We start from the raw sequence: 227,760 nt of genomic DNA on the forward strand, positions 1-227,760 counted from the left end.
AGGAGACGTGGACGTGGGCGATGGCGTCGTCGGGCAGCAGCAGGGAGACGTAGCCGACGCACGGCTTGCCCGCCCCGATGGGATCGACCCCCAGGGCGGAGACGGCCACGGGCCCGGTGCCCGCCGGCAGCACGGAGTCGAGGATCGAGAGGTCGTGGGGGAGCAGGTCCCAGAACACGTCGGTGTCGCGCTGGACCAGGCCCAGGTTGATGCGGACCGAGTCGACGTACTGGATGCGCCCGAGGTGGCCGGCGGCGATCTCGTCGCGGATCCGGTTGACCGCCGGGGTGTAGCAGAACGTGTGGTCGCACATGGCCACCAGCCCGGCCCGCTCGGCGGCCTCGGCGATGGTGCGGGCGTCGGCGGCGCTGAGCGCCAGCGGCTTCTCCACCAGGATGTGCTTGCCCGCCTCGATGGCGGCCAGGGCGAGGGGCAGGTGGGTGGCGGCTGGGGTGGCGATGGCCACCGCCTCGATGCGATCGTCGGCGAGCAGGTCCTCGAACCGGCTGGTGACCTCGATGGACGAGCGCTTGCCCACCACGGTGCGGGCCCGCTGCTCGTCCAGGTCGCACACGGCCCAGAGCCAGGTGCGGTCGCAGTTGAGGAAGTTCCGCACCAGGTTCGGGCCCCAGTAGCCCGCGCCGATGACGGCGACGCCGACCTCGCCGTCCTGGGGGGTGGGAGGCCCACTCGTCATCGACATGGCGGCCGATCCTATGGGAGCACCGAACCGGGTTCGGGGACCGTCCGGGCCTGCTGGAGCCTCGACTCAGACGGGCAGGGCCCGGCTGTCGGTGGCGGGGTCGCGGACCTCCGAGACGGGGTTGCCCTGGGTGATGTCGAGCATGCGCTGGAGCGCCACCTTGGCCCACTCGGTGGTGTCGGGGTCGACGGTGATCTGGTTGATGACCTTGCCGGCCACCAGGTTCTCGAGCACCCACGCCAGGTGGGGGCCGTCGATGCGGAACATGGTGGAGCACGGGCAGATCAGCGGGTCGAGCGACACGATGGTCTTGTCCGGCGTCTCGTCGCGCAGCCGGTTCACCAGGTGGATCTCGGTGGCGATGGCGAGGGTGGCGCCCACCGGGGCGGCCTCGACGGCCCGGATGATGAAGTCGGTGGAGCCCACCTGGTCGGCGAGCGAGCACACGTCGTGCGAGCACTCGGGGTGGGCGATCACGATGCCGTCGGGGTGCTCGGCGCGGAACGCCGCCACGTGGGCGGGGGAGAAGCGCTGGTGCACCGAGCAGTGGCCCTTCCACAGCAGGAAGGTGGCGTCGGTGACGTCGTCGGCGGACAGGCCGCCCAGCTCGAACCGGGGGTTCCAGACCCGCATGTCCTCGTGGCCGTAGCCCATGGCGAAGCCGGTGTTGCGGCCCAGGTGCTGGTCCGGGAAGAACAGCACCTTGTCGCCCTGGGTGAACGCCCACTCGAGGATCTCTCGGGCGTTGGTGGAGGTGCACACCGCACCGCCGTGGCGGCCGACGAACGCCTTGAGCGCCGCCGAGGAGTTCATGTAGGTGATCGGCACGAGGCGATCGGTGTCGATGACCTCCGACAGCGCCTCCCAGGCCTCGGTGACCTCGTCGATGTCGGCCATGTCGGCCATGGAGCAGCCGGCGTTCAGGTCGGGGAGGATCACCGACTGGTGGTCGCCGGTGAGCACGTCGGCCGACTCGGCCATGAAGTGCACGCCGCAGAACACGATGTGGTCGGCCTCCGGGTGCTCCTGGGCCAGCACCGACAGGCGGTAGGAGTCGCCGCGCGCGTCGGCCCACTTCATGACCTCGTCGCGCTGGTAGTGGTGCCCGAGGATGAACAGCTTGTCGCCGAGGGTGGCCTTGGCGGCGCCGATCATCTCGTCGAGCGCTTCGGGCGTGGCATCGCGGTAGCGCTCGGGGAGCGGGGTCTGGAGCCTGAGCATGTGGTGGTGACCTCCGAGGGGAGATCCCGCTGGATGACCGGTGGGGGCAGCCTGGTCGCCACGCCACGGGGATGTCGGTCACGGGATCGGACAAGGGGTGCCGGAGACCAGGCCGGCACCCCGGAGCATACGGGCACCGATCGCCACCCCGACGGATCGCGTCGGGCTTGAACTCCGGCCCCACCGTCCGATGGAGGGGGACCATGGAGACGGCCGTCGAGACCACCGCGCCCGCGGCGCGCGCCGAGCAGGTCCGGATCGCGGGCCTGGTGGCCGTCATCGTCGGCCTGGGCCTGGCTGCCTGGCCGGCCGGTGAGCTGTGGGTGGTCCTCGCCGGGCTCAGCCTGGCCGTCGGCGTCGGCGCGCCGCTCCTGGTGGTGGGCCACGAGCGGGTGGCGCGAGCCCTGCTGCCCGCCGCGGTGGTCCTGGTGGTCGCCATCGGGGCCTGGGCGCCGCACGCCCGAGCCACCGGCGGGGGCACCGCCCGTGACCGCAACCACGACGGTGGCGTCTACGTGACCCGCGAGGCCGCCCGCCTGGCGCTGCACGGCGAGGACCCGTACACGGCCCGCTACGCCGCCGTCCTGCCCGAGTCGTGGGCCCGCGTGCAGGGCGCCGACGGTCGACGGGTGGCCAACCCCGTGATCGACCACGAGCCCTACCTGCCGCTGTCGTTCCTGGTGCAGGCGCCGTTCGTGCTGGTCGCCGACGCGGTGGGCGCCACCTGGGACCCCCGGATCCTGGCCTGGGCGGCCCTCGCCGCCCTGGCCGTCGCCCTCGCCCGCCGGCCCGGCTCGGCGGCGGCCCGCCTCGGCGCCGTGCTGGTGGCGGGGAACGCCTTCACCTTCACCTACCTGGCGTGGGGCACCAACGACTCCCTCGCCGCGTGCGCCTTCCTGGCCTCGCTCCTGCTGGCCCGCCGTCGGCCGGGCTGGGCCGGGGCGGCGCTGGCGGTGGCCATCTCCTGCAAGTTCCTCTTCCTGGTGGCCGTGCCGCCCCTGCTCGTGGTGGTCCTCGCCCGCCAGGGCTGGGCCGGCGTGAAGCGCTGGTGGACCGCCCCGGCGCTGCTGGCGGCCACCTGCCTGCCGTTCCTGGCCTGGTCGCCGAGGGCGTTCGTCGACGACGTGCTGTGGTTCAACCTCGGCAAGACCAAGCCGCTGATGCCCACCTCGGGCCTGGGCCTGCCCGCCGTGGCGCCGGGTGCGTTCCACGGCCTGCTCCTCGGCCTGGCCACCTTGGCGGGCCTGGCGATCGCGTTCGGGTTGGTCCCGTGGCTCGCCCACCGCCTCCGCTCGCTGGCCTGGGTGGGCCCGCTGACCGCCCTCGGCCTGCTGGGGCTGCTGGTCCCGGCGCGCACGTTCCAGTGGAACTACCTGGTGCTCGTGGTGGCCGCCGCCGCCTCCGGCTGGTGGGCGCTCGACGGCGCCGACGACCTGGCGGCGGCCCCCGACGGGGCCCCTGGCGGGGTCCCGACCGCCCGCGCCGCGGTCCCAGCGGGGCGGTTGCCCGAACCGGTGGCCGATCCGGCAACCTAGGAGGCGTGGTCCAACGTCCTCCCGCCGGCTCCATCCCCGACACCCCCGGCTCGTACCAGTTCAAGGACGCCCACGGCCGGGTGATCTACGTCGGCAAGGCCAAGTCCCTGCGGTCCCGGCTGTCGACCTACTTCCAGACCAACCTGCCGGCGCGCACCGCGCAGATGGTGGCCACGGCCGAGACCGTCGAGTGGATCCAGGTCCGCAACGAGGTCGAGGCGCTCATGCTCGAGTACAGCCTCATCAAGCAGCACCGGCCGCGGTTCAACATCCGGCTGGTCGACGACAAGAGCTACCCGTACCTGGCGGTGACGGTGGGCGACGACTGGCCCCGGCCCATGGTCATGCGGGGCGCCCGGAAGAAGGGCGTGCGCTACTTCGGCCCGTACGGGAGCGCCTACGCCATCCGCGAGACGCTCGACCTGCTGCTGCGCACGTTCCCCTTGCGCACCTGCTCGGACAACAAGTTCAACAACCACCAGAAGCTGGGCCGGCCCTGCCTGCTCTTCCACATCGAGAAGTGCTCGGGCCCGTGCGTGGGCGAGGTCACCCGCGACCAGTACCAGACCTACATCGACGAGCTCCTCCAGTTCCTGGAGGGCGACACCGACGACGTCGTGAAGAAGCTCGGCTCCGGGATGCGCGAGGCCGCGGGGGAGCTCGAAGTTCGAGCGGGCCGCCCGCCTGCGGGACCGGCTCCAGTCGGTGAACAAGGCCATCGAGCGCCAGCAGATGGTGGCCGACCGCAACGAGGACCTCGACGTCTTCGGGGTGGCCGACGACGAGCTCGAGGCCGCCGTCCAGGTGTTCCACGTGCGGAAGGGCCGCGTGGTCGGCCGCAAGGGCTTCGTGCTCGACAAGGTCGAGGACCTCAGCGAGTTCGAGCTCACCGGTCGCATCCTCGAGGGGTTCTACGCCGAGCCGCCGCCCATCGGCATGCCCAAGCAGGTCCTGGTCCCGTGGGACCCCGAGGACCTCGAGCTCTACCAGGGCTGGCTCAGCGACCTCCGGGGCTCGGCGGTCACCATCCGGGTGCCCCAGCGGGGCGAGAAGCGCACCCTCCAGGAGACCGTCGCCAAGAACGCCAAGGAGGAGCTGGTCCGCCACCGGCTCAAGCGGGCCAGCGACCACAACAGCCGGGCCAAGGCCCTCAACGAGCTGCAGGAGTACCTCGGCCTGCCCGAGCCGCCGCTGCGCATCGAGTGCTACGACATGAGCCACATCCAGGGCTCCGACTACGTCGGGTCCATGGTGGTCATGGAGGACGGCCTGCCCAAGAAATCCGAGTACCGCCGCTTCAAGATCAAGAGCGGCCAGGGCAACGACGACTTCCGGGCCATGGAGGAGGTGCTCACCCGGCGCCTCACCGCCTACGTCGCCGACAAGGAGCTGCCCATCAGCGAGCGGGGCAAGTTCTCGTACCCGCCGCAGCTGCTGCTGGTGGACGGCGGCAAGGGCCAGCTCGGCGTGGCGGTGAAGGTGCTGCGCGACCTCGGCCTCGACGAGGAGATCCCGGTGGCCTCGCTGGCCAAGCGGTTCGAGGAGGTCTACGTGCCCGGCCTCTCGGACCCCATCACCATCCCGCGCCAGTCCGAGGGCCTCTACATGCTCCAGCGGCTGCGGGACGAGTCGCACCGCTTCGCCATCACCTTCCACCGCGAGCTGCGCGGCAAGCGCATGACCACCTCCGTCCTCGACGGCATCCCGGGCCTCGGCGAGACCCGCAAGAAGCGGCTGGTGAAGGAGCTGGGCGGCATCGGTGCGGTGAAGAAGGCCAGCTTCGAGCAGCTCCAGGCCCTGTCCTGGCTGCCCGAGGCCGTCGCCGTGGCCATCGACGAAAAGCTCCACAGGCCGCGCTGAGCGCCGACAGGTGGGGGATGGCACCCGCACCGCAGGCGACCGAGGACCAGCGCGCCGTCGCGCTCGTCGTCGTCGTGGGCCTCCTCCTGGCCTCGATGGTGGTGGCCGGCTGGTTCCACCGGGCCTTCCTGCTGCCCGACGCCGCCACCTGGGAGCGCGGCCGCACCATCAGCGCCGCCTACGACCCGCCCGACCAGCCCGTGGAGCTCTACTTCAACCAGGGCGACGGCCAGCTGTTCGCCCACCAGGCCATGGACCCCTTCGTCCGCCACCCCGAGGGCATCCGGGGCGGCGCGGCCGAGCAGGCCTACCGCCTGCAGCGGCCGCTCTACGGCTGGGTCGGCTGGATCGCCTCGGCCGGCCAGCCCGCCGCGGTGGCCTGGGCCCTCATCGCCGTCACGGTCCTCGCGGTGGGACTGTTGGCCGGGCTGGCCGCGACGCTCGCCGCCACCTGGGGGCGCAGCCCGTGGTGGGGCCTGGCGGTGCTCGCCGCCCCCGGCGTCTCGGTCGACCTCATCCGGTGCGGCCCGGAGGCCCTGGCCGCCGCCCTCGTGGCCGGCGGCCTGCTCGCCTGGCTGGGGCCCCGCCGGCGCACCTGGCCGGCGGTGGCGTGCTTCGCCCTGGCCTGCCTGGCCCGCGAGACGCTCGTGGTGGTGCCGGTCACCCTGGTGGCGGTGGACTGGTGGTCCAGCCGGCTGCCGGGACGTCCGTGGGCCGGTGCGGTGCGCCGGGCGTGGTCGCCGCTGTTCGCCAGCCTGGTGCCGTTCGTGGCGTGGGTCCTCGTCCTGCGCGTCGGCCTGGGCGCCTGGCCGAGGGGGTCGGTCGAGGGGCGCCTCTCGCCGATCCCGTTCTCGGGCCTGGTGGCCGCCCGAGGCCGCTTCGACGGCGAGGAGCTGCTGGCGCTGGCGCTGCTGTTCGGTCCGGCCCTCGTCGCGCTGGTCCGCGGGCGGGACCTCCGCCTCCGGGGCCTGGTGGCCGCGCACCTGGTGCTGGCGGCGGTGATGGGGGAGGCCGTGTGGGTGAGCTGGCTCGACTTCGGCCGCGTCCTGCTGCCGCTCTCGCTGGTGAGCCTGCTGGCGCTCCTGGCCCCGGCGCCCGCCCCGAGCGGGCCCGAGCCCGCTGCGGCGCCGGCGCCAGCGCGTCGGCTGGCCCCGGTCGGCGGCTGATCCAGGGAGGGGAGCCGGCCTCCGGTGGCGAATGAGGCGGTGCCGCCGGGATCGAGCCCGGCGCTCCTCCGCCTCCGAAGGGGTTCCTGCATGTCCAAGCGCCAGGTGGCCGATCGACTGGCCGCCGTGCCCCTCTTCGCCGGGCTGACCAAGAAGGAGCTGGCCCACCTGGCCAACGGCGCCGAGCTGGTCGACGTGCCGGCGGACGCGACGGTGGTGGCCCAGGGCGACTACGGCGAAGGGGTGTTCGTGCTCCTCGACGGGGCGGCCAAGGTCGTCCGCAACGGCCGGACCGTGGCCCGCCTGGAGCCGGGCAGCCACTTCGGCGAGCTGGCGCTGCTCGACCCGGGGCCGCGCACGGCCTCGGTGGTGACGACCGAGGCGAGCCGGCTGGGCATCCTCGGTGCCGCCGCGTTCCGGGTGTCGCTGCGCGAGTCGCCCCGCATGGCCGAGCGGCTCCTGGCCTCGCTGGCCCGGCGAGCGCGCGACGAGGGCTGGCGCGAGCACGCCTGAGGAGAACCGCCCGGCGGCTCCCCGGTGCCGTCGCGCCCGCCGCCTACCGTGACGGCCATGGCTGACGACATCGACCTCTGGGAGGCCCACTCGGGCTGGTGGCAGGAGGGCTTCACCGACGGCGCCGACCCGGAGTACGTCGAGCAGATCATGCCGTTGGCCGCCAACCTCCTCGAGGGGTTCGACCGGGTGCTCGACGTCGGCACCGGCGAGGGCCAGGTGGCCCGCCTGGCCACCGACCTGGGCTCCTCGCTCGTGGTCGGCATCGATCCCACCGCCAACCAGGTGGTCGAGGCGGCCAAGCGGGGCGGGGGACCGGCCTACGCCCGCTCCGGCGCCGACGCCCTCCCGTTCGCCGACGCCAGCTTCGACGCCGTGGTGGCCTGCCTGGTCTTCGAGCACATCGAGGCCGTCGACGACGCCATCGACGAGGTCGCCCGCGTGCTGCGGCCCGGCGGCCGCTTCGCCTTCTTCCTGAACCACCCGCTGCTGCAGACGCCGGGGAGCGGCTGGATCGACGACCAGACCCTCGACCCGCCCGAGCAGTACTGGCGCATCGGCCCGTACCTGGTGGAGGACAACTCCATCGAGGAGGTCGAGAAGGACGTCTTCATCCCGTTCATCCACCGGCCGATGAGCAGGTACGTGAACGCCATGGCCGACGCCGGCCTCACCCTGCGCCGCATGCTCGAGCCGGCGCCCCCGCCCGGGTTCCTGGCCCGGGCCGCGGAGTACCAGGCCGCCGCCACCATCCCCCGCCTCCTCGTGCTCGTGGCCGAGCGCGAGGTCGGCTGAGCGCCGAGCCCACGGTGAGCCCGCCCTACGACGAGTCCTCGGCGGGCAAGGACCGCTGGTCCGACGAGCCCGAGCCGGCCCTGCCCGACACGCCGATGTGGCTGTCGCACCACTGGCCCCACACCTACGACCGGTGCGCCGTGGTGGGCGGGCTCCACGTCTGCCGCCGCTGCCTCGTCCTGTACCCGCTGGCCCTGGTGTCGGGCATCGCCATCGGCATCGGCTCGTGGTGGCCCCACCGCATCGACGCCTGGGTCCTCTGGCTGTTCCCGCTCCCGGGCGTGATCGAGTTCGTGCTCGACAACCTGGGCCGCATCGCGTACTCGCCGGTGCGCCAGATGGTCCTCTCCGGTGCGGGAGCCATCGCCGCCGGCCTCGGCTACGTCCGCTACCTCGACCACACCACCGACCACCTCGTCTGGAGCGTGGTCGCCGCCTACACCGCCGCCTGCCTGGTCGGCGCCCTCTACGGGGGGGCTCCGGCCGAAGGAGCCCACGTGAAGCCCCTGAAGCGCCAGCTGGAACCGTTCCTCCCCGGGCCCGGCAACCCCAAGGTCACCGACGGCGAGCTGGCGGTGTTCATCGTCTGCGTGCTGGTGACCACCATCGGGCTGGCCGGCGACATCTCCCGCCACCTCCAGAACCCGGGGTCGCTCAACAACGACTTCATCTCCGGCTGGCACCTCGTCCTCTACGGCGGCGTGCTGTCGGTGGGCCTGTTCATCGGCTTCGGCGCCGTGCGCCGTGGGCCGGGCTACGTCGGCTCGGTCTCCACCGGCACCATCGGCTTCGGGCTGCTGTCCTTCGGCGGCGTGTGCGACGCCACGTGGCACCACGTCTTCGGGACCGAGGCCGCGGTCGAGGCGCTGGTGAGCCCGCCGCACCTGGTGGTGTTCACCGGCCTGGCCTTCCTGCTCACCGCCCCGGTGGTGGTCCTCTGGAAGCGCGAGGCCCGGCGCCTCGGCGTGGTGGCCTCGATCGCCGCCATGGTCTCGGTGGTGTCCACCGTGCTGGTCACCAGCCTGTTCACCGGCTACCTGTCGCCGCTGTCGGGCGGCCTGTCGCTGCAGGCCGGCTACATCGAGCCGCTGGTGGGGGAGTCGGTCCAGGACTACGACACGGTGCGGGGCCTCGGCATCGCGGTGTGGACCGCGGCGGTGCTGGCCACCGCGGTGGTCGTGCTGCTGGTGCGGTTCCGCCTCGTCCCGGGCGTCCTGCTGGCCGGGTTCGTGCTGCTCGGCCTGCCCCCGCTGTTCGTGAGCGGGTCCGGCGGCATCGGCGACACGTCGTCGATCGACGTGTTCAACCCGCTCACGGTCGGCTTCGTGGCCGCGGGCCTGGCCGCCGAGGTGTGCATGGCGCTGCTGGGCCGCCCCACGTTGGGGCGCATCGGCGCCTCCCTGACGGGCGCGGCCGTGGGCGCCGCCATGTGGGCGGCCACCTTCGCCACGCTCGGCCACGACGACCGGCTCCAGTGGGGCGAGGCCCTGTGGGGCGGGGCCATCACCATCTCCGCCCTGGTGGGCGCGGCCATCGCCGCCCTCATCGCCCTGCCGGTCAGCACCGGCTCGGCCATCACCAGCGGCACGCCCGGGCCCCACCCCGCCTGAGCCGAGCGGGCGCGGCGGTCCGAGCCGGGTCGGGGCCACCGGTACGCTCGGCCGCGTGACCGACTTCGCGGTGATCACCGGCCTCTCGGGCGCAGGGCGCTCCACCGCGGCCGACGTGCTCGAGGACCAGGACTGGTTCGTCATCGACAACATGCCGGTGGCGCTCATGCCGAAGGTGGGGGAGCTGGCCCTGCTGCCGGGCTCCGACATCAGCCGGGTGGCCTTCGTCGTGGGCTCCAACTCCGACACCGGCGAGCTCGAGGCCATGCTCGACGACCTGCGCTCCTCGGGGTCGCGGGTGCGGGTGCTGTTCCTCGACGCCCGCAGCGACGTGCTCATCCGGCGCTACGAGAGCAGCCGCCGCCGCCACCCGGCCAGTGCCGGCGCCCTCCTGGGTGCGGCCATCGAGCAGGAGCGGTTGGCGCTCGACCACATGCGGGCCCTGTCGGACGTGGTGGTCGACACCAGCGACCTCAACGTCCACCAGCTCCGCGAGCGGGTGGAGCAGCTCTTCGCCGACGACGACGCCACGCCCGGCATGCAGGTGACCGTGCTGTCCTTCGGCTTCAAGCACGGCCTGCCCGCCGATGTCGACATGGTCCTCGACTGCCGCTTCCTGCCAAACCCGCACTGGGTCGACGACCTGCGTCCGCAGACCGGCCAGGACGAGCCGGTGCGCGACTACGTCCTGGGCTCGGAGCTGGCGCACGGCTTCCTCGACCGCCTCGACGGCCTCCTCGACGTGCTGCTGCCCGCCTACCAGGCGGAGGGCAAGGCGTACCTCACCCTGGCGTTCGGCTGCACGGGCGGCCGGCACCGCTCCGTCGCCATCGCCGAGGAGGTGGCCCGCCGCATGGAGGGCCGCGGCCTCGCCCCCGGCGTGGCGCACCGCGACGTGGCCAAGGGCGGATGACCGGACCACGCGTGGTCGCCCTCGGGGGCGGCCACGGCCTCGCCGCGTCCCTGCGCGCCGCCCGCCGGTACGCCGGCGACATCACCGCGGTGGTGTCGGTGGCCGACGACGGCGGCTCGTCGGGCCGCCTGCGCGCCGCGCTGCCCGACCTGCCAGCGCCGGGCGACGTCCGTCGCTGCCTCAGCGCCCTGGCCGACGACGACTCGCCGCTGGGGCAGAGCCTGGAGCACCGCTTCGCCGAGGGCGACGAGCTCCTCGGCGGCCACGCGTTCGGCAACCTCCTGCTCGCCGCCCTGGCCCAGCAGGTGGGGTTCACCGCCGCCGTCGAGGAGGTCGGGCGCCTGGTGGGTGCAGCCGGCCGGGTGCTGCCCGCCACCACCGGCCCGGTGGCGCTCGAGGGCTGGCTGGCCGGCGCCCGCCCGGATGCCGCCCGGGTGGTGGGCCAGGTGGCCGTGCAGAACGCGTGCGGCGTGTCCCGCCTGGGCCTGGTGCCGGCCGACGCCGGCTCCCCCGACGCGGTGGCCGACGCCATCCTCGCCGCGGACCAGGTCCTGGTGGGGCCGGGCTCGCTCTTCACCAGCGTCCTGGCCGCGGCCATCGTGCCGGCCGTGCGCGAGGCGCTCGCCGCCACGTCGGCCACGCGGGTCTACGTCGCCAACCTCCGCCCCCAGGTCCCCGAGACCGAGGGCTTCACCCTCTCGGACCACGTGCGGGCCCTCGCCGAGCACCACGTGGCGGTCGACGTGGTGCTGTGCCGCACCGGGCTCGGCGGCGGGCGCGGGACGGCGGCCGCCGGGCACGGGACCGCGCTCGACGGGGTCCGGGTCGTGGAGGCCGAGGTGGCCGACGACCGGGGCCTGGTGCACCAGCCGGAGCGCCTGGCCACGGCGCTGGCGGCCCTCGTCTGACGCTCCTCGTTGTTTCGCCCCGGTTTCCTGCGTTCAAGTAGGTTCCGAAGCGAGCAGGGGACACCCGTCACCGGACGGCGGGGACTGCCCACGACCCACCACAGGAGCTCCACCACATGACCATCCGCGTCGGGATCAACGGCTTCGGCCGCATCGGCCGCAACTTCTTCCGTGCCGTGAAGGAGCAGGGCGCCGACATCGACTTCGTGGCCGCCAACGACCTCGGCTCGGTCGACACCATGGCGCACCTCCTGAAGAACGACTCGGTCATGGGCCGCTTCGACGGTGACGTCAAGGTCCACGAGGACGGCATCGAGGTCGACGGCGACGTCATCAAGATCCTGGCCGAGCGCGATCCCGGCAAGCTGCCCTGGGCCGACCTCGGCGTCGACGTCGTGATCGAGTCCACCGGCTTCTTCACAAGCCGTGAGAAGGCCGCCGCCCACGTCGAGGCCGGCGCCCCGCGCGTCATCATCTCGGCCCCGGCCACCGGCGCGGACGCCACCTTCGTGGTGGGCGTCAACGACGACACCTTCGATCCGGAGAACCACATCGTGGTGTCGAACGCCTCCTGCACCACCAACTGCTTCGTGCCCATGATCAAGGTCCTCGACGACGCCTTCGGCGTCGAGAAGGGCCTCATGAACACCATCCACGCCTACACCGGCGACCAGCAGCTGGTCGACGGCCCTCACTCGGACCTCCGCCGGGCGCGCGCCGCCGCGGTCAACATCGTGCCCACCTCCACCGGCGCCGCCCGGGCCACCGGCCTCGTCCTGCAGTCCATGCAGGGCAAGCTCGACGGCACCTCGCTGCGGGTGCCGATCCCGGTCGGCTCCATCACCGACTTCACCGGCCTGCTCAAGCAGGACGTCACGGTCGAAGAGGTCAACGCCGCCTTCGCCGCCGCCGCTGCCGACGGTCGCCTGAAGGGCATCCTCAAGTACTCCGAGGAGCCGCTGGTCTCGTCCGACATCGTCGGCACGCCGTACTCGGTCACCTTCGACTCCGGCCTCACCATGGCCATGGGCAACCTGGTCAAGATCCTCGGCTGGTACGACAACGAGTGGGGCTACTCCAACCGCCTCGTCGACCTCGCCAAGATCGTCGGCGCGGCGAACAAGTAGCCGGCTCGGTACCGACCACATGATCAACGGGGTTCCCCAACTCGAGGACCTCGGCGACCTCGCCGGCAAGCGGGTCCTGGTGCGTTGCGACTTCAACGTGCCCATCCGCGACGGCCAGATCACCGACGACCTCCGCATCACCGCCGCGCTGCCCACCCTGCGGTGGCTCCAGGAGCAGGGGGCCACGGTCACGGCCTGCTCGCACCTGGGTCGGCCCAAGGGCACCCCCGATCCGCAGTACTCGATGGACCCGGTGCGCGCTCGGCTCGCCGAGCTCGCACCGGGCGTCCAGCTGCTCGAGAACCTGCGCTTCGACGCGGGGGAGACGGGCAACGACGCCGCCTTCGTGGCCCAGCTGGTCGAGGGCCAGGACGCCTACGTCAACGACGCCTTCGGCGCCTCGCACCGGTCCCACGCCTCCATCGTGGGCCCGCCGCAGACCCTGCCGTCGGCGGCCGGGCGCCTGCTCGAGAAGGAGGTCGAGGTCCTCCTCGGCGCCCGCAACGAGCCCCGGCGGCCCTTCATCGCCATCCTCGGCGGCTCCAAGGTGTCCGACAAGCTCGGCGTGATCGAGGCGCTGCTCGAGGTGGCCGACGGGCTGGTCATCGGTGGCGGCATGTGCTTCACCTTCCTCAAGGCCCTCGGCCACCAGGTGGGCTCCTCGCTGCTCGAGGAGGACCAGGTCGACACCTGCAAGGCGCTGCTCGACAGCGGCGCCACCATCCACCTCCCGTCCGACATCACCGCGCTCGGCCCCGGCGGCAAGATCGGCGACCCGTCGGCCGGCGGCGAGGTGCGCCAGTTCGGCCGCAGCCTGCCCGACGGCTGGATGGGCCTCGACATCGGCCCCGGCACCGCGGCGGAGTTCTCCGACGTCATCGCCGAGGCCCGCCAGGTCCTCTGGAACGGGCCCATGGGCGTGTTCGAGGACCCCCGCTTCGAGGCCGGCACCCGCACCGTGGCCGAGGCCGTGGCCGACTGCCGCGGCTTCACCATCGTCGGCGGCGGCGACAGCGCGGCGGCGGCCGCCCAGTTCGGCCTGGCCGACCAGATCGACCACGTCTCCACCGGTGGCGGCGCGTCCCTCGAGCTGCTCGAGCAGGGCGACCTGCCCGGCCTGGCCGCCCTGCGGTCCGCGCCGAACGCCGGCTGACCGGGCGGGCCCGGCCCGCCGGACCGCCCCACCCGCCGCTCCTCCGCTCCTCCCGAACTCCAACGATCGGAAACACGATGGCCAAGGTCACCCGCACGCCGCTCATCTCGGGCAACTGGAAGATGCACCACAACCACTTCGAGGCGATCTCCACGATCCAGAAGCTGGCCTACCTGCTGCACAAGGAGGACACCGACGCGGTCGACGTCTCGGTGCACCCGCCCTTCACCGACCTGCGCTCGGTCCAGACCGTGCTCGAGGCCGACGACGTCCCGATCGCCCTGGGCGCCCAGCACTGCCACTGGGAGGAGAAGGGCGCCTTCACCGGCGAGGTGTCCCCGGCGTTCCTGGCCAAGCTGAACGTGAGCTACGTCATCGTGGGCCACTCCGAGCGGCGCGAGCTCTTCGGCGAGACCGACGAGATGGTCAACACCAAGGCCAAGGCCATCCTCAAGTGGGGCATGACCCCCATCGTGTGCTGCGGCGAGACGCTCGAAGAGCGCGAGGCCGGCAGCACCGAGGACAAGGTCGGCGGCCAGATCCGCGCCGGGCTGGCCGGGATCGCCGCCGAGCAGGTGGCCGGCCTGGTCCTGGCCTACGAGCCGATCTGGGCCATCGGCACCGGCCGCACCGCCAGCGCCGAGGATGCCCAGGCGGTGTGCGCCTACGTGCGCTCGGTGGTGGCCGAGGTCGCCGGGGCCGACGCCGCGGCGTCGGTGCGCATCCAGTACGGCGGCTCGGTCAAGGCGGCCAACGCCCCCGAGCTCATGGCCCAGCCCGACATCGACGGCGCCCTCGTCGGCGGTGCCGCCCTGGTGGCCGAGGACTTCGCCGGCATCGTGCAGTTCCGCTCCGCCTGACCGGCGCCACGCGGCCGCCGGCCGCCGCCACGAGCCATCCCGGAGGGGCCCGCGAGGGCCCCTCCGGCGCGCCCGGGGGCCGGTGACGGGTTTGGGGGAGGTGGGCGGCGGGGGACACCCCCGCGCCCAGGTCACGGCCCCGGCGGCCCCCGCGGGCGGGTCGATACCAGGTCGACGGGGTTGGACACAGAGCGTTTTCAACCTGGCCCATCGGCCACATGTCACGTCGGGAGGTGCACCTGTTCTGCGCGGTTTGCCCAGCACGCCGCGTCCGAGCTGCACGAATCGTCCAGCGACCGCCCCAACCGATGCACGTCTTGCGCGGCGGGATTTGACGCATGGCCACCAACCAGGGGCTACGGTTTCGCCCCGGCAGCGTCCGGGCATCCGGCAGCCGAACATCACGAGAACCGGACGGGTCCCCCGACCCGTCCGGCGTCTCCTCTCCCTCGCTCCCCTTCGGAGGCAATCCATGGCACAACGAACGTTCCGATCCGGTCTTCTGGCCGGAGCCCTCGCGCTGACGCTCATCGCCAGCGCGTGCGGTGATTCGAGCGAAGGCTCGGACGGCGCCACCAAGACGACGCAGAAGAGCACCGACAACGCCGCGCTCGACACCACGTCCTGCGGCAAGCTCGAGTACGACAAGGACGCACCCAAGGGCGGCACGTTCACGGACTACGCCTTCATGGCCGACTCCGGCACCAACACCAGCTTCGACCCCGGCGTGGTGCAGACCCTCAACGAGTCGCAGATCACCACCTCGCTCTTCGACGGCCTGACCGACTTCGACTTCAGCGACAAGTGCAACCCGGAGCTCAAGGGCGCCGTCGCCGAGTCCTGGGAGGGCAACGACGACGCCACCGAGTTCACCTTCAAGCTGAAGAAGGACCAGGTCTTCTCCGACGGCACCCCGGTGCTCGCCAGCTCCTTCAAGGACGCCTGGGAGCGGGCCGGCTCGGCCAAGCTCGCCTCGCCCTACGGCTACCTGATCGCCTACATCAAGGACGGCGACAAGCTGCAGGCCGGTGACCTCGACACCCTCGACTCCATCGTCGCCGATGACGACGCCGGGACCCTCAAGGTCACCCTGGCCTCGCCCAACGCCGACTTCCCGTCGATCGTGAGCCACCCGTTCTTCTCGCCGGCGAACAAGAAGGACCTGGCCAAGATCGGCCAGACCACCGGCTGGGGCACCAAGGGCCTCACCATCGGCAACGGTCCCTTCATGCTGGAGTCGGCCACCACGGCCGACGCCGACACCACGCTGGTGCCGAACCCCAAGTGGGCCGGCAACGTCTACGGCGACACCGAGGTCCACCTCGACAAGCTGGTGTTCAAGGCCTCGCTCGACGTCGAGACCGCCTACCAGACCTTCGAGGCTGGCGAAGGCGACGACGCCCCCGTGCCGTCCGGCAAGTACAAGGACGCCCTCGCGGCCTACAAGAACAACACCGTCGAGGACCCCAACGTGGGCTCGTACTACTTCGACTTCGGTGAGGACGACCCGCAGGTGGGTGGCCCGGAGAACGTGAAGCTCCGCCAGGCCATCTCCCTCGCCATCGACCGGGAAGAGATCAACACCAAGGTCTACGAGGGCACCCGCCAGATCTCGACCGGCATCGTGCCGCCCGGGATCCCCGGCTTCAAGGCCGACCTGTCGAAGTACACCAAGCTCGACGTGAAGGAAGCCAAGAAGCTCTACAAGGAGTGGCAGGACGCGGGCAACAAGCTCACCAAGCCGATCCGCATCGACTTCAACGAGGGCGGCTCCCACGGTGACGTGGCCCAGATCGTCCAGGCCAACCTGAAGGACAACCTGGGCATCGACGCCGACCTCGGCGGCGTGGCCGAGGACTACTTCAAGGTCGTCGCCGAGCCGGGTGGCTGCCAGCTGTGCCGGGCCGGTTGGTACGCCGACTACCCGACCTACGGCAACTTCATGGTCGACCTCTTCTCGAAGGCCTCGATCGGGGCGAACAACTTCGGTCGCTTCGAGAACGCCGACTTCGAGAAGGCCATCAAGGCCGCTCAGGCCGAGACCGACGACACGAAGCGTGGCGAGCTCTACAACGAGGCGGAGGACATCCTCCTCAACCAGCAGACCGCCACGGTCCCGCTCGTGTACTACACGGGCGGCCAGGTCTTCAACGACCGGGTGAAGAACTTCGACCAGCCGCCGCTGGGCATCATGCTCTGGGAGCGCGTGGCCGTCGACGGGTGATCCCGTAGCACCACCGGTGGAGCAGTGAGGTCGGGGGCCGGGCCGCAAGGCCCGGCCCCCGGCGCCCTCCACCGCCCGTCGTACCGTTCACCCCCCGTCCCCGTCGCTGCCAGACCTGACGCGAACCGAGTCAACCCATGGCCTCCTTCCTGATCCGCCGAACCCTGCAGCTCCTCCTGGTGCTCTGGGGCGGTGCGACGATCTTGTTCGTCCTGTTCTTCGTGATCTCCGGCAACCCCGCCGAGCGCATGGCCTCCGGTGGCGGATCCCGGAACCCCCCGGCGTCGGTCGTGAAGAACCTCGAGGTCCGGTTCGGCCTCGACAAGTCCAAGCCCGAGCAGTACAAGGACTACTTCTCCGGCGTGCTGACGGGGGACTTCAAGGAGTCCTTCCGCACCCGTGAGCCCGTGCTCGACATCGCCAAGGCCAAGGCCCCCACCAGCTTCCGGCTCGCCTTCTGGGCGGTGATCATCGAGGCGACGGTGGGCATCGGCGGCGGCATGCTGTCAGCCCGGAGGCGCAACTCCATCGGCGACTACGTCACCACCATCGGGGCGGTGGTGGCCTCGGCCATCCCGGTGTTCGTGCTCGCCTACCTGATCAAGCAGGTCACCGGCGTCTACGCGTTCCAGCACGACTGGCCGCAGTGGGCCCGGTTCCCCACCCGGGGGCTGGGCTCGGACCAGTGGTTCCTGGGCGTGATCCCCCGGGGCGACACGTGGAAGGCGCTGGTGCAGCCGGCGTTCGTGCTGGCCTCGGTCAGCACCGCCATCCTCGCCCGCATCACCCGCACGTCGATGCTCGAGACCATGCGCCTCGACCACGTGCGCACCGCTCGGGCCAAGGGCCTGAACGAGAAGAAGGTCATGCGCCGCCACGTGCTGCGCAACGCCATGATCCCGGTGATCACCGTGCTGGGCATCGACTTCGGCACCATGGTCGGCGCCGCGGTGCTGACCGAGACGGTGTTCAACCTCGGCGGCCTGGGCTCGCAGATCGTGGCGGCCGCCAAGGACCGCGACATCTACGTCGTGCTGGGCCTCACCCTCATCGTCACGTTCGTCTACGGCGTGGCCAGCCTGCTCGTCGACCTCTCCTACGCCTACTTCAATCCCCGCGTCCGACTGGGGGACGACTGAACATGGACCTCACCACACCTCCCGGGCACCCGGGCGAGCCCATCACCACCGGCGCCCAAGAGCTGGTCAACGTCGGCGGCCACGCCACCACCAGCGAGGGCGAGCAGGGCGTCGCCGAGCTGGCCGGCCTCGAAGGCGGCCTGGGCGGCGACGGCGCCGGCGGCGAGCCGGTCGACCTGGACGCCTCGCTCTACGACGTCGGCCCCAGCCGGTCCCTCGCGGCCGACGCCTGGCGCCGGTTCCGCCGCAACCGCCTCGCCATGTTCGGCCTCCTGCTGGTGGCGTTCCTGCTGCTGGTGGCCATCGTGGGCCCCTTCGTGGTGAAGGACCCGCTCAGCCAGCGGGGCCTCTCCCGGGAGCGCCCCACCAACCAGCACTGGTTCGGCACCGACCGCCTGGGCCGCGACGTGTTCGCCCGGGTGGTCTACGGCGTGCGCCTGTCGCTGTTCATCGGCTTCGTGGCCACCGCCGTCGAGACGCTCATCGGCATCGTGGTCGGCGCCATCGCCGGCTGGTTCCGGGGCTGGTCCGACACCATCCTCATGCGCTTCGTCGACATCCTCCTCGGCATCCCGTACTTCGTGCTGGCGCTGGTGATGGTGACCATCATCGGCAAGGGCCTGGCGGCGGTGATCATCACCCTCGCCATCACCGCCTGGCTGCAGACGGCCAGAACGGTGCGAGCCGGGTTCCTGCAGGTGCGCGAGCTGGAGTACGTCGAGGCCGCCAAGGCCATCGGCGTGCCCACCAAGCGGATCATCATCCGCCACGTGCTGCCCAACGTGTTCCAGCCGGTCATCGTGCTGGTGGCCGTCGGCATCGGCTCGGCCATCCTGGCCGAGGCGGCGCTGAGCTTCCTGGGCGTCGGCATCTCCGACCCCACCCCGTCGCTGGGGCTCATGGTCGCCCAGGCGCAGACCGAGGTGACCACGTCCTTCTACCTGCTCTTCTTCCCGGCCATGGGCATCGTGATCACGGTGCTGGGCTTCCTGCTGGTGGGTGACGGCCTCCGTGACGCCCTCGACGTGAAGGACATCTGATGGCCGACGCGCTGATCACCCCCTCGGCCTCCGACGGCACCGCGCCGCCGGCCGGTCGCCCCCTGCTCGAGGTGAGCGACCTCACCGTGAGCTTCCGCACCGACGACGGCGCCGTGCAGGCCGTCCGGGGCGTCGACTTCTCCATCGAGCCCGGCAAGGTGCTGGCCATCGTGGGCGAGTCCGGCTCCGGCAAGTCGGTGACGGCCATGAGCATCCTCAAGCTGCTGCCGCCGTCGGCCACCGTCGAGGGCACCATCACCTTCGACGGCGAGGACCTGCTGGCGGCCAAGGCCAGCCGCATGCGCCAGGTGCGCGGCGGCGAGATCGCCATGATCTTCCAGGACCCGCTCACCGCCCTGAACCCGGTGTACAAGGTGGGCCACCAGATCATCGAGATGATCCAGGTCCACCGCAAGATCTCCAAGGCCGACGCCCGCAAGCGGGCCATCGAGATGCTCGACCTGGTGGGCATCCCGCAGCCCGACAAGCGGGTCGACCAGTACACCCACGAGTTCTCCGGCGGCATGCGCCAGCGGGCCATGATCGCCATGGCCCTGTCGTGCGACCCGAAGCTGATCATCGCCGATGAGCCCACCACCGCCCTCGACGTGACCGTCCAGGCCCAGGTGCTGGAGGTCCTCGTCGACCTCGCCGAGCGGCTCAACACCGCCGTCGTGCTCATCACCCACGACCTCGGCGTGGTGGCCGGCATGGCCGACCGCATCACCGTCATGTACGCCGGCCGCATGGTCGAGGGCGGCACCGTCGACGACGTGTTCGACGCCACCGCCCACCCGTACACCGCCGGCCTGCTCAGCTCGCTGCCCCGCCTCGACGGCGACGTCGACGAGCCGCTGGTGCCCATCGGCGGCCAGCCGCCGTCGATGCTCAACCCGCCGTCGGGCTGCTCGTTCCACCCGCGGTGCAAGTGGGCCAGCGAGGCCGCCGGCTGCATGAGCGTGGTCCCGCCCACCGTCGAGCACCTGAGCGGCCACGTGGCCGCCTGCCACCGGGCCGACGAGCTCATCGCCGCCGGCCTGCTCACCCGCGGCGCCACCGGCAACCCGGGCGACGACACCAGCGGCCAAGCCGCAGCCCGGGCCCAAGCGGCCGGCACCGCCACGCCCGTGGCCGTCACCAGCCCTCGCGAGGCGTCGGCGGCCAGCGCCGTCCCGCTGCTGCAGGCCATCGACGTCGAGAAGCGCTTCCTCGGCCCCCGCATCGGCGTGCTCGGCCTCAGCCGCAGCACGGTCAAGGCCGTCAGCGGCGTCTCGTTCACCCTCGAGCGGGGCGAGACCCTGGGCGTGGTGGGGGAGTCGGGCTGTGGCAAGTCCACCCTCGGTCGGGTGCTCATGCGCCTGCTGCCGTCCACCGGCGGCCAGGTGCTGCTCGCCGGCGACGACGTCGCCGACCTCGAGAAGCAGGACAAGCGGAAGTTCCGCAGCCGGGTGCAGATGGTCTTCCAGGACCCGTACGCGTCGCTGAACCCCCGCATGACCATCGGGGAGGCCCTGGCCGAGCCGTTCCTCATCCACCAGGGCAAGAACCGGGCCGCCAGCCGGGCCGAGGTGTCGGAGCTGCTGCGGGTGGTGGGCCTCTCGCCCGAGCACGCCGGCCGCTACCCCCACGAGTTCTCCGGCGGCCAGCGCCAGCGGGTGGGCATCGCCCGGGCCCTGGCCGTGGAGCCCGAGCTGATCGTGCTCGACGAGCCCGTCTCCGCCCTCGACGTCTCCATCCAGGCCGGCGTGGTCAACCTCCTGCGCAAGCTGCAGGAGGAGCGAGGGATGGCGTACTTCTTCATCGCCCACGACCTCTCCGTGGTCCGCCACATCTCCGACCGCGTGGCGGTGATGTACCTGGGCAAGATCGTCGAGATCGGCACCCGGGAGCAGATCTACAAGGAGGCCCGCCACCCCTACACCCGGGCCCTCATGTCGGCGGTCCCGATCCCCGACCCGGCGCTCGAGCGGGTGCGCCAGCGCATCATCCTCGAGGGCGACGTCCCCAGCCCGATCAACCCGCCCAGTGGCTGCCACTTCCGCACCCGCTGCTGGAAGGCCACCGAGATCTGCGAGGTCGAGGAGCCCGAGCTCACCGGCGACGCGTCCCACAGCTTCGCCTGCCACCACCCGGTGGAGACCCCCGTCCAGATCGGCGCCGCCCTCCCCACCTGACCCGGTGCTGCAGCCTCCCGTGATGCCCGACGGGCGGGGGAGGATCTGTAGAGTGGTCAAGCCCTCGGAGACGGGGGCATCGCTTTCGAAAGGCGCTCCGTGCTCACCTACATCCTCGTCACGATCCACGTCATCGTCTCGGCCGGCATGCTCGGGCTCGTCCTGCTGCACAGCGGCAAGGGCGGCGGCCTCTCCGACATGTTCGGCGGCGGCATGGGCGCCGCGGCGCAGGGCTCCACCGTGGTGGAGAAGAACCTGGACCGCATCACCGTCGTGGCGGCCGTGATCTTCGTGTTCACGACCCTCGCCCTCGGCCTGCTCATGAGCACGCCCACCTGAGCGATCTCGTTTCGACCCCGGCGCATCCGTGCGCTAGGTTTGCAACCCGCATCGGTGATCCCGATGGCCACGTCGAAGTGGCGGAATTGGCAGACGCGCTAGCTTGAGGGGCTAGTGCCCTTAGGGGCGTGGGGGTTCAAGTCCCCCCCCTTCGACACCAAGGTGACCAGCACGAAAGTGCTGGTCACTGCTGGTTTTAGCCGACCGCTCAACCGCCCAGAATCGCCCGATGTCGGCGCTTTGTCAGCACGTGGCAGTCCGGCGCAGTTCGCGATCATCGGCGTCGGCTTCGTAGGGGCGGAGGCTGTCGAGTCTCAGTGACGTCAACCTCCAGAATGGCGAAGCCTTCCGCGTTGCCCAGGAGTCACGGCCGGTTCAACTACCTTCGCCCCATGGCGAGACTGACTGAGCCAGGCGAACCGGTCAGGGCACGCGAGCTCCGCCGCCGGGCCCCCCGAGCAGAGGTCAACCCACCGGGCTCGACCCGAGGACTCTCGCGACGGCCGAAAGCAAAGGCGCCGCAGTGAGCGGACCGGGCGAGCTCACTGAAGGGACGCAAACAGAAAAGCCGCCGACCTTAGCGGGGAAGCTCAAGGCCGCGAAGAGGGTCATCGGCGGGGAGAACCCGACGAGCGTGGCCGAAGGTCTCGGCGTGCCTAGGTCCGAGGTGGACCGGTGGGTAGCCAGCTACAACGCAGGTGGCACTGCGAGCGTCCGTCGTGACTTCCCGACCAGGTCGAGGAGGAGCTATCCAGCGCCCGATCCAGCCATTAGTCACATCTCCGAGGCCCTTGCCTACGCAGCGCCCATGGCCGGCAAGCGCACCTACGGAGGCTTTCTGTCGAACGCGCTGGCCGTGCTCCTTGCGAACGGTTTACGAGCCGAGGGCTTTCAGGGCGTGCTTCCCGACGATCGGGGAGGATTCGAGTCGCCGTCTCGGACATCCCGAGGACTCAAGAAGCTTGATGTCAATTACTCGACGCCGGAGATGGGACTCGGACTCGGCCTCTCGATCAAGACCATCGCCGGCCCCGACCCGGGAACGAAGCGTTTTACCAAGAACTACTCCCGCAACGACAACGAGTTGCGAGCCGAGGCGATGGACTACCACCGTCGGCAGCCGTTCGCCGTCCTGGTGGGATTTCTCTTCATGCCGATCAGCTGCTGTGACGACGGGGGGCGGGGACACGGTGAGGAGGCCGGAGTCTCAAGCTTCGCGGCTGCGGTCCGGTACTTCCGAAGTCGGACCCCTCGTCCAGAACCGGAAGACGAGCCGGATCTCTTCGAAGCCTTCTTCATTTGCATCTACGATCCCGAATCCACAGATGTACGACTCTGGCCGGTGCACGATCTTGCTCTTGCCCCGCCGAAGGTCGGACGGCCGGGGGACCGGAGCACCCTTTCGCTCGACGCAGCCCTAGGCCAATGCGCCGCCATCTTCGAGCACCGCAACAACCCGGCGTTCGAGTTCGCACCCGATCCGAGCTAGCCTTTCAGGCGGTCCAGCGCTGAGACACTCGTCAGCGCTGCTGAGGTGACCACATCGCCTCGGACGATCGGGTGAGCGTGGCCCGAGCCCCACCCCAGGAACCCAACGCGCCGTATGTCGGCGCCGGAACCTGGAGGCCTCGGATGCCTGTCTCACTCGCCGAACCCGACTACGCTCACGAACGTCTGTTCGATCCCCAAGTCTGGTCGAGGAAGCCTCTCGATGACGAGTTCCAAGTGTGTAGTTTGGCCGGTGTGACGATGCCCGACGCCTTCTCCGTCGCCGGGCTCTTCGCCGGAATCGGCGGGATCGAGTCCGGACTCGCCCGCCACGGCGGCAGGTCCGAGCTGCTCTGCGAGTACTGGCAACCGGCCCATCACGTGCTCGCGACCCAGTTCCCCGATGTTCACCTGGTCGAGGACGTGCGCGACCTCAGGTCGCTTCCCAAGGTGGACCTCGTTTCGGCAGGTTTCCCGTGCACGGACCTGTCCCAGGCCGGTCGGATGAACGGCATCAAGGGTGAGGCCTCCGGGCTGGTGGGGGAGGTGTTCCGGCTCCTGAAGCGGCCGAGGGCACCAATGCTGATGCTCGAGAACGTGCGCAACATGCTGGTGCTCGATGGAGGTACCGCCATGCGGTACCTCACCGACGAGCTCGAGGGTCTGGGCTACAAGTGGGCCTACCGCCTGGTCGACTCCCGATTTGCCGGGGTGCCACAGCGGCGGCAGCGGGTGATCTTCCTCGCCTCGCGAAAGATCGATCCTCGCGCCGTCCTGTTCGCGGACGATGCCGGCGAGCCCGCCGACGACCGCTACGCAGACCAGTGCCACGGCTTCTACTGGACCGAAGGCCTTCGCGGGGTGGGCTGGGCGAGAGATGCCGTGCCGACGCTCAAGGGCGGCTCCACCATCGGCATCCCGTCGCAGCCCGGCATCTGGAACCCGCAGGCTCCGCTCGGTCTGCGGATCGTGCTGCCGTCGGTCGAGGAGGCCGAGCAGATGCAGGGCTTCCCGAGAGGGTGGACCGCACCGGCCGACGACCTCGAGAAGAGCCGCGGGACCCGATGGAAGCTCACCGGCAACGCGGTGACCGTTGGTGTCTCCTCCTGGGTCGGCAGCCGGCTACGGAACCCGGGAGACCCCATCCTCGATGGCCGGATGGTCTCGGCCGGAGATCGGTGGCCGACGGCGGCGTACGGGTCGGGCGGAAAGGTATGGGCTGTCGACGTGACCATGTGGCCGACCCACGAGCCGTACCAGCACCTCCACGATGTCGTGGACCTCGAAGCCGCACAACCGCTCTCGCTGCGGGCCGCCTCGGGCTTCCTCTCCCGGGCGAATCGCGGCAACCTGCGCTTCGCCGATGGTTTTCTCGACGACATGTCCGAGCACATCGGATACATGAGCTCGGAGTTGTCCGTCGCCTGACCGCCCGACCTCCGGGCGCCCGGCAGCATCCTCCGAAGTCGTTCGCAAGCGGATGCAGAACCAGCGGCGAAGGGACACCGGCCCCGAGCTCGCGCTCAGGAGGGCCGTCTGGGCTCGTGGGCTCCGCTACCGAGTCGACACCGCACCGCTGAAGGGCCTACGCCGTCGGGCCGATCTCGTCTTCACCCGGGCCCAGGTGGCGGTGTACGTGGACGGCTGCTTCTGGCACCGATGCCCGATCCACGCCTCTGCACCCAAGGCGAATGGCCAATGGTGGTCGGACAAGCTGGATGCGAACGAGCGCCGGGATCGAGACACCGACGAGCGGCTGGATGAAGCCGGCTGGATCGTCGTGCGGATCTGGGAGCATGAGGACGCCGGCGAGGCGGCGGAAAAGGTCGAGGCTGCCGTTCGTTCGCGGCTCGGTCCCGCATGATCACCGGTGGGATGTCTGCGGCCCGTTAGCTTCGGTCCGTGGAAGGACCGGGGATCCTCGCTCAGACACTCACGGTTCCGGCGCTGACGCGCACGAAGGAGCCAGCACTGTGGCAGTACCACTCACGAGGCGCCCGTCACTCCCTGACGTCCTGCTGGGGCGTCCTCTTCGATTTACTCGTCCACTCCAGCCTTCTCCGGCAGCACGTCGAGCAGGGAAAGGTCGTGTTCGGTCTCGATCACAAGATGCAGGACTACGCAGCGAATCGCTCGAAGAACCTGGACCTGGTGATCGCTCGACCGAACGATGCCGGCTGGACCCTGACGCGCGACCCGCGCCGGTTCTCCGAGCTGCCGGCCGTCTTCGACATGGAGCTCACGCCGGCACAGCGAGCTGTGCTCGCCACAATTCCGGACCCACTCGAAGGTGATGTCGGAGCCGTCCACCTCGCCCTCGAGTCGAAGGCCTGCATGACGGCGTTCACCAAGTCGTATCCGCGGCTCTACGACGAGCTGAACTCTTCGCACGCCGTAATCCACGGGGCGTCGAACCGGGCGCTGGCCGTCGGCCTCGCCATCGTGAACGTCGCCGACGAGTTCGTCTCGCCGGTCGGCAAGCGGAACCGCCACAAGCAACCGGCCGACGCCCTCGGTGCGATTGCGAAGGTCGAGCAGCTGCCTCGGCGCTCGGGCGACGAGGGCGTGGGGTATGACGGGCTCGGCATCGTCCTCGTCGACCTCACGAACGACGGAAGCCAGGTGACCATCCCGACCGCGCCCGCCGTACCGGTGAACTATCAGTACGACCGCATGATCCTGCGCATCGCGAACGAGTACGACGTCCGCTTCCGTGGCGCCTGAGGTTGCGGTCGCGCGAACTGGTGGGTTGAGAGCGTTGGACTCGCCGCCGTCTCGACAGGGCTGTGGCGGGGTGACATTTTGCGCCGGGAGTTTACGCCGAAATGCTGATCGAGGCGATAGAAACCCTTGCATGGCAACGAACTCGGAACGTGACCCGTCAGTCGCTGAGGCGCAGGAGGCGGCAGTTCATGATGCCACAGCGCAACAGGACGCTGACGTCTTCAAGCGCCTGAGCGAGGTTGGTCGAACCCGAGTGGGGCGACCTGGTTACAACCCCGCCCGCGGCGATCGGAACGGCCGAGGTACACGGCGGCCATAGCCCGTACTGGCTGAATGACGCCGGCCCGCTGGACGTACAGCCGGGGGTGGCGGACGCTCAACTGTGGAAGTAGTGGCCTTCGTCCAGGTCGGCCAACAGGCCGGCCTCGGTGGGGTGCCAGTCCAACAGGGACTGGGTGGCGGCGCTGGAGGTGGGGTTGTCGAGGCCGGCGAAGGTGGCGAGGTAGCTGAAGCGGGACGGGGCTTCCTCGGCGGTGACGCTGACGGTGGGGATGCCGAGGTTGCGGCCGATGGTCTCGGCGATGGCGCGGAACGCCACGCCCTCGTCGCCGACGGCGTGGAGGCGGGTGCCGGCGGGAGCGCCCTCGAGGGCGAGGCGGTAGAGGCGGGCGGCGTCGAGGGTGTGGCCGGCGGGCCAGCGGTTGGCGCCGTCGCCGATGTAGGCCGCCTCACCGTGCTCGCGGGCGAAGCCGATGATCATCGGGATGAAGCCGTGGTGGTCGAGCGAGCTGTGCACCGTGGGCGGCAGGCGCACCACCGACGAGCGGACACCCCGGTCGGCCAGGGCGATGACGAAGTTCTCGGCGCCGGTGCGCGGCCCGGCCTCGAGCACGATGTCCTCGGTGCCCGTGCCCTCCACACCGCCGAAGGCCAGCATCAGGGTGCCCGAGGTGCCGACGAACGGCTTGTCGGTGCCGTCGAGGGCGCCGGCCATGGCGCCGATGGCGGCCAGGTCGGACTCGATCGCTGTCTGGTAGTCGCCCGCCGCCATGGCATCGTGCTTGAAGGCCAGGTGGATCACGCCGTCAGCGGCCGCGGCCGCAGCACCCAGGCCGTCGAGGTCGTCGAGGTCGCCCCGCAGCACCTCGGCGCCGGTGGCCGCCACGGTCGCCGCGGCGTCATCGGAGCGGGCCAGGCCCACCACGTGGTGGCCGTGGGCGAGGAGCTCGGGGATGAGGGCGGAGCCGACGTGGCCGGAAGCGCCGGTGATGAAGACCAGCATGGGGTGACCTCCTGGGTCGGTGTGCGGCCGCGCCGCGACCCCGATGGCCGAGCGATGGCAGCAACTGACATCACCGTACCAGCGATGGCAGCGACTGCCATCGCACCCGCCTAGGATCACCGCATGGGGCGATGGGCACCCGGCTCCCGAGGCCGGCTCGAACGAGCGGCCATGGAGCTCTACGCCGAGCACGGCTTCGAGGCCACCACCGTCGCCGCCATCGCCGATCGGGCCGGGCTCACCGAGCGCACGTTCTTCCGCCACTTCGCCGACAAGCGCGAGGTCCTGTTCCAGGGCTCGTCGCTGCTCCAGGAGCTGCTGGTCCGAGAGGTCCAGGACGCCGATGCCGCACTGGCCCCGGTCGAGGCGGTGGTGGCGGCGCTGCAGGCGGCCGCCGTCGGGTTCTTCGACGCCGACGCCGAGCGGCCCCGCTTCCGCCAGGCCATCATCGACGCCAGCCCCGAGCTGCAGGAGCGCGAGCTCATCAAGCTGGCCACCCTCGCCACCGCGGTCGCCGGTGCGCTGCGCGAGCGCGGCGTGGGCGAGCCGGCGGACCGCCTGGCCGCCGAAGCTGGCATCGCCGTCTTCCGCGTGGCGTTCGAGGCCTGGGTCCGCGAGCCGGGCGACCACACGCTGTCCTGGTGGATCCGCACCTCGGCCGACGAGCTGCGTGGGACGCTGGGGGGATGAGCGATGGGCCTCGGGGGCTGAAGGATCCGGCGGTGCTGCGGGCGCGGTTGGATCGGATCTCGGAGCCGCACGTGGCGCCGCTGAACGAGTGGGTGTTCCTGCTGCGGGCCCGGCTCGGCGGCGATGCCATCGTGCCGTGGTTCGACCCGGCCGACGGCGGGGTCGACGCCACCATCCTCTGGCTGCTCGGCGCGCCGGGCCCCAAGTCGACCAAGGAGCATGGCGGCTCCGGGATCGCCTCGTGCGACAACGACGATGCGACCGCGGCGAACACCTGGCAGGCACGGGTGGACGCCAAGGTCGACCGCCGGCGGGTGGTGCACGGGAGCATCACGCCGTACGTCTCCGGTTCGGCCAAGGCCCGGCCGCCGGAGCCCGGCGACGTCGGCGACCCCGGCCCGTTGCTGGCCGAGCTCCTCGCCCTGCTGCCGAACGTCCGCTGCGTGATCCTCGCCGGCGCTGCCGCCAAGGCGTCGTGGACCGCCCACCGGCCCGACGACTTCGCCGGCGCGGTCATCGACTGCCCGCACCCGTCGCCCACCAACTGGAACACCCGCCCGGCCACCCGCACCGCCGTGGTCGACGCCTGGCGCACCGCCGCCCGCCTCTCGGCCTACTGACCCGAGCGGACCGCCGCACCGGGAAGGGGTCAGGAGCCGCTGCCCCGCCCGCACCGCCGACCCCGAGCGACGCCGAGCGGGCCGCAGGTGGCCGACGCCCCTCGCACGGCGAACCACCCGGGTGGGCGACGGGCCCGGGCACCGGGCTGCCGAGGGTGACCCGACCGCCCCACTAGCTTCGGAAATGTCTGATTCGGGAGGGTCGCTGGTGATCGTGGTGAGGGCGGCGGGAGCCGCCGCGGAGCGGGTGGGCGACAAGACGCTCGTGGTCGACTCGGCCGGCATGGAGATCCTCACCCTGAACCCGGTGGGCTCGATCGTCTGGTGGGCGCTCGACGGCGAGCGCGACGTCGAGGCGCTCACCGACCACGTCCTGGGTCGCACCACGTCGACCGACCGCGAGGTGATCGCCGCCGACGTCGAGCGCTTCGTCGCCGAGCTCGTGGCCGCCGGTCTGGCGGTGCGCACCGATGCTGACGGTTGAGGGCGCCAGCAAGTCCTACGGCCCGCCGCCCCGGTGGCTCAAGCCGCTGGTGCGCACGGCGACCGACGAGACCGTGCGCGCCCTGCACCAGGTCGACCTGCGCGTCGGCGCCGGCGAGGTCGTCGGCCTGATCGGGCCCAACGGGGCCGGCAAGTCGACGCTCATCAAGCTCATCGCCGGGCTGCTCGACCCTGACGAGGGCACCATCAGCCTCCGAGGTACGACCACGGTGCGCCAGCGGCAGGCGGCGATGGGCCTCGTGCTGGCTGACGACCGCGGGCTGTACTGGCGGCTCAACGGGCGGCAGAACCTGGAGTTCTTCGGCCAGCTCCAGGGCCTCGACCGCGAGCAGGCGAACCTCGCCGCCGCAGCTGCCGCCGAGTCGGTGGGCCTGGCCCTCGACGGCAAGCGGGTGTTCGGGTACTCGTCGGGCATGAAGGCCCGCCTGAACCTGGCGCGGGCCCTGCTCCACCAACCGCCGCTGCTGGTGCTCGACGAGCCCACCCGCAGCCTCGACCCGGTGGTGAGCGAGGAGCTGGGCCTCCTCATCCGGGCCCAGGCCGACGCCGGCCGGGCCATCCTGCTCTCCAGCCACCGCCTCGACGAGGTGGCGGCGTGGTGCGACCGCGTGGTGGCCCTGGTCGACGGCACCGTGCGCTTCGACGGTCCCGTCGACACCCTGGCCGACGACCGCAGCCCCAGCCACCAGGTCCTGCGCCGCCTGCTCACCGAACCGACGGAGTCGGCCCCGTGACCGCCGACGTGGTGCGGCCCAGCCGCCTGCGCACCGTGGCCGCCATCGCCCGGCGGGACTGGCGGATGCAGCGCTCGTACCAGTTCCAGCTGGTCATGCGGCTGGCCCAGACCGGGTTCGTGGTGGCCAGCCTGTCGATCACCGCCAAGCTGGTCCGCAGCCCACCGGAGCTGGCCCAGTACGGCGGCGACTACTTCACCTTCGCCCTCATCGGCATCAGCATGCTGGCCTTCCTCACCGCCGGCCTGCGCACCTTCGGCGCTCGCCTCGGCGAGGAGCAGAGCCTCGGCACCCTCGAGGTGGTGCTGGCGTCGCCGGTCGACCTGGCGACGTTCCTGCTCGGCTCGCTCGTGGTCCCCTTCGCCATGGCCATGCTCAGCGTGGTCGGTTTCATGGTGGTGGGCGTGGCCTTCTTCGGCGCCCGCTTCCCGATCACCGGCGTGCTGCTGGCCATCCCCATCGCTGGGCTGACGCTGGCGGTGTTCTCGGCCATCGGCATCCTGTCGGCCTCGTTCATCGTGCTGACGAAGCGGGGCGACCCCATCGCCGTGCTGGCCGCCCAGCTGTCGACCTTCCTCGGCGGGGCGTTCTTCCCGATCTCGCTGCTGCCCCGGGGCATCCGCTGGTCGGCGCACCTGTTCCCCAGCTACTACAGCCTCCAGGGGCTGCGGGCAGTCCTGATCGGCGGGGGAGCGGGCGACGCGCTGGCCCCCACGCTGGTGCTGGCCGGGTTCACCGCGGTGCTGCTGCCGGGGTCGCTGTGGTGCTTCCGCTGGTCGATCCGCACCTGCATGCGCCTCGGCACCCTCGGCACCTACTGAGCCGGCGGCTGCGGCGAGGCGCGGCGGGGCCCCGCCCTCGGGGAGGAAGGCGGGGCCCGGCGGCAGGGGGGTTCGGCTCAGCCGGGCATCAGGGCGTCGGTCGACTTCTTGGTGCAGTCGGCCACGACCTGGGCGTCGTCGGCGCTCAGGTTCGCGGTGGCGAGGGCTTGGGCCTTCTTGGCCAGGTCCTGGCTGTCGGCGGTGAGGGCCTGCGCCTTGGCGGCGTCGCCCTGGGCGGCCTTGGCCTTCTTCACGAAGGAGTCGACGGCCTTGCAGTAGGCGGTGACGTCGGCGTTGCCGCTGCCCTCGCCGCCGTCGTTGGTGGAGACGGCTTCGGTCTTGTCCGAGGCCTTGTCGCTGCCGCTGCTGCTGCAGCCGGCGGCGCCGGTCACGAGCAGGCCGGCACACATGAGCAGTCCGAGTACACGTCGCATGGGGAGTCCTCCGCACTTGGTGGCGACCGGGTCTCGGTCGCCGGCGGCACCACGGTGGTGCCGTGAGGTGAAGGTAAGACGGTCCCGGCGACGTGCCCTGAGCAGCGGGTGCTCAACCTGGGCGGCCCGGATGCTCTCGTTGCTCAGACGGGTGACCGGGTGGGTGGAAGGCCTGGTCAGAGCAGGTGTGGGGCGGCTCGGTGGTCGGCCGTCAGGCCAGGGTGGCGAGGCGCTCGACCGCTTCGGCCAGCACCTCGGGGCGCTTGCAGAACGCGAACCGCACCAGGTGGCGGCCGTCGGCGGGATCGCCGTAGAAGACGCTGGTGGGCACGGCCACCACCCCGCAGCGCTCGGGCAGCGCGCGGCACAGCTCCAGGCCGTCGGTGGCGCCCAGCGGGCGGATGTCGGCGGTCACGAAGTAGGTCCCCTGGGGCACGAACACGTCGAACCCGGCGGCGTCCAGGCCGGCCACCAGCTGGTCCCGCCGGGCCCGCAGGCCGTCGCGCAGGTCGGCGAAGAAGTCGTCTTCCAAGCCGAGGCCGACGGCCACCGCAGGCTGGAACGGCGCGCCGTTGACGTAGGTGAGGAACTGCTTGGTGGTGCGCACGGCCGCCACCAGCTCGGCCGGACCGCACGCCCAGCCGACCTTCCAGCCGGTGAACGAGAACGTCTTGCCCGCCGAGGAGATGGTGAGGGTCCGCTCGGCCATGCCCGGGAAGCCGGCGATGGGTCGGTGCTCGCCGTCGTAGACGAGGTGCTCGTAGACCTCGTCGCTCACCACCAGCAGGTCCCGCTCGACGCACAGCGCGGCGATGGCGCCCAGCTCGTCGACGGTGAACACCCTGCCGGTCGGGTTGTGCGGCGTGTTGAGCAGGAGCAGGCGCGTGCGCGGCGTGATGGCCGCGGCGAGGGCGTCGAGGTCGGCGGCGAAGTCGGGCGGGCGCAGCACCACGGGGCGCACGGTGGCGCCGGCCATGGCCGCCGCCGCGCGGTAGCTGTCGTAGGTGGGGTCGAAGGCGACCACCTCGTCGCCGGGCTCGCACAGGGCCAGCAGCGCCGCGGCGATGGCCTCGGTGGCCCCGGCGGTCACCAGCACCTCGGTGTCGGGATCGACGGTCAGGCCCCAGAAGCGCTGCTGGTGCTCCGCGATGGCCCGCCGCAGCGGCTCGATCCCGGGCCCCGGCGGGTACTGGTTCTGCCCGTCGCGGATGGCGGCGACGGCGGCGTCGGCCACCGCGGTCGGCCCGTCGGTGTCGGGGAACCCCTGGCCCAGGTTGATGGCGCCGGTGCGGGCGGCCAGCGCCGACATCTCGGCGAAGATCGTGGTGCCCAGCCCGTGCAACCGCGAGGCCAGGTACCGGTTCTCGTCGCTCATCGGTCGTCGAGCGTAGGGGGCAAGCCGAACAGGGCCCGCGCCCGAGCGACCTCGTCGTGGCCGCGCGCCGAGGTGGCGCGGAGGCCGACGACGGCCTGCGGGGGCACCGAGCGCACCAGCAGCACCCCGTTCGGCGCCCGGAACACGGGGAGGCCGTTCTCGGCGAGGCGGCTGGGGGAGACCTCCAGCACCAGGTCGACCGAGGCCCGCTTGCCGACCTTGGCATCCACGGCTGGGGCGAGGTGGACGTGGGTCCGCGCCGCAGGGTCGAGGCCGGAGGCGGCGATGCTTTCGATGGCGGCGATCGAGGTGCCGTGCCACAGCGAGGTCGCGGGCTCGATGCGCTCCCAGGTCGCCTCGAAGCGCGTCGGCCGTGACCGGCATGGTGGCGGTCGAGTGGCCCTGGCAGGCGCGGACGTGGTCGCCGCCCTCGTCGAGCTGGAGACGGCCCTTGTCGCTGGTGGCCACCACCTCGAGCAGCTGCTCGCGGGTGAGGCCGCTGCACGCCAGGACGTCGGCCACGCTCGACCATCCGGCGGCGTCCATCGGCAGCCCGGCCTCGGTTGCGCCGTGCCGCAGCAACCAGGAGAGCTGGTGGCTGCGCTTGCGCACCGATCCGCTCATCGTGGGGCCCGCCCTGCTCTGCTGCGCATGCCCGGACCGTAGCGAGGGCGACCGGCCAGCAGGCGGACGGCGCGCCCTCTACGGTCCCCGGCGGGGAGCCGAGCCGAACAGGGGAGCACGGGTGTCCGCACCGCGACGCAGCGTCGACATGGTCATCGTGGGGGCCGGCTTCGCCGGGCTCTACCAGCTCCACCGGGCCCGGGGCCTCGGCCTCGACGTGCAGGTGGTGGAGGCCGGCTCCGACGTGGGCGGCACCTGGTACTGGAACCGGTACCCGGGCGCCCGCTGCGACGTGGAGAGCGTCGAGTACTCGTACTCGTTCGACGAGGACCTCCAACAGGAGTGGGAGTGGACCGAGCGCTACGCCGGCCAGCCCGAGATCCTCCGCTACCTCGGCCACGTCGCCGACCGGTTCGCCCTGCGCGACGGCATCCGCTTCGACACCCGGGTGCTGGCCGCCACGTTCGACGAGGACCGAGCTCGCTGGCTGGTCGACACCGATGCGGGCGACGGCTACGACTGCGCGTTCCTGGTCATGGCCACCGGCTGCCTGTCGTCGGCCATGACGCCGGCCATCGAGGGCGCCGAGTCCTTCACCGGCGCCACGTTCCACACCGGCCGGTGGCCCCACGAGGGCGTCGACCTCACCGGCAAGCGGGTGGGGGTGATCGGCACCGGCAGCTCGGGCATCCAGTCCATCCCGATCATCGCCGAGCAGGCGGCCGAGCTCACCGTGTTCCAGCGCACCGCGGCCTACACCGTGCCGGCCCGCAACGGCCCGATCGATCCGGCCGAGGTGGCCCAGGTCAAGGCGAGCTACGCCGAGCTCCGCGAGGCCAACCGCCAGATGCCGGTGGCGTTCGGCTCCCGCATCCCGCGCCGCGACGTCGGCGCCCTCCAGGTGGACGAGGACGACCGCCTGGCCGAGTACGAGGCCCGCTGGGAGCGGGGTGGCTTCACGTTCCTGGGCTCGTTCAACGACCTGCTGCTCGACCGCGACGCCAACGCCACCGCGGCGGCGTTCGTGCGGGACAAGATCCGGGCGACCGTGGCCGACCCCGAGGTGGCCGAGCGGCTGGTGCCCGAGCAGGTCATCGGCTGCAAGCGGCTCTGCATCGACAGCGGCTACTACGACACGTTCAACCGGCCCAACGTGTCGCTCGTCGACCTCACCGAGACGCCCATCGAGGCGATCACGCCCGCCGGGATCCGCACCACCGCCGGGGAGGTGGAGCTGGACGCCATCGTCTTCGCCACCGGCTTCGACGCCATGACCGGCTCGCTGCTGCGCATCGACATCACCGGCCGCGGCGGCCTGACCCTGCGGCGACGTGGGAGGCCGGGCCGCGGACGCTGCTGGGCCTCGGCATCGTGGGCTTCCCCAACCTGTTCACCGTGACCGGACCGGGCAGCCCGTCGGTGCTCACCAACATGGTCGTGAGCATCGAGCACCACGTCGACTGGATCACGGCCTGCGTCGAGCACCTGCGCGCCGCCGGGCTGCGCACCATCGAGGCCCAGCCCGCAGCGGTGGACGAGTGGGTCGAGTACGTGAACGTGGTGGCGTCGTTCACCCTGTTCCCGTCGTGCAACTCCTGGTACCTGGGCGCCAACGTGCCCGGCAAGACCCGGGTGTTCATGCCGCTGCCCGGGTTCCCCGAGTACCGCGCCCACGCCGACCAGGTCGCCGCCGACGGGTACCCGGGGTTCACCCTGGCCTGAGCGTCAGGCCGTTCACAAGCCCTTGTTCGACCAGGTGTTGGTGGGCTTGGCCGTGCGCTCCACGCCCACGGGTGTGGCGCTGTAGATGCGGATGTAGCCGTCGGCGCTCATCACCAGGCGCTCGACGCCGTCGGCGACCACCTTGCCGCCCCGCCACACCACCGTGCCCCCCCGGCGTGACGACCTCGAGGGTGCCGTTGGTGCGGACGTAGAGCTTCGAGCCCGGCACGTTCGTGCGGGTGGACCAGCGGGCCGTGCCGTTCGGGTTCGACACCACGAAGTTGCCGTCGCGCTGCATCGACGCCTTGTAGCCGCCCTCGGAGCTGGTGATCGACACGCCGGCCGAGAGCGACTGGCCCTCGACGAGCTGGTTGTAGGGCGGGTGGAGGGTGCCCTGCAGGCCCGACAGCTGCGGGTCGTGGCCGAACTCGGGCCAGCCCCTGCTGCCGAGCGAACCGGTCCGGGTGGTCCACGAGCGCACGATGCCGCCGGAGACGCCGTTGCCGTTGTTGCCCGAGTAGCCGGCGATCGTGACCCGCACGCCGCCCCCGGGCTCGGCGGTCACCACCGGCGAGTTCTGGATGGCACCGCCGATGTCGAGCGCCGAGAGCACGCCCATGGTCTCGCCGTTGAGGACGAGCAGCTTGTTGCCCGGGACGAAGATGTCCTGGGTGCCGTCGCCGTTCACGTCGGCGGTGACCGCCGAGATCGACGACGGGTAGCCGAGGTTGCCGCCGTAGCTGCGCAGCTTGGTGCCGCTGTCGACGAGCGTGCGGCCGGTGGCGGCGTCGAGCACGTAGACCCGCGGGTACGTGAAGGTGGCGCTCTCGATGACCGGCACGATCTGCACCACCTGCGGGGTGCCCGTGCCGAGCACGTCGGCGACGGTGGGCGACGCCACGGCCTGGCCGGCGAACGGGGCCGAGGCCCAGCGGCGCAGGCAGCCGGTGTCGTAGGCCACGATCTGGTTGCCGCCGACGCCGGTCTGCACCGGCCCGGTGGAGCCGAAGAAGATCAAGGCCCGACCGCCCACCTCGGTGATGGCGGGGGAGGAGTTGTTGTAGCCCGAGGCCCGGTAGGTGTCGCCGTTGACGGGCTGGCTGGCGGTGCAGAACTGCTTGCCGTCGAAGGTGAACAGGCGGAGGTGGCCGCCGTTCTTGCCGTTGGGGTCGTCGCCCCGGTTCTTGTCGTTGCTGAAGACGACCTGGGGCCCGGCGCTGCCGAGGAAGTTGGCCAGCGCGGGCGTGGCCATGGTCGACTCGGCGTTGCGGAACTTCCAGGTCTGGCGGCCCGTGGCCCCGTCGACGCCGTAGACCCAGTGGCCCGACGAGGCGCCGAACGCCTTCCATGCGCCGGCCACCTTCGCCAGCGACAGGCCGGCGAGCAGGAAGCCGCCGGAGGAGGGGTACGCCGTGGCCGGGTTGCTGTTCCAGACCAGCCCGCCCGAGGCGTTGTACTTCTTGAACTGGGGGTAGTTGTCCTTGCCGTCGGTGGCCACCGGGACGTACACGTTGGTGCCGTCGGAGGAGAGCGGGGCCTTCACCTCGAAGCCGGTGTTCACGTTCGACCAGCCCGGCACGGCGCCCCCCCGAGCCCAGGTAGAACGCCCGCAGGTTGCCCTTGAGGTCGCCGGCCACCACGAACGGGTTGCCGCCGTTGGCCACCACCACGGGCGAGGACTGGGCGATGTTGGCCTTGTCGACCACCGGGTGCTTCCAGTCGAGGGTGAAGGTCACCGTCGCCGCCGAGGTGGTGGCCGGCGGGGCGGCCTGGTCGGCCGAGCCGGAGGCCGAGCCACCCACGGCCAGGGAGCCGGCGATCAGGCCGGCCAGCGCCACGCCGGTGAGGGCACGGGTGGATCGCAACATGGTGGGTCCTCTCCCCGGGCCCGCAGCGCCACGGGCCCAACGTCGACAAGGTACTCGTCGGTCGCGGACCTGCCCACGCTGAGCGGTCAGATGCCTACGTTCGGCCGATCACCCGTCGGTGCCCCCTGTCCGCCGGCGGTGAGCGGCCGTAGCCTCGGAGCCATGTGCCGCAACATCACGACCCTCCGGGGGCTCGAGCCCCGCGCCACCGACACCGAGATCGAGGCGGCCGCCCGCCAGTACGTGCGCAAGATCAGCGGCGTGCAGTCGACCTCGGCGGCCACCGAGGAGGCCTTCGAGCGGGCGGTGCACCAGATCGCCCACATCACCGCCGACCTGCTGGCCGAGCTGCCGCCCCGCAAGACCCCGCCGCCCAGCCTGCCGCCGCTGCGCCGCAAGGCGGCCGCCGCCGTCGCCGCCATCGACGGCTGATCCCGGGGCGCCGGGACGGGTGCGGCCGAGCGCCGCCCCGCGTGGGAACCTTCCCCGGTGAGCGCTCCGCTGCGGTTCAAGTTCGTCACCTCGGGCGACGACGTCTGGCGCCTGCCGCCCACCCGCGCCGAGGTGGCGTTCCTGGGCCGGTCCAACGTCGGCAAGTCGTCCCTGCTCAACGCCCTGGCCAACCACAAGCGCCTGGCCCACACGTCCAAGACGCCCGGGCGCACCCAGCTGCTCAACCTGTTCGAGCTCGGCAACGGCACCACGGCGGTCGACCTGCCGGGCTACGGCTTCGCCGCCGTGCCGGGCAAGACCCGCAGCGGCTGGCAGCAGATGATCGAGGGCTATCTCCTCGAGCGGGAGCACCTCGAGATGGTGCTGGTGCTCGTCGACGGCGAGATCGGCCCCACCAAGCTCGACGTGCAGATGCTCGGCTGGCTCCAAGCCCACGGCCTGCCCCACACCGTCGTGGCCAGCAAGTACGACAAGGTGAAGCCGTCGAAGCGCGGCGTGCGCCAGCACGAGGTGTCCGACGGCTGCAACGTGGCGCCGGAGTCCATCGTCTGGGTCAGCGCCGCCAAGGGCACCGGGATCGAGAAGCTCCGCGGACTCATCGTCGGCTGGCTGGCCGAGGGCGCCGCCGCCAACGCCGAGCCCGCCCCGCCCACCAAGGCCGAGCTCAAGGCGGCCAAGGCCGCCGCCGCAGCGGCCCCGCCGGCCGACCCCGCCGACGACGAAGACGAGTGGAACTGACCCTCGTCCACTGAACTTGTCGCAGTTGGCCGACGCATCGGTCGACAAGTGCGACGGGTTCGGGATCGGGGCGACCACCCCGTCGGAACCGGTCGCAGTTGGACGACGCCGAGGTCGACAACTGCGACGGGTTCGGGGGTGGGGGTCGACCGGGGTGGTCAGGACTCGTAGCGCTCGCGGCGGAAGGTGACCTTCTTGCCCTTGAGGGTGGTGCGCTTCATGGCCTCGATGACCTGGTCGGCGCCGCCCTCGGGGACCTCGACGAGGGAGAACCGGTCGGCGATCTCGATGGAGCCGATGTCGCGGCCGCTGAGGTCGGTCTCGCCGGCGATGGCGCCCACCAGGTCACCGGGCCGGATGCCGGCGCTGCGACCGGCGGCCACGTAGAGCCGGGTCATGCCCTCGCTCGTGCCCCGGGCGGGGCGGCCGGCCTTGTCGCCCTTGGCGCCGGGCTTGTCCTTGTCCCACGGCTTGCCCTTGGCGCCCTTGCCCTTGCCGTCCTTGTCCCAGGCCTTGCCCTCGGGACGGGGCTGGATGTCGGGGATCTCCTCCTCGTCGGCGGCGGCACCGCTCGACTCGTGGGCCAGCTTCACCGCGGCGAGGGCGACCTCCATGACGTCGTACTCGTCGGCCAGGGTCTCGACCACGGTCCGGTACGGGTCGAGGCCGCCCTCGAGGATCATCTCCTCGAGCGTGGCCCGGGTGAGCTCCATGCGCCGGGTGCGCAGGTCGGCCACCGTCGGCACCTTCTCGATGGCGATCTTCTGCTTGGTGATGCGCTCGATGTTCTTGAGCATCCGGTGCTGGCGGGGCTCGGCCAGGGTGATGGCCACGCCCTCTCGCCCGGCCCGGCCCACCCGGCCGATGCGGTGCACGTAGGACTCCGGCGCCGAGGGCACGTCGAAGTTGACGACGTGGGTCAGCTGGTCGATGTCGAGGCCGCGGGCGGCGACGTCGGTGGCCACCAGCAGGTCGGCGGTGGCGGCACGCAGGCGGTTCATGACCCGGTCGCGCTGCTCCTGGTCCATGCCGCCGTGCAGGGCCTCGGCCCGGTAGCCCCGGCCGTTCATGGTCTCGGTGAGCTCGTCGACCTCCAGCCGGGTGCGGCAGAAGACGATGGCGGCGGTGGGCGACTCGACGTCGAGGATGCGGCCCAGCGCAGCGGCCTTGTGCGAGCGGGGCACGAGGTAGGCGGTCTGGCGGACCTTCGGGGCGTCGCCGGAGGCCACGGTGGGGCGGGCGATCTCGATGCGGACCGGGTCGGTGAGGTGCCGCTTGGCGATGGCGTTGATGCGTCCGGGCATGGTGGCCGAGAACAGCACGGTCTGCCGGGTGGGCGGGGTCTCGGTGAGGATGGCCTCGATGTCCTCGGCGAAGCCCATGTCGAGCATCTCGTCGGCCTCGTCGAGGACCACGACCTCGACCTCGTCGAGTGGCAGGGTGCCCCGGTTGATGTGGTCGATGGCCCGGCCGGGGGTGGCCACCACGACGTCGATGCCGCGGCGCAGGGCCTGCAGCTGGCGGCTGATGGGCTGGCCGCCGAAGATCGGCAGCACCCGGGCGCCGAGCGGGCGGCCGTAGCGGTGGATGGCCTCGGAGACCTGCATGGCCAGCTCGCGGGTGGGCACCAGGACCAGCGCCATGGGGGCGCCGCTGGCGCGGTCCTTCTCCATGCGCTCGAGGATGGGGAGGGCGAAGGCGGCGGTCTTGCCGGTGCCGGTGGCGGCCTGGCCGAGCAGGTCCCGGCCCTGGATGAAGGGCGGGATGGCCTCGGCCTGGATGGGCGTCGGCTCCTCGTAGCCCAGGGTGGCGAGGGCGTCGACCAGCTCGGATCGGAGGCCGAGGTCGACGAAGGCCGGGACGTCGGCGGGTTGGTCGGCACTCATGAGCTGGCTCCTTACGGTCCAGGCGGTGGTGCCCGGTCGAACAGTCTCCCGCGCCGGGTGGACGGCGGCCGAATCCCGGCCCCGGTCGGGTGACGCCGTACGCTCGTGCGGTGGTCGACGACGTGGAGCCCGGGGTCGAGGAGATCCGCGACGGCGACACCACGTGGCGCTTCGACCGGGCGTTCCTCACGTCGAACTGGACGTGCATCTGGGGGAAGGGGTGCCTCGGCATCCTCGCCGAGCCGGCGCCCGAGCTGAACCAGGGCTGCTGCTCGGTGGGCGCCGAGATCGACGGCGAGGACGAGTCGCGCCGGGTGGCCGGCCTGGCCGCCACGTTGGAGCCCGAGCACTTCCAGTTCCACGCCGAGGCCGAGGCCCTCGGGGTGTTCGACGAGGCGGGGACCAACACCCGGGTGGTCGACGGGGCCTGCGTGTTCCTCAACCGCCCGGGCTTCGCCGGGGGCGAGGGCTGCGCCCTGCACCTCGCTGCGGTGGCCGACGGCGAGTCGCCCATCGACTGGAAGCCCTCGGTCTGCTGGCAGCTCCCGGTGCGCGTCGACTGGGCACCGCCGGTCGACGGGGTGGAGGTGGCCCACGTCCGCGCCTGGAGCCGGGCCGACTGGGGCGACGACGGCGATCCCATGGCCTGGTGCTGCACCGAAGGGGATCGGGCCTACGTGGGCGATCGGCCGGTGGTGGAGTCCCTCGCCGACGAGCTGGAGGGCATCGTCGGCACCGCGGTCTACGTCGAGCTGCGCCGCCGCCTCACCGAGTGAGGCGGCGCCGACGGCTCAGCCCGCGCCGACGGCTCAGCCGGCGCCGGCCGGCAGCCAGTGCGGGCGCGGTGCCGGGATGCGGTCGAGGACCGACGTGACCTGGCCGAACCTCTCGTGGTGGCCCTGCCAGTCCCGGTAGGCCGTCGCCAGCTCGTCCTGGCTGCGGGCCACGAAGTTCCACCACATCACCACCCGGTCCTCCCACGGCTCGCCGCCGAGCACCAGCGCCCGGCCGCCGCCGTCGAGCGTGGTGGCGGCGCGGCCCGGCCCGAGGTAGGCGACCTGGCCGACCGCCAGCGGCCGGCCGTCGAGGGTGATCGGGCCGTCGAGCGGCAGGACGGCGTGCTCGAAGCCCTCGGCCAACGGCACCTCGGCCGCCCCGCGCAGGGCGACCTGGAAGCCGACGTGGGCGGTGTCGGCCCGAGCAGGGGAGCGGGCGCCGGCGAGGTCGCCCACCAGCACGGTGGCCGTGGCGCCGGCCAGCTCGACCTGGGGGAGCTCGGCGTGGTGCTCGAACGCCGGAGCGCCGCTGCGGGTGTCGGCCGGCTGGGCCACCCACAGCTGGACGCCGTGGCCCACGGGGGCCCGTCCGGCGTCCTGCTCGGCCGGATCGGGGTGCTCCTCGGCGTGGGTGACCCCGTTCCCGGCGGTCATCAGGTTCAGCTGCCCGGGCCGGATGAGCTGCTCGGACCCCACGCTGTCGCGGTGGAGCAGCTCGCCCTCGAGCAGCCAGGTCACCGTCTGCAGGCCGATGTGGGGGTGGGGGCCGATGCCCGGTGCGCCGCTGGCGGTCGGGCCGAAGTGGTCGGCGAAGCACCAGGCGCCCACGGTGCGGCGCTCGCGCTGGGGCAGGGCGCGGCGCACCTCGGTGGTGCCGACCTGGGCCACGCGGTCGTCGCGCACCTCGAAGGCCGGCTCGTCCTGGACGGGCGGCACCTCGATCGGGTCGCCGCCGCTGGTCACGGGTCCGCTCACGAGGTCCTCCTGGTCCGGCCGAGCGCCCAGTCTGGCCCCGGTGCGAGCCGCTGCGTCGCGATCGGGGCGCCGCGCGCCCGGCCGGTACCATCGCCCGGATGCCTCGGACCACCTCGCCCCGCCGTCGTCGTGGCCGCCTCGTGCCGCTCGCGCTGGCGCTGGTCGTGGCGGTGGCGGCGTGCTCCAAGCCGGAGCCGAGCCGAACCGAGCTGGTCGACGTCTTCCGCCGCACCGGCATGACCTCCGCCGAGGCCCGCTGCGTGTCCGACGCGATCCTCGACAACCTGTCCGACGACCAGCTCGACGCGATCATCGAGCGCGGTCCCAGCGGAGCGCCGGTCGACCCCGCCGGCTCCACCGACGGCGTGGCCACGAAGGTGCGCACCGCCCTGGCCGCCTGCAAGAGCTCCGAGATCACCGGCACCACGTCCACCACGACGACCACCCTGCCGATCACCGACCCGTCGACGCTCCCGCCGGCCACCGAGGAGCTCAACCCGGCGTCGTCCACCACGACGCCGAGCGGGGCGAGCACCACCACCGCGGTGACACCGACCTCGACGGCGACCTCCGGCAACACCGGGGTCGCCACGCCCTGAGGTCGACCGGCCACCGCTGGTCGCGGCCGGGCTCGACCCGGCGATCGGGTGGGCCGGAGCCGGTAGCGTCGCGGCAGCGCACAGGGGTCGGGTGGCCCGGTGCGGGAGGCAGGGCGCGCGTTGCAGGTCGGGTTGCTGGGCAGAGCGGTCGTCGTCGGTCCCGACGACCGGCCCGTCGCGCTCACGCGCACGCAGACCCAGGTGGCCCTCGCCCTCTTCGTGCTCGACCGCCACCGGCCGATCCCGCGGGAGGAGCTGGCCCACGTGCTGTGGGGCGACGACCTCTCGCCGCACTGGTCGGGCGCCGCCCGCGGGATCATCGCCAAGGTCCGCCAGGCCTTCGTCGACGCCGGCTTCGACCGCGACGCGGTGGCCACCCACGCCGGCCAGGTCCAGGTGCAGCTCCCGTCCGGGCTCGTGGTCGACGTGGAAACGGCCCGGGTGGCGGTCGACGGAGCCGACCGCGAGCTCCGGGCCGGACGGGCCGAGGCGGCCGTCGGCCTGGTCTCGCCCGCCCTCGTCGAGCTGGGCCGGGGCTTCCTGCCGGGCGTCGACCTGCCGTGGGCCGACGATCGCCGCCACGAGCTCGACGGCCTGGCCCGCCGGGGCCGGCGGACGCTCGTCGAGGGCCTCATGGCCGTCGGTCGGCCCAGCGAGGCCATCCACCCGGTGCGGCAGCTGCTCGAGGCCGATCCCTACGACGAGGCGAACCACCGCCTGCTGGTCGAGGCGCTGCTCGCCGCCGGCGACCGCCGCGGCGCCGAGGAGGCCTACGGCGCGTGCCTCCGGCTGCTCGAGGAGGAGCTGGGCGCCGGGCCGTCGCCCGAGACCGCCGCCCTGGCCGCCCGCCTCGCCTCCGGCACCACCGCTCCGGTCCGTGCGGCCGCGGTCCCCGCCGGTTCGAGCGCAGTGACGTGGTCGGCCGCCCGGCCCCGCACGCCGCTGGGCACGTTCGTGGGCCGGCGGGACGAGGCCGAGCTCTTGCGCCAGGAGGTCGTCCGCTCCGGAGCCGACGGCCTCCGGGTCGTGGTCGTCGAGGGTGAGGCGGGGGTGGGCAAGACCCGCCTGGCCCACGAGGTGGCCGACGCGGTCGAGGCCGCTGGGGTGCGGGTGTTGTGGGGGCGCTGCGGACCCGACACCGGCCTGGCCTACGAGCCCGTGGTGGAGGCGCTGGCGGCCGTGCTGGCCGACGAGGCGGCCGAGGGGACCGACGTCGCCACCGTCCACGCCGACCTGCTGCGCCTGCTGCCCGAGCTCGACGCCCGGCCCGGCGTGGCCGTCGCCGCCCCGGTCGACGCCGACCGCGGTCGCCTGTTCCGCGCCGCGGCCACGGCGCTGGCCGGGGCGACCCGAGCACCCGTGCTGTGGGTCATCGACGACCTGCAGTGGGCCTCGCCCGACACCCTCGCCCTGCTGGGCCACCTCGGCGCCGAGCTGGCCGAGGCACCGCTGACGCTGCTCGCCACGGCTCGCGAGCGCCCCGAGGCGGTGGCGGCCACCTTGGCCCACCTGGCCCGGCAGTCGCCGCTGCGGGTGCTGCCGCTCGGCGGCCTCGCCGTCGACGACGTCGATGCCTGGCTGGCCGCCACACCGGTGGTGGCCACGCAGGGCCTGGCCGCCGAGGTCCAGGAGCGCACCGGCGGCAACCCGCTCTACGTCGGCCACCTCCTTCGGGCGGCCGTCGACGCCGGCGGCAGCCTCGACCCGTCGGTGGTCCCCGAGGAGCTGCAGGCGTTCCTGGACCAGCGGATCGCCGCCCAGCCGGCCGACGCGGTGCTCGCCCTCTCGGCGGTGGCCGTGGCGGGCTCGGTGGTGGGCTTCGACGTGCTGCGGGCCGTGACCGGGCTCGACGACCGTGCCCTGCTGGCTGCGGTCGACCGCTTGGTGGCCACCCGGCTCCTGGCCGAGGACGCCACCGGCGACGGCCTCCGCACCACCCACGCCCTGGTCCGCGACGCCGTGCTGGCCGGGCTGGGCCCCTCCCGGCTGGCGTGGCTGCACCTCCGCGTGGCCGAGGCCCTGGAGGCCGAGCCCGAGCGCACGGGCGGAGCTGCCGACCTGGCCCGGCACTACGCCGCGGCCGGCCGGCCCGGCTCCGCTCGCGCCCGGCGCTGGGCGATCCGAGCCGGTGACGAGGCCCTGGCTCGCGCGGCGTGGGAGACCGCCGACGAGCACGCCGGCCGGGCCTTGGCCGGCGCCGACGACCCCGAGGACCGCATCGCCGGCCTCGTGGTGCGGGCCCGGGCGCAGCGGGGGCTCGGCCACCGCGACGCCACCGATGCTGCGCTCGAGGAGGCCATCTCGCTGGCTCGCGTCCACCGGCGCCCGCGCCGCTTCGCCGAGGCCGTCCTGGCCCTGGTGGGCGGCGCCGGCCGCGGCGTGCCCGAGACGGCGCGCTACCGCTGGACGTCGGTGATCGAGGAGGCCCTCGCCGGCCTGGCGGACGGGGACGGCGACGACGACCTGCGGGTGCCGCTCCTCGGCTCGCTCGCCCTCTCGCTCCTGCTGACCGACCGCGACGACGAGCGGGCGGCGGCGGCCGACGAGGCCCTCGCCCGAGCGCGCGCCGACGGCGACCCGTCGCTCGTGGCCCAGGCCCTGCTCGACCACCGCCGCGCCCGCATCGACCCCCGCCACGCGGAGGCTCGCCTGGCCGACCTGAGCGAGGTGCGCGCCCTGGCCGCGGCGGCCGGGCAGCCCGACCTGGCGATCGCCGCCGCGGTCTACGAGCACGAGGACCGGCTGCTGGTGGGCGACCGGCCCGGGGCCCGAGCCAGCCTGGCCGAGGCCGAGGCCCTCCTCGAGCGGCACCCCGAGCCCTACTGGCGCTGGTGCACGGCCACCTGGCGGGTGGTCGACCTGCTGCTCGACGGCCACCTCGACGCAGCCGAGGAGGCCGCCTTCGCCGCCATCGACCCCGAGGCCGACCACGACGAGGCCATCGCCTGCCTCGGCGTGAACCTGTGCGACCTGCGCCTGTTCCAGGGCCGGGCCGGCGAGGTGGTCGACCTCCTGCGCGCCGCGGTGGCGGCCAACTCCGACATCCCGTGCTACCGGGCGGTGCTGGCCCTGTGCCTGGTGGAGGCGGGCGACCGTGACGGCGCCGCCGTCGAGCTGGACTGGTTCGCCGCCGACGGGTTCCGCACCATCCCGGACGACACCAACCGCCTGCTCGCCTTCGCCGTGCTCGCCGACGTCGCCTGCCAGCTCGGCGCGACCGAGGCCGCGCTGCCGCTGCTCGAGGAGCTGGCGCCCCACGCCGGCCGCCAGGTCGTCCTCAACTGCTTCGGCGGCGGCGGTGCCGTGTGGGGACCGGTGGCCACGCAGCTGGCCGGCCTGGCCGAGCTCCTGGGCGACGGCGAAGCTGCCGCCACCTGGAGCGCCCAGGCCCGCTGCGAAGCCGAGGCCTTCGACGCCCCGCTCGTCCTCGCCCGCTCCTCCGTCTCCCGCTGACCCGGGGTGCCGGGTCAGGAACCGAGGTCGGGCCAGGCCTTGGTGGAGGTGCGGCGCTTGCGCTGGCCGCTGACGGCCCAGGCCCGGCGCCACACGCCGGATTGGGGCGACGACAGCGAGGGGGTCTCGCCGGCCGCGGCGCGGCGGCGGGCCGAGTACCAGTCGGTGGTGGCCTCGTCGGCGAGGGCGGCGACGGCCGCCTCGATCCGGCGGGACAGGGCCGTCGAGCGCTCGCCCTCGTGGGCCACGAGGGGCTTGCCGAACGTGACGACCGTGCGCGATCGCTTGGGCGTGCTCTTGCCCTTGGGCAGGATGCGGCCGGTGCCGGCCAGGTGCACCGGCACCACCGGGATGTCGCACTTGAGGGCGAGGTAGGCGGCGCCGCCTCGGAACGGGTGGCCCCAGCCGTCGGGGGAGCGGCCGCCCTCGGGGAAGATGACCATGCTCCATCCCTGGTCGATCAGCTCGCGGGCCTGGTCGGCCGACGTGCGCGTGACCTTCGAGCGCTCGATCGGGATGGCGTTGAGCACCAGCGCCGACGCGGTGGCCTTCAGTCGGGTGTCGAAGAAGTAGTCGGCGGCGGCGGCGGCGAACACCTGGTGGCGGTACGGCTCGGGCAGGGACGTGATGAGCAGTCCGGCGTCGATGTGGCTGTGGTGGTTGGCCGCGAAGATGACCGGCCCGTCGAGGTCGGCCAGGCGGTCGAGGCCCCGGCGCTCGGGCTGGGCGAGGCCGGCGATGATCGGCCGCACCAGGCCCTCGGTGACGAAGTAGCGGGCGTAGCGGGCCGGCAGCTTGCGCGCCCACCCGGAGTCGTAGTCGGCCCCGAGCTGGCGCTCGTCCGGCAGCGGCTCGACGCTCAGCGGCGTGGTGGGGGCGCGGTAGGGGAACGTGCTCTGCGACACGAGGTCGCGCACCGACGGCACCCGCCCGGCGGCGGCCTGCACCGCGCCCAGCGCCTTCTCGACGCCCTTCTTCTCAACCACGGTGCCGGCTCACTTCACGTCGGCCATGAGGATGGGCGGGTTCTTGAGGTGGGTGATGGTGGGCTGCGGGCCGACCACGTCCTCGGCCATCTCGAAGGCGTCGTTGAGGGTGGAGGCCGACTTGAAGCCGAGGCGGGCGACGGCGCGGTTGTCACCGCCGACGACGATGACCCGGCCGAGGTGCTTCAGGGCGTGGCTGCCCCAGTACCACATGTAGAACGGGTGGACGCCGTGGTAGGCGTAGCTCGTGCGGTAGAGGTGGCGGTACCACTCGTCCTCGGCGAACTGCTTCTCCCACTTGGCCTCGATCTCCTTCGGGTCCTTGGTGTCGGCCAGGACCTGCTCGAAGAAGTCGATGTAGCTGGGGTGGTGCACCGGGTGGAACTCCCACGGGGTGGGATGGGTCATGATCAGCACGCCACCCTCCCGCACCAGCGGCTTGCCGCGGTACATGTTGAAGAAGTAGCCGAGCCCGAGGCACATGACCAGGATCGGGTTCATGATCGAGTTCACGTTGTAGGGGCAGATGTAGGGCAGCCCCATGGTGAGGATGTCGGTCTGGCCCTCCACCGGCACGATGTGCTGGTCGAAGCAGTGCTCCAGGGTCTTCTCGTGGACGGGCTCGATGGCGCCGGCCTGCACGGAGGTGACGCCGTAGGGCGCCCGGTGGCCCTGGAAGATCTTGCGGCGGGTGGGCGAGCTCAGGCGCTTCAGGCCCTGCTGCATGCCGATGAACGAGACCCGGTCCTTGGTGGTCCACTCCCACTCGCGCTTGGCCAGCACGCTCATCGGGCCGTCCTGGCCGAAGGTGTCGTTGTTGATGGTGGTCTCGATCTGGAACACCTTCACGCCGGCATCGGCGATGACCTTGCCCATGCGCCAGTTGCTGTGGTGCAGCTCGGAGTTGTGGCGGTCCATGAACGACTTCGAGTGCTCCATCGTGTGCACGTTGTGGTGGTGCTTGATGGAGCGGTAGCTGGCCAGGCCCGTGGCGGTGCTCTTGTGGCCGCCGTCCATGGAGACGATGTTGATGTTGACGTAGACCAGCAGGTCGCTCTCAGCGGCTCGCTTGTTGATCTCGACCTCCTCGCCGTGCTTGGTGGTGCCCAGGAAGGCGAGGTTGTCGGGGTCCTCGGCGTCGTGGTTGTAGAGGGCGCCCTGGGGGGCGAAGGCGTCGTAGACGCGGTCGCCGACGGCGTGGCGCAGCTCGTCCTCGGTCATGCGGCGGTGCAGCGCCAGGGCGGCGATGAGGTGCACGTCGTCGACCCCGGCGGCGGCGGCCAGGTCGAGCACCTGCTCGATGACCCGTTGGCGGATGTCGGGCCGCTTCATCGGCGGGAGCGGCAGCGACACGTCGTCGAACGCGATCGTGAGCTTCATGCCCGGCGTGAGGAGGTCGGCGAGCGGAGCCATCTCCATGGGGTTGGCCAGGGCGTCGGCGATGGCGCCCTCGACGTCGTCGAGGGCGTCGAGCGGCTCGCCGGGGTAGATGACCCGGCTGCGACCGGCGGGCAGCTTCTCGAGCCGGAACCCTTCGCCGTGGTGGAAGAGGATCGGCGGCGTCGACTTGTCGACGTCGAGCACGAAACCGGGACGGGGCATCAGGTGTGCTCCTCGTTCGAAGCGGTGGGAGAGGGGGTAGGATCGGTGTCGGCGGCGGCGGCGGCCGGTCGGGCCTCGACGTCGGACGGCGTGGTGAAGGCGGTGCGCCACGAGGGGGCGGTGGCGCCGCCCTCGTCGGTCCAGAGGTCGATGGCCGAGACGATGCGGCCCTGCTTGACGGTTGCCCGCTGCGCGCACCAGGTCATCTGGTCGCCCATCGGCACCTCGACCCAGGCGAGGACGTCGTCGCCGTCGGCGCGCACGGCCTGGACCGTGATGTGCCAGCCCTCGGGGTAGGCCCGGTTCATGGCGATGAACGCGTCGCCGCCGACGAAGCGCTCGCGGGTGGCGGGCCACAGCACGACGACGTCGTCGGCGAGCGTCTCGCGGGCCCCGTCCCAGTCGCGGTCCTCCATGCGCTCCCAGAGGGCGCGGACCACGTCGACCGGGGCCTTGAGCTTCTTGCGCTTCTTCTTCTTCGCCTTGGCGACCGGGTGGTCGACGATGCGCCCGGTGTTCGGGTCGATGAAGCTCATCGGCCCGGCTTCCGCAGGTCGAACGCCACCTTGACCGCGCCGCGGGCGCCGGCGGTGGCGGCGTGCTCGATGGCGTCGGTGTAGCGAGAGAGCGGGTACGTGGCGCTGAGCAGCCGCTCGAGGCCGGCGTCGGCCACCAGGGCCAGGGCCCGGTCGAAGTCGGGGCGGGTGTAGGCGTAGCAACCGCGGATGGCGGTCTCGCGGTGCCAGAGGCTGGTCAGGTCGAGCGTGGTGTGGCCGGGCATGCCCACCACGAGCACCTCGCCGCCGGGGGCCACCACCTGGAGGGCCTGGGTGAGGCTGGCCTCGCTGCCGACGCAGTCGACCACCAGGTCCACGCCGTCGGTGAGCTGGCCGCCGTCGAGCACGAACGAGCCGGTGAGCGAGCGCAGCACCCGGCCCAGCTCTCGGGGCGCCACCACCTGGTCGGCGCCCAGGCTGGTGGCCAGCGCCTTCTGGTGCGGGTACTTGCCGGTGGCCACGAGCGTGCCGACCGTGGCCTCGGCCCGCAGCGCGGCGATGGTGAGCAGGCCGAGCGTGCCGGCGCCGATCACGGCCACCGTGGCCTTGGGCCCGGAGGCCGCCACCGTGCGGGCGGCGTGCACGGCGCAGGCCGTGGGCTCCACCATGACGGCCGCCTCGTCCGACAGCGCGTCGGGCACGGCGAGCAGCTGGCTCTCGTGGGCGACCATCGAGGTGGACCAGCCACCGCCGGTGTCCTCGCAGTAGCCGCTCTGCAGGCCGGGCTCGAGGTGGCCGAAGGCGATGCGCCCGCAGTGGTTGGTGCGGCCCGCCTCGCACGCCGGGCACACCGGGTCGATGCCGCGGGTGACGCAGGAGAGCACGGGGATCAGCACGGCTCGGGTGCCGTCCTCGAGCGAGCCGACGACCTCGTGGCCGGGGGTGAACGGGAACGAGACGATGGGCTCGAAGTAGCGGCTGGAGCGCCCGTCGATGGTGGCGAGGTCGGAGCCGCAGATCCCGGCGAGGCGGGGCTGGAGGCGCACCCAGCCCTCGGCGGGCAGCTCGGGCTCGTCGACGTCCTTGAGGCTGAGCGGGCCGACCGGCGCGCCCTTGCCGGCGCCGAGGCGGCCGGCGATGGAGGCGGCGACGTACTTGCCGGCCTTGCGCTCGAAGCGGAGGGCCTTCATCGCGGCGCCGCCTTGGTGACGGCGCGACGCGGCGCCAGCGGGATGGGCGACGGCTTGAAGCCGGGGGCCTTGGACCAGTGCTCCACCAGCCAGCCCCGCTTGCGGGCCAGCGAGGCGAGGCGGGTCTCGGGGTTCACCGCCACCGGGAAGCCGACCACCTCGAGCATGGGGAGGTCGTTGGAGGAGTCGGCGTAGGCGCAGGACTCGGCGAGGTCGATGTCGTGCTTGGCCGCGTAGTCGAAGAGCGCCGAGGCCCGGCTCTCGCCGGTGGGCGGCACCTCGAGCATCTGGCCGTTGTAGCGACCGTCGGGACCGACGTCGAGCTTGGCCGACACGATGTCGTCGAAGAGCGGCCGCAGGGGCTCGACCACGAAGTCGAGCGCACCGGTGATGAGCACCGTGCGGTGGCCCAGCGCCCGGTGCTCGCGAACCCGGCGGATGGCGGCGGGGAAGCTCTTGGTCAGGATGAGCTGCGACAGCATCTCCTGGGAGTCCTCCCGGATCTGCTCCACCGGTGCGCCTTCGTAGCGCCGGTAGAACGACCGCAGGAAGTCGCTGCGGTCGGCCCGGTCCATGCGCAGCAGGGTGGGTGCCTCGCCGATGAGCTTGGCGGCCAGGCGGACCTTGTCGTCCCGATCGAGGCGACGGCTGGCCAGCCAGGCGTAGCTGGTGACCACGTTCGACGCGATGAGCGTGTTCTCGAGGTCGAACGCCGCGAGCTGGCGGTCGGGGGAGAGGACCTGGCGGCGCAGGCGGGTGGAGCGGGGCTCGACCTTGCCCTTGCCCGGCTCGGAGCGCACCCGGGCGTGCTCGACCACCGACGGCAGGTGGATCTGGTGGACGTAGTGGTCCCAGTCGACGATCCGCGGGTCCATGCCGAACTCGGCCTGGTCCTCGGGGCTCAGCGCCTCGTGGGTGGCGAGCAGCCGGTCGACGCCGTAGATGGCCTCGCATGCGGTGTAGGCGCCGTAGAGCTCGACGTAGGTGAGGGCGCGCGACACGGTCTCGCGCTGCTCCTCCAGCTTCGAGGACCACGCCGCCTGCTTGCCGCGCAGGGGCAGGGCGCCGATGAGCTTCTCACCCCGGTCGAGCAGGTCCTTGGCCCGGTTGAGCTGGTTCTCCACCTTGTTGCGGGTGGTGTAGCCCCAGTCGGGCACGGCGATGGGCTGGCCCTCGGCGTCGTAGAGCGGGTGGTCGCCGAACCAGGTCTGCACCAGGTCGACGAGGCGCTCGTACTTCAGTGGGTTGGCCGAGCCCGAGGCCACCTGGGTGATGTCGGGCGAGCCGTCCTCGTTGGCCGGGCCGCGAGCGGCGACGCCGATGATGGCGCCCACCACGAGGTCGACCGGGATGACGTCGACGGTGCCCTCGGGGACGCCGGGGAACTCCGTGAGCAGGCCCTGGGCGTAGGAGATGATGACCGGCTCGGCCATGCGGAAGCCGCGGATCCAGCCCGGCACCGGCTCGGACCACGCCGACTCGATGATGGCCGGGCGCACAATCGACACCGGGACGTCGCCCCGGTTCTCGCCGAGGGCCTTCTCGCCGAGGGCCTTGGTGTAGGCGTAGGCGTCGGGCCAGCCCAGCGAGGCGGCGCGGGTGCGGCCGGCCTCCACCAGCTGGTCCTTCACCCAGGCCTTGCGGCGGTCCTCGCTCTTGGCGGCGAGAAGGGGGGTGCCGGCGCCGCCGAGCTCCTCGCGGGCCTCGACCATGAACGTGGCCAGCCGCTCGGGCTGGCGGCTGGCGGCCTCGGCGTCGGCTCGCACGCGGCGGGCGCTGTCGACCTCGCGGGACCAGTCGATGTCGATCCAGAACGGGCTCTGGTCCACCGGGATCTCGGGGGCGTCGCCCCGCCGGTTGCCGGCCACGTAGCAGGTGCTCACCGCCACCAGGTGGGGCGTGACGTCGAGGTCCTGGAGGGTGCGGGCGATGCGGGTGGGCCCGAGCAGGTTCACCTCGACGGCGAGGTCGATGGGGGAGTCGAAGCTCACGGTGGCGGCCGAGTGGATGACGATGTCGCAGCTGCCGAGCAGGTCGCGGCCCTCGTCGGTGAGGCCGAGCCCGTCGGTGCCGACGTCGCCCTCGATGACGTGCACGCGTCGGGCCACCAGCTCGTCGAACGCCGCCTTGCCGCCCAGCTCGCCGCGCAGGCGGTCGAAGCAGTTGTTCTTGAAGATCTCCCGCTGGGCCCGCTGAGCCACCGACCGCATCCGGCCGGCGCGGATGAGCAGCACCAGCTCGCAGTCGGGCACGGAACGGAGGAGGCGTTCCACCAGGGCGGTGCCGAGGAACCCGGTCGAGCCGGTGACGGCGATCCGCTTCCCGGCGAGGTCGTCGGCGATCACGTACGGTTGTCTACCAGATGGTAGAGAGCGGCGCCGGTGGTGCCGGCGCCACCACCCGAACGGGGTCCGGAGGAGACGTGGCCGCAGCGCTGAGCGACAAGCCGAGCACCCGGGCCCGCATCCTCGACGCCGCGCTCGGCGCCTTCGCCGACCGCGGCGTCGATGCCACCTCGCTCGACTCGCTGGCCGTCGAGATCGGCATCCGCAAGCAGACGATCCTCTACTGGTTCCCCTCGAAGGAGCAGCTCCTGCTCGGCGTGGTCGACCACGCGGTGGGCGAGCTCGGCTCCCGCCTCTCCGAAGCCGCGGTCGCCGCCCGCCCGGCCCGGGGTCGCCGCTCGGCGTCGGGCCCCACGCTGGAGGACCGGTTGGTCGCCGTGGTCGACGCCACCTTCCGCCTGGGCACCACCCACCCCGAGCTGCTGGCCGTCGTCCGCGAGGTCACCCGCGTCGGCCCGCCGGCCTCCACCCACCTCGCCGCCGCCGTCGAGCCCCTCGTCGACGCGGCCGCCGCCGCCCTCGACCCCGGCTCCGACCGCGAGCACCTCCGCCGCGTCCTCCTCGCCGCCGGCGCCCGCGTCGTCGGCATCGCCACCGAAGCCGAGGTCCGCGCCGACCTCGGCCTCGCCCCCGACCTCACCTGGCTCCGCGCCCGCCGCCGCGCCCTCATCGACTCCCTCACCACCCTCGTCGCCTGAGGCCCGAGCCTTGCTCGCTCGAGCCGCTCGAGCTCCGCTTGCTCGGGCAGTGTGCGCCTGAGCCGGGGCTGCGGGGGCGCGGTGGGGCGGACGGACCTTCGGGGTGTGGGCGTTGTCCGACTCGTCGCTGCGAGGAGGGGTGCCTTGGACCAGGACCGTCGTTCTGGTCTCGGTCGAGAAGGGCGCGACGGGGGCTGGGTCGGGCGGTTCGTCGTCTGTGTCCGCTTCTGCGGCGGGTCACGGCGAAGGCTCGTGCGCAAACCGGTGCTCATCGCGGTTTTGCGCACGAGCCTGGCGCCCGGCGCCCACTTGAATCGGCCGTTTCGGACAGCAGCCCCAAGGCATGTGCGCGTGACGCTTCTGAGCGCGGTCACGTGCACGCACCTTGCGCCGCCCCCGGCAGCGGCTGGTCGAAGCGGACCTTCCACCCCGCCGCAGCGAGGACCCGAGCCCGGCGACCAGCGCAGCGCCGGCTCCGCCGTCGTCGCGCCCTTCGAACCCGTGAGCAACGACCCGGTCCCGGTCCCATCGAGGACGTGAGCCACCACCCGCCCAGGCCCCCCGGCGGCGGAGGCTGGTGCCTGTGCACACAAGATGTGCACGAGTGCACACACCTGCGTCGCCCCCGGGCAGCGGCCGCCTGAAGTGGACCATCCACCCCGCCGCAGCGAGCGACCGGAGCACGGCGACCAGCGCAGCGCCGGCTCCGCCGTCGTCGCGCCCTTCGAACCCGTGAGCAACGACGCGGTCCCGGTCCTACCGGAGTCGTGAGCCACGCCCCGCTCAGGCAGGCCGGGAGCAGCCCGGAGCAGCCCAGCAGCGCAGCGGCCCCCAGGGCGAGGGGGTCAGCGCTGGCGGCGGTGGGGGGCGCGGTGGGCGTGGCGCTCGGCGGCGAGGCGGACGAGCTCGTCGATGAGCTGGGCGTAGGGGAGGCCGCTGGCCGCCCACAGCGAGGGGAACATCGAGTACGGGGTGAAGCCGGGCATGGTGTTGATCTCGTTGAAGAGCAGCCCGCGTCCGCCGGGGCCCTCTTCGTAGAAGAAGTCGACGCGGGCGAGGCCGTCGCAGCGCAGCGCGGTGAACGCCTGCAGCGCGAGCTCACGGGCCTGCTCGGCCACCGCGGGCGGGAGGTCGGCGGGCACGACCATCTCGGCGGCGCCCTCGAGGTACTTGTCCTCGTAGTCGTAGAACTCGTGCGTGGGCACGATCTCGCCCGGCACCGAGGCCCGGGGCACGGCGTTGCCGAGCACGCCCACCTCGATCTCGCGGGCGCTCACCGCCTCCTCGACCACGGCCCACTCGTCGAACGCGTGGGCGCCGGCCAGCGCGGCGAGGAGCCCGGCGGCATCGTCGGCGCGAGACACGCCCACCGAGGAGCCCATGTTCGCCGGCTTCACGAACACCGGCCACCCCAGCTCGACGCCGACCCGCTCGACGAACGCCTCGTCGACCGGCGCGTCGCGCACGGCCAGGTGCTTCACGATCGGCAGTCCCGCCGCGGCCGCCACCACCTTCGACATGACCTTGTCCATGTTCGCCGCCGAGCCCAGGACGCCGCTGCCGACGTAGGCCACGCCGGCCAGCTCGAGCAGGCCCTGCACGGCGCCGTCCTCGCCGCGGGCCGTGGAGGATGGGGAGGACGACGACCTGCTGGCCCGGCCGCACCGGGGCCACCGAGGCCTGGGGCTCGAGCGCGGTGCCGCTGGCGTCGAGGGCGTCGGGCAGGGCGTGGCGGCCCTCGGCGAGGGCGGCGATGGTGGCATCGGAGCGCAGCCAGCGGCCCTCCGGGGTGATGGCGATGGGCTCGATCTCGTACCGGGAACCGTCGATGGCGGCGATCACGTGGGCCGCCGACACCCGGGACACGTCGTGCTCGGCCGACTGGCCGCCGTAGAGGACGACGAGCCGGACGGGCTCCACGGGCTCGGAGGTCGGGGTCTCGGGCATGGCCGGGGATCCTACGAGGCGGCCGCGGCCGCTCGGGCCGGGTTCGGGCGCCGGGTACGGTCGGCGCCATGCGGTTCACGACGTCGGAGATCGCCGGGGCCACCGGAGGCGAGGTGTTCGGCCGGGAGGTCACCGTCGAGGGAGCCACCATCGACTCCCGGGCGGTCCAGCCCGGCCAGCTCTTCGTGCCGGTGGTGGCCGAGCGCGACGGCCACGACTTCATCGGCGCCGCGGTCGCCGCCGGCGCCGCGGCCTACCTCACCGGCGGGCCCATCGAGGCGGCCACCGCGGTCCGGGTGGCCGACACCACCGCGGCGCTCACCGCCCTGGGCCACCACGCCCGCACCAAGCTCACGGGACACGTGGTCGGCGTGACGGGCAGCGTGGGGAAGACGTCGCTCAAGGACCTGTTGGCCGCGGTGGGGGCGACGTCGTGGGCCACCTCGGCCAGCGTGGGCTCGTTCAACAACGAGCTCGGCGTGCCGCTGACCCTGGCCAACGCGCCGGATGGCACCGAGCTGGCGGTCATCGAGATGGGCGCCCGCGGCAAGGGCCACATCGCCGAGCTGTGCGCCATCGCCGAGCCGACGGTCGGCATCGTGACCGTGGTGGCCGGCGCCCACCTCGAGATGTTCGGCTCGATCGACGACGTCGCCGTCGCCAAGTCCGAGCTGGTCGCGTCGCTCGCCCCGTCGGGCACCGCCGTGCTCAACGCCGATGACCACCGGGTGCTGGCGATGGCCGGGGCCACCGAGGCCACCGTCGTCACCTTCGGCGTGCTGGGCGGCGAGGTGCGGGCCACCGAGGTCGAGCTCGACGGCGAGCTGCGCGCCCGGTTCACGCTCCGCAGCCCGTGGGGGACCGCTGCGGTGCACCTCGGCGTGGCCGGCGCCCACCAGGTCACCAACGCCCTCGGCGCGGCGGCGGCCGCCCTGGCCCTCGGTGCACCGGTCGAGGCGGTGGCCGCCGGCCTGGCCGACGCCCGCCTCTCCGCCATGCGGATGGACCTGGTCGACGGCGCCGACGGCGTGCGCATCCTCGACGACGCCTACAACGCCAACCCCACGTCCATGCGGGCCGGCCTCGCCGCCCTCGCCGCCATCGACGCACCCCGCCGCTTCGCGGTGGTGGGCACCATGGCCGAGCTGGGCGACGGCGCCGACGCCGCTCACGCCGAGATCGCCGCCGCGGCGGCCGAGGCCGGCATCGAGCTGGTGGCGGTCGCCGAGCCCCGCTACGGCACGACCCCCGACCGGTCGGCGGCCACCCCCGAGGAGGCGGTCGAGGTGCTCCGTGCCCTCGGGCTGGCCCGCGGCCACGCCGTGCTGGTCAAGGGCAGCCGCGCCACCCGCCTGGAGCGCGTCGTCGCCCTACTGCGCGCTGCTCCCGAGGGCTGACCAGCCCACCGGCGGCCCCGAGCGTGGGCTACTGGCCGCCGAGAGCCAGGCGGCGGCTGCGCGGCGGCTCGTCACCGAGGTCGGCGTAGGCCGCCAGGGCCACCGCCACCAGGGCGCCGAAGGCGAGCACCGGCCCGATGCCGAAGTGCTCCATCGCCACGCCACCGAGCAGGCCGCCGAAGGGCACGGTCCCGCCGAAGCCCATGATCCAGAGCGCCATGACCTTGCCCCGCACGCCGTCGTCGAGGTCCTGCTGCAGCACCGTCGAGAGTGACGTGATCACGGCGAAGTACACGCAGCCGAGGACGAGGATCACGACGTAGGCGGGCGGGGCGGCGCGCAGCACCCCGAAGACGGTGAGCATCGCCGCGAAGCCCAGCAGGCCGAGGCGGGTGAGCCGGGCCTTCGAGGCGCGGGCGAACACCGTGCCGATGGACAGGGCGCCGATGACGGCGCCGACGCCGAAGCACGCGTAGAGGATGCCGTAGCTGCTGCTCTTCGGGACGATGCCGAGGTGGTCGCCGGCGATCTTCGGCATCTGCGTGATGAACGGCAGCGACAGGAACGAGAAGGTGAAGATCACCACCAGGCACTGGCCCACGACCCGGTTGGCCTTGGCCACCTGCACCCCTTCGAGGAGGCGGTGCAGCCCTTGGCTGCCGGCCGCGGGCGGAGCGGGCAGCGTGACCCGGAGCAGGCTGGCGATCACGAAGGCGAAGCTCACGGCGTTGAGCAGGAACACCCACGACGGCCCGAACGTGGCGTAGAGCGTGGTGCCGATGGCCGGGCCGATCACCCGTGAGGCGTTCATCTGCACCGAGTTGAGCGAGATCGCCCCCGCGATGTCGCGCCGGGGCACGAGCACGGGCACCACGGCGCTGAAGATGGGCGCGTACAGGGCGTTGCCCACGCCGATGCAGAACACCACCGCCACCATCGCCACCCGGTTGGGCGAGTGGGGGAGCGTGACCGCAGCGAGGATCAGCGAGAACACGGCCTGCTGCACGCTGAGGACCATCAGCAGCTTCTTGCGGTCGAAGGCGTCGGCGAGCATGCCGCCCACCACCGAGAACAGCAGCAGGGGGCCGAGCTGCGCAGCGGTCATGATGCCGACGAAGACCGCCGACTTGGTGAGGCTGTAGGCGAGGGCCCCCAGCACCACGTTCTGCATCCAGGTGCCGATGTTGGAGGCGAAGGCCCCCAGGTACACCGTGCGGAACGTGGCGTGGCTGAAGGCCGAGCGGGCGGTGCCCGGGGCGAAGGTGCGGTCGCCGTCGACGAAGGCGTCGGTGTTGTCGTCGGCGAGGGAGTCCCGGACGTCCTGCTCGGCGCCCTGGGGGTCGGCCGGCGGGGTCTGGGTCACGGCCAAAGCGTACGACCGGTCGGCGCCGGCCGGAAAACGATCGTTATCGGCCCTGGTCAGGGCGTTGGCGGGGTCCCCCAGATCTTGACCCGCGGGTCAGTTCGTGCGTCAGTAGGGCCCGTCGCAGCAGGAGTCGCGCTGGCCGCACCTCGTGCAGCGGTAGTGGGCGTGCTCCTGGCGCATCGGCCCGCCGCAGTGGCCGCACTGGGTGCTGAGGTCGCAGAAGCCCGTGCCGGCCGGTGCGACGTCGGTGGCCGCCGCCGCCGGGGCCGGAGCGGGAGGGGTCGAGGAGGAGGTCGCCGTGGTCATGGCGCCCGACGCTAGGACCGGGCCCGACCCGGGTCGCGGACCGGTACCGTCCACCGGCGATGACCGAGCCCCACCCCGCGCCCCGCCTCGCCACCCAGCCCCGCACCTCGGACTGGATCGGCGCGGCGGTGGCGGCCGGCGGCGGTTCGGTGGTGGAGCCGGCCGACGCCACCGGCGTGGTGTGGACCGACCCCGCCGGTCCGGATGCGCTGGCCGACCTGCTGGCCGCCCACCCGGCCATCGACTGGGTGCAGCTGCCGTGGGCCGGCGTCGAGCCCTACCTCGACGTGATCCGGGCCAAGCCGGGCCGCACGTGGTCCTGCGCCAAGGGCGTCTACAGCGACCCGGTGGGTGAGCACGCGGTGGCGCTGCTGCTGGCCGGGTTCCGGGACCTGCACCGCTTCGCCCGCCAGGACACGTGGGTGCGGGGCAGCGGCCGGAACCTGTTCGGGGCGAAGGTGGTGCTGCTGGGCGGCGGGGGCATCGCCCAGGTGGTGATCGACCTGCTGGCCCCGTTCCGCACCGAGATCACCGTCGTCCGCAACACCCCGGCCCCCATGGCCGGCGTCGACCGGGTGCTCGGCCCCGATGCCCTGCACCGGGCGCTCGACGGGGCCGACGCCGTCGTCCTCGCCCTGCCCCTGGTGGCGGGCACCCGCCACGTGCTCGGCGCCGAGGAGCTGGCCCTGCTGGCGCCCGGCGCGTGGGTGGTCAACGTCGCCCGCGGCGAGCACATCGACACCGATGCCCTGGTGGCGGCCCTCGAGGGCGGCCACCTGGGCGGCGCTGCGCTCGACGTCACCGACCCCGAGCCGCTGCCCGACGGGCACCCCCTCTGGTCGGCGCCCAACGCCATCATCACGCCGCACACCGGCAACACCGCCGCGATGGCTCGACCCCTGCTCTCGGCCCGCATCACCGAGAACGTCCGGGCCTACGCCAGCGGCGGTGACCTGGTGGGGCTCATCGACGCCGACCTCGGCTATTGAGCGGCGGGCGACCGCCCCTACGCTGGCCACGGTCCCCCTGTAGCCCGGAGCCGGTCCCACGAGCACCCACTACCAACGACTCGGCGTCGCTCCGTCCTCGTCCACCGAGGAGATCCGTGCCGCCTACCGGGTGCTGGCCGGCCGCCTCCACCCCGACCGCATGGTCGACGGGTCCCCTGCGGAGCGGGCGCTCGCCGACCGCCGCATGCGCGAGGTGAACGAGGCCTGGCACGTGCTGCAGGACCCCGTCCGCCGGCGGGCCTACGACGACAGCCGCATCCAGGGCCGCCGGGCGAGCACCGCCGCCGGCCCGTCGAGCACGGCGGGGAAGCGCCCGACCACGGTGGTCCCGGTGGACGACGACGACCTGGTCGACGTGCTGCCCGAGATGACCGGCGTGCAGGCGGGGCTGTTCCGCCACCTGCCGTGGGTGGTGCTCGTGGTGCTGTTCGGCCTGATCTTCGTGGGCACGGCCTACGCCACCCACGGCGGTGACGACGCGCCCCAGCGCCGGCCCGTCGAGGCCGGCACGTGCATCGACGTGGCCACCGGGCCCACCACCACGATCGTGCCGTGCACCGGGCCCCACGAGCTCCAGATCGTGGCCCGGGTCGACAGCGCCACGGCCTGCCCGGCCGACACCGAGCGCCGTCGGCTCGGCACCGACGGCCTCTTCGACTGCGTCACCGCCGGCTCCTAGGACCAGGCCCCGTCGGTACGGTGGCGCCATGCGGTTCACCGGCATCGACCACGTCGTCTTCCGCGTCACCGACCCTGAGCGCACGGTGGCCTGGTGGCGCGACACCTTCGACCTCCAGCCCGAGCGGCTCGACGAGTGGCGGCGCCAGGAGGTGCTGTTCGTGTCGGTCCGGGTCACGCCCACCACGATCCTCGACCTCTTCACCGGCGACCGGCCCGAGGGCCAGGTCGACAACGTCGACCACGTGGCCTTCGTGCTGGAGGACGTCGACCTCGACGAGCTGGCGGCCAGCGGCCGCTTCGAGGTGGAGTCGGGCCCGCACGACCTGTGGGGCGCCCGGGGCCAGGGCCGCGGCGTCTACCTGCTGGACCCCGACGGCAACCGGATCGAGCTGCGCACCTACTGACCACGCCGGGGTCGGCGCGGTGGCCGACACCGGTCGGCCGGTCGACGTAGCGTCGGCAGATGGACTTCCGCCACGAGCACGTCGAGGACCTCGCTGACCGGGTGCTGCGCCGAGAGGTGTCGGCCCGGGAGCTGACGGAGGTGGCGCTGGCCCGCATCGAGGCCACCAACGGCGAGGTGGGCGCGTTCGTGGCCGTCGACGGCGACGCCGCTCGGGCCCAGGCCGCCGAGATCGACCAGCGCATCGTCGACGGCGACGACGTCGGCCCCCTCGCCGGCATCCCGATCGGCGTGAAGGACACCGAGGACGCCCGCGGCTTCCGCACCACGCAGGGCTCGCTGCTCTTCGCCGACGGGCCGGTGGCCACCGGCGACTCCGTCCTGGTCGACCGCCTGCGCCAGGCGGGTTGCGTGGTGGTGGGCAAGACCAACACCCCCGAGCTGGCCTGGAAGGCCGACACCGACAACCGGGTGTTCGGCCGCACCGCCAACCCCTGGTCGCTCGCACGCTCCGCCGGCGGCTCGTCGGGCGGGTCCGCGGCGGCGGTGGCGGCCGGCATGGTCCCGCTGGCCACCGGGTCCGACGGCGGCGGCTCGCTGCGCATCCCGTCGTCGCTGTGCGGCCTGTCGTCCATCAAGTGCTCGCTCGGTCGGGTGCCCGTGGGCGGGCCCAACCCGCCCGGCTGGGCCGACCTGTCGAGCAAGGGCCTCATGACCCGCACCATCCGCGACCAGGCGCTGGCGCTCGACTCGGTGATCGGCCCCGAGCCCACCGACCTGCGGGCCCTGCCCATGCCGGAGGACAGCTGGATCGACGCGGTGGGCGACGTGCACCTGCCCCGACGGGTGCTGTGGTCGCCCACGCTGGGCTACGCCACCGTCGACGCCGAGGTGCTCGACATCTGCGAGGGCGCGGTGCGGGCGCTGGAGGCGCGCGGCACCGAGGTGGTGCGCGTCGACGACGTGTTCGACGAGGATCCGGGCGTCCAGTGGCTGATGCTGTCGCTCACCGCCAACCTGCGGACGATCCAGGGCGCCGACCCCGATGGCGGCCGCTGGGACCAGCTCGACCCGGACCTCGCCGGCATGCTCACGTGGGCGCAGAGCACGGCCACCGCCACCACGGCGCTCGAGGCGATGGACCTGGCCCACCGGCTCAACGCCCGCCTCGTGGAGGTGCTGCACCAGGCGCCGCTGCTCCTCACGCCCACCGTCGCCGGCCAGACCCCCGTGGGGTCGGCGTCGGGCACGGTCGACGGCGTCGAGGACCTGAGCTGGGTGCGCTTCACCTATCCGTTCAACCTCACCCGGTCGCCGGCCGGCTCGGTGGTGGCCGGCTTCACCGCCGATGCCATGCCCGTCGGCCTCCAGGTGGTGGGCCCGCAGCACGGCGACCTCGCCGTGCTCCGCCTGCTCGCCGTGCTGGAGGAGACGCTGGCCATCGACACCGTGTGCCCCTACGAGCCGTCGGCCTCGGCCTCCACCAGCCGGTAGCCCACACCGGGCTCGGTCACCAGCGTCGGCGCCCCGGTCCCGGCCAGCTTCTTGCGCAGCTGCGACGCGTAGACCCGCAGGTACTGCGTCTCGGTGCCGTAGGCCTCGCCCCAGACCTGCTGCAGGATCATGCGGTGGGTCAGCACCCGGCCGGGGTGGCGGGCCAGCACGGCCAGGAACCCGAACTCCTTGGGCGTCAGGTCCAGGCGCACGTCGCCGGCGCGCACCTCGTGGTGGGGGAGGTCGACGGTCAGCTGGCCCACCACAAGCTCGGCCTCGTCCTCGGTGTCGGGCCCGTTGGCCCGGCGGTGGTGGCGGAGGGCGACCCGCAACCGGGCCAGCAGCTCGGGGGTGGAGAACGGCTTGGTGACGTAGTCGTCGGCGCCCTCGTCGAGCGCCTTGACCTTCACGTCGTCGGAGCCCTCGGCGGTGAGCACGAGGATCGGCACCTCGCTCCACAGGCGGATGCGGCGACAGACCTCGAGGCCGTCGAGGTCGGGCAGGCCGAGGTCGAGGATGATCGCGTCCGGCGCCGACGAGGCCGTGCGGTCGAGCGCCTCGTGCCCGGTGCGCACCGACGTCACTTGGTAGCCGCGGGCCTCGAGGGCGGCGGTGAGGGCCCGCACGATGGCGTGCTCGTCGTCGACCACCAGGACCTTGGTCTTCTCGTTCACGGTCGTTCCTCGTCGGGATCGGTGCGGGCGGTGGGGTCGCCGGGGCGGTGGTCGACGCCGTGGTCGACCCGGACCGGCACGGTGAAGGTGAAGCGGGCACCGCCGCCGGCGGGCCCGGTCACGCGGATGGTGCCGCCGTGGGCCTCCACCACCGCCTTGCAGATCGCCAGTCCGAGGCCGCTGGAGCGGCTGCCGTCGCTGCGGTGGAACGCCTCGAACACCCGGGTGCGCTCGGTGGGCAGCACTCCGACGCCGGAGTCCTCCACCGACACCTGGACGAAGGCCCCCTCGGGCCGGGCCGTGACCCGCACGGTCGACCGGGGCGGGCTGTGGCGTGCGGCGTTCTCCAGCAGGTTGGTCACCACCTGGTCGAGCTGGGTGTAGTCGGCATCGACGAGCGGCAGGTCGTCCGGCGCGTCGAGCTCCACCCGGCGGTCCTTGAGCGCTCGCCGCACGCGGGCGATCGAGGTCTCCAGCAGCTCGGGCAGGTCGACGGCCTGGCGGTCCGGCGCGAACGACCCGGCCTCCACCCGGCTCATGCTCAGCAGGTTGGCCACCAGGCGGTCGAGCCGCTCGGCCTCGTCCGACACCAGGCCCAGCAGCTCCTGGCGGGTGTCGTCGTCGTAGGGGATGTCGCTGCGGAGGTCCGACGACACGGCCCGGATGGTGGCGAGCGGCGTGCGCAGGTCGTGCGACACCGAGCGCAGCAGGGCCGACCGCTGCTGGTCGACCTCCTCCATCACCGCCAGCTTGTCCAGCTCGCCGGCCATGCGCTCCTGGTCGGCCTTCGACTCGGCCAGCGATTCCGCCAGCGTCCCCAGCTCCGCCGCCCGCGCCTCGGCGAGGCGCCGCCGTTCGGACTCGCGGGCGGTGACCTCGCCCATGGCCAGGGCGACGACCACGAACACGACGATCGCGGTGACGTCCTCGCCGTCGAGGATCTTCCACTGGCCGAACGGCGGCAGGAAGAAGAAGCCGAACGCCAGCGCCGAGGCCAGCGCCACCGCCCCGGCGGCGACCCGACCGCCGAGCACCGCAGCCACCACGCCCGGCACCACCAGCACCAGCGCCGGGGTGGCCGTCGACACCGAGTCCCGCAGCGGCAGCACGGCGAGGGTGGCGGTGACGGTCAGCGCCGCGCCCACGGCCGCGCCCAGCGGGCGGGAGGGGAGCCAGCTGACGGAGGCCATGGCCGCATCTTGCTCTGCCCACGCCGCCTTCATGTGCCAGGGCCGCCGTCCGGTGCGGCGCGGCCCCCCTTCGAACTTTGGGTCCCAGACCGGCGCGCGGGGGCGTGGGACCCGAAGTTCGCTCGGATGGGCCGGCTGCGGGTGGTGCGAGGCGCCGGGCGGTCGTCTTTGCGCGTTCCTTGCGCGTCCGGGCGTTTGGCTACGCCGTCTTGATGCGGGGGTCGCGGACACTCGAACCCATGACCGTGACCGACCCTGCTCCACCTCCGTCGCCCGCCGCGGCGCGCCGGGCGACCCCGCCCGAGCCGCTGCCGGTGGGCCCGGGCATCGACCTGCCGGAGACGTCCGGCTACCGCCTCAAGACCAAGGTGCTGGGCCCGGCGCTGCACACCGACCAGCTCGAGCACGAGCGCCTGGGCAAGCCCACGGCCCTCGCCGTGTTCGCCAGCGACGCCCTGTCGTCCACCGCCTACGCCACCGAGGAGATCCTCCGGGTGCTGGTGCCGGTGATCGGCTTCCTGGCCTTCACCTCGTTCGTGCTGCCGATCACCCTCGCCCTGGTGACGGTGCTGGTCATCCTGATCTTCAGCTACCGCCAGACCATCAAGGCGTACCCGTCGGCCGGCGGCGCCTACATCGTCACCAAGGACAACCTCGGCCTGCTGCCCGCCCAGGTGGCCGGCGTGGCCCTGCTCACCGACTACATCCTCACCGTCGCGGTGTCGACGTCGGCCGGCATGGCTGCCCTCTACTCGGCGATCCCGTCGGTGTACCCCTACCGGGTCCCCGCGGCGCTGGCCTGCATCGCCCTCATCGCGTGGGGCAACCTCCGCGGCGTCAAGGAGTCGGGCCGCATGTTCGCCGTGCCCACCTACGCCTTCGTGGTGTCGATGTTCGTGATGGTGGGCATCGGCCTCTTCCGGGAGGTCACCGGCACCCTGCACCACGCCCCGCTGCCCACCCAGCACTACGACGTGGGCGTCAAGGCCATGTACTTCTTCCTGCTGCTCAAGGCCTTCGCCGCCGGCGGCGCCGCCATGACCGGCGTGGAGGCCATCTCCAACGGCGTGCCGGCCTTCAAGAAGCCCGAGGCCAAGAACGCCACCAGCACCCTCATGGTCATGGGCGCCTGCCTCGGCTCGATGTTCATCGGCATCTCGTTCCTGGCCGCCAAGCTCCACACGGTCCCGAGCGAGAAGGTCACGGTGATCTCGCAGATCGCCCGGGCCACCTTCGGCGCCGGAGCGGCCGGCCACATCGCCTTCTACTTCGTGCAGGCGGCCACCATGCTGATCCTGGTGCTGGCGGCCAACACGTCCTTCGCCGACTTCCCCCGCCTCGCCAGCTTCCACGCCGATGACGCCTTCATGCCCAAGCAGCTCACCAAGCGGGGCCACCGGCTGGTGTTCTCCAACGGCATCGTGGCCCTGGCCATCGCCGCCAGCGTGCTGGTGGTGGTCTTCCAGGCCAACGTCAACCACCTGATCCCGCTCTACGCCATCGGCGTGTTCACCTCGTTCACGCTCAGCCAGACCGGCATGGCGGTGCGCCACATCAAGCTCCGCGAGCCCGGCTGGCGGGTGGGGCTGTTCATCAACGGCGGGGGAGCGCTCGCCACCGGCGTGGTCACCATCGTCATCGGGATCGTGAAGTTCCCCGAGGGCGCCTGGTTCATCATGCTGCTGGTGCCGATCATGGTCGCCCTCCTGGTGCGGCTGAACCGCCAGTACGAGTCGGAGTCGGTGGAGCTGGCCCACGAGGTGGAGGCGGCGCTGAGCGCTCCCGTGCTGCGCCGCCACGCCGCCCTGGTCCTGGTGAGCGACCTCGACCGCCCCACCGCCAAGGCCCTCCAGTACGCCCGTTCGCTGATGGCCGACGAGGTCCGCGCCGTGCACGCGGCATCGGACCCCGACAAGGCCCAGCTGCTGGCCGAGCGCTGGGACCAGCTCGGGATGATCCGGGTCCCGCTCGACGTCGTCGACTGCCCCGACCGTCGCGTCGAGCGCTCGGTGCTCGACGTGGTGGCCGACGAGCTGGCCGACGGCAACACCGAGGTCTCGGTCCTCATCCCCAGGCGGGAGTACACCCACTGGTGGCACCGCCTCCTGCACGACCGCACCGCCGACGGGCTGGCCCGCACCATCAGCCGCCTGCCCCACGCCAACGTCACCTTCGTGCCGTACCACTTCGGTTCGTGCGAGATCTCCGCGGAGGAGCGTGATGGCTACCACCAGGCCCACCACCACTGATGCGGGCGACCCCGGCGCCCCGGCCGACGTGGCCGACGGGGCGGAGCTCGACCTGGCCGGCTTCGAGCCGCAGCCGGCCGTGACCGGCGGCATCCTCGACCTGGACCGGTCGATCCCCATCGCGGATGTGGTCTGGCGCCACCGGGCCCAGGTCGGCGGCCGGGTCCGCTCGGTGCGGGTGCGGGCCTGGGGCGACGACGTCGCCACCCTCGAGCTGGTCCTCGCCGACCGCACCGGCGGGGTCACCGTCGCCTTCCTGGGCCGGCGGCGCCTCGGCGGCATCCGCCCCGGCGTCGACCTCACCGTCGAGGGCATGGTCGGCGCCCGCGACGGCAAGCTCCTCATCACCAACCCCGCCTACGACCTGCGCCCCCTGCCCTAGCGACCCGAGCGCACCCCGGCCCCCGGGGTGGCGGCCCTCCACCGCCGCCACCCCGGACCCCCGGCCCGATCGGCTTGGAGCGCCCGGGAGGCCCTCGGCTAAGGTCACCGACCCGTACCCGGGCGTATAGCTCAGTTGGCTAGAGCACTGCCTTCACACGGCAGGGGTCACAGGTTCGAGTCCTGTTACGCCCACCAGAGTCCGGTTCCAGAGGCCCCTCCGGGGGGCCTCTGCCGCGTCCGGACGCTCGACCTCGCCACGTCCTAGCCTCGGGCCGATGGGCGACCAGGGCGGGCGATGGTGAGCGCCGTCCCGCCCGCCCGGCACCTGTTGCGGGCCCGGGACCTGGCCGACGCCCGCTACGCCGAGCCGCTCACGGTGGCCGACCTGGCCCGGGTGGCGGGCCTGTCACCGGCGCACTTCAGCCGGGAGTTCCGCCGGGCGTTCGGCGAGGCCCCGCACCGCTACCTGCTGACCCGTCGCCTGGAGCGGGCCGCCGCGCTGCTGCGCACCACCGATCGGTCGGTCACCGAGATCTGCTTCGCCGTCGGCCTGACGAGCGTCGGCTCGTTCACCACCAGCTTCCGCCGGGTCCACGGCACCACGCCCACGGCGTACCGGGCGGCGTTCCCGCCGGCCCGCCGGCTCGTCCGCATCCCGGACTGCGTGGCCCGGGCCTACGGCCGCCCGCAGAACCGCACGTTTCGAGAAGACGAGGCGCCCGCCCGTCCGTAGCGTCGCCACCGACGCAGCCGGCGCACCCGATGCGGTCGGCGCAGCCACGAGGAGCCCCGCATGACCAAGATCGCCAACGCCCAGTTCTGGGTCCACGACCAGGACGAGTCGCTCGCATTCTACACCGAGAAGCTCGGCTGGGAGGTGCGCTCGGACGTGACCATGCCCGAGTGGTCGTTCCGCTGGCTGGTGGTGGGCCCGGTGGGCCAGGACGACGTGGGCCTGGTGCTGATGCCGGTGCCGCAGCCCCCGATGCTCGACGACGCCACCAGCGAGCAGCTGGCCGAGATCGTGGCCAAGGGCGCCGGCGGCACCCTGTTCCTGGAGACCGACGACTGCCAGGCCGCCTACGACGAGCTGTCGGCCCGCGGCGTGGTCTTCAACGACCCGCCCACGCCCCAGCCCTACGGCATCGACACGTCCTTCCGCGACCCGTCGGGCAACAACGTCCGCCTCACCCAGGTCCTCGAGCTCTCGTTCGATCGCCGGTAGGTGAGGACGGACGTCGCTCGCTTCAGGCGATGACCTTGGCGAGCGTCTCGCCGAGGAGGGCGACGCGGCCCTCGATGTGGCCGTTGGCCGGCGCGCTGACGGTGAAGCCGTCGACGCCGGTGGCGAGGTAGGTCGAGAACAGCTCGCCGATCTCGTCGGGGTCGCCGTGGGGGGAGCACGGCCCGCATGGCGGCGGCGTCCTCGGCCGACATCGTGGCGACGTCCATGCCCCGGCTCAGGAGCAAGGCGTCGAGCTCGGCCACCGCCTCGTCGTGGGTGGGGGCGATGCACGCCATCCCCTGGTACGAGACGGTGATCTCGGAGCGGTCGCGGCCCAGGCGCTCGCAGTGGCCGGCGAGGGCGTCGAGCTTGCGGCCGATCTCGTCGACGCCGCAGATGAGGTTGGACTCATCGGCGTACTGGGCCACGAGGCGCAGCGTCTTCTTCTCGCCGCCGCCGCCGATCATGATCGGGATGTGGCCGAGCGGGGCGGGGGAGTTGATGGCCTCACGCACCTGGTACCACTTGCCGTCGAGGGTGGGCAGCTCGCTCCGGAACATCCCGGTGATGATCTGGAGCGCCTCCTCGAGCTTCTCGAAGCGCTCGGTGAAGGTGAGGAACTCGAAGCCCAGCGAGTCGTGCTCCTGCTCGAACCAGCCGGCGCCGATGCCCAGCTGGGCCCGCCCGCCCGACACCACGTCGAGCGTGGTGAGGGTCTTGGCGAGCAGCGTGGGGTTCCGGTACGTGTTGCCGGTGACGAGCGCCGAGAGCCGCACGGTGGAGGTGTGCTGGGCCAGCGCCGAGAGCAGCGTGTAGCACTCGAGCATCTCCAGCTCGGGCGGGCCGAGCATGGGCAGTTGGTAGAAGTGGTCCATCACCATGACGGTGTCGAAGCCGCTCTCGTCGGCCTCGCGGGCCTGGCGGGCGATCACGCCGAAGAGGTCCGCCGGGGCGACGTCGGGATAGGTGAAGTTGGGGATCTGGTAGCCGAGCTTGGTCACGGACGGCACGCTACGGCCGCTCCCGACGTTCTGCTCAGCGGCTCGGGTGAACGCTCGGTGACGGCGCCGGAGCCGCCAGCGGTCCCCTTCCCTGTCACTGGGGGGTGGGAGGATGGGCCCATGGCCTTCGGACAGCAGAACGGGCGGCCGGCCACGGCCCGCCAGCTCAAGACCCTCGAAGCGCTGCTCGGCGACGCGGGGTACTCGAAGCTTCCGTGATGCCCGCGGGCCGCTCGGCTTCACCCAGCGCCAGGGCGGCGGCAAGTTCACCACCGACGAGGCCGATGCCTTCATCGAGCAGCTCGAGGCGGAGGCCGAAGCCGGCGGCCCGGTCGACGAGGTGCCCGATCCGCCGAAGGCGAAGCGGGCGGCGCCGGTGCCCAAGGGCGCAGTCCGCAAGGCGGCGGCGGTCGCCCCCGTCGAGGGCGGCACGGTGGCCGAGCGGCGCGAGGCCCGCCAGTCCACCCTGGTGCGGGACCTGCCCGCCAGGGTGCTCGCTCGGGAACTGGAGAAGCGGGGCTGGATCCTCATCCCGCCGGAGGAGCTCACCGCCGAGGACCCCACCGCGGCCCCGCCGGAGGCCTGAGGCCCCTGGCGCTCAGCCCACCGGGACGGCGGCGAGCACCGCGGCCAGCGCCGCCGGGTCGGTCACCGCCGGGATGTGGCCGCCGGGCAGGTGGACCACCGTGGGCGGGTGCGGCAGGCGGGTGATCATCTCGGCCTGCATGGCCGGGGCCACCGGTCGGTCCCGGTCGTTGACCACGTACGTCACCGGCACGTCGCCAGCCTCGGACCACCGCACCGGCTGGAAGTGGTGGTGCAGCCCGTCGGGCACGCAGCGCTCCGGATCGACCACGAAGGCCAGCTCGTCGTCGGAGAGCGGGTCGCCGCCGTAGCCGGTGCGGAACGCCTCGGGGTCGTCCGGCACGCCGGGCATGGTGATCGCCGTGCCCTCCGCCTCGGCCGCCTCCACCACGGCGCGCAGGCCCTCGGCGTGGGCCGGCTTGAGGCAGTCGAGCCCGTAGCCGCCCTCGGGCGGCACCAGCGCGGCGTTGAGCACCACGTGCACCACGCGGTCACCCAGCGCCGCCACCGCTGCGGGGATCAGCAGCCCCGCCGACGAGTGGGCCACCAGCACCACCGGCCCGTCGACCTCGGCCTCCACGTCGCTCACGACCGCGGCAGCCTCGTCGTCGACCGAGACGCGCTCGATGGGCCCGGGCCGGCTGCCCCGCCCCGGCAGGTCGACCGCGATGGCCGGGCGGTCGAGCAGCGGGAGCAGGCGATCCCAGAAGCGGGCCGAGGAGCCGCCTCCGTGGACGAGGACGTAGGTGGCCTGGGGCGCGGGTTCCGACACGGCGGGTGACGATACCGGCGCTCCGCCACCCGGGCGGCGGATAGCGTTGCGGTGTGGCGGACGGAACGACCGTGGGGGCGACGGGGACAGGGGAGGCGGAGCACGCCCTGGCGGCGCGCCTGGCCGAGCAGCGGGCCCGAGCCATCCTCGGCCTGCACGTCGAGCACGAGGCGCTGCCCGTCGACCCCAAGCTGCGCACGGCCCGCTCGCTCGCCCTCCAGGTCCTTGCCATCGAGGTCCTGGTGCTCGTCGTCAGCGGCGTCTACCTGTACTTCGCCTACCGGCCCGCCTCGAGCTACGACCCGTCGGTGCTCCCGCCGGCCGTGCGCCTGTCCCACGACGTGCAGCGCATCCACCGCCTCACCGCCGTGCTCGCGGTGGGGACCTCGGTGGTGGCCGGGATCCTGCTGGTGGCCGAGAAGGGGATCGTCGGCTGGCATCGGCTGGCCGAGGCGGTGTCGCTGCCGCTGCTCGCCGGCGCCGCGCTCATCACCGGGGTGCTGCTGCCGTGGGACCAGCTGGCGCTGTGGAGCGTCGAGGTCGGCACCGACATCAAGGGCTACGGCTTCCTCTTCGGCGACCGCGTCCGCTTCGTCCTGCTCGGCGGCAGCGAGATCTCGCTGGGCGCGCTGCGCAGCGGCTTCGCCGGCCACCTCATCCTCTCCGTCGGCTTGGGCGTCGGGATCTTCCTCGGCGCCCGCCGCCTCCGTCGCACCGGCCCCGACGGCACCCCCCGAGCCTGACCGGCGACCTGCCTCGTGGCCCGGCGGGTCAGGGCTTGGCGGCCGCCACGAGCAGCTTGGTGAAGGCGAGGGTGCCCTGGCTGACCCCGGAGCAGTCGTCCTGGGCGGTGGAGGTGGCACCGGCGCACTGCTGGTCGCGGTTGAGCGACCAGAACGCCAGGCGGCCGACGCCGTTGGCCCGGGCCCAGCTGATGACGGCGCGGGCGTTGGCGAGGGAGAACACCTCGCTGGCGGTGTCGTTCCGGCCGATCATCGGGGTGAGGCCGAGCTTGGCGTAGCTGGCCGACGGCGAGATCGCCTTCCACTGGGCGAGCGTGCCCATGGCCGACGAGATGGCCGTGGCCCCCATGTCCCGTGCGTCGCCGTAGTCCATGACCATGATGTTCACCAGGTCGATGCGGGTGCCGGTGGCCTTGGCCTTGCGCAGGAACGCCAGCCCGTTCGGCTCCAGGCCGCTCGGCGCGACCGGCAGGGTGGCCGACACCTGGAGCGACGGGGTGGTGGCCACGAGGGCCCGGATGGCGGTGAACCTGCGGCTGATCGACGCGGCGTCGTCGAGCGCGTCGCCCTCGACGTCGAAGTCGGCGCGGGTGGCGCCGAAGCGGGCCAGCACCGACCGGTAGGCCGCCGCGAGCTTCGTCGTGTCGGTGCAGGTGCGGGCGAGGTCGAGCCCGGCCTGGCCGCCGAAGGACACGATCACCTTGGCGCCGGCGGTGCGCGCCGCGTCGATCCGGGCATTGATCGCCGTGGACTCGCTCACCGGGACCTCGTCGTCCCACGTGGGCGTGCAGCCGTCACCGATGACGAAGCCCAGGCTCACGTCCCTCAGCCCGCCGCTCACCACCGCCGCCTTCAGGTTGGCGGGGTTTGACCCGGCGACGTCGACGTACGGCGCCGCCACCGGTCGGGCCGGCGGATCGCACGAGGTCAGCAGGCCACCGGCGAGCGCCGCCGCAGCCGCGATGCCGATGGCGAGCAGGCGGCGGTGCGCCCGGGTGGTGCGGAGCTGGCCCATGGATCCCCCTCGTGGCGCCACCCCCGTGCCGCTCGGCGACAGTCTCGCACCGTCGAGGCGACGACCGCCCGGGTCGAGGGGATCCGTGTGGGCAGCTTCAGCTGGCGAGCTTGTCGACCAGGGTGCCCTCGGCGCCGAAGAGGCGCTCGCGCCACTCGGCCAGCAGCTCGGTGGCGTCGTGGTCGTTGGGGTGGAAGCCGACCCGGTTGTAGTCGCGGATCCGGCTCCGCACGTCCTTGCTCAGCCACGGCGAGGTGCGCAGGCCCTTGAGGCTGCGGCGCAGGCGGCCCCGCTCCCGGGTGGCCGGGTCCTTGGCCAGGGAGATCATCGTCCAGATGATCGAGGTCGTCAGGAAGGCGAAGGTGACCACGTTCATCACCCGGGCCCGGTACTTGTCGTCGCCGCTGACGGTCTGGAACACGTCGAACGCCACGGTCTTGTGCTCGCTCTCCTCGATGGCGTGCCAGAGGAGCAGGTCGCGCACCTCGTCGCAGTCGCCGAAGAGGTCGCGGGCCTCCTGGGACTCGAGGAGGACCTCGGCGAGGGTGGCGGTGTAGTGCTCCAGGGCGGCGGTGACGGCGAGGCGGAACTTGGGCGGCGCCACCTTCTCGTCGAAGCGGAGGCGGTTGCCGATGAAGCGGTCGATGGCCTTGGCGGGGTAGCCCAGCTCGCCGAAGCGGTCGTTCATGGCCCGGTGCTCACGACCGTGGATGGCCTCCTGGCCGATGAAGGCGCCGACCTCCTTCTTCAGCACCGGGTCGGTGATCTGGTCCCGGAAGTTGCGCACGCTGCGCACGAAGTAGTCCTCGCCCTCCGGGAAGACGCACGAGAGGGTGGCCACGATGTGGCTCATCACCAGGTCGCCGCCCATGAAGTGGCGGGGGAGCTCGGTGCCCTCGTGGTCGAACGAGATGCGGCGGACCTTGATCGGATCGCGGGTGGGCGTCTCGGTGCTCATCGCTGGCTGCTCCCTGTTGGGGGTGGGCGGTTCCGACGGCGGGTTCCCCTGAGCCATCGCGAACCTTGACATCGATCAGTGTAACGATCGAGCGCCCATCGGTCTGCATGGCACCGGTCACACCGGACCCGGCCCTCGAAGGGGCCGGGTCAGGTGCGTGCCAGGCCCGGGTGCTGCAGCCACGGTTCCCAGCGTGGGTCCGTGGCGCCGACGCCGACCACCAGGTACGACCAGCCCGACGGCGCCTTGGGCCGGAACGGCAACGTCCACCCCAGCTCCGAGAGGAGCCGGTCGTCCTTGCGGTTGTTGCACGGCCGGCACGCCGCCACCACGTTGGTCCGCGTGCTCGCCGCCCCGGGAGCGGGGGACCACGTGGTCGATGGTGTCGCCGCGGCCGCCGCAGTACGCGCAGCGGCCGTGGTCTCGGGCCACCAGGTTGCGGCCGTTCAGCGGGAGGCTGGCCCGGTACGGCACCTTCACGAAGTACCGGAGCTTGATGACCGACGGCGCCGGCACCGTGACGCGGGCCGAGCGCAGGGCGGCGTCGCCCTCGGCGAGGACGTCGGCCTTGTGGGCCAGCACCAGGACGACGGCCCGGCGGACCGGGATGACGCAGAGGGGCTCGTAGCTGGCGTTCAGCAGCAGGGTCGTGGACATGGGGCGGGCCTCCTTCCGGGTGGCGCGACGGGTTCGGTGGAGCAGGGGCGGAGGGAGTCGAACCCCCGACATCCGGTTTTGGAGACCGGCGCTCTGGCCAGCTGAGCTACGCCCCTCGGTTGCCCCGGGGCCGCCGGAGCGGCCACCGGGCCGGCGCCAGCATGCTCGGACCGAACCGTGCGGCCGAAGGGATTTCCGCACCGGCCGAGCAGCTCCGGCGCGCGTGCGAACATGTGTTCGTGTCCGGAGACGCCACCATCCTCCACGCCGACCTGGACGCGTTCTACGCCTCGGTGGAGCAGCGCGACGACCCGCGCCTCCGGGGGCGGCCGGTGATCGTGGGCGGTGGCGTGGTGCTGGCGGCCAGCTACGAGGCCAAGGCCATGGGCGTGCGCACGGCCATGGGCGGACGCCAGGCGCGGCAGCTGTGCCCCCGGGCCGTGGTGGTGCCGCCCCGGATGTCGGCCTACAGCGAGGCCAGCAAGGCGGTCTTCGCCGTGTTCGCCGACACCACGCCGCTGGTGGAGGGCCTGTCCATCGACGAGGCGTTCCTCGACGTCGCCGGCCTGCGCCGCATCGCCGGCGCGCCGGTCGACATCGCCACCAAGCTGCGGGCCGACGTGCTGCGCGAGGTGGGGCTGGCCATCACCGTGGGCATCGCCCGCACCAAGTTCCTCGCCAAGGTGGCCAGCGCGGTGGCCAAGCCCGACGGCCTGCTGCTGGTGCCGCCCGACGGCGAGCTGGCGTTCCTCCACCCCTTGCCCATCGAGCGGATCTGGGGCGTCGGCCAGGTCACGGCGCGCAAGCTGCACGCTCGGGGCATCCACACCGTGGGGGAGCTGGCCCAGCTCGACGAGCAGGTCCTCACCGGTCTCCTGGGCGGCGGTCCCGGGCGCCACCTGCACGCCCTCGCCCAGGGTCGCGACCCACGCCACGTCCAGACCGGACGGCGCCGTCGGTCCATGGGCGCCCAGCGGGCGCTGGGCCGCCGGCCCACCTCCGCGGCCGAGCTCGACGCCTCGGTCCTGGCCCTGGTCGACCGCGTGACCCGGCGGCTGCGGGCGGCAGGACGGGTCGGGCGGACGGTCGTGCTGCGGCTGCGCTTCGACGACTTCAGCCGGGCCACGCGGAGCCACACCCTGTCCTGGCCGACCGCCCACACGCCCACCGTGCTCGCCGCGGCACGAGACCTGGTGCGGGCGGCGACGCCGCTCATCGAGGCCCAGGGCATCACCCTCGTCGGCATCACCGTCGCCAACCTCGACGACGACCGGGCCGTCCAGCTGCCGCTGCCGTTCGACGCGTCGAGCACCGCCGCGCTCGACGCGGCCCAGGACCTGGTGCGCCAGCGCTTCGGCTCGGCCTCGCTGACGCGGGCGGCGCTCGTGGGGCGCGATCCCGGCCTCACCGTGCCGATGCTGCCGGACTGACCCTCAGCGCGCCTCGGCCTCGGCCGCTCGCAGGGCCTCGGCGGCGGCTCCGGCCGCCGCCTGGGCGGCATCGGCCCGACGGCGCACGTCGGCAGCGGCTGCCTCGGCGTCGTCGGCCTGGCGGGCGAGCCGGTCCGCAGCGGTGGCGGTGTGCTCGGCCTCGGCTCGGAGGTCGGCGAGCCGGCGGCGCCGCTCGCGCTCGGCCGCCTGCCGGGCCTTGCGCTCCCCGGCCTGCTCTCGGCGCCGGTCGAGGGCCGAGCGGGGCACCTCGGCGGCGTCGACCTCCGGCTGCGCGGCCGACTCCACGGCTCGCTGGGTGGCGGGCACCGCGGGGGCCCCGTCGGCGACCTGCCCACCGTCCGGGCGCCCGGTCCGCCGGCGCCCGGCCGGTCGAGGGGTGCGGCGCTCCCGCCGGACCGGCTCGGTCCCGGGGTCCGGCACCAGGGCCAGCATCGGTGCCGCCCCGCCGAGGCCCAGGCCGAGGCCGGATCGGTCGTGGTCGGCGCTCACCACGCCCCGCCGCAGCTCGTCGGCAACGGCCTCGTCGACCGCCGCCGCGTGGACGATGGCCGAGATCCGGTCCCGGGCGGCGGGCCCGGCCGGCCCCAAGAGGTCGAGCGCGGCGCGGACCAGGCCCTCGGCGGCGGCCCGCTGGGCGGTGGTGGCGTCGCGCAGCCCGCTGGCATCGCCCGCCAGGGCGGCCTCGGTGGCGGCGCGCAGCGCGGTGCCGGCGTCGATGGCGTCGTCGACCAGCTCGGGCTGGGCGCGTGCCACCCGGTTGATGGCGCCGGCCGCAGCCGACGGGCGGCGTCGAGCGGCGACCGCCGTGGCCTCGGCCTTGCGGCCCTCGCCGCGCAGCCGCTTGGCCAGGGCGTTGCGGGCGGCGGTGAACTCGGCCGGGTCGAGCGCGTAGAGGTCGTCGGCCTCCTCGAGCCGTGTGCCGTCGTCACCGCTGCCGGCAGCCATGGGGTGGGTCTAGCCGGTGGCGTACCGTCCCGGGAGCCGTCACGACCGAGGAGCGCCCCATGGCCACCTGCGACCACCTGGACACCATCGCCGCCGTCGACCCGAGCGACGTGGCCGGCTGCCACGAGTGCCTGGCCACCGGCGGGCGCTGGGTCCACCTGCGGATGTGCCAGGAGTGCGGGCACGTCGGCTGCTGCGACAACTCGCCCGGCCGGCACGCCACCGCCCACTTCCACGCCGAGGGCCACCCGATCATCCGCTCCTACGAGCCGGGCGAGGAGTGGTTCTGGTGCTACGTCGACGACGTGGCCTTCGAGCTCGACGTGCCGCCCGGGCCGTCGCACCCCTGACCGGGTGGCGCCCGCTCCTCAGCGCAGCGCGGTGGTCTTCGGGGGGCCGAGCACCACGAGGGCACGGGTCGTCCAGTTGAGCCAGGAGCGGTAGCGGCCCCGCAGCCAGACCAGGGCGGTGGTGCCGTCGCCGGCGGCGAGCAGCGGGCGGAGGTTGTCCTCTGCGCTGTTGGCCGTGATCGCCCGCCACGTCCACGTCGCCCCGGCGTCGGTGCTGCGGGCCTCGTAGAGCTCCCAGTGGACCTTGCCGTCGGCGCGGGACACGAGCGGCTCGCCCGTCACCGGGCTCACGTCCGACGACGCGACCACGCGGTAGGGATCGGTCGGGTCGAGCGTGGCCAGCCCGGTGTAGTCGCGCTCCGAGGCGAAGAGCTCGCTGCCCGCTGCGCCCAGGCGCCGGTTCGTCCAGGTCGTGCCGTCCCACCGTGCCCACCAGTACTCGTGGGCGAAGGCGCCGGCCCGGGCGGGGGACGGGTCAGGCGTCCGCAGGGAGTACGCCACCACCGGGTCGCCGGCGGCGTCGACGCGCAGGTCCGAGCCCCAGAGGTCGGGCTGGTCGTAGGGCGCGGCGACGTCGGGCCGGGCGGGGCCGGTGGGCGCGGCGATCGGCGTGAGCTGGTCGGGCCGGTAGCCCTCGCCGGTGGCGAGCGGGCCGACCAGGGTGCCGTCGGTGCGGTACACCTGCAGGTCCCTGATGTACCCGCTGAAGAGGGCGTTGCGGACGGTGTCCTTGGGATGGCCGGTCGAGGCCACGAAGTCGATGCGGTCCTTCGCCGGGTTGGCCGCGAACTGCACGTAGGGACGGACCGGGCTGGTGCCGTCGGGGTCGAGCGGGCCGCCGGTCAGGAGCCAGCCGCCGGTCCAGGTGGCGCCGTCGTCGGCGGACCACAGCGCCCGGTCGCGGCCGTTGTAGCGGGTGAAGGCGAACAGCAGGCCCTGGGAGCGGACCAGGTTGACGTAGCTGGTGCGGGCCGGCGCGGGCAGGTCGGGGAGCACGACGTCGGGGGCCCGCTGCCAGGCGGTGGGGCTGCCGGGGGCGGTGCTGGCGAACCGGAGCGTGCCGTCGTTGTTGTGGCCGGTCCAACCGGCGGTCACCGACCCGTCGGGGTCGACCACCAGGCCCGGGCTGTTGTGGTCGTCGTTGCGGTACGGGTTGGTCGAGAGGTCGGTGCTGGTGATCGCCCCGGTGGCGAGGTCGAGTCCGAGCACCTGGCTGACGTCGGTGGCGCCGCCGGCGGCGCTGGGGTTCGGCACCGACCCCACCAGCAGGGTGTGGCCGGCGATCACGGCGCGCTGGCTCTGCCACCAGCACCAGCCGGCGTTGGCGGCCAGGACGCCGACCTCCCCGGGCTGCAGCCGACGGCCCGGCGTGGGGTGGACCTCGACCGGGGCCAGGGCCCCCTTGGGCGCCAGGGTGGTGGTCGTGGTGGGGGCGGTCGTCATCGTGGTGGTCGTCGTCGAGGGGGCCGGGGGCGTGGGCTCGCACGCCGCGAGGACCCCGACGGCCACGGTCGCCGCCACCAGGACCACGGCTCGGCGGGGGCGACGTGTCGGGTTCGGCGCCCAGAGCATGCGGCATGGTGGCATCCGCCTCGCGTGGATCCAAGCCGCCCCCGGTGCTCGGGTACCGTCGCTGCACCAACCGACGTCGAGGACCGAGCAACATGTGGATCAAGGTCGACCCGTCCCACGCCGGCGAGATGTCCTGGGTGAACCCGGACCTCGTCGAGCGCTGCGACGTCAACGCCAACCCCGAGCCGCCGTGGGCCCTGCTCACCCTGCGCAGCGGCGCGGTGTGCACCGTCAGCGACGTCGACGCCATGAAGCGGCTCCAGAAGCTGCTCGCCGCCGAGCTGCCCCGGGCCCCGTGACCGTGCCCACCGAGCTCCCGCCCCCGCCGCTCGGCTCCTTCGCCAGCGACAACGCCGCCGGCGTGTCGCCCGAGGTGCTCGCCGCGCTGGTCGCCGCCAACGAGGGCCCGGCCCTGGCCTACGGCGAGGACCCCTGGACCGCCGAGATGGTGGCCGCCTTCCGCGACCTGTTCGACGCGCCGGTCGAGGTGCTGGTCGGCTGGGGCGGCACCGGCGCCAACGTGTTCGGCCTGGCCAGCCTGCTCCAGCCGTGGCAGTCGGTCCTCTGCACCGACACCGCCCACATCGTGGTCGACGAGTGCGGCGCGCCCGCCCGGTTCACCGGCTCGGCCATCACGCCCGTGCCCCACGTCGACGGCAAGCTCGAGGTGGCCGCCGTGGCGCCGTTCCTGCACTGGCTGGGCACCGAGCACCACGTGCAGCCGCGCGTGCTGTCCATCAGCCAGGTCAGCGAGATGGGCACGGTGTACTCGGTCGACGAGATCGCCGCCCTGTGCGACTTCGCCCACGCCAACGGCCTGCTGGTGCACCTCGACGGCGCCCGGATCGCCAACGCGGTGGTGGCCACCGGCGCCGACGTGCGGACCATGCTGCGCGACGCCGGTGTCGACGTGCTCACCTTCGGCCTGACCAAGGACGGCGCCATGTACGGCGAGTCCGTCGTCTACCTGCGCCCCGAGCTGGCCGAGCACGCCCGCTTCGTGCGCAAGCAGGCCGGCCAGCTGCCGTCGAAGGCCCGCTTCGTCTCGGCCCAGGTGACCGCGCTGCTCGCCGACGAGTTGTGGCTGCGCAACGCCGAGCACGCCAACGCCATGGCCCGTCGCCTGGCCGAGCTGGTGGCCGACGTCCCCGGCGTGCGGGTGCCCCGGCCCCCGGAGGCCAACTCGCTCTTCGTGCAGCTCCCGCCGGAGAAGATCCGCCCGCTCCAGGACTGGTCGTTCTTCTGGGAGTGGGACCTCAGCCAGGACATGGTCCGCTGGATGACCAGCTTCGCCACCACCGACGACGACCTCGACCGCTTCGCCGCCGGCGTCCGCGCCGTCCTGGCCGGCTGAGCGGGCTGATCCGGCTGATCGGCTGATCAGCGGGCTTGCCCAGGGGGCGCTGAGGGTGCTCTGAGGTTGCGGGCCGAGCCTGGGGGCCGGCGTCGCCGACCGGCGCGCCGTCCCCGAGGAGGCCGCCGTGCACGCCGTCAACCCACCCGATCCCTGGGCCGATCCCCAGCCGAAGGCCCCGTCGACGGACCGCCGGGCCAAGCCGTGGCTGGCTGCGGTGGCCGGCGTGGTGGCGATCCTCGCCGGCGTGGGGGGCGGCCGAGCCCTGGCCCACACCGACGCCAGCTCCGGCGGCTTCGGCCCCGGGCGCGGCGGGCCCGGCGGCGGCCAGTTCCCGGGTGGCGGCCAGTTCCCCGGTGGCGGCCAGGCGCCCGGTGGGCAGGGGACCGGCCAGCCCGGCGCGCCCGGCCAGGCTCCCGCCGCCGGCACGCCCGCCACGGGCGTGACGGGGAGCTGACGTGGCGTCCCGCGCGCCCGACGCCCCCGGGGTGCTCGGCCGACTCCCGGTGAACGCAGCGGGCGCCCCCAGGCCGCTCCAAGCTTCGGCGCCGACGCTGGGCCCCATGACCACCACGCTGGACCGACCCCACCCGGCCTCGCCACCGACCCTGGTGTCCGAGCCGCCGATCGACGAGGCCCGGCGCGGCCCGGGTGATCCGGACGCCCCCACCCGGGGCCGCCTCCAGCGCTGGGCCCGCGGCCCCGCCGGGGACCCGACCTGGGCCCGTCCGGCGCTCTTCGCCCTGCTCGGCGCCACCGCCGTCCTCTACCTCTGGGGCCTGGGCGCCTCGGGCTGGGCGAACAGCTTCTACTCCGCCGCCGTGCAGGCGGGGACGCACAGCTGGAAGGCGTTCTTCTTCGGCTCGTCCGACTCGGCCAACTCGATCACCGTCGACAAGCCGCCGGTGGCGCTGTGGGCCATGGGCATCTCAGCCCGGATCTTCGGCGTCAACGCCTGGAGCATCCTCGTGCCCCAGGCCCTGGCCGGCGTGGCCTCCGTCGGCGTCCTGTACGCCGCGGTGAAGCGCTGGTTCGGCGCCAGCGCCGGGCTCATCGCCGGTGCCGTGCTGGCGACGACGCCCATCGCCACCCTGATGTTCCGCTTCAACAACCCCGACGCGTTCCTGGTCCTGCTGCTGGTCATCGGGGCCTACGCCATGACCCGGGCCCTGGAGGCCACCAGCACGCGTTGGCTGGTGTTCGCCTGGTCGATGGTGGGCCTCGGCTTCCTCACCAAGATGTTGCAGGCGCTGCTGGTGGCCCCGGCGTTCGCCCTCGTCTACCTGATCTGCGCCGACACGCCCTTCCGCCGCCGGTTCCTGCAGTCGGCCGCCGCCTTCGTGGCCCTCGTGGCCTCGGCGGGGTGGTACATCGCCATCGTCGAGCTCTGGCCGGCCTCGTCCCGGCCCTACATCGGCGGCTCCCAGGGCAACTCCATCATGGAGCTGGTCATGGGCTACAACGGCCTCGGTCGCCTCACCGGCGTCGAGGAGGGCAGCGCCAACAACGGCGGCAACTGGGGCGCCACCGGGTGGAACCGGCTCTTCAACTCGGAGTTCGGCAGCCAGGCCGCCTGGCTGATCCCGGCCTCGCTGATCCTGCTGGCCGCCGGCCTGTGGCTGCGCCGCCGGGCGCCCCGCACCGACCGGGCCCGCATGGGCCTGGTGCTCTGGGGCGGCTGGCTGCTGGTGACCGCTGCCGCCTTCAGCTTCGGCAAGGGGATCATCCACCCCTACTACACGGTCGCCCTCGCCCCGGCGGTGGGCGCCCTCGTGGGCATCGGCGTGGTGCCCTGGTGGCAGCGCCGCCACCAGCTCTCCGGCCGGCTCGTCCTGGCCGGCACCCTGGCCACCACCACCACGTTCGGCTACGAGCTCCTGCACCGCACCCCCGGCTGGGCGCCGGCCCTGCAGTGGGTCGTGCTCCTCGGCGGGCTGCTGACCGCCGCCCTGCTCGTCTTCGCCCCGACCCTGCGGGGCAAGGTCGGCGCCGGCATCGCCGCGGCCGCCCTCGTACTGGCCCTGGCCGGGCCCACCGCCTACAGCCTGCAGACCGCCTCGGTGGCCCACACCGGGTCCCTCCCCACGGCCGGTCCCGGCTCGAGCGGGATGCGTGGTCCCGGCGGCGCTGGTGGCCGCGGCTTCGGTGGTGGCACCCCTCCGGGCGGCCTCGGCACGGCCGGCACGACCGCCGCTACGGGGGCGACCGGGGCGACCGGGGCGACCGGCAACGCCGGGAGCCTGCTGAACGGGTCGACCTCGACCGACGACATCACGGCCCTGCTGCAGGCCGACGCCGGCAGCTACCGGTGGGCGGCGGCCGCCATCGGCTCCAACTCGGCCTCGGGCTACCAGCTCGCCGCCGACGAACCGGTGATGGCCATCGGCGGCTTCAACGGCTCGGACCCCAGCCCCACCCTGGCCCAGTTCCAGCAGTACGTCGCCGACGGGGACATCCACTGGTTCATCTCCGGCGGTGGCGGGATGGGCGGCGGTGGCGGGGCCGCCTCGACCACCAGCGAGATCAGCACCTGGGTGGCCGCCAACTACACCGCCACCACCGTCGACGGGGTCACCCTCTACGACCTGACGACCTGACGACCTGATCCCGAGGCTGCTGCTCCGGACGGTGGCGTTCACAGGGAACGCACAAGTTCCGGACAGCTCGGGTGGGGGACCGGACCGCACACTGCGGCGATGGTCGCCCCCACCCTGCCTCGCCCGAGCGATCCGCCCGCCCGGCCCTCCGGCCCCGGTCCCCGCCACGGGACCGGGGCCGGCCCGCGCTCGGCTGCGACCAGCGGCGGGCTCGGGCCGGTCACGGTCCCGGCGGCCGTCCGCCGGCTGGTGGGCCACGATCGCTTCGGGCAGCTGGCGGTCACCCTCGTGGCCCTCGTCCTCGACTGCTGGGCGCTGACCACCAACCGCCTCGGGAACCAGTACTACGCGGCGGCGGCCCGCAGCATGACCGGCAGCTGGCACCGGTTCTTCTTCGCCTCGCTCGACCCCGGCGGCTACATCAGCGTCGACAAGCCGCCCGTCGCGGTGTGGGCGTCGGCACTGTCGGCCCGGGCCCTCGGGTACGGCTCGCTCAGCCTGCTGCTGCCGAGCGCCCTGGCCGGCGCCGCCGCGGTGGCGCTGCTGTGGGCGACGGTGCGGCGCACCTCGGGCCGCCTCGCTGCCACCGTGGCCGGGCTGGTGCTGGCGCTGAGCCCCATCAACGTGGCGGTGAACCGCCTCAACCTGCCCGAGCCGTTCCTCATCCTCGTGCTGGTGGCTGCGGCGTGGGCGGTGGTGCGGTCCTTCGACTCGACCCACCCCGTCCGATGGGTGCTCCTGGCCGGGGCGTTCGTGGGCATCGGCTTCAACACCAAGATGCTGGCCGCCGACGTGGCGGTGCCGGCCCTGGCGCTGGCCATCGCCCTGGGGTCGCGAGGCTCGTGGTGGCCGCGGCTGCGGAACCTGGCGGCGTTCGGGTCGGCCGCGCTGGTGGCGTCGGTGCCGTGGATGGTGGCCCTCGCCCTGGTGCCGAAGGGGAGCCGGCCGTGGATGGGCGGCAGCACGAACGACACCGTCGGCGACCTGGTGTTCGGCTACAACGGCATCGCGTGTGGCCGGGCGGGGCCACGGTGCTCCCGTCCACCCCAGCCCGGGCACCGGCATCGGCGGCATCATCGCCGGGGTGCCCGGACCGCTGCGGTTCTTCGGACCGGCGCTGGCGGGCCAGGTCACCTGGTTGTTCCCCCTGGTGCTGGTGGGCGCCGCCGCGACCACCTGGGCGGCCCGCCGCTCCGCCCGCGCCCTCGCCCCCGTCGCGCTGTGGGCCGGGTGGCTGGCGCTGTACGGGGTGGTGTTCAGCACCGCCCAGGGGATCTTCCACGCCTACTACTCGTCGGTCATGGTCCCGGCCATCGCTGCCCTCGTCGGCATGGGCGTCGCTGCCGGGCGCACGCTGGCTGCCGCCACCCGGGCACGGGCCGCTCGGCCGACGGGCGTGCTGGTGGCGGTCGGCGTCGCCCTCACCGCCACCGCGGCCTGGCAGCTGGTGGTCACCGGCCGCACGCCCGGCTTCTACGACTGGACCCGTCCGATCCTGGTGGTGCTGGTCGGCGCCGGCGTGGTGGCTTGCGTGGGGGCCGCTGCGTTCGGCGCGGTCCGCCACCCGCGACTGGTGGTAGCGGGCTTGGTCGTCGGCCTCGCCGGGACCCTGGTGGCGCCCACCGCGTGGGCGGTGAGCGGCCTGGGCCACCGCTCCCACAACGCGACCCTCCCGCAGGCGGGGCCCCGGATCGGCACGTCGGGCCTCTCGTTCGGCTCGCAGGGCTCGGACGGCGCGGCGGACCTGGCGGCCTACCTCCGTGGCCGGAACCAGGGCGAGACCTGGGACCTGGCCACCGACAACGCCCAGCAGGCGTCGGGCTTGATCGCCTACGACCGCCTGTCGGTGATGGCCCTGGGCGGCTTCAACGGGCACGACCCCGCCACCGACGTCGCCAAGGTGGCCGACCTGGTGGCCGAGCGGCGCCTCCGCTTCTTCGCGGTGGCCCCCGACCCGATCGCCGCCCTCACCGCGTTCTTCCACCGGGCGGTGCACGTCCGGTTCGCGGCGAACGCGCCGGCTGGCTCGCATGCGACGTCGGCCACGGTCGCCGTGCCCGCCTCGCTGGCGCTGGTGGCCCGCCTCCACGGCAGCCGGCCCCTCGTCCCGTCGTCACCGGCGGCCCGGGTGCTCGACTCGGTGGCCGAGGTGTGCCGCCCCGTCCGCCTGCCCGCCTCGGTGGGACCGACCACCGCACGGATCGGCACCCTCTACGACTGCCGCGGCCGGGCGCCGGCGCTGCGGCGATCGGCCCGCCAGTGGGAGCGCGGCCGGAGCGGGCGATGAGCGTCGCCGATCGCCACCCGGGTGACGGGGCCGCCGCCCGGCCCGGTGGCAGGCTGGCCACGATGGCAGCGAACCGCACCGACGGCCCGGTGGCCCGGGTCCTCGTCGTCGACGACGACGAGTTCATCGCCGACCTCGTGCTCACCGGTCTCCGCTTCGTCGGCTACGAGGTCGCCATCGCCGCCACCGGTCGGGACGCGCTGGCCAAGGGGCGCGACGGCTGGGCCGACGTGATCCTCCTCGACGTCATGCTCCCGGACCTCGACGGCTTCGAGGTCTGCCGCCGCCTCCGGGCCGACGGCAACCAGACGCCGGTGATCTTCCTCACCGCCCGCGACGAGACCGACGACAAGGTCGGCGGGCTGCGCCTCGGTGGCGACGACTACGTGACCAAGCCGTTCAAGCTCGAAGAGGTCATCGCCCGCATCGAGACGGTGCTGCGTCGGGCGGGCAAGGGGCCGGCCGCCACGACCACACGCCTGGTGGTGGGCGACCTCGAGCTGGACGAGGACGCCCACGTCGTCCGGCGCGGCGGTCGCCGGCTCGACCTGTCGGCCACCCAGTTCAAGGTCCTGCAGTTCCTGATGGCCAACGCCGGTCGGGTGGTCTCCCGGACCCAGATCCTGGACCACGTCTGGCAGTACGACTTCGCCGGCGAGTCGACGGTGGTCGAGACCTACATCTCGTACCTGCGCCGCAAGGTCGACGACGTCGAGCCCCACCTCATCCACACGGTCCGCAGCGTGGGCTACGTGATGCGGGTGGAGGACGACAGGCGGTGACGGCGGTGGCCGGGACGTGAGCCTCCGCGGCCGGCTCACCCTGGTGCTGGTGGCCGTGCTGGCCGTCGGCCTCGCCGTCTCCGCGGCCACCACCTCCACGCTGCTGCGGGCCGAGCTCCGCCGCCGGGTCGACGTCCAGCTGCGCGAGGTGGAGCCATACGCGCGGCAGCTGCTGATCGAGCAGCGCCTGGCCGAGGTCGGCCGGGGCACCGAGCCGGCGTCGGGCGCCAAGACGCCGTCGGCCGAGAGCGAGACGGGGGAGGTGCTGGTGGCCCGCATCGACGCCAACGGGAGCGTCGTCGACCGCATCGTCCCGCCGCTCTCGGGCCGGTCCGACATCCTCGACGCCATCCCCGCCGACCTGGTGGCCGAGGCGCGCGCCGGCCAGGTCCGGCGCACCGACGTCACCATCGACGGCGCCCACTACCGGGTCCTGGTGCGCCGCTTCGACCGCTCGGGCGACGTGGCGGCGGTGGTGGCCCCGCTGCGCGACGTCGAGGACACCCTGGCCCACCTCCGCCGCCTCGAGGTGTTCGGCAGCATCGGCCTGCTGGTGCTCGGCGGCTTGGCGGCGTGGTGGCTCGTGGGCATCGGCCTCCGTCCGCTCCACGCCATGGCCGACACGGCCGACGCCATCGCCTCCGGGGCGGTCGATCGCCGGGTGGAGGAGGGGAGCGGGTCCCGCGGCGAGGTGCCCCGCCTCGCCGCCGCGCTCAACAACGCGTTCGAGGTCCGCCACCGCTCCGAGGACAAGCTGCGCCGCTTCGTGACCGGACGCGTCCCACGAGCTGCGCACGCCGCTGACCACCATCCGGGGCTACGCCGAGCTCTACCGATCCGGCGCGCTCGCCGATCCCGCCGCCGCCGACCGGGCCATCGGCCGCATCGAGAGCGAGGCCGACCGCATGGGCGTGCTGGTCGACGACCTGCTCCTGCTGGCCCGCCTCGACCACGGCCGTCCGCCCGAGCGGCAGCCGGTCGACCTGGTCGACCTGGCCGTCGACGCGGTCTCCGACGCCCACGCCGCCGGGCCGCCCTGGCCGGTGACGCTCTCGGCCGCCGATCCGGTCGTGGTGCAGGGCGACGAGCTGCGCCTGCGCCAGCTGCTCGCCAACCTGCTGGCCAACGGCCGCCAGCACACCCCGCCGGGCACGCCGATCGCCGTGTCGGTGTCGGGCGTCGGCGGCGAGGCGGTGGTCTCGGTGGTCGACGACGGCCCCGGCCTGCCGCCCGGCCCGACCACGCAGGTCTTCGACCGGTTCTGGCGGGCCGACCCGTCTCGCTCGCACCCCGACGGTCGCGCCGGCGGCAACGGGCTGGGCCTCTCGATCGTGCGAGCCATCGCCGAGGCGCACGGGGGCTCGGTGGAGGCGGCCGACGAGCCGGGTCACGGGGCTCGCTTCACCGTGCGCCTGCCGTTCGTCGCTCCGACGCAACCATCGGGCCCGCTCGACCCGCTGGACACGCCGGGCAAGGCGGTGGCCGGGACGGCCGACGCGGCCCGGAGCTGATCGCTACGGCAGGGCCCACTCCGGCACGGTGCCGGTGGCGGGGTCGAGGTGGTCGAGCCAGTGCTCGAGGCCGACCGGGTCGGTCAGGTCGCGGGGGTGGTGGCCGGGCAGCGCCGAGACGAACATGACCGGCAGGGCCGTGAGCACGAAGCCGAGGCTCCAGGCCACGAGGCGGACGTGGGCGACGGGGGAGAAGAGGCGGCGCTCGGCGGCGAGGATGGTCCAGGCACCGGCGAGCGAGGCGGCGGCCAGCAGCAGCGCCGCCACGGTCATGGCCCAGGCGTAGCGGAGCCGCCCGCCGCCGGCGGCCTGGTACACGTCGAAGGCCACCTCCTTGTGCTCGACCTCTTCGGCCAGGTGCCACAGGAACAACGTGGCGGCCGTGGGCTCGGCGTCTCGCAGGAGGATCTGGTGCTGGTCCACCCAGCGGGCCGCCACGAAGGCGATGGTCTCGAACCCGGCGGCGTAGGCCAGCCCGAACCGGGTGCTGCGGCGGCGGAGCTTGCCGAACACCCAGCCCAGCGCCCGCTCCACCCGTCGGAGCCCGGGGTAGTGGGCCACCAGCTGCTCGTTGAAGCGCCGGTGCTGGCCGTGGTGCTGCGCTTCCTGCAACGCGTAGGCGTGGGCCTCGGCAGCCAGGTCGGGATCGGTGGCCTGCAGGTCGTCGACCGCGGCCCGCACCGAGGACACCACGTACGGCTCGGCGAACGGCATGATCAGCGAGACGCTGTTGGCCGCCACCGCGAACTCGGGGACCTGCGGGGTCCACATCGGGTTCAGGTCCTCGGGCCACGTGAAGCGGACCCGGCGGGTGGGGATCCGGTCGGTCACCCCGCTCCATCGGCCCGAGCGCGCCGAAGTTGCGGCCCAGCTCCGGGTTTTCGAGCGCGGCGCACCGGCCGCCGACGACCGGCCAGACTCACCGGCGTGAGCGACCCCTCCCGCCCCGACCAGCCCGACCTGTCGGCCAAGGCGGCCCGCGCCGCCACCGCCGCGGCCAACCGCCTCGCTGCCGAGCTCCCGTTCCTCGGCGACGACGGCGACCACCAACGTGCCGTCCGTGGTCGGTTGGCCGAGCCCGAAGGGCCGGTGGCCAGCGGCTCCGGCTGGCACGTCTGGGACCTGGGCCAGTACCACTTCCTCGACCAGGAGCCGCCGCCCGAGGTCCACCCCAGCCTGTGGCGCCAAGCCCGGCTCAACAACGAGGCCGGCCTGTTCGAGGTCGCGCCCGGGTTCCACCAGGTGCGGGGTCTCGACCTCGCCAACCTGACCGTGGTGGAGGGCACCGAGGGCCGCATCGTCATCGACCCGCTCACCTCGGCGCAGACCGCCCGCGCCGCCCTCGACCTCGTGGACCGCCACCTCGGCCCGCGTCCGGTCACCGCGGTGATCTACACCCACAGCCACGTCGACCACTTCGCCGGCGTGCGGGGCGTGGTCGACGAAGCCGACGTGGTGGCAGGCCGCGTGCGGGTCATCGCCCCGTCGGGCTTCCTCGAAGCGGCGGTCAGCGAGAACGTGGTGGCCGGCAACGCCATGACCCGCCGGGCCAGCTACATGTACGGCGCCCTGCTGCCCCGCGGGCCGCGCGGCCACGTCGACGCCGGGCTGGGCAAGGGGGTGCCGCTCCTGGCCGAGCAGGGGCTCATCGCCCCCACCGAGGAGGTGGCCGAGACCGGGACCGAGCTGGTGGTGGACGGGGTGCGCATCACGTTCCAGGTCACGCCCGACACCGAGGCGCCCTCGGAGATGAACTTCCACTTCCCGGATCACCGGGTGCTGTGCATGGCCGAGAACTGCACCTGCACGCTGCACAACCTGTACACGCCCCGCGGCGCCCCGGTGCGAGACGCCCTGGCGTGGAGCAAGTACCTGCAGGAGGCCATCGAGCTCTACGGCGACACGAGCGACGTGCTGTTCGCCAGCCACCACTGGCCCACGTGGGGGCGCCAGGAGCTGGTGGCCCACCTCGGCCGCCAGCGTGACACCTACCGCTTCCTGCACGACCAGACCCTCCGCCTGGCCAACCACGGCCTGGTGGCGGCCGAGATCGCCGAGGAGCTGCGCCTGCCCCCGGCGCTGGAGGGCGAGCCTTCGAGCCGGGGCTACTACGGCACCGTCAGCCACAACGCCAAGGCCGTGTACCAGCGCTACCTGGGGTGGTTCGACGGCAACCCCGCCCACCTCCAGCCCCACCCGCCGGTGGCCGCCGCCGAGCGCTACGTCGACGCCGTCGGCGGTGCCGACGCCCTGCTGGCCAAGGCTCGGGTGAGCTTCGACGCCGGCGACTTCCGCTGGGTGGCCGAGCTGGTGAACCACCTCGTGTTCGCCGACCCCGAGAACCTCGAAGCTCGCGCCCTCCAGGCCGACGCCCTGGAGCAGCTGGGCTACCAGGCCGAGTCGGCGCCGTGGCGCGACTTCTACCTGACCGGCGCCCAGGAGCTCCGCCACGGGCACCCCACCAGCCGGCCCGGCTCCGGTCCCGGCGCGGACACCGTGGCCGCCATGACGACCGAGCTGCTCTTCGACTACCTGGGGATCCGCATCGACGGCCTCCGCGCTGCCGAGCGCTCGTGGCACCTGGACGTGGTGGTCACCGACCGCAGCGAGCGCTGGCGGCTGGGCGTGGAGCGCGGCGCCCTGCACGCCGTGGCGGTCCCGGCCGAGCAGGTGGCCGACGACGTGGGCCTCGAGGTGGCCGGCCCCCACGCCGCGGTGGCGGCCCTGGTGTTCGGCTCGCGACCACTGGCCGACCTCGAAGGCGACGGCGACCTGGTGGTCACCGGCGACCGCGACGCCCTGCTCGCGCTGCTCGCGGTGCTCGACCGCTTCTCGCTGATGTTCCCCATCGTCACCCCCTGACCCCAGCCCGGTAGCGGGCGGCCACCACGGTGCCGTCCGGCCGGCGCAGGCGCAGCACGCGCCGCCGCCGGACCAGCCCGAATCCGGCGTGCAGGAGCTTGTGGTGGCGTCGGCACACGAGGACCAGGTTCGCCTGGTCGGTGGGCCCACCCCGGTCCCAGGGCACGAGGTGGTGGATCTGGCAGCGCCAGTGGGGCGCGTCGCAGCCCTCGACGTTGCAGCGCCCACCCGTGCGGGCGATGAGGGCGCGGTAGTGCGACACCGATCCGAGCCGCTGCCGTCGCCCGAGGTCCAACGGAGCATCGGGCGCCCGGGCCAGCGCTCGCACCAGCGTGGCGGCGCTGTGGGCCCGGCGCGTGCGGCTCAGGGCCACGACCTCGCCATCGGGCCCGACCACCGCCCGGCACACGTCGGCGCCTCGGGCGAGCAGCGCCGCCATGGCCACCAGGCCGATCGGCCCCACCCCGGCCACCTCGCACACCGGCAGCCCGCCGTTCGAACGAGCGGCGTCGCCGGGCTCGGCCGCTGCACCAGCAGGCGGCGTCGCGCTGGGCGCCGAGAGTCGGCCCGAGCGTTCGAAGACGCTCTCCTCGTGCCGGTCATCGACTACCGCTTGCCGGTCCTGCGACGCAGGACGAGGAGCGAGGGCAGACCCGTGTGCTGCGGGCGAACCCGCAGGAGTAGCGGCACCGGGCCGGCCGGCGTCGTCTGCGTCGCCCACCTCGGTCGGCTGGTCCGACGCAGCGCGGTTCCGATGAGGGGACGGGACCAGCGGCTCGGGTGGACCGTCCTCCGCAGGCGGTGGCACGTCCTCGTCGGTCCGTCCGGTGTCCCCGTCCACATCCGCTCGACCGTCGGACGGCGGCGATGGCTCGCCAGCCCCGGCGCCGTCGGTGCCGCCGGAACCACCCGGACCACTCGGACCGCCGGGATCGTCGCCCGGACCGCTGTCGGGCTCGTCGCCGAGCAGGGCCCGGAGCTGGGCCAGGGCCTCGGCATCGAGCAGGCCGATGAGCAGCGGACGGGGGCCGCCGTGCTGGGTGCCGGACTGGCTGCCCCGACCGATGATGTCGACGATGGCCTTGCCGTACAGCTCCGACAGGGACCGCTCGTCGTCCGGCGCCAGCTCGCCCGAGCGGCGCCAGTGCTCGAGCTCGGCGACGAGGGCGCCCATCACGATGGCGAAGCTCTCGGGGCTGAGCTCACCGTTGACCAGGCCCCGCCCGCCGAGCGTCTCGAACAGGTTGAGGCGGTCGGCCACCGACTCGGGGATCGGCGGCTCGCCATCGGGCTCGTTGCGGCCGAGCTCCTCCAGCGCTCGCAGCCGCCAGGCCGCCAGGTAGGCCCGCAGCCCGTCGACCGTGAGCCCCCGAGCGATCTCGACGAGCTGCGCCTCCTGGGAGTCGAACTCCTCCTCCACCTCGTCGGTGCGGGCGCGGGTGAGGTGGAACACCTTGCCCTGGCACAGCCGCCCCGCCTCGGCCGCCCGGCAGACGTGGCGCATGGAGGCGGCCAGGCCGGCGGTGCGGATGGTGGCCCGGGTGCTGGCGATGGCCGCGCCGGTGTTGGACGTCAGCCACGTGGCCGCCGAGCCGGCACCGTCTCGGGCCCACTCGAGCGACGAGTGGAAGGCCCGGGCCACGCCGAGGCCCAGGCCGTCGAGCCGGGCGTCGAGCCGGGCCTTGTCCACCATCCAGGCACCCATGCCGGCGCCGTCGGCCGGATCGACGGCGACGGTGGCGAGGTGGCGCACGAGCGCGCACAGCTCCTCGACGTCATCAACCTCCCGCACCTCCCGCATCTCCACCTCCTTCGGTCCATCGAACAGGTGTTCGATCATACCCCGAAGCCGCCGGGAGGGAAACACGTGGTCTGAAACGTCCCAAAAGACCGTTCAGATCCCGCAACCACCGAGCGCAGGTTTGCGCCGAACCGTCCCCACGGCTCGGCGCGACAGGCGGCACCGTCGCCCACTTCGCTCCTAGCGTGGGGCGTCACGCGAGCAGAGGAGCGCCGACCATGGGCATCCACATCGACCTGACCTTCGACTGCCGAGACGCCACGCTGCTGGCCGAGTTCTGGAAGCTGGCGCTGGGCTACGAGGACGAGCCGCCCCCGGCGCCGTACGCCACCCGCCAGGAGTGGCTCGAGGCCTACGACGTGCCCGAGGACGAGTGGGGCGACGGCGCCTGGCTCCACGACCCCGACGGCGTCGGCCCTCGCCTGAGCTTCCTCGGCGTCCCCGAGGCCAAGACCGTGAAGAACCGGCTCCACATCGACGTGCGGGTGGCCGGAGAGGGCACGCCCGAGGAGCGGTGGGCCCGCATGGAGGCCAAGGCACAGGAGCTGCTGGCCGCCGGCGCCACCGAGCTGGCCCGCTTCGACGGCCACCACATCGTCCTCGCCGACCCCGAGGGCAACGAGCTCTGCATCGGCTGATGCCCCGGCTGCTGCCGGTGGCACCGGGCGCGATCCGACGCGAGGTCAGGTGTGGGAGTCGAAGAAGTCCCAGAGGAGGTCGTTGGCGTCGACGGCGTCGCTGACCGGGCCGAGGAGCGTCTCGTAGGCGGCCATGCCGACGCTGCCGGGCCAGGTGTGCTCGCCGCCGTCGATGGTGAACAGCTCGACGTCGGCGCCATCGGCGCAGCCCGACCACACCGAGCGGGTCACGCGGTCGTTCACCGTGGCATCCTTCGGCTTCGCGCCGCAGCCGTCGTGGTCGGCCCAGGAGGTCGACGAGGCGACCGCGCCGGGGCGCTCGACCATGAACACGAGCCCGGCGGTGGTCTCGGGCGTGAGGCCGAGGTTGGCGGGGCCGGTGCCCACCCCGCCGTCGTAGGGGATGAAGCGGTCGCCTGTGCCGTGGAACGAGATGACCGGCACGGCCTTGGAGGGGTCGCAGCCCTGCGGGCTGTAGAGGCCCGAGACGGTGGCCAGCACGGCGATGCGGTCGGCGTGGCCGCAGGTGTAGATCGAAGCGAAGACGGCGCCGACGGCGAAGCCGGTGGCCAGCACCTTGGCCTCGTCGATGCAGGCGTGGGCCTGGACGTCATCGAGCACGGCCGTGGTGAAGGCCTGGTCGTCGGTCCAGCCGTCGGTTCCGACGTAGTTCCACGTGAGCAGGGCGCCGGATCCGTTGACGGGCTCAGGGGTGACGACCACCGCCCCCACGTCGTCGGCCAGGACCTTGCCGTCGGCGTCGGGCTTGGTCAGCCCGCTGAAGGACTCCTCGAGGCTGGCCGGCGAGTACGCCGGGAAGTCGATCACCAGCGGGGCCGGTTCGTCGGCCTTCAGCCCCTTCGGCACGTAGCGCACGTAGGTCCGCTCCCGTCCGCCGCTCTGCACCTTCACCACGGATCGCCCTGCCTTCGGCGCGGCGGCCTCGCAGCCCGCCGACGGCTGGGCGTCACGCACCTCGCCGGGCCGGGCCGACGTGGTGGTCGACCGGTCGGACGCGCCGTCGGACTCCGAGGAGCTGCACGAGCCGAGCAGCGCGACGACGGCGACGCCGGCGACGATCGAGGTGAGCCGGCGCCACGTCATGGGGCGACCGTACCGGCCGTGATCGGCCACCGCTGGGGATGCTCGGCGGTGTCCGAGCGCCGGCCGGCAGCGGCGTCGCGGTCAGGGGAGCGGCGGCGCAGCGGCGTCCCGCAGGATCGTCCACAGGGACCGGGCCAGCGCCGGAGCCGATGCCCGGTCGCGGTGCGAGCGGGCGTCGGCCAGCACCCGCGGCCCGCTCGCCGCCAGTCCGTGGCCCGGCAGCACGTTCTCGACGTCGAGGGCCCGGAGCCGGGCCTCGGTGGCATCGGCGACCTGGAGGTCGACGTGCACGGGGTTGAACCACGCCCGCCCGCCTGCGGTCAGCACCGCGTCGCCGGCGAGCAGCGTGCGGGTGGGGGCGTGGTACAGGCAGGAGGCGTCATCGCTGTGGCCGGGCGTGGTGAGCACCCGCCAGTCGGGCAGGCCTGGAAGGTGGTCGCCATCGGACAGCCAGGAGTCCGGCGCCCACGGGAGCCGCACCTGCTCGGCGTCGTACCCCACGGCCTTGGCCGAGGTGCGCAGGTCCCGCACGGTGCCGGGATCGCGCGGCTGGCTGGCGAGGACCGGGAGGATGCGGGCGACCTGGCACCCGGGTGGAGACCGGATCGAGCGGCTGCCGTCGGCCAGGTGGGCCAGGGGCCCCGGGAGGTGGATCGGGGTGGCGGCGAGGTGGCGGAGCCCGGGGAGCCCGCCCACGTGGTCGGGGTGCCCGTGGGTGGCGACGGCGCCGCCGAGGTCCGAGAGGTTGGAACCGTGGAGGCGGAGCACCTCGGCCACCAGGGCGATCTGCGTGGGCAGGCCGAGGTCGACCACGAACGGGCGACCGTCACCGCCGTCGTGGACCACGTAGCAGTTGAAGATCCACCGGGACACCACCGTGATGCCCAGCGCGGGCAGGTGGCGGATGACGGGGCGGGGCATGCGGTTCGCCACGGCGGTGCTCCCAGCTCGATGACCTGCGGCCATGGCAGGACCCACGCCGGGCCGTCACATGACGTCGGCGATGATCTGGCTCAGCTCCACCGGGTACTTGCCCACGAAGTACGTGAACGTCGGCTCGATCTGGGTGAAGAGGTTGGTGTCCGGTGCGAGGGTCGCGGCGAAGCCGTTCAGGTAGAGCAGGTTCTTGAAGAAGAGCACGAGCTCCTTCGGCAGCGAGAAGCCGTTGGTGGCCAGCACGCGGATGATCGAGCCCAGGGCCTGGCCCAGCTTGTCGACGGTCATGTCGCCCTCGCGGGACAGGATCGTGGGGTCGATGGCGTTGAGCTGCGCCTCGAGTTGGGTGGCCAGGGCCTGGAGGTCGGCGCCGTCGGGGATGGCGCCGAAGGCCTGCAACCCCTGCAGCTGGAGGATGGTGTCGTTGCGGCCGAACCCGAACAGGAACTTCACCGTGGCGGCCCGCTGCTCGGCGTCGATGCGTCCGGCGATGCCGAAGTCGATCAGCGAGAAGTCGCCTCGCTCGTTGATGAGCACGTTCCCGGCGTGCAGGTCGCCGTGGAAGATGCCGTAGGCGATCATGTGCTCGAGCGTGCCGGTGATGGCCAGGTTGAGCAGCCGCTCGCCGTCGACGGCGTCGGGGTAGGCCTCCAGCGCCACGTTGTAAGGGACGCCGGTCACCCGGGTCATCACGAAGACGTCCTCGGCGGTGAGGTGGGGGATGGGTCGCGGGAAGATCGTGAAGTCGTGCCCGGCGGCCTCCGAGGCGAGGGCCAGCTCCACCTGGTTGAGCGCCTCGAAGCGGAAGTCGATCTCCTCGAGGACCATCTCGGCGAAGAGCTCCACGAAGCCGGAGAGGTTGGCCACCCGGGCCGACTTGGAGGCCTTCTCGGCGGCGGCCGCGGCCAGCGCCATCGAGCGCAGGTCGCGCTCGAACTGCTCGCGCAGCCCGGGGCGGCGGATCTTCACCACCACCTCGGTGCCGTCGTGGAGCGTGGCCGCGTGGACCTGGCCGATGGACGCCGCCCCCAGGGGCTCGGTGTCGAACTCGGCGAACACCGCTTCCAGCGGGACCTCGAAGCGCTCCTCGAAGCGCTGCTCGGCCAGGCCCGGGGCGAGCGGCGTGGCGGTGTCGCGGCACCAGCCGAAGGCGTCGACCCACTCGTCGGGCAGCAGCCCCTGGGCGGTGGCCACGAACTGGCCGAGCTTGATGTAGGTCGAGCCGCCGGCCTTCACCAGCTCCTGCACGTGCTTCATGGCGGTCCCGGCCTCGAGCGGGCCCTCCTTCACGCGGCGCTTGGCGTCCTCGCGCAGGCCGGGGGCGACCCCCTTGGCCAGGTCGACGCCGGTGCGCCCCACGGCGCGCAGGGTCTGGGGCCGCAGCGACGGCCGAGCCAGCTCGGCGGCCTCCTCCGCGGCGCGGGCCCGGGCGTAGGGGCCCCACGCCAGCCACAAGCGGGCGTGGTCGCGCAGGCCGGGGTTGGTGGCGAAGGACTCGGATCGCTCGAGGACCTCGAGCATGTCGGGGAGGGGTGGGACCGGCACGGCACGTCCGTTTCGCAGGGTCGAGACGAGGGCGGACCTCGTCATGGATCGATGGCATCGTGGCACGTCGGGCCCGACCACGGGAGGTTCGCCGCCCGACCCGTCGATCCTCCGAGCGACCGGGTGTCCACCGCCGCGGCTCCTCGTGGGTGTGGACTCGGGCCATGCTGCTCGCCACCACCATCGGCCACGACCTGTTCACCGTCGGCATCCCGCTGGCCGACAAGGTCGTGCGCACGATCGCGGTCTACCTCGGCCTCGTCGTGCTGCTGCGCCTCGCCGGCAAGCGCGACCTCGCCCAGCTGAACTCCTTCGACCTGGTCGTCCTCCTCCTGCTGTCGAACGTCGTGCAGAACGCGGTGATCGGTCCCGACAACTCGCTGCTGGGCGGCCTCCTCGGTGCCGTGGTGCTGATCGCGCTCAACGCCGCGCTCGTGCGGGCGTCGGTGCGCTGGGGCTGGTTCAACCGGGCCGTGGAGGGCTCGGCCACCGCGCTCGTCCACGACGGGGCCTACGTCGACGCCGGGCTGCGGGAGGTCGGGCTCAGCCGCAGCGAGGTCGACACCGCGCTGCGCCGCCAGGGCGCCAGCTCGGTCGGCGAGGTCGCCGAGGCGACCATCCTGCCGGGTGGGACCATCTCGGTGCGCCTCCACCAGGCCGACGAGAACGCCACCAAGGGCGACGTGCAGGCCCTGGCGGCCAAGGTCGACGCGCTGCTGGCCCGCCTGGGCGCCGCCGAGGGCGAGGGCGGTCCGGCGCCTGCCTAGCGGCGCCGCCCTGGCGGCTGTCCGGCAGCGATCGGGCGAGCGTGGCAACCTCGGCTCCCGGTGCGCACCGCCGCCACCGGAAGGGAAGGTCCACCATGGCCCGAGAGAACCTGAGCGCGTTCGAGGCCGTGAACCGGTACTTCGGCGAGGCCGCCGAGATCCTGGACCTCGACGACGACATGCGGGCCATCCTCACCACCACGTACCGGGAGATCTCGGTGCAGGTGCCGGTTCGGCTCGACGACGGCGGTCTCGTCGTGGCCCAGGGCTACCGGGTGCAGCACAACGGGGCCCGGGGCCCCTACAAGGGCGGCATCCGCTACCACCCGAGCGCCAACCTGGACGAGGTCCGTGGCCTGGCTTCGCTGATGACGTGGAAGACCGCGCTGGTCGACATCCCCTTCGGCGGCGCCAAGGGCGGCATCGCCATCGACCCGTCGACGCTGAGCCAGCACGAGCTCGAGCGCATGACGCGGCGCTTCATGAACGGCATCGCCCACGTGGTCGGCATCTACCGCGACATCCCGGCGCCGGACATGAACACCAACGCCCAGACCATGGCGTGGATGATGGACGCCTTCAGCGCCCGCGAGGGCTACAGCCCGGCCATCGTCACGGGCAAGCCGCTGGCCGTCGGTGGGGCGCCGGGTCGGGAGTCGGCCACCGGACGCGGCGTGATCGACGTGCTGGAGGCCCATGCCGCCCGTTCGGGCTTCTCGCTCGACGGCCTGCGCGTGGCCATCCAGGGCTTCGGCAACGTCGGGTCGTGGGCCGCGGTCGAGGCGGCGCGGCGGGGCTGTCACGTGGTGGCGGTGTCGGACCAGTGGGGCGGCGTCCGCCGTGAGTCCGGCCTCGACGTGCAGCGGGTGGTCGACGCCGTGCGCGGCGGCGGCAAGGTGTCCGAGGTCGAGGGCGCCCACGACGACATCACCAACGAGGAGCTGCTGGCAGGGGAGTGCGACGTGCTCATCCCCGCCGCCCTCGACGAGCAGCTCCACAGCGAGAACGCCGACGCCGTCCAGGCCCGCGTGGTGGTGGAGGCGGCGAACTACCCGACCACCCCGGGCGGCGACAAGGTCCTGGGCGACAACGGGATCGTGGTGGTGCCCGACGTCCTGGCCAACGCCGGCGGCGTGATCGGCTCCTACTTCGAGTGGGCGCAGAACATCCAGCAGTTCCAGTGGAAGGAGGCCCGCTTCAACGAGGAGCTCGCCGACAAGCTCCACGTGGCCTACGCCGCCACCGCGTCCTACGCCGAGGCCCACGGCTGCACCCTCCGCCAGGCCGCCTTCGCCATCGGCATCGACCGCGTGGCCACCGCCAGCCGCCTCCGCGGCTACGTCTGAAGCGACCCGGCGCCCGGCGCCCGCCTCCAGCGACGCGCCACCCGCCACCCGGCACCCGGTGGCTAGCTGTAGTGACCCGGTAGGTCGTTGACGCGGCTGATGGGTGGGCCGCCGACGGCGGTGTGGTGCCGGTGATGGTTGTAGAGGTGGAGCCAGTCGTCCAGGGCTGCGGTTCTGGTGGCGTTGTCCGGCCAGGGCTGCACGTAGGCCCACTCGTCTAGGAAGGTGCGGTTGAACCGCTCGACCTTGCCGTTGATCTGAGGCGAGTAGGGCGGGATCGACCAGTGCCGAGCACCGGCCTCGCCGATCGCGTCTTGGAAGCGGGCGCAGAGGTACGCCTTGGCGTTGTCGGTCATGACCCCGGTGACATCGATGCCGTGGTCCGCGTAGAAGGCTCTCGCCCTGCGCCAGAACGCGACGCAGGTGTCGGCCTTCTCGTCAGGGTGGATCTCGCTGTAGGCGAGCCGGGACTGGTCATCGACCGCTGAGTGGATGAAGTCCCATCCTGGGCCACGCTTGCGGTTCGGGCGGCTCTCTCGGCCGTGGACCCGCCAACCGCCGCCGTCGGGAACCCGGCCAAGCTTCTTCACGTCGACATGCACCAGCTCGCCCGGCACGCTCCGTTCATAGCGACGGATCACCCGACCTGTCGGCCGGTCCATCCACGCGAGGCGGTTCAGACCGAGCCGACACAGCACCCGGTGGACCGTCGACGCCGGGACCCCGAGCCGGGCGGCGATGCGCACCGGACCGAGCTTCAGTGTCCGCCGGAGGTCCTCGATTGCGGACTCGAGCTCGACGGGGCTGCGATGCGGACACGACCGGGGCCGGCTCGAACGGTCGATGAGGCCGGCTTCGCCGTCGTCTTGCCACCGCCGCCACCACTTGTACGCGGTCGGGCGGGAGATCCCCATCTCCGCAGCCACATGGGCGACTGGTCGGCCAGATTCGATCCGCATCACCAACGTGAGCCGGCCAACGGGCGTGAGCCGAGCGTTACCGTGCACTTCGAGCCTCCTGGTTCGAGCGTGGGTCCTAGACAGCTCCACACTCGCCCAGGGGGCTCACTTCATGCTCGGACCGGTGTCAACAAGGTCCGTGGTCACTACAGCTAGCGGCGGGCGTCGGCGGCGGCGAGGAGGAGGGCGTCGAGGCCGGCGGCCAGCTCGGCGTGAGTGGGCCAGCCGAAGCCGAGGCGGAACGAGCGGTCGCTGACCTCGAACCAGTGGCCGGGGCCGACGTAGGTGCCGTGGGTGGCGAGCAGCTCGTGGTGGAAGCGCTGCTCGTCGACCTCGACCTCCTCGCGGAAGCGCACCAGGCCGACCACGCCGCCGCTGGGCCGGATCCACTCGAAGGTGTCCTGGCCGGCCAGCCAGGCGTCGACCAGGTCCAGGCGCTCGCGGACGTCGGCGACGATGGGCGGCAGGATGCGCTTGCGCTCGCTCAGGACCCGGCCGGCGATGTGCTCGTCGATGGTGGAGCCGCAGATGACCACCTGCTCCTTGGCGGCGAGGAGCGTCTCGTGCATCTCGGGGTCGGTGGTGACGGCCCAGCCGATGCGGATGCCGGGCAGGCCGTAGGCCTTGCTCATGGAGCTGACGCTCACGACGTTGGGCGAGAGGGTGGCGGCCAACGGGATGCGCTCGCCGGTGTGGGTGAGGTCCCGGTAGGTCTCGTCGACGAGGAGGACCGCCTCGGCCCGCTCGGCCAGGCCCACGAGGCGCTTGAGGTCGTCGTGGCCGAGCATGGTGCCGGTGGGGTTGTGGGGGCAGGTGACGCTGATGAGCCGGGTGGTGCCGGGCCGGATCTTGTCGGCCACCTCGTCCAGGTCCAGCTTCCACGCCTGGTCGTATGCGAGGTCGACCACGTCGAGGTCGGCGCCGATCGTGCGGGGCGTCTCGAGGTTGGTGGCGTAGTTGGTGCGCACCACGATGGCGTGGTCGCCCCGGTCGAGCAGCGACGTGGCCACGCAGAACAGGGCGGCGGCCGCACCTGGGGTGACGATCACGTGGTCGGGCTCGATGCCGGCGTGGCCGGTGGCCACGGCCTGGCGCAGGACCGGGTCGCCGAGGTGGTCGCCGTAGCAGAGCACCAGCTCGTCGAGGTCGAGGTCGAGACCCAGGTCCGACAGCTTCCGGTCGGCGACGGAGCTCTCCGACAGGTTGTTGGTGATCGTGTCGTAGCCGAGCTCCTCGGGGGACTCGACCTCTATCGGCATCCGGCGGTAGCGCATCCGGCGAGCCTGGCACACGCCCGCTGCGGGCCGGACCGCCTCGACCGCCCGTGCCGAGGACGGAGGTGGGAGGGATCAGGTGCCAAGCTCGGGAGGTGCGGGAGGTGCGGGACCAGCGAACGGGCCGGATCATCGGCTTCGAGCAGGACGAACCCGACGACGGACCGAGCCGGACGGCGGCTGGGCCGTCGATCGCCCACGATCCCGCGGGGCAGGCGAGCGCCGATGTCCACCCTCCCGATCGCGTCGGGCCCGTCGTCCGCGCCCGAGCCTGGGCGGTCGCCAGCGTCTTCGTGGCCATCGCCATCGCCTGCCTCACCTCGGTCCTCACTCGCGGCCCGCACGCTGGGGCCGGACCCGGGGCCGGGTGGCTGCTCCTCGCTGCCGCGGCGTCGACGTACCGAGCGGGGGAGGTCGGTCTGCGGGCATGGGCCCTCGGGTCGGGGCGGGGCCGATACGTCTTCCTCGACGACCGGCGGGACGTTCGGCGGTTCTCGGGGCGCTGGTACTTCCTACCGATCCGCTACACGCCGACGGGGCACTGGTACCACCTGACCGACGCGGAGACGGGCTCGACGATCGGGTGGGTGGAGGTGTCGGGGTTTGCGGCAGGACGCCTCGCGCAGGTGCCCGTCTGTGCGATCTTCGCGGGAGGGCACGATGACGACCGCTGGATCACGTTCACCGGCCCGTTCCGACCGGTCCGGTCCGTGGGTCGGGTTCGCCAGGTCCTGCCGCCGTCCCGCCCCGGCCTCCTCGAACGGTTCGAGCGATCACGAGAGCTGGACGACCGCCACTGGCCGTCCCGTTCCTAGGCTGGGGCTCCGGCAGGATCGGTCTCCGGCGTCGGCCGGGTCAAGTTCGAGGTTCGGATGCCGGCGTCTCGGCGCCGAACTCGCGGATCGCCTCGGCGTCGGGCCAGCCGATGCACGGGTGGGGGGCGCCGCGGCGGCGCTCGACCCCGCAGGTGGGGCAGGTGCGCCAACGGCTGCGGAGCGAGCGGCGGGTGCGGGCGCTCATCGGCGGCGGTGCCGGGTCGGCACCGGCACGAGGGCCGGCCGTCGCTCGGTGCGAACCTGGGCGCTGCGCCCGATCGCCGCCACCAGGCCCGTGACCGCCAGCATGGCGGCGAGGGCGATGGGCCCGGAGGTGCTGGCGGCGAAGAGGTCCATGGCGGGGCTACGTGCCCGGTACGCGCCGCCGCAAGACCCTCCGAGCGGGTGAGCGCCCTGGTCTCACGCTCGGTGGCCGCTGCTCAGAAGCGGTTGGCGTAGGCCGGGGAGTGGAGGAGGGTGCGGGCGATGGCCGTGGGGTCGGCCGGGCCGGCGGCGTTCGTCGCGGCGGCGGTCGGCAAGGCAGCGCCGGCGGTTCGGCCGGCGGTGGTGACCTCGGTGGTGGTGGGGACGCGGCGGAGCATGCCGGTGTAGAGGAGGGTGGCGTCGACGGTGGGCTGGAGGAGCTTCTGGTGCTCGGGTGACTCGGAGAAGCCGACCATGATGGCGCTGCGGCTGGCGCCGCGATCGAGCTTGCCGAGCCAGTAGGCACGGCCGGCGGTGTCGGGCTTGCGGCCGAGGACGTTGCGGTAGACGAGGTCGACGAAGGCGGCGTTGGTGAGCGTGCCGTACCTGGCCTTGAACTCGGGGGCGCCGGCGAAGCCGGCGGCGACGGCGCCCGTGGTGGCGCCGGCCTTGCGCTTGTTCGCCCAGTAGGCGAGGCCGTTGGTGTCGGGCAGCCGGTCGAAGTAGGCGTCGTAGAGCCGGATCACCGAGGCCCGCACCCCGCCCCACTCGGCCCGGTTCCGCATCGACGCCACCCACGCGCTCGGGGTGGTGCGACCGCTGCGCAGCATCGCCGTCACGAAGGTCCGCTCGGTGGTGGTCGGGGCCCGACCGGTGAAGTCCACGTACTGCTGGACCACGAACGCGGGCACCCCGTCGAACGGCGTGACGTCGGGCTCGCTGACGGTGAACGGCGCCGAGGCCGTCATCGGCCCGGTCCCGAATTCGTTCCAGTAGCTCACGAGGGCCCGGTACTCGATGCCGGGGTCGAGGCCGTCGACCACGGCCACGCCATCGGCCGCCGACGGCGCCTCGAACCACCCGCGCTGGTTCGCGTCGCCGTCGTCCGGGTCGAAGTTCGGGTTGCTGGTGTCGTACACGAGGACGTACGCGCCCAGGAGCGGCCCGTCGCCGAGGTCGGTCGGCGGCGTCCAGCTGACCGTGGCGGCACCGGCGAGCGGCTCGACCGTCACGTCGGTGGCCGCCAGCGGGGCGTTGCCCGACACGTCGAAGCCGTCGTCGCCCACCTGGGGGAGCACGCCGTCGGCGGTGGTCACGTCGAAGAGGTGGTAGCCGGTCGGCAGCGGAGGGGTGGTGAGGTGGAGCAGCCCGTTGGCGTCGCGGGTGAACGGCACGGCGATGCCGCCCAGGCTCAGCCCCGTCACCTCGTCCAGCTGGTCTCCCTGCAGCGTCACCTCGGTGCCGCCGCGCCGCGGACCGTGCTGCGGGCGCACGGCGGTGATCGTCGGCTCCGAGGTCCACGACACCTGGCCTCGGATCGTGACCGGCCCCTCGCCGGCGCGGAGGGTGCAGACCCGGGTGAAGCGCGCCGCGATGCGGGTGATCCGCGAGCCGACCCGGGCGACCTCGTCGATCGAGTACCAGCTGCCGGGCTCCGCATCGCAGGCGGCGCCGCCGACCGTGACGTCGATGCCCCCTCGGACCGGGTCGCCCAGCCCTGGGCCCTCCAGGCCCCCGTAGAACCCGGGGACGAGGGCGGTGGCGCGGGTGCTCGCCAGGAGCCACACGGAGATCCGACGGCCGTCGGCCGCATCGCCGGAGAAGCGGGCGCGGACCCGACCTGGCCCGTCGCTGCCGCTGCCGCTGACCCGACGCTGGGTCGAGTCCTCCACCACGATCGGGGTGCCACCGGCCTCGACGCCCTCGGCGTAGATGTGGTTGCCGGTGTCCGGGACCGCGCCGACGGGAGGCGACCAGAGGTCCGCCGGCGGCGTGGTCGGGTTCGGCGCGGGCGGCACGGCGGCCGTGCGATCGAGCACCAGGGCGCCCCGCTCGCCCTTCGCCAGGTCGGCTGCGCAGCTGTGCTCGAAGCGCAGGGCGAGGTGCGTCAGCTCCGGCCCGTCGTAGTCGGCGCGGTCCACGGCGACCCGGCTGGTGCTGGAGCTGCACCCCCGCCCCTCGCCGCTGAAGTCGAAGCCGTTCGGCTGCGCAGGGGTGTGGCCCCTCGGGAGCTCGTAGGTCCCGGGGGTGATGCGCGGCGCGTCCGGGAGGTGGAGGGAGACCGTCCAGACCTGCCGGCCCTGGATGACGACGTACGCCCAGTCGTCCTGGTAGCGCACCACGAAGTCGGTGTCCTGGTCGGTGTAGGTCAGCGACCGATCGCCGACGATGGACCCGCCGTAGGTGGACTCGACGTAGAACGAGCTGGGCGTGGCGGGCACGGCTCCGGTCGGCGGGGTCCAGACGGGGGCCGGGTCGGCCGCAGCCGGTCCCGCCAACACCAGCGTGGCGGCGGCCAGCGCGGCCACCGTCACGATCCGTCGCACCGTCGACCGACGTCGTGCAGCCATGGTCCCGCCCCCTTCGTGCCGCCCGCCCGGGGGCACCATCGAGCCGAAAGGTACCCCCGACCCGGTCCCCGTCGAACTCCCCCGGACGGGTGAACAGCCAGCGAGCTCCCGAGCAGTCGCCGGGTGGCGCGGCCTGCAGGTCAGCGGGCGGCGATGGCCTCGGCGACGGCGAGGATGCGGCGGGCGTTGTCGACGTGGAGGTTCTCGATCATGCGGCCGTTGTGGGTGACGACGCCCTTGCCCTCGGCGATGGCGGCCTCGAACGTGGCGATCAGGGCGGCGGCGTCCTCGACGGCCTCGGGGGTCGGTGCCCAGACGGCGTTGGCGGGGTCGATCTGGCTGGGGTGGATCAGCGTCTTGCCGTCGAAGCCCAGCTGGCGGCCCTGGAGGCACTCGGCCTCGAAGCCTTCCGGGTCCTTGATGTCGTTGTAGACGCCGTCGAGGATGACCTTGCCGGTGGCCCGGGCAGCCAGCAGGCACAGGCCGAGGCCGGTCAGCAGCGGCTGGCGGCCGGGCACGTGCTCGGCGTGGAGCTCCTTGGCGAGGTCGTTGGTGCCCATGACCAGGACGGTGAGCCGCTCGGACGCGGCAGCGATGGCCTCGGCGTGGAGCATGGCCACCGGGGTCTCGACCATGGCCCAGATCTTGGTGTGGTCGGGTGCGCCGCCGGCCTCGAGACCGCGCTCGATGGCGTGGACGTCCTCGACGGAGTCGACCTTTGGCACCACCACCGCGGCCGGGCCGGCCTTGGCGGCCGCCGCGATGTCCTCGGCGTGCCACTGGGTGGTGAGCCCGTTGACCCGGATGGCCACCTCCTTGCTCCCGTACTCGCCCGACGAGGCAGCGGCGCAGACGCGCTTGCGGGCCTCGGCCTTGGCATCGGGGGCGACGGCGTCCTCGAGGTCGAGGATCAGCGCGTCGGCGGCCAGGCCCTTGGCCTTCTCGAGGGCGCGCTCGTTGGCGCCGGGCATGTAGAGGACGGAACGGCGGGGGAGGATCTGGTCGGTCATGGCTCGTCTCGGGTTCGTGCGGTCGTCGTGGACAGGAGCGGGTCGGCGGGGCGGCAGGCGCGTCAGGCGTCGGCGAAGCCGTAGGTGGCGGCGAGCTCCGGGTCCCGGGCCGAGAGCTGCTTGGCCAGGTCGACCATGACGTGGCACTGCTTGACCGAGGCGTCGTCCTCCATCTTCCCGTCGATCATGACGGCGCCGGTGCCGTCGCCCATCTCCTCGATGACGTGGAGGGCGTGGGCGACGTCGGCCGGCTCGGGCGAGAACACCCGCTTGGCGATGTCGATCTGGACCGGGTGGAGGCTCCAGGCGCCCACGCAGCCGAGGAGGAAGGCGTTGCGGAACTGGTCTTCGCACGCAACGACGTCCTTGATGTCGCCGAACGGGCCGTAGAAGGCGAAGATGCCGTTGGCCTGGCAGGCATCGACCATGCGGGCGATGGTGTAGTGCCAGAGGTCCTGCTGGTAGGTGGTGCGCTGGCCCTCGATGTCGCCGTCGATCGGGTCCTGGCGCACCAGGTAGCCCGGGTGGCCGCCGCCCACGCGGGTGGTCTTCATGCGGCGGTCGGCGGCGAGGTCGGCGGGGCCGAGCGACAGGCCCTGCATGCGGGGGCTGGCCGAGCAGATCTCCTCGACGTTGGCCACGCCACGGGCGGTCTCGAGCAGGGCGTGCACGAGGATGGGCTTCTTGATGCCGGCCCGGGCCTCGAGCTGGGCGAGGAGGCGGTCGACGTAGTGGATGTCCTCGGCGCCCTCGACCTTCGGGACCATGATCACGTCGATCTTGTCGCCGATCTCGGTCACCAGCGTGGTGAGGTCGTCGAGCACCCAGGGGGAGTCGAGGCTGTTCACCCGGGTCCAGAGCTGGGTGTCGCCGAAGTCGGTGCTCTGGGCGATCTTCACCAGCCCGAGCCGAGCGGCTTCCTTGTTCTCCGCCTTGATGGCGTCCTCGAGGTTGCCGAGGATGATGTCGACCTTCTTCGCCAGGTCCGGGACCTTGGCCGCCATCTTCTCGTTGCTCGGGTCGAAGAAGTGGATCATCCGCGACGGGCGGAAGGGGATCTCCCGGATCGGCTCCGGCGCACCGGCGGCGAGGGGGCGGAAGAAGTCCTTCGGGTTGCGCATCGGGTCTCCAGTGACGAGCGGCAGGTCTGTCGGGGGAGCCTACGAAACCCGAGGTGGCGGCCCCCAATGGGCGGTGGCCGGACCACGGGTGGCCCGTGGCAGGATCTGCGGGTGGAGGATCCAGGGCGCGGGCCCCTGACCTGGCCGTTCGCCGGGCGAGACGCCGACCTGGCGCGTGCTGGAGGCGGAGCGGGCAGGCGGCGCCGGGTTCCTCTTGGTACTGCCGGCCGGAGCGGGCCGGACGCGGTTCCTGGCCGAGGTGGGCGCTCGCCTGGCGAGTCGCGGCCGAGCCGTCGTGCGGGTGTCAGGGGCGGCCGGGGCCGCCGGGCTCCCGTACGCCGCGGTGGCGCCCCTGCTGGCTGGTCCGGTCGGCGACGGGCCCGACGCTGCCCGCTCGGTGGTGGCCGCCCTGCGGCCCTCGTCGGCGACCGCGTTCCTGGTCGACGACGCCGAGCTGCTCGACGCTGGATCGGCGTCGGCCATCGCCCATCTGGTGGGCCACCCCGAGGCCTTCGTCCTGGTCGCCTCGCTCGCCGGCGGCCCCCTGCCCGTCGCCCTCGCCGCCCGGTGGCGAGACGGCGACCTGGTCCGCCTCGACCTGCCGGCGCTCGATGCCGCCACGAGGGGGAGCTCGTGGAGGCCCGGCTCGAGGGGCCGGTCGACGGAGGCTCGCGGCAGTCCCTCGTGACCCGGGCGGGCGGCGACCTGGCGTTGTTGCGGGCGCTCGTCGAGGCGGCGCTGGTCTCGGGCGACCTCCGGTCGGCCGGCGGCGTCTGGCGGCTGGTGGGCGACGTGCCGCTCGGGCCGGCCTTCGTGGAGCTCGTCGGCCACCGCCTCCGGGGGATCGGGCCCGAGGCCCGGGCCGCGCTTCGAGCTGCTCGCGATCGCCGGGCCCCTGCGGGTGGAGCCGGCGGCGGCGCTCGTCGGACCGGAGGTCGTCGAGCAGCTGGAGACTGACGGGCTCGTCGTGGCGGCCACCGACGCCCGACGCCGGACCCGGGTGCGCGTGGCGGTGCCGGTGGTGGGCGAGGTGCTGGCCCACGAGGTCCCGCTGCTGCGGCGGCGACGCCTGCAGGTCGAGGTGGCGGGGGCGATCGACGCGCTCGTCGGCAGCGGCCAGGGCGGCCGGCGAGACCTGCTCCAGGCGGTGCGGCTCCGGCTCGATGCCGGGGGCGCCCTCGCGCCCGGCGAAGCACTCGTCGCCGCCCAGGAGGCGTGGCGCACCTTCGATGCCGCCCTGACCGAGCGCCTGGCACGGATCGCGGTGGCCGAGGGGGCCGGCATCGAGGCCGAGATCCTGGTGGCGCGAGGCGTGGCCCAGCAGGGCCGGGCCGCCGAGGCCGATGCCGCGCTCGCGGCGCTGGTCGCGGGTGCTCGCGGCGATGCCGAGCGGGTGGCCGCCGTGGCGGCGCGTGCCGAGCTCCTCGTCTTCTTCTCCGACGCAGCCCGGACGGCGATCGCCGCCATCGAGGCCGTCGAGGCCCAGGTGGCCGATCCCGCCCTCCTCGTGGACCTGGTGGCCAAGCGCGGCCTCCTCCTGCACTCGCTCGGCGAGTCGGTCGCCGCGCTCAGCCTCCTCGAGCCGCTCCTGGACGACCTGCGCGACGACACGCTGCGCCTGGCCTGCTTCGCCGTCGCCACCGGGGCGACCGCCACCGGCCAGGGTTCGGTGGCGCTGGCCGCCTGCGACCGGGCCGAGCGGGCCGGGCGGGCCACCGGCTCCGACCCCATGCTGGTGGAGCTGTCGCGCTGCGCGGCGCTGGGCATGCTCGGGCGGCTGGACGAGGCGATGGCCCTCACCCGCCGCCGCTACGACGAGGCGGTGGCCGACGGTGCCCGGCACCGCCAGGCCTGGTTCGCCTGGGCTCGAGGCGGCCTGCTGATCAGCAAGGGCCACGCCGGCGCCGCGGCCCGCTGGTGCACCGAGGCCCGGGCCCTCCTGGCGGAGGTCGGCCACCGGCCCGCCGAGCGGCTGGCGGCCAACGACCTGGCCCGGGCCCTGGCCGTCGCCGGCCGCCCGGACGAAGCCGAGGCCGTGCTGGCCTCGGTCGACGAGGTCGAGTCGTCCGGCGGGCTCTTCGGCGACGATGGCGTCCGGCTGGTGGCCCAGGGCTGGATCCGCGCCGCCCGTGGCGACCACGACGGGGCGAGAGCCCTGCTCCGGCGGGCGGCCGAGGTGCACGGCGCCGTCGGCCACCACTACCCGGCGCTGCACGCCCTGGCCGACGTCGCTCGCGTGGGCGGGGTCGTCGGGGTGCAGGACGAGGTGCGGCGCCTCGCGGCGCTGGTGGAGGGCGACCTCGCCCACGCCCAGGTGCTGCTGGTCGACGCCCTGGCGGCCGAGGACCCCGGGGCGCTGCTCGTGGCGGCCGATGCGCTCGAGCGGGTGGGCTTCGACCTCGGTGCCGCCGAGGCCGCCATGGTCGCCGCCGACCACCTGGAGCACCGGGGCGACCGCCGGGCTGCGGCGGCTGCGGCTCACCGCGCCGCGGCGCTGCTGGGCCGCTGCGGCTCGCCGGCCACGCCGGCCACGCGGGTGCGCGACGAGCCGCCGGTGCTGTCGGGGCGCGAGCAGCAGGTGGCGGCGCTGGCCGGGGCGGGTCGCTCGAACCGGGACATCGCCGAGGAGCTCGTCCTGTCGGTGCGCACCGTCGAGACCCACCTCCAGCGGGCGTACCAGAAGCTGGGCATCACCAGCCGGGACCAGCTGGGCCCGGCGCTCGCCGGGGCCGGTCGCTAGCTCGGACCATCCCGAGCGCGGCGCTGGCGAGGGGGACCCCGGCCCCGGGCTCCGTGATGGAGGTCCGGGGCACCGGGGCCGGGGTGGACCGGCGCGCAGGGTGGCGCCGGCAACCGAGCTCCCGAGCGGTCCCGCCGGGGACGCGGGTCCCCGAACCGCCCGGGTGCTCAGGCCGGGGGGAGAGCACCGACACCTGACCACGGGAGGGCCGCTCGGCGCATCGTGGCGCGCTACGTCACCTGCGGGCCGGGACTACGTAGGGGCTCAGGAGGGGACCGGCGGGTAGCCGGCCAGGTGGTGCAGGACCGTCTCGTAGTGGGCGCCCACGTCGATCCGGGTGATGTCGTCCAACCGGATGCTCCGGGTGTCGTCGGCCCACTCGGCGGCGCTCGAGACGTCGAGGAAGGTGACGCTCTTGGCCCCGATCCGGACCGGCCGGCCGATGGCGCACACGGTGGGGTCGGCCGCCTCGGTGTACAGCGTGACCAGGGGGGAACTGCGTGGCGGCGCTGTGCAACAGGTCCTCGATCGAACCGGTGTCGAGGTCGACCGCCTCGGGCTCCTCCCCGGCCCAGCCGAGCGCCCGGGTGATGAACGCGTCGTCGCCCTGGGTCTCCACCTCGCGGACCGTGTCGAGGCGGATGGCCGACCAGCCGTTCAGCCCGACGTCGTAGACGAGGTGCAGCAGGGCCCACTGGCCGTCGACGCCGACCACGAAGCCCTCGAGGTGGTCGGCCTTCCAGAGGTTGCGCCGGGCCAGCACGGGGTGGCCGCTCTCGAGCGCCTCGCGGAGCGCACGTCGGTTGGCCTTGCGTCCCATCAGGACATCCTTGTCGGCGGGAACGGGCGCTGCTGGAGCGGGCTCCCGAACTTGACCGAGCGGTCAAGTCGCCGGGTAGCGTGGCATCCACGTGCCGGCCAGGGGTTGGTCGGCCTACCGGAGGTGGCCCCGTGTACCAGTGGACCGACGAGCAGGAGATGGTGCGAGGCGCCGTCCGGCAGTTCATCGACAAGGAGATCCGGCCCCGCATCGAGGAGTTCGAGCACGGCGACACCCCGCCCTACGACGTGCTCCGCAAGATGTTCAAGGAGTTCGGCATGGACGCCGCGGCGCGCGAGCGCTTCGCCAAGCAGATCGCGTTCGAGACGCTGGTGTCCGAGGCCGCCGAGAAGGGCGAGGCCGCGCCGGAGAAGCCCAAGCGCGACGGCGACGGCGGCGCGTCGTCGCTGACCCTCATCCCGATCATCGAGCTGTGCAAGGTGTGCCCGGGCATGGTCACCGCCATGGGCGTGAGCATGGGCCTCACCTCGGCCGCCATCAGCTCGAAGGGCACCATCCGCCAGAAGGAGCGCTGGGTCCCGGACCTGCTCACCATGGACAAGGTGGGCGCCTGGGCCATCACCGAGCCCGGCTCCGGCTCCGGCGCGTTCGGCTCCATGAAGGCCACGGCCCGCAAGGACGGCGACGAGTACGTCCTCAGCGGCTCGAAGACCTTCATCACCAACGGCCCCTACGCCGACACCATCGTCTACATCTGCAAGCTCGACGAGGGGAACGACCCCAAGGACCGCAAGATCCTATCGTTCGTGCTCGACAAGGGCACCCCCGGCCTGGAGCAGTCCAAGCCGCTGCGCAAGATGGGCATGCACTCCTCGCCCACCGGCGAGCTGTTCCTCGACGACGTGCGCGTGGGCATCGACCGCCTCGTCGGCGAGAGCGAGGACGTCGCCAAGGGCGGCCGCGAGGGCGCCAAGGCCACCTTCATGCAGGAGCGCTCCGGCGTGGCCGCCATGAGCCTCGGCATCATCGAGGAGTGCCTGAGCCTCTCGGTCCAGTACGCCAAGGACCGGGTGCAGTTCGGCGAGCCCATCGGCAACTTCCAGCTCATCCAGGACAAGCTGGCCCGCATGGAGGTGGCCCGCCTCAACGTCGAGAACCTGGTGTTCCGCACCATCGAGATGTCGGCCGCCGGCCACTCCATGACCCTCGCCGAGGCGTCGGCCATGAAGCTCTACTCCGCCCGTGCCGCCACCGAGGTCGCCCTCGAAGCGGTCCAGGTCTTCGGCGGCAACGGCTACATGAGCGAGTTCCGCGTCGAGCAGCTCGCCCGCGACGCCAAGGTCCTCCAGATCTACGCCGGCACCGACGAGATCCAGATCACCCACATCGCTCGGGACCTCCTCAGGCGGTAGTCGCCTGGCGGCTCCTGCCGCCTTCGCAGGTCCCGAGCGATCTCTGTGCCACCCGGGTCGTCGCGCCTGGCGGGATCGCCGCGCACCGTTGGCCCTCGCCTGGCGGCTCGGGGAGCTGTCCTTCCCGCTCTCGGGCTTGCTTCGCGGCGCCCGGGCCCGCTCGGGGCCCGCTCGCCTTCGGCGAAGGGGTTGTGCCCGGGCCTCCTCCGTCGGCTCCAGACGTCTCGTTGCCGCCTTCGGCGGTCGCCGGCACCGACGAGATCCAGATCACCCACATCGCTCGGGACCTCCTCAGGCGGTAGTCGCCTGGCGGCTCCTGCCGCCTTCGCAGGTCCCGAGCGATCTCTGTGCCACCCGGGTCGTCGCGCCTGGCGGGATCGCCGCGCACCGTTGGCCCTCGCCTGGCGGCTCGGGGAGCTGTCCTTCCCGCTCTCGGGCTTGCTTCGCGGCGCCCGGGCCCGCTCGGGGCCCGCTCGCCTTCGGCGAAGGGGTTGTGCCCGGGCCTCCTCCGTCGGCTCCAGACGTCTCGTTGCCGCCTTCGGCGAAGGGGCTGTCGGTGGCGGTCCGGCTAGGGGAGGAGGCGGTAGCCGACGCGCCAGACGGTCTCGATCTTGTCCTTGCCGATCTTGCTCCGCAGCGACTTCACGTGGGAGTCGACGACGTTCGACATGCCGTCGAAGTGGAGGTCCCAGACCTTGTCGAGGATCTCGGCGCGCTCGAGCACCTCGCCGGGGCGGCGCATGAACAGCTCGAGGAGGGCGTGCTCCTTCGGCCGCAGCGCGATCGGTTCGCCACCGCGCGCCACGGCCCTGGTGGCGGGGTCGAGGGTCAGGTCGCCGACGGTGAGCACCGTCGGGCGCTCCTGGGGGGGCTCGTCGGGTGAGGGCCTCGATCCGGGCCGACAGCTCGGCGGCGGCGAACGGCTTCGTGAGGTAGTCGTCGGCGCCGGCTCGCAGGCCGGTCACGCGCTGGTCGACCGCGCTGTTGCCGGTGAGCATCAGTATCGGCGCCCAGCGGCCGCGGGTGCGGAGCTCCTGGCAGACCGAGATGCCGTCGCGGGTGGGCAGGCCCCAGTCGAGGACGATGACGTCGAAGTCGAACTCGGTGGCCATCCACAGGCCCTCGTCGCCGGAGCCGGCGACCTCCACCACGTGGCCCTCGCGGCCCAGGAGCGTGCGCACCATGGAGGCGATGTCCGGATCGTCCTCGACGAGCAGCGCCCTCACGTGGCCGGCCCGTCGACGTCCGGCGTGGACATCGCCACCAGGGCGGCGTCGCAGAGGTCCTGGGCGGTGTACGGCTTGCGGAGCACGTGGTGGCCGGAGCGTTCCACGGATCGACGGACCTCGGCGTCGAACTGGCCGGTGGTGAGGAGGATCCCGAGCGTCGGGTGGTTGGCGCGCAGGAGCGACGCGAGCTCGAGGCCGGTGCGGCCCGGCATCACGACGTCGGTGAACAAGAGGTGGAAGCGGGCGGGCGGCCGGACCGCGAGCAGGGCCTCCTCGGCGGTGCGGGCCTGGGTCACCCGGTAGCCGGCCCGTTCGAGGATCTTCGACGCCATGTGCAGCAACGGCACGTCGTCCTCCACCACGAGGACGTGGCGGGGCTCGTTGCTCGAGTTCGAGGTCGTCGGGTCGTTCGTCATGGTGCGGCGGCCGGAAGGCCCCGATCCATCGGCCTCGCAGCGCCAGACCTGAGGACCTGCCGCCGGGCGGGACCGGACGGAGGCGGTCCCGGGTCGGGCGCGGACCCCGTCCGGGGGGTTGTGGCGGATCGCACGACCATCGGGGTGGGTGTTCGCGGCCCGGACGTCGAAGATGGGGAGGTGCCCCCCCGCTCCCTGGAGCTCGCTCCACCGTCGTTCGCGCGCCTTCGATGCAGTCGCCGCCCCGGCGGCCATCGTCGACCCGTCGGGCGAGGTGCTCGCCGTGAACGACGCCTGGCAGCTCGTGGTGGACCTGATGGCCGGTGCGCCCCCGCCGGCCGACGGGGCCACCGTGGTCGGCGTCGGCGAGGACCTCGTGGGCGCCCTCTCCGGCGGCGGGGCGGCGATCGCTCCCCAGTTGCGACGGGTGCTGGCCGGCGATCGCGCCCTGTTCGAGGCCGACTGCTGCCTCGTCGGGCCGTTGGCCGACCAGTGGGTGCAGGTGCGGGCCTCGGCGGCGCCATCGGAGTCGGGTGGCGGGGCCGTCGTGATCCTGGCCGACATCCACGCGCGCAAGCAGCTGGAAGCGCAGCTCGCCGACATGGCGGGGATCGACCGGCGGACGGGGCTGCCGGATCGGGGATCAGCGATCGCCCTGCTCGCCCGCCAGTCCAGCGTCGGCCTCGCCACGCTGGTCGTCGTCGACCTCGCGGCGATCCCTGGGGCGGTGGCCGGCATCGGCGCGCCGGCGGTCGACCAGCTCGTCGCCCAGGTGGTGGCTCGGCTCCACCGCACGGTGCGGACCTCCGACGTGGTCTGCCGGCTCAGCGCCGAGCAGCTCGTGGTGGTGGCGCCCTCGCTCGATCCCCACGAGGTCGCCGGCCTGTGCGAGCGGCTCCGGCGGCGATGCTCGGCGCCGTACCAGGTGGGCGCCCAGCAGGTGACGCTGGTCGTCGGGGTGGCGTGGCGCACCGTCACGGCTCCCGACGACGTGCGGGTGGCGCTGGAGGAGGCCCAGGCCGAGGCGCGGCCCGCCGGTGCGCCGGCCGAGCTCTCGATGGTCGGGCCGTCCGGGTGGAGCAGGGCCCGCTCGATGGTCGACGAGGCCGCGGCCCTCACCGTCGACGAGGTCGTGCGGGCGCGCACCGCGATGCTCGATGCGGTCGGCGAGGCCGTGCTCGCGCTCGACCCGCACGGCTTCGTGACCCACCTCAACGGGGCGGCGGAGCGCCTCTACGGCTGGACGAACGCCGAGGCGCAGGGCCACCACATCACCGAGGTCGGACCGGCCGACCTGACGGCGGCACAGGTCGCGGACATCGTCGAAGCCGTCGTCGCCGGCGGGTCGTGGGCCGGTGACCTCACGATCACCACCCGCACGGGCGGACCGTTCGCCGCCCAGGTCACCGCGGCGCCGCTGTACGTCGGCGGTGAGGTGGCGGCGGTGATCACGTCCACCGTCGACGTCTCGGCCCGGCTGCGATCCCAGCCGCCTGGCCCGGCGGACGACGATGCGTGGGTGGACCCCGTCACCGGGCTGGCGTCGAACCGTGCCTTCAGCGCGACCTTGGCGTCGGACCTCGCCGAGGTGGCGGACCGGGAGGGCGGCGGGACCCTGACCCTCGTCCTCCTCGAGGTCGACGACCTGCCTCGGATCCAGCGGGCCGGCGGCGGGCTCGTGGTGGAGCAGCTGGTCCGGGCGGCCGCGCGGTCCCTCCGCGGCGCGGTGCACGACGGCGACCGCGTCGGACGGCTGTCGGCCGGCGGCCTGGCGGTGACCTGCTCGCACCTGCGCGGCACCGGCAGCGGCCTGCGGTTCGCCGACGACCTCCGTGCCGCCATCCGCGGCCCCTTCGAGGCCGATGGGGGCGAGTGGGTGCTGCGCTCGTCGGCCGGCATCTCGCTCGGCGGCCACCCGAGCCCCGGGCCGGAGGAGGTCCTGCGCCGCGCCGACACCGCGCTCCAGCACGCCAAGCGCCAGCAGGGGACGTCTCGCGCCTACGACCAGGCGATGGATGTCGACCAGCGGCGCCGGGACGACCTCGACCACCTCGTCCGTCGAGCCGTCGCCGGCGGGCCCATCCCGCTCGCGTACCAGGCGATCACCCGGCTCGACGACGGCACCGTGGTCGGTGCCGAGGCGTTGCTGCGGCTCACCGATGCGAACGGGGTGCCGGTGGCTCCGCTGGAGGCCTTCGACGCCGCGGAGCGCTGTGGCCTCGCCCCCGAGCTGGGCCGCCAGGTGCTCGCCGTCGCGTGCGACGAGGCGGCTCGCTGGCAGCGCTTCCTGCCCGAGCGCACGCTCTCGATCGCCGTGAACCTCTCCGCCGAGCAGTTCCGTGACCGCAACACCGCGTACCTGGTCGCCCAGGCCCTGGCCGCCGCCGACCTGGCGCCGTCGCGACTCACGCTCGAGATCGCCGAGTCGGTCCTGGTGGAGGATCCGGCCTGGTCGGCGCGCCAGCTGGCGGTGCTGAAGATGCAGGGGGTGCAGCTCGCCGCGGACGACTACGGCACCGGCCACACGTCGCTCCTCCACCTGAAGCGCTTCCCGTTGGACCTGATCAAGGTCGACCTGTCGCTGGTTGCCGGGCTCCCGGACAGCCCGGAGGACTCGGCGATCGTGTTCGCCACGATCCGCGTGGCCGAAGCCCTGGACCTCCAGGTGGTGGCCGAGGGCGTCGAGAACGAGCGCCAGCGCGAGGAGCTGCACCGCCTGGGGTGCGAGTTCGGCCAGGGCTACCTGTGGAGCACCGCCGTGGCCGGCGACGAGTTCCTCAAGCTCGTGCTGCGTCCCCGGACGGTGTTCGGCCGTGGGGCGGTGGAGGCCGCGCGCCAGCTCGACGAGGCGTCCCCCGGTCGCCGACCGGCATCGACGGGCGAGGTCGAGGAGCTCGATGCCGTGCTCCGCTCGCTGGCCCACGAGATCCGCACCCCGCTCACCGTGGCCATGGGCTACGCGTCCCTGCTCGAAGCGGGCGACGACGAGGAGCAGGCGATGATCGCCACCAGCATCCGCAAGGCGACGGAGCGCATCAACCACCTCCTCGGCAACCTCGAGGACGTGCGCCTCATCGACCACGGTCGGCTGGAGCTCGATGCCGAGGTGCTCGACCTCGCCGATCTGGTCGAGGCGACCGTCGTCGACCTCCGGTCGATCGTCCGCGTCCCGCTCGAGGTGCAGCGCGCCGACCTCCCGGCGCTGGTCGACGCCGACCCGACGAGGATCGCGCAGGTCGTCGCCAACCTGGTCTCGAACGCGGCGAAGTTCGTCCGCCCCGGCTCACCGGTCGTCATCCGCGTCGACGTGGTCGGGGAGTGGGCGGAGGTGTCGGTCTCCGACGACGGGCCCGGGGTCGACGAAGCGGACCTGGGCCTGATCTACCGCAAGTACGGGCGGGCCGATGCCGCCCACCCGGGGTCCGGGCTCGGGCTCTACCTGGCTCGCGGCACCGCCCGGGCGCACGGCGGCGACATCATGTACCGGCGCGGCCGTCCCGGATCGACCTTCACCCTCACCCTGCCTCGCTCCGCCGACGGCGCCTGACCACGCTGCCAGCGACCAGGCCCGGCGACCAGCGCTAGGTGAAGGGGAGGGGTGGGGTGTGGTCGACGGTGACCCAGCGGCCCTTGCCGGCGCGCTTGGCGCGGTAGAGGGCGCGGTCGGCGGCGGTGAGGAGGTGGGCGAGGTCGCCCGCCTGGGGGTCGTCGGCGGCCACCAGCGCCACGCCGACGCTGCAGCCGATGTGGTGGGCGTGGCCGTCGACCTCGATCGGGACGTCCATGGTGGCCACCAGCCGTTCGGCCACGCGCTCGGCGGTGCTGGGCTCGTCGAGGTCTGCGCACCACACGGCGAACTCGTCGCCGCCGAGGCGCACCAGCAGGTCGGTGGCCCGCACGGCGCCCTCCATCCGGCGCGCCGCCTCGGTGAGGATGCGATCGCCGACCTGGTGGCCGTGGTGGTCGTTCACCGCCTTGAAGTCGTCGAGGTCGACGAAGAGCACGGCGGCCAGCGCCGAGCGGTCCTCGTCGACCCGGCTCTCGAGCTGGGTGCGGTTGGCCAGCCCGGTGAGCGAGTCGGTGGTGGCCGCGGCCACCAGGTCGCGCTGGGCGGTCGACCACTCGATGGCCAGGCGCATGATCTGCAGGGTGTTCTCGACCTGGCGGCGGTGGGTCGCCAGCATCGGGCCCGGGCGGGATCGCCAAGAGACGACGACGGCCGACGGGTGGGGCTGGCCGGGCGTGGTGACCGGCACGGCCCACACGGCACGGAGGTCGCCCGCGGCGGCAGCGGCGGCCACCGATGGCGGCAGGCGATCGAGGTCGACCTCCACCTCGGTGGCGGCGCTGTGGACGGCTCGTCCCCACGGGGTGTCGGCGTCGTCGGCGCGCGTCGGCGGCAGCTCCACGGCCAGCTCGGCCGGCAGCGACGCCGAGCGGGCTCGGTTCCGGTAGCCGCCGTCGGGCTCTCGGACCAGGATCGTGGTGCGGGTGCCGGGCATGGTGTCGTCGTGCCAGACGGCCACCTGGGCCAGCAGGTCGTCGAGGTCGGCGCCGGCCAGGAGCAGGTTGAGGAAGCCCAGCAGCCGGCCGGTCGCCTCGTGCGGGCTGCCCCACACCAGGAACAGGCCCGTGCCGTCGGGCTCGCGGAGGTCGATGCCCCCGAACTCGAGGCTGATCCAGCCGTCGCGGGCGTGCCGGAGGCGGAGGGCCACCCGGATGCGGTCCTCGGCGCCGCGGGCCGCCTCGGCCATGGTCTCGATGACGATCTCGTGGTCGTCCTCGTGGAGGATCTCCAGCGCGTTGCGCCCCAGCAGGTCCGCCGACGCCGTGCCGAGCAGGAAGGCGCTCGACTCGCTCATCCACCGGATGGTCCCGTCGTCGGCGAGGGCGGCGAAGAGCACGGTGCCGTCGTCGAGCAGGCGCCGGGCGACGGCCTCGTCGAAGAACGGGTGGTCGGCGCCCGTCGGCGGCTCGGGAACGGTCATTGCGGACGCAACATACCCCGACGCCTGGGCCGCCGGACCAGGGCCACCGTCAGCAGGCGCAGCCGACCTCCGACACCGGGCCCTCGCCCGCACGGGAGCCCTCGACCGGGAAGCCCTCGGCCTGCCACGCCGAGAGGCCGCCGATGAGCTCCTTGACCCGGAACCCGAGGGCGGCCAGGTTGGCCGCGGTGCGGGTGGAGGCGTTGCAGGCGGGGCCCCAGCAGTACGTGACGTAGAGGGCAGCCGGGTCCAGGTCGGCCGTGGTGGCGGCGTCGATGGTGGCGTGCGGGAGGTTCACGGCGCCGGGGAGGTGGGCCTCGGCGTAGCCGCCGGGCCGGCGGCCGTCGACGACCACCAGCCCGCCCACGCCGGCGGCGAGGTCGGCGTGCAGGTCGGCAGGGTCGGTCTCGAAGGCCAGCTTGGCCCGGAAGTGGGCGAGGGCGGCCTGGGGGTCGGCGGCGGGCACCGCCTCGACCGCCCCGGCGGGCCGGGCGACGGGGGTGGGGGAGGCGGTGGGCGTCTGGTCCATGCGCCGAACGCTACGACGGCGCGCCCACCTCGGTGCAGCGAGTACTCGGCAGGCGAGGGGCCTCAGACGCCCAGGGAGCGCCCGATGATCTCCTTCATGATCTCGGTGGTGCCGCCGTAGATGGTGGTGATCCGGGCGTCGGTGTAGGCCCGGGCGATGGGGTACTCGAGCATGTAGCCGTAGCCGCCGTGGAGCTGGACGCAGGTGTCGACGGTGCGCTTCTGCAGCTCCGTGCACCACCACTTCGCCTCGGCGGCCTCCTCGGCGGTGAGCTCGCCGACGTTGAGCGCCTCGATGCAGCGGTCGACGAACACCTGGGCGATGTCGATCTCGGTGCGCAGCTCGGCCAGCCTGAACCGGCTGTTCTGGAAGGCGCCGACCGGCTGGCCGAACGCCGTCCGGTCCTTCACGTACTCGAGCGTCCAGCCGAGCGCAGCCTCGGCGGCGGCCACCGCGCTGGCGGCGATCGACAGCCGCTCCTGGGGCAGGTTGTGCACCAGGTGCACGAAGCCCTGGCCCTCGGTGCCGAGCAGGTTGGCCACCGGCACCTGGACGTCGGTGAAGAACAGCTCGGCGGTGTCCTGGCTGTGCAGCCCGACCTTCTCCAGGTTGCGACCGCGCTCGAAGCCCTCCATGCCGCGCTCGAGGATGACCAGGCTCATGCCCTTGTGGCGTTGCGTCGGGTCGGTCTTGACCGCGGTGATCACCAGGTCGGCGTTGATGCCGTTGGTGATGAACGTCTTCGAGCCGTTGACCACGTAGGCGTCGCCGTCCCGGATGGCCGTGGTGCCCATGGAGGCGAGGTCCGAGCCGATGCCGGGCTCGGTCATGGCGACGGCGGTGATCAGGTCCCCGGAGACGATGCCCGGGAGCCACCGCTCCTTCTGCTCGTCGGTGCAGAGCGAGAGGAAGTACGGCAGGCAGATGTCGTTGTGCAGCGTGATGCCCAGGCCGGCGCCGCCGGTGCCGGCGCGCTGCAGCTCCTCGCCGATGATGAGGTTGTAGGTGAAGTCCTCCACGCCGCCGCCTCCGTAGGCCTCCGGCACGTCGGTGCCGAGGAAGCCGGAGGCGCCGGCGGCCGAGAAGAGCTCGCGGGGCACGATCCCGTCGGTCTCCCACTGGAGGTGGTGGGGCACGATCTCCTTGTCGACGAACTGCCGGAAGGCGGCCCGGAACATCTCGTGCTCGTCGGTGAAGATGGTGCGGCGCATGGGCCCATCCTGCCAGCCGGGCCCGGTGGCCCGGCCAGCCGGCGCCGGGCCGCTCACGCCAGCGGGATCAGCCGCCCATCAGCTTGTCCAGCAGCGCATCGGCCTTGGCGCCGGTCAGCACCTTGCTGGCCTCGGGGGCATCGGGCACCTCGACGTCGTCGCCGACGTCGGTCAGCTCGACGGTGTAGTCGCCGCCGAGTGGCACGCCGCTGGGGGCGTCCACCTCGAGCTGGAAGGTGCGGATGATGCCGTCGTCGCCCACCCAGACGTCGATGTTCAGGTCGACCGGCTTCTCCGAGGTCAGCGAGAGGGCGCTCTTGAACGCCTCGGCATCGGCCCCGGCGCCCTCGACGGCTTCGTCGTAGGTCAGCGTGGTGGAGTACTGCTGGGTCTCCACGCCGTCGATCTCCTTGGTGCCCTCGGCCTTGGTGCCGTCCGCGCCGCGGAGGGCGACGATCACGCCGATGAGGTCGACGGGTGCGAAGTTGTCGGAGCTGGTGAGCAGGTCGGCGTCGCCCTCCACCCAGGACTTGCCGTCGGGGATGGTGACGCCCACGTCGCCCTCGGCGTTGATCCAGAGCTTCTCGCCGTCGGCCAGCAGCTTGAGCTGGCCCTGCTGGCCCTTCCCGCCGTCGATGGTGATCTCGGCGTCGGCCACCAGGCCCTCGTAGTCGATCGACCCGTCCGTGGTCAGCTGGAACTTCTGGGCGCCGACGGTGAGGTTGGCCTCGGACTGCACGGAGAACCGGGGGTTGTCGAGCGTGGCGTTCACGGCGTCGGCCACGGCCTGGTCGGGGTCGTCGTCGGGGGCGATCGTGGTCGAGGTGTCGCCTTCGGTCGTGGTGGTCTTCCCGTCGTCCGCCGTGGTCGTCGTCTTGCCGCCATCGCCACCGGCGTCGGACCCGCCGCCGCTGGTGGAGCAGGCGGTCACGGACAGCAGGGCGGCCAGGGCCACGACGGCAACGGGTCGGCGCATGGGGATCGGGAGCTCCTCGGGGTGGAGGCGCCGCACCGGCGCCGGGTCCGCCCGTCCCTACCCGACCCTGAACCCGACAAACCCCCCGAACCGCCCAGTCCGCGAGCGCAGCTGCTGCTAGCGGGTGCCCCAGGAGTAGGTCTGCTTGACCAGATCGAGGTAGGTGAAGGCCTCGGCGCTGCGGACGCCGGGGGTGGCGCGGATGACGTCGTTGAGCAGGACCATCAGGTGGTCGGCGTCCTCGCAGACCACCTCGAGGAGCAGGTCGAAGCCGCCGGAGGCGATGACCACGTAGTCGATCTCCGGGAGGTCGCCGAGGTTGGCGGCCAGCGCCCGCAGGTCGCCGTCGGCCCGCACGCCGATCATGGCCTGGACGGTGAAGCCCAGCGAGAGCGGGTCGGTGACGGCCACCACCTGCATGACGCCGGAGTCGATCAGGCGCTGCACCCGCTGGCGCACCGCCGCCTGCGAGAGCCCGACCTCGGGGCCGAGCTTGGCGTAGGACATGCGGCCGTCGACCTGGAGCGCCCGCACGATGGCCTTGTCGATCTCGTCGAGCACGGGCGGGGCGGGGCGGGCGGCCGAGCGGCCGTTGCGGCCCACGGGGGCGGTGGAGCGGGTGGGGCCTCCCACGTCAGCCCGCTCCCAGCAGCTCGGCCAGGGGCCGGTGCTCCTTGCCGAGCGCTTCGGCCACGGTGGCGTTGGCGATGGCACCGCCGACGGTGTTCACGCCGAGGGCCAGCGCGTCGTCGCGGCCCACCGCGGCGGCCACGCCGAGCGAGGCCAGCTCCGAGAGGTAGGGGAGCGTCACGTTGGTCAGGGCGTAGGTCGAGGTGTGGGGCACGGCCCCGGGCATGTTGCCCACGGCGTAGTGGATGACGCCGTGCTGCTCGAACACCGGGTCGTGGTGGGAGGTCTCGTGGGAGGTGGCGATGCACCCACCCTGGTCGATGGCGATGTCGACCACGACGGCGCCGGGCTTCATGGCCTTCACCAGGTCCTCGTCGACCACGATCGGGGCCTTGCCGCCGGCCACGAGCACCGCGCCGATCACCAGGTCGGCCTGGGTGACCACCCGCTCCACCTGGCCGCGGTTCGAGGCGAGGGTGGTGACCCGGCCCATCTGGATCTGGTCGACGTAGCGGAGCCGGTCGATGCTCTTGTCGAGCAGGTCGACCTCGGCCTCCAGGCCGGCGGCCATCCAGGCGGCGTTCCAGCCGACGTTGCCGGCCCCGAGCACGACCACGCTCGCGGGCCGGACGCCGGGGGCGCCGCCGAGCAGCACGCCCCGGCCGCCGTTGTGGCGCTCCAGGAAGTGGGCGCCCACCTGCACCGACATGCGCCCGGCGACCTCGCTCATGGGCGCCAGCAGCGGCAGGGCGCCGCCCTCGGTCTGCACGGTCTCGTAGGCGATGCCGGTGGTGCCGGCGGCCAGGAGGGCGTCGGCCACGCCCGGGTAGGCGGCGAGGTGCAGGTAGGTGAACAGCACGAGGTCCGGTCGCAGGAACGCGAGCTCGGACTCCTGGGGCTCCTTGACCTTGCAGATCAGCCCGGCCCGCTCCCAGACCTCCTCGGCGGTGGCCACCACCTCGGCGCCCACCGCGGCGAACTCGGCGTCGGGGATGCTGGCGCCGAGGCCGGCGCCGGCCTGCACCAGGACCGACACGCCGTGGCCGTGGAGCTCGCGCACCCCGTCGGGCGTGATGGCCACGCGACCCTCGTCGGGCTTGATCTCGGTGGGCACGCCCACCAGCAGCGGTTCCGGGGTTCGGGGGGGAGCTCATCGGGGTGACCGTCCTTCGCGTCGTTGCGGTGGTGGTGCGAGCGGGTGGCAGGTGTGGTGGCGGCGGGCCGTGGGGCTCAGTGGCCCATGGCCTCCATGGCGTCGAGCAGGGCCAGGCGGATGATGCGGCCGATCTCCTCGAACTCCTCGGGCCCGGCGGTGAGCGGCGGCGACAGCTGGATGACGGGCTCGCCGCGGTCGTCGGCCCGGCAGAGCAGGCCCTCGGCGATGAGCTTCGGGGTGAGGATGCCGCGCAGGAGGCGGTCGGACTCCTCGGCGGCGAACGTCTCCTTGGTGGTGGTGTCCTTCACCAGCTCGATCCCGTAGAAGTAGCCCATCCCCCGCACGTCGCCGACGATGGGCAGGTCGAGCAGCTCCTCGAGCGTCTTGCGGAACAGCGCCTCGTGGCCGGTGACGTGGCCGAGCAGGCCCTCCTGCTCGATGAGGTCGAGGTTGGCGAGCGCCACCGCGCAGCTCACCGGGTGGCCGCCGAAGGTGATGCCGTGCAGGAACGCCTCGTCGGCATCGAGGAAGGCGTCGGCGATGCGGTCCGACACCATCACCCCGCCGAGCGGCGAGTAGCCCGAGGTCAGGCCCTTGGCCATGGTGATCATGTCGGGCTGGTAGCCGAGCCGATCGGCGCCGAACCACGAGCCGAGGCGACCGAAGGCGCAGATGACCTCGTCGCTCACCAGCAGCACGCCGTGGCGATCGCAGATCTCGCGCACCTTGGCGAAGTAGCCCTCGGGCGGGGTGAAGCAGCCGCCGGAGTTCTGCACCGGCTCCAGGAACACCGCCGCCACCGTCTCGGGCCCGGCGGCCACGATGGCGGCCTCGATGGCCTCGGCCGGCGCCAGCAGCGCCTCGGGCGAGGTGTCCTCGTAGCGGTAGGAGTTGGTGTTCGGAACCTTGATCCCGGCATCGGAGAGCATCGGGGCGAAGACCTCCTTGATGCCCTCCAGCCCGGTGATGGTGAGGGCCCCGAGCGTGGTGCCGTGATAGGCGAGCTCGCGGGAGATGACCTTGTAGCGGCCGGTGTCGCCCCGCATCACGTGGTACTGCCGAGCCAGCTTCCAGGCCGTCTCCACGGCCTCCCCGCCGCCGGTGGTGAGGAAGACCCGGTTGAGGTCACCCGGGGCCAGCGCCGCCAGGCGGGTGGCCAGCCGCACCGCGGTGGGGTGGGCGTAGGTCCAGACCGGGAAGTAGGCGAGCTGCTCGGCCTGGGCGGCAGCGGCCTGGGCCAGCTCGCGGCGGCCGTGGCCGGCCTGCACGGTGAAGAGCCCGGCCAGGCCATCGAGGTAGCGCTTCCCGGTGTGGTCCCACACGTAGCAGCCGTCGCCCCGCTCGATCACCAGCGTGCCGCCGGCGTCCTCGGGCGTGAGCTTGGAGAAGTGGCCCCAGAGGTGGGCGCTGGCCAGCGCCGAGAGGTCTTCGGTGGGGGTGGAGGTGGTGGTCACGGTACGGCTCCGAACGAGAGGGGTGGCCCGCAGGCCGACGCAAGCTTCCCTTGTCCAAGGACCCCTTGGCAAGCGATCCGCTCGTTTGCTCACTGGCAGACGAGCGAAACCACCGCGTCGGTCGCCCCGGGAGGCTCCGGGGTCAGGTGGTGGCGGCCTTCTTGATCGTGCGCCAGGCGCCGATGGCCATGAGCCCCAGCGTGAACAGCAGGATCATGGTGGCCAGCACCTGGACCTGGGGCGGGATCTCCACCTTGTTGGCGTTGAAGATCTGCATCGGGAACGTGGTGGTGGCGTCACCGGCCACGAAGCTGGTGATGATGTAGTCGTCGATCGACAGGGCGAACGACAGCAGGGCGGCTGCGGCGATGCCCGGCAGGATCAGCGGGAACGTCACCGTCCAGAAGGTGCGCAGCGGCGAGGACCCGAGGTCCATGGCGGCGTCCTCGAGGCCCCAATCGAAGCCCCGCATGCGGGCCTGCACGGTGAGGGCCACGAAGCTCACGCAGAACAGCACGTGGGCGATCACGATGGTGGTGAACCCGAAGCCCACGTTGCGGGCGAAGAAGAGGGTGAACAGCGACGAGCCCATCACGATCTCGGGCGTGGTCAGCGGCAGGATCACGATGACGTTGACCAGGCCCTTGCCCTTGAACTCGTACTTCGACTGGGCGAGGGCCATGAGCCCACCGATGACCGTGGCGATCAGCACCGACACCGCCGCCACCTGGAGGCTGGTGATGAGGGCGTCCTTGTACTCCGGCTTGTCGAACGGGTGGGCCCAGTTGTCGAGGGTGAACTGCTTCCACGCCGTGTTGAACTTGCCGGTGGGCTTGTTGAACGAGAAGGCGATGATCACCAGGATCGGGGCGAAGAGCCACAGGTAGACCACCCAGGCCCACAGCCCCAGGATGCGGCTGCTGAGCTTGCGACGCTCGCCGATGGGGGCGGGTCGGTCGTCGGGCAGCGTGTCGGTGATCGCCGGGGTGGGCGAGGGGGAGGGCGGCGTGGCGGTGGCGGTCATGCGGCCAGCTCCTCGGTGCCGAGCACCTTGGCGTACAGGAGGACCCCGGCGGTGATGATCGCCATGAAGATGAACGACAGGGCGGCCGCCGCCGGGTAGTTGCTCTCCGACAGGAAGAGCTTGTCGATCTGCGAGCCGATCATCGACGTGTTGGCGTTGCCCAGCAGGTTGGCGTTGATGTAGTCGCCGGCGGCGGGGATGAACGTCAGCAGCGTGCCGGCGAAGACGCCGGGCAGCGACAGCGGCAGGATGATCTTGCGGAACGCGTTGGCCGGCACGTCGTAGAGGTCACGGGCGGCGTCGAGCAGGTTGATGTCGATCTTCTCGAGGCTCACGTAGATCGGCAGGATCATGAAGGCCACGAAGTTGTAGGTGAGCCCGCCGATCACCGCCTGCGGGGTGCCGAGGAACGCCCCGTTCGAGGTGAGGTGGAGGAAGTCCGTCACCCCGGTCAGGTGGAGCTCCCTGATGAACCAGATGGTGGGGCCCTGGCGGCCGAGGATGGTCTTCCAGGCGAGGGTGCGGATCAGGAACGAGGTGAAGAACGGCACCATCACCAGGCCCAGCAGCACGCTGCGCCACTTGCCGGCCCGGAACGCCAGGAAGTAGGCGAGCGGGTAGCCGATGGCGATGCAGAGCACCGTGGCGATGGCGGCGTAGCCGAAGGACCGGTAGAGCTGGGTGTCGAAGCGGCTCACCGCGTCGGAGAAGTTCGACCACCGCCAGTCGAACGTGTAGTTCGGCAGCCAGGGGTCGGGCTTGGTGGACAGCGCGATCTTCAGCAGCGTGCCCATGGGCACGAGGAAGAAGAGGATCAGCCAGAGCAGGCCCGGGCTGAGCAGCGCGTAGGTGCCCTTCCGGCCCTTGCGCAGCGAGGTGTTGCTGGTGCCAGCCATGTCGTCCCCTCAGCCCGTGATGTCGTTGAAGCGGCTCTGGATGTCGATCTCGTCCTGCTGCTCCAGGTCGCCGAAGACCTGCAGCCGCTTCTGCACCGCGTCGTCGATGAAGACCAACGGGTTCTCGGCCACCTCGGCGCTGTCGCCGCCGGCCTTCTCGAGCACCTCGCGCACGCCCTTCACGGGCGACACGTAGCCCACCCACTCGGTGATCTGGGCGGCGTGCTCGGGGTCGTAGACGTAGTTCATCCAGGTCTCCGCGTCGCGCTTCTGGTCGGCGCCCTTCGGGATCACCATGGCGTCGAACCACTGGGTGCCGCCCTCTTCGGGGACGATGAACTCGATGCCGAGGTCCGGGTCGAGCGAGTAGACGTCGCCGCTCCACGCCACGCACACCGCGTAGTCCTGGCTCTCGAGGCCCTGGAGGTACTCGTTGCCGGTGAAGTGCACGATCTGGCCGTCCTGCTTGGCCTTCTCGATCTTGTCCATGGCGTCGTTGATGTCGTCGGGGTTCGCCTCGGCGACGCTCTTGCCCATGCCGAACATCGTCAGGCCCACCGAGTCGCGCATCTCGGTGAGCATCGAGACCTGGCCCTTGAACTTGGGGTCGAACAGGTCGTTGGCGCTGGTGAGCTTCCGCCCGGTGAGCTTGGGGTTGTAGGCGATGCCGGCGATGCCCGCCTGCCACGGCATGAAGTAGTGGGCGCCGGGGTCCCACGCCAGGTTGGTGTAGGCGTCCTCGAGGTTCTTGTGGTTGGGGACGTTGGCCAGGTCGATCTCGTCCAGCCAGCCCAGCTTCTTGAGGCGGGCGGCCATCCAGTAGGTGGGCGCGGTGAGATCGGCGTTGATCTTCTTGCCGCGCCCGAGCAGCGGGGAGAACGACTTGTTGAAGTAGGCGTCGTTGTCGTTGAAGTCGGTGAGGTACCGGACCTTGATCCCCGTCTCCTTCTCGAAGTTGGAGAGCGTGGTGCCCTTGCCGGTGTTGGAGCCGGAGTCGTCCTCGTCGATGTAGGCGGCCCAGTTGCTGAAGGTGAAGTCGCCGCTGCCCGGGGTGGAGCAGGCGGCGAGGAGGTTCGGGGCCAGCAGGGCGGCGCCGAGGCCGAGGCCGCTGCGCTGCAGGAACCTGCGGCGGGTGAGCGCACGGGTGATGTCGACGGCGGCAGCCAGCTCGGGGTCGCGCGGTCGGCCGGGGCGGGGGTGGAACGGTCGGGGGGCCATGGCGCTCAGGCCTCGTCGGTGGCGGCGTCGCCCTTGGGGGCGGCCGGGGTGCCGGGCAGCAGGACGCAGGCGTCGTCGGACCAGCTGGCCTGCACCTGGTCACCGGGGATGGGCAGGCCGTCGCGGCGGGCGGGCACGTGGGCCACCACCAGCGAGCCGTCGGCCAACCGGGCCTCGTAGCGCACCACCGGGCCCTGGAACACGAGCTCGGTGACGGTGGCGTCGACGGTCCAGCGGTCGGGGTGGGCGGAGTCGGCATCGATGTAGACCCGCTCGGGGCGGACCATGAAGGTGCCGGTCTCGCCGATGGCCAGGCCCGAGCGGTCGTTCTCGACGTCGAGCTGGCGCCCGGCCACCTCGACCGTGGTGGTGGTGCCGGCCCGGCCCACCACCTTGGCGGTCCAGAGGTTGGCCTGGCCGATGAAGCCGGCCACGAAGACCGAGGCCGGGTGGTCGTAGATCTCCCGAGGGGTGCCGATCTGCTCGACGTGGCCAACGTTCATGACCGCAATGCGGTCGCTCATCGTGAGCGCCTCCTCCTGGTCGTGGGTGACGAAGATGAAGGTGATGCCCACCTCGCGCTGGATGCGCTTGAGCTCGAGCTGCATGCCCTGGCGCAGCTTGAGGTCGAGGGCGCCGAGGGGCTCGTCGAGCAGCAGGGCCTTGGGGTAGTTCACCAGCGCCCGGGCCAGCGCCACCCGCTGCTGCTGGCCGCCGGAGAGCTGGCCGGGGCGGCGCTTGGCGAAGTCGGTGAGCCGCACCACGCCGAGCAGCTCGTCGACCCGCTTGGCCACCTCGTCCTTGGGCAGCTTCTTGGCCCGGGGCCCGTAGGCGACGTTGTCCCACACGCTCATGTGCGGGAAGAGGGCGTACTGCTGGAAGACGGTGTTGACGTCGCGCTTGTTCGGCGGGACCCGCGACACGTCCTGGCCCTCGAGGCGGATGGCCCCGGAGGTGGGCGTCTCGAAGCCGGCGATCATCCGGAGGGTGGTGGTCTTGCCGCAGCCCGACGGGCCGAGCATCGAGAAGAACTCGCCCTGGGCGATGGAGAAGTGGGCCTCCTTCACCGCGGTGAAGTCGGCGAACTCCTTGGACACGTGGTCGATCTCGATCACCGGGCGGGCGTCCGCCCCGGTGGTCGGGGCGGTCACGGCGGCTTCGGTGGTCGACATGGGCGTCCTCGGTGCGGCGGGGGAACGGCGCGTGCTGCTATGACGTCGGTCACGTCATCGGGCCTGTCGTCACGTTCGCACGGAAGTCCCGGCGGGGCAAGAGAATCCATCGTTTCCATCGTGTTTCGCGAGTGGATCCCTTGCCAGGGCAGGGCTCGGCGCCCAGGATGTGCCGGATCGCACGCTCGCCCGAGGGCGCGCACCACCCCTCGACGGAGGTTCCCCCATGGCCGACGGCCGGCAGTTCATCGGCGGCGAGTGGCTCGACGCCCTCGGCGGCGGCACCGACGAGGTCCTGGCCCCGGCCACCGGCGCCCACCTCGCCACCGTGGCCTCGGGCGATGCCGCCGACGTCGACGCCGCGGTGGCGGCCGCCACCGAGGCCTTCGGCGCCTGGGGACGGACCACGCCGCGCGAGCGCGGCGAGAAGCTGCTGGCGCTGGCGGATGCGGTGGAGCGCGACCTGCCGGAGCTCAAGCGGCTGGAGATGGCCAACGTCGGCAAGCCGGCGTCGATCGTCGACTTCGAGTTCGACCTCACGGTCGACAACCTCCGCTTCTTCGCCGGCGCTGCCCGCTGCCTCGACGGGGCGGCGGCGGGCGAGTACCTCCCGGACCACACCTCGATGCTGCGGCGCGAGGCGCTCGGCGTGGTGGCCGGCATCGCGCCGTGGAACTACCCGCTCAACATGGCCACGTGGAAGTTCGGCCCGGCGCTCGCCGCGGGCAACACGTTCATCCTCAAGCCCAGCGAGCTCACGCCGCTCACCGCCATCCGCCTGGCCGAGCTGGCCGCCGACATCTTCCCGCCCGGCGTGTTCAACGTGGTGCTGGGCCAGGGCGCCACCGTCGGCGACGCCATCGTGAAGCACCCCGGCATCGCCATGGTCTCGCTCACCGGCGACGTCGGCACCGGCAAGCTCATCGCCCGCAACGCCGCCGACACCCTCAAGCGGGTGCACCTCGAGCTCGGCGGCAAGGCCCCGGTCGTCGTCTTCGACGACGCCGACCTCGACGCCGTGGTGGCCACCCTCGCCGAGGCCGGCTACTACAACTCCGGCCAGGACTGCACCGCGCCGTGCCGGGTGCTGGCCGGCCCCGAGCGCTACGACGACCTGGTGGCCGCGCTGGCCGACGCCGCCGGTTCGCTCGCCACCGGCGACCCGTTCGATCCCGCCACCGCGGTGGGCCCGGTGATCTCGGCCAAGCAGCGCGACCGGGTGGTGGGCATGGTCGAGCGGGCGGTCGACGACGGCGCCGAGGTGGTCACCGGCGGATCGGCGCTCGACGGCGACGGGTTCTTCTACCGGCCCACCGTGCTGGCCGGCGCCGACCAGCGCAGCGAGATCGTGCAGCGCGAGGTGTTCGGCCCGGTGATCTCCGTGCAGCGCTTCACCGACGAGGCCGAGGCGGTGCGGTGGGCCAACGACGTCGACTACGGCCTCGCGTCATCGGTGTGGACGAGCGACGTCGGCCGGGCCATGCGCATGGCGCGCGACCTCCGCTTCGGCACGGTCTGGGTCAACGACCACATCCCGATCTGCTCGGAGATGCCTCACGGCGGCTTCAAGAGCAGCGGCTACGGCAAGGACATGTCCATCCACGCCATCGAGCACTACACCGAGCTCAAGCACGTCATGATCAAGCTCTGAGCGCGACGAGGGCCGCCGGGCCGGCTCCGGGTGGAGCCGCTCGGCGGCCCTCGGTCGGCCGGTGGGTGGGGCAGGTCAGCCCTGGCCGCACTCCTTGAGGCCGTACTTCTTCAGGTCTTCGCTGGCCGCCTTGATGTCCTTGTCGGCGGCCAGCTCCTCGGTCTTGCTGGGGTCGGCCTTGACCTTCTCGAAGGCGGCTTCGGAGGCCGACAGGTCCTTGTCGAGCCGGTCCTCGTCGCCCTTGGGGAAGCCGAGGTCGCGGACCTTCGAGATCTGCTCGAGGCTGGCGGTGGCGGCCTTCACGTAGAAGGCCTCGAGGGCCTTCTGGTCGGTGCCGTCGACGCCGTCGGAGAGCTTGTCGATCTCGGCGTCGCCCTTCTTGCAGATGGCGTCGGCCTGCTTGGTGAAGTCGGCCTTGGAGATGGCCTTCGAGTCGCTGCTGCCGCACGCGGTGGCGCTCAGGGTGAGCGCGGCCGCGAGGGCGAGCGCGAGCAATCGGTGGTTGCGCATGGTGGGTTCCCGTCCTGTGTGGTTCGTCGCCTGGCGGGGGCCAGGGCGGCGACGACCGTAGCCCGACCGCGGCCCCGATCCCTGCACCCCGCTGCCCCGACCTTCTCGAGCCGCCCCCCACTCGAACTTGTGGGCCGAGGCTGCCGGTTTCGGCGGTCTGGGCCCACAAGTTGCGAAGGGGGGTGGGGGTTGGTGGTGGGGTGGGGGTTGGGGGTGGGTCAGGCGCGGTCCTGGTAGCGGTACCACTGGCCGACGAGGGGGAGGTAGGCGCGGCGGAAGCGGTGGAGGGGGATGGGGCGGTGGCGCAGCTCGGCGAAGGCGGGCGGCGGGGTCTCGCCCAGCACGGTCTGGCCGAGGCGGTGGCCCAGCCAGGTGTTGAGGGCCACGCCGGAGCCGTTGCAGCCGGTGGCGTACCAGGCGCCGCGGATCCGGCCGACGTGGGGGAGCCGGTCGAGGGTGATGGCCACGTTGCCGCCCCAGCGGTGCGTGATGGCGACGTCTCGGAGTTGGGGGTGGACCTGGCGCAGCGAGGCGGCGAGGTGGTCGCCGGCGTCGGCCACCGAGGCGCGGGCCAGGCTGCGGCGGCCGCCGAAGAGCAGCCGGCCGTCGGGTGAGAGGCGCCAGTAGAAGAGCAGGTTGCGGGTGTTGACGAACATGCGGCCCTTTGGGCTCACCTCGGCAGCGAGGGCGGGGTCGAGCGGCTCGGTGGCCACGATGAAGCTGCCGATGGGCAGGACCCGGCGGGCCAGCTCGGGCAGCAGGCCGTCGGCGTAGGCGTTGGTGGTGACGACGACGTGGTCGGCCTCCACCACGCCGTCGGGCGTGTGCACCCAGTGGCCCCGCCCCACGTCCTCCAGCGCGGTGGCCGGGCACCGATCCCGCACGGTCGCCCCGGCATCGAGGGCGAGGCGGGCCAGGCCGGCGTGGAGCTTGGCCGGGTGCAGGCCGCCGGTGCGGTCGTAGACCACGGCACCGTGGAACGCGTCGGACCCGATCTCGTCGCCGAGGTCGGCCCGCTCGACGAAGCGGACCGGCTCGCCGAAGGCCTGGTGCTCCTCGGCCACCTCGCGCAGGTGGGGGACCACGCGGGCGGCGTGGGCCAGGTAGAGCTGGCCGCTGCGGACGTAGTCGCAGCCGATGGCCTCGTCGGCGATGAGCGCCTCGAGGTGGTCGAAGGCCTCGTTCACCTCCTGGTGCAGGCGCAGGCCGAGCTCGCCGTAGGTGCGCTGCAGCGTGGCCGGCCCCGCCTTCAGCTCCGGGATGGCCATGCCGCCGTTGCGGCTGTGCGCCCCGGTGCCCAGCTCGTCCTTCTCCAGCACCAGCACGTCCCGCCCGGCGCGAGCCAGGGTGCGGGCCGCAGCCAGCCCGGCGAAGCCGGCCCCCACCACCACGGTGTCGACCCGCCCCGGGAGCGCCCCCCCCGCTCGCCCACGGTCGGCACGGCCACCTGCTCCTGCCACAGCACGGCATCACGCGGAGGAGCGGTCACCCCCCCGAGCCTCGCACGCACGACCACCCGACCCCACCCACAGCCCACCCCGGCGAACTTTGGGTCTGAGGCCCGTGCGCGCGCCGGTGTGGGACCCAAAGTTTCGGGGAAGCGGGCCAGCCACTGGTGAACTTTGGGTCTGAGGCCCGTGCGCGCGTCGGTGCGAGACCCGAAGTTCGGGACGTAGGGCCGGGGGCGTGGGGTCGGACCTGGAGCTCGGGGGAAGTGGGCGGTGGCCGGCGCGGTCAGGTGGCGAAGAGGGTGATGGTGATGCCGACGGCGCCGGGGCCGACGAACTTGACGTAGTAGGTGCCGGGGACGACCACGGCCTTGCCGGGGTCGTCGTCGCAGGCGAGGCGGGGACCGCTGACCACCGTGCCGGTGCTGTCGAAGAAGGCGTAGCCGGGCTGGCCGGGCTCGTACTCCTCGTTCGGGCACCCGAGGTCGGTCGACTGGGCGCCCAGGGTGCTGCGCTCGTCGACGGTGAACGAGAACGTGGCGGTGGCGGTGCCGTCGAGGTCGGCGCCGGGGGTGAGCGTGTCCGACACGTCGGCGGCGCCGGCGCGGTCCTTCGCCGACAGCGTGATGCCGTCACCCCGGCGAGGGTCGTCGCCCGAGCCCGAGCCGGCGACCACCTCGGCCAGCCGGTCGACCAGCTTGGCGATGGTGGCCCGCAGCGACGCGTCGCCGGCCACCCGCTGGCCGAAAGCCCGGGCGGGGGCGACCCATGCGTCGACGCCGGTGAGGCCGACGTCGTAGGCGCAGGCGTCGCGGGCGAAGCCCTCGACGACCCCGGCGCACGCCTCGGTGCCGGCGGCGCGATCGGGCTCCTGCTGCTCGGTGGGGAACGAGTCGTCGACGTAGTCGGCGGTGTGCAGGCCGTCCTGGTACGTGAACAGGCTCTCGGCGTCGGTCAGCTGCCAGGAGCGGACGAGGTCGTCGGCCTCGCCCTCGGCGACCACCTCGCCGTCCCGGGTGGTCCGGTCGTTCGCGGCATCCCCGTCGTCGGAGCCGAGCACACCGCGTCGGTCGCCGGTGGCCTCGCGCCACTGGAGGTCGAAGCTGAGCCACCCGTCGTGGACGGTGACCCGGGCCTGCGACAGGTCGGGCCACACCACGATCACCGTGTCGGCCGGTCCCTCGGCGCCGGCTCGCCAGACCCCGACGGCCCCGCCGTCGTCGAAGCCGAACTGCTGGGCCTCGCCGGCGGGGGCGGCCTTGCCGTCCACCAGCACCGTGCCGTCGACCTCGACCTGCACCCGCTGGTCGCCCACGCCGAACGCCAGGGCGGAGATGGCGGCGGCCGAAGGCGACTGCTTCCACGGCTGGGTCCGGGCCTGGACCTGCTGGCCGGGCACGCCGCTCGACAGCAGGAACTCGCCGAGCACCTGGGAGGTGACGTCGACGCCGTCCTCGGTCAGGTAGTGCGGCTCGCCGATGCCGCCGCTCGGTGCCTTGCCGGGCGGTCCGGGCGGCTCGGTGTAGGTCGGCGGCGGGATCTCGGTCGAGCCTCCGTCGCCGTCGTAGGAGGTCCTCGTGCCGTCGGGGCCCTCGTAGTAGTCGCCGTCCGGGCCCACGTGGGCGCTGCCGCCATCGGGGTACGACTCGGTGTAGTTCCCCCGGTCGTCGTAGCTGCCGCTGGACACGTCGCCCTTCGGGCCGACGTGGATCAGGCCGTCGGGCGTGTCCACGTCGAGCGACCCGTCGGGGTTCCACTGGGTCATCGAGTCGTCGTCGAGGTCGTACTCGCGGCGCGCCCCCCCGGGTACGAGTCGCTCGAGCCCTTGCCGCCGCTGCTCTTCGGCGGCGACCGGTCGATCGTGTGCCAGCCCGGCGCGGTGGTGCCGTTCAGCTTCACCGGTCCCTTGGCCGGGGCCGCCGCGGTGGACCGGATGCTCCGGAGCCCTCGGCGGAGGTTGGTGGTTGCCACCTGCTCGACCTCCTCGGTGTCCAGGTGCAGCGGCGGCTGCGCCTCGCCGTCGGGCTGGGCGCCGAGGCGCTCGGTGCGGACGCCGGAGTCGTCGCCGGGCGGCACGGTGGTGGTCGAGGCCCGGTCGGGCGTCATGGTCGTCCTCGTGCTGCCCGTCGCCTTGGCGCCGTCGGAGCCGTCGCTGCTGCACGCCGCCAGCACGAGCGAAAGGGCGAGCACGGCGGCCACCACGCGCGACCGGTCGAGGTGCGATCCGTTGCCCATGTGCGCTTCCCGTCGTCCCGCCGGTCCCGCTCGGCCCGGTCGCCCCGCACGATACGCGCGGCCCGGCCGCCGTGTCGCTGCCACCATGGAGCCGTGACCGCCCACGACGACCTGCTGGCCCGCCACCGCGAGGTGCTGCCGTCGTGGCTGGCCCTCAACCACGAGCACCCCATCGCCCTGGTCGACGGCGAGGGCCGCCACGTGACCGACGCCGAGGGCAGGCGCTACCTCGACTTCTTCGGCGGGATCCTCACCACCATGGTCGGCCACGCCGTGCCCGAGGTGGTCGACGCCATCCGCACCCAGGCCGGGCGGATGGTGCACACCAGCACGCTCTACCTGGTGGAGCCCATGATCGCCCTGGCCGAGCAGATCGCCCGCCTCTCCACCATCCCCGACGCCAAGGTGTTCTTCACCACGTCGGGCACCGAGGCCAACGAGGCGGCCCTGCTGGTGGCCTCGACCGTGCGGCGCTCGAACCAGGTGCTGGCGCTGCGCAACAGCTACCACGGCCGCTCGTTCGCCACCATGGGCATGACCGGCAACCGGGGCTGGTCGCCCTCGAGCCTCAGCCCGTTCGTGGTCCACTACGTGCAGAACGGCTACCGGTTCCGCAGCCCGTTCGGCCACCTCGACGACGCCGGGTTCACCGCCGCGGTGGTGGCCGACCTGCGCGACGTCCTGCTCACGTGCACGTCGGGCGACGTCGCGGCCATGGTCATCGAGCCCATCCAGGGGGTCGGCGGCTTCACGGTGCCGCCCGACGGCATGTGGGGCGCGGTCCAGGAGGTGCTGCGCGAGCACGGGATCCTCTACGTGTCCGACGAGGTGCAGACCGGCTGGGGCCGCACGGGCGACCACTTCTGGGGCTTCCAGGCCCACGGCGTGCAGCCCGACCTCCTGACCTTCGCCAAGGGCATCGGCAACGGCCTGCCCATCGCCGGCGTGGTCGGCCGGGGCGAGCTGATGGACTCGGTCACGGCCAACTCGATCTCCACCTTCGGCGGTGGGCCGTTGGTGGCGGCCGGTGCCCTGGCCACGCTGCAGTACGTGCTCGACCACGACCTCCAGGCCAACGCCGCCCAGCAGGGCGCTCGCATCCGGGCCGTGCTCGACCCCCAGGCCGACCGGTTCGCCGGCGTCGGCGAGGTCCGGGGCCGAGGCCTGATGATCGGCGTGGAGCTGGTCGACCCGGTCGACGGGATCACGCCCGACCCGGCGGCGGCCGCTGCAGTCATGGAGGCGTGCCTGCACGCCGGGCTGCTGGTGGGCAAGGGCGGCCTGTTCGGCAACTGCTTGCGGGTGGCCCCGCCGCTGTCGGTGACCGCCGAGGAGGCCGACGAGGGCGCAACGATCCTCGCCGCTGCCATCGAGTCCGTGCTCGGCGCGTGACCAGGCGCGTGGTCGTCGTCGTCGGCGGCGAGGTCGACGGGTACGGCCCGGCCGCCGCGGCGGGCGTGCCCGAGGGAGCGATCGTGGTGGCCGCCGACTCGGGCCTGGACGCCGCCCTCGCCCTCGGCCTCCGCGTCGACCACCTGGTCGGTGACCTCGACTCGGTCTCGGCCACAGCGCTGGCCGCCGCCGAGGCCGCCGGCACCCACGTCTTCCGCCACCCGGCCGACAAGGACGCCACCGACAGCGAGCTGGCCGTCGCCTTCGCCCTCGGCCTGCTCCCGTTCGAGGGCGGCGAGCTGCTGGTGCTGGGCGGGGGCGGGGGCCGGCTCGACCACCTCCTCGCCGACGCCCTGGCGCTGGCCGCCCCGGTGCTGGCCCACGTCGAGGTCACCGCCCGCTTCGGGCCGGCGACGGTGACCGTCGTCCGGCCCGCCCGCCCCCGATCGGTGCGGGGCCGGGTGGGGGAGCAGGTCTCGCTCCTTCCGCTGCACGGCCGGGCGCGGGGCGTCACCACCACCGGCCTGCGGTGGCTGTTGGCCGACGCCGACCTGGTGCCCGGCACCACCCGGGCCGTCAGCAACGAGCTGGTGGCCACCGAGGCCACGGTCGAGATCACCGAGGGGGTGGTGCTGGTGGTCCAGCCCGGCACCGCCGCCGCTCCCGTCACGCCCCGCACCACCCCCTACGACCCCACCCCCGTCGACCCCACTGCCTGAACCGGAGCGCCGATGTGCCGGGCCCGTCGGCGGGGCTGCGACACTGGCGGGGATGGACGTCGTCGCCACGCTGGTGGCCCCTTGCTCGCCGGACGAGCTCTTCGCCTGGGTCTCGGACCTCGAGCGGTACCCCGAGTGGCTCGAGATCGTCACCAAGGTGGTGCCGTCCGACGAGGGGGCGTGGGCGGTCGACCTGCGGGGTCGGCTCGGCCCGCTGGCCCGGTCCAAGCGGCTGCGGATGGTGCGCGGCGACGCCACCGGCCCGTACGCGGCGCGCTTCGAGCGGGCAGAGCTCGATGGGCGCGACCACAGCCCCTGGGTCCTCACCGCCCAGGTGGCGCCCGACGCCGAGGGCTCGCACCTCCGCATGGGCCTGCACTACGGCGGCGGCCTGTTCGGCCCCGTGCTCGAGCGGGTGCTGCGCGACGAGATCGAGCGCTCGCGCCTGCGCCTGCTGGGCCTGGTGACCGCCTCGGCCGAGCCCGCCTAGGTGGCGGTCGACGAGGTGCTCGGCGCCACCGTCGGGACCGAGGGCACCACCTTCGTGGTCTCCTCCGGCGTGGCCGAGCGCATCGAGCTGTGCCTGTTCGGGACCGACGGGGCCGAGGCCGACCGGGTCGACCTCACCGGCGACCGGGACGGCCTGTGGCGCGCCACGGTCGCCGGCGTCGGCCACGGGCAGCGCTACGGCTTCCGGGTGCACGGGCCCGGCGACCCGGCGGCCGGCCACGCGTGCGACCCGGCCAAGCTGCTGGTCGACCCCGCCGCCCGGCGGGTGGCGGGCGAGCTGCAGTGGAGCCGTGAGCTCGTGGCGCCGGGCGTCGACTCGTCGCCGCTCGTGCCCCGCTCGGTGGTGGTGGCGCCCCTGGCGCCCGTGCCGGCGAGCGAGCGGCCGGGCACGCCCTGGGGCCGGACCGTCGTCTACGAGGCCCACGTCGGCCAGCTCACCGCCCGCCACCCGCTGGTGCCGGCGGTCGCCCGAGGTCGCTACCCGGGCCTCGCCGCGCCGGCGGTGGTCGACCACCTCCAGCGCCTCGGCGTCACCGCGGTGGAGCTGCTCCCGGTCCAGCAGTTCGTGAGCGAGTCGTTCCTCGCCACGGCCGGGCGGCAGAACGTGTGGGGCTACAACCCGCTCGCGTGGGGCGCGCCCCACGCCGGCTACGCCACGGCCGGCGGTGACCCCGTCACCGAGCTGCGGCGAGCCGTGGCGGCCCTGCACGAGGCCGGCATCGAGGTGTGGCTCGACGTCGTCTACAACCACACCTGCGAGGGCGGGCTCGGCGAGGGCCCGATCCTGTCGCTGCGAGGCTTCGACAACGCGGCGACCTATCGCCTCATCGCCGGCCCCGGCGGCCTCGTCGACGACGACGTGACCGGTTGCGGCAACAGCGTCGACACCCGCTCCCCGTCGGTGCGACGCCTGATCCGCGAGACGTTGGTGCGCTGGGTGCAGGACTTCGGCATCGACGGCTTCCGCTTCGACCTGGCCGCCACGCTGATCCGCGGCGACGACGGCCCCACGGCGGCCTCGGCCTTCCTGGCCGACCTGGCCGCCGAGCCCGCGCTGCAGGACGTGAAGCTGGTGGCCGAGCCCTGGGACACCGGGATGGGCGGCTACGCCCTCGGCCGCTTCCCGGCGCCGTGGCGCGAGTGGAACGACCGCTTCCGCGACGACGTGCGGGACCTCTGGCGGGGCCAGGCCGGGTGGAGCCAGGGCGCCGCCGCCCTCACGGGCACCGCGGCCACCTTCCGCACCCCGGGCCGCGACGCCACGGCCGCGATCAACCCGGTCACCACCCACGACGGGTTCACCCTGGCCGACCTCGTGACCTACGACGAGGCCCGCGAGAGCGGCCACCACCAGCGCTCGTGGAACGGCGGCCTCGAGGGGCCGACGGCCGACCCGGGGGTGCGGGCCGGGCGCCGCCGGCGCCAGCGCGCCCTGCTCGCCACGCTCCTCTGCGCCCAGGGCGTGCCGCTCCTGCTGGCCGGCGACGAGCTGGGCCGGAGCCAGGCCGGCCAGGCCAACGGCTACACCCTCGAGGCCGACGAGTGGGGCGTGCCGTGGCCGGAAGCCGACTGGGACCTGGTGGCCTGGACCTCGGCGGCGGTCGCCCTGCGCCACGCCCACCCGGCGCTGCGCCGCGTCGGCTGGGTCGACCCCGCCGACACCGTCGTGCGCTGGCTCACCGAGGCCGGCACGCCGATGGGCGACGCCGACTGGACGGACCCGGGCCGCCGCTCGCTCCAGGTGGAGGTGAGCGGCGTCGACCTCGGCGGCACCGACCTCGTCCTGCTGTTCACCACGGGCGGCGGCGACGCCGCCTTCACGCTGCCCGACGGCACCTGGCAGGTCCAGCTCGACGCCGCCTGGCGGCGCCCGCCCGACGCCGGTCGCCGCCCCGTCGTCACCGGCACGGCCACCGTCCAGGGCCCCGGCTTCGCCGCCCTCGAGCGCATCCGTCCCGTCCACGCCACCTGACCGATCCCGCCCCGGGCCCGGCTCGATCCTGCGGGCGGACCGGGCCGGATCGCGTCGCTGGAGCGACCAGTCGCCAACCCCGTTCGAGGGGGTGGGGCTCAGGGGAGGAGGGCGAGGATCCGGGGGTCGGTGGTGAGCTGGGCGGCGGAGCGGCCGTCCTCGGTGGTGACGTAGGGGTCGGCGCCCCGGCCGAGCAGGAGGGCCACCATCTCGGCGTCGTTGTGGGCGGCGGCGGAGTGCAGGGCGGTGATGCCGTGCTCCTGGGTGGCGTCGACGTCGGCGCCGCGGTCGAGCAGCAGGTGCACGATCACGGTGTTGCCGGCGGCCGCGGCGCTGTTGAGCGGGTGGAGCTCGGTGCCGTTGGCGGCCACCGCCTGCGGGTCGGCGCCGCGGGCGAGCAGGACCTCGGCGGCCTTGGTGTGGCCGAACCACGCCGCCAGGTGGAGCGGGGTGAACCCGTCCGGGGCGTGCTGGTTGACGAGGTCGGGGTCGTCGTCGATGAGGTCCCGCAGGACGTCGACGTCGCCGAGCGCTGCGGCGTCGAAGACGTCCGGGGCCACGCCGCACCGCTCGAGCGGCACCGCCAGCTCCGGGTGCCCGGCGTAGGCGGCGGCCCGCAGCGTGGTGAGCCCGTCCCGGGTGGATCCGGCCAGCGTCGGCGCCGCTTCCAGGATCCGGTCGAGCTCGTTCTCGTCCCCCGCGGAGATCGCGGTGAACAGCTGGTCTGCGTCGGTCACGCGGGTTCCCCCTCGGGTGAGGGGGGTCACGTTAGGTCACCCGGTCGGCGGGCGCGATCCCCGCTCGCGTTCAGCGGGGCCGGGCCCAGGCGCGCCAACGGCCGTCGTCGTTGGCGACGCGGACGTCGAGCCCGAAGGTCTCGCTCAGCGTGGGCTCGGTGAGCGTCTCGGCGATGGGCCCGGCGGCCACGACGGCGCCGGCGCGCAGCAGGAGGACGTGGGTGAAGCCCACGGGGATCTCCTCGACGTGGTGGGTGACGAGGATCGTGGGCGCGGTGCGGGGGTCGGCCACCAGGTCCCCGACGCGGGCCACCAGGTCCTCCCGGGCGCCGAGGTCGAGCCCGGCCGACGGCTCGTCGAGCAGCAGCAGGTCCGGCTCGGCCGCCACGGTGCGGGCCAGCTGGACGCGCTGGCGCTCGCCCGAGGACAGGGTGCCGAAGGTGCGGCCGGCGAGGTGGGCGGCACCGACGCGCTCGAGCGCCTCGGCGGCGCGGTCGCGGTCCTCGTCGGTGTAGGTGTGCCACCAGGGCTCGAGGGCGCCGTGGCGGCTGGTCATCACGACGTCGCTCACGTCCAGGTCCGGCCGGAGCTGGTCGGCCATGGCCGCCGAGGAGAGACCGATCCGGGTGCGGAGCGGCCGCACGTCGGCGCGGCCGAGCTGCTCGCCCAGCACCCGGACCGTGCCCACCGTGGGGTGCAGCCACAGCGACGCGATGCGGACCATGGTGGTCTTGCCGGAGCCGTTCGGGCCGAGCACCACCCAGCGGTCGGTGGGCGCCACCCGCCAGTCGACCCCCTGGAGCAGCCACCGGCCGTCGCGCCGGATCCCGACGCCGGCCAGGTCCAGCACCGGCTCGGCGGCGGGGCCCTGCGTGGGGGCGGCGGGGGAGGGGGATGCAGCGGGCTCGGGCACGGCGGCGACGGTACCGGGAGCCGGCGCGAGGCCCCCACCCGGTTGCGCCCGAGGGTTTGCCGAACGCGAGGGCCGGGCTTCTAGGGTGACGCCGTGCAGATCGGCATCCTCGGAGGAACCGGCCCCGCCGGCAGCGCGCTGGCGGCGCGCCTCGCATCAGTCGGCCACGAAGCCATCATCGGCTCACGGTCCAAGTACCGCGCGATGGAGGTGGTCGACAAGCTCCAGGCGGAGTGGAAGGGCCGGAAGCTCAACATCGTCGCCGGCGACAACGCCATGGCCGCCGCCGCCGAGGTCGTGGTGATCGCCACGCCCTGGGACGGCGCCTACGGCACGGCCACCTCGGTGGCCGACCTGCTCGAGGGCAAGGTCGTCATCTGCATGGCCAACGCCCTCACCCGCACGGGCAAGGAGTTCCAGCCGCTGGTCCCGCCCCGTGGGTCGGTGGCCGCCACCGTGCAGGCGGCGGTGCCGAAGTGCCACGTGGCTGCGGGCTTCCACCACGTGCCGGCGAAGGAGCTCGGCGACCTCGACCACCCGATCGAGTCCGACGTGCTGATCTGCAGCGACTTCCCGCACGCCACCGAGGTCACCGCGGGCATCGTGGCGTCGGTCGGCAACCTGCGGCCGCTCGACGCCGGCGGCCTGTCCCAGGCCACCCCGATCGAGTCCTTCACCGCCGTGCTGCTGCAGCTCAACGTCCACTACAAGACGCGGGTCGCGGTGAAGTTCACCGGCATCCCGGAGCTGGCCCCGAACTCCGCCGAGCCGGCCAGGAAGGCCAAGCCGGCCGCCCCGGCCAAGGCCGACGAGCCGGCCGAAGAGGGCGCGTGAGCACCGGGGCGCTGCAGCCCGAGGGGCCGATGCGCCTCTACGACACCGCCCGCCAGGCCGTCGTGCCCTTCGAGCCGGGCGAGGTGGTCACCATGTACACGTGCGGCATCACGCCGTACGACGCCACCCACTTCGGCCACGCCGCCACGTACCTCACCTACGACGTGCTCCAGCGCCGCCTGCGCGACCGCGGCCACGACACCAAGTGCGTCCGCAACATCACCGACGTCGACGACAGCCTCCTGGGCAAGGCCCGCGAGCTCGGGGTCCACTACCTCGACCTCGCCGCCGGCGAGATCGCCCGCTTCGACGACGACATGGACGCCCTCGGCATGATCCCGAGCTGGAGCGAGCCCCGCGCCACCTCGGCCATCGCCGACATCCGGGGCTTCATCGGCATGGTCCTCGACCGCGGCCACGCCTACACCGCCGGGGGCGCCGTCTACTTCGACGTGGGCTCGTGGCCGGCGTTCGGCGAGGTCAGCCACTACGACCGGGCCACCATGCTCGAGTACGCCGCCGAGCGGGGCGGCAACCCCGACGACCCGAACAAGCGGGACCCGCTGGACTTCATCCTCTGGCAGCCCAGCCAGCCCGACGAGCCGTTCTGGGAGTCCCTGTGGGGGCCCGGCCGCCCCGGCTGGCACATCGAGTGCTCGGCGCTGGCGCTGCGCGAGCTCGGCACCACCATCGACCTCCACGGCGGGGGCGGCGACCTGATCTTCCCGCACCACGAGTGCGAGTCGGCCCAGTCCGAGGCTGCCACCGGCGAGCCCTTCGTGCGCCACTGGATGCACCAGGCCATGGTCCGCATGGACGGCGAGAAGATGTCGAAGTCGCTCGGCAACCTGGTCTTCGTCAGCGAGCTCCGCAAGGAGTGGGACACCCGGGCCATCCGCCTGGCCGCCGTGGTCCACCACTACCGCACGCCGTGGGAGTGGGACGACACGATCATGCCGGCCGCCGCCGCCCGCCTCGATGCCTGGAACGCCGCCGGCCAGGGCACGGGCGGCCTGCTCGATGCCCGCGCCGCCCTCGACGACGACCTGGACACCCCCACGGCCGTCGCGGCCATCGACGCGGCCGCCGCCGCAGGCCAGGGCGTCAGCGCCGCGGCCGCCCTGCTCGGGGTCCACCTCGACGCCTGATCCCACGCTCCGTGAGATCCCGGCGATCCGGCTCGAACGGCCCGCGACACCCCCCCGACGTGAGGCATGATGCCAGCCATGGCGAGTGAGGACGTCGGCAAGCTCTACCCGGTCGCCAAGGCCGTGCTGACCCCGCTCTTCCGCGCCTCCTGGCGCTTCGACCTGCAGGGCCTCGAGAACATCCCGAAGACCGGCGGGGCCATCCTCTGCCCCAACCACACCTCGGTGCTCGACTCGTTCTTCGTGCCCGCCCTGCTGCCCCGGCGGGTCACCTACGTCGGCAAGGCCGAGTACATGGACTCGTGGAAGACGAAGCACATCTTCCCCGCCCTCGGCATGATCCCCATCGACCGCGAGGGCGGCGACGCCGCCGAGCGGGCCCTCAGCGCCGCCACCCGCGTCCTCGAGAAGGGCGAGCTGTTCGGCATCTACCCCGAGGGCACCCGCAGCCGGGACGGCCGCCTCTACCGCGGCCACACCGGCCCGGCCCGCCTGGCGCTGCGGGCCAACGTGCCGATCATCCCGATCGGCATCACCGGCGCCCGCGACGTCATGCCGCCGGACGCCAAGTTCCCCAAGCTCCGCCTCCCGGTGACCATCCGCTTCGGCGCGCCGATCTCGGTGGAGCGCTACGCCGGCCGTCCCGGCGACCACCTGGTGCTGCGCCAGATCATCGACGAGGTCATGTTCGAGATCCGCGAGCTCTCGGGCCAGGAGTACGTGAACGAGTACGCCAACAAGAAGCGCCACCCGGCGCCGGCCGCCACGCCGCCCGAGGGCGCTCCCAACGAGGGCGCGGACGCCACGGCGAACGGCCACGGCCCGGCCACCGGGGTGAACGGCAGCAGCCCGAAGCCGGCCCCATCGGAGCCCTCGGTGCCCGGCAGCGAGTTCGTCGACGCCACCGATCGGCCCTCCTCGGCCGACATCCTCAAGCGCCCGGTCCGCCGCGGCTCCTGACGCCTTTCTGGTTCCGGGCCCCGCAGGGGCACCGCCTACGCTCGGCGCCATGGCCGACATCACCATCACGCTGCCCGACGGTTCCGAGCGATCGGTCCCTGCGGGCACCACCGTGGGCGGCCTGGCGGCGAGCATCGGCCGCGGCCTGGCCAAGGCGGCGGTCATCGGCGCGGTCAACGGCACCGAGCGGGACCTGGGCTGGGAGCTGGCCGAGGGCGACGTCGTCGAGATCATCACGGCCACCTCCGACCGTGGCCTGTTCACCATCCGCCACTCCACGACCCACGTGATGGCCCAGGCCGTGCTGGAGCTGTTCCCCGGCGCCACGTTCGCCATCGGCCCGCCGGTCGAGCACGGCTTCTACTACGACTTCGAGCTGCCGCCGGGCCCCGACGGCAAGCCCGCCACGTTCGTGCCCGAGGACCTCGAGCGCATCGAGGCCCGCATGCGCGAGATCCTCGCCCAGGCCCAGCCGTTCGTGCGCGACGAGCTCAGCAACGAGCGCGCCCGTGAGGTCTTCGCCGGCCACCGCTACAAGCTCGAGATCATCGACGGCGAGGCCGACGACCCCACCTCGGCGACGGCCTCGGGCCTGGTCCGCACCTACGAGAACCCGCCGGCCGAGGCCTGGGCCCAGCCCGCCTTCGCCGGCTACCCCGGCTTCATCGACCTGTGCCGTGGCCCCCACGTCCCCGACACCAAGAGCTTCCTCGGCCACTTCAAGCTGATGCGGGTGGCCGGGGCCTACTGGCGCGGCGACGAGAAGAAGCCGATGCTCCAGCGCATCTACGGCACGGCCTGGGCCAGCAAGAAGGAGCTCGACGAGCACCTCCACAACCTGGAGGAGGCCGCCAAGCGGGACCACCGCAAGCTGGCCAACGACCTCGACCTGCTCAGCTTCCCCGATGAGCTCGGCGGCGGGCTGGCCGTCTGGCACCCCAAGGGCGGCATCGTCCGCAAGCTCATGGAGGACTACTCCCGGGAGCGCCACGCCAAGGGCGGCTACGAGTTCGTCTACACGCCCAACATCGCCAACGGGAAGCTGTTCGAGGCCTCGGGCCACCTCGGCTTCTACCGGGACGGCATGTACCCGCCCATGGAGATGGACAACGGCGAGTACTACCCCAAGCCCATGAACTGCCCGGGCCACAACCTGATCTTCGACGCCCGCCAGCGCTCCTACCGGGAGCTGCCCCTGCGCCTGTTCGAGCTGGGCACCGTCTACCGCTACGAGAAGTCCGGCACGCTCCACGGCCTCATGCGCATCCGGGGCTTCACCCAGGACGACAGCCACATCTACTGCACGCCCGAGCAGGCCCACGACGAGATCCGGAGCCTCCTGGGCTTCGTGCTGTCGGTGCTGCGCGCCTTCGGGTTCGACGACTTCGAGGCCATGCTCTCCACGCGCCCGGCCAAGGCCGAGACGGTGGGCACCGACGAGGGCTGGGCCGAGGCCACCGAGAACCTCCGGGCCGCGCTGGAGGCCGAGGGGCTGGCCTACGAGGTCGACGAGGGCGGCGGCGCGTTCTACGGCCCCAAGATCGACGTCAAGGTCCGCGACGCCATCGGCCGCCACTGGCAGCTGTCGACCATCCAGTACGACTTCAACATGGCCACCCGCATGGGCCTGGAGTACGTCGGCGCCGACGGCAGCCGGCACACGCCGATCATGTTGCACCGGGCGCTGTTCGGCTCGGTGGAGCGGTTCTTCGGCGTGCTCCTCGAGCACTACGCCGGCGCCTTCCCCACGTGGCTGGCCCCGGTGCAGGTGCGCGTGCTGCCGGTGCGCGACGACCACGAGCCCTACGCCCGCGAGGTGGCCGACGAGCTCACCGCGCTCGGCCTGCGGGCCGACGTCGTCGAGGCCGACGAGAAGCTGGGCAACCGCATCCGCAAGGCCAAGACCGAGAAGCTGCCCTACGTGCTGGTGGTGGGCGACGACGACGTCGCCAGCCGCACCGTCGGCGTGAACCCGCGGGGGAGAGGTCGAGCGGGGCGTCTCGATCGACGAGTTCGCCCAGCGGGTGGTCGACGAGGTCGACGACCAGTCGCACGTCCGATGACGGATCCGGGCGCCGGGCCCGCCAGCGCCGCCGAGGCCGGCGGCGGGCCCGGTCCCGGGCTGGCCCGCCTCTGGGCCGGCTGGCGGACGGCCTACATCGAGCGCCTGGGCGACGACCCCGCCGAGGTCCGCCCCGACGGCGACGGCCGCTCCCTCTTCGAGCGCATCTTCGCCAGCGACCTCCCGGACGACGAGACCCACGTCCTCTGGCGCGGCGAGACCTGCTTCGCCGTCCTCAACGCCTACCCCTACGGCTCGGGCCACCTGCTGGTGCTGCCCCAGCGCGCCGTGGCCGACCTGGGCGGGCTCACCGAGGCCGAGGCCACCGAGCTGTGGGCCGGGGTGCGGGCCGGGGTGGCCGCCATCGAGGCCGCCTACCGCCCCGACGGCGTCAACGTCGGGATCAACCTCGGCGCCGGCGCCGGCGCCGGGGTCCCGGACCACCTCCACGTGCACTGCCTGCCGCGGTGGTCCGGCGACACCAACTTCATGACCGCGGTGGCCGAGGCCCGGGTGCTGCCCGAACCGCTCGAGGTGAGCAGCCGGAAGCTGCGGGCCGCGTGGCCCGCCCCCGCCTGAGCGCCGGAGCGATTGGGGAGGGCTCGTGCCCGCCGCTACCGTCCAGGGCGTGAGCGACGACGACCAGCCGACCACCGGCGCCCCGGCCCCCGAGGCCGAGCCGGACCCCGCCGCCGAGGTGGTCGAGCCGGCGCTGGCCGACACCGAGGTGCGCGACGCGCTGCCCGACGACCTCGACATCTCCGAGTTCGTCGGCCCCTACGTCTTCCCCAACAACAACCGCCGCCGGGTGCCGGGCTACCTGTACCTGTTCATCGGCGTCGCCTGCCTCCTGGCGTGGGTCCTGCTCGGCCGCGACGGCGACGCCGTGCTGGTCAACGGCGGCTTCCTCGCCGCCGGCATCGGCCTGGTCCTCATCGGCGGCTTCCACCTCGTCGCCGGCTGGAACCTCGACGTCGACGAGCGTGACGCCCTCGTTGCGGCCACCGAGCGCGTGGGCTTCCCCGTGGGGCACGCCTCGGCCCAGCTCGGCTGGCGGGGCCTGCGCAGCCGGCCCACCTGGCGCATCCTCCTCTACTCCGCCGAGAACCCGCCCACCCGCCGCGGCCTGGTCCTCGTCGACGGCGTCGACGGGGAGATCGTCTCTTGGTTCACCGAGGACAACCCCGAGGACTGGAGCGACCTCGACGGCGAGCTGGCCCGCGCCGGTGCCACCGGTGGAACCTCCGAGGCCGCCGCGGGCGTCGAACCGGGCGCTGACGGGTAGAGACCCGACGCCGCCGGGCGCAGAGGTGCTAACTTCTGCAAGCAGTCAGGCTCCTGAGGAGACACCATGTTCGATGGCCAGTTCCGGGCCACCTCCGATCGCACGCTGAAGCCCGTCGGGCAGCAGCTCACGCGCACCGGCATCACCGCGAACCAGCTCACCGTCGTCGGCATCACCGTGGCGTGTGCGGCGGCGATCGCCATCGGCAACGGCGCCCTGCGCCTCGGCCTGCTCCTGCTGGTGCTGGCCGCCCTGCCGGACGTGCTCGACGGTGCGGTGGCCAAGGCCTCCGGCACCGCCTCGCCCCGCGGTGCCTTCTTCGACTCCGTGGCCGACCGGTTCACCGACGCCGTGCTCTTCCTGGGCGTGGCGTGGCACCTGTCCACCACGCACCCCGGGCGCATCGCCCTGCTGCCCATGGCGGTGATGGGCGCCTCGATCATCATCTCCTACGAGCGGGCCAAGGCCGAGTCGCTCGGCTACGACGCCAAGGGCGGGCTCATGGAGCGCGCCGAGCGCCTCGTCGCCCTGGGCCTGGGCCTGCTGTTCAACTTCCTGCTCATCCCGATCCTGTGGGTCATGCTCGCCCTCACCCTGCTGACCGCCGGCCAGCGCTTCGTGAAGGTCTGGAAGCAGGCCTCGTCTGAGGTCCCGGTCGCTGCCCGCCGCGTGCCGGTGTCGGCTCGGGCTCGCACCCGGGCACAGGATCGTCGGGTGGCCCGCTCCACCACGCGGCAGGTCCGGCGACGGTCCCAGCTGCGCCCGCCGCGCTGAACCTGCCCGGGTTGCCCCATCCTGCCTACGCCGCCTACCGGGCCGGCAGCGCCGTGGCGCGCCTGCTGCCCGGCCAGGCGGTGCAGCCGGTGGCCTCGGTGGGCGGCTTCGTGGCCGCCAAGCTCATGGCCGGCCGCCGCGACATGGTCGAGCGCCACCAGCTCCGGGTCCGCCCGGACCTGAGCCCCGCCGAGCTCGAGGCGGCGGTCACGCACGTCTTCGAGTCCTACGCCCACTACTGGGTGGAGTCGTTCCGGCTCCCGGGCACGTCACCCGAAGCGCTCGACGCCGGCTTCACCGGCCGGGGCTTCGAGCACGTGCGCGCCGGCATCGACGCCGGCACCGGCGTGGTGATGGCCATGCCCCACCTGGGAGCGTGGGAGTGGGCCGGCTTCTGGACCACCGCCGTGCAGCAGGTGAAGGTGAGCACCGTCGTCGAGGCGGTGGAGCCGCCCGAGCTGGCCCGGTGGTTCACCGACCTGCGCAGCGCCTACGGCTTCGAGGTCATCCCGCTCGATCGTGCCGCCGGCGCCCGCGCCACCGCCGCGCTGGGCGACAACCGCATCCTCACCCTGCTGTGCGACCGCGACGTGTCCGGCGACGGCATCGAGGTCGAGTTCTTCGGCGAGCGCACCACCCTGCCGGCCGGGCCGGCCACCATCGCCCTGCGCAACGGCGCCCCCCCTCATCGCCGCCACCTGCTACTTCGACGGGGACCACCACCAGGGCGTGGCCAACCCGCCCATCGACACCAGCCGGCAGGGCAAGTTCCGGGCCGACGTGGCCCGCGTGACCCAGCTGCTGGCCTACGAGCTCGAGGGCCTCATCCGCCTGGCACCGGAGCAGTGGCACCTGCTGCAGCCGAACTGGCCGAGCGACCGCGTGGCCGCCGGCCTCGAGGCGGCGCCGGGCGAGGCGGCCGACGAGCCGACGGCCGCCGCCGACGGGGGACCGTCGTGAGGATCGGGATCGTCTGCCCGTACAGCATCAGCGTGCCGGGCGGCGTGCAGGAGCAGGTGCTGGGCCTGGCTCGCGCCCTGCGGGCCAAGGGCCACCCCACCCGGGTCCTCGCCCCGTCCGACGGTCCGCCGCCCGACGGCTGGGTCACCCCGCTCGGCAACTCGATCCCCACCGCGGCCAACGGCTCCGTGGCGCCCATCGCCCCGGACCCCTCGGCCCAGCTGCGGCTGATCCGTGCGGTGCGCGACGAGGGCTTCGACGTGCTGCACCTGCACGAGCCGCTCGCCCCGGGCGCCACCATGACCGCCTGCCTGCTCAAGCCGACCCCGCTGGTGGGCACGTTCCACGCCGCCGGCACCAGCGCGTCGTATCGGTACGCGTCGCCCATCCTCAAGTGGATGGCGTCGCGCCTCGACGTGCGCACGGTGGTGTCGGCCGAGGCCGAGGCGCTGGCCCGGGACCACCTCGGCGGCGACTACGTCCACCTGTTCAACGGCATCGAGATCGATCGGTTCGCCAAGGCCGACCCGTGGCCCACCGAGGCGCCGACGATCTTCTTCCTCGGACGCCACGAGCCCCGCAAGGGCCTCGACGTGCTCCTCGCGGCCCTGCCGGCGCTGCCCGCCGACACCCAGGTGTGGATCGGGTCCGACGGCCCGGACACCGAGCGGCTCAAGGTCCAGCACGCCGGCGACCCGCGGATCCACTGGCTGGGGCGGCTGTCGGACGAGGAGAAGCGCCGCCGCCTGCGGGCGGCCGACGTGTTCTGCGCCCCGTCGCTGCGGGGCGAGTCCTTCGGCGTGGTGCTGCTGGAGGCCATGGCCTCTGGGGCGGCCATCGTCGCCGCCGACCTCAGCGGCTACCGGCTGGTGGCCCGGCCCGATCGCGACGGCCTCCTGGTGCCGCCGGGCGACGTCGGCGCGCTGGCCGTGGCCCTGAACCGGGTCCTGGCCGACCGGGACCTGCGCGAGCGGCTGGTGGCCTCGGGCACCGAGCGGGCCACCGAGTTCTCGATGGACACCCTCGCCGACCGGTACCTGGAGCTCTACGCCCAGGTGACCACGGCCAAGCCCCAGGCCCGGGGCTGGCGCCGCCTCCGCCCGCGCGGCTGAGCGCCGTCACCGTGGGAGCGGCCACCCGCCCCCTAAGGTGGGCAGGTGATCGTGCTCATCATCTTGATCGTCGTGGTCGTCGTGCTGGCGCTCGTGACCATGGTCCTCTACAACGGCCTCGTCGGCCTGCGGAACAAGGTCGAGGCCGCCTGGGCCCAGATCGACGTCCAGCTCACCCGGCGCTCGGAGCTCATCCCGAACCTGGTCGAGACGGTCAAGGGCTACGCCGCCCACGAGAAGGAGACGCTGGACGCGGTCATCCGCGCCCGCAACGCCGCCCAGGCCGCCACCACCCCCGGTGAGGCCGCTGCTGCCGACAACGTCCTGACCGGTGCGCTCAAGTCGGTGTTCGCCCTCTCGGAGGCGTACCCGGACCTGAAGGCCAACACGAACTTCCTGAGCCTCCAGGAGACCCTGACGGGCACCGAGGACAAGATCGCCTACGCGCGGCAGTTCTACAACGACACCGTGAACCGCTACAACACCAAGATCCAGTCGGTCCCGTCGTCGATCCTGGCCGGTGCGTTCCACTTCACCGAGCGCGAGTACTTCGAGGCCGACGGCTCCGCCCGCGGCCCGGTCAACGTCCAGTTCTGATCTGAACCCCGGTCGCCCGCCGCTCGCGGTGACCCCACCGGTCGGGAGGCCGGTTCCCCCTTGTACGACCAGGTTGCCCAGAACAAGCGCCGTTCGCTCGCCCTCACCGCCGTCTTCGTGGTCCTCGTCGCCGTGGTGGTCGCGGCCGTGCTGTACCTCTTCGACCTCGGCATCGTGGGCCTCGTCATCGCCCTGGTGGTGGCGGTCGGCTCGGCCTTCGGCTCCTACTGGAAGTCCGATGCCCTCGCCCTGCGGGTGAGCCGGGCCGTCGAGGCCGACCCCGTCACCTACGCCCGGCTGCACAACCTGGTCGAGGGGCTCTGCATCGCCAGCGGCCTGCCGAAGCCCCGGATCTACGTCATCGACGACGTCGCCCCGAACGCCTTCGCCACCGGTCGCAACCCCAAGCACGCCGCCATCGCCGTCACCACGGGGCTGCTCGACAAGATGAACCGCGTGGAGCTCGAGGCGGTCCTCGCCCACGAGCTCAGCCACGTGAAGAACGACGACATCCTGGTCTCCACCATCGCCGTGACCATGGTGGGCTTCGTGACGCTGGCGGCCGACTTCTGCATCCGCATGATGTGGTGGAACGGCGGCCGGCGCGGGCGCAACGACCGCACCGGTGGCGCCGCCCCGTGGCTCGGGTTCATCGGCCTCGGCATCCTCGTGCTCTCGCCCCTGTTGTCGCGGCTCATGCAGCTCGCCGTCAGCCGTCGCCGCGAGGCGCTGGCCGACGTGTCGGCGGTCGAGATGACCCGCTACCCGCCGGGGCTGATCTCGGCGCTGGAGAAGCTGCGCGACGACACCACCGTCGTCCACGCCAGCTCGCGGGCCACCGCCCACCTCTGGATCGAGGCGCCGGTGGCCCGAGTGGAGGAGGAGGGCAAGCTCTCCAAGTGGAACCGCTTGTTCGACACCCACCCGCCCATCGAGGAGCGCATCGCCGCCCTGCGCGAGCTCTGAGCGCGCCCTGAGCGAGCGACGGGCCCGCCCGTCGCCATCCACCCCGCTGCCACCCCCACGGAGCAGGCTCTGACCATGGACGAACCCGAGACCCCGGCCGCCGCCTCCCGGCTCACGCCCCAGGTGAAGCGGGGCCTCCTGGCCGGCGGCGTGGTCGTCGCGGTGATCGCCCTGGTGGCCGGCGTGGCCCTCAGCGGCGGCGATGACAAGGACGACGAGAAGGCGGTCCCCCGCTCCACCACCACGACCACCGCCAAGCCGGCGGCGGTCACCACCACCACCCAGCCGGCATCGGGGCCGGTCGCCCCGCTCACCGGCCTGCGCCTCACCGACCTCGCCACCGCCACCCGCCCGGCCCTGGCCGTGAAGATCGACAACCTCGACGCCCGCAGCGAGACCGCCGTGCCGCAGCGGGGCCTGCCCAAGGCCGACATCGTCATCGAGGAGATCGTCGAGGGGAACATCACCCGGCTCGTGGCCATCTTCCAGTCCCAGAGCCCCGGCCAGGTCGGTCCGGTGCGCTCGGCGCGCACCACCGACATCCACCTGCTCCCGCAGCTCGGCCGGGTGCTGCTCGCCTGGTCCGGGGGCAACGGCGGCGTCACCGCTGCGGTCAAGGCCTCGCCGGCGATCATCGACGTCGGCGCCAACGCCGCGGGCGGCTCCTACGCCCGTGACCGGAGCCGCAAGGCGCCCCACAACCTCTACGTCCAGGCCAACGACCTGTGGAACCGGGCTCCCGCCGACACCCCGGCCCCTGGTCCGCTCTTCTCCTACCGGCCCGATGGCGGCGCCATGCCGGCGAGCGCCAAGCCCGCCCAGGGCGTCGACCTCACGTGGGGCGGTGGCGGCGCGTCGTCGCCGGTGGGCTGGCGGTGGGACCCCAAGCTGAAGCTCTTCCTCCGGAGCCAGAACGGCCGCCCGCACCTGGACCAGGACGGCACCCGCCTGTCGGCCCAGAACGTGGTGGTCCTGGTCACGCCCTACGGCCAGAGCCCGGCCGACACCCGCTCGCCCGAGGCGCTCACCGTCGGCGGGGGAGAGGCGTTCGTGTTCACGAACGGTGCCGTGGTCCACGGGCGATGGGACCGTCCGGCCGAGGACAAGCCGGCCGCCCTCATCGACGACGCCGGCGCACCCATCCAGCTCACCCCGGGCCAGACCTGGATCGAGCTGCCCCGCGCCGGCGGCGCCACCACGGTCTCCTGACGTCGGCTCGGGGTTCCGCCCGCCACGGGCGGGGTACCCCGTACCCCGTGCAGAACACGACCGACCAGCGGCTGGCGGGGCGCCGCCGGATCCGAGCGCTGCTCGTCGTCCTGGCCCTGGGCATCGGTGCGACCGCCTGCAGCAACTCCGACGGGAGCAGCGACGCAGACCGAGCGACGACGACCACGACGGCCCCGACGACCACGACCGAAGCCCGCCCCACGACGACCGAGGTGGCGGTCCTGCCCTCGGCGGCCGAGACCTGCGGCGGCATCGACGGGACGACGGCGTGGCTCGACGTCGACGGCGTCGGTCGCATCCAGACCGCCACCATCGGGTCGGGCGACGTGGTGGCCATCTTCCTGCACCAGTCGGACCGGCAGGGGATGTGCGGGTTCGCCCCCTTCGCCGAGCGCCTCGCCGGCGAGGGCGTGCGCTCGATCCTGGTGAACCAGTGCGAGTACGGCGCCAGCCGGTGCGCAGGCGGCGCAGCGGCCGGACCGGCGGGCTGGCCCACCGTGGCGGCCGCGGCGGTGGCCCAGGCTCGCACCGATGGTGCGACGCGCGTCGTCCTCGTCGGGGCCTCCGCCGGAGGCACCCTGGCCGTGGCGACGGCAGGCGTCGAGCCAGCGCCCGCCATCGACGCGATCGTCGATCTGTCCGGCCCCATCGCCTACGGCCAGCTCGATTCGGAGCCGGCCGCCGCACAGGTCCGCCAGGCCGTTCTGGTGATCACCGCCCCCGACGACCCGGACGGGCCGACCGAGGCCGAGGCGAAGGCCCTCCTCGCCGCCATGCCGTCCACCGACAAGCGGCTCGAGCTGGCCACCGAGCAGCCCGGCACCCACGGCTGGGCCCTGTTGGGCGACGAGGGGGCGTGGACCCCGAGGGCCGACGAGGTCTCGGCCTTCGTGCGCGGCGGCTGACCCAGCGCACCGAGTCCCGGCGTCGGTCCCGGCTCGGGCAACGGGCTTCTGGTCCCGGGTGCCCGCTCCCTAGACTCCGACCATGGCCGACACGTCCTCCTCCGCCGCCCGACCCACCTCGGAGACCGGTACCCAGCTCGTGAAGCGGGGCCTCGCCGAGATGCTCAAGGGCGGCGTCATCATGGACGTGGTCGACCCCGAGCAGGCCAAGATCGCCGAGGACGCCGGCGCCGTGGCGGTCATGGCGCTCGAGCGGGTGCCCTCCGACATCCGCCGCGACGGCGGCGTGGCCCGCATGTCCGATCCCGAGATGATCGAGGGCATCAAGGCCGTCACCACCATCCCGGTGATGGCCAAGGCCCGCATCGGCCACTTCGTCGAGGCCCAGATCCTCGAGGCGCTCGGCGTCGACTACGTCGACGAGTCCGAGGTCCTCACCCCGGCCGACGAGGCCCACCACATCGACAAGTGGGCCTTCACCGTGCCGTTCGTCTGCGGCGCCACCAACCTGGGCGAGGCGCTGCGCCGCATCAGCGAGGGCGCCTGCATGATCCGCTCCAAGGGCGAGGCCGGCACCGGCAACGTGGTCGAGGCCGTGCGCCACCTGCGCTCCATCATCGGCGACATCCGCAAGATCACCCAGGCCGACAACGCCGAGCTCTTCGACTGGGCCAAGCGCCTCCAGGCCCCGCTGCCGCTGGTGCAGGAGATCCACGAGACCGGCAAGCTCCCGGTGCCCATGTTCTGCGCCGGCGGGCTGGCCACGCCGGCCGATGCCGCCCTCGCCATGCAGCTCGGCGCCGAGAGCGTGTTCGTCGGCTCGGGCATCTTCAAGTCCGACAACCCGTCGGTGCGGGCCAAGGCCATCGTCGAGGCCACCACGCACTTCAACGACCCCGCCATCCTCGCCAAGGTGAGCCGCGGCCTCGGTGGCGCCATGCCGGGCCTCGAGATCGGCGGCCTCGAGACCACCTTCGCCGACCGGGGCTGGTAGCCCCGGTGCCCGGTTCGCCTGCTGCCGCCTCCGACGGGCCCCGCTCGTCGGAGCCCCCAGGATCGGGTGGCGCCGGTGAAGGTCGGCCTGCTCGCGCTCCAAGGCGCTGTCGCCCCGCACGCTGAGGCGCTGCGGTCCCTCGGCGCCGCGCCCGTCGAGGTCCGCACCCCGGCCCAGCTGGCCGACGTCGAGGCGCTCGTCATCCCCGGTGGCGAGTCCACCACCATGTCCAAGCTGCTCGACACCTCGGGCCTGGCCGAGCCGCTCACCGAGCGCCTGGCGGCGGGGATGCCAACCTTCGGCACCTGTGCGGGGATGATCGTCCTCGCCCGCACCGTGCTCGACGGCCGCGCCGACCAGCGGTCCTACGACGCCATCGACGTGACCGTGCGCCGCAACGCGTTCGGCCGCCAGGTCGACTCCTTCGAGGCCGACCTCGACATCGACGGGCTCGACGGCGGCTTCCACGCCGTGTTCATCCGGGCCCCGTTCGTGGAGGAGGTCGGCGCCGGCGTGGAGGTCCTGGCCAGCGTCGACGGCCACCCCGTGCTGTGCCGCCAGGGCCCGGTGCTGGTGTCGGCCTTCCACCCCGAGCTCACCGGCGACCGCCGGCTGCACGAGCTGTTCCTGAACCTCGTGGGCTGACCAGCCTACGATCGCAAACTCGACCGAGGAGGTCCCCATGTCCGGGCATTCCAAGTGGGCAACGATCAAGCACAAGAAGGGCGCCACCGACGCCAAGCGGGCCAAGGTGTTCGCCAAGCTGATCCGCCAGGTCGAGGTGGCCGCCCGCGAGGGCGGTCCCGATCCGGAGATGAACCCGTCCCTGCGGACGATGTACCAGAAGGCCCGGGACTCCTCGGTGCCGCTGGACACCATCGAGAAGGCCATCAAGCGGGCCACCGGCGGGCTCGACGGCGTCAACTACGAGCAGATCACCTACGAGGGCTACGCCCCCGGTGGCGTGGCGCTGCTCATCGAGGTGCTCACCGACAACCGGAACCGCAGCGGCTCCGACGTGCGCTCGGTCTTCACCAAGCGGGGCGGCTCCATGGCCGAGCCCGGCGCCGTGGCGTGGCAGTTCGACCGCAAGGGGAGCTTGCTGGTCGACGGCGGAGCCGACGAGGACGAGCTGATGATGGCGGCCATCGAGGCCGGCGCCGAGGACATCGTGCGCGCCGGCGAGGCGTGGCAGGTCTCCACCGCGCCCACCGACCTCCACTCGGTGCGCACCCAGCTCGAGGAGGGTGGCTTCAAGGTCCTCGAGGGCGACCTCACCATGGTCGCCCAGAACCTGGTGCCCATCGAGGACGCCGGCTCGGCCAAGAAGGTGCTCGACCTGCTCGACGCCCTCGAGGACATCGACGACGTGCAGGACGTCTACGGCAACTTCGACCTCTCCGACGAGGTCGTGGCGCAGCTCGACTGAGCGGGAGCGACGACGCCCGCCGGCCCGGCAGTCAGCCGGCCGGTGGGGTGTCGCGGTTGACCCAGCCCAGGTCGGGGTCGTACCGCGGGCCGGCGACCTGGGCCGCGGCCTGGTCGAGCTGCTCGAGGTCCGCCGGGGTGAGCTGCACCGAGGCGCCGCCGGCGTTGTCCTCGAGGTAGGTCACGCGCTTGGTGCCGGGGATCGGGATGAGGTCGTCGCCCTGGGCGAGGATCCAGGCGATGGCGACCTGGCCGGGCGTGGCGCCATAGCCGTCGGCCACGTTGCGGACCAGTTCGACGAGGGCCTGGTTGGCGGCCATGGCCTCCGCGGCGAAGCGGGGGTTGTTGCGGCGCCAGTCGCCCTCGGGCAGGTCGTCCGGGGTGGTGAACGAACCGGTGAGGAAGCCCCGGCCGAGCGGGCTGTAGGGCACGATGCCCATGCCGTGGCGCCGGCAGGCATCCATGATCGGGCCCTCGATGTCCCGGCTCCACAGCGAGTACTCGGTCTGGAGGGCGGCGATGGGGTGGGTGGCGGCGGCGCGGTCGATGGTGTCGACCGAGGCTTCGGACAGGCCGATGTGGCCGATCTTGCCCTCGGCCACCAGCTCGCCCAGGGCGCCGACGGTCTCCTCGATCGGGGTCGTGCCCGACGGACGGTGCAGGTAGTACAGGTCGATGTGGTCCACGCCCAACCGCTTGAGCGAGCCCTCGACCGAGGAGCGGGCGTAGGCGGGGGTCCCGTCGACGCCGAGGCCGGTCGGGCTCTCGCGGTCGGCCACCAGGCCGAACTTGGTGGCCAGCACGACCTCGTCGCGGCGGCCGGCGATGGCCGCGCCCACGGCCTCCTCGCTGGTGAACGGGCCGTAGACGTCGGCGGTGTCGAGCAGGGTGACGCCGAGGTCGAGCGCCCGGTTGATGACCTCGTGGGCGCCGGTGCCGTCGTAGCCGCCGTAGATGCCACTGAAGCTCATGCAGCCGAGGCCGACCGCACCGGCGGTGATGCCGGAGCGGCCGAGGGCGCGGGTGGGGAGGGCCATGGGAGAGCTCGCTTTCGAGAGGACGGGGGTCGGCGACGACGGTACCCAGCGCAGCCCGGTGCGGGGACGACGGGAAGCGCTCGATCCGGTTTCTCCAGGACGAGGTGGCGGCGTATGGTCCGACGATGGCCGTGACCGCAGGGGACCCCGCACCGACGTTCCGGCTCTGGGGCGTGCACGACGGCGCCCGGCGCGAGTACACGCTGGAGGAGTTCGCCGGCCGGCCCGTCGTCCTGATCACGTACCCGGGCGACAACACCCCGGTCTGCACGCGGCAGCTGAACGCCTACACCGGCGACATCGATCGCTTCCTCGACCTCGACGCCCAGCTGCTGGCCGTCAGCCCCGAGGACCTCGACAGCCACCAGGGCTTCAGCGACCACCAGGGCGGCTTCGCGTTCCCGCTGCTGGCCGACGTCGACAAGTCCCTCGCCCGGGACTACGGCGTGCTCGGGCCCGTCGGCTTCTACCGGCGCTGCGTGTTCGTCATCGACGGGCAGGGCCGCCTGGCCCACGTGCACCGCGGCTTCGCCGGGGCCACCTTCCGCAAGACCCCGGAGCTGCTCCACGCCGTCGAGCAGGCCCGCGCCCGCGCCTGACCGTGGACGACCACCAGCTCGAGCCGTACCGGGACGTGGCCCCGGAGCTCTTCGACGCCTACGTGGCGGCCTGGGGCCCGGTCGCCACCGCCGGATCGGTCCGCCACGAGGCGAGCGGCCGGCGCATCAACGTGCTGGTGTTCGTCGAGCCCGACGGCTCGCTGGTCCGCTTCGTGACCCACGGCCTGGGCCGGGCCCCGGCCGCCGACGGCGAGGCGCTGCAGCTGGAGCTGCTGCTGGCGGCCCGGCCCGACCTCGGCGGGGTCGAGCCCGAGAAGGCCGTCGAGCTCGTGTTCGACGTCGGTGCGCACCTGCTCACCCTGGGCCTGCGGCCGACGCCGCCGATGCTCATGCCCCCCCACCGAGCTCAGCCCCTGGCTGCCCTCGGCCCTGCTGTTCGACGAGCCGCTGCGCGAGCCGGAGTCGGTCGCGGCGCTGGAGGCCGACGGCGTCCACGTCCACCTCCTCGCCCTGGTGCCGCTCCACCCCGAGGAGCACGACCTGCTGGAGGGTGCCGAGTCGCTCGAGCAGGCCGTCGACGACCTGGCCCGGTCCCTCGGCGACCTCACCTGGGCCGACCTGGGCCGCCCGCCGTCGCCCCAGACCTGGCTCCGCCGCCCCGACTGACCTCGCGGATTCCTGTCGCCAGGGGTCGGCATGCGACCCGGAGCGACGGGAACCGGCTGTGGTCGCGGTTTCCTGTCGCCAGGGGTCGGCATGCGACCCGGAGCGACGGGAATCAGCTGTGGTCGCGGTTTCCTGTCGCCAGGGGTCGCCTGGCGACCCGGAGCGACGGGAATCAGGCAGCCAGCGCGGCGAGGCGGGCCTCGAGGAGGCGACGGACGGGGGCCGTGAGCGGGAGGGCGAGGGCGGCGCGCAGGGCGTGGGCGGCCTCGGTGGGGCGGTCGAGGCGGGTGAGCAGCTCGGCGCGGGCGCCGTGCCAGAGCGGGTAGCGACCCAGGCCGTCGAGCTCGTCGACCAGGGCGAGGGCCGGCTCGGCGCCGTCGCGCTCGGCCACGGCCGCGGCCCGGTTCAGGCGGACGACCGCGGTGTCGGTCGCGGTGAGCAGCACGTCGTACCAGCTGACGATGGCGGCCCAGTCGGTGTCGGCGTAGGTGGGGGCGAGGTCGTGGGCGGCGGCGATGGCGGCCTGGACGACGTAGGGGTCGGGCCGGTCGGGAGACCGGCGCAGCCCTTCGCCGACGAGGACCACCCCCTCGGCGATGGCGGTCCGGTCCCAGCGCCCGCGGTCCTGGTCGGCGATGAGCACGAGGCCGCCGCCGGGGTCGAGGCGGGCGTCTCGCCGGGCGTGCTGCAGCAGCATCAGGGCGAGCAACCCCTGGAGGCCGGCCTCGCCGGGCAGCAGGTCGACCAGCAGCCGGGCCAGCCGGATGCCCTCCTCGGCGAGCGCTGGGCGCAGGTGGTCCTCGCCGGCCGTGGCGGCGTAGCCCTCGTTGAACACGAGGTAGGCCACGGTGGCCACCGCTGCCAGGCGATCGGGCAGCTCGTGGTCGGGCGGGACGCGGTAGGGGATCTTGGCCACGGCGATCTTCTGGCGGGCTCGGGTGAGGCGCTTGGCCATGGTGGCCTCGCTCACCAGCAGCGAGCGGGCGACCTCGTCGGTGCCGAGCCCGCAGAGCGTGCGCAGCGCGAGCGCCACCTGGGTGTCGGGCGCCAGGGTCGGGTGGCAGCAGGTGAAGACCAGCCGGAGCAGGTCGTCGTGGACCGCCGAGCCGGTGGGGTCGGGCGGGTCCCGGTCGAGCAGGCCCACGGCCTCGGCCTCCTTGTCGCTGCGGCGGGCTTCGCGCCGGGCGCGGTCGATGGCGCGGTGCCGCGCCGCGGTGAGCAGCCAGGCCCGGGGGTTGGGCGGGACGCCGTCTCGCGCCCAGGCGTCGAGGGCCTGGACCAGTGCGTCCTGGACGGCGTCCTCGGCCCGACCGAGGTCGCCGATCGTGCGGGTGAGGGTGGCGAGGACGGCGCGCCCCTCGTCGCGCACGAGGCGGACGAGGGACGCAGCCGGATCCTCGGGGGCGGCCAGCGTCAGCCGCCGAACTCGATGACCGGGCGGACCTCGACGGCGCCGTCCCAGGCGCCGGGGATGCGGGCCGCCCACGCCACCGCCTCGTCGAGGTCGGCGCACTCGAGCAGGTAGAAGCCCGTCAGGACCTCCTTGGTCTCGGCGTAGGGGCCGTCGGTGGTGACGACGTCGCCGCCCTTGCCGCCCTGGACGCGCACCGTGGTGGCCGTGGCGGTGGGGTAGAGCGCGGCGCCGCCGCGCAGGATGGCGGCGGCGGCCCCGCTGAACTCCTGGTACTCGCCGGTGGTGGCTGCCTCGTCGGGCGAGGTCCAGTCGGCGTCTCGGGAGTAGATGGTGGCGCAGTACTGGGGCATGGCGGGTCCCTTTCGGTGGCGGTGGCTCGACGACGTTCGCCGAGTCCACCATGGAGACGAACGGCGGGGACGGAAAAGGACAGCCGGCCGCGGAGCTCTGCGATCGTCCGGGTGGACGATCCGGCCTAGCGTGCGAGCGCTGGCGGACCGGGTGGGAGGGGGTCGGCGTGATCGAGCACCGCGGTGGAGGCTTCCAGGACGGCGCGGGACGGGAGCCGTCCGAGCCGTGGCGGGGGCCGGATCGCCACGGGTTCGCGGTGGCGGCGGTCGTGCTGGGCGCCACCGCCACGCTGGCGGCGATCGGCGTGGTGGCCCTGGCCTACGGCTGGTTCGGTCGCGACGTGGAAGACCCCGGCGAGGGCTACGAGCTCTACGGCGCCTTCCTCGTGCTGGTGGCAGCGCTGTTCTCGGCGGTGGTGGGGGCCATCGGCTTCGGCCTCGCCCTGGCGGCGCTGTTCGGTGCGGACCACCGCCGCCGGACGCGCCGGCTCGGATCGGTCGGCCTCGGCCTCTCGCTGGTGCCGTTCGTCGCGGTCGGCGTCGGCCTGGCCGCGCTCGTGGTGGCAGGGACGTCGTCGGGGGGATGAGCCCCGCTCGTGGGCCGGGAGCGCTCAGACGCCGTCGGCGACGCCGAGGAGGCGGGAGCGGCTGACGGCGCGCATGCCCCGGGAGAGGCCGAAGATCGCAACGATCCAGGCCACGACGCCGAGCCAGAGGCCGGCCGAACCGGCGCCGAAGAGGGCGCCGGTGCTCTGGCTGTAGGCGATGCCGATCATCGGCAGCGTCACCAGGCCGGCAGCCTGCTGGGCCGCGGCGGTGCTCTTCACCCGGGCCGAGAGGCGCAGGACGATCGAGAGGGTGAGGGCGAGGAAGGGCGGGACCACCCAAAGCATCAGCACCCACCACTGCGAGGTGGGGAAGAACCAGCCGCCGACCTCGGGGCCGACGAAGAGGTTCACGATCAGCGAGTAGACGCCGAAGCCGAGCAGCGTGGTGGCGTAGCCGGGCAGCAGGCTGGCGATCAGCTTCCCGAGGTAGATCTCGCGCTCGTGGGCGGGGGAGTGGGCGAGGAACTCGCCGGTGCCCCGCTCGCGCTCGCCGACGATGGTCGACGCGCCGATGGCGGTGGAGATGGTGAGGGGGACGACGATGGCCACCGGCGCCAGGAGGAACACCGCCAGGGCGTAGGCGGTGCGGCCCTGGTCGCTGGTGCCCTTGATCTGGTGCTGGGCCGTGGCCGGCAGGACCTTGAGCGTCTGCGACATCTGGGACACCACCTGCACGTCACCGATCTTGGTGATGGTGAGCAGGAGGATCGTCGGGATGATCAGGAAGAAGATGGCGCCGAGGAACACCATCGGCATCCAGAAGCCCTTGTCCTCCAGCAGCTGGCGGATGTCGGAGCGGGCGACGATCCAGATGCGCTTGCGGCTCAGGTTGCGCCACCCCGTCCGGGGTGGGGCGGCGCTGGCCGGCGTGGGCTCGGCGACGGCGGTCATCGGTGGTCTCCTTCGGCGCCGGGCCACCCGGTGAGGGCGGCCACCTGGCGGTGGCGGTCGGTCAGGGGGCCGTCGTCCTCGGCTGCCGGCGTGAGCTGCCGGCCGCCGTCGTCGGCGATGGGCTTCTTGGTGCGGACCGCGAAGTACAGGTCCTCGAGGGTGGGCTCGAGCGGTTCGGCGCGCGTGAGGCGCACGCCGTTGGCCACCAGGGCGGTGATGAGGTCGGGGATGCGGTGGTCGCCGTCGAGGTGCAGCCGGAGGCGGGTCGGGTCGCTGTCGGGCTCGAGGTTGCGGACGCCAGGGATGTTGCGGGCCACCTGCAGGGCCTCGGGGTTCTCGGCGCCCACGAGGACCACGGTGCCGGGCCAGAAGCGGCGGGTGAGCTCGGTCGGCGTGCCGGCCACCAGGTCCTTGCCGTCCTCCATGACCACGACCTTGTCGGCGAGGCCCTCGGCCTCCAGCAGGAGGTGGGTGCACATGACGACCGTGCGACCGTCGGCGGTCATCTCGCGGATCATCTCGAGTACGGCGTGGCTCGACTCGGGGTCGAGGCCCGAGGTCGGCTCGTCGAAGAGGAGCAGGTCCGGCTCGTGGAGGATCGAGCGGGCCAGCGCCAGGCGGGTCTTCATGCCGGTGGAGAAGCCGCCCACCCGCTGGTCGAGGGCGTGCTCGATGCCGAAGCGGGCCGCCGCGGCGCGGATGCGCCCGTCGATGCCGTCGCCCCGGCCGAGGCCGTAGAGCTCGGCGGCGTAGGCCAGGTTGGCGAAGCCGTCGAGGCGGTCGTAGAGAGCGGGCTTGGCCGAGACGACGCCGCAGCGGCGCCGGACCTCCTCGCCGTGGGCCGAGGGGTCGAGGCCGAAGGTCCGCACCACGCCGGCGTGGGCGTCGAGGGCACCGGTGATCATGCGGATGGCCGTCGTCTTGCCGGCGCCGTTGGGGCCGAGCAGGACGGTGATCTTGTTCGACGGCACCACGAGGTCGAGCCCGGCGAGCGCGTCGACCTGCCCGAAGCGGCGGCGGACCCCCTCCAGGGCGACGACCGGCGGCGCGCCGTTCTCCGGCGGTGGGGGCAAGGTGGCGCTCATCGCCCACCCCATCGGCCGGTCGCTGCTCGAAGTTGACCCGTGGGCCCCACGAGACGGTCCGCCGGGCCGGCCGCCGATCCGGCTACGGTCGTACAGGTGTTCGTGCTGGGGATCGATCCGGGCCTGTCCCGCTGCGGCTACGGGGCGGTGCGCGCCACCGCCAAGGGGCCGCGCGCCCAGGCCATCGGGGTCATCCGCACCTCGCCGGCCGACGAGCTGCCCAGCCGCCTGGCCGAGCTGCAGCTGGAGCTGCGGGCGCTCATCGCCGAGCTGCAGCCCGACGTCGTGGCCGTCGAGCGCATCTTCTTCCAGAACAACGTGCGCACCGCCATGTCGGTCGGCCAGGCCAGCGGCCTCGCCATGGCCGAAGCGGTGGCGGCGGGGTGCGAGGTCAGCCAGTACTCGCCGAACGAGGTCAAGCTCGCGGTGGCCGGCGACGGCGCCGCCGACAAGGTGCAGGTGCAGATGATGGTCCAACGCCTCCTGGGGCTCGCCGCCCCGCCCAAGCCGGCCGATGCCGCCGACGCCGCCGCCCTGGCGCTCTGCCACCTGGCCCACGCGCCCGGCCGGGCCCGCCTGGCCGCGGCCAGCGCCCGCACCGCCGCCCGGGTGGCCCGGTGATCGGCTCGCTGCGCGGCACGCTGCTGGACCGCGCCCTCACCGGCGAGATCCTGGTGGAGGTCGCGGGCGTGGGCTACCGGGTCCAGGCCGGCCCCGCCACCTCCGCCCGCCTCGGGGACCTCCAGGCGGAGGTGTTCGTCTGGATCCACCACCACGTCCGCGAGGACGCCGACACCCTCTACGGCTTCGCGTCCAAGGGCGAGCGGGACGCGTTCGAGGCGCTGCTCGGCGCCCACGGCGTCGGTCCGGCCCTGGCGCTCGCCATCCTCTCGGTCCACCCGCCGGCCAACCTGGCCCGGGTCCTGGCCGACGACGACGTCGCCGCGCTGTGCCTCGTGCCCGGCGTCGGCAAGAAGACCGCCGCCCGGCTGCTCATCGAGCTCAAGACCCGCCTCGACGTGCCCCTGGGCGACGGCGTGCCCGCCACTGACGGGCTCGACGGCCCCGGGGGCGCACCGCACTCGGTCCGGGCCGACGTGCGCGACGCGCTGGTCGGCCTCGGCTACACGCCCGAGGAGATCGCCGAGGCCACCCGTGAGCTGCCCGACGCCGATGCCGGGGCGGCGCTGAAGGAAGCCCTGCGCCGCCTGGCGAGCACCCGGTGAGGGGCGCGGCGGCCACCGTCTCGTCGGCAAGGATGGCCTGACCGTGCGAGACGAGCTGCTCACCCCCGAACCGCTGGAGCCGGGCGAGGTCTCCGACGAGGTCAGCCTGCGGCCCAAGACCCTCGCAGACTTCGTCGGCCAGGCCGAGCTCAAGGAGCACCTGTCGATCATCCTGGAGGCCGCCCGCCTGCGCGGCCAGGCGGCCGACCACCTGCTCTTCGCGGGGCCGCCGGGGCTGGGCAAGACCACGCTGGCCACCATCGTCGCCGGCGAGATGGAGGCGGGCATCCACGTCACCTCCGGCCCGGCGCTCGAGCGCGGCGGGGACCTGGCCTCGATCCTGTCCCAGCTCGCCGAGGGCGACGTGCTGTTCATCGACGAGATCCACCGGCTGTCCCGTGCCGTCGAGGAGGTGCTGTACCCGGCCATCGAGGACTTCCAGCTCGACATCGTGCTGGGCAAGGGGCCGGCCGCCCGCTCCATCCGCATGGACGTGCCTCGCTTCACCCTGGTGGGGGCCACCACCCGCACCGGGCTCATCACCGGCCCGCTGCGCGACCGCTTCGGCCTGGTGGCCCGGCTCGACTACTACGAGCCGTCGGACCTCGAGTCCATCGTCACCCGGGCGGCCGGGATCCTCGACGTGCGGGTCGACGAGGACGGCGCATCGGAGATCGCCCGCCGCGCCCGGGGCACGCCCCGGATCGCCAACCGGCTGCTGCGTCGGGTCCGCGACTTCGCCGAGGTGCGCGGCACCGGCCTGGTCGACGCCGTCGCCGCCCGGGAGGGCCTGCGGGTCTTCGGGGTCGACGAACGGGGCCTCGACAAGGTGGACCGCGCCCTGCTGGTGGCGCTGTGCGAGCGCTTCGGCGGTGGCCCCGTGGGGCTGTCGACCCTGGCCATCAGCGTCTCGGAGCCCACCGAGACCGTCGAGGACGTCTACGAGCCGTTCCTCATCCGCGAGGGCTTGCTCATGCGCACCCCCCGGGGTCGGGTGGCCACGCCCGCGGCGTGGGCCCACATCGGCAAGCCGGCGCCCGCGGCGGCGCCGGACAGCGCCCCGCCCCCCGGCCTCTTCGGCTGAGGGGCGAGGCGGCGGCCTGCTCAGCTGACCTCGCGCAGCTTGCCGGTCTCCACCTCGTAGACGAAGCCGCGCACGGCGTCGGTCTTGGGGATGAACGGGTCGGCCTTGATGCGGGCGATGCTCTGGCGCACGTCGTCGTCGGCGTCGGGGAACGCCTCCAGGGCGTAGGACGGGCTCAGGCCGGTGTCGGCCAGGATCTGGTCCTTCACCTCGTCGTCGTGGAAGGTGAGCATCCCGCAGTCGGTGTGGTGGATGAGGACGATCTCCTCGGTGCCCAGCAGCCGCTGCGAGATCACCAGGCTGCGCAGGGCGTCCTGCGAAGCCACGCCGCCGGCGTTGCGGATGACGTGGGCATCGCCTTCTTGCAGACCCAGGGCCTTGGCCGGGTCGAGGCGGGCGTCCATGCAGGCCAGCACGGCCACCTTCTTGCCGGGGGGCAGCGGGAGGTCGCCCTTGTCGAAGGACGCCACATAGGCGTCGTTGTTGCTGAGCAGGTCGTCGGTGGCGGTCATCGGGTCCCTCCGAGGGGGTGGGGGCGTGGATGGGCGAAAGTCGACCATCCTGGTCAACTATATGGGCAATGCGCGTCGACGGGGTTGCGGGACCGCCCCCAACCTGGGGGGAGGCGCACGTCCCGACCGGGCCAGGGGTAGGGGCCGCCTAACCTGCGGCCGTCCCTGTGGGTGGCAACCGAACGGAGCACCGCCGTGCAGATCGACTTCAACTCCTCGCCCGGGCCGAGCCTCGGCATCGAGGTCGAGCTCGAGCTGGTCGACGCCGAGACCGGGGCCCTCGCGTCGGCCGCCACCGACCTGCTGGCCGAGCTGGGCGAGGGCCACCCGCAAGGTGAGCACCCCAAGGCCAAGCACGAGCTCTTCGAGTGCACCGTCGAGATCATCACCGGCATCTGCGGCACCGTCGCCGATGCCCGAGCCGACCTCGAGGCCACCCTGGCCGAGGTCCGTGGTGCCGCCGAGGCACGGGGCCTGGCGCTGCTGTGCTCGGGCACCCACCCGTTCTCGGCCTGGTCCGACCAGCAGGTCAGCCCCAACCCGCGCTACGCCCGGCTGGTGGAGGAGATGCAGTGGATGGCCCGGCGCCTGCAGATCTTCGGGGTCCACGTGCACGTGGGCATCCGGTCGCCCGAGAAGGCCATCTCCATCGCCAACGCCCTCGCCGGCTACATCCCGCACTTCCTCGCCCTCTCGGCGTCGAGCCCGTACTGGGAGGGCCGCGACACCGGCCTGGCGTCGAGCCGGTCGAAGGTGTTCGAGGGCCTCCCCACCGCCGGGCTGCCGGCCCCCATCGAGAACTGGGCCGACTTCGAGCAGTACATGGAGACGCTGGTGAGCTCGGCGGCCATCTCCACCGTGCGGGAGGTGTGGTGGGACATCCGACCGCACCCGGAGTTCGGCACCGTCGAGCTGCGCATGTGCGACGGGATCCCCACCATGTCGGAGATCTGCGCGGTGGCGGCGCTGGCCCAGAGCCTGGTGGCCCACCTCGACGGCCTCGACGACCGGGGCTTCACCCTGCCCCGGCACAAGGAGTGGATCCTGCGCCAGAACAAGTGGCGGGCCGGGCGCCACGGCCTCGACACCGACCTCATCGTCGACCAGCAGGGCCGGCTGGAGCCGGCGCGCGACGCCATCACCGCCCTGGTCGAGGAGGTCACGCCAGCGGCTGGGCGGCTGGGCTGCACCGACGAGCTGGCCCACGTGGGCCGCATGCTCGAGGTGGGCCCCTCCTACGAGCGGCAGCGCAAGGTGGCCGGGCCCGACGCGGCGGGGCCCGACGCCCTCAAGCCGGTGGTCGACGCCCTCGTGCGCGAGCTGGCCACCGACACCATGGGCGCATGAGCGCCGGCGCCCCCCCACGAGGCCCTGGCCGCCGCCGTCGGCGCGCTGGAGCCCGAGCTGATCGCCATCCGGCGGGACCTGCACGCCCACCCGGAGCTGTCCTGGCAGGAGCACCGCACCACCGCCGTGCTGCGCGACCGGCTGCTCGCCGCCGGCCTGCCCGCCGTGGTGGCGCCCATGGGCACCGGCGTGGTGTGCGACGTCGGCCGCGGTGGCCCGATCGTGGCGATCCGGGGCGACATCGACGCCCTGCGCCTGCCCGACACCAAAGACGTGCCGTACCGCTCCACCGTCGAGGGCGCGTGCCATGCGTGCGGCCACGACCTGCACGCCAGCGCCACCCTGGGCGCGGCCCTGGCCCTGGCCGCCACGCTCGAGGCCTCGGGCACGCCCGGCACCGTGCGGGTGCTGCTGCAGCCGGCCGAGGAGGCCGTGCCCGGCGGGGCCTCGGCCCTGGTGGCGGCGGGCGTGCTCGACGGCGTGCAGGCCGTGTTCGGGCTCCACGCCGACCCGTCGCTGGAGGTCGGCCGCATCGGGGCCAGCGCCGGGCCGATCACCTCGGCGGCCGACCAGCTCGAGGTCCGCCTGAAGGGCCCGGGCGGGCACACCGGCCGGCCGCACCAGACCGCCGACCTCGTGCACATCGCGGCCCGCGTGGTCGTCGACCTGCCCATGTCGCTCGGCCGCCTCTCGGACCCGCGGGACGGGCTGAACCTCACGTTCGGGTCGATCCACGCCGGCAACGCCCCCAACGTGGTGCCCACCGAGGCCCGGATCCTCGGCTCGCTGCGCGCCTCGGGCCGCGGCGCCTGGGAGGCAGCGCCCCGGCACCTGCCCGCGCTGCTGGCGGCCATCGTCGAGCCGCTCGGCGCGACGTGGGAGCTCGACCACCAGCGGGGCGCACCGCCCATCGTCAACGACCCGTGGGCGGTCGGCCTGGTGGCCCGGGCGGGGTCGGCCATCGTCGGCGCCGACCACCTCGGTCCCACCCAGCAGAGCGCTGGAGGCGAGGACTTCTCCTGGTACGGCGACCTGGCCCCGCTCGGCTACGTCCGCCTCGGCGTCCACCGCCCCGGCACCGACCGGGTCGACATCCACGCCAGCAGCTTCGACCTCGACGAGCGGGCCATCGCCCTCGGCGCCCGCCTCCTGGCCGGCGCCGCCTTCGAGGCCCTCCTCGACCTCACCGCCTGACCGCCCCCACCCCTCGACCCCTCGAACTTGTCGCACTTGGCCGACGCATCGGTCGACAAGTGCGACGAGTTCGTGTGGTTGGTCCTCCCACCCTCGAACTCGTCGCAGTTGGCCGACGCATGGGTCGACAACTGCGACAGGTTCGTGTGGTTGGTGGTCAGCGGCCGGCGGCGGTCTGGGCCTTCTGCCACATCTGGAGGTAGGCCTCGGCGCCGTGGGACAGGTCCTCGACGATCTGGGGGCCGGCGAGGTGGCGGAGGTCCTCGATGTAGTCGGGGAACAGGCCGTAGTTGGCCACGCCGTCGACGTTGACGTCCCAGCGGCGGGTGCCGGACACCGACTGCGACATGGTGGTGCCGCCGTCGAAGGTCTTGTACGGGTACGTGACCGGGTTGGCGGCGGCGCCCGGGCGGGGGCCGGCCTGGGCGCCGAGGCCGTTGGTGTCGGAGCCGTAGCCGACGCCGAAGTAGGACCCAGCCGGCCGCAGGGACCGGGCCAGCTTCCACGCCGTCACGTAGTCGGGGGCGGTGCGGGCATACGGCGCCACCACGCCGCCGAGCGCCTGGAGCCGCTTCTGCGAGGTGGCGTCGCCCCAGCTGTGGCTGCTGATCAGGCCGGGGTAGTGCAGGCGCTCGAGCACCCCGAGGGCCTCGTTGCGGGCCTTCACGCTGAAGTGGTCGGTCTCCACGATCATCCCGCGCTCGGCCATGCCCTCGATGGTGTGGATGCCGAGGTCGGTCAGGCCCCGGGGGTTGCAGAGGGGGCCGGGCGGATAGGCGGGCAGGTCGCCGTCGAGCAGCGGGGCCACGCCGAGGCCGAGCACGGCGTAGACGGTGGCCTGGTTGCCCGACAGGTTGGTGGGGGAGTTGTCCGCCTCGGCGCCCGCGGCGCAGGGCACCGGTTGCCACCACTCGCCGGTGGCCCACTTGTTGCCGACGTTCACGAGCAGGCCGGTGGCGTCGTCGTCGTACGCGGTGCCGCCGAGGGCGTTGTCGAACTTGTGCACGGGGAAGAGCGACCGCACGCCCATGGCGTAGACCTCGTCGAGGTTGCGATCGATCTGGGCCGCGGTGCACCTCGGCGTGTCGCCGGTGCGGCCGCAGTCGAGCACCTCGGAGACCTCGATGCCCAGGACGACGGCCAGCTTGCCGTCGTTGATCACCCGGCGGGCCTCGGCCGGCGACTTGACGATCCGGAAGAAGCCCTTGCCCGGCCCGCCGAACTGGGCGTCGATGTAGTCCTGCAGGTCGCGGAGGTCCTGGGCCTGCAAGCGGGCGGAGTCCATCTCGTTGCAGCTGGTGCCGGCCTTCAGGGGATAGATCTCGCACAGGGCCCGGTTCTCGACCAGGTCGGTGACCATGACGCGCAGCCCGCCGCGCCACGCCCGCTCGATCCAGCGCCAGTAGGTGCCCTCGTGGGTGAGCGAGTCGGCCCGGGGCCAGCCCTTGAAGCTGGGCCAGCCGTCGGTGTCGTGGGTGCCGACGGGGACACCGGTGGCGAAGAGGTTCTCGGCCGCCGCCGCCACGCCGTTGGGCTGGTGGTCGAGGCAGTCCTCCAGGGCGACGGTGACGCCGTAGGGGCTCCAGGGTCGCCCGCAGTGGAACTTGCCGCCGAGGAAGCGGAAGGCCGACACGTGGGTGTGGGCGTCGAGGAAGCCACGCACCGGTGCCGTGGGGCTGGCGCCCTTGAACGGCGTGCCGGTGGCGCCGGGGGAGATGTCGGGCCACGCGGTGCAGCCGGTGGCCGGTGCCAGGCTCCAGCGGAACTGGCCGGCGGTGCCCTGCACCAGGCGGCCGCCGCTGGCGGTCACGGCGAGGCCCCGACCGCCCTCGAGTGCGGTGAAGGCGAGCTTGCCGTCGCGGGTGGTGAGCTTCCAGTCGGCCGTGGGGCCCGGCGTGGCGGTCGTCGTGACGGCACCGAGCGCGCCGACCTGGGGCATCTGGCCACCCGTGCCGAAGAGCAGGTAGCGGCCGAGCGCGGTGGCCTGGAGGCGGAAGGGGGTGGCGGTCTTGGCGTCGGTCCGGGTGGCGACGTAGCCGAGGGCGTCGCGGGCCACGTAGCGCCCGGTGGTGTCGTCGCGCAGGGCGTAGCAGCCGTTGGCGAAGGCGTAGACGTCGATCGGCCTGGCCGGGGCGGTCGTCGGCTCGCAGGCGGCGAGCCCGGTCACGGCGAGGGCCAGGACCAGCAGCGAGGCGGCGGCCCAGCGCGTCGTCGCGCCGATGCGCCCGTTCGTCGGTCCCACGTGTCGATCTCCTCCGTCGTCGGTGCCCGTGCGCCCGCCCGGGCCTCGCGCCGGGCCCGGTGCCGGCGTCCCGGACGGGTTCGCCCCGGCACCGGACGATCCCTGCCGGGCCCGGTGTGACCTGCGGCGGGTGGGGGCGGGGGCGAGCGGTTCGTAGGATCCTCGGGCCATGGACGCCGCCGAGCTCGACTACGACCTGCCGGCGTCGGCCATCGCCCAGCACCCGGTGGAGCCCCGCGACGCCGCCCGCCTCCTGGTGGACCAGGGCCCGGGCCGGGCGCCGGAGCACCGCACCGTCGCCGCCCTGGCCGACCTGCTCGACCCGGCCGACGTGCTGGTCGTCAACGACACCCGCGTGATCCCGGCCCGGCTCCACCTCCGGAAGGCCACGGGTGGGGCGGTCGAGGTGCTGCTCCTGGAGCGGCGGCCCGAGGGCTGGTGGGAGGCGCTGGTGAAGCCCAGCCGTCGGGTGGCGCCCGGCTCGGTGCTGGTGCCGGCTGCGGACGGGCCGTCGGGCGACGTGCGCGTGGAGGTGGGGGAGGTGCTGGGGGCCGACGGCCGGCGCCGGGTCACCGTCCACGGTGGCACCGACGACGACCTCGCCGTCCTGGCCCAGGTCGGCGAGGTGCCGCTCCCGCCGTACATCCACGAGCCGCTCGCCGACCCCGAGCGCTACCAGACCGTCTTCGCCCGCCACCCCGGTTCGGTGGCCGCTCCCACCGCCGGGCTGCACCTCACCGACGCCGTCCTCGACCGGTGCCGGGCCCGCGGGATCACCGTCGTGGCGGTGGAGCTGGTGGTGGGGCTGGGCACCTTCCGCCCGATCACCGCCGACCGGGTGGAGGACCACCCCATGCACGCCGAGCGCTACCGCATCCCGGCTGCCACCCGGCAGGTGCTGCAGGCGGACCGCGCCGGAGGGCGGGTGGTGGCGGTGGGCACCACGGTGGTCCGAGCCCTGGAGAGCTGGGCCGAGACCGGCGCGGACGAGGGCGACACCCGCCTCTTCATCCACGGCGATCGCCCCTTCGCGGTGGTCGACCGCCTGCTCACCAACTTCCACGTCCCGCGGTCGTCGCTGCTCGCCCTCGTGCAGGCCCTGGTGGGCCCACGCTGGCGCGACCTCTACGCCGAGGCCCTCGCAGAGGGCTACCGCTTCCTCTCCTTCGGCGATGCCATGCTGCTGCGCCCCGACCCGGCAGGACCCCCGGCATGAAGCTCACCATCGACGTCGCCGCCACCGACGGCGCAGCCCGCACCGGCACGATCGCAACGCCGCGAGGTGTGCTGCCCACGCCGCTGTTCATGCCGGTGGGCACCAAGGCCGCGGTGAAGACCCTCACCCCGCCGGACCTGGAGGCCCTGGGCGTCCCGCTCATCCTCGGCAACACCTACCACCTCATGCTCAAGCCGGGCGCCGACCTCGTGGCCGACCTGGGCGGCCTCCACCGGTTCATGAGCTGGGACGGCCACGTGCTCACCGACTCCGGTGGCTTCCAGATCTTCTCGCTCAAGCCCAAGGTGACCGACGAGGGCGCCACGTTCCGGTCGACGTACGACGGCTCGACGCACCACCTCAGCCCGGAGGAGGCCGCCGTCATCCAGAGCAAGCTCGGCGGCGACATCCAGATGGTGCTCGACGTGTGCCCGCCGCTCCCGTCGACGGACCGGGTGGTGCGCGCCGCGGTGGAGCGGACCGGGCGCTGGGCCGAGCGGGGGCGCCGCTCGTTCCTGGAGCAGGGCGGCTGGCGGGCGGACCGGGGGCTGGACCAGGCCCAGTTCGGCATCGTCCAGGGCGGCATCGACCACGCCCTGCGGGCCGAGAGCGCCCAGCGCACGGTGGCCATCGACTTCGACGGCTACGCCATCGGCGGGCTGTCGGTGGGGGAGACCCGGGCCGAGATGGTGCCGGCGCTCGCCGCCGCGCTGGCCCACCTGCCCGAGGACCAGCCCCGCTACCTGATGGGGGTGGGCGACCCGGCCAGCATCGTCGAGGCGGTGGGCCTGGGGGTCGACCTGTTCGACTGCGTGCTGCCCTCGCGCCACGCCCGCCACGGCACGGTCCTGACCGGCGAGGGCCGGCTCATGATCAAGAACCTGGCCTACGAGCGCGACGAGGGACCGCTCGACGCGACGTGCCCGTGCTCGGTCTGCGCCCGCTACACCCGGGCCTACCTGCGCCACCTGCACCGCCTCGGCGAGCCCACCGGCGCCCACCTCCTGACGGTCCACAACGTGGCGTGGCTGTCGAACCTGGTGGTGGGCCTCCGCGCCGCCATCGCCGAGGGTCGCTACGACGCAGCTCGCCGCGCCGTGCTCGACGTCTGGGGCTGACGCGCGACCCCGATCATCCGTTGCGGTGATCCCAGGGCGCCGACGGCCAAGGTCTAAGGTTCCCGAGGCCTTTTCCCGCGCTCCTCAGGACCCTCGTTGCCCCAGCTGATCCTCACCCTCCTGCTGATCGGGATCGGGTGGTTCTTCCTCATCCGGCCCATGCAGGCCCGGGCGAAGGCCCAGCAGGCCACCATCGCGGTGCTCCAGCCCGGCGATCGGGTGATCACCGCCGGCGGCATCCACGGGGTGCTGACCGAGGTCCACGAGGAGACGGTCCAGATCGAGGTGGCACCTGGGCTCGAGCTCACGCTCGCCCGGCCCGCCATCGCCCGTCGCCTCGACCCCGAGGACGACACCCAGCTGAACAGCAGTGACCTCGACGCCAACGACGGCGTCGAGGACGGCATCCCCGGCCGGACCGGGGACCATGCGGAGGACAACGTGACCCACGAGACCGACGGACCGAGCACCGGAGGCCCGGCGTGACCCGCCGCAGCCTGCTCGTCCCCCTGCTCTTCATGGTCGTCGCCGCGGTGGTCGCGGTGGGGGCCTCGGTCGGCTCGGGCACCAAGCCCACGCTCGGCCTGGACCTGCAGGGCGGCTTCTCCGTCGTCCTCCAGGCCAAGAAGGTCAACGGCGTGCTCCCTTCGGAGGAGAGCGTCGAGAAGGCCAAGGACATCATCCGCCAGCGCGTCGACGGCCTCGGCGTGGCCGAGCCCGACATCACCCGGCAGGGCCGCACGGTCATCGTGCAGCTCCCCGGCGTGAAGAACCGGGCCAAGGCGGAGTCGGTCGTCGGCTGCACCGCCCGCCTCGAAGTTCCGCCCCGTGCTCGCGGTGGCCGCCAACCCCGATGCGGTCACCTCCACGACCAGCAAGAAGGGCACCACGACCACCACCGAGAAGGGCGCCGCGAGCACCACCTCCACCACGGAGGCCGACGCCGGCAGCACCACCTCCACCACGGTCGACGGCTCCGGCGAGGGCGGCTTCGGCGCCGTCGGCGTCGGGACGGGCGAAGGCGCCCTGCCGGTGCAGTTCGCCCCCACCACCACGACCACCACGGCGCCCACCACCACGTCGACGGCCCCGCCGGCCACCACGACCACGGCACCCGGGGCCAGCACCACCACCGCCCCCGGCGCCACCACCACCACGGCGGCCGGCGACACCAGCACCACCACCCCGGCCGCGGCCGGCAGCACCAGCTCCTGCAGCGACACCGCAGCCGGCGGCACCACCGGCAAGGGCACCACCACCACGACCACGGCTCCCACCGCCGACGGCTCGGTGACCGTGCCGTCCGACGACGGCCAGCTGATCTACACCCTCGGCCCGCTCGGCTTCTCCGGCGACGCCCTCAGCAAGGCCACCGCCACCCTGCAGAACGAGTGGTCGGTGAGCGTCTCGGTCAAGACCTCGAAGCAGGCCCAGGCCAACGCCGCCTTCAACGAGTGCTACAGCGGCGGCACCACCTGCCCGGCCCAGACCCAGGACGGCCGGGGCTCCATCGCCATCGTCCTCGACGGCAAGGTCCTCTCGGCCCCCGCCGTGAACGGCCCGGACCTGGCGTCGGACACGTTCACCATCACCGGTGACTTCACCGAGGGCGAGGCGAAGGACCTGGCCCTGGTGCTGCGCTACGGCTCGCTCCCGGTCGAGTTCGACCAGGCGGCCCTCCAGCAGGTCTCGGCCACCCTCGGCGCCGACTCCCTGCGGGCCGGGCTCATCGCCGGGCTCATCGGCGTGGCCGCCCTGGCCCTCTACATGATCCTCTACTACCGCGGCTTCGGCATGGTGGTGGTGGTCAGCCTGTTCGTGTGGTCCGGCCTCATGTACGGCCTGGTCTGCCTGCTCTCGGAGCAACAGGGGCTGGCGCTGACCCTCGCCGGCATCACCGGCATCATCGTGTCGGTGGGCACCACGGTGGACACCTACGTCGTGGTCTTCGAACGGGTGAAGGACGAGTTGCGGGAGGGGAGATCGGTCCGATCGGCCACCGAGCGCGGCTACCAGAGCGGCATCAAGACGGTGTTCACCGCCAACGGCGCGGCGTTCATCGGCGCCTTCCTGCTCTGGTACCTCACGGTCGGCCCCGTCCGGGGCTTCGCCTACTTCCTGGGGATCTCCGTGATCCTCGACCTCGCCGTCGCGGTGCTCTTCACCCGACCGCTGATCCTGCTGCTCGGCCGCTCGCCCAAGTTCGCTCGGGCCCGCTTCTTCGGCATCGGCACCTCCACCGACCAGGTGAACCTCTCGAAGGAGGCGTCGGCATGACCGGTCCGCTCACCGAGCAGAAGCCCCACGGCGTGCTCAAGCGCCTCTACCACGGCGAGACCCGGGCCGACATCGTCGGCCGCTGGAAGATGTGGTTCGCCCTCTCGGGCGTGCTGCTGCTGATCGGCCTCGCCGGCATCGCCACCGGCGGGATCAAGCTCGGCATCGACTTCACCGGCGGCACCGTCTGGCAGGTCGAGGCGGGCAAGGCCGAGGTGGCCGACGTCCAGAAGGCCATGGCCGACCTCGGCTACGACGACGTGCAGGTCCAGGAGCTCACCCAGGCCGGCGCCAAGGGCGGCGACGCCCGCTTCCTGCGGGTGGAAGCCGAAGCCACCTCGAGCCCCACCAAGGCCACCACCTCGGCGCTCGACAAGGCCGGCAAGGGCCTCCGCGGCCTCGACGTGCCCGACGCCGCCCAGGGCCGCATCGACGCCGTCCACGACAACCTCGATGCCATCGACGGCCCGTTCCAGACCTCGGTCCCGGCCCCGCTGAAGGCCATCCAGTCCGAGATCGACAAGCTCCCGGCCCGCCTGAAGGCCATCAAGGGCGACGCCGCCAAGGCCACCAGCGCCCGCAAGGCGGCGGCCCGCATGCAGGCCGACGTCGACCAGCTCGACACCCTCGAGCAGGCCGAGCGGTCCCGGGTGGGCCAGGACGTCACCAGCGAGCTGGCCAAGCTCACCGGCACCCCGGCCTCGCAGGTCACCGTCGACACCGTGGGCCCGTCGTGGGGCAAGCAGATCTCGAACAAGGCCCAGACGGCCCTCATCGTCTTCCTCATCGCCATCACCATCTTCATCACCATCCGCTTCGAGCTGAAGATGGCCATCGCCACGGTGGTGGCCCTCTTCCACGACCTCCTGATCGTGATCGGCCTCTACGCCGTGTTCCGGTTCCCGATCACGCCGGCCACGGTCGTGGCCCTGCTCACCATGCTGGGCTTCTCCATCTACGACGGCATCGTGGTGTTCGACCGCGTCAACGAGAACACCAAGCTGCTCAACGCCAAGAGCAAGATGACCTACACCGAGATGGCGAACCTCTCGCTGAACCAGGTGCTGATGCGCTCGCTGAACACCTCGATCACCTCGCTGCTGCCGATCCTGTCGGTGCTCGTGGTCGGTGCGTTCGTCCTCGGCGTCGGGACGTTGGAGGAGTTCGGCCTGGCCCTGTTCCTCGGCCTGCTGTCGGGCGCCTACTCCTCGATCTTCATCGCCACCCCGCTGCTCGCCATGCTCAAGGAGCGCGAGCCGCAGTACCGGGACCTCCGGGCCCAGATCGCCGAGCGGGGCCACGGCACCGTGGTCTCCAAGGAGCAGGCCCGCGAGGAGGACGATCCCGATCCGGTGAAGACCGCCATCCTCGCCGGCCCGGCGTCGCGGCCCACCGGCCCGCCGCCCCGGCCCCGCAAACAGGGGCGCAAGCGGTGAGCGGCACCATCGACCTCGACGCCTACATCCGCGACATCCCCGACTTCCCGAAGCCGGGGGTGGTGTTCAAGGACATCACGCCGCTGCTGGGCGACCCCATCGCCTTCCGGGCCACCATCGACGGCCTCACCACGCCGTTCGCCGACGAGGGGATCGACAAGGTGCTCGGCACCGAGGCGCGGGGCTTCATCCTCGCGGCGCCGGTGGCGTACCACTTCGGCGCCGGGTTCGTGCCGGTCCGCAAGGCCGGCAAGCTGCCCTGGGAGATCGAGCGCCAGGAGTACAAGCTCGAGTACGGCACCGACCTGCTGGAGATCCACCGCGACGCCGTGCACCCCGGCGAGCGGGTCCTGGTGGTCGACGACGTGCTGGCCACCGGCGGCACCGCAGCGGCCACGGCCCGACTGGTCGAGAAGCTCGGCGCCACCGTGGTGGGCTTCGCCTTCCTGATCGAGCTGGCCTTCCTCGACGGGCGATCCGGCCTGCCCGAGGGCATCCCGATCACCAGCCTGCTCACCTACTCCTGAGCGGCCGCCGGGCGGGTTGCCGACGCCCGTAGAGTGCTGAGCATGTCGACCGTGTCGCGCGTGCTCCCCTGGCGGCGGTCGAGCGCGCCCGCCTCGGTGGAGACGGCGCCGCTGCTGGCGTCGTTCCGCGACCACCACCCCAAGACCTCCACGGCCATGATCTCGCAGGCCTACGAGCTGGCTGCGGCCGCCCACGTGGGGCAGACCCGGCGCAGCGGTGAGCCGTACATCCACCACCCGCTGTCGGTGGCCCAGATCGTGGCCGACCTGGGGCTCGACGACGTCACCATCACCGCGGCCCTGCTGCACGACTCGGTGGAGGACACCGGCGTCACGCTGGAAGAGCTGGCGGCCACGTTCGGCGACGAGGTCGCCCAGATCGTCGACGGCGTCACCAAGCTCGACCGCGTGCAGTTCGACTCGAAGGCCGCCCAGCAGGCCGCCTCCATGCGCAAGATGCTGGTGGCCATGGCCAAGGACCTCCGGGTCCTGATGATCAAGCTGGCCGACCGGCTGCACAACATGCGGACCCTCGGCGCCATGGCGCCGGAGAAGCAGACCCGGATCGCGCGAGACCCTCGACGTCTACGCCCCGCTGGCCCACCGGCTCGGCATGCAGGACCTCAAGCAGCAGCTCGAGGACCTGAGCTTCGCCACCCTGCACCCCAAGCAGTACGCCGAGATCGACCACATGGTCGCCAACCGCGCCCCCGAGCGCGAGCTCTACCTCGAGCAGGTGCTGGAGCAGGTCCGCCAGCGCCTGGCCGAGCTCGGCGTCGACGCGGACGTGAGCGGCCGGCCGAAGCACCTCTGGAGCATCTACGAGAAGATGGTGGTCAAGGGCCGCCAGTTCGACGACATCTTCGACCTGGTGGGCATCCGGGTCCTGGTGGACTCCGTGCGGGACTGCTACGCCGCCCTCGGCTCCATCCACGCCACGTGGCGACCGGTGCAGGGTCGGTTCAAGGACTACGTGGCCATGCCCAAGTTCAACCTGTACCAGTCGCTGCACACCACCGTCGTCGGGCCGCAGGGTAAGCCGCTGGAGGTGCAGCTGCGCACCACCGAGATGCACCAGCGGGCCGAGTTCGGCGTGGCCGCCCACTTCGCCTACAAGATCGGCTCGCCCACCGACGAGCTGGCCTGGCTGAACCGGATCGTCGACTGGCAGCAGGAGACCTCGGACCCGGCCCAGTTCATGGAGACGCTCAAGGTCGACCTGGAGCAGGACGAGGTCTACGTCTTCACGCCCAAGGGCAAGGTCGTCACCATGGCGAAGGGCGCCACGCCCATCGACTTCGCCTACGCGGTCCACACCGAGGTCGGCCACTCCTGCGTGGGCGCCCGGGTCAACGGCCGACTCGTCTCGCTGAACCACCAGATGACCTCCGGCGACACCTGTGAGATCTTCACCTCCAAGGTCGAGGGCACCGGGCCCAGCCGGGACTGGCTGCAGATCGTCCAGACGCCCCGCGCCGCCAACAAGATCCGGCAGTGGTTCTCGCGCGAGCGCCGCGAGGACGCCCGTGAGACCGGGCGGGAGGACCTGCAGAAGCAGCTGCGCCGGGAGGGCCTGCCCACCCAGAAGCTGCCGGCCTCGCTGCTCACCGAGGTGGCCACCGGCCTGAACTACGTCGACGTCGACGCCCTGTACACCGCCGTCGGCGAGCACCACGTGTCGCCCGAGTCGGTGGTGGCCCGCATCTCGAAGCTCCTGCGCTCGGGCGACCCCGCACGCGAGGAGCAGCTGCCCACCACGGTCAGCGGCACCCGCAACATGAAGGCCACCAAGCCGGGCGCCGGGGTGCACGTCGAAGGCCTCGACGACGTCATGGTCCGCCTGTCGCGCTGCTGCACGCCCGTGCCGGGCGACGAGATCATCGGCTTCGTCACGCGCGGCCGCGGCGTGTCGGTGCACCGGGCCGACTGCGCCAACGGCCACTCCCTGCAGACCGGCCAGCGCGACCGCCTGATCGAGGTCGAGTGGGACGAGGACTTCGCCGGCGGGTCCTTCGTGGCCTCCATCGAGGTGCGAGCGCTCGACCGGCCGCGGCTGCTCCGTGACGTGTCCAGCGCCCTGGCCGACCACCACGTGAACATCCTCGCCTGCAACATGAAGACCGGCGGCGATCGCATGGCCGCCATGCGCTTCGACTTCGAGCTCGGCGACCCGTCGCACCTGAGCGTGGTGCTCGGCTCCATCCGTGGCATCGACGGCGTCTACGAGTCCTACCGCGTCCTGCCCGGCGCCGCCGCCTCCGGCGAGGGCTAGGTCCTGGCCGGGACGGGCCCCGGAGGTCTACGATCACCGCCGCACCGCGCCGCAGCACGGCGCACGTGGGGGATCGTTCAGACGAAGGGGGCGTGCCGTGCAGGCAACGCGCAGGATCACGGGGTTCGCGGTCGCACTGGTGGCGGCCTTGAGCATGCTCACGGCCGCACCGGCCGGGGCCATCACCACCAGCCAGAAGCAAGCCATCCTCTACCAGGAGCTGGGCTCGGCGAGCGTGTTCAACACGATGTACGCCAACCGCACCAAGGCGCCCAACAACGAGTTCGACTGGTCCACCGACCTGTGCTCGTGGTCGCCGGACAACCCGTTCGGCTTCAACTTCTCGAGCGCGTGCCGCCGCCACGACTTCAACTACCGGAACTTCAAGGCGACCGGGATCTTCACGGCCAACAAGCCCAAGATCGACACCGCCTTCTACAACGACATGAAGGCCATCTGCGCCCCGTACGGCGTGGTGAAGCGCACGGCGTGCAACGGGCTGGCGTCGACCTACTACAACGCCGTGAAGAAGCTCGGCTCCTAGCCCGTCGGGCGGCCCCGGTATGGTCGCCCGGGTGCCGGCCGACCTCGACGATCTGATCGCCCCCGACGCCCCCGGCTGGTTCCGCCGGGCGCTGCAGACGCCGTTCTTCGACCAGCGGGTCGAGGTCAACGGGGCGCAGGTCCACTACCTGGCGTGGGGCGAGCCCGGCCGGCGCGGCCTCGTGTTCGTGCACGGCGGGGCCGCCCACGCCCACTGGTGGACCCACGTGGCGGCCTGGTACGCCCGCCAGTACCGGGTGGTGGCCATCGACCTGTCGGGCCACGGCGACAGCGACCACCGCGCGTCGTACTCGCTCGAGCAGTGGGCCGACGAGGTGGTGGCCGTGGCCGGCGACGCCGAGATCGACGGCACCCCGGTGGTGATCGGCCACTCCATGGGCGGCATGGTCTCCATCGCCACCGCCGCCATCCACCCCGACGACGTGGCGGGCGTGATCGTGCTCGACTCGCCGGTCATCGAGGTCGACCAGGAGGTCGGCGCCGCCCAGGCGGGCCAGGCCTTCGGCGTGCCCCGGGTGTACCCCACCCGGGACGAGGCCCTGGCCCGGTTCCGCACGGTGCCGCCCCAGAAGCACTACCTCGACTACGTGATGCACCACGTCGCCCGGCGATCGGTCCACGAGGTCGAGGGCGGGTGGAGCTGGAAGTTCGACCACAACCTGTTCAACGCCTTCACCGGCCACATCCGCAACGTGGCGGTGCCCTACCTGCCGCTGGTGCGCTGCCGCTTCGCCCTGCTGCGCGCCGAGCACGGCCTGGTGACGCCCGACATCGGCGAGTCGATGTACCAGGCCCTCGGCCGCACCGCCCCCGTGGTCGAGCTGCCGATGGCCGGCCACCACGGGATGCTCGACGAGCCCCTCGTCCTCACCACCGCCATCCGCACCCTCCTCGCCGACTGGGACCACTCCACCCCGCAGAGGCGGTGGCGCGCTTCGGGCTCACTCGCTCGCTGCGCTCGCTCCGTTCCCCCGAGCTTCCTGGTTGACGGGCTGACGCCCGGCGCTTCTCGCAACGACGGCGGCGGAGCCGCCGTCGTTGGTCGTGGGGGGGGCTCCGCAAGCTCCGCCCCCACACCCCCCGGGCTCGCTTCGCTCGGAACCCCCAACCACCAACCCCGACCCCGCCCTCGCGGTGGTCGTTTGGTGCGGGGGTGTCACGTGGGCGCGACATGGCGGAAACATGGGGTTGGTGTGCTGGGCCGCATGGCAGACACCCCTGACCCGTCTGGCGCCGTGGCGGCGCGGCTCGCGAACGTGGAGGCGGTGCGGCGGGAGCTGGCGCACCTGACCATCACCGACGACGCGGAGCTGGTGCGGCGGCGCTCCACCGACCGGTCGGCGATGCTCGGCCCGCTGATGGCCAGCGAGGTCGGCGGGTCGCTGGCCGACGCGGTGGCCATCCCGGCCGACGAGGCCCAGGTCATCGAGCTGGTCGCCGCCTGCGCCCGCCACCGCGTGCCGATCGTCCCCCGCGGCGCCGGCACCAGCAACTTCGGCCAGTCGATTCCGCTGGAGGGCGGGATCGTGCTCGACCTGAGCCTCCTCCGAGGCATCATCTCGGTCGACCAGGAGCACGTCCGCGCCCTGGCCGGGACCCTGCTGCCGGACATCGACGAGGCCGCCGCCCCGTTCGGCCGCGAGCTGCGCATCCACCCGTCGAGCAAGCGGATGTCGACCGCGGCGGGCTTCGTGATCGGCGGCCACGGCGGGGTGGGCTCCATCCGCCACGGCGGGCTGGCCGACCTCGGCAACGTGCAGGGCCTGCGGGTGGTGACCATCGAGGAGCAGCCCCGCGTCCTGGAGCTGCGGGGCGAGCAGACCGGGCTGGTCCAGTTCAGCTTCGGCATGACCGGGGTGGTGACCGAGGTCGAGTTCCCGCTGGCGCCGTCGCACGCCTGGCGGGACGTCATGGTGTCGTTCGAGACGCTGGCCGACGCCATGCGCTTCGGCGGCGACGTGACGTTGGCCGACGGGCTCGACGTGAAGAACTGCATGCCCATGGACCCCGGCATGGCCACCTACCTCACGCCGCTCCAGGAGTTCCTGCCGCTCGGCCGGGCGGCGGCGTTCGTGATGGTCGCACCGCACTCGGTCGAGGGGCTCACCGACCTCGCCGCCCGGCGAGGCGGCTTCGTCACGCTGGACGTGCCGATGGGGGAGACCCCTCGCGGCTTCCCCGGCTACGAGTACACCTGGGGCCACGCGATGTGGTGGCTGCGCAAGGGCCAGCCGAACCTGGCCGAGGTGCTCTTCCTGCTCCCGCCCGGCGACCCGGCCGGGACGCTCGACGAGCTGCTGCGGCGCGTGGGCGGCGAGACCTGGGTGTCGTCGACCTGCCAGCGCTTCGCCGGCCGCCCGTCGCCGCAGGTGGCCCTGGGCATCGACGGCTCGATCCCCGGACGGATCGTCGCGGTCAGCGAGGCGGCCGAGGCGCTCGACTGCCTGGTGGTGAACATCCACCAGGCGAAGCTGGGCGCGTCGTCGATCCGGGACTTCGGGCCGGAGCAGCGGGCCTTCAAGGCCGCCGTCGACCCGCTCGGCATCTGCAACCCCGGCCACCTGGCCGACGAGGAGCTGGTGCCGGGGGAGGCCGTCACCGAGTCGGCCAAGCTGGTGGCCAGCGGCTGGTCGTCCCGGTGGGCCGACGACGCCGCGGCAGGGCAGCGGCGGTGACGAGTCGCCTGCTCGCGGGCGGCGTCGACGCCGACGGCGACCGCGTCGACGTGCGCGTCGAGGACGTCACCGGCACCACCACCGCCGTCGGGCCCACGCTCGACCGGGTGCCGGGCGAGGAGGTGGTCGACTGCACGGGCCTGGTGGTGCTGCCGGCCGCCGCCGAGCCCCACGTCCACCTGGACAAGGTGGCCACCATCCGGGAGGCGCCGAACCCCTCGGGCGAGCTCATGGGGGCGGTCCGGGCGTGGTTGGACCACGCCCCGTCGCTCGACGCGGCCGACGTGCGCGGTCGAGCCCTGGCGGCGGTCGACGACTACGTGCGCAACGGCGCGACCGCCGTGCGGACCAACGTGAACCTCCACGCCACCATCGACCTGCAGGTGCTCGAAGCGATCCTCGACGTGCGCACCGCGGTCGCCGACCGGTGCGAGCTGCAGGTCGTCGGGCTGTTCATGCCCCCGCTCAGCGGCGACGGCGAGGTGGCCGAGGCCAACCGGGCGCTGATCGACGTCGCCTGCGAGCTGGGGATCGACGCCATCGGCTCGGCGCCCGTGACCGACGCCGACCCCGAGGCGACGATCGAGCTCCTGGCCGCCGCTGCGGTCCGGTGGGATCGGGCCATCGACCTCCACATCGACGAGACCCTCGACCCCACGTCGCGCACCCTCCTGGCCTTCGCCGCCGCCGTCGAGCGCCACGGCCTCGGGGGTCGGGCGACCGCCGGGCACTGCGTGAGCCTCGGCATGCAGGCGCTCGACGAGCAGGAGTCGACCGCTGCCCGCCTCGCCGAGGCGGGCATCGCTGCGGTGGCCCTGCCCACCACCAACCTCTGGCTCCAGGGCCGGGCCCAGCCGACCGGCACGCCGCGCGGCGTCACCGCAGTGCGGCGGCTGCTCGACGCCGGCGTGGTGGTGGCCACCGGATCCGACAACATCGAGGACCCGTTCTGCCCCTTGGGCCGCGCCGACCCGTTCGACGCCGCTCGGCTCCTGTCGCTCACCGCCCACCTCAGCCCGGCGGAGGCGTGGGCGGCGGCCAGCACGTCCTCGCGAGCCTCGCTCGGCCTGGCGGCCAGCGGCCTGGCGGTGGGTGGGGCCGCCGACCTGGTGGCCGTCGCAGGCCGCGACCTCGGCGAGGCGCTGGCTCGCGGATCGGCCCGGCGGACCGTGCTGAAGGGCGGCCGGGTGGTGGCTCGGACGACGGTCACGACCACGGCGGGCGCCTGACCTGGGCGTTTCCCCGATCGCGATAGTGACAATCTATGATGAAGCGGCTCGATTGGTCAGGGAAACTATCGGTGGTCGGGTAGGGTGGAGCTCGTTCCCCGATTCACAAAGCGAGAGGTCCTGCACCCGTGTCCCTGATCAACACCGAGATCAAGCCGTTCAACGCCACCGCCTTCAAGGGCGGCGAGTTCATCGACGTGAGCGACGAGTCCGTGAAGGGCGCCTGGTCGATCTTCTTCTTCTACCCGGCCGACTTCACCTTCGTCTGCCCCACCGAGCTGGGCGACCTGGCCGACCTGTACCCCGAGTTCCAGAAGCTCGGCGTCGAGGTCTACGGCGTGTCGACCGACAGCCACTTCACCCACAAGGCGTGGCACGACAACTCCGAGACCATCAACAAGATCACCTACGCCCTCATCGGCGACCCCACCGGCACCATCACCCGGAACTTCGACGTCTACATCGAGTCCGACGGCATGGCCGACCGGGGCACCTTCGTGGTCGACCCGCAGGGCACCATCCAGATCGTCGAGGTGAACGCCGGCAACATCGGCCGCAACGCCGCCGAGCTGCTCCGCAAGGTCAAGGCCGCCCAGTACGTGGCCGCCCACCCGAACGAGGTCTGCCCGGCCAAGTGGGAAGAGGGCGATTCCACCCTCGCCCCCTCGCTCGACCTCGTCGGCAAGATCTGACCCGCGGCCGGGGTGCCGTGCGACCACCCGGTCGCACGGCACCCCGGCCCACCGCCTCCCCCCTCCCACGAAGCCACCTGCTCAAGACCTGGAGCCTCCGCATGCTCGACGCCAACCTCACCGCCGCCCTCAAGACCCACCTCGAGAAGGTGTCACTGCCCATCGAGCTCATCGCCTCGCTCGACGAGAGCGCGAAGTCGAGCGAGCTGGCCGAGCTGCTGGACGAGATCGCCGCCCTGTCCGCCCACATCACCGTGAGCCGAGACGACGACGAGCACCACCACCGCCGCCCCTCGTTCCTCATCCGCCGCGTGGGCACCGACGTCGAGGTCCGCTTCGACGGCCTGCCGCTCGGCCACGAGTTCACCTCGCTGGTGCTCGCGCTCCTGCAGGTGGGCGGCCACCCGCCCAAGGCGTCCGCCGAGGCGGTCGCGCAGATCGAGGCCATCGAGACCGAGCACACCTTCGAGACCTTCTTCTCCCTGACCTGCCAGAACTGCCCGGACGTGGTCCAGGCCCTCAACGCCATCAGCGTCCTCAACCCCAAGGTGAAGGTGGTGGCCATCGACGGCGCCCTCTTCCAGGACGAGGTCGAGGAGCGCAAGGTCATGGCCGTGCCGTCGGTCTTCCTCGACGGCGAGCTGTTCGACACCGGTCGCATGGGCATCGAGCAGATCCTGGCCAAGCTCGACCCCGACGCCGCCGAGCACGCCTCGGCCGCGCTCGCCGAGAAGGACCCCTACGACGTGCTCGTGGTGGGTGGCGGCCCCGCCGGCGCCGCCGCAGCCGTGTACGCCGCCCGCAAGGGCATCCGCACCGGCGTGGTGGCCGAGCGCTTCGGCGGCCAGGTGCTCGACACCATGGGGATCGAGAACTTCATCTCGGTGCCCTACACCGAGGGCCCCAAGCTGGCCACCGCGCTCGAGCAGCACGTGGCGGAGAACGACGTCGACGTGATGAACCTCCAGGCGGCCGTGAAGCTGGTGCCCGCCGATGCCGACGGGCTCGTCTCGGTGCAGCTGGCCAGCGGCGCCGCCCTGCGGTCGAAGACCGTCGTCCTGTCCACCGGCGCCCGCTGGCGCCACATGGGCGTCCCCGGCGAGGAGGAGTACCGCAACAAGGGCGTGGCCTACTGCCCGCACTGCGACGGCCCCCTCTACAAGGGCAAGCGGGTCGCGGTCATCGGCGGCGGCAACTCCGGCGTCGAGGCCGCCATCGACCTCGCCGGCATCGTCGCCCACGTCACCCTCATCGAGTTCGACGACGTGCTGCGGGCCGACGACGTGCTCCAGCGCAAGCTCCGCAGCCTCCCGAACGTGACGGTCCACGTGAGCGCCCTCACCACCGAGGTCCTCGGCGACGGCGAGAAGGTCGTGGGACTCACCTACCAGGACCGCACCACCGGCGACCTCCACCAGGTCGACCTCGAGGGCATCTTCGTCCAGATCGGCCTGCTGCCGAACACCGAGTGGCTCGAGGGCGCCCTCGACCTCTCGCAGCGGGGCGAGGTCCACATCGACGACCGGGGCCAGACCTCCATGCCCGGCGTGTTCGCCGCCGGCGACTGCACCACGGTGCCCTTCAAGCAGATCGTCATCGCCATGGGCCAGGGCGCCACCGCCGGGCTCAGCGCCTTCGACCACCTCATCCGCACCTCGGCTCCGGCCGAGGCGGCCACCGCCTCCGTCTGATCGTGGCGTGAACCTCCGCGACCTCGCGTACCTCGTGGCGGTGGCCGACCACCGCCACTTCGGCCGGGCGGCCGGCGCGTGCTTCGTGAGCCAGCCGACCCTGTCGGTGCAGATCAAGAAGCTCGAGAAGGAGCTGGGCGTCGCGCTCGTCGAGCGCGGCTCGCCCATCCTGCTCACGCCGGCGGGGGAGGAGGTCGTGGCCCGGGCCCGCTCGGTGCTGCTCGAGGTCGACGGCATCCGCGACGCCGCCCGCCAGGCCACCGACCCCGAGTCGGGCTCGCTGCGGGTGGGGGTGTTCCCCACCCTCGGCCCGTACCTGCTGCCCCACGTGGTGCCGAAGGTGCGGGAGCGGTTCCCGGAGCTCGAGCTGCTGCTGGTGGAGGAGAAGACCGAGCGGCTGCTCCGGCTGCTGCGCGACGGCAAGCTCGACGCTGCGGTGCTGGCCCTGCCGGTGCCGGACGATCGGCTCCACGTCGAGCCGCTCTTCGAGGAGGCCTTCGTGCTCGCCGCGCCGGCCACCCACGCCCTGGCCGAGATCGAAGGCCCGGCACCGCTGTCGGTCCTCGACGGCGAGGCGGTCCTGCTCCTCGAGGACGGGCACTGCCTCCGCGACCAAGCCCTGTCGGTGTGCCGCCTGGCGTCGGCGCACGAGCGCAGCGGCTTCCGCGCCACCAGCCTCGAGACGCTGCGCCAGATGGTGGCGGCCGGCGTGGGGGTGACGCTGCTGCCCGAGCTGGCCGTCCAGCCGCCCGTCCCGCCGTCGGCGGCCATCGCCCTGCTGCGCTTCGCCGACCCGGAGCCCACCCGGCAGATCGCCATGCTGTGGCGCGAGAACGACCCTCGGAGCGCCTTCCTGCCCGGCCTGGCCGAGCTCTTCGTGGTGGCGCCGGGCGACCCGTCGGCCCCGGTGGCGCCCGCCGCCTGAGCCCGCCGGATCCCTTTTCGGGCACCCGGGCCGCCGCCGGTAGGTTGGCTGGCCCATGGCACGAGCGAAGTTCCAGGCCCCCAAGGGCACCCACGACGTCCTGCCGCCCACCTCGGCGCGGTGGGAGCGCCTGCTCGCCACCTACGCCACGGTCGTGGAGCGCGCCGGCTTCGGCCTGCTCCAGTCACCCATGTTCGAGGACCTCGGCGTGTTCCAGCGCGAGACCGAGGGCGCCGACGCGGTCCGCAAGGAGATGTACGACTTCGTCGACAAGGGCGGCCAGCACGTCGCCCTGCGGCCCGAGGGCACCGCGTCGGTGGTGCGGGCCTTCGTCCAGCACAACCCGCTCACCCCGTGGAAGGTCTGGTACGCCACGCCGGCGTTCCGCTACGAGCGGGCCCAGGCGGGTCGGTACCGCCAGCACCACCAGGTGGGCCTCGAGGTGCTGGGCTCGGCCGACCCCGACGTCGACGTCGAGGTCATCTCGGTGGGCTGGGAGCTGCTGCAGGCCCTCGGGCTGCAGCAGGTCGAGCTGCTGCTCAACACCATGGGCACCTCGGCCGACCGCCTCGCCTACGTCGAGGTCCTGCGGGCCTGGCTGGTCGAGCGCCGCGACGAGCTGGCCGAGGACGATCGCGACAAGGTCGACACCCACCCCATGCGGGTCCTCGACTCCAAGCGCCGCGCCACCCAGCAGGTCACCGCCCACGCGCCGGCCATCGCCGACCACCTCTCGCCCGAGAGCGAGGCCCACTTCGCCCGGGTGCAGGAGGGGCTCACCGCTCGTGGCATCCCCTTCACGCTGGCGCCCCGGCTGGTGCGTGGCTTCGACTACTACACCCACACCACCTTCGAGCTGGTGCCCACCCTCGTCGACAACGCCCAGGCCACCATCCTCGGCGGCGGTCGCTACGACGGCCTGGTCGAGGAGCTGGGCGGGCCGCCCACGCCCGGCATCGGCTTCGGGTCCGGCATCGAGCGCCTCCTCATCGCCTGTGACGCCGAGGGCGTGTTCCCGGCGCCCGAGGCCCGCATCGACGTCTTCGTCATCGACGTCACCGGCGGCGCCGAGGCCCGCGACCTCACCGCCGAGCTGCGCGCCGCCGGCATCCGCTGCGACCGCGCCTTCGACCAGAAGGGCATGCGCGCCCAGATGAAGGGCGCCGACCGCTCCGGCGCCCCGTTCGCCGTCATCGTCGGCGACCAGGAGCTGGCCGACGGCGTCGCCACCGTGCGCCCCCTCCGCCACGACTTCGACGGCGACCAGCCGTCGGCCCAGCAGACCGTTCCCCGGGCCGACCTCGTCGCCCACCTCCGAGACGCACTCAGCAAGGACGCCACCGAATGACCATCGCCGTAGGCCTGCGCACCCACCACAGCGGGGAGCTGACCGAAGCCGACGTCGATGGTGAGGTCACCCTCTGCGGCTGGGTGGCCAAGCGCCGCGACCACGGCGGCGTGGCGTTCATCGACCTGCGCGACGCCAGCGGCGTGGTCCAGGTGGTCATCCACGACGAGGCCGTGGCCGGCCCGCTGCGCTCGGAGTTCTGCCTGCGCATCGTCGGCACCGTGACGCGCCGGCCGGAGGGCAACGACAACCCGAACCTGCCCACCGGCACCATCGAGGTGGAGGCCACCACCGTCGAGGTGCTGAGCGAGTCGGCCGTGCTGCCGTTCCCGATCGAGGAGCACGAGACCACGCCGGTCTCCGACGAGGTGCGCTACAAGTACCGCTACCTGGACCTGCGCCGAGCCGGCTCGGCCGCAGCCATCCGCCTGCGCAGCCAGGTCAACCAGGCGGCGCGGGGCGTGCTGCTCGACGACGGCTTCGTGGAGGTCGAGACCCCGACGCTCACCCGCAGCACCCCCGAGGGGGCCCGGGACTTCGTGGTCCCGGCCCGCCTGCAGCCCGGCTCCTGGTACGCCTTGCCCCAGAGCCCGCAGCTGTTCAAGCAGCTGCTGATGGTCTCGGGCCTCGAGCGGTACTTCCAGATCGCCCGCTGCTACCGGGACGAGGACTTCCGCGCCGACCGCCAGCCCGAGTTCACCCAGCTCGACATCGAGATGAGCTTCGTGGTCGAGGACGACGTCATCGCCCTCGGGGAGCGCATCGTGGCCGCCCTGTGGGCCCTCGTCGGGGTCGAGGTCGCGCTGCCCATCCCGCGCATGACCTACGCCGAGGCCATGCGCCGCTACGGCTCCGACAAGCCCGACCTGCGCTTCGGCGTCGAGCTGGTCGACTGCACCGAGTACTTCGCCGGCACCGAGTTCGGCGTCTTCCAGGCAGCCCACGTCGGGGCCGTCGTCATGCCCGGCGGCGCCTCGCAGACCCGCAAGGTGCTCGACGGCTGGCAGGACTGGGCCAAGGCCCGCGGCGCCCGCGGCCTGGCCTACGTGCTCGTCAGCGACGACGGCGAGCTCAAGGGCCCGGTGGCCAAGAACATCTCCGACGACGAGCGGTCCGGCCTCGCCGCCCACGTCGGCGCCGCGCCCGGCGACGCCATCTTCTTCGGGGCCGGCACCGAGCGCAGCGCCAAAGCCCTGCTCGGCGCCGCCCGCCTCGAGATCGGCAAGCGGTGCGACCTCATCGACGAGGCCGCCTGGGCGTTCACCTGGATCGTCGACGCCCCGCTGTTCGAGCCCACCGGCGAGACCGACGACGTCGCCGTCGGCTCCGGCGCCTGGACCGCGGTGCACCACGCCTTCACCTCGCCCAAGCCCGAGAGCCTCGACACCTTCGACACCGACCCCGGCTCGGCGCTGGCCTACGCCTACGACATCGTGTGCAACGGGAACGAGATCGGCGGCGGCAGCATCCGCATCCATCGTCGCGACATCCAGTCGCGGGTGTTCGAGGTCATGGGCCTCGGGCCCGAGGAGGCCGAGGAGAAGTTCGGCTTCCTGCTCGAGGCGTTCAAGTACGGCGCCCCGCCCCACGGCGGCATCGCCTTCGGCTGGGACCGCATCTGCGCCCTGCTCACCGGGGCGTCGTCGATCCGCGAGGTCATCGCCTTCCCCAAGACCGGCGGCGGCTTCGACCCCCTCACCAGCGCACCGGCTCCCATCACCGCCGCCCAGCGCCGTGAAGCCGGCGTCGACGCCAAGCCCGCGCGCCCCACCGCCCCCGCCGACGCCCCTGCCGCTGCGCCCGAGACCTGACGGTCCGTCAGCAATCGGGGTGGGGGTGGCCTACGGTCCGGGCCACGTCGACGACAGGGGACCGACATGACCGACACCACCGCCGCAGACCGCACCGCCGAGGCCAAGGCCACCTACTTCCGCTACGTGGAGGGTCGCGAGGCCGTCGCCCGGGGGGAGCGCTCGTGGTCGAGCCTCGGCGAGGAGTTCTTCACCGAGGACGCCGTGTTCATCGACCCGGCGTGGGGCCGGGTGGAAGGTCGCGACGCCATCGTCGCCTTCATGGACGAGAGCATGCTGGGCCTCGAGGACTGGTCGTTCCCGGAGACGTGGACCATGGCCGAGGGCGACCGGGTGGTCACCATGTGGTGGAACCGGCTCCCGGGGGAGCGCGCCGACGGCACGCCGTACCAGGCCGTGGGCATCTCGGTCATGCACTACGCCGGCGACGGGCGCTTCTCCTACGAGAGCGACCTGCTCAACATGGCCGAGGTGGGCGAGCTCATCGGCGACAGCGGCTGGCGCCCGAACGGCCCCATGAACCTGCCGCCGGCCCGCCCGAACCGGGACGTGACCCCACCCCGGGGCTGGCTGCACGACTGAGCGTCAGGAGTAGGTGAAGCCGAGGGCCAGGCCCTCGTTCACCGGCGGGTGGTGGCGCGGTCCGGCGAAGCGGCGCAGCCCGGCGTCCAGGGCGGCGGCCACCTCCGGGAGGTCGCCGAACGGGATGCGGATGATGGCCTGGCTGGAGCCGACGTCGTCGGCCCACGGCGCGGGCGGCAGCTGGCCGCCCGGCGGCTTGGTGAAGCGGCGGAACGGCTTGAGGTTCGGGTGGCGGTCCAGGAACGAGCGGTCGGCCGGCACCAGGTCGAGGCGGACGAACGTGCTCACGGCCAGGTGCCGGGCCGGGTTGCCGCCGGGCGGGGCGTCGTCGGTGACGCCCCCCAGCGCCAGCGGGCTCCGCAACGGGGAGGCCTTGCGGGCATAGGACACCCGCGCCTGGGTCAGCTCGGACCACTCGACCTCGAAGGCCCGGCGGTCCACGGCGACCTGCCGGATGCCCCGCCCGTCGAAGACCAGCGAGCGGGGTGCGAAGACCCGGGCCCGCAGCCGGACGAGTTGGGCGGCGCCGGCGAGCAGCAGCAGGCCGAGGACCGCCAGGCCGACGTTGGCGGCGACCGCCGGGGCGGTGACGGCCCCGACGAGCACCAGCACCGCCAGGGCGGCCACCACCGTGGTGCCCACGTGGTAGGTGATCCGCTGGCGTCGGCCGAAGGTGACGTCGACCTGGATCGGCGCCGTGGGATCGGAGTCGCCGGAAGGAGGGCTCGGGGGAGCGGGGAGGTCGGTGGCCATCGCCGCCGGTCTACCCCGACCCGGGCCCTGGGTAGCCTCGCCCGATGACCTCGCACCGGGCCGCTCGTGGCTGACGACCTGTTCGGGGCCGCCGCCGAGGACCGCCTGGCCCGGCGGGCACCGCTGGCGGACCGGCTGCGACCCCGCCGCCTGGACGACATCGTCGGCCAGGACCACCTGATCGGGCCCGGCCAGCCGCTCCGCGTGCTCATCGAGGCCGACAAGCTCTCGTCGGTGATCCTGTGGGGCCCGCCCGGGACCGGCAAGACCACCCTCGCCCGGGTGATCGCCGGCCACACCGCCAAGTCCTTCGAGACGCTCTCGGCGGTCACCGCCGGCGTGAAGGACGTGCGAGAGGTGGTGGCCCGGGCCGAGCACCGCCTGGGGGAGCGGGGCCAGGGGACGATCCTGTTCCTGGACGAGGTCCACCGCTTCAACAAGTCCCAGCAGGACGCGCTGCTGCCCTCGGTCGAGAGCGGGCTGCTCACCCTCATCGGCGCCACCACCGAGAACCCGTACTTCGAGGTCAACCCGCCGCTGCTCAGCCGGAGCACCCTGTTCCGCCTGCACGCCCTCGACGACGCAGCGGCGCGCTCGCTCATCGCCAAGGCGCTCGAGGCCGAGGGCGTCGGGGCCGACGAGGACGCGGTGGCCCACCTGGCGGCCCGGGCCAACGGCGACGGCCGCCACACCCTCACCAGCCTCGAGGTGGCGGTCGCGCTGGCCGCCCAGCGGGCCGAGGCCGACACCGCCGGCGCGCCCGCCGTGGTCAGCCTGGCCGATGCCGAGGCGGCGCTGGGCACCAAGGCCATGCGCTACGGCCGCGACGACCACTACGACGTGATCTCGGCGTTCATCAAGAGCATCCGGGGGTCCGACCCCGATGCCGGCCTCTACTGGCTGGCCACCATGCTCGAGGCGGGCGAGGACGCCCGCTTCATCGTGCGCCGCCTGATCATCCTGGCCAGCGAGGACATCGGCGAGGCCGACCCCACGTCGCTGCTGGTGGCGGTGGCGGCCGCTCAGGCCGTCGAGCACGTGGGCCTGCCCGAGGCCCAGCTCAACCTGTCCCAGGCCGTCATCCACCTGGCCACCGCCCCGAAGTCGAACCGGGCCACCACCGCCATCGGCCGGGCGGTGGCCGACGTGCGCGAGCGCCCGTCCTCGGGCGTGCCGGCCCATCTGCGCGACGGGCACTACCAGGGTGCCGCGAAGCTCGGGCACGGCACGGGCTACGAGTACCCTCATGACGACCCCCGCGGCTGGGTGGAGCAGGAGTACCGACCTCCGGAGGTCGCCCGCCGCCGGTACTACGAGCCCTCGCCCCACGGCCACGAACGGGAGATCACCGAGCGCATGGCCAGCCGCCGCCCACCCTCGAAGCCCCAGGACGGTCCCCGATGAGCGCGGCGGTGCTCGCCGAGCTCTCGGCCGGCGACCTCGCCGTCGTCGTCGTCACCGGGTGCTCCATCGTGGCCGTCGTGGCCGTGCTCTTCGCCCTCCAGCGGGTGCTGAGCACCCTGCGCCGGGTGCGGGCCACCCTCGACGGCATCAACGAGGTCGCCCTGCCGCTCATCGACGACCTGGCCGCGAGCGTGGCCGACGCCAACGAGGAGCTGGCCAAGGTGCAGCGCCTGGTGGGCAGCGCCGAGTCGATCTCCGCCACCGTCGACGCCACGTCGAAGCTGGCCTACCGGGCCCTGTCGGCACCGGTCATCAAGACGGTGGCCATGACCTCGGGCGCATCCCGCGCCGCCAAGCGACTGCGGAAGGAGTAGCCGTGTTCAAGCGGATCATCTGGATGGGCACGGGCATGGCGGTGGGCGCCGGAGGCGCGTTCTGGGCCAAGCGCAAGGTCGAGACCACCGTCGAGCGGTACCTCCCCGAGCAGGTGGCCGACCGTGCCGCGGCCACCGCTCGCGGCCTCGGCGTCACCGTCAAGGCGGCGGCGGTCGAGGGCCGGGAGGCCATGCGCCAGCGCGAGCAGGAGCTGCGCAGCCAGGTGGAGGCCCGCACCTTCGTCGGCGGCCGCGACGCGGCCCCCGCGCCGACCCCGCCTGCTGCCGGCCACGGTCGCCGAGCGGCTCGCGTGGCGACGCCCCGGCCGGCCACGCCCGGCTCGCGCCGCAAGCCCCGCCGCTGACCGCCGACGCCGTGCCCGGTCCGCCGCCCCGGCGGCGGGTGCCCACGTGGGAGGCCGCGCTCATGGCCCTCGCCTCGCTGGTGCTCGGCGCGGTGGCCGCCACCCTGCTGGTGGTCGGCCACCACCCCTGGGACGGCGACGTGATCGAGGTGTTCACGCCCTACCACGGCCTGCACCGGGGCGACGTCCTGGCGGTGCTGCCGGCGGTCGCGTCCCTGGTCCTGGCTGCCTGGTGCTGGCGCCGCCGGGGCTGACCGGGGGCCGGTACCGGCTCTCGGCCCCGGACCGGGCGCCGATAGGGTGGTCCGACCGCGCACGCAGGCGCGCCGCCCGCCCGGGGCCGCGCCCGACCACCGAGGAGGCGACGTGAAGGCACAGGAGCTCCGGCAGGCCTGGACCGAGTTCTGGGTCGCCCGCCAGCACACCGACGTGCCCTCGGCCGGCCTGATCCCGCACCACCCCTCGGCCCCGATGTTCACCAACTCGGGGATGATGCCGTTCGTCCCGTACTTCATCGGCGAGGAGAAGGTGCCGTGGGTCCCGCCCCGCGCCTCGTCCATCCAGCGCTGCGTGCGCGCCGGCGGCAAGCACAACGACCTCGACGAGATCGGCTGGTCCCCGCGCCACCTCAGCTTCTTCGAGATGCTGGGCAACTTCAGCTTCGGCGACTACTTCAAGCCGGATGCCATCCGCTGGGCCTGGGAGTTCTCCACCGAGGTGCTCGGCCTCGACGGCGACCGCATCTGGGTGACCTGCCACGTCGACGACGACGAGGCGGTCGAGCTCTGGGTCGACGAGGTCGGCTTCCCCATCGAGCGCATCCAGCGGCTCGACAAGGACAACTTCTGGGAGATGGGCGACACCGGCCCCTGCGGCCCGTCCTCGGAGCTGTTCTGGGACTTCGGCGCCGAGGTCGGCCCGGACGGCGGCCCCGCCAACCCGGCGGCCGAGCACCGCTACGTCGAGTTCTGGAACCTGGTCTTCCAGCAGTCCTTCCGCCTGCCGGACGGCTCGCTGCGGCCGCTCGAGAGCAAGAACATCGACACCGGCGGCGGCCTGGAGCGGATCCTCGGCGTCGTCGACGGCTCGCCCTCGGTCTTCACCACCGACGAGCTCGCCCAGCTGGTGGGGGAGGCGGAGTCGCTCACCGGGGTGCGCCTCGGGCGTGACGCCCAGTCCGACCGCACCCTGAAGCTCCTGGCCGACCACGCCCGCACCATGACCTTCCTCGTCAACGACGGCGTGATCCCGTCGAACGAGGACCGGGGCTACGTCCTGCGCCGCATCATCCGCCGGGCGGTCAGCTTCGCCTACCTGCTCGGCGTCGAGACGGCGGTGGCGCCGGCGCTGGCCCAGCGCACCATCGACCTCATGGCCGACGCCTACCCCGAGCTGCGCAGCAACGCGGAGACCGTGCTCGGCGTGCTCGGCCGCGAGGAGGACCAGTTCCGGCGCACCCTGCGCGGTGGCCTGAACATCCTCGACGGCGCCCTGGCCGACGTCGACGAGGGCGGCGAGCTGCCCGGCTCGGTCGCCTTCCTGCTCCACGACACCCACGGGTTCCCGCTCGAGGTGACCACCGAGATCACCGAGCAGCGGGGCTACGGGGTCGACCAGGCCGGGTTCGACGTCGACATGGCCGAGCAGCGCCGCCGGGCTCGCGAGGGCGGGAAGAAGGGCGCGGTCGCCGTGGGCGACGAGGCCGACGCCTTCGCCGCCGTCCTGGCCGCCCACGGCACCAGCGAGTTCGTGGGCCGCGAGGTCTTCGAGCTCGAGGCCACCGTCGTCGGCGTCGTGCCGGCGGCCGACGGCACCACCAGCGTGTTCCTGGATCGCACCCCCTTCTACGCCGAGTCCGGCGGGCAGGTGGGCGACACGGGCTACCTCACCGGGCCGGGCTTCGTGGGCGAGGTCACCGACACCACCTACGCCCTGCCGGGCCTGCACCGCCACGTGGTGCGGGTGACCGAGGGCGACGCGCCGTCGGTGGGCAGCACCGTCGACGCCGCCATCGACGTCGCCCGCCGCGACGCCATCCGGCGCAACCACACCGCCACCCACCTGCTCCACTGGGCGCTGCGCGAGGTGCTCGGCACCCACGTCAAGCAGCAGGGCTCCTACGTTGCCCCCGATCGCCTCCGCTTCGACTTCAGCCACTTCGAGGCCATCACCCCGGAGCAGGTCCGGGCCATCGAGGACCTCGTCAACCACGACGTGCTGGCCAACGAGCCGGTCCGCCACTTCGAGACCACCAAGGCCGCCGCGGTCGACCTGGGGGCCATCGCCTTCTTCGGCGAGAAGTACGGCGACGTCGTGCGGGTGCTGGAGGCGGGGCCGCACTCCACCGAGCTCTGCGGCGGCACCCACGTGCGCCGCACGGGCGACATCGGGCCCACCAAGGTGGTCTCCGAGGGGTCGATCGGCTCCAACCTGCGCCGGATCGAGGCCATCACCGGCTTCGGGCCCATCGAGCGCATCCGCACCGAGGAGGCCGAGCTGGCCGCCGCCGCAGCGGCCGTGGGCGTGCCCCGGCCCGAGCTGCTCGACGGCATCGACAAGCGCCTCGCCGAGCTGCGCGACCTGCGGGACGAGGTGAAGTCGCTGAAGGCCAAGCTGGCCACGGGCGGCGCGCCGGACCTGGCCGGCCAGGCGGTCGACGGCATCGTCGTGGCCCGGGTCGACGGCCTGTCCCGTGACGACCTCCGCAGCCTCGGCGTGGCCGTGCGCGACCAGCCCGACGTGCGGGCCGTCGTGCTCATCGGCGCACCCGAGGCCGGTGGCGTGGCGCTCGTGGCCGCCTCGTCCAAGGAGAGCGGCATCGACGCCGGGGGGCTCATCGCGGATGCCGCCCGAGCCGTCGGCGGCGGTGGCGGCAAGAACCCCGAGCTGGCGGTGGCCGGCGGCAAGGACGCCACGCGCATCGACGAGGCCCTCGACCTGGCCCGCACCGCGGCCGGGATCGCCTGAGCGTTGCGCGTGCTCGCCCTCGACCTCGGCGCGCGGCGGATCGGCGTCGCCGTCTCCGACAGCGACGGCCGCGTCGCCACCCCGATCGTGGTGGTCGAGCGGCACAAGGACCGGCCGCGGCTGCACCGGGAGCTGGCCGAGCTGGTGGCCGAGTGGGACGCCGAGCTGGTGGTCGTCGGGCTCCCGATCGACCTGGCGGGCGAGCTGGGACCGGCCGCCCAGGGCGTGCTCGCCGAGCGTGACGAGCTCGCCGCGGTGCTCGGGGTCCCGGTCGAGGTGCACGACGAGCGGATGACCACCCGGATCGCCGATCGTGCGCTCCGCGAGCGGGGCGACCTCGACGGCCGTGCCCGCCGCAAGGTGGTCGACATGATGGCGGCGGCCGTGATCCTGCAGGATTGGTTGGACCGAGGCGCTGCCGGCGAGGCGCCTCTCGAGGAGGAACCCACCCCGTGAACCCGTTCGCTCGAAGCTCCACCCCCGTCGAGCCCCCGGCCGTGGTCGCCCGATGAGCGACCAGCAGGGCGGCCCGCCGTTCGACGACGACATCTGGAGCACCGCCGACGAGCCCGTCGAGGAGGCCGCGCCCCCGCCGCCCGACCCGAGCCGGAGGCGCGCCCGCGGCGCGGCCCGGCCCGGCCGCCCCGCCGGGGTGCGCCGCGGTCGTCCGGTGGGGCGCGCGGCGATCGCCCCGGCGAGCCCGGCGCGGTGCCCACCGGTCCCAGCACGGGCCCGGTCCCGGTGGCCACGGCCATCGCCGGCCCGGTGGTCGACGACGACGACTACGTCGACCTGCCTCCCGAGGGCTCCATCCCCCGGTGGCTGGGCGTGGTGATCGTGCTGCTCCTGGTGGTCGGCGTGGTGGTGGGCGGCGGCGCCTGGTGGTACGGCCGCCAGGTCGACCCGCCCGGCGGGCCCGGGGCCAAGGTGTCCGTGGAGGTGCCCGAGGGCTCCTCCACCAGCGGGATCGCCTCGATCCTCGAGTCGAAGGGGGTCATCACCAACTCGATGATCTTCACCTTCTACGCGGGTCGCCACGACGCCGGTCCCTTCGAGGCGGGGGTCTACGACCTGCGCGAGAACTCCAGCTTCGACTCGGTGATCGCCTCGCTCGACAAGGGCCCGAGCTCGCGCCCGCGCTCCTCGTCGGGCGAGATCGCCAAGGTCACCATCCCCGAGGGCTACACGGTCGCCCAGATCCTCGAGCGCATCCACAGCAAGGTCCCGCGCCTCACCGTCGAGGACCTCCAGAAGGCGCTCGACGACCGCAAGGTGCCCTCCACGCTGCTGCCCGACGGCCAGACGTCCTACGAGGGCCTGCTGTTCCCAGCCACCTATGAGGTCGGCGGGAGCGACACCGCCGTCGAGGTGCTGACCAAGATGGCGAAGGAGATGGAGTCCCGGGCGGGCGCCCTCGGCATCGACGCCGCGCGCCCACATCAAGCGCCAGTGGGGCCTCGACCTGACCGCCTACGACATGATCAAGGTGGCGTCGATGATCCAGTACGAGGCCGCCATCCCGGCCGACGGCCCGAAGATCGGTGCCGTCACCTACAACCGCCTCAAAGCCAACATGCCGCTGCAGTACGACTCCACCTCGATCTACGAGGCGGGCCTCGACGGCCGGGGCCCGGACCAGGTCGACTACACCGCCGACACGCCCTACAACACCCGCGTGAACCCCGGCCTCCCGCCGACGCCGATCGCCGCACCGGGGGAGTACGCCCTCGAGGGGGCCATGGAGCCCGTCGACGAGCCGTGGCTCTACTTCGTGTTGACCGACACCAAGGAGGTGACCTTCACCGTGAGCTACCAGGAGTTCCTCGATGCCAAGGCCCTCTGCAAGTCCCGGGGCCTCGGCTGTGGCTGACGGCGGTCCGGTCTCGGTGCCGCTCACCGGCGCCACCCGGATCGCCGCGGTGATCGGCTCGCCGATCCACCACTCCCGGTCGCCCCTGCTGGCGAACGCCGCCTTCCGCGCCGCCGGGCTCGACTGGGCCTTGGCCGCCTTCGAGGTGGCCCCCGGCCGGGCGGGCGACGCCGTCGCAGCCGTCCGCGCCCTCGGGTTGGGGGGCCTCATGGTCACCATGCCCCACAAGGCCGACATCATCGCCTTCCTCGACCGGACCACCCCGGCGGCGGCCGCCCTCGGTGCGGTGAACTCGGTGGCCTGGGAGGGCACCGAGCTGGTGGGCGACAACACCGACGGCCCCGGTCTGGTCGCCTCGCTGCGCACCGACGAGGGCATCGACCCCACCGGTCGGCGCTGCCTGGTGCTCGGCGCCGGCGGAGCGGCCCGCTCGGTGGCGTGGGCCCTGGGTGACGCCGGTGCCGCCGAGGTGGTCGTGGTGAACCGCACCAAGGCGCGGGCCGCGGTGGCTGCTGCGCTCGCCGGTCCCTCCGCCCGGGTCGGTACCGAGGCCGACGTCGCCCGGGCCGAGATCGTCGTCAACGCGACGTCGGTGGGCATGGGCGCCGAAGTGGGCGCCGCCGGGCCGCTGCCGGTGCCGGGCGGAGCCCTCCACGACGGGCAGGTCGTGGTGGACCTCGTCTACCAACCGCTCGAGACCCCGTTGCTGCGGGCGGCGGCGGCGGCGGGCGCTCGCCCGGTCGACGGCCTCGGCATGCTCGTGCACCAGGCCGCGCTGTCCATCGAGCGCTGGACCGGGGTGGCCCCGGACGTCGCCGCCATGCAGGCCGCGGCGCGGCGCTGACGCAACGCCACCGAGCCGCACCGACGGGGGTCGTCCGGGGCCGGGGTGGCGAGATGTGGGCTTTGCCTTGATGGTCGGCCTCGGCGTGCCGATGGAGGACCACTTCGGACATCGACACCTCTCGAGGAGGTTCCCGTGGCCCTTCAGGGCGATCTCAGTTCCTTTGCGCTCCCGGACGTGCTCCGGCTCCTGGCCGGCACGGCCAAGACCGGCCGCCTGGTGGTGGACGGCGACCACGGCAGCGGCGAGGTGTGGCTCCGCGAGGGCAGCCTCGTCGGCGGCACCGTCAGCACCTCCCCGCACGCCGCCGACGCGGCGGACCTGGTCTTCGAGCTCCTGCGCTTCGACGGCGGGTCCTTCGCGTTCGACGACGGCGAGCAGCTCGTCGACGGCACCGAGCCGGCCGGCGTCGAAGCCGCCATCGCCGGTGCCGAGCAGCTCGTGGCCGACTGGGCCGAGGTCGAGCCCTTCGTGCCGTCGATGTGGTCGACGGTGACCCTGGCCCCCGAGATCGGCGCCGACGTCACCGTCAGCCCCAAGCAGTGGAAGCTGCTCGCCTCCCTGGGCACCGGCGCCACCGTCGGCCAGCTCGGCGACGCGATGGAGCTCACCGACCTGGCCGCCTCCCGCCGGGTCAAGGCCCTCGTCGAGCTGGGCCTGGTCGAGGTCGGCGAGGCCCAGGAGGCCCCTGCGGCCGACCCGGCCCCGGTCGAGGCCGCGAGCCCGGAGCCCGCCGGTGCCCCCGCGGAGGACGAAGGCCACCAGGCCCCGTCGGTCCACGACGCCTACGCACGGGACCTGGCGCTGCTCAGCGCCGAGGACGGCCCGGTCGTCCTGGAGTCCAGCGACGACGCCCTGCTGCCCGAGCCCCTCCCGGGCGAGGGCACCTCGTTCGTGGGCGACCTGGGGAGCCTGGGCACCGTCGACGGCCGCACCTTCGAGGCCATCGAGGCCGAGGCGGCAGCGGCCGCCCCGGCCCTCGGCGAGGCCGAGGTCCACGACGCCGGCTCCTGGTCGTCCTACGGGTCCTTCGGCGAGCCCGAGGCCGTCCCCGCCCCCGAGGCCGCCGGCTCCTGGGCCGACGCCGGTGCGGGCTGGTCCGAGCCCGCCCCGACGTGGGGCGAGCCCGCCGAGCAGGCCGAGGCACCCTTCGCCGCCGCCGACGCCGCCCCCGCCGAGGCCGACGCCTCCGGCGCCGAGGCGGCCGACGGCGACGACCGCGGCTCGCTGCTGAAGTTCCTCTCGTCCGTCAAGCCCTGACCCCGGGGGATCGGGCCGAGAGGCCCGATCCGCCGAGGTCGGGCCAGTAGGGTGCCCGCCGATGCCCACCCCACTGCTGCTGGTGCTGCTCGCCCTCTTCGGGCTGGTCATCGGCTCGTTCCTGAACGTGGTGATCGTCCGGGTCCCCTCCGACGAGTCGATCCTGCGGCCGCCGTCGAAGTGCCCGCAGTGCGAGGCGGCGATCGCCCCCCCGGGACAACATCCCGGTCCTGTCGTGGCTGCTGCTGCGGGGCCGGTGCCGGTCGTGCGGTGAACCGATCCCCGCCGGCTACCCGCTGGTGGAGCTGGGCAACGCCGTGCTCTGGGTCCTCGCCGGCCTGCGCTTCGGCGCCGACCCGGTGATCATCCCCTACCTCGTCTTCTTCTCGGTCCTGCTCGTGCTCTCGGTGATCGACCTCGAGCTCTACATCCTCCCGAACAAGATCACGTACCCGGCGATCGTGGTCTCGGCGCTGGCCGTGCCGGTGGCCGCCCTGGCGGTCGACAACCACGGTGGCGCCATGTGGGGCGCCCTCATCGGCGGCGTCGGCTACGCCGGGTTCCTCCTCGTCGTGCTGCTCGCCTACGAGCTGATCGTCCACAAGGACGGCATGGGCATGGGCGACATCAAGCTCGCCGTCATCCTGGGGATCTGGGTGGGCTTCCTGCAGCCGTTCCTGGTGCTCTTCGCCCTGATCGCCGCCAGCGTCATCGGCTTGGTGGTGGGGGCGGCGATCCTGGCCGTGCGGCGCTCGAGCCAGCCGTACCCCTTCGGTCCCTGGCTGGCGCTGGGCGCCGTCGTGGTGATCCTGTTCAGCCGCCAGATCCTCGACGTCTACGGCTTCTGAGGGCGGTCCCGACGGGGCCCGGACCACGTCGAAGGGGTTCGTCCGACCGTCGGGCCGACCGGTAGGTTTGCGCCGTGCTCCGCTACCTCACCGCCGGCGAATCCCACGGCCCGGCCCTCATCGTGATCGTCGAGGGCCTGCCCGCCGGGTTGGAGGTGTCGGCCGCCGACGTGTCCGCGGAGCTGGCCCGTCGGCGCCTCGGCTACGGCCGCGGCCCCCGGATGCGCTTCGAGCAGGACGTCGTGACCTTGGTGGGCGGCGTGCGCCACGGCCGCACCCTCGGCTCGCCGGTGGCCATCGAGATCGCCAACTCCGAGTGGACCCGCAACCCGGAGAAGTGGGGCACCGAGATGTCGCCGGAGGCGGCCGACGGCCCCACCAAGGCCCCGCTCAGCCAGATCCGGCCCGGCCACGCCGACCTGGCCGGCATGCAGAAGTACGGCTTCACCGACGCTCGTGACGTGCTGGAGCGGGCGTCGGCCCGCGAGACCGCGGCGCGCGTCGCCGCCGGCACGCTGGCCAAGAAGCTGCTGGCCACCCTCGGCGTGCAGATCGTCTCCCACGTCGTGCAGCTGGGCCCGGCCAAGGCCAGCGGCGGCGTGCGCCCGGGGCCGGACGACCTCGATCGGGTCGACGAGAACGAGGTCCGCTGCCTCGACCCCGAGGCGGCGCTCGCCATGGTCGAGCAGATCAAGGAGGCGGCCAAGGAGGGCGACTCGCTCGGCGGCGTGGTCGAGGCCATCGCCTACGGCGTTCCGGTCGGCCTCGGCAGCCACGTGCACTGGGACCGGAAGCTGGACGCGGCCCTGGCCCACGCCGTCATGAGCATCCAGGCCGTCAAGGGCGTCGAGGTGGGCGACGGGTTCGACGTGGCCGGCCGCCGCGGCAGCCTGGCCCACGACCCCGTCACCTGGTCCGCCGAGGGCGGCTACGAGCGCGGCTCGGCGCTGGCCGGCGGCGTCGAGGGCGGCATCTCCACCGGCGAGCCGGTGGTGGTCCGAGCGGCCATGAAGCCGCTGGCCACGCTCAACCGCCCCACGCTGGCCACCGTCGACACCGCCACCAAGGAGCCCGGCGTGTCGTTCAAGGAGCGCACCGACGTCACGGCCGTGCCGGCGTGCGGCGTGGTGACCGAGCACATGGTCGCCCTGGTCCTGGCCGACGAGGCCACCCGGAAGTTCGGCGGGGACTCCGTCGAGGAGCTCACCCGCAACCACCGGTCGTTCCTCGCCGCCCTCGCCGAGGGCCCCGTCGGTGCCTGAGCCCGCCGCCGGCACCCCGGCGCCCGGCCACGTCGTGCTCGTCGGGCTGATGGGGTCGGGCAAGACCACCGTCGGCAAGAAGGTGGCCAAGCTGGTCGGCCAGCGCTTCGTCGACGCCGACGTCGAGCTCGAGGCCCGCACCGGCCGCTCCGTCGCCGAGTGGTTCGCCGACGGCGAGGCGGCGTTCCGCACCGCCGAGGCCGACCTCCTGGCGGACCTGCTCGCCGGCGCCGAGCCGCTGGTCGTGGGGGCCGGCGGGGGCGTGGTGGTCCTCCCGGCCAACCGGGAGGCCCTTGCCGCACCCGGCTCCACGGTGGTCTACCTGCACGGCGAGCCGGCGTTCCTCGCCTCGCGCGCCCAGGCCAAGCCCCACCGCCCGCTGCTGGCCGACGCCGACCCGATCGAGGTCTTCGAGCGCCTCCACGCCGAGCGCGACCCCTGGTACCGCGAGGTGGCCGACGCCGTGGTGGAGGTGCGCCCGGCCCACGAGGCGGGGGAGAAGCCCAAGTGGCGGCTGGCCGAGCAGGTCGTCGAGGCGCTGCTGGCGCTGGGCGTGATCGACCCGTCCCAGGTCACCGACGTCGAGGCGGTCCGGTCGTGATCGAGCTCAGCGTCCCCCTCGGCGATCGCACGTACCCCGTCCTGGTCGGCGCCGGCGCCCGGCACCGCCTGCTCGAGGTGCTGCCCGTCGGCGTCGAGCGCGTGGCGGTGGTGACCCAGGCGTCGATCCCCGTCGACGTCGACCCCGGCGTCGAGCACCAGGTCTTCACCATGGCCGAGGGCGAGCACGGCAAGGACCTCGGCACCGTCGAGGACCTGTGCCGGGACTGGGCCCAGTGGGGCCTCACCCGCGGCGACTGCGTGGTGGCGGTGGGCGGCGGCGTGGTCACCGACACCGCCGGCTTCGCCGCCGCCGTCTACCACCGCGGCGTCCCCGTGGTGCACGTGTCCACCACCCTGCTCGGCCAGGTCGACGCCGCCATCGGCGGAAAGACCGGCGTCAACCTGCCCGAGGGCAAGAACCTGGTGGGCGCCTTCTGGCAGCCGGCCGCCGTGATCTGCGACACCGACGTGCTGGCCACCCTGCCGCCGCGGGAGTACCGCAACGGCCAGGGCGAGATGGCCAAGTACGCCTTCCTGGGCGTCGACCGGCTGACCGACCTGCCGCTCGACGAGGCCGTCGCCGCCTGCGTCGCCTGCAAGGCCGAGGTGGTGGCCTCCGACGAGCGCGAGGGCGGCCGGCGGGCCATCCTCAACTACGGCCACACCCTGGGCCACGCCCTGGAGACCGCCGGCTCCTACGACCTGCGCCACGGCGAGGGCGTGGCCATCGGGCTGGTCTACGCCGCCGAGCTGGCCCGGCGCCTCGGCCGCATCGGCGCGGGCGCGTGGCCGAGCACCGCAAGGTCGTCGGCGGCTACGACCTGCCCATGCACCTGCCGCCGGGCTCCGACCCGGACCAGCTGATCGCCCTCTTCGCCCGCGACAAGAAGGCCATCGGCGGCACCACCTTCGTGCTCGACGGCCCTCGCGGGGTCGAGCCGGTGAAGGTCACCGATCGCGCCCTGTTGCTCGACGCCCTCGAGGCCCTCCGATGAGCTCGGCCCCGATCGTGCTGCTGCTCTCGGGGCCGAACCTGAACCTGCTCGGCGAGCGCGAGCCGGACGTGTACGGCACCGCCACCCTGGCCGACCACGTGGCCACGGCCGAGGCGGCGGCGACGGGGCACGGGCTGGTGGTCGAGCACCTCCAGAGCAACCACGAGGGCGTGCTGATCGACGCCATCCACGCGGCTCGGGGCCGCTGCGCAGCCATCGTCGTCAACCCGGGGGCGTTCACCCACTACGCCTGGGCCATCCACGACGCCTTGGCCGCCTTCGACGGTCCGGTGGTCGAGCTGCACCTGTCGGACCCGAAGCAGCGCGAGCCCTGGCGCCACCTGTCGGTGGTCGAGCCCGTGGCGGCCCGCACCATCGCCGGCCACGGCGGCGACGGCTACCGGCTCGCCCTCGAGGCCGTCGCCGAGCTCCTCGCACCCTGAGCTCCGCGCCGGACGGCCGTAGGCTGGGCCCCACCCCGACCCGGAGAGCACCGTGCCCGACGCCCCCACCACCCCGGACCTGACCGCCCTCGCCGCCATGGACGTGGTCGGCCGGGCCACCCGGCTGCAGGCCGCCCTGGAGGGCGCCGAGGTCGGCGCGCTGCTCGTCACCAACCTCACCAACGTCCGGTACCTCACCGGCTTCACCGGCTCGGCGGCGCTGCTGCTGGTCTCGGCGGCCGGCCTGACCTTCGTGACCGACGGCCGCTACGGCCAGCAGGCCGAGGCCCAGCTGGCGGCGGCGGGGGTCACCGCCACCATCGAGGTCTCGGGCACCGGCCAGAAGGCGCTGGTCACCGGAGCCGTCGCCGCGGCCGGGATCCGGGCCCTCGGCCTGGAGGCCGACGCCGTCACCTGGGCCGCCCAGCGGACCTACGACGAGCACTGGTTCCCCGAGCTCGACCTCGTGCCCACCACCGGCCTGGTCGGCGGCCTGCGGCTCCACAAGGACGACGGCGAGGTCGAGCGGATCGCCGCGGCGTGCGCCATCGCGGATGTCGCCCTCGGCCAGGTCCGCCACCGGCTGGCCGAGGCGCCCACCGAGGTGGAGTTCGGGCTCGAGCTCGACACCGCCATGCGCCGCCTCGGCGCCGACGACGTGAGCTTCGAGACCATCGTCGCCTCGGGACCCAACGGCGCCAAGCCCCACCACCGGCCCGGGCACCGGTCCATCGCCGAGGGCGACCTGGTGGTCATCGACTTCGGCGCCCTGGTCGACGGCTACCACTCCGACATGACCCGCACCGTCATGGTGGGGGAGCCGTCGCCCACCCAGGCCCGCATGTACGACGTCGTGGCCGAGGCCCAGGCGGCCGGCGTGGCCGCGGTGGCCGACGGCGTCCCGGCCAAGGCCGTCGACGACGCCTGCCGCGCCGTCATCGACGGCGCGGGCTGGCTCGACGCCTTCCTGCACGGCACCGGCCACGGCGTGGGGCTCGACATCCACGAGGACCCCAGGGTCGGGCAGACCTCCACTGCTACGCTGTCGAGCCGCTGCGTGGTCACCGTCGAACCGGGCGTGTACCTCCCCGAGCACGGTGGTGTCCGCATCGAGGACACCGTGGTCGTCACCCCCGACGGCTGTCGACCCGTCACCCTCACCCACAAGGCCCCCGCGGTCTGACCGATCTGCCCTGCACCGAAGGAACCCCATGGCCATCACCACGAACGACCTCAAGAACGGCATGAGCCTCAACCTCTCCGAGGGGCTCTACCAGGTGGTCGAGTTCCAGCACGTGAAGCCGGGCAAGGGCGGTGCCTTCGTCCGCACCACGCTGCGCAACGTCCGCACGGGCAACCAGCTGGAGAAGACCTTCCGCGCCGGCGAGAAGGTCGAGCAGGCGATGATCGACAAGCGCGAGATGCAGTACCTGTACCACGACGGCACCGACTACGTGTTCATGGACAACCAGTCCTACGACCAGCTCAACGTGCCGCCGGCGTCGCTCGGCTCCGCGGTCGACTACCTGCGCGAGACCGACACCGCGGTGCTGCAGATGTACGGCGACGAGATCGTCGGCGTCGACCTGCCCGCCAACGTCGAGCTGCTGGTCACCGAGACCGAGCCCGGCGTCCAGGGTGATCGCGTGTCCGGCGCCCGCAAGCCCGCCACCCTCGAGACCGGCAAGGTGCTGCAGGTCCCCCTGTTCGTCAACATCGGCGACAAGCTCCGGGTCGACACCCGCACCGGCGACTACATCACCCGGGCCTAGCGCCCACCCCGTCGCCCCCTCGCCGCCCACCGCAGAACTGGCTCCTCCCGTGACCGATCCCCGCGACACCTATCCCGCCGAGCTCGCGCTGGCCGAAGACGACGTCGTCGAGGCCGTCGAGGTGGTCGGCGAGCCCGAGGAGGAGGACGAGGCGCCCGAGGCGCCGCGCGTCTCGGGCTTCGACGGGATCGGCACCCGCCGCGAGTCCCGGGAGCGGGCCCTCGCCCTGCTCTACGAGGCCGAGCAGAAGGGCATCAGCCCGCTGAGCGACATCATCGACACCTTGCCCCTGCCCCCGGAGGCCTTCGCCGGCGAACTGGTGGTGGGCGTGAGCGACCACCTGGCCGAGGTCGACGACCTCCTCCGCGAGTACTCCGTGGGCTGGTCGCTCGAGCGCATGCCGTCCATCGACCGGGCCCTGCTGCGCCTCGGCACCTACGAGCTCGTGCACACCGACGTGCCCGTCGGGGCGTGCATCTCCGAGGCCGTCGAGCTGGCCAAGCGCTACTCCACCGACGACTCGCACAAGTTCATCAACGGCATGCTGGCCCGGGTGGCCCGCGAGGTCCGGCCTCCCGCCTGAGCCGGCGCGCCACGCCGCTGGCCGGCGTCGACGGCACCGCGTCGGGGCGGCCAGACTGTCGAGCATCGACGCCACCGATCCCGCCGCACCACCGCCGCCGCCGGTCCAGCCCCTGGTGCTGCCGTGGCCCCCGCTGCGCCGCAACGAGCCGAGCGTGGCCCTGCGCCCGTGGGGTGCCCAGGCCTCCGACGCCGCCACCCTGGCCGCCGCGTGGAGCGAGCCCGACATCGCCCGGTGGACCGCGGTGCCCGACGCCCACGACGAGGCCGCCGCCGCCCGGTGGGTGGCCGGCGAGGGCGCCCGGCGGGACCAGGGCGTGGCGCTGGACCTGGCCATCACCGAGTCGGGGGTGCCCGAGGTGGTGCTGGGCGAGATCGGCCTGGCGCTGGTGGAGGCCGATCGCCGCTGGGCCGAGGTGGGCTACTGGCTGTTCCCCGCCGAGCGGGGCCGGGGCCGCGCCTCGGTGGCGTTGGAGGTCTTCACCGACTGGGTGTTGCGGGACCTGCCGATCAACCGGCTCTTCGCCCGCACCCACGTCGACAACCCCGCCTCGGCGGCCGTCGCCCGGCGGGCCGGCTACGAGCTGGCGGGGGAGCTGCCCGACGGCGCGCAGGTCTGGGTGGCCGACCGGGAGGGCTGACGGCCTCGCGTCGGCCCTGCTACCTTCGGGGCCTGACCGTTAACCGGGTCCCGTGAGGCCCAACGGACAGGAAGCGAGCCGCAGTGGCCGAACGAGAACGACGCCAAGCGCCCCCGTACGGGGGGCGTCTTCGCGCCCCGGACCCGCGTCATGGACAGCGCCGACGTGCAGCGGGCGGTCTGGCGCATGGCCCACGAGATCATCGAGGCCAACAGCGGCACCGAGTCGGTGGTGCTGGTGGGCCTCCAGACCGGCGGCCTGCCGGTGTCGGAGGCGGTGGCCGACGCCCTGACCTCGATCACCGGCCACGAGACCGAGGTCGGCAGCCTCGACGTCGCCTTCTACCGGGACGACATCGGCCTGCGCCCGGTGCTGCCCGAGGCGGTCACCCACATCCCGTGGAACCTCGACGGCCGCACCGTGGTGCTCTGCGACGACGTGCTCTTCACCGGGCGCACCATCCGTGCCGCCCTGAACGCCTTGTCCGACTACGGGCGCCCACGAGCGGTGCAGCTCCTCGTGATGGTCGACCGCGGCCACCGCGAGCTGCCCATCCGCCCGGACTACGTGGGCAAGAACCTGCCCACCCGGCGAGACGAGGTGGTCGACGTCCACGCCGACGGCGTCGACCTCGGGGAGATGCTGCGGTGAAGCACCTGCTCGGGATCGAAGACCTGGGCGGGGCAGAGGGCATCGACGAGGTCATGCGGCTGACGGACTCCTTCGTGGAGGTGTCGGGCCGCAACATCCCGCGGGTCCCGGCCCTGCGGGGCAAGACCGTCGCCTGGCTGTTCTACGAGGACTCCACCCGCACCCGGCTCTCGTTCGAGACCGCCGCCAAGCGGCTCACCGCCGACACCATGAACTTCTCGGTGAGCTCGTCCTCGGTCAAGAAGGGCGAGTCGCTCCGCGACACCGCCCGCACCATCGAGGCCATGGGCATCGACGCCATCGTCGTGCGCCACGCGTCGGCCGGCGCCCCGCACCGCATCTCGCGCTGGGTCGACGCCGCCGTCATCAACGCCGGCGATGGCTGGCACCAGCACCCCACCCAAGCCCTGCTCGACACGTACTCGCTGCGCCAGCGGTGGGGGAGCCTCGACGGCCGCCACATCGCCATCGTCGGCGACATCAAGCACAGCCGGGTGGCCCGCTCCGACGTGTGGGCCTTCACCGCCATGGGCGCCGAGGTGACCCTGGTCGCGCCGCCCACGCTGCTGCCGCCCAGCCTCGAGGGGTGGCCGGTCAAGGTCAGCCACGACCTCGACGCCGTGCTGCCCACCGTCGACGCCATCTACCTCCTGCGCATGCAGCGCGAGCGCATGACCGAGGCGCTGCTGCCGTCGCTGCGGGAGTACACCGCCTGCTTCGGGCTCACCGCCCGGCGGGTCGACGCGCTGCGCGACGACGCCCTGGTGCTGCACCCCGGGCCCATGAACCGCGGGGTCGAGATCGCCGCCGAGGTGGCCGACCTGCCCCGATCCCTGATCCTGGACCAGGTCCGCAACGGCGTGGCCGTGCGGATGGCCGTCCTCTACCTGCTCCTCGGCGCCGGCTCCGACCTCGTGGCTGCGCCGGCGCCCGAACCCCTCGAAGGAACCCCCCGTGGCTGACGCCGGATCGCTGGTCATCAAGGGCGGGCAGGTGGTCGACGCCACCGGCGAGCGCACCGCCGACGTCGTGGTCGTCGACGGTCGGATCACCGCGGTCGGCACCGGGCTCAGCGCCGACCGCACCCTCGACGCCACCGGCTGCATCGTGGCCCCTGGCCTCGTCGACATCCACAGCCACCTCCGCGAACCCGGCAAGGAGGAGGCCGAGACCGTCGAGACCGGCGCTCGGGGTGCCGCGCTGGGCGGCTACACCGCCATCCTCGCCATGCCCAACACCACGCCAGCGATCGACAGCGCGGCCGTGGTCCAGCAGGTGCTGGAGCTGGGTCGGCCCGCCCCGTGCGACGTGTTCAGCTCCGGCGCGATCACCGTGGGCCGCGGTGGCGAGCAGCTGGCGCCGATGGCCGAGATGGCCGCCCTCGGCGTGCGGATCTTCACCGACGACGGCGCCGGCGTGCAGGACAACGGCCTCATGCGCCGGGCCATGGAGTACGCCAGCGGGCTCGGCGTGACCTTGGCCCAGCACTGCGAGGACGACGCCCTCTGCGGCGGCGGCCACATGCACGAGGGCGAGTGGTCGGCACGGCTGGGCATCCCCGGCCAGCCTGCGGAGGCCGAGGAGCTGATGGTGATGCGCGACATCGCCCTGGCCCGCCTCACCGGCTGCCGCATCCACTTCCAGCACCTCAGCACCGCCGGCTCGGTGGCCATGGTCCGCGCCGCGATCGCCTCGGGCCTGCCGGTCACCGCCGAGGCCACGCCGCACCACTTCACGCTCACCCACGCCGAGTGCCAGGGCTACGACCCCGTGTTCAAGGTCAACCCGCCACTGCGCACCGCCGCCGACGTCGACGCCGTGAAGGGCGCGCTGGCCGACGGCACCATCGGGATCATCGCCACCGACCACGCGCCGCACGCCCCCGAGACCAAGGAGCTGCCCTTCGACCAGGCGCCGCCCGGGATGCTCGGCCTCGAGACGGCCCTGGCCCTGGCCCTCACCGAGCTGGACCTCCCGGTGCAGCAGGTCCTCGCCGCCCTCTCCTGGAACCCGGCCGCCGCCATCGGCGTCGGCGACCTCCACGGCCTGCCCGTCGAGGCCGGCAACCCCGCCAACCTGTGCGTGATCGACCCGGAGGCCACCTGGACGGTGCGGGGCTCGGCCATGGCCAGCCGCAGCACCAACACCCCCTTCGAGGGCCGGGAGCTGCGCGGCAAGGTCCGCCACACCGTCCTGCACGGCGAGCCCGTCGTCGTCGCCGGCGAGCCCCAGCGCTGACCGATCCGAGTCGGCGTCCGGGGGGCGCGGGTGCGTCACCGGTGGGACGTGGGCGCTCCCGAGCCCGGTGGCGAGGGTCAGTCCTTGAGGCCGGGGTGGCGGCTGGCGAGGAGCGGGACCAACAGGGCCTTCGGCGTGAGGTGGGCGAACATGGCCGCAGCGCGGTTGGCCGGGCCGGGGATGGCCACCGGCTTGCCCTTGTCGAGCGCCGTCACGCCGACCTTGGCCACGGCCTCGGCCGACTCCCACATGAACGCCGGCAGCGCGGCCTCGGCGTCCTCCTTGGCGAAGCCGGCGGCCTCGCCGAAGCCGGTGTCGACCGGGCCGGGGCAGAGCGCGGTGGCCGCCACGCCGGTGCCCCGCAGCTCGCCGCCGAGCGAGCGGGTGTAGGAGAGGACGAACGCCTTGCAGCCGCCGTAGCCGGCCTGGCCGGGCAGCGGCTGGAACGCCGCGGTGGACGCCACGTTCAGGATGCCGCCCCGGCCCCGGGCCACCATGCCGGGCAGGAAGCGGCTGCACAGGTCGGCCACCGCCACCACGTCGACCTCGATCATCGCCATCTCGGCGGCCGGGTCGGCCTGGGCGATGGGCCCGAGGGTGGACAGCCCGGCGTTGTTCACCAGGATGTCGGGCTCGAGGCCCAGCTCGGTGACCCGGTCGAGCAGACCGGCCCGGGCGTCGCGGTCGGCGAGGTCGGTGGCGAGCACCTCGGCCCGCACCCCGGAGCCCCGCAGCTCCGCCGCGAGGTCGGCCAGCTTGTCGGCCCGGCGGGCCACCAGGGTGACCCCGTGGCCCCGGCGCACCAGCTCGCGGGCGATCTCGGCGCCGATGCCGGAGGACGCCCCGGTGACGACGGCGGTGCGGTCAGGGGCAGGCGTGGGCAGCGTCATGGCCGCCGAGCGTAGGCGGGCCGACGCGATCGACGGACGAGACGGTTCTGTCGGGGAACGGTGTTGCGTGGCGACCTGTCTCCCGACAGAACGGGGGGCCGGACGGTTCTGTCGGGAAACGGCCCGGACGGTTCTGTCGGGGGATCGTGTCGTGTGGCGACCAGCTTCCCTGACAGAACGGGTTGGGGGGACGGCCCGGACGGTTCTGTCGGGAAATCGTGCCGTGGGGCGACCTGTTCTCCCGACAGAACGGTGACGCGGCTCAGGCGGTGACGACGGCGTGGAGGCGGCGGACGGCCTCGTGGAGCTCGTCGACGCTGGCGGTGGCGAAGCTGAGGCGCATCGCCGAGTGGTCCGGGGCGTCGACGCCGAACGCCGAGCCGGGGACGTAGGCCACGCCCGCGGCCACGGCGTCGAGGAGGCGGGCGGTGGCGTCGAAGCCCTCGAAGCGCGTCCAGACGAACATCCCCCCGCCGGGCACGGTGAACGGCGCGGCGTCGCCGAAGGTCTGGTGGAGGGCGTCGACGAGGCCGTCGCGGCGCTCGCGGTAGAGGGCGCGCGAGCGGTCGAGGTGCGCCGCCCGCCAGGCCGGGTCCTGGGCGAGGGCGGTGACCACGCCCTGGCTCAGCGAGCTGGTGTGCAGGTCGGAGGACTGCTTGGCCACGATGACCGCGTCGAGCAGCCAGCGGGGTCCGGCCATCCAGCCCAGGCGGAGGCCCGGCGCGACGGTCTTGGACACCGAGCGCAGGCGCACGACGTGCTCGCTGCCGGGGCCCACCGGCCCGGGCGGGGGCGCGTCGAACCACAGCTCGCCGTAGGGGTCGTCCTCGACGACGACGAAGCCGTAGCGCTCGGCCAGCTCGGCCAGGTGCACCCGGCGCTCGGTGGAGAGCGTGGCCCCGGTGGGGTTGTGGAAGTTGGTGACGACGTAGGCCAGCTTGGGGCGCAGCCCAGCGGCGAGCCGTTCGGCCAGCACGTCGGTGCGGAGCCCGTCGCCGTCGACGGGGATGGCGGTGAGCTGGGCGCCGTGGCTGCGCAGGGCCTGCAGCGAGCCGAGGTAGTCGGGGTCGCCCACCACCACGGGGTCGCCGTCGTCGACGAGCACCCGGCTGACCAGGTCGAGGCCCTGCTGCGAGCCGGTGGTGACCACCAGGTCCTCCGGCTCGACCTGGGCGTCGGTCCACCCGGCGAGCGCGGCGCGGCATGCCGGGTCACCGTCGGTGCGGCCGTACTGCACGGCGTCGGTCCCGCCCTCGAGCGCAGCCAGCGCAGCGGCGCGCAGCTCGGCCATGGGGAACGACGACGGCGCCGGGATCCCGCCGGCCAGGGAGATCACGCCGGGGGCGCTGGCGTGCACGAGGATGTCGCGGATGGTGGACGAGGTGGCGCCCTGGGCACGACGGGACAGCAGGAGGGCGGGGTCGGCGGTTCCGGTCACCGGCCGACGGTAGCAACGCCCGAGCCGCTCGCCGGGGCTCCGTTTCGCCTCGACCGGCCCGCTCGAGGGCACCGCCGCCTGGTCCGGGGCCCTGGACCCTCGAAGGCTTGGGGGAGCGGGCCGGTCGGCTGGTAGCTTCCTCTCCTGACCGTGAAGTGGGTCCAGTGAGGCCCACACGGACAGGAGCGCAGCAATGGCACAGCCCACCTCGTCACCCACGCCCCCAGCCGGGGGCTTTTCTTTTGCCCGGGAGGCGGTGGCGTGATCCGCGGCGCGCTCCTCGTGCTCACCGACGGCACCACGTTCGAGGGCGAGGCCCTCGGGGCCACGCCGGCGAACGGCATCGCCACCGGTGAGGTGGTGTTCAACACCGTGCTGCACGGCTACCAGGAGGTCATCTCCGACCCCTCCTACGCCGGCCAGATCATCACCTTCACCTATCCCCACATCGGCAACTACGGCGTGACCCCGCACGACGACGAGGGCCGCCGGCCCTTCTGCCGCGGCGTGGTGGTCCGCGAGCCCGCTCGGCGCCGCTCCAACTGGCGCGCCACCGAGGACCTGGACGCCTGGCTGGTGCGCCACGGCATCCCCGGCATCGGCGGGGTCGACACCCGGCGGCTCACCCGCCACATCCGCGACACCGGCGCCACGCCCGGTGCCTTCGGCGCCCTGGGCGAGGCGCCCGACGGGACCACCGTGACCGAGGCGTCCTTGCTGGCAGCGGCCACCGCCGAGCCCGGCACCGACGGCGTCGACCTGGTGGCCCAGGTCACCACCGACGCCTCCTACGTGGTGGGCAGCGACGCCCCGTTCCGCGTCGTCGCCTACGACTTCGGCATCAAGGCCACGATCCTGCGCCACCTGGCCGGGTTCGCCAACGTCACCGTGGTGCCCGCCTCCACGCCGGCGGCCGAGGTGCTGGCCCACCACCCGCACGGCGTCTTCCTCTCGAACGGGCCCGGCGATCCCGAGGCCGTGCCCTACGCGGTGGAGGCCACCCGCGAGCTGCTGGGCAAGGTCCCGGTCTTCGGGATCTGCCTCGGCCACCAGATCCTGGGCCTGGCGCTCGGCGCCCAGACCGTGAAGCTGCCCTTCGGCCACCACGGCGGCAACCACCCGGTCCGCCGCCTGCGCGACGGCAAGGTCGAGATCACCAGCCAGAACCACAACTTCGCCATCGACCCCGACACGCTGGTCGACGCCGAGGTCACCCACGTCAACCTGAACGACGGCGTGGTCCAGGGCATCAAGGCCACCAAGGTGTCGGCCTTCTCGGTCCAGCACCACCCGGAGGCTGGCCCCGGCCCGCACGATGCCAGCTACCTCTTCGACGACTTCGCCCTGGCCATGGCCGGGTTCCACGCCGACGCCGGCCTGCCGACGGCCCCCAAGCCGGAGCTCGTCTGGGGCCAGGAGCCCGACGGCCTCGTGACCGGGCACCTGCAGCGCAGCGACGCCGACCACGGAGGCCAGGCCTGATGCCCAAGCGCACCGACATCGAGAGCATCCTGCTCATCGGCTCCGGGCCGATCGTCATCGGCCAGGCCTGCGAGTTCGACTACTCGGGCACCCAGGCGTGCCGGGTCCTCCGCGAGGAGGGCTACCGGGTGATCCTGGCCAACTCGAACCCGGCCACGATCATGACCGACCCCGACTTCGCGGACGCCACCTACGTGGAGCCGCTCGACGTCGACATCCTCACCAAGATCATCGAGAAGGAGCGGCCCGGCGCGCTGCTCCCCACCATGGGCGGGCAGACGGCGCTCAACCTGGCCATGGAGCTGGTCGAGGCCGGCGTCCTCGAGCGCTACGACGTCGAGCTCATCGGCGCCGACGCCACGGCCATCGCCACCGCCGAGGACCGCAACCTGTTCAAGGAGGCCATGATCGGCATCGGCCTCCACGTGCCCGCCTCCGGCGTGGCCGCCCCGCCCAAGGTCCTGACCGAGGCGCGCGAGCCCCGCACCCCCAAGGCCGAGCTGGTCAAGGCGGCTATGGAGTCGGCCCGCGAGGTGGTCGACCGCATCGGCCTGCCCGTGGTCATCCGGCCCGCCTACATCCTCGGCGGCAAGGGCACCGGCATCGCCTCCACCCCCGAGGAGTTCGAGCGGGTGGCCAGCCACGGCCTCGACTCCAGCCCCATCACCGAGATCCTCATCGAGAAGAGCATCGCCGGCTGGAAGGAGTACGAGCTCGAGGTCATGCGGGACCACGCCGACAACTGCGTGATCATCTGCTCGATCGAGAACGTCGACCCCATGGGCGTGCACACCGGCGACTCCATCACCGTCGCCCCCGCCCAGACCCTCTCCGACGTCGAGTACCAGCAGATGCGCGACGCCGCCTTCGCCTGCATCCGGCGCGTCGGCGTCGAGACCGGCGGCTCGAACGTCCAGTTCGCGCTGAACCCGGAGAACGGCGACCTCGTCGTCATCGAGATGAACCCCCGGGTCAGCCGGTCCTCGGCGCTGGCCTCGAAGGCCACCGGCTTCCCGATCGCCAAGATCGCCGCCCGCCTCGCCGTCGGCTACACGCTCGACGAGATCCCGAACGACATCACCCGCAAGACCCCCGCCAGCTTCGAGCCCACCATCGACTACGTGGTCACCAAGGTGCCGCGCTGGGCCTTCGAGAAGTTCCCGGGCCAGGAGCCGGTGCTCGGCACCCAGATGCAGTCGGTCGGCGAGGCCATGGCCATCGGCCGCACCTTCCCCGAGTCGCTGCAGAAGGCGCTGCGCTCCCTGGAGCAGGGCCGCCTCGGGCTCAACGGCGACCCGGGCGAGACGGCGTTCGACGACCTCAGCGACGACGAGCTGGTGGCGGCGGCCGCCATCGGCACGCCCGACCGCCCGTTCCAGCTCGAGCGGGCCATCTGGCGCGGCATCGACCCCGACCGCATCTTCGAGGAGACCCGGGTCGACCCGTGGTTCCTCGACCAGATGAGCCTCATCACCGAGGAGCGCAAGCACCTCGAGCAGGTCGGGTTCGCCGCCATGGACCGGCGCGCCTGGCGCCGGGCCAAGCGGCTCGGCTTCGGCGACGCCCAGCTCGCCCACCTGTGGTCGGTCACCGAGGCCGAGGTCCGCGCCGCCCGCCTGGCGGCCGGCGTGAAGGTCACGTTCAAGACGGTCGACACCTGCGGCGCCGAGTTCGAGGCCGAGACGCCGTACCACTACTCCACCTACGAGGACGACGACGAGGTCCGCCCCGGCGAGCGGCCCAAGGTGCTGATCCTGGGCTCGGGGCCGAACCGCATCGGCCAGGGCATCGAGTTCGACTACTGCTGCGTCCACGCCAGCTTCGCCCTGCGCGACGCCGGCTACGAGACGATCATGCTCAACTGCAACCCGGAGACGGTGTCCACCGACTACGACACCTCCGACCGGCTGTACTTCGAGCCGCTCACCTACGAGGACGTCATGAACGTCATCGACGGCGAGCAGGAGCCCGGCAGGGGCGAGCTGGCCGGCGTGATCGTCTCGCTCGGCGGCCAGACCCCGCTCAAGCTGTCGGGTCGCATCCCCGCCGAGCTGGTGCTGGGCACCTCGCCGGCGTCGATCGACCTGGCCGAGGACCGCGAGGGCTGGAACGCCCTGTGCAACGAGCTCGGCATCGCCCAGCCCCCGGGCGGCACGGCCGTCAGCTACGAAGCGGCCAAGGTGATCGCGGAGGACATCGGCTACCCGGTGCTCGTGCGACCCTCCTACGTGCTCGGCGGCCGGGCCATGGAGATCGTCTACGACGACGCCCAGCTCGAGCGGGCCATGGCCCAGCTCGCGGGCTTCGGCTCGCTGGGCAAGGAGGGCGGGCTGTCCGCCGAGCGCCCGGTGCTGGTGGACCGCTTCCTGGAGGACGCCACCGAGGTCGACGTCGACGCCATCCGCGACCGCACCGGCGCCATCGTCATCGGCGGCGTCATGGAGCACGTCGAGGAGGCCGGGGTCCACTCCGGCGACTCCGCCTGCGCCATCCCGCCGTACTCGTTGAGCCCCGAGACCGTCGGCGCCATCGAGGACTGCACCCGCCAGATCGCCACCGCCCTCGAGGTGGTCGGCCTCATCAACGTGCAGTTCGCGGTCCGCGACGGCGAGGTCTTCGTCATCGAGGCCAACCCCCGCGCCAGCCGCACGGTCCCGTTCGTCGCCAAGGCCACCGGCGTGCCGCTGGTCAAGGTGGCCGCCCGGGTCATGGTGGGCGCCACGCTCGAGGAGCTGCGGGCCGAGGGCCTGCTCCGCGACCCCGACACCGCCGGCCACGTGGCGGTCAAGGAGGCGGTGCTCCCGTTCAACCGCTTCCCCGACGCCGACCGGGTCCTCGGGCCCGAGATGCGCTCCACCGGCGAGGTCATGGGCATCGACCGGTCCTTCGGCCTGGCCTTCGCCAAGAGCCAGATCGCAGCCGGGGACCGGCTGCCGGAGTCCGGCCAGGTGTTCTTCTCGCTGGCCGACCGGGACAAGCCGTCGGGCATCCGGGCCGCCCAGGCCTTCGTCGCCCTCGGCTTCGGCCTCGTCGCCACCGACGGCACGGCGGACGCCTTCGAGGCCGCGGGCGTGCCGGTGGCCCGCCGGGTCGCCAAGCTCGGCGAGGAGGGCAGCGGCGGCGAGACCGCCGTCGACCTCATCCACGCCGGCGACATCCAGATGGTCGTCAACAGCCCCAAGGGCCGTGGGCCCCGCGCCGACGGCGGCTACATCCGGGCGGCAGCCGGGGTCGTCGGGATCCCGTGCCTCACCACCGCCGCCGCCGCCCTGGCGGCCGCCGAGGGCATGACCGACTGGTCCACCCACGAGCTCGAGGTCAAGGCGCTCCAGGAGTTCCACCAGCGGTGAGGCGCCTGTGCCGCGGTGCCGGGGGCGGGCGCGACGGTGCTGCCGCCGTGCCCGACCTGCCCACCCGCGTCGGCTCGATCGAGCTGCGCAACCCCGTCATGACGGCGTCCGGCACGGCAGGCCACGGCGCCGAGCTGGCGTCCTACCTCGACCTCGAGGCCCTCGGTGCCGTGGTGACCAAGTCGGTCTCCGCCGACCCCTGGCCCGGCAACCCGGCGCCCCGGGTCCACCAGGCCACGGCCGGCATGCTCAACGCCGTCGGCCTCCAGGGGCCCGGCGTGGCGGCCTGGCTGGCCGACGAGCTGCCCGACCTCATCGCCACCGGCGCCACCGTCGTGGCCTCGATCTGGGGCCGGTCCGTCGACGACTACCGCCGGGCCGCCGACCTGCTGGCCGACGCCCCGGGCCAGGTGGTGGCGGTCGAGGTCAACCTGAGCTGCCCCAACGTCGAGGACCGCTCGGGCATGTTCGCCCACTCCGCCGAGGCCACCGAGGCGGCCATGGCGGTCACCGCCGGCTGCGGCCGCCCGCGGTGGGCGAAGCTCAGCCCGAACGTCGGCGACCTGGTGCCCATCGTCGACGCGGCCGTCCGTGGGGGCGCCGAGGCGGTCACCCTGGTCAACACCGTCATGGGCATGGCCATCGACCCCGCCACCCGGACCTACCGGCTCGGCAACGGGGGAGGGGGCCTGTCGGGCCCGGCCATCCACCCGGTGGCCGTGCGCGCCGTCCACGACGTCGCGGCGGCCCGCCCCGACGTGGCGATCGTCGGCGCCGGCGGCGTCCTCGACGGCGAGACCGCTGCCGAGCTGCTGGTGGCCGGCGCCTCGGCGGTGCAGGTCGGGACGGCCACCTTCGCCGACCCGCGGGCTCCCGGTCGGGTGGCGGCAGAACTGGTTGACTGGTGCCGGCGACACGGCGTCGAGCACGCCGACGAACTGATCGGAGCGATCCATGGACACGACCGCCGCAGCTGAGACGCCGCTGATCCAGGCCGACCACGACGTGCGGCGTCGACTGGCGCTGGTCATCGACGTCGACGACCTGGTGGTCGCCCGCCGCCTCGCCCAGACCCTGCGCCCGTGGTTCGGCGTCGCCAAGGTGGGCCTCGAGCTGTTCAGCGCCGCCGGTCCGGACGCCATCGAGACGATGGCCGAGCTGGGCTACGAGGTCTTCGCCGACCTCAAGCTCCACGACATCCCCACCACCGTGGGCAAGGCCTCGCGGGTCCTGGGCTCGCTGGGCGCCAGCTACGTGACCATGCACGCGTTCGGCGGGGTCGACATGCTCCGCGCCGGGGTCGAGGGCCTGCGCGCCGGCGCCGAGTCCGCCGGCCTCCCCGAGCCCACCGCCCTCGCGGTGACCGTGCTCACCAGCGACGGCGGGGCCCCGCCCCACATCCTCCCCAAGCGGGTGGCCACCGCCATCGAGGCCGGCTGCGGCGGTCTGGTGTGCGCGGTCGGCGACGTGCGCGAGGCCCGCCTGCTGGGCCCGGCGCTCACCATCGTCACGCCGGGCATCCGTCCGGTCGGCTCGCCCACCCACGACCAGGCCCGGGCCGCCACGCCCCAAGAGGCGTTCGACGCCGGTGCCGACCTGCTCGTCATCGGCCGCGCCGTCACCGCAGCGCCGGACCCGGTGGTCGCCGCCGCCGAGCTGGTCGAGTCGCTCACCCTGTGACCTGCGTGTCCGTCATTCGGACACTCCGAGAATCCGAAGCGAGGCAGGAGTAGGGTTGTGCCCATGGCACAGCCTCCGACCCTGTCACCGGAACAGCGCGCTGCGGCGCTCGAGAAGGCGGGCCAGGCCCGCCGTGCTCGCGCAGAGCTCAAGGAGCGCTTGAAGATGGGCTCCATCACCCTGGCCGAGGTCCTCAAGCAGGGCGAGACCGACGAGCTGGTCGGCAAGACCAAGGTGCTCGCCGTGCTGGAGTCCCTGCCGGGCGTCGGCAAGGTCAAGGCCCGCCGCACCATGGACGAGATCGGCATCGCCGACACCCGCCGCGTGCGCGGCCTCGGTGCGCAGCAGCGCGAGTCGCTGCTCGCCGCCTTCGCCTGACCGTGCTGGTCACCCTTTCGGGGCTGCCGGGCTCGGGGACGAGCACGGTGGCCCGACTGGTCGCGGCCGCCCTCGGCCTGGACCACCTCGACGGCGGCACGGTGTTCCGCACCGTGGCGGCCGAGCAGGGGATGAGCCTGGCCGAGTACGCCAAGCTGGCCGAGCACGACGAGAACATCGACCGCGCCCTCGACGACCGGCTCACCGAACGGGCCCGCCAGGGCGACGTCCTGCTCGAGTCCCGGCTCTCGGGGTGGCTGGCCACCCGGGCCGGGCTCGAGGCGCTCACCGTCTGGATCGCCTGCGACGAGGTCGAGCGGGCCCGTCGGGTGGGCGGCCGCGACGGCCACGACGCCGAGGAGGCGCTGGCCCACAACCAGAAGCGCGAGCGCTCCGAGCGGGCCCGCTACCTCGGCTACTACGACATCGACCTCACGGACCTGTCGATCTACGAGCTCGTGCTCGACAGCACCGAGGCCGGGCCGGAGGCGCTGGTGGCCGAGATCGTGGCGGCCGCCAGGGCCCGGGCCGATCGCCCGGACCCCGCAGAGGCGCCGGCGCCCTAGTTGCCCGGGGCGGGGGCCACCGTGACGGTGGAGGCCGTGGCCCCGCCGTCGTCGGCCGTCACCCCGAGGCACGCCGAGGCGCCGTCGAGCGGGTCGACGTCGTCGTCGTCGCCCAGGAAGCTGGCGATGAACGAGGCTCGCAGGGCCTCGTCGGTGACCGCCTTGCGCAGGCAGGCCTCGGTCTTGGCGTCGATCGCCTGGCCCTCGGTGGAGAACGCCTTGATGAAGGTGTCCGCCAGGTTCACGTCGCAGGCCTCGAACTGGTCGTAGAGCTCGCCGGCCTTGTCCTCGTCGATGCCCAGGGACTTCGGGAAGTCGTCGCCGTTGCCGGCGGCGAACTGCTGCGGGGTGAGGCCGGCATCGGTGATCTTGTCGAAGCCGATCACGTCGATGAACTTGTCGGCGACGCACTCGGACTTGTCCTTCGAGAGGATCTCGCCGGAGGAGTCGAAGCTCTCGGTGAAGGCGTCGACGTAGGCCTGCCGGGAGCGGTCGCCGTCGTCGGCCACGGTGGTGCTGGGGCCGGAGTCGTCGGAGCCGATCGTGGTGGTGGTCTCGGTGTCGCCGTCGACGGTGGTGGTCGACGCCGTGGCCGCCTTGTCGGGCTTGGTGGTGGTGGTCTTGGCCGCGCCGTCGGAGCCGTCGGAGCTGCACGCCGCGGCGCCCGTGGCGAGCAGGGCGGCGAGGGCGAGGCCGGCGAGGAGCCGGCGGGGTTGGGTGGTCATGGGATCCGTCCTAGGTGGTGCTGGTTGGGGGGCAGGCTACGCGGTGGCCGTTCAGGGACCGGTGGTCGTGGGGCCGGTGCTGTTGGCGCTGCTGTCGGCGCTGTCGCCGCCCAGGCCGAGGCACTCGCTGGCCTTGTCGATGGGGTCGTCGGCCAGGTCCTCGCCGGTGTAGTCGGCCACGAAGGAGCGCCGGAGGTTGTCGTCGGTCAGGTACCGGTCGAGGCACGCCAGCTGGGCGGTCGTGGGCTTGGCGCCGCCGAAGCTGGTCAGGGCCTTGGTGAAGGTCTCCTTCAGGTCCAGGTCGCACTCGGCGAACTGGTCGTAGAGGTCCCCGGCCAGCTCCTCGTCGACCCCGAGCGAGGCGGGGAGGTCCTCGCCGTCGCCCTCGGCGAGCTGCTTCGGGGTGACGCCGGCGTCGTTCAGGTCGTCGACGCCGATCACGTCCACGAACCGGTCGGCGAGGCAGTCGATCTGGTCCTTGGTGTAGATCTCGGAGTCGTCCTCGTCGAAGCTGCCGATCATGGCGGTGACGTAGTCGTCGCGGGAGTAGGCGCCGTCATCGCCCCCGCCGCCGCCCGGCTCGGTGGTGGTCGTCGGGTCGTCGTCGGGATCGGTGGTGGTCGTGACCTGGGGATCGGGGTCGTCCACGTCGGTGGTGGTCGTGGCCCGGGCGGTCGTGGTCGTGGTGGCGTCGTCGGCGTCGGAGCCACCGCTGGCGCCACAGGCGGCGACCGAGCCGGACAGCAGCAGGAGCATCGCCGCCGCGGTCAGCGCCCGGCGGGCGGGGGTGGGGGTGCTACGGGGGGTGGGCACAGGGGGGGTCCTTCCAGAGGGGCCGTTCGGCGGAGCATCCGACGTCGGGTGGTGGCGAGGGGTTCCCCCGGCGGTGCGGGACCAAACGGGGCGGGGTCCCCATCTCGCCCGGGAGGGGCCGGCCTTGGTACGGTGGACTGCCCTGCGCAACCGGACGAGGAATCGGATCTCCCATGACCTGGCAGCACGACACCATGATGAACCCGCCGATCGAGGGCCTCCTCGAGCGGGCCGACTCCAAGTTCCGCCTCGTCACCCTCGGTGCCAAGCGGGCCCGCCAGATCAACTCGTACTTCGGCCAGCTCGGTGACGGGCCCGGCCAGCTGGTCCCGCCGCAGGTCACCTCGGTGGCCCGCAAGCCGCTGTCGATCGCCTTCGAGGAGATCGCCGCCGACAAGATCGAGGCCGTGCAGATCGACCCGGAGGCCCTCGCCGCCGAGGCGCAGGCCGAGGCCGACGCCATCGCCGCTGCGGCCAAGTCGTCGGGCGAGTAGCACCACCCACCACCGAGGTCCGCACGTGATCGACGGATCTCGCATCGTCCTCGGCGTCACCGGGGGCATCGCCGCCTACAAGGCGGTCGAGGTGTGCCGTCGGCTGGTCGACGCCGGCGCGCACGTGGCGCCGGTCATGACCGAAGGGGCGTCGCGCTTCATCGGCGAGACCACCCTGTCGGCCCTGGCGTCGGAGCCGGTGCAGACCTCGCTCTGGGACGAGGCCAGCCCCATCCCGCACACGCGCCTCGGCCAGGGGGCCGACCTGGTGGTGGTGGCGCCGGCCACCGCCCGCCTCCTGGCCGACTACGCCGCCGGCCGCTCCCACGACCTGCTGACGGCCACCCTGCTGGCCACCCGGGCGCCGGTGCTGGTGTGCCCGGCCATGCACACCGAGATGTGGGAGCACCCGGCGGTCCAGGTCAACCTGGCCACCCTCCGGGCGCGTGGCGTGCACGTCGTCGAGCCCGAGGCGGGGCGCCTGGCCGGCGGCGACGTGGGCCACGGCCGCCTGGCCGACCCCGCAGCGATCGTGGCGGCCGTCGCCGCCATCCTGACCCCGGCCGACCTCGCGGGGCTGTCGGTGGTGGTCACCGCAGGCGGCACGCGCGAGCCCATCGACCCGGTGCGCTTCATCGGCAACCGGTCCTCCGGCAAGCAGGGCCACGCCCTCGCGGCGGCGGCCGCCCGCCGAGGCGCGGCGGTCACGCTCGTCACCACCGTCCCCGGCACCGCGCCCGCGGGCGTGGCGGTGCGGGCGGTCGACACGGCCGACGAGATGCACGCCGCGGTGGCCGAGCTGGCACCGGCGGCCGACGTCGTGGTGATGGCGGCCGCGGTGGCCGACTTCAAGCCGGTGGCCGTCGCCGGCGACAAGCTGAAGAAGGCCGACGGCGTGCCCGAGATCCGCCTGGAGCCCACGGTCGACATCCTGGCCGAGCTGGGCGCCGGCAAGGCGCCGGGGCAGACCCTGGTGGGCTTCGCGGCCGAGACGGCCGACGTCGCCGCCAACGCCCAGAAGAAGCTGGTGGCCAAGCGGGTGGACCTGCTGGTGGCCAACGACGTGTCGGCCCCCGAGGCCGGCTTCGAGCACGACACCAACGCCGTGGTCATCTACCGGGCCGACGGGAGCTTCCTCGAGGTGCCCCTCGCGAGCAAGGGCGAGGTGGCCGATGCGGTCCTCGACTCGGTGGTTGCCCACCGCCTACAGTCGTCCGGTTCGTCAAAATCGTAATACCTGACCAGATTCGTCAACTATGAACCGTTCGTCAGAACGAAGGAGTGCCCTGTGACCCGCTGGACCTTCACCTCGGAGTCGGTGACCGAAGGCCATCCCGACAAGATGGCCGACCAGATCTCCGACGCGGTGCTCGACGCCATCCTGGCCCAGGACCCGGCGGCCCGCGTGGCCTGCGAGACGCTCATCACCACCGGCCTGGTGGTCGTGGCCGGCGAGATCACCACCAGCGCCTACGTCGACTTCCCGGCCATCGTGCGCGGCACGGTCAACGGCATCGGCTTCGACAACGGCAACGTCGGCTTCGACGGCAACACCTGCGGCGTCATCACTTCCATCGACGGCCAGTCGCCCGACATCGCCCAGGGCGTGGACACGGCCTTCGAGACCCGGACCGGCTCCGCCGGGGAGGACGAGCTAAACAGCCAGGGCGCCGGCGACCAGGGCATGATGTTCGGCTACGCCTGCAACGAGACCGACGATCTCATGCCGATGCCGATCTGGCTGGCGCACAAGCTCTCAGCCCGCCTCGCCGAGGTCCGCAAGGCCGGGATCCTCCCGTACCTCCGCCCCGACGGCAAGACCCAGGTCACCTTCGACTACGAGGGCAACACGCCCGTCGCCCTGAAGACCGTGCTGATCTCCACCCAGCACAACCCGGGCATCGATGCCGAGACCACCATCAAGCCCGACCTGATCGAGCACGTCATCCGCCCGTCGCTGCCGGCGCAGTTCGCCGACGACGACTTCGAGGTGTACGTCAACCCCACCGGCAACTTCGTGCTGGGCGGGCCCCACGCCGACGTCGGCCTCACCGGCCGCAAGATCATCGTCGACACCTACGGCGGCATGGCCCGCCACGGCGGCGGCGCCTTCTCCGGCAAGGACCCGTCGAAGGTCGACCGCTCGGCCGCCTACGCCGGCCGCTGGGTGGCCAAGAACCTGGTCGCCTCCGGTGCGGCCGACCGGGCCGAGGTCCAGGTCGCCTACGCCATCGGCGTGGCGCACCCGGTCTCGCTGCTGGTGGAGACCTTCGGCACCGCCAAGGTCGAGGAGTCGAAGATCGTCGACGCCGTCAACCAGGTGTTCGACCTCCGCCCCGGCGCCATCCTCCGCGACCTCGACCTGCGTCGCCCGATCTACCAGAAGACGGCGGCGTACGGTCACTTCGGCCGCAACGACCCCGACTTCACCTGGGAGCACACCACCCGGGCCGACGACCTGAAGTCGGCCCTCGGCCTCTGAGCCCAGCCGGCACGACCACGAGGGGACGGGCTCCGGCCCGTCCCCTCGTCGCGTCCGGGCCCGGCCACGCGCGAGGGTGACCCGGTGAGCGAGGACGCCCAGCAGACGATCCTGGGGCTGGACCTCGGCCCGGCGGCACCCGCCCCGGCCGCAGCCCGGACGGCGGCCGAGCCGGCAGATCCCGCACCCGACGGGCGCCGGATCGTACGCGTGCTCCCGGACGTCGTCGGCATCGACAAGGAGTTCGACTACCTCGTGCCCGAGGGCGTCGTGGTCCACGAGGGCGACGTCGTGCGCATCCAGCTGGGGCCCCGGCGCGTCGGCGGCTGGATCACGGCCCTGGACGTGACGGCCACGCCGGGGGTCGCCCTGGTGCCGCTGGCCAAGGTGTCCGGTCGGGGACCGGCCCCCGAGCTGGTGGCGCTGGCCTCCTGGGCCGCGTGGCGCTGGGCCGGCCGGCGGCCCCACTTCCTGCGCACGGCCTCGCCCGGCGCCGTCGTGCGGGCGCTGCCGCCGGCCATCGCCGCGCCCGCGGCGGCGCCTGAGGCGGCGGTCGAGCCGACGGTCGCCACCGCGCTCGGGCACCCGCGCGCGGTGCTGCGGCTGGCTCCCGGGATCGACCGGTACCCGCTGGTGCTGGCCGCCGCCCGGCAGCCGAGCCCCGTCGAGGGCGGTCGAACCCTGGTGCTGTGCCCGTCGGTGGCCGAGGCGCAGGCGCTGGGCCGCCGCCTCCGGCGCGACGGCGTGCCCACCGCGGTGGTCGCCGGAGAGGGCACCGGCACCGCCGGCGCAGGGGAGTGGGCCCGGGCCCAGGTCGGCGCCACCGTGGTCGGCGCCCGCGCCGCGGCGTGGGCGCCGCTGGCCCGCCTCGGCCGCGTGGTGGTGCTCGACGAGCACGACGAGGCCTACCAGGGCGAATCCGCGCCCACCTGGAACGCCAGGGACGTCGCCATCGAGCGGGCGGCGCGGGCTGGGGCCAGCTGCCTCCTCGTCTCGCCGACGCCCTCGCTCGAGGCGCTGGCCTGGGGCGAGCTGGTGGCGGCGCCGCGGCACCAGGAGCGTGCCGGGTGGCCCCGCGTGGAGGTGGTCGACCAGCGCGACCTGGACCCCTCGCTCGGGCCGCTCTTCTCCCCGGCGCTGGTGGCGCTGGTGCGCGGCGAGGGCCGGGTGCTCAGCATCCTCAACCGCACCGGCCGGGCCCGGCTGCTGGCGTGCGCAGCCTGCTCGACCCTGGCGCGCTGCGAGGTGTGCGACGCCGCGGTGTCGCTGGTGGAGGACGAGGGCACCGCCCCCCACTTCGCCTGCGGTCGCTGCGGGGCCGAGCGGCCCATGGTGTGCACCGCCTGCGGCGGCGCCCGGTTCAAGAACCTGCGCCTCGGGGTGAGCCGGGCCCGCGAGGAGCTCGAGGTGCTCGCCGGAGAACCGGTGGTGGAGGTCACCGGCGCCACCGCGCTCGACGACCCGGAGGTCGGCTCGGCCCGGCTCCTGATCGGCACCGAGGCGCTGCTGCACCGCATCGGCCGGGCCGACGCGGTGGCCTTCCTCGACTTCGACCAGGAGCTGCTGGCCCTGCGCTACCGGGCGGGGGAGCAGGCCCTCGGGTTGCTGGCCCGGGCGGCCCGCACCGTGACGCGCAGCACCGGGGAGCGAGGGCGGGTCCTCGTCCAGACCCGGACGCCCGACCACCCCGCCGTGCTGGCCGCAGTGCACGCCGATCCGGCTCGCCTCACCGACGGCGAGGCCGACCTCCGCAGGGCCCTGTCGCTGCCCCCGGCCGCCGCCCTCGCCCTGGTGTCTGGCGAGGCGTCAGCGGCCTTCGTCGCCGCCTTCGGGACGCACGACGGCTTGCGCGTGCAGGGGCCGGTCGACGGCACCTGGCGGATCGTCGCTCCCGGGCACCGCCTGCTGTGCGGCGCGCTGGCGGCGACCCCCCGTCCGCCCGGTCGCCTCCGCATCGAGGTCGATCCGCTGCGCAGCTGAGGCCTCCGGGCCCGGCGACGTCCACGGCGCCGCCAGCTGGGCGAGGTAGCCGCTCGGGGGCACGTAGCCGTCGCAGCCGTAGGTCCCGGGCCAGCCCTCAGGGCGGAGGTGCGTGCCGAAGGCGAGGTCCACCAGCGGCAGCTGGCCTGCGTAGTTGCGGTTCCAGGTCCCCGGGTCGTCCGAGTGGTGCCAGTGGTGGAAGTGCGGCGACGCGACCAGCCACTCGAGCGGGCCGAGGCGGAGGTCGACGTTGGCGTGCACGAGCAGGCCCTGGATGCGCTTGAGCGCGAAGTGCGCCACGACGGTCGGCACGGCGAAGCCCATGGCCAGCACGGGCAGGGCGACCGCCGCGCGGGCGAAGACCTGATCGAGGGGGTGGCGGCGGTTGGGCGAGAGCCAATCCAGGGAGGGCGAGCTGTGGTGGACCCGGTGGAAGCGCCACAGCAGGGGGACCTCGTGGCTGAGGCGGTGGCCCCAGTACCCGGCCACCTCGGCGAAGACCAGGGACTCGACCCAGACGAGCCACGCGGGTTGGGCCCGCACCGCCTCCGGCACCGCGGAGGGCAGCACCAGGTGGACCGCGGGCAGCAGCACCCACAGCGCCGCCACCAGGCCGGCGGCGGCCAGGACCTCGTCGGCCACGAAGTGCACGGCGTCGGTGCCTGTGCCGGATCGGGCGACGGCCGGGGGCTGGGCGTGGAGGGGCCGGGCCCGCTCGACGACGGTGAACACGGCACCGAGCACGACCAGCGCCACCGCGACGTCGGGTCGCAGCACGCACGCAGCGGCGAACGTGGCCAGCCCGGCTGCTCGGAGCGCCCACCACCGCCGGCCCCGGCCGGCTGCTGCGGCCCGCTCGCCGGCCAGCCGAGCCTGCACCTGCTCCCGCATCGTCGCTGTCCCCACGTCCCGCTCCGTCCTCGCCCGACCGCACCCGACCACCCTCCGACGACCGCCGCCCGATGGGGCGTTCCCTCGAAAACGCAGCCGGGGGCGCCCGGGCGTCCGGCCTACGGTCGGCCGATGCCCGTGCCGCTCACCATCGTCGACTCGTTCACCGACCAGCCCTTCGCCGGCAACCCGGCGGGGGTGTGCCTGCTCGCCGAGGCCGCCCCTGACCGCTGGATGCAGGCCGTGGCGGCCGAGGTGAACCTGGCCGAGACGGCGTTCCTGGTGCCCCGCCCCGACGGCGACCACGACCTCCGCTGGTTCACGCCCACCGTCGAGGTGCCGCTGTGCGGGCACGCCACCCTGGCCAGCGCCCACGTGCTCGGCGGGTCCGGCCGCTTCCACACCCGCAGCGGGCTGCTCACCTGCGCCCCGGCCGGCGACGGTGGCATCGCCATGGACCTCCCCGCCAACCCGGTCACCGCCGGCCCGGACGAGGAGGCTCCCGCCTGGGCGGCGCGCCTGGGGCTGGCGGCCGACCGGGTGGCGGCGGTGGCCCACGGCGGCGACGACTGGGTGCTGGTGCAGGCGGTCGACGCCGCCGCCGTCCGCGCCGCGGTCGCGGACCAGGCGGCGATCCTCGCCGCGACCTCCCACGCCGTCGTGGTGGTGGCCGACACCTCGGCCGACCCGGGCGAGCCCGCCGATTCGGTGTGCCGGGTCTTCGCGCCCGGATCGGGGATCGCCGAGGACCCCGTCACCGGGGCGGCCCACTGCGTGGTCGGCCCGTGGTTGGCGGCCCGGACGGGTCGGACGCGCTTCGTCGGGCACCAGGCCTCGCGACGGGGCGGGACCGTGGGGATGGAGGTCCGAGGCGACCGGGTGGTGGTCTCGGGCCACGCCACCACGGTGTCGGTGGGCGAGCTGCTGGTCGATCCGAGCTGAGCAGCCGCAGGCCGGGCCGGCCACGCGGGCGTCGGCGCGCCAGGCGCTGGGCCAGGCCTGCCGACGGGCTTCGTAGAGGGCGATGCTGGCCGCGGTGGCCACGTTGAGCGACCCGATGCGACCCAGCTGGGGGATGAACGCCAGCGCGTCGGCGCCGGCCAGCACGGCAGCGGAGAGGCCCCGGTCCTCGTGGCCCAGGGCCAGGCAGACGGCGCCGGTGAGGTCGACCTGGTGGATGGGCGTCGCCCCGTCGGCCAGCTCGACGCCGACCACCCGGTAGCCTGCCGCCCTCGCCGCCGCCAGGGCGTCGGCCGGCTCCTCGACGTGGTGGAAGGTCAGGAAGCGCTGCGAGCCGAGGGCCGTCTTCTGCGTGCCGGGCAGCGTCTCGAGCGCCGTCTGCCCGGAGATCCAGACGTCGTCGACCCGCAGGGCCGCCGCGGTGCGCAGGATGGAGCCCACGTTGTAGGGCGTGGCCACGGAGTCGAGCAGGAGCCCGAGCTTGCCGGGGGCCTGGCGCCGCCACTCGCGGTGGAGCCGCTTGAGCTCGGTGCTGCCCAGGGAGCGGCTCACGGTGCGACCTCGTCTTCGGGGGTGGGGGCGGCGGGGGCCGCCGTGGTGGCGCGGGCGGCGACGCCCAGGATGCGGTAGCCAGCTCGCGACGCCCGGCGCTCGGTGGGCCAACCCTCGGCCACGAGCCACCGCACCAGCGAATCGGCGCCGAGGTGCTTCTGCACGACGAGCGCCGCGGTGCCCGTCTCGGGCCGCAGGCGATCGAGCCACGTGCGCAGCAGGTCGTGGAGGGCGGCCTTGCCCACCCGGATGGGCGGGTTCGACCAGAGCTGGTCCACCACCAGGTCGGCGGGCACGGCCTCGGGCGCCACGACCCGCACGCGATCGCCCACGCCGTTCGCCTCGGCGTTGAGGCGGCAGAGGTCGCGGGCCCGCTCGTTGACGTCGACGGCCCAGACCACGGCGTCCGGGGCCCGCAGGGCGAGCGACACGGCGATGGGCCCGTAGCCGCACCCGACGTCGGCGAGCACCGGTCCCGTGGCCGGCGGGCCCTCGCTGAGCAGGGCGCGCGTGCCGTCGTCGACCTTGTCCGCCGAGAAGACCCCGACATCGGTGACCAGCGGGATCAGGCGGCCCTCGGGCAGCACCAGCTCGACGGCCCGGCGGTCCGACGCCCGGCTGGGCGACGCCGAGAAGTAGTGGTCGCTGGGGTCGGGCTGCGGTGGCGGCACCGTGGCGACGGTAGCCTGGCGCCCATGGCCCCCTACGAGATCCGTGTGATCGGAGACCCGGTCCTGAAGCAGCAGGCCGCCGACGTCACCGACATCGACGGCCGTCTCGTGCGCCTCGTCGACGACATGGTCGAGACCATGTACGCCGCCCCGGGCATCGGCCTCGCCGCCCCGCAGGTGGGCGTGCAGAAGCGGCTCTTCGTGTGGGACCTGAACGACGGCACCGGCGCTCACGCCATGGTCAACCCCCGGATCGTCGAGTCCGACGGTGAGTGGACCTACGAGGAGGGCTGCCTCTCCGTGCCCGGCATGTCGTGGTCGATCGTGCGCCCGAACCGCGTCCACGTGGTGGGCCGGGACCTCGACGGCAACGAGGTCTCCCACGAGGCCTCGGAGCTGGAGGGCCGCATGTTCCAGCACGAGCTGGACCACCTCGACGGCGTCCTGCTGATCGAGCGGCTGGACCCGGACCAGGCCAAGCAGGCCAAGCGCCAGGTGCGCGACCTCATGCTGGGCTTCGACGCCGAGCCCGCTCCGGCGGCCCCGTCGCGCCGCTTGTCG

At 73.2% G+C, this 227,760-nt stretch carries 204 protein-coding genes, 3 tRNA genes and 18 pseudogenes (2 of these 225 running past the window's edge); 150 read left to right on the forward strand and 75 right to left on the reverse strand.

The window, feature by feature from the left end:
• Together KSP35_RS02350 and nadA are read right to left on the reverse strand one after the other, a co-directional pair.
• Nucleotides 1–703, reverse strand: the 5' portion of a protein-coding gene (locus KSP35_RS02350) for a Gfo/Idh/MocA family protein (protein WP_216998640.1). Its footprint begins 359 nt before the window's first position; only the first 703 of its 1,062 coding nucleotides appear in the window; the start codon lies at nt 701–703; its stop codon lies beyond the left edge, outside the window.
• Nucleotides 704–769: 66 nt separating this feature from the next.
• Nucleotides 770–1,924 carry a quinolinate synthase NadA gene (gene nadA / locus KSP35_RS02355; protein WP_216998641.1) on the reverse strand — a complete coding sequence of 385 codons (1,155 nt, stop codon included), beginning with the start codon at nt 1,922–1,924 and terminating at the stop codon, nt 770–772.
• 203 nt (nt 1,925–2,127) lie between these two features.
• Between nadA and KSP35_RS02360 the strand changes: the two genes are divergently transcribed.
• The 22 genes and pseudogenes from KSP35_RS02360 (at nt 2,128) to KSP35_RS02460 (ending at nt 25,492) form a co-directional block, all read left to right on the forward strand.
• Nucleotides 2,128–3,459, forward strand: coding sequence for a hypothetical protein (locus KSP35_RS02360; protein ID WP_216998642.1), 1,332 nt, complete (start codon nt 2,128–2,130; stop codon nt 3,457–3,459).
• Between the two features lie 80 nt (nt 3,460–3,539).
• Nucleotides 3,540–3,662: pseudogene (locus KSP35_RS23875) on the forward strand (hypothetical protein); the annotation flags it as partial.
• Nucleotides 3,663–4,164: 502 nt separating this feature from the next.
• A complete protein-coding gene (uvrC, locus tag KSP35_RS23880) occupies nt 4,165–5,319 on the forward strand; it encodes an excinuclease ABC subunit UvrC (protein WP_254126940.1) in 1,155 nt (384 codons plus the stop codon).
• A gap of 17 nt (nt 5,320–5,336) precedes the next feature.
• The gene (locus KSP35_RS02370) at nt 5,337–6,485 is read left to right on the forward strand and encodes a hypothetical protein (protein WP_216998643.1); all 1,149 of its coding nucleotides are present in this window, start codon (nt 5,337–5,339) and stop codon (nt 6,483–6,485) included.
• A 90-nt stretch (nt 6,486–6,575) separates the two neighbouring features.
• Nucleotides 6,576–6,998, forward strand: a complete 423-nt coding sequence (locus KSP35_RS02375) for a cyclic nucleotide-binding domain-containing protein (RefSeq protein ID WP_216998644.1) — start codon at nt 6,576–6,578, stop codon at nt 6,996–6,998.
• A 57-nt stretch (nt 6,999–7,055) separates the two neighbouring features.
• Nucleotides 7,056–7,793 (forward strand): class I SAM-dependent methyltransferase, encoded by a 738-nt coding sequence (locus KSP35_RS02380; protein ID WP_216998645.1) that lies wholly within the window; start codon nt 7,056–7,058, stop codon nt 7,791–7,793.
• A gap of 14 nt (nt 7,794–7,807) precedes the next feature.
• The gene (locus KSP35_RS02385; RefSeq protein WP_216998646.1) at nt 7,808–9,403 is read left to right on the forward strand and encodes a hypothetical protein; all 1,596 of its coding nucleotides are present in this window, start codon (nt 7,808–7,810) and stop codon (nt 9,401–9,403) included.
• A 55-nt stretch (nt 9,404–9,458) separates the two neighbouring features.
• Nucleotides 9,459–10,316 (forward strand): RNase adapter RapZ, encoded by an 858-nt coding sequence (gene rapZ, locus KSP35_RS02390; RefSeq protein ID WP_216998647.1) that lies wholly within the window; start codon nt 9,459–9,461, stop codon nt 10,314–10,316.
• A complete protein-coding gene (yvcK, locus tag KSP35_RS02395) occupies nt 10,313–11,224 on the forward strand; it encodes a gluconeogenesis factor YvcK family protein (protein ID WP_216998648.1) in 912 nt (303 codons plus the stop codon). Before rapZ ends, yvcK begins: the two co-directional genes overlap by 4 nt.
• A gap of 116 nt (nt 11,225–11,340) precedes the next feature.
• Nucleotides 11,341–12,351: a type I glyceraldehyde-3-phosphate dehydrogenase gene (gene gap, locus KSP35_RS02400; RefSeq protein WP_216998649.1), complete on the forward strand. Its 1,011-nt coding sequence runs from the start codon at nt 11,341–11,343 to the stop codon at nt 12,349–12,351.
• Nucleotides 12,352–12,370: 19 nt separating this feature from the next.
• Complete coding sequence (pgk, locus tag KSP35_RS02405; protein WP_216998650.1) at nt 12,371–13,504, forward strand: phosphoglycerate kinase; 1,134 nt, start codon at nt 12,371–12,373, stop codon at nt 13,502–13,504.
• A 77-nt stretch (nt 13,505–13,581) separates the two neighbouring features.
• The gene (gene tpiA / locus KSP35_RS02410) at nt 13,582–14,364 is read left to right on the forward strand and encodes a triose-phosphate isomerase (protein WP_216998651.1); all 783 of its coding nucleotides are present in this window, start codon (nt 13,582–13,584) and stop codon (nt 14,362–14,364) included.
• 472 nt (nt 14,365–14,836) lie between these two features.
• Nucleotides 14,837–16,588, forward strand: coding sequence for an ABC transporter substrate-binding protein (locus KSP35_RS02415; protein WP_216998652.1), 1,752 nt, complete (start codon nt 14,837–14,839; stop codon nt 16,586–16,588).
• A 137-nt stretch (nt 16,589–16,725) separates the two neighbouring features.
• On the forward strand, nt 16,726–17,727 hold the full coding sequence (locus tag KSP35_RS02420; RefSeq protein ID WP_216998653.1) for an ABC transporter permease: 1,002 nt from the start codon (nt 16,726–16,728) through the stop codon (nt 17,725–17,727).
• Nucleotides 17,728–17,729: 2 nt separating this feature from the next.
• Complete coding sequence (locus KSP35_RS02425; RefSeq protein ID WP_216998654.1) at nt 17,730–18,767, forward strand: ABC transporter permease; 1,038 nt, start codon at nt 17,730–17,732, stop codon at nt 18,765–18,767.
• Nucleotides 18,767–20,941 (forward strand): ABC transporter ATP-binding protein, encoded by a 2,175-nt coding sequence (locus tag KSP35_RS25170; protein WP_305853097.1) that lies wholly within the window; start codon nt 18,767–18,769, stop codon nt 20,939–20,941. Before KSP35_RS02425 ends, KSP35_RS25170 begins: the two co-directional genes overlap by 1 nt.
• A 147-nt stretch (nt 20,942–21,088) precedes the next feature.
• Nucleotides 21,089–21,280, forward strand: coding sequence for a preprotein translocase subunit SecG (secG, locus tag KSP35_RS02435; RefSeq protein ID WP_371748943.1), 192 nt, complete (start codon nt 21,089–21,091; stop codon nt 21,278–21,280).
• A gap of 71 nt (nt 21,281–21,351) precedes the next feature.
• Nucleotides 21,352–21,440 (forward strand) — tRNA-Leu (locus KSP35_RS02440).
• A gap of 648 nt (nt 21,441–22,088) precedes the next feature.
• Nucleotides 22,089–22,769: a hypothetical protein gene (locus KSP35_RS02445; RefSeq protein ID WP_216998656.1), complete on the forward strand. Its 681-nt coding sequence runs from the start codon at nt 22,089–22,091 to the stop codon at nt 22,767–22,769.
• A 260-nt stretch (nt 22,770–23,029) separates the two neighbouring features.
• Nucleotides 23,030–24,196 (forward strand): DNA cytosine methyltransferase, encoded by a 1,167-nt coding sequence (locus KSP35_RS02450; protein ID WP_216998657.1) that lies wholly within the window; start codon nt 23,030–23,032, stop codon nt 24,194–24,196.
• Nucleotides 24,197–24,248: 52 nt separating this feature from the next.
• The gene (locus KSP35_RS02455) at nt 24,249–24,632 is read left to right on the forward strand and encodes a very short patch repair endonuclease (RefSeq protein WP_216998658.1); all 384 of its coding nucleotides are present in this window, start codon (nt 24,249–24,251) and stop codon (nt 24,630–24,632) included.
• A gap of 38 nt (nt 24,633–24,670) precedes the next feature.
• Nucleotides 24,671–25,492 carry a hypothetical protein gene (locus KSP35_RS02460; RefSeq protein WP_216998659.1) on the forward strand — a complete coding sequence of 274 codons (822 nt, stop codon included), beginning with the start codon at nt 24,671–24,673 and terminating at the stop codon, nt 25,490–25,492.
• Nucleotides 25,493–25,868: 376 nt separating this feature from the next.
• On the opposite strand, the gene KSP35_RS02465 is transcribed toward KSP35_RS02460, so the two are convergent.
• Entirely contained in the window at nt 25,869–26,774 is a 906-nt protein-coding gene (locus tag KSP35_RS02465) for an SDR family oxidoreductase (protein WP_216998660.1), read from the reverse strand.
• Nucleotides 26,775–26,897: 123 nt separating this feature from the next.
• Between KSP35_RS02465 and KSP35_RS02470 the strand changes: the two genes are divergently transcribed.
• The 5 genes from KSP35_RS02470 to KSP35_RS02490 all read left to right on the forward strand — a co-directional run bounded on the left by KSP35_RS02470 (nt 26,898) and on the right by KSP35_RS02490 (nt 30,143).
• Complete coding sequence (locus KSP35_RS02470; RefSeq protein ID WP_216998661.1) at nt 26,898–27,464, forward strand: TetR/AcrR family transcriptional regulator; 567 nt, start codon at nt 26,898–26,900, stop codon at nt 27,462–27,464.
• Nucleotides 27,461–28,084 carry a hypothetical protein gene (locus KSP35_RS02475; protein WP_216998662.1) on the forward strand — a complete coding sequence of 208 codons (624 nt, stop codon included), beginning with the start codon at nt 27,461–27,463 and terminating at the stop codon, nt 28,082–28,084. The genes KSP35_RS02470 and KSP35_RS02475 overlap by 4 nt, the downstream gene beginning before the upstream one ends.
• A 184-nt stretch (nt 28,085–28,268) precedes the next feature.
• The gene (locus KSP35_RS02480) at nt 28,269–28,568 is read left to right on the forward strand and encodes a PqqD family protein (protein WP_216998663.1); all 300 of its coding nucleotides are present in this window, start codon (nt 28,269–28,271) and stop codon (nt 28,566–28,568) included.
• Nucleotides 28,555–29,322, forward strand: a complete 768-nt coding sequence (locus tag KSP35_RS02485; protein WP_216998664.1) for an ABC transporter ATP-binding protein — start codon at nt 28,555–28,557, stop codon at nt 29,320–29,322. The genes KSP35_RS02480 and KSP35_RS02485 overlap by 14 nt, the downstream gene beginning before the upstream one ends.
• The gene (locus tag KSP35_RS02490) at nt 29,319–30,143 is read left to right on the forward strand and encodes an ABC transporter permease (RefSeq protein ID WP_216998665.1); all 825 of its coding nucleotides are present in this window, start codon (nt 29,319–29,321) and stop codon (nt 30,141–30,143) included. The genes KSP35_RS02485 and KSP35_RS02490 overlap by 4 nt, the downstream gene beginning before the upstream one ends.
• Before the next feature lie 77 nt (nt 30,144–30,220).
• Here KSP35_RS02490 and KSP35_RS02495 read toward each other — a convergent pair whose 3' ends face one another.
• The 4 genes and pseudogenes from KSP35_RS02495 to KSP35_RS25455 all read right to left on the reverse strand — a co-directional run.
• The gene (locus tag KSP35_RS02495; protein WP_216998666.1) at nt 30,221–30,553 is read right to left on the reverse strand and encodes a hypothetical protein; all 333 of its coding nucleotides are present in this window, start codon (nt 30,551–30,553) and stop codon (nt 30,221–30,223) included.
• 235 nt (nt 30,554–30,788) lie between these two features.
• Entirely contained in the window at nt 30,789–31,952 is a 1,164-nt protein-coding gene (locus tag KSP35_RS02500; protein ID WP_254126941.1) for a pyridoxal phosphate-dependent aminotransferase, read from the reverse strand.
• A complete protein-coding gene (locus KSP35_RS23890; RefSeq protein WP_371748944.1) occupies nt 31,949–32,293 on the reverse strand; it encodes an RNA 2'-phosphotransferase in 345 nt (114 codons plus the stop codon). The genes KSP35_RS02500 and KSP35_RS23890 overlap by 4 nt, the downstream gene beginning before the upstream one ends.
• 103 nt (nt 32,294–32,396) lie before the next feature.
• Nucleotides 32,397–32,576, reverse strand: a pseudogene (locus KSP35_RS25455) (RNA 2'-phosphotransferase); the annotation flags it as partial.
• Nucleotides 32,577–32,724: 148 nt separating this feature from the next.
• Between KSP35_RS25455 and KSP35_RS02505 the strand changes: the two are divergent.
• Nucleotides 32,725–34,298, forward strand: a pseudogene (locus KSP35_RS02505) (flavin-containing monooxygenase).
• Here KSP35_RS02505 and KSP35_RS02510 read toward each other — a convergent pair.
• Nucleotides 34,285–35,877: a hypothetical protein gene (locus KSP35_RS02510; RefSeq protein ID WP_216998668.1), complete on the reverse strand. Its 1,593-nt coding sequence runs from the start codon at nt 35,875–35,877 to the stop codon at nt 34,285–34,287. The pseudogene KSP35_RS02505 and the gene KSP35_RS02510 overlap by 14 nt on opposite strands.
• Before the next feature lie 451 nt (nt 35,878–36,328).
• Here KSP35_RS02510 and KSP35_RS02515 point away from each other — a divergent pair, with 451 nt between their 5' ends.
• Complete coding sequence (locus tag KSP35_RS02515; RefSeq protein ID WP_216998669.1) at nt 36,329–36,598, forward strand: DUF2277 domain-containing protein; 270 nt, start codon at nt 36,329–36,331, stop codon at nt 36,596–36,598.
• Between the two features lie 57 nt (nt 36,599–36,655).
• On the forward strand, nt 36,656–37,357 hold the full coding sequence (yihA, locus tag KSP35_RS02520) for a ribosome biogenesis GTP-binding protein YihA/YsxC (protein ID WP_216998670.1): 702 nt from the start codon (nt 36,656–36,658) through the stop codon (nt 37,355–37,357).
• A gap of 158 nt (nt 37,358–37,515) precedes the next feature.
• Here yihA and KSP35_RS02525 read toward each other — a convergent pair whose 3' ends face one another.
• Nucleotides 37,516–39,243 (reverse strand): DEAD/DEAH box helicase, encoded by a 1,728-nt coding sequence (locus KSP35_RS02525; protein WP_216998671.1) that lies wholly within the window; start codon nt 39,241–39,243, stop codon nt 37,516–37,518.
• Nucleotides 39,244–39,353: 110 nt separating this feature from the next.
• Here KSP35_RS02525 and KSP35_RS02530 point away from each other — a divergent pair, with 110 nt between their 5' ends.
• A complete protein-coding gene (locus KSP35_RS02530; RefSeq protein WP_216998672.1) occupies nt 39,354–40,019 on the forward strand; it encodes a hypothetical protein in 666 nt (221 codons plus the stop codon).
• Nucleotides 40,020–40,052: 33 nt separating this feature from the next.
• Here KSP35_RS02530 and KSP35_RS02535 read toward each other — a convergent pair whose 3' ends face one another.
• Complete coding sequence (locus KSP35_RS02535) at nt 40,053–40,994, reverse strand: pirin family protein (protein WP_216998673.1); 942 nt, start codon at nt 40,992–40,994, stop codon at nt 40,053–40,055.
• A 98-nt stretch (nt 40,995–41,092) separates the two neighbouring features.
• Here KSP35_RS02535 and KSP35_RS02540 point away from each other — a divergent pair, with 98 nt between their 5' ends.
• Both KSP35_RS02540 and KSP35_RS02545 read left to right on the forward strand, forming a co-directional pair.
• Nucleotides 41,093–41,593: a hypothetical protein gene (locus KSP35_RS02540; RefSeq protein WP_216998674.1), complete on the forward strand. Its 501-nt coding sequence runs from the start codon at nt 41,093–41,095 to the stop codon at nt 41,591–41,593.
• Between the two features lie 132 nt (nt 41,594–41,725).
• On the forward strand, nt 41,726–45,046 hold the full coding sequence (locus KSP35_RS02545; RefSeq protein ID WP_216998675.1) for an AAA family ATPase: 3,321 nt from the start codon (nt 41,726–41,728) through the stop codon (nt 45,044–45,046).
• A gap of 14 nt (nt 45,047–45,060) precedes the next feature.
• Here the strand turns inward: KSP35_RS02545 and KSP35_RS25180 are convergent, their stop codons facing one another.
• Genes KSP35_RS25180 through KSP35_RS02570 form a run of 5 tightly spaced genes read right to left on the reverse strand, consistent with a single transcriptional unit; the run spans nt 45,061 to nt 51,666 of the window.
• A complete protein-coding gene (locus tag KSP35_RS25180) occupies nt 45,061–46,032 on the reverse strand; it encodes a lysophospholipid acyltransferase family protein (protein ID WP_216998676.1) in 972 nt (323 codons plus the stop codon).
• A 9-nt stretch (nt 46,033–46,041) separates the two neighbouring features.
• Nucleotides 46,042–47,634, reverse strand: coding sequence for a lactate racemase domain-containing protein (locus tag KSP35_RS02555; RefSeq protein WP_216998677.1), 1,593 nt, complete (start codon nt 47,632–47,634; stop codon nt 46,042–46,044).
• Nucleotides 47,634–48,170: a nuclear transport factor 2 family protein gene (locus KSP35_RS02560; RefSeq protein WP_216998678.1), complete on the reverse strand. Its 537-nt coding sequence runs from the start codon at nt 48,168–48,170 to the stop codon at nt 47,634–47,636. The genes KSP35_RS02555 and KSP35_RS02560 overlap by 1 nt, the downstream gene beginning before the upstream one ends.
• Nucleotides 48,167–49,321, reverse strand: a complete 1,155-nt coding sequence (locus tag KSP35_RS02565) for a zinc-binding dehydrogenase (RefSeq protein ID WP_216998679.1) — start codon at nt 49,319–49,321, stop codon at nt 48,167–48,169. Before KSP35_RS02565 ends, KSP35_RS02560 begins: the two co-directional genes overlap by 4 nt.
• A complete protein-coding gene (locus tag KSP35_RS02570; RefSeq protein WP_216998680.1) occupies nt 49,318–51,666 on the reverse strand; it encodes an HAD-IB family hydrolase in 2,349 nt (782 codons plus the stop codon). Before KSP35_RS02570 ends, KSP35_RS02565 begins: the two co-directional genes overlap by 4 nt.
• A gap of 77 nt (nt 51,667–51,743) precedes the next feature.
• Here KSP35_RS02570 and KSP35_RS02575 point away from each other — a divergent pair, with 77 nt between their 5' ends.
• Nucleotides 51,744–52,364, forward strand: a complete 621-nt coding sequence (locus KSP35_RS02575) for a TetR/AcrR family transcriptional regulator (RefSeq protein ID WP_216998681.1) — start codon at nt 51,744–51,746, stop codon at nt 52,362–52,364.
• Between the two features lie 845 nt (nt 52,365–53,209).
• Here the strand turns inward: KSP35_RS02575 and KSP35_RS02580 are convergent.
• A pseudogene (locus tag KSP35_RS02580) lies at nt 53,210–54,311 on the reverse strand (D-alanine--D-alanine ligase family protein).
• Nucleotides 54,312–54,379: 68 nt separating this feature from the next.
• Between KSP35_RS02580 and murF the strand changes: the two are divergent.
• On the forward strand, nt 54,380–55,708 hold the full coding sequence (gene murF / locus KSP35_RS02590; RefSeq protein ID WP_216998683.1) for a UDP-N-acetylmuramoyl-tripeptide--D-alanyl-D-alanine ligase: 1,329 nt from the start codon (nt 54,380–54,382) through the stop codon (nt 55,706–55,708).
• Nucleotides 55,709–55,736: 28 nt separating this feature from the next.
• Here murF and KSP35_RS02595 read toward each other — a convergent pair whose 3' ends face one another.
• Nucleotides 55,737–57,071, reverse strand: a complete 1,335-nt coding sequence (locus KSP35_RS02595; RefSeq protein ID WP_216998684.1) for an MFS transporter — start codon at nt 57,069–57,071, stop codon at nt 55,737–55,739.
• Nucleotides 57,072–57,179: 108 nt separating this feature from the next.
• On the reverse strand, nt 57,180–57,380 hold the full coding sequence (locus tag KSP35_RS02600) for a hypothetical protein (protein ID WP_216998685.1): 201 nt from the start codon (nt 57,378–57,380) through the stop codon (nt 57,180–57,182).
• Nucleotides 57,381–57,439: 59 nt separating this feature from the next.
• On the opposite strand from KSP35_RS02600, the gene KSP35_RS02605 reads away from it, so the two are divergent.
• The 4 genes from KSP35_RS02605 (at nt 57,440) to KSP35_RS02620 (ending at nt 60,968) form a co-directional block, all read left to right on the forward strand.
• The gene (locus KSP35_RS02605) at nt 57,440–58,369 is read left to right on the forward strand and encodes an NAD(P)-dependent oxidoreductase (RefSeq protein ID WP_216998686.1); all 930 of its coding nucleotides are present in this window, start codon (nt 57,440–57,442) and stop codon (nt 58,367–58,369) included.
• Between the two features lie 112 nt (nt 58,370–58,481).
• Nucleotides 58,482–59,069: a DnaJ domain-containing protein gene (locus KSP35_RS02610; RefSeq protein WP_254127156.1), complete on the forward strand. Its 588-nt coding sequence runs from the start codon at nt 58,482–58,484 to the stop codon at nt 59,067–59,069.
• Between the two features lie 28 nt (nt 59,070–59,097).
• Complete coding sequence (locus KSP35_RS02615; protein WP_216998687.1) at nt 59,098–59,475, forward strand: VOC family protein; 378 nt, start codon at nt 59,098–59,100, stop codon at nt 59,473–59,475.
• A 59-nt stretch (nt 59,476–59,534) separates the two neighbouring features.
• Complete coding sequence (locus KSP35_RS02620) at nt 59,535–60,968, forward strand: amidase (RefSeq protein ID WP_216998688.1); 1,434 nt, start codon at nt 59,535–59,537, stop codon at nt 60,966–60,968.
• On the opposite strand, the gene KSP35_RS02625 is transcribed toward KSP35_RS02620, so the two are convergent.
• Nucleotides 60,932–61,642 carry a response regulator transcription factor gene (locus KSP35_RS02625; RefSeq protein WP_216998689.1) on the reverse strand — a complete coding sequence of 237 codons (711 nt, stop codon included), beginning with the start codon at nt 61,640–61,642 and terminating at the stop codon, nt 60,932–60,934. The two genes, KSP35_RS02620 and KSP35_RS02625, sit on opposite strands and share 37 nt — an antisense overlap.
• A complete protein-coding gene (locus KSP35_RS02630; RefSeq protein WP_216998690.1) occupies nt 61,639–62,832 on the reverse strand; it encodes a sensor histidine kinase KdpD in 1,194 nt (397 codons plus the stop codon). The genes KSP35_RS02625 and KSP35_RS02630 overlap by 4 nt, the downstream gene beginning before the upstream one ends.
• A gap of 239 nt (nt 62,833–63,071) precedes the next feature.
• Here KSP35_RS02630 and KSP35_RS02635 point away from each other — a divergent pair, with 239 nt between their 5' ends.
• From KSP35_RS02635 to KSP35_RS02655, 5 genes are all read left to right on the forward strand, one after another.
• The gene (locus KSP35_RS02635; protein ID WP_216998691.1) at nt 63,072–65,081 is read left to right on the forward strand and encodes an APC family permease; all 2,010 of its coding nucleotides are present in this window, start codon (nt 63,072–63,074) and stop codon (nt 65,079–65,081) included.
• On the forward strand, nt 65,053–65,463 hold the full coding sequence (locus KSP35_RS02640; RefSeq protein WP_216998692.1) for a hypothetical protein: 411 nt from the start codon (nt 65,053–65,055) through the stop codon (nt 65,461–65,463). The genes KSP35_RS02635 and KSP35_RS02640 overlap by 29 nt, the downstream gene beginning before the upstream one ends.
• Nucleotides 65,464–65,583: 120 nt before the next feature.
• Nucleotides 65,584–65,660: transfer RNA gene (locus KSP35_RS02645), tRNA-Val, on the forward strand.
• Between the two features lie 100 nt (nt 65,661–65,760).
• Nucleotides 65,761–66,198 (forward strand): helix-turn-helix domain-containing protein, encoded by a 438-nt coding sequence (locus tag KSP35_RS02650; RefSeq protein WP_216998693.1) that lies wholly within the window; start codon nt 65,761–65,763, stop codon nt 66,196–66,198.
• A gap of 60 nt (nt 66,199–66,258) precedes the next feature.
• Nucleotides 66,259–66,690 carry a VOC family protein gene (locus KSP35_RS02655; RefSeq protein ID WP_216998694.1) on the forward strand — a complete coding sequence of 144 codons (432 nt, stop codon included), beginning with the start codon at nt 66,259–66,261 and terminating at the stop codon, nt 66,688–66,690.
• Here the strand turns inward: KSP35_RS02655 and KSP35_RS02660 are convergent.
• Nucleotides 66,603–67,691, reverse strand: a complete 1,089-nt coding sequence (locus tag KSP35_RS02660; RefSeq protein WP_216998695.1) for an LLM class F420-dependent oxidoreductase — start codon at nt 67,689–67,691, stop codon at nt 66,603–66,605. The genes KSP35_RS02655 and KSP35_RS02660 overlap by 88 nt on opposite strands.
• A gap of 340 nt (nt 67,692–68,031) precedes the next feature.
• Between KSP35_RS02660 and KSP35_RS02665 the strand changes: the two genes are divergently transcribed.
• Nucleotides 68,032–68,277 carry a hypothetical protein gene (locus tag KSP35_RS02665; protein WP_216998696.1) on the forward strand — a complete coding sequence of 82 codons (246 nt, stop codon included), beginning with the start codon at nt 68,032–68,034 and terminating at the stop codon, nt 68,275–68,277.
• Between the two features lie 12 nt (nt 68,278–68,289).
• On the opposite strand, the gene KSP35_RS02670 is transcribed toward KSP35_RS02665, so the two are convergent.
• Nucleotides 68,290–69,048 (reverse strand): alpha/beta fold hydrolase, encoded by a 759-nt coding sequence (locus KSP35_RS02670; protein WP_216998697.1) that lies wholly within the window; start codon nt 69,046–69,048, stop codon nt 68,290–68,292.
• A gap of 53 nt (nt 69,049–69,101) precedes the next feature.
• Here KSP35_RS02670 and KSP35_RS02675 point away from each other — a divergent pair, with 53 nt between their 5' ends.
• On the forward strand, nt 69,102–69,791 hold the full coding sequence (locus KSP35_RS02675) for a hypothetical protein (RefSeq protein WP_216998698.1): 690 nt from the start codon (nt 69,102–69,104) through the stop codon (nt 69,789–69,791).
• 28 nt (nt 69,792–69,819) lie between these two features.
• Here KSP35_RS02675 and KSP35_RS02680 read toward each other — a convergent pair whose 3' ends face one another.
• The 4 genes and pseudogenes from KSP35_RS02680 to KSP35_RS02695 form a co-directional block, all read right to left on the reverse strand.
• The gene (locus tag KSP35_RS02680) at nt 69,820–70,806 is read right to left on the reverse strand and encodes a chitinase (protein ID WP_216998699.1); all 987 of its coding nucleotides are present in this window, start codon (nt 70,804–70,806) and stop codon (nt 69,820–69,822) included.
• Nucleotides 70,807–70,903: 97 nt separating this feature from the next.
• A complete protein-coding gene (locus KSP35_RS02685) occupies nt 70,904–71,764 on the reverse strand; it encodes a metal-dependent hydrolase (protein ID WP_254126942.1) in 861 nt (286 codons plus the stop codon).
• Between the two features lie 149 nt (nt 71,765–71,913).
• Nucleotides 71,914–72,421 (reverse strand): annotated as a pseudogene (locus KSP35_RS02690) (HNH endonuclease).
• A 42-nt stretch (nt 72,422–72,463) separates the two neighbouring features.
• A tRNA-Trp gene (locus KSP35_RS02695) sits at nt 72,464–72,537 on the reverse strand.
• A gap of 117 nt (nt 72,538–72,654) precedes the next feature.
• On the opposite strand from KSP35_RS02695, the gene dinB reads away from it, so the two are divergent.
• On the forward strand, nt 72,655–73,851 hold the full coding sequence (gene dinB, locus KSP35_RS02700) for a DNA polymerase IV (RefSeq protein WP_371748630.1): 1,197 nt from the start codon (nt 72,655–72,657) through the stop codon (nt 73,849–73,851).
• Nucleotides 73,852–73,854: 3 nt separating this feature from the next.
• On the opposite strand, the gene KSP35_RS02705 is transcribed toward dinB, so the two are convergent.
• Entirely contained in the window at nt 73,855–74,817 is a 963-nt protein-coding gene (locus KSP35_RS02705; protein WP_216998706.1) for a hypothetical protein, read from the reverse strand.
• Between the two features lie 59 nt (nt 74,818–74,876).
• On the opposite strand from KSP35_RS02705, the gene KSP35_RS02710 reads away from it, so the two are divergent.
• Entirely contained in the window at nt 74,877–75,167 is a 291-nt protein-coding gene (locus KSP35_RS02710) for a UBP-type zinc finger domain-containing protein (RefSeq protein WP_216998708.1), read from the forward strand.
• Between the two features lie 18 nt (nt 75,168–75,185).
• On the opposite strand, the gene KSP35_RS02715 is transcribed toward KSP35_RS02710, so the two are convergent.
• Nucleotides 75,186–76,739 (reverse strand): BNR-4 repeat-containing protein, encoded by a 1,554-nt coding sequence (locus KSP35_RS02715; protein ID WP_254126944.1) that lies wholly within the window; start codon nt 76,737–76,739, stop codon nt 75,186–75,188.
• A 92-nt stretch (nt 76,740–76,831) separates the two neighbouring features.
• Here KSP35_RS02715 and KSP35_RS23900 point away from each other — a divergent pair, with 92 nt between their 5' ends.
• The 10 genes and pseudogenes from KSP35_RS23900 (at nt 76,832) to KSP35_RS02755 (ending at nt 85,270) form a co-directional block, all read left to right on the forward strand.
• A complete protein-coding gene (locus KSP35_RS23900) occupies nt 76,832–77,038 on the forward strand; it encodes a hypothetical protein (protein WP_254126945.1) in 207 nt (68 codons plus the stop codon).
• Nucleotides 77,035–78,093 carry a low specificity L-threonine aldolase gene (locus KSP35_RS02720; protein ID WP_254126946.1) on the forward strand — a complete coding sequence of 353 codons (1,059 nt, stop codon included), beginning with the start codon at nt 77,035–77,037 and terminating at the stop codon, nt 78,091–78,093. Before KSP35_RS23900 ends, KSP35_RS02720 begins: the two co-directional genes overlap by 4 nt.
• A gap of 127 nt (nt 78,094–78,220) precedes the next feature.
• Nucleotides 78,221–78,550, forward strand: a complete 330-nt coding sequence (locus KSP35_RS02725; RefSeq protein WP_216998712.1) for a hypothetical protein — start codon at nt 78,221–78,223, stop codon at nt 78,548–78,550.
• Between the two features lie 106 nt (nt 78,551–78,656).
• The gene (locus KSP35_RS02730) at nt 78,657–80,690 is read left to right on the forward strand and encodes a glycosyltransferase family 39 protein (protein ID WP_216998714.1); all 2,034 of its coding nucleotides are present in this window, start codon (nt 78,657–78,659) and stop codon (nt 80,688–80,690) included.
• A 366-nt stretch (nt 80,691–81,056) separates the two neighbouring features.
• A pseudogene (locus tag KSP35_RS25460) lies at nt 81,057–81,524 on the forward strand (glycosyltransferase family 39 protein); the annotation flags it as partial.
• Nucleotides 81,525–81,774: 250 nt separating this feature from the next.
• The gene (locus tag KSP35_RS02740; protein WP_216998716.1) at nt 81,775–82,977 is read left to right on the forward strand and encodes a hypothetical protein; all 1,203 of its coding nucleotides are present in this window, start codon (nt 81,775–81,777) and stop codon (nt 82,975–82,977) included.
• A 62-nt stretch (nt 82,978–83,039) separates the two neighbouring features.
• Nucleotides 83,040–83,759, forward strand: coding sequence for a response regulator transcription factor (locus KSP35_RS02745; protein ID WP_217002071.1), 720 nt, complete (start codon nt 83,040–83,042; stop codon nt 83,757–83,759).
• Nucleotides 83,760–84,372: 613 nt separating this feature from the next.
• Nucleotides 84,373–84,423, forward strand: a pseudogene (locus tag KSP35_RS25465) (hypothetical protein); the annotation flags it as partial.
• A 145-nt stretch (nt 84,424–84,568) separates the two neighbouring features.
• Nucleotides 84,569–84,655 (forward strand): annotated as a pseudogene (locus KSP35_RS25470) (hypothetical protein); the annotation flags it as partial.
• A 9-nt stretch (nt 84,656–84,664) separates the two neighbouring features.
• Nucleotides 84,665–85,270, forward strand: a complete 606-nt coding sequence (locus tag KSP35_RS02755; protein ID WP_216998718.1) for a cell wall metabolism sensor histidine kinase WalK — start codon at nt 84,665–84,667, stop codon at nt 85,268–85,270.
• Between the two features lie 3 nt (nt 85,271–85,273).
• Here KSP35_RS02755 and KSP35_RS02760 read toward each other — a convergent pair whose 3' ends face one another.
• Nucleotides 85,274–86,101, reverse strand: coding sequence for a metal-dependent hydrolase (locus KSP35_RS02760; RefSeq protein WP_216998720.1), 828 nt, complete (start codon nt 86,099–86,101; stop codon nt 85,274–85,276).
• Nucleotides 86,102–86,197: 96 nt separating this feature from the next.
• On the opposite strand from KSP35_RS02760, the gene KSP35_RS02765 reads away from it, so the two are divergent.
• Nucleotides 86,198–88,132 (forward strand): alkyl/aryl-sulfatase, encoded by a 1,935-nt coding sequence (locus tag KSP35_RS02765; protein ID WP_216998721.1) that lies wholly within the window; start codon nt 86,198–86,200, stop codon nt 88,130–88,132.
• Here the strand turns inward: KSP35_RS02765 and KSP35_RS25185 are convergent.
• A complete protein-coding gene (locus tag KSP35_RS25185) occupies nt 88,122–89,933 on the reverse strand; it encodes an HNH endonuclease (protein ID WP_216998723.1) in 1,812 nt (603 codons plus the stop codon). The two genes, KSP35_RS02765 and KSP35_RS25185, sit on opposite strands and share 11 nt — an antisense overlap.
• 218 nt (nt 89,934–90,151) lie before the next feature.
• Here KSP35_RS25185 and KSP35_RS02775 point away from each other — a divergent pair, with 218 nt between their 5' ends.
• Nucleotides 90,152–90,571 carry a VOC family protein gene (locus KSP35_RS02775; RefSeq protein WP_216998725.1) on the forward strand — a complete coding sequence of 140 codons (420 nt, stop codon included), beginning with the start codon at nt 90,152–90,154 and terminating at the stop codon, nt 90,569–90,571.
• A gap of 45 nt (nt 90,572–90,616) precedes the next feature.
• Here KSP35_RS02775 and KSP35_RS02780 read toward each other — a convergent pair whose 3' ends face one another.
• The 3 genes from KSP35_RS02780 to KSP35_RS02790 all read right to left on the reverse strand — a co-directional run bounded on the left by KSP35_RS02780 (nt 90,617) and on the right by KSP35_RS02790 (nt 94,156).
• Nucleotides 90,617–91,675 (reverse strand): PHB depolymerase family esterase, encoded by a 1,059-nt coding sequence (locus tag KSP35_RS02780; protein WP_216998727.1) that lies wholly within the window; start codon nt 91,673–91,675, stop codon nt 90,617–90,619.
• 81 nt (nt 91,676–91,756) lie between these two features.
• Entirely contained in the window at nt 91,757–92,608 is an 852-nt protein-coding gene (locus KSP35_RS02785) for an MBL fold metallo-hydrolase (RefSeq protein WP_216998729.1), read from the reverse strand.
• 54 nt (nt 92,609–92,662) lie between these two features.
• Nucleotides 92,663–94,156: an AarF/ABC1/UbiB kinase family protein gene (locus KSP35_RS02790; RefSeq protein WP_216998731.1), complete on the reverse strand. Its 1,494-nt coding sequence runs from the start codon at nt 94,154–94,156 to the stop codon at nt 92,663–92,665.
• Nucleotides 94,157–94,320: 164 nt separating this feature from the next.
• Here KSP35_RS02790 and KSP35_RS02795 point away from each other — a divergent pair, with 164 nt between their 5' ends.
• Both KSP35_RS02795 and KSP35_RS02800 read left to right on the forward strand, forming a co-directional pair.
• On the forward strand, nt 94,321–94,923 hold the full coding sequence (locus KSP35_RS02795) for a DUF421 domain-containing protein (protein ID WP_216998733.1): 603 nt from the start codon (nt 94,321–94,323) through the stop codon (nt 94,921–94,923).
• A gap of 95 nt (nt 94,924–95,018) precedes the next feature.
• Complete coding sequence (locus KSP35_RS02800) at nt 95,019–96,269, forward strand: Glu/Leu/Phe/Val dehydrogenase (protein WP_254126949.1); 1,251 nt, start codon at nt 95,019–95,021, stop codon at nt 96,267–96,269.
• A gap of 62 nt (nt 96,270–96,331) precedes the next feature.
• Here the strand turns inward: KSP35_RS02800 and KSP35_RS02805 are convergent, their stop codons facing one another.
• The 6 genes from KSP35_RS02805 to KSP35_RS02830 form a co-directional block, all read right to left on the reverse strand.
• Nucleotides 96,332–97,312: an IS481 family transposase gene (locus KSP35_RS02805; protein WP_371748945.1), complete on the reverse strand. Its 981-nt coding sequence runs from the start codon at nt 97,310–97,312 to the stop codon at nt 96,332–96,334.
• 68 nt (nt 97,313–97,380) lie between these two features.
• Complete coding sequence (locus KSP35_RS02810) at nt 97,381–98,502, reverse strand: pyridoxal phosphate-dependent aminotransferase (RefSeq protein ID WP_216998738.1); 1,122 nt, start codon at nt 98,500–98,502, stop codon at nt 97,381–97,383.
• A 1,016-nt stretch (nt 98,503–99,518) separates the two neighbouring features.
• A complete protein-coding gene (locus KSP35_RS02815) occupies nt 99,519–99,674 on the reverse strand; it encodes a hypothetical protein (protein ID WP_216998740.1) in 156 nt (51 codons plus the stop codon).
• A gap of 83 nt (nt 99,675–99,757) precedes the next feature.
• A complete protein-coding gene (locus KSP35_RS02820; protein WP_216998742.1) occupies nt 99,758–102,091 on the reverse strand; it encodes a DUF4214 domain-containing protein in 2,334 nt (777 codons plus the stop codon).
• Nucleotides 102,092–102,231: 140 nt separating this feature from the next.
• Nucleotides 102,232–103,101 (reverse strand): CoA ester lyase, encoded by an 870-nt coding sequence (locus tag KSP35_RS02825; RefSeq protein WP_216998744.1) that lies wholly within the window; start codon nt 103,099–103,101, stop codon nt 102,232–102,234.
• Nucleotides 103,102–103,163: 62 nt separating this feature from the next.
• Nucleotides 103,164–104,222 (reverse strand): CoA ester lyase, encoded by a 1,059-nt coding sequence (locus KSP35_RS02830; protein WP_216998746.1) that lies wholly within the window; start codon nt 104,220–104,222, stop codon nt 103,164–103,166.
• Nucleotides 104,223–104,565: 343 nt separating this feature from the next.
• Here KSP35_RS02830 and KSP35_RS02835 point away from each other — a divergent pair, with 343 nt between their 5' ends.
• From KSP35_RS02835 to KSP35_RS02845, 3 genes are read left to right on the forward strand one after another with little or no spacing between them, the layout of a single operon-like run.
• On the forward strand, nt 104,566–104,910 hold the full coding sequence (locus KSP35_RS02835) for a hypothetical protein (protein WP_216998748.1): 345 nt from the start codon (nt 104,566–104,568) through the stop codon (nt 104,908–104,910).
• A complete protein-coding gene (locus KSP35_RS02840; RefSeq protein ID WP_216998750.1) occupies nt 104,907–105,179 on the forward strand; it encodes a hypothetical protein in 273 nt (90 codons plus the stop codon). Before KSP35_RS02835 ends, KSP35_RS02840 begins: the two co-directional genes overlap by 4 nt.
• Nucleotides 105,180–105,189: 10 nt before the next feature.
• Nucleotides 105,190–106,962, forward strand: coding sequence for a LuxR family transcriptional regulator (locus KSP35_RS02845; protein WP_216998752.1), 1,773 nt, complete (start codon nt 105,190–105,192; stop codon nt 106,960–106,962).
• 264 nt (nt 106,963–107,226) lie between these two features.
• On the opposite strand, the gene KSP35_RS02850 is transcribed toward KSP35_RS02845, so the two are convergent.
• Nucleotides 107,227–107,415, reverse strand: coding sequence for a hypothetical protein (locus KSP35_RS02850; protein ID WP_216998754.1), 189 nt, complete (start codon nt 107,413–107,415; stop codon nt 107,227–107,229).
• A 498-nt stretch (nt 107,416–107,913) separates the two neighbouring features.
• Here KSP35_RS02850 and KSP35_RS02855 point away from each other — a divergent pair, with 498 nt between their 5' ends.
• Complete coding sequence (locus tag KSP35_RS02855) at nt 107,914–109,155, forward strand: acyl-CoA dehydrogenase family protein (protein ID WP_216998756.1); 1,242 nt, start codon at nt 107,914–107,916, stop codon at nt 109,153–109,155.
• A 568-nt stretch (nt 109,156–109,723) separates the two neighbouring features.
• Here KSP35_RS02855 and KSP35_RS02860 read toward each other — a convergent pair.
• From KSP35_RS02860 to KSP35_RS02870, 3 genes and pseudogenes are all read right to left on the reverse strand, one after another.
• A complete protein-coding gene (locus KSP35_RS02860) occupies nt 109,724–110,005 on the reverse strand; it encodes a winged helix-turn-helix domain-containing protein (RefSeq protein WP_216998758.1) in 282 nt (93 codons plus the stop codon).
• Nucleotides 110,006–110,105: 100 nt separating this feature from the next.
• Nucleotides 110,106–110,339 (reverse strand): annotated as a pseudogene (locus tag KSP35_RS25475) (response regulator); the annotation flags it as partial.
• Nucleotides 110,340–110,377: 38 nt separating this feature from the next.
• Nucleotides 110,378–110,800, reverse strand: coding sequence for a response regulator (locus KSP35_RS02870; RefSeq protein WP_216998760.1), 423 nt, complete (start codon nt 110,798–110,800; stop codon nt 110,378–110,380).
• 283 nt (nt 110,801–111,083) lie between these two features.
• Between KSP35_RS02870 and KSP35_RS02875 the strand changes: the two genes are divergently transcribed.
• Nucleotides 111,084–114,347, forward strand: a complete 3,264-nt coding sequence (locus tag KSP35_RS02875) for an EAL domain-containing protein (RefSeq protein ID WP_254126951.1) — start codon at nt 111,084–111,086, stop codon at nt 114,345–114,347.
• Nucleotides 114,348–114,381: 34 nt separating this feature from the next.
• Here the strand turns inward: KSP35_RS02875 and KSP35_RS02880 are convergent, their stop codons facing one another.
• From KSP35_RS02880 to KSP35_RS02930, 11 genes are all read right to left on the reverse strand, one after another.
• On the reverse strand, nt 114,382–115,788 hold the full coding sequence (locus tag KSP35_RS02880; protein ID WP_216998764.1) for a GGDEF domain-containing protein: 1,407 nt from the start codon (nt 115,786–115,788) through the stop codon (nt 114,382–114,384).
• A gap of 49 nt (nt 115,789–115,837) precedes the next feature.
• Entirely contained in the window at nt 115,838–116,317 is a 480-nt protein-coding gene (locus KSP35_RS02885) for a rhodanese-like domain-containing protein (RefSeq protein WP_216998766.1), read from the reverse strand.
• Between the two features lie 62 nt (nt 116,318–116,379).
• A complete protein-coding gene (locus KSP35_RS02890; RefSeq protein WP_216998768.1) occupies nt 116,380–117,528 on the reverse strand; it encodes an acyl-CoA dehydrogenase family protein in 1,149 nt (382 codons plus the stop codon).
• A gap of 67 nt (nt 117,529–117,595) precedes the next feature.
• Nucleotides 117,596–118,504: a hypothetical protein gene (locus KSP35_RS02895; protein ID WP_216998770.1), complete on the reverse strand. Its 909-nt coding sequence runs from the start codon at nt 118,502–118,504 to the stop codon at nt 117,596–117,598.
• 117 nt (nt 118,505–118,621) lie between these two features.
• On the reverse strand, nt 118,622–119,107 hold the full coding sequence (locus KSP35_RS02900; RefSeq protein ID WP_371748946.1) for an Lrp/AsnC family transcriptional regulator: 486 nt from the start codon (nt 119,105–119,107) through the stop codon (nt 118,622–118,624).
• A 31-nt stretch (nt 119,108–119,138) separates the two neighbouring features.
• The gene (gene ald, locus KSP35_RS02905; protein WP_371748631.1) at nt 119,139–120,254 is read right to left on the reverse strand and encodes an alanine dehydrogenase; all 1,116 of its coding nucleotides are present in this window, start codon (nt 120,252–120,254) and stop codon (nt 119,139–119,141) included.
• Nucleotides 120,255–120,364: 110 nt separating this feature from the next.
• The gene (locus KSP35_RS02910; protein WP_216998772.1) at nt 120,365–121,744 is read right to left on the reverse strand and encodes an aspartate aminotransferase family protein; all 1,380 of its coding nucleotides are present in this window, start codon (nt 121,742–121,744) and stop codon (nt 120,365–120,367) included.
• A gap of 142 nt (nt 121,745–121,886) precedes the next feature.
• Complete coding sequence (locus KSP35_RS02915; RefSeq protein ID WP_216998774.1) at nt 121,887–122,768, reverse strand: ABC transporter permease; 882 nt, start codon at nt 122,766–122,768, stop codon at nt 121,887–121,889.
• Nucleotides 122,765–123,664 (reverse strand): ABC transporter permease, encoded by a 900-nt coding sequence (locus KSP35_RS02920; protein WP_216998776.1) that lies wholly within the window; start codon nt 123,662–123,664, stop codon nt 122,765–122,767. Before KSP35_RS02920 ends, KSP35_RS02915 begins: the two co-directional genes overlap by 4 nt.
• A gap of 9 nt (nt 123,665–123,673) precedes the next feature.
• Nucleotides 123,674–124,882, reverse strand: coding sequence for a PotD/PotF family extracellular solute-binding protein (locus KSP35_RS02925; protein WP_216998778.1), 1,209 nt, complete (start codon nt 124,880–124,882; stop codon nt 123,674–123,676).
• 5 nt (nt 124,883–124,887) lie between these two features.
• On the reverse strand, nt 124,888–126,054 hold the full coding sequence (locus KSP35_RS02930) for an ABC transporter ATP-binding protein (RefSeq protein WP_216998780.1): 1,167 nt from the start codon (nt 126,052–126,054) through the stop codon (nt 124,888–124,890).
• A 226-nt stretch (nt 126,055–126,280) separates the two neighbouring features.
• Here KSP35_RS02930 and KSP35_RS02935 point away from each other — a divergent pair, with 226 nt between their 5' ends.
• On the forward strand, nt 126,281–127,705 hold the full coding sequence (locus tag KSP35_RS02935; RefSeq protein WP_216998782.1) for a gamma-aminobutyraldehyde dehydrogenase: 1,425 nt from the start codon (nt 126,281–126,283) through the stop codon (nt 127,703–127,705).
• A gap of 75 nt (nt 127,706–127,780) precedes the next feature.
• Here the strand turns inward: KSP35_RS02935 and KSP35_RS02940 are convergent, their stop codons facing one another.
• The 4 genes from KSP35_RS02940 to KSP35_RS02955 form a co-directional block, all read right to left on the reverse strand.
• Nucleotides 127,781–128,215: a hypothetical protein gene (locus tag KSP35_RS02940; protein ID WP_216998784.1), complete on the reverse strand. Its 435-nt coding sequence runs from the start codon at nt 128,213–128,215 to the stop codon at nt 127,781–127,783.
• Between the two features lie 218 nt (nt 128,216–128,433).
• A complete protein-coding gene (locus KSP35_RS02945) occupies nt 128,434–129,606 on the reverse strand; it encodes an FAD-binding oxidoreductase (protein WP_254126954.1) in 1,173 nt (390 codons plus the stop codon).
• Nucleotides 129,607–129,949: 343 nt separating this feature from the next.
• Nucleotides 129,950–131,428 (reverse strand): hypothetical protein, encoded by a 1,479-nt coding sequence (locus tag KSP35_RS02950; protein ID WP_216998788.1) that lies wholly within the window; start codon nt 131,426–131,428, stop codon nt 129,950–129,952.
• A complete protein-coding gene (locus KSP35_RS02955; protein ID WP_216998790.1) occupies nt 131,425–131,898 on the reverse strand; it encodes a hypothetical protein in 474 nt (157 codons plus the stop codon). The genes KSP35_RS02950 and KSP35_RS02955 overlap by 4 nt, the downstream gene beginning before the upstream one ends.
• Nucleotides 131,899–131,991: 93 nt before the next feature.
• Between KSP35_RS02955 and KSP35_RS02960 the strand changes: the two genes are divergently transcribed.
• Genes KSP35_RS02960 through KSP35_RS02975 form a run of 4 tightly spaced genes read left to right on the forward strand, consistent with a single transcriptional unit; the run spans nt 131,992 to nt 136,491 of the window.
• Nucleotides 131,992–133,290, forward strand: coding sequence for an aspartate aminotransferase family protein (locus KSP35_RS02960; protein ID WP_216998792.1), 1,299 nt, complete (start codon nt 131,992–131,994; stop codon nt 133,288–133,290).
• Nucleotides 133,287–134,009, forward strand: a complete 723-nt coding sequence (locus KSP35_RS02965; protein WP_216998794.1) for a thiamine diphosphokinase — start codon at nt 133,287–133,289, stop codon at nt 134,007–134,009. The genes KSP35_RS02960 and KSP35_RS02965 overlap by 4 nt, the downstream gene beginning before the upstream one ends.
• 52 nt (nt 134,010–134,061) lie before the next feature.
• Nucleotides 134,062–134,499 carry an SRPBCC family protein gene (locus tag KSP35_RS02970; RefSeq protein ID WP_216998796.1) on the forward strand — a complete coding sequence of 146 codons (438 nt, stop codon included), beginning with the start codon at nt 134,062–134,064 and terminating at the stop codon, nt 134,497–134,499.
• The gene (locus tag KSP35_RS02975; protein WP_216998798.1) at nt 134,500–136,491 is read left to right on the forward strand and encodes a glycogen-debranching protein; all 1,992 of its coding nucleotides are present in this window, start codon (nt 134,500–134,502) and stop codon (nt 136,489–136,491) included.
• A 98-nt stretch (nt 136,492–136,589) separates the two neighbouring features.
• Here the strand turns inward: KSP35_RS02975 and KSP35_RS02980 are convergent, their stop codons facing one another.
• Together KSP35_RS02980 and KSP35_RS02985 are read right to left on the reverse strand one after the other, a co-directional pair.
• Nucleotides 136,590–137,228 carry an ankyrin repeat domain-containing protein gene (locus KSP35_RS02980; RefSeq protein ID WP_216998803.1) on the reverse strand — a complete coding sequence of 213 codons (639 nt, stop codon included), beginning with the start codon at nt 137,226–137,228 and terminating at the stop codon, nt 136,590–136,592.
• A gap of 70 nt (nt 137,229–137,298) precedes the next feature.
• Nucleotides 137,299–138,141, reverse strand: a complete 843-nt coding sequence (locus KSP35_RS02985) for an ABC transporter ATP-binding protein (protein WP_216998805.1) — start codon at nt 138,139–138,141, stop codon at nt 137,299–137,301.
• A 93-nt stretch (nt 138,142–138,234) separates the two neighbouring features.
• Between KSP35_RS02985 and npdG the strand changes: the two genes are divergently transcribed.
• From npdG to KSP35_RS03060, 17 genes and pseudogenes are all read left to right on the forward strand, one after another.
• Complete coding sequence (gene npdG / locus KSP35_RS02990) at nt 138,235–138,975, forward strand: NADPH-dependent F420 reductase (RefSeq protein ID WP_216998807.1); 741 nt, start codon at nt 138,235–138,237, stop codon at nt 138,973–138,975.
• A gap of 29 nt (nt 138,976–139,004) precedes the next feature.
• Nucleotides 139,005–140,123 carry a cysteine--tRNA ligase gene (locus tag KSP35_RS02995; protein WP_217002077.1) on the forward strand — a complete coding sequence of 373 codons (1,119 nt, stop codon included), beginning with the start codon at nt 139,005–139,007 and terminating at the stop codon, nt 140,121–140,123.
• Nucleotides 140,124–140,201: 78 nt separating this feature from the next.
• On the forward strand, nt 140,202–141,083 hold the full coding sequence (locus KSP35_RS03000; protein ID WP_216998809.1) for a 1-acyl-sn-glycerol-3-phosphate acyltransferase: 882 nt from the start codon (nt 140,202–140,204) through the stop codon (nt 141,081–141,083).
• Between the two features lie 49 nt (nt 141,084–141,132).
• Nucleotides 141,133–143,146 (forward strand): annotated as a pseudogene (gene thrS / locus KSP35_RS03005) (threonine--tRNA ligase).
• Between the two features lie 251 nt (nt 143,147–143,397).
• Nucleotides 143,398–143,724: pseudogene (locus KSP35_RS25480) on the forward strand (HIT domain-containing protein); the annotation flags it as partial.
• A gap of 49 nt (nt 143,725–143,773) precedes the next feature.
• Nucleotides 143,774–144,430 (forward strand): hypothetical protein, encoded by a 657-nt coding sequence (locus KSP35_RS03015; protein WP_216998813.1) that lies wholly within the window; start codon nt 143,774–143,776, stop codon nt 144,428–144,430.
• A gap of 66 nt (nt 144,431–144,496) precedes the next feature.
• Nucleotides 144,497–145,204, forward strand: a complete 708-nt coding sequence (locus KSP35_RS03020) for a CDP-alcohol phosphatidyltransferase family protein (protein ID WP_216998815.1) — start codon at nt 144,497–144,499, stop codon at nt 145,202–145,204.
• 53 nt (nt 145,205–145,257) lie between these two features.
• Nucleotides 145,258–145,821: pseudogene (locus KSP35_RS25485) on the forward strand (hypothetical protein); the annotation flags it as partial.
• Nucleotides 145,822–145,933: 112 nt separating this feature from the next.
• On the forward strand, nt 145,934–146,164 hold the full coding sequence (locus KSP35_RS25490) for a hypothetical protein (RefSeq protein ID WP_371748947.1): 231 nt from the start codon (nt 145,934–145,936) through the stop codon (nt 146,162–146,164).
• Nucleotides 146,165–146,220: 56 nt separating this feature from the next.
• Nucleotides 146,221–147,276: a glycosyltransferase family 4 protein gene (locus KSP35_RS25495; protein ID WP_371748948.1), complete on the forward strand. Its 1,056-nt coding sequence runs from the start codon at nt 146,221–146,223 to the stop codon at nt 147,274–147,276.
• 45 nt (nt 147,277–147,321) lie between these two features.
• Nucleotides 147,322–147,873 (forward strand): LemA family protein, encoded by a 552-nt coding sequence (locus KSP35_RS03030; RefSeq protein ID WP_254126957.1) that lies wholly within the window; start codon nt 147,322–147,324, stop codon nt 147,871–147,873.
• Nucleotides 147,874–147,933: 60 nt separating this feature from the next.
• Nucleotides 147,934–148,839 carry a M48 family metallopeptidase gene (locus KSP35_RS03035; protein ID WP_216998819.1) on the forward strand — a complete coding sequence of 302 codons (906 nt, stop codon included), beginning with the start codon at nt 147,934–147,936 and terminating at the stop codon, nt 148,837–148,839.
• Nucleotides 148,840–148,914: 75 nt separating this feature from the next.
• Nucleotides 148,915–150,048 carry a DUF3048 domain-containing protein gene (locus KSP35_RS03040; RefSeq protein WP_216998821.1) on the forward strand — a complete coding sequence of 378 codons (1,134 nt, stop codon included), beginning with the start codon at nt 148,915–148,917 and terminating at the stop codon, nt 150,046–150,048.
• Between the two features lie 47 nt (nt 150,049–150,095).
• Nucleotides 150,096–150,974: a hypothetical protein gene (locus tag KSP35_RS03045; RefSeq protein ID WP_216998823.1), complete on the forward strand. Its 879-nt coding sequence runs from the start codon at nt 150,096–150,098 to the stop codon at nt 150,972–150,974.
• A gap of 82 nt (nt 150,975–151,056) precedes the next feature.
• On the forward strand, nt 151,057–151,968 hold the full coding sequence (gene pdxS, locus KSP35_RS03050; RefSeq protein WP_216998825.1) for a pyridoxal 5'-phosphate synthase lyase subunit PdxS: 912 nt from the start codon (nt 151,057–151,059) through the stop codon (nt 151,966–151,968).
• Between the two features lie 66 nt (nt 151,969–152,034).
• Entirely contained in the window at nt 152,035–152,613 is a 579-nt protein-coding gene (gene pdxT, locus KSP35_RS03055) for a pyridoxal 5'-phosphate synthase glutaminase subunit PdxT (protein WP_254126958.1), read from the forward strand.
• A gap of 37 nt (nt 152,614–152,650) precedes the next feature.
• Nucleotides 152,651–153,397 carry a YebC/PmpR family DNA-binding transcriptional regulator gene (locus KSP35_RS03060; protein WP_216998827.1) on the forward strand — a complete coding sequence of 249 codons (747 nt, stop codon included), beginning with the start codon at nt 152,651–152,653 and terminating at the stop codon, nt 153,395–153,397.
• Between the two features lie 31 nt (nt 153,398–153,428).
• On the opposite strand, the gene KSP35_RS03065 is transcribed toward KSP35_RS03060, so the two are convergent.
• Nucleotides 153,429–154,433, reverse strand: a complete 1,005-nt coding sequence (locus KSP35_RS03065) for an aldo/keto reductase (RefSeq protein WP_216998829.1) — start codon at nt 154,431–154,433, stop codon at nt 153,429–153,431.
• Nucleotides 154,434–154,558: 125 nt separating this feature from the next.
• Here KSP35_RS03065 and KSP35_RS03070 point away from each other — a divergent pair, with 125 nt between their 5' ends.
• Both KSP35_RS03070 and KSP35_RS03075 read left to right on the forward strand, forming a co-directional pair.
• Nucleotides 154,559–155,032, forward strand: a complete 474-nt coding sequence (locus KSP35_RS03070) for a redoxin domain-containing protein (protein ID WP_216998831.1) — start codon at nt 154,559–154,561, stop codon at nt 155,030–155,032.
• Nucleotides 155,033–155,335: 303 nt separating this feature from the next.
• Entirely contained in the window at nt 155,336–155,659 is a 324-nt protein-coding gene (locus KSP35_RS03075) for a suppressor of fused domain protein (RefSeq protein WP_216998833.1), read from the forward strand.
• Nucleotides 155,660–155,831: 172 nt separating this feature from the next.
• Here the strand turns inward: KSP35_RS03075 and KSP35_RS03080 are convergent, their stop codons facing one another.
• Nucleotides 155,832–157,028, reverse strand: a complete 1,197-nt coding sequence (locus tag KSP35_RS03080; RefSeq protein ID WP_216998835.1) for an RNA polymerase sigma factor — start codon at nt 157,026–157,028, stop codon at nt 155,832–155,834.
• A 44-nt stretch (nt 157,029–157,072) separates the two neighbouring features.
• A complete protein-coding gene (locus KSP35_RS03085) occupies nt 157,073–157,423 on the reverse strand; it encodes a YciI family protein (protein ID WP_216998837.1) in 351 nt (116 codons plus the stop codon).
• Between the two features lie 167 nt (nt 157,424–157,590).
• Between KSP35_RS03085 and KSP35_RS03090 the strand changes: the two genes are divergently transcribed.
• Nucleotides 157,591–158,010 carry a hypothetical protein gene (locus KSP35_RS03090; protein WP_216998839.1) on the forward strand — a complete coding sequence of 140 codons (420 nt, stop codon included), beginning with the start codon at nt 157,591–157,593 and terminating at the stop codon, nt 158,008–158,010.
• Nucleotides 158,011–158,034: 24 nt separating this feature from the next.
• Here the strand turns inward: KSP35_RS03090 and KSP35_RS03095 are convergent, their stop codons facing one another.
• Nucleotides 158,035–158,922 (reverse strand): ABC transporter permease subunit, encoded by an 888-nt coding sequence (locus tag KSP35_RS03095; RefSeq protein WP_216998841.1) that lies wholly within the window; start codon nt 158,920–158,922, stop codon nt 158,035–158,037.
• A complete protein-coding gene (locus KSP35_RS03100) occupies nt 158,919–160,007 on the reverse strand; it encodes an ABC transporter ATP-binding protein (protein WP_216998843.1) in 1,089 nt (362 codons plus the stop codon). The genes KSP35_RS03095 and KSP35_RS03100 overlap by 4 nt, the downstream gene beginning before the upstream one ends.
• Nucleotides 160,008–160,103: 96 nt before the next feature.
• On the opposite strand from KSP35_RS03100, the gene ruvC reads away from it, so the two are divergent.
• From ruvC to ruvB, 3 genes are read left to right on the forward strand one after another with little or no spacing between them, the layout of a single operon-like run.
• The gene (gene ruvC, locus KSP35_RS03105; protein WP_254126959.1) at nt 160,104–160,628 is read left to right on the forward strand and encodes a crossover junction endodeoxyribonuclease RuvC; all 525 of its coding nucleotides are present in this window, start codon (nt 160,104–160,106) and stop codon (nt 160,626–160,628) included.
• Nucleotides 160,625–161,233: a Holliday junction branch migration protein RuvA gene (gene ruvA, locus KSP35_RS03110; RefSeq protein WP_216998845.1), complete on the forward strand. Its 609-nt coding sequence runs from the start codon at nt 160,625–160,627 to the stop codon at nt 161,231–161,233. The genes ruvC and ruvA overlap by 4 nt, the downstream gene beginning before the upstream one ends.
• A gap of 43 nt (nt 161,234–161,276) precedes the next feature.
• Nucleotides 161,277–162,317: a Holliday junction branch migration DNA helicase RuvB gene (ruvB, locus tag KSP35_RS03115; RefSeq protein ID WP_254126960.1), complete on the forward strand. Its 1,041-nt coding sequence runs from the start codon at nt 161,277–161,279 to the stop codon at nt 162,315–162,317.
• Between the two features lie 20 nt (nt 162,318–162,337).
• Here ruvB and KSP35_RS03120 read toward each other — a convergent pair whose 3' ends face one another.
• Complete coding sequence (locus KSP35_RS03120; protein ID WP_216998847.1) at nt 162,338–162,829, reverse strand: carbonic anhydrase; 492 nt, start codon at nt 162,827–162,829, stop codon at nt 162,338–162,340.
• A 195-nt stretch (nt 162,830–163,024) separates the two neighbouring features.
• Here KSP35_RS03120 and KSP35_RS03125 point away from each other — a divergent pair, with 195 nt between their 5' ends.
• Nucleotides 163,025–164,176 (forward strand): glutamate--cysteine ligase, encoded by a 1,152-nt coding sequence (locus KSP35_RS03125; RefSeq protein WP_216998848.1) that lies wholly within the window; start codon nt 163,025–163,027, stop codon nt 164,174–164,176.
• 78 nt (nt 164,177–164,254) lie between these two features.
• A complete protein-coding gene (locus KSP35_RS03130) occupies nt 164,255–165,370 on the forward strand; it encodes an amidohydrolase (protein WP_371748949.1) in 1,116 nt (371 codons plus the stop codon).
• Between the two features lie 157 nt (nt 165,371–165,527).
• Here the strand turns inward: KSP35_RS03130 and KSP35_RS03135 are convergent, their stop codons facing one another.
• The gene (locus KSP35_RS03135) at nt 165,528–167,612 is read right to left on the reverse strand and encodes a membrane dipeptidase (protein ID WP_216998850.1); all 2,085 of its coding nucleotides are present in this window, start codon (nt 167,610–167,612) and stop codon (nt 165,528–165,530) included.
• 169 nt (nt 167,613–167,781) lie between these two features.
• On the opposite strand from KSP35_RS03135, the gene queA reads away from it, so the two are divergent.
• The 18 genes and pseudogenes from queA to KSP35_RS03215 all read left to right on the forward strand — a co-directional run bounded on the left by queA (nt 167,782) and on the right by KSP35_RS03215 (nt 187,975).
• Nucleotides 167,782–168,828 (forward strand): tRNA preQ1(34) S-adenosylmethionine ribosyltransferase-isomerase QueA, encoded by a 1,047-nt coding sequence (gene queA / locus KSP35_RS03140; protein WP_216998852.1) that lies wholly within the window; start codon nt 167,782–167,784, stop codon nt 168,826–168,828.
• A complete protein-coding gene (tgt, locus tag KSP35_RS03145; RefSeq protein WP_216998854.1) occupies nt 168,825–169,946 on the forward strand; it encodes a tRNA guanosine(34) transglycosylase Tgt in 1,122 nt (373 codons plus the stop codon). Before queA ends, tgt begins: the two co-directional genes overlap by 4 nt.
• A 96-nt stretch (nt 169,947–170,042) precedes the next feature.
• Nucleotides 170,043–170,432 carry a preprotein translocase subunit YajC gene (gene yajC / locus KSP35_RS03150; protein WP_216998856.1) on the forward strand — a complete coding sequence of 130 codons (390 nt, stop codon included), beginning with the start codon at nt 170,043–170,045 and terminating at the stop codon, nt 170,430–170,432.
• Between the two features lie 32 nt (nt 170,433–170,464).
• A pseudogene (locus KSP35_RS25500) lies at nt 170,465–170,707 on the forward strand (protein translocase subunit SecD); the annotation flags it as partial.
• Nucleotides 170,708–170,774: 67 nt separating this feature from the next.
• Nucleotides 170,775–172,223, forward strand: coding sequence for a preprotein translocase subunit SecD (gene secD / locus KSP35_RS03155; protein WP_216998858.1), 1,449 nt, complete (start codon nt 170,775–170,777; stop codon nt 172,221–172,223).
• Entirely contained in the window at nt 172,220–173,659 is a 1,440-nt protein-coding gene (secF, locus tag KSP35_RS03160; protein WP_216998860.1) for a protein translocase subunit SecF, read from the forward strand. The genes secD and secF overlap by 4 nt, the downstream gene beginning before the upstream one ends.
• The gene (locus KSP35_RS03165; protein WP_305853100.1) at nt 173,656–174,186 is read left to right on the forward strand and encodes an adenine phosphoribosyltransferase; all 531 of its coding nucleotides are present in this window, start codon (nt 173,656–173,658) and stop codon (nt 174,184–174,186) included. Before secF ends, KSP35_RS03165 begins: the two co-directional genes overlap by 4 nt.
• A 156-nt stretch (nt 174,187–174,342) precedes the next feature.
• Nucleotides 174,343–174,702 (forward strand): annotated as a pseudogene (locus KSP35_RS23920) (HD domain-containing protein); the annotation flags it as partial.
• 97 nt (nt 174,703–174,799) lie between these two features.
• Complete coding sequence (locus tag KSP35_RS03170; protein ID WP_254126961.1) at nt 174,800–176,458, forward strand: bifunctional (p)ppGpp synthetase/guanosine-3',5'-bis(diphosphate) 3'-pyrophosphohydrolase; 1,659 nt, start codon at nt 174,800–174,802, stop codon at nt 176,456–176,458.
• Nucleotides 176,459–176,612: 154 nt separating this feature from the next.
• Complete coding sequence (locus KSP35_RS03175) at nt 176,613–177,002, forward strand: phospholipase (protein WP_254127163.1); 390 nt, start codon at nt 176,613–176,615, stop codon at nt 177,000–177,002.
• A 31-nt stretch (nt 177,003–177,033) separates the two neighbouring features.
• Complete coding sequence (locus KSP35_RS03180; protein WP_216998864.1) at nt 177,034–179,697, forward strand: alpha/beta fold hydrolase; 2,664 nt, start codon at nt 177,034–177,036, stop codon at nt 179,695–179,697.
• On the forward strand, nt 179,694–180,926 hold the full coding sequence (locus KSP35_RS03185; RefSeq protein ID WP_216998866.1) for an amidohydrolase family protein: 1,233 nt from the start codon (nt 179,694–179,696) through the stop codon (nt 180,924–180,926). Before KSP35_RS03180 ends, KSP35_RS03185 begins: the two co-directional genes overlap by 4 nt.
• A 128-nt stretch (nt 180,927–181,054) precedes the next feature.
• On the forward strand, nt 181,055–181,618 hold the full coding sequence (gene ahpC / locus KSP35_RS03190) for an alkyl hydroperoxide reductase subunit C (RefSeq protein ID WP_216998868.1): 564 nt from the start codon (nt 181,055–181,057) through the stop codon (nt 181,616–181,618).
• A gap of 101 nt (nt 181,619–181,719) precedes the next feature.
• Nucleotides 181,720–183,309: an alkyl hydroperoxide reductase subunit F gene (gene ahpF, locus KSP35_RS03195; RefSeq protein WP_216998870.1), complete on the forward strand. Its 1,590-nt coding sequence runs from the start codon at nt 181,720–181,722 to the stop codon at nt 183,307–183,309.
• A 7-nt stretch (nt 183,310–183,316) separates the two neighbouring features.
• Nucleotides 183,317–184,234: a LysR substrate-binding domain-containing protein gene (locus KSP35_RS03200; protein WP_216998872.1), complete on the forward strand. Its 918-nt coding sequence runs from the start codon at nt 183,317–183,319 to the stop codon at nt 184,232–184,234.
• A gap of 55 nt (nt 184,235–184,289) precedes the next feature.
• Nucleotides 184,290–185,582, forward strand: coding sequence for a histidine--tRNA ligase (gene hisS / locus KSP35_RS03205; RefSeq protein WP_216998874.1), 1,293 nt, complete (start codon nt 184,290–184,292; stop codon nt 185,580–185,582).
• The gene (gene aspS / locus KSP35_RS03210) at nt 185,579–187,393 is read left to right on the forward strand and encodes an aspartate--tRNA ligase (protein ID WP_216998876.1); all 1,815 of its coding nucleotides are present in this window, start codon (nt 185,579–185,581) and stop codon (nt 187,391–187,393) included. Before hisS ends, aspS begins: the two co-directional genes overlap by 4 nt.
• Nucleotides 187,394–187,459: 66 nt before the next feature.
• Nucleotides 187,460–187,975, forward strand: coding sequence for a nuclear transport factor 2 family protein (locus KSP35_RS03215; protein WP_216998878.1), 516 nt, complete (start codon nt 187,460–187,462; stop codon nt 187,973–187,975).
• Nucleotides 187,976–187,978: 3 nt separating this feature from the next.
• Here the strand turns inward: KSP35_RS03215 and KSP35_RS03220 are convergent, their stop codons facing one another.
• Nucleotides 187,979–188,728, reverse strand: a complete 750-nt coding sequence (locus KSP35_RS03220; RefSeq protein WP_216998880.1) for a hypothetical protein — start codon at nt 188,726–188,728, stop codon at nt 187,979–187,981.
• A gap of 66 nt (nt 188,729–188,794) precedes the next feature.
• Here KSP35_RS03220 and KSP35_RS03225 point away from each other — a divergent pair, with 66 nt between their 5' ends.
• The 23 genes and pseudogenes from KSP35_RS03225 (at nt 188,795) to KSP35_RS03335 (ending at nt 207,847) form a co-directional block, all read left to right on the forward strand.
• Nucleotides 188,795–190,132, forward strand: coding sequence for a replication-associated recombination protein A (locus KSP35_RS03225; RefSeq protein ID WP_216998882.1), 1,338 nt, complete (start codon nt 188,795–188,797; stop codon nt 190,130–190,132).
• A complete protein-coding gene (locus KSP35_RS03230; RefSeq protein ID WP_216998884.1) occupies nt 190,129–190,506 on the forward strand; it encodes a hypothetical protein in 378 nt (125 codons plus the stop codon). The genes KSP35_RS03225 and KSP35_RS03230 overlap by 4 nt, the downstream gene beginning before the upstream one ends.
• A 2-nt stretch (nt 190,507–190,508) precedes the next feature.
• Nucleotides 190,509–190,871: a hypothetical protein gene (locus KSP35_RS03235; RefSeq protein ID WP_216998886.1), complete on the forward strand. Its 363-nt coding sequence runs from the start codon at nt 190,509–190,511 to the stop codon at nt 190,869–190,871.
• An 11-nt stretch (nt 190,872–190,882) separates the two neighbouring features.
• Nucleotides 190,883–191,125 carry a hypothetical protein gene (locus KSP35_RS03240; protein ID WP_216998888.1) on the forward strand — a complete coding sequence of 81 codons (243 nt, stop codon included), beginning with the start codon at nt 190,883–190,885 and terminating at the stop codon, nt 191,123–191,125.
• Between the two features lie 112 nt (nt 191,126–191,237).
• Nucleotides 191,238–193,838: an alanine--tRNA ligase gene (gene alaS, locus KSP35_RS03245; RefSeq protein ID WP_216998890.1), complete on the forward strand. Its 2,601-nt coding sequence runs from the start codon at nt 191,238–191,240 to the stop codon at nt 193,836–193,838.
• A gap of 9 nt (nt 193,839–193,847) precedes the next feature.
• Entirely contained in the window at nt 193,848–194,294 is a 447-nt protein-coding gene (gene ruvX / locus KSP35_RS03250) for a Holliday junction resolvase RuvX (RefSeq protein ID WP_216998892.1), read from the forward strand.
• 483 nt (nt 194,295–194,777) lie between these two features.
• Nucleotides 194,778–195,182 (forward strand): annotated as a pseudogene (locus KSP35_RS25505) (endolytic transglycosylase MltG); the annotation flags it as partial.
• A gap of 151 nt (nt 195,183–195,333) precedes the next feature.
• Nucleotides 195,334–195,708: an endolytic transglycosylase MltG gene (locus KSP35_RS03260; protein WP_216998894.1), complete on the forward strand. Its 375-nt coding sequence runs from the start codon at nt 195,334–195,336 to the stop codon at nt 195,706–195,708.
• Nucleotides 195,701–196,552, forward strand: coding sequence for a shikimate dehydrogenase (gene aroE, locus KSP35_RS03265; protein WP_216998896.1), 852 nt, complete (start codon nt 195,701–195,703; stop codon nt 196,550–196,552). The genes KSP35_RS03260 and aroE overlap by 8 nt, the downstream gene beginning before the upstream one ends.
• A 177-nt stretch (nt 196,553–196,729) precedes the next feature.
• Nucleotides 196,730–197,812, forward strand: coding sequence for a DUF4388 domain-containing protein (locus tag KSP35_RS03270; protein ID WP_216998898.1), 1,083 nt, complete (start codon nt 196,730–196,732; stop codon nt 197,810–197,812).
• Nucleotides 197,813–197,873: 61 nt separating this feature from the next.
• Nucleotides 197,874–198,086, forward strand: a complete 213-nt coding sequence (locus KSP35_RS03275) for a prepilin peptidase (RefSeq protein WP_216998900.1) — start codon at nt 197,874–197,876, stop codon at nt 198,084–198,086.
• Nucleotides 198,058–198,660, forward strand: coding sequence for an A24 family peptidase (locus tag KSP35_RS03280; protein ID WP_371748950.1), 603 nt, complete (start codon nt 198,058–198,060; stop codon nt 198,658–198,660). Before KSP35_RS03275 ends, KSP35_RS03280 begins: the two co-directional genes overlap by 29 nt.
• A 74-nt stretch (nt 198,661–198,734) precedes the next feature.
• Nucleotides 198,735–199,922, forward strand: coding sequence for a chorismate synthase (gene aroC, locus KSP35_RS03285; protein ID WP_216998904.1), 1,188 nt, complete (start codon nt 198,735–198,737; stop codon nt 199,920–199,922).
• Nucleotides 199,915–200,523, forward strand: a complete 609-nt coding sequence (locus KSP35_RS03290; RefSeq protein WP_216998906.1) for a shikimate kinase — start codon at nt 199,915–199,917, stop codon at nt 200,521–200,523. The genes aroC and KSP35_RS03290 overlap by 8 nt, the downstream gene beginning before the upstream one ends.
• Nucleotides 200,520–201,520: pseudogene (locus KSP35_RS03295) on the forward strand (3-dehydroquinate synthase). The gene KSP35_RS03290 and the pseudogene KSP35_RS03295 overlap by 4 nt, the downstream one beginning before the upstream one ends.
• On the forward strand, nt 201,517–201,963 hold the full coding sequence (locus tag KSP35_RS03300) for a type II 3-dehydroquinate dehydratase (RefSeq protein WP_216998908.1): 447 nt from the start codon (nt 201,517–201,519) through the stop codon (nt 201,961–201,963). The pseudogene KSP35_RS03295 and the gene KSP35_RS03300 overlap by 4 nt, the downstream one beginning before the upstream one ends.
• Before the next feature lie 52 nt (nt 201,964–202,015).
• On the forward strand, nt 202,016–203,146 hold the full coding sequence (locus KSP35_RS03305; protein WP_216998910.1) for a Xaa-Pro peptidase family protein: 1,131 nt from the start codon (nt 202,016–202,018) through the stop codon (nt 203,144–203,146).
• Between the two features lie 28 nt (nt 203,147–203,174).
• Nucleotides 203,175–203,735, forward strand: coding sequence for an elongation factor P (gene efp, locus KSP35_RS03310; RefSeq protein WP_216998911.1), 561 nt, complete (start codon nt 203,175–203,177; stop codon nt 203,733–203,735).
• 49 nt (nt 203,736–203,784) lie between these two features.
• The gene (gene nusB, locus KSP35_RS03315; RefSeq protein ID WP_216998913.1) at nt 203,785–204,318 is read left to right on the forward strand and encodes a transcription antitermination factor NusB; all 534 of its coding nucleotides are present in this window, start codon (nt 203,785–203,787) and stop codon (nt 204,316–204,318) included.
• A gap of 154 nt (nt 204,319–204,472) precedes the next feature.
• A complete protein-coding gene (locus KSP35_RS03320; RefSeq protein ID WP_216998915.1) occupies nt 204,473–204,958 on the forward strand; it encodes a GNAT family N-acetyltransferase in 486 nt (161 codons plus the stop codon).
• 150 nt (nt 204,959–205,108) lie between these two features.
• Nucleotides 205,109–205,609 carry a bifunctional pyr operon transcriptional regulator/uracil phosphoribosyltransferase PyrR gene (gene pyrR, locus KSP35_RS03325; RefSeq protein WP_216998917.1) on the forward strand — a complete coding sequence of 167 codons (501 nt, stop codon included), beginning with the start codon at nt 205,109–205,111 and terminating at the stop codon, nt 205,607–205,609.
• On the forward strand, nt 205,606–206,571 hold the full coding sequence (locus KSP35_RS03330) for an aspartate carbamoyltransferase catalytic subunit (protein ID WP_216998919.1): 966 nt from the start codon (nt 205,606–205,608) through the stop codon (nt 206,569–206,571). Before pyrR ends, KSP35_RS03330 begins: the two co-directional genes overlap by 4 nt.
• Nucleotides 206,564–207,847 carry a dihydroorotase gene (locus KSP35_RS03335; protein ID WP_216998921.1) on the forward strand — a complete coding sequence of 428 codons (1,284 nt, stop codon included), beginning with the start codon at nt 206,564–206,566 and terminating at the stop codon, nt 207,845–207,847. Before KSP35_RS03330 ends, KSP35_RS03335 begins: the two co-directional genes overlap by 8 nt.
• A gap of 77 nt (nt 207,848–207,924) precedes the next feature.
• Here KSP35_RS03335 and KSP35_RS03340 read toward each other — a convergent pair whose 3' ends face one another.
• Together KSP35_RS03340 and KSP35_RS03345 are read right to left on the reverse strand one after the other, a co-directional pair.
• Nucleotides 207,925–208,737, reverse strand: coding sequence for an SDR family oxidoreductase (locus KSP35_RS03340; protein ID WP_216998923.1), 813 nt, complete (start codon nt 208,735–208,737; stop codon nt 207,925–207,927).
• 262 nt (nt 208,738–208,999) lie between these two features.
• On the reverse strand, nt 209,000–210,175 hold the full coding sequence (locus KSP35_RS03345; RefSeq protein ID WP_216998925.1) for a PLP-dependent aminotransferase family protein: 1,176 nt from the start codon (nt 210,173–210,175) through the stop codon (nt 209,000–209,002).
• A 261-nt stretch (nt 210,176–210,436) separates the two neighbouring features.
• Here KSP35_RS03345 and carA point away from each other — a divergent pair, with 261 nt between their 5' ends.
• From carA to cmk, 6 genes are all read left to right on the forward strand, one after another.
• Nucleotides 210,437–211,657 carry a glutamine-hydrolyzing carbamoyl-phosphate synthase small subunit gene (gene carA / locus KSP35_RS03350; RefSeq protein WP_216998926.1) on the forward strand — a complete coding sequence of 407 codons (1,221 nt, stop codon included), beginning with the start codon at nt 210,437–210,439 and terminating at the stop codon, nt 211,655–211,657.
• A complete protein-coding gene (gene carB, locus KSP35_RS03355; RefSeq protein ID WP_216998927.1) occupies nt 211,657–215,007 on the forward strand; it encodes a carbamoyl-phosphate synthase large subunit in 3,351 nt (1,116 codons plus the stop codon). Before carA ends, carB begins: the two co-directional genes overlap by 1 nt.
• A 47-nt stretch (nt 215,008–215,054) precedes the next feature.
• A complete protein-coding gene (locus tag KSP35_RS03360; RefSeq protein ID WP_254126964.1) occupies nt 215,055–215,984 on the forward strand; it encodes a dihydroorotate dehydrogenase in 930 nt (309 codons plus the stop codon).
• On the forward strand, nt 215,962–216,687 hold the full coding sequence (gene pyrF, locus KSP35_RS03365) for an orotidine-5'-phosphate decarboxylase (protein WP_216998928.1): 726 nt from the start codon (nt 215,962–215,964) through the stop codon (nt 216,685–216,687). The genes KSP35_RS03360 and pyrF overlap by 23 nt, the downstream gene beginning before the upstream one ends.
• 63 nt (nt 216,688–216,750) lie before the next feature.
• Nucleotides 216,751–217,065 (forward strand): integration host factor, actinobacterial type, encoded by a 315-nt coding sequence (mihF, locus tag KSP35_RS03370; protein ID WP_216998929.1) that lies wholly within the window; start codon nt 216,751–216,753, stop codon nt 217,063–217,065.
• A 47-nt stretch (nt 217,066–217,112) separates the two neighbouring features.
• Entirely contained in the window at nt 217,113–217,631 is a 519-nt protein-coding gene (gene cmk / locus KSP35_RS03375; protein WP_254126965.1) for a (d)CMP kinase, read from the forward strand.
• Here cmk and KSP35_RS03380 read toward each other — a convergent pair.
• Nucleotides 217,628–218,356, reverse strand: a complete 729-nt coding sequence (locus KSP35_RS03380) for a hypothetical protein (protein ID WP_216998931.1) — start codon at nt 218,354–218,356, stop codon at nt 217,628–217,630. The two genes, cmk and KSP35_RS03380, sit on opposite strands and share 4 nt — an antisense overlap.
• Nucleotides 218,357–218,407: 51 nt before the next feature.
• The gene (locus tag KSP35_RS03385) at nt 218,408–219,169 is read right to left on the reverse strand and encodes a hypothetical protein (RefSeq protein ID WP_216998933.1); all 762 of its coding nucleotides are present in this window, start codon (nt 219,167–219,169) and stop codon (nt 218,408–218,410) included.
• A 173-nt stretch (nt 219,170–219,342) separates the two neighbouring features.
• Between KSP35_RS03385 and rpoZ the strand changes: the two genes are divergently transcribed.
• The 4 genes from rpoZ (at nt 219,343) to KSP35_RS23930 (ending at nt 224,125) form a co-directional block, all read left to right on the forward strand.
• Nucleotides 219,343–219,663, forward strand: a complete 321-nt coding sequence (rpoZ, locus tag KSP35_RS03390) for a DNA-directed RNA polymerase subunit omega (RefSeq protein ID WP_216998935.1) — start codon at nt 219,343–219,345, stop codon at nt 219,661–219,663.
• A 28-nt stretch (nt 219,664–219,691) separates the two neighbouring features.
• The gene (gene coaBC, locus KSP35_RS03395; protein ID WP_371748951.1) at nt 219,692–220,897 is read left to right on the forward strand and encodes a bifunctional phosphopantothenoylcysteine decarboxylase/phosphopantothenate--cysteine ligase CoaBC; all 1,206 of its coding nucleotides are present in this window, start codon (nt 219,692–219,694) and stop codon (nt 220,895–220,897) included.
• Nucleotides 220,898–220,951: 54 nt separating this feature from the next.
• Complete coding sequence (gene metK, locus KSP35_RS03400) at nt 220,952–222,145, forward strand: methionine adenosyltransferase (RefSeq protein ID WP_216998939.1); 1,194 nt, start codon at nt 220,952–220,954, stop codon at nt 222,143–222,145.
• A gap of 84 nt (nt 222,146–222,229) precedes the next feature.
• Entirely contained in the window at nt 222,230–224,125 is a 1,896-nt protein-coding gene (locus KSP35_RS23930; protein WP_254126966.1) for a hypothetical protein, read from the forward strand.
• 123 nt (nt 224,126–224,248) lie between these two features.
• Here the strand turns inward: KSP35_RS23930 and KSP35_RS23935 are convergent.
• Nucleotides 224,249–225,016: pseudogene (locus KSP35_RS23935) on the reverse strand (sterol desaturase family protein); the annotation flags it as partial.
• 132 nt (nt 225,017–225,148) lie between these two features.
• Here KSP35_RS23935 and KSP35_RS23940 point away from each other — a divergent pair.
• The gene (locus KSP35_RS23940; RefSeq protein WP_254126967.1) at nt 225,149–225,958 is read left to right on the forward strand and encodes a PhzF family phenazine biosynthesis protein; all 810 of its coding nucleotides are present in this window, start codon (nt 225,149–225,151) and stop codon (nt 225,956–225,958) included.
• A gap of 132 nt (nt 225,959–226,090) precedes the next feature.
• Here KSP35_RS23940 and KSP35_RS25510 read toward each other — a convergent pair.
• Together KSP35_RS25510 and KSP35_RS03410 are read right to left on the reverse strand one after the other, a co-directional pair.
• Nucleotides 226,091–226,528, reverse strand: a pseudogene (locus KSP35_RS25510) (TrmH family RNA methyltransferase); the annotation flags it as partial.
• Nucleotides 226,525–227,199, reverse strand: a complete 675-nt coding sequence (locus KSP35_RS03410; protein ID WP_216998943.1) for a class I SAM-dependent methyltransferase — start codon at nt 227,197–227,199, stop codon at nt 226,525–226,527. The gene KSP35_RS03410 and the pseudogene KSP35_RS25510, both read right to left, overlap by 4 nt.
• A 24-nt stretch (nt 227,200–227,223) precedes the next feature.
• Here KSP35_RS03410 and def point away from each other — a divergent pair, with 24 nt between their 5' ends.
• Nucleotides 227,224–227,760, forward strand: partial view of a peptide deformylase gene (gene def, locus KSP35_RS03415; protein ID WP_216998945.1) — the 5' portion only. 9 nt of this gene lie beyond the right edge of the window; the window shows 537 of its 546 coding nt (coding positions 1–537); its start codon is at nt 227,224–227,226; its stop codon lies off the right edge, out of view.

The sequence above is a fragment of the Aquihabitans sp. G128 genome (assembly GCF_019048865.1).
Taxonomy (GTDB): domain Bacteria; phylum Actinomycetota; class Acidimicrobiia; order Acidimicrobiales; family Iamiaceae; genus Aquihabitans.

Bases quoted from the DNA above. Each gene is read 5' to 3' on its own strand.
- nadA (WP_216998641.1), bottom strand. From the start codon at position 1,924: ATGCTCAGGCTCCAGACCCCGCTCCCCGAGCGCTACCGCGATGCCACG.
- KSP35_RS02360 (WP_216998642.1), top strand. From the start codon at position 2,128: ATGGAGACGGCCGTCGAGACCACCGCGCCCGCGGCGCGCGCCGAGCAG.
- KSP35_RS02370 (WP_216998643.1), top strand. From the start codon at position 5,337: ATGGCACCCGCACCGCAGGCGACCGAGGACCAGCGCGCCGTCGCGCTC.
- KSP35_RS02375 (WP_216998644.1), top strand. From the start codon at position 6,576: ATGTCCAAGCGCCAGGTGGCCGATCGACTGGCCGCCGTGCCCCTCTTC.
- KSP35_RS02380 (WP_216998645.1), top strand. From the start codon at position 7,056: ATGGCTGACGACATCGACCTCTGGGAGGCCCACTCGGGCTGGTGGCAG.
- yvcK (WP_216998648.1), top strand. From the start codon at position 10,313: ATGACCGGACCACGCGTGGTCGCCCTCGGGGGCGGCCACGGCCTCGCC.
- gap (WP_216998649.1), top strand. From the start codon at position 11,341: ATGACCATCCGCGTCGGGATCAACGGCTTCGGCCGCATCGGCCGCAAC.
- pgk (WP_216998650.1), top strand. From the start codon at position 12,371: ATGATCAACGGGGTTCCCCAACTCGAGGACCTCGGCGACCTCGCCGGC.
- tpiA (WP_216998651.1), top strand. From the start codon at position 13,582: ATGGCCAAGGTCACCCGCACGCCGCTCATCTCGGGCAACTGGAAGATG.
- KSP35_RS02415 (WP_216998652.1), top strand. From the start codon at position 14,837: ATGGCACAACGAACGTTCCGATCCGGTCTTCTGGCCGGAGCCCTCGCG.
- KSP35_RS02420 (WP_216998653.1), top strand. From the start codon at position 16,726: ATGGCCTCCTTCCTGATCCGCCGAACCCTGCAGCTCCTCCTGGTGCTC.
- KSP35_RS02425 (WP_216998654.1), top strand. From the start codon at position 17,730: ATGGACCTCACCACACCTCCCGGGCACCCGGGCGAGCCCATCACCACC.
- KSP35_RS25170 (WP_305853097.1), top strand. From the start codon at position 18,767: ATGGCCGACGCGCTGATCACCCCCTCGGCCTCCGACGGCACCGCGCCG.
- secG (WP_371748943.1), top strand. From the start codon at position 21,089: ATGCTCGGGCTCGTCCTGCTGCACAGCGGCAAGGGCGGCGGCCTCTCC.
- KSP35_RS02445 (WP_216998656.1), top strand. From the start codon at position 22,089: ATGGCCGGCAAGCGCACCTACGGAGGCTTTCTGTCGAACGCGCTGGCC.
- KSP35_RS02450 (WP_216998657.1), top strand. From the start codon at position 23,030: ATGCCCGACGCCTTCTCCGTCGCCGGGCTCTTCGCCGGAATCGGCGGG.
- KSP35_RS02455 (WP_216998658.1), top strand. From the start codon at position 24,249: ATGCAGAACCAGCGGCGAAGGGACACCGGCCCCGAGCTCGCGCTCAGG.
- KSP35_RS02465 (WP_216998660.1), bottom strand. From the start codon at position 26,774: ATGCTGGTCTTCATCACCGGCGCTTCCGGCCACGTCGGCTCCGCCCTC.
- KSP35_RS02470 (WP_216998661.1), top strand. From the start codon at position 26,898: ATGGGGCGATGGGCACCCGGCTCCCGAGGCCGGCTCGAACGAGCGGCC.
- KSP35_RS02475 (WP_216998662.1), top strand. From the start codon at position 27,461: ATGAGCGATGGGCCTCGGGGGCTGAAGGATCCGGCGGTGCTGCGGGCG.
- KSP35_RS02480 (WP_216998663.1), top strand. From the start codon at position 28,269: ATGTCTGATTCGGGAGGGTCGCTGGTGATCGTGGTGAGGGCGGCGGGA.
- KSP35_RS02485 (WP_216998664.1), top strand. From the start codon at position 28,555: ATGCTGACGGTTGAGGGCGCCAGCAAGTCCTACGGCCCGCCGCCCCGG.
- KSP35_RS02495 (WP_216998666.1), bottom strand. From the start codon at position 30,553: ATGTGTGCCGGCCTGCTCGTGACCGGCGCCGCCGGCTGCAGCAGCAGC.
- KSP35_RS02500 (WP_254126941.1), bottom strand. From the start codon at position 31,952: ATGAGCGACGAGAACCGGTACCTGGCCTCGCGGTTGCACGGGCTGGGC.
- KSP35_RS02515 (WP_216998669.1), top strand. From the start codon at position 36,329: ATGTGCCGCAACATCACGACCCTCCGGGGGCTCGAGCCCCGCGCCACC.
- KSP35_RS02525 (WP_216998671.1), bottom strand. From the start codon at position 39,243: ATGAGTGCCGACCAACCCGCCGACGTCCCGGCCTTCGTCGACCTCGGC.
- KSP35_RS02540 (WP_216998674.1), top strand. From the start codon at position 41,093: ATGCCTCGGACCACCTCGCCCCGCCGTCGTCGTGGCCGCCTCGTGCCG.
- KSP35_RS02555 (WP_216998677.1), bottom strand. From the start codon at position 47,634: ATGCCCCGTCCCGGTTTCGTGCTCGACGTCGACAAGTCGACGCCGCCG.
- KSP35_RS02560 (WP_216998678.1), bottom strand. From the start codon at position 48,170: ATGAGCTTCATCGACCCGAACACCGGGCGCATCGTCGACCACCCGGTC.
- KSP35_RS02565 (WP_216998679.1), bottom strand. From the start codon at position 49,321: ATGAAGGCCCTCCGCTTCGAGCGCAAGGCCGGCAAGTACGTCGCCGCC.
- murF (WP_216998683.1), top strand. From the start codon at position 54,380: ATGCGGTTCACGACGTCGGAGATCGCCGGGGCCACCGGAGGCGAGGTG.
- KSP35_RS02600 (WP_216998685.1), bottom strand. From the start codon at position 57,380: ATGACCACGGCGACCTCCTCCTCGACCCCTCCCGCTCCGGCCCCGGCG.
- KSP35_RS02605 (WP_216998686.1), top strand. From the start codon at position 57,440: ATGACCGAGCCCCACCCCGCGCCCCGCCTCGCCACCCAGCCCCGCACC.
- KSP35_RS02615 (WP_216998687.1), top strand. From the start codon at position 59,098: ATGCGGTTCACCGGCATCGACCACGTCGTCTTCCGCGTCACCGACCCT.
- KSP35_RS02620 (WP_216998688.1), top strand. From the start codon at position 59,535: ATGGACTTCCGCCACGAGCACGTCGAGGACCTCGCTGACCGGGTGCTG.
- KSP35_RS02630 (WP_216998690.1), bottom strand. From the start codon at position 62,832: ATGGCCTCCGTCAGCTGGCTCCCCTCCCGCCCGCTGGGCGCGGCCGTG.
- KSP35_RS02635 (WP_216998691.1), top strand. From the start codon at position 63,072: ATGACCGTGACCGACCCTGCTCCACCTCCGTCGCCCGCCGCGGCGCGC.
- KSP35_RS02640 (WP_216998692.1), top strand. From the start codon at position 65,053: ATGGCTACCACCAGGCCCACCACCACTGATGCGGGCGACCCCGGCGCC.
- KSP35_RS02650 (WP_216998693.1), top strand. From the start codon at position 65,761: ATGGTGAGCGCCGTCCCGCCCGCCCGGCACCTGTTGCGGGCCCGGGAC.
- KSP35_RS02655 (WP_216998694.1), top strand. From the start codon at position 66,259: ATGACCAAGATCGCCAACGCCCAGTTCTGGGTCCACGACCAGGACGAG.
- KSP35_RS02680 (WP_216998699.1), bottom strand. From the start codon at position 70,806: ATGGGCCAGCTCCGCACCACCCGGGCGCACCGCCGCCTGCTCGCCATC.
- KSP35_RS02685 (WP_254126942.1), bottom strand. From the start codon at position 71,764: ATGAGCACCGAGACGCCCACCCGCGATCCGATCAAGGTCCGCCGCATC.
- KSP35_RS02705 (WP_216998706.1), bottom strand. From the start codon at position 74,817: ATGGCTGCCGGCAGCGGTGACGACGGCACACGGCTCGAGGAGGCCGAC.
- KSP35_RS02710 (WP_216998708.1), top strand. From the start codon at position 74,877: ATGGCCACCTGCGACCACCTGGACACCATCGCCGCCGTCGACCCGAGC.
- KSP35_RS02715 (WP_254126944.1), bottom strand. From the start codon at position 76,739: ATGCTCTGGGCGCCGAACCCGACACGTCGCCCCCGCCGAGCCGTGGTC.
- KSP35_RS23900 (WP_254126945.1), top strand. From the start codon at position 76,832: ATGTGGATCAAGGTCGACCCGTCCCACGCCGGCGAGATGTCCTGGGTG.
- KSP35_RS02730 (WP_216998714.1), top strand. From the start codon at position 78,657: ATGACCACCACGCTGGACCGACCCCACCCGGCCTCGCCACCGACCCTG.
- KSP35_RS02745 (WP_217002071.1), top strand. From the start codon at position 83,040: ATGGCAGCGAACCGCACCGACGGCCCGGTGGCCCGGGTCCTCGTCGTC.
- KSP35_RS02755 (WP_216998718.1), top strand. From the start codon at position 84,665: ATGGGCGTGCTGGTCGACGACCTGCTCCTGCTGGCCCGCCTCGACCAC.
- KSP35_RS25185 (WP_216998723.1), bottom strand. From the start codon at position 89,933: ATGCGGGAGGTGCGGGAGGTTGATGACGTCGAGGAGCTGTGCGCGCTC.
- KSP35_RS02775 (WP_216998725.1), top strand. From the start codon at position 90,152: ATGGGCATCCACATCGACCTGACCTTCGACTGCCGAGACGCCACGCTG.
- KSP35_RS02780 (WP_216998727.1), bottom strand. From the start codon at position 91,675: ATGACGTGGCGCCGGCTCACCTCGATCGTCGCCGGCGTCGCCGTCGTC.
- KSP35_RS02795 (WP_216998733.1), top strand. From the start codon at position 94,321: ATGCTGCTCGCCACCACCATCGGCCACGACCTGTTCACCGTCGGCATC.
- KSP35_RS02800 (WP_254126949.1), top strand. From the start codon at position 95,019: ATGGCCCGAGAGAACCTGAGCGCGTTCGAGGCCGTGAACCGGTACTTC.
- KSP35_RS02810 (WP_216998738.1), bottom strand. From the start codon at position 98,502: ATGCGCTACCGCCGGATGCCGATAGAGGTCGAGTCCCCCGAGGAGCTC.
- KSP35_RS02815 (WP_216998740.1), bottom strand. From the start codon at position 99,674: ATGGACCTCTTCGCCGCCAGCACCTCCGGGCCCATCGCCCTCGCCGCC.
- KSP35_RS02820 (WP_216998742.1), bottom strand. From the start codon at position 102,091: ATGGCTGCACGACGTCGGTCGACGGTGCGACGGATCGTGACGGTGGCC.
- KSP35_RS02825 (WP_216998744.1), bottom strand. From the start codon at position 103,101: ATGACCGACCAGATCCTCCCCCGCCGTTCCGTCCTCTACATGCCCGGC.
- KSP35_RS02830 (WP_216998746.1), bottom strand. From the start codon at position 104,222: ATGCGCAACCCGAAGGACTTCTTCCGCCCCCTCGCCGCCGGTGCGCCG.
- KSP35_RS02870 (WP_216998760.1), bottom strand. From the start codon at position 110,800: ATGACGAACGACCCGACGACCTCGAACTCGAGCAACGAGCCCCGCCAC.
- KSP35_RS02880 (WP_216998764.1), bottom strand. From the start codon at position 115,788: ATGACCGTTCCCGAGCCGCCGACGGGCGCCGACCACCCGTTCTTCGAC.
- KSP35_RS02885 (WP_216998766.1), bottom strand. From the start codon at position 116,317: ATGGACCAGACGCCCACCGCCTCCCCCACCCCCGTCGCCCGGCCCGCC.
- KSP35_RS02890 (WP_216998768.1), bottom strand. From the start codon at position 117,528: ATGCGCCGCACCATCTTCACCGACGAGCACGAGATGTTCCGGGCCGCC.
- KSP35_RS02895 (WP_216998770.1), bottom strand. From the start codon at position 118,504: ATGCGCCGACCCGTTGCCGTCGTGGCCCTGGCCGCCCTGCTGTCCGTG.
- KSP35_RS02915 (WP_216998774.1), bottom strand. From the start codon at position 122,768: ATGACCGCCACCGCCACGCCGCCCTCCCCCTCGCCCACCCCGGCGATC.
- KSP35_RS02920 (WP_216998776.1), bottom strand. From the start codon at position 123,664: ATGGCTGGCACCAGCAACACCTCGCTGCGCAAGGGCCGGAAGGGCACC.
- KSP35_RS02925 (WP_216998778.1), bottom strand. From the start codon at position 124,882: ATGGCCCCCCGACCGTTCCACCCCCGCCCCGGCCGACCGCGCGACCCC.
- KSP35_RS02930 (WP_216998780.1), bottom strand. From the start codon at position 126,054: ATGTCGACCACCGAAGCCGCCGTGACCGCCCCGACCACCGGGGCGGAC.
- KSP35_RS02935 (WP_216998782.1), top strand. From the start codon at position 126,281: ATGGCCGACGGCCGGCAGTTCATCGGCGGCGAGTGGCTCGACGCCCTC.
- KSP35_RS02940 (WP_216998784.1), bottom strand. From the start codon at position 128,215: ATGCGCAACCACCGATTGCTCGCGCTCGCCCTCGCGGCCGCGCTCACC.
- KSP35_RS02950 (WP_216998788.1), bottom strand. From the start codon at position 131,428: ATGACCCAGTGGAACCCCGACGGGTCGCTCGACGTGGACACGCCCGAC.
- KSP35_RS02955 (WP_216998790.1), bottom strand. From the start codon at position 131,898: ATGGGCAACGGATCGCACCTCGACCGGTCGCGCGTGGTGGCCGCCGTG.
- KSP35_RS02970 (WP_216998796.1), top strand. From the start codon at position 134,062: ATGGACGTCGTCGCCACGCTGGTGGCCCCTTGCTCGCCGGACGAGCTC.
- KSP35_RS02995 (WP_217002077.1), top strand. From the start codon at position 139,005: ATGCGCCTCTACGACACCGCCCGCCAGGCCGTCGTGCCCTTCGAGCCG.
- KSP35_RS03000 (WP_216998809.1), top strand. From the start codon at position 140,202: ATGGCGAGTGAGGACGTCGGCAAGCTCTACCCGGTCGCCAAGGCCGTG.
- KSP35_RS03020 (WP_216998815.1), top strand. From the start codon at position 144,497: ATGTTCGATGGCCAGTTCCGGGCCACCTCCGATCGCACGCTGAAGCCC.
- KSP35_RS03040 (WP_216998821.1), top strand. From the start codon at position 148,915: ATGGACGAACCCGAGACCCCGGCCGCCGCCTCCCGGCTCACGCCCCAG.
- pdxS (WP_216998825.1), top strand. From the start codon at position 151,057: ATGGCCGACACGTCCTCCTCCGCCGCCCGACCCACCTCGGAGACCGGT.
- KSP35_RS03060 (WP_216998827.1), top strand. From the start codon at position 152,651: ATGTCCGGGCATTCCAAGTGGGCAACGATCAAGCACAAGAAGGGCGCC.
- KSP35_RS03065 (WP_216998829.1), bottom strand. From the start codon at position 154,433: ATGGCCCTCCCCACCCGCGCCCTCGGCCGCTCCGGCATCACCGCCGGT.
- KSP35_RS03070 (WP_216998831.1), top strand. From the start codon at position 154,559: ATGGCCGTGACCGCAGGGGACCCCGCACCGACGTTCCGGCTCTGGGGC.
- KSP35_RS03085 (WP_216998837.1), bottom strand. From the start codon at position 157,423: ATGCCCCAGTACTGCGCCACCATCTACTCCCGAGACGCCGACTGGACC.
- KSP35_RS03095 (WP_216998841.1), bottom strand. From the start codon at position 158,922: ATGACCGCCGTCGCCGAGCCCACGCCGGCCAGCGCCGCCCCACCCCGG.
- KSP35_RS03100 (WP_216998843.1), bottom strand. From the start codon at position 160,007: ATGAGCGCCACCTTGCCCCCACCGCCGGAGAACGGCGCGCCGCCGGTC.
- KSP35_RS03120 (WP_216998847.1), bottom strand. From the start codon at position 162,829: ATGACCGCCACCGACGACCTGCTCAGCAACAACGACGCCTATGTGGCG.
- queA (WP_216998852.1), top strand. From the start codon at position 167,782: ATGGACGCCGCCGAGCTCGACTACGACCTGCCGGCGTCGGCCATCGCC.
- tgt (WP_216998854.1), top strand. From the start codon at position 168,825: ATGAAGCTCACCATCGACGTCGCCGCCACCGACGGCGCAGCCCGCACC.
- secF (WP_216998860.1), top strand. From the start codon at position 172,220: ATGACCGGTCCGCTCACCGAGCAGAAGCCCCACGGCGTGCTCAAGCGC.
- KSP35_RS03170 (WP_254126961.1), top strand. From the start codon at position 174,800: ATGCAGGACCTCAAGCAGCAGCTCGAGGACCTGAGCTTCGCCACCCTG.
- KSP35_RS03175 (WP_254127163.1), top strand. From the start codon at position 176,613: ATGCTCACGGCCGCACCGGCCGGGGCCATCACCACCAGCCAGAAGCAA.
- ahpF (WP_216998870.1), top strand. From the start codon at position 181,720: ATGCTCGACGCCAACCTCACCGCCGCCCTCAAGACCCACCTCGAGAAG.
- hisS (WP_216998874.1), top strand. From the start codon at position 184,290: ATGGCACGAGCGAAGTTCCAGGCCCCCAAGGGCACCCACGACGTCCTG.
- aspS (WP_216998876.1), top strand. From the start codon at position 185,579: ATGACCATCGCCGTAGGCCTGCGCACCCACCACAGCGGGGAGCTGACC.
- KSP35_RS03215 (WP_216998878.1), top strand. From the start codon at position 187,460: ATGACCGACACCACCGCCGCAGACCGCACCGCCGAGGCCAAGGCCACC.
- KSP35_RS03220 (WP_216998880.1), bottom strand. From the start codon at position 188,728: ATGGCCACCGACCTCCCCGCTCCCCCGAGCCCTCCTTCCGGCGACTCC.
- KSP35_RS03230 (WP_216998884.1), top strand. From the start codon at position 190,129: ATGAGCGCGGCGGTGCTCGCCGAGCTCTCGGCCGGCGACCTCGCCGTC.
- KSP35_RS03260 (WP_216998894.1), top strand. From the start codon at position 195,334: ATGATCCAGTACGAGGCCGCCATCCCGGCCGACGGCCCGAAGATCGGT.
- KSP35_RS03275 (WP_216998900.1), top strand. From the start codon at position 197,874: ATGCCCACCCCACTGCTGCTGGTGCTGCTCGCCCTCTTCGGGCTGGTC.
- KSP35_RS03300 (WP_216998908.1), top strand. From the start codon at position 201,517: ATGAGCTCGGCCCCGATCGTGCTGCTGCTCTCGGGGCCGAACCTGAAC.
- efp (WP_216998911.1), top strand. From the start codon at position 203,175: ATGGCCATCACCACGAACGACCTCAAGAACGGCATGAGCCTCAACCTC.
- pyrR (WP_216998917.1), top strand. From the start codon at position 205,109: ATGGACAGCGCCGACGTGCAGCGGGCGGTCTGGCGCATGGCCCACGAG.
- KSP35_RS03340 (WP_216998923.1), bottom strand. From the start codon at position 208,737: ATGACGCTGCCCACGCCTGCCCCTGACCGCACCGCCGTCGTCACCGGG.
- carB (WP_216998927.1), top strand. From the start codon at position 211,657: ATGCCCAAGCGCACCGACATCGAGAGCATCCTGCTCATCGGCTCCGGG.
- pyrF (WP_216998928.1), top strand. From the start codon at position 215,962: ATGGACACGACCGCCGCAGCTGAGACGCCGCTGATCCAGGCCGACCAC.
- mihF (WP_216998929.1), top strand. From the start codon at position 216,751: ATGGCACAGCCTCCGACCCTGTCACCGGAACAGCGCGCTGCGGCGCTC.
- KSP35_RS03380 (WP_216998931.1), bottom strand. From the start codon at position 218,356: ATGACCACCCAACCCCGCCGGCTCCTCGCCGGCCTCGCCCTCGCCGCC.
- rpoZ (WP_216998935.1), top strand. From the start codon at position 219,343: ATGACCTGGCAGCACGACACCATGATGAACCCGCCGATCGAGGGCCTC.
- KSP35_RS23940 (WP_254126967.1), top strand. From the start codon at position 225,149: ATGCCCGTGCCGCTCACCATCGTCGACTCGTTCACCGACCAGCCCTTC.